This window comes from Streptomyces sp. NPDC096324 (genome assembly GCF_044763015.1).
GTDB lineage: Bacteria > Actinomycetota > Actinomycetes > Streptomycetales > Streptomycetaceae > Streptomyces.
This window is the reverse complement of sequence record NZ_JBIWFK010000006.1, coordinates 341,233-567,643: the sequence shown is the minus strand read 5'-3', so window position 1 is coordinate 567,643 and position 226,411 is coordinate 341,233. Positions and strand designations below refer to the sequence as shown.

At 70.1% G+C, this 226,411-nt stretch carries 199 protein-coding genes, 11 pseudogenes and 1 riboswitch (1 of these 211 cut by a window edge); of the genes and pseudogenes, 105 read left to right on the top strand and 105 right to left on the bottom strand.

Annotated elements, in window-relative coordinates; all coding sequences use genetic code 11:
• Nucleotides 1-492 precede the first annotated feature (492 nt).
• Together ACIQ7M_RS19610 and ACIQ7M_RS19605 are read right to left on the bottom strand one after the other, a co-directional pair.
• Complete coding sequence (locus tag ACIQ7M_RS19610) at nucleotides 493-1,002, bottom strand: hypothetical protein (protein WP_403645760.1); 510 nt, start codon at nucleotides 1,000-1,002, stop codon at nucleotides 493-495.
• A gap of 68 nt (nucleotides 1,003-1,070) precedes the next feature.
• On the bottom strand, nucleotides 1,071-1,928 hold the full coding sequence (locus ACIQ7M_RS19605; protein ID WP_403645757.1) for a hypothetical protein: 858 nt from the start codon (nucleotides 1,926-1,928) through the stop codon (nucleotides 1,071-1,073).
• A gap of 627 nt (nucleotides 1,929-2,555) precedes the next feature.
• On the opposite strand from ACIQ7M_RS19605, the gene ACIQ7M_RS19600 reads away from it, so the two are divergent.
• The gene (locus ACIQ7M_RS19600) at nucleotides 2,556-3,038 is read left to right on the top strand and encodes an NADAR family protein (RefSeq protein WP_403645754.1); all 483 of its coding nucleotides are present in this window, start codon (nucleotides 2,556-2,558) and stop codon (nucleotides 3,036-3,038) included.
• A 40-nt stretch (nucleotides 3,039-3,078) separates the two neighbouring features.
• Here ACIQ7M_RS19600 and ACIQ7M_RS19595 read toward each other — a convergent pair.
• Nucleotides 3,079-3,769 (bottom strand): annotated as a pseudogene (locus ACIQ7M_RS19595) (transposase); the annotation flags it as partial.
• A 592-nt stretch (nucleotides 3,770-4,361) separates the two neighbouring features.
• On the opposite strand from ACIQ7M_RS19595, the pseudogene ACIQ7M_RS19590 reads away from it, so the two are divergent.
• The 6 genes and pseudogenes from ACIQ7M_RS19590 to ACIQ7M_RS19565 form a co-directional block, all read left to right on the top strand.
• A pseudogene (locus tag ACIQ7M_RS19590) lies at nucleotides 4,362-4,610 on the top strand (ABC transporter substrate-binding protein); the annotation flags it as partial.
• 101 nt (nucleotides 4,611-4,711) lie between these two features.
• Nucleotides 4,712-5,443 (top strand): ABC transporter substrate-binding protein, encoded by a 732-nt coding sequence (locus tag ACIQ7M_RS19585; protein WP_403645751.1) that lies wholly within the window; start codon nucleotides 4,712-4,714, stop codon nucleotides 5,441-5,443.
• Nucleotides 5,444-5,669: 226 nt separating this feature from the next.
• Nucleotides 5,670-6,146, top strand: a complete 477-nt coding sequence (locus tag ACIQ7M_RS19580; RefSeq protein WP_403645748.1) for an Asp23/Gls24 family envelope stress response protein — start codon at nucleotides 5,670-5,672, stop codon at nucleotides 6,144-6,146.
• 70 nt (nucleotides 6,147-6,216) lie between these two features.
• Entirely contained in the window at nucleotides 6,217-6,540 is a 324-nt protein-coding gene (locus ACIQ7M_RS19575; RefSeq protein WP_403645745.1) for a DUF3040 domain-containing protein, read from the top strand.
• A gap of 180 nt (nucleotides 6,541-6,720) precedes the next feature.
• Nucleotides 6,721-7,326, top strand: a complete 606-nt coding sequence (locus ACIQ7M_RS19570) for a PadR family transcriptional regulator (protein ID WP_403645742.1) — start codon at nucleotides 6,721-6,723, stop codon at nucleotides 7,324-7,326.
• A 75-nt stretch (nucleotides 7,327-7,401) separates the two neighbouring features.
• A complete protein-coding gene (locus ACIQ7M_RS19565) occupies nucleotides 7,402-9,123 on the top strand; it encodes an acyl-CoA dehydrogenase family protein (protein WP_403645739.1) in 1,722 nt (573 codons plus the stop codon).
• Nucleotides 9,124-9,214: 91 nt separating this feature from the next.
• Here ACIQ7M_RS19565 and ACIQ7M_RS19560 read toward each other — a convergent pair whose 3' ends face one another.
• On the bottom strand, nucleotides 9,215-10,030 hold the full coding sequence (locus tag ACIQ7M_RS19560; protein ID WP_403645736.1) for a hypothetical protein: 816 nt from the start codon (nucleotides 10,028-10,030) through the stop codon (nucleotides 9,215-9,217).
• A gap of 123 nt (nucleotides 10,031-10,153) precedes the next feature.
• Here ACIQ7M_RS19560 and ACIQ7M_RS19555 point away from each other — a divergent pair, with 123 nt between their 5' ends.
• Nucleotides 10,154-10,660, top strand: a complete 507-nt coding sequence (locus ACIQ7M_RS19555) for an NUDIX domain-containing protein (RefSeq protein WP_403645733.1) — start codon at nucleotides 10,154-10,156, stop codon at nucleotides 10,658-10,660.
• A gap of 80 nt (nucleotides 10,661-10,740) precedes the next feature.
• Here the strand turns inward: ACIQ7M_RS19555 and ACIQ7M_RS19550 are convergent, their stop codons facing one another.
• The 3 genes from ACIQ7M_RS19550 to ACIQ7M_RS19540 all read right to left on the bottom strand — a co-directional run bounded on the left by ACIQ7M_RS19550 (nucleotide 10,741) and on the right by ACIQ7M_RS19540 (nucleotide 13,289).
• Nucleotides 10,741-12,297 (bottom strand): FG-GAP and VCBS repeat-containing protein, encoded by a 1,557-nt coding sequence (locus ACIQ7M_RS19550; protein WP_403645730.1) that lies wholly within the window; start codon nucleotides 12,295-12,297, stop codon nucleotides 10,741-10,743.
• A 375-nt stretch (nucleotides 12,298-12,672) separates the two neighbouring features.
• On the bottom strand, nucleotides 12,673-13,050 hold the full coding sequence (locus ACIQ7M_RS19545) for a fic family toxin-antitoxin system, toxin component (protein WP_355772006.1): 378 nt from the start codon (nucleotides 13,048-13,050) through the stop codon (nucleotides 12,673-12,675).
• The gene (locus ACIQ7M_RS19540) at nucleotides 13,050-13,289 is read right to left on the bottom strand and encodes a hypothetical protein (protein WP_355772004.1); all 240 of its coding nucleotides are present in this window, start codon (nucleotides 13,287-13,289) and stop codon (nucleotides 13,050-13,052) included. Before ACIQ7M_RS19540 ends, ACIQ7M_RS19545 begins: the two co-directional genes overlap by 1 nt.
• A 160-nt stretch (nucleotides 13,290-13,449) precedes the next feature.
• On the opposite strand from ACIQ7M_RS19540, the gene ACIQ7M_RS19535 reads away from it, so the two are divergent.
• Nucleotides 13,450-14,334 carry a hypothetical protein gene (locus ACIQ7M_RS19535; protein WP_403645726.1) on the top strand — a complete coding sequence of 295 codons (885 nt, stop codon included), beginning with the start codon at nucleotides 13,450-13,452 and terminating at the stop codon, nucleotides 14,332-14,334.
• A gap of 135 nt (nucleotides 14,335-14,469) precedes the next feature.
• Here ACIQ7M_RS19535 and ACIQ7M_RS19530 read toward each other — a convergent pair whose 3' ends face one another.
• Entirely contained in the window at nucleotides 14,470-18,744 is a 4,275-nt protein-coding gene (locus ACIQ7M_RS19530; protein ID WP_403645723.1) for a discoidin domain-containing protein, read from the bottom strand.
• Between the two features lie 493 nt (nucleotides 18,745-19,237).
• Between ACIQ7M_RS19530 and ACIQ7M_RS19525 the strand changes: the two genes are divergently transcribed.
• A complete protein-coding gene (locus ACIQ7M_RS19525; RefSeq protein ID WP_403645720.1) occupies nucleotides 19,238-19,864 on the top strand; it encodes an HD domain-containing protein in 627 nt (208 codons plus the stop codon).
• A gap of 74 nt (nucleotides 19,865-19,938) precedes the next feature.
• Here ACIQ7M_RS19525 and ACIQ7M_RS19520 read toward each other — a convergent pair whose 3' ends face one another.
• A complete protein-coding gene (locus ACIQ7M_RS19520) occupies nucleotides 19,939-20,964 on the bottom strand; it encodes an alcohol dehydrogenase (protein ID WP_403645717.1) in 1,026 nt (341 codons plus the stop codon).
• Between the two features lie 229 nt (nucleotides 20,965-21,193).
• On the opposite strand from ACIQ7M_RS19520, the gene ACIQ7M_RS19515 reads away from it, so the two are divergent.
• The 5 genes from ACIQ7M_RS19515 (at nucleotide 21,194) to ACIQ7M_RS19495 (ending at nucleotide 25,642) form a co-directional block, all read left to right on the top strand.
• Nucleotides 21,194-21,742 carry a hypothetical protein gene (locus ACIQ7M_RS19515; protein WP_403645714.1) on the top strand — a complete coding sequence of 183 codons (549 nt, stop codon included), beginning with the start codon at nucleotides 21,194-21,196 and terminating at the stop codon, nucleotides 21,740-21,742.
• A gap of 128 nt (nucleotides 21,743-21,870) precedes the next feature.
• Entirely contained in the window at nucleotides 21,871-22,488 is a 618-nt protein-coding gene (locus ACIQ7M_RS19510) for a VOC family protein (protein ID WP_355776054.1), read from the top strand.
• Between the two features lie 74 nt (nucleotides 22,489-22,562).
• The gene (locus tag ACIQ7M_RS19505) at nucleotides 22,563-24,227 is read left to right on the top strand and encodes an FAD-dependent oxidoreductase (protein WP_403645711.1); all 1,665 of its coding nucleotides are present in this window, start codon (nucleotides 22,563-22,565) and stop codon (nucleotides 24,225-24,227) included.
• Nucleotides 24,228-24,528: 301 nt separating this feature from the next.
• Nucleotides 24,529-24,951 (top strand): hypothetical protein, encoded by a 423-nt coding sequence (locus ACIQ7M_RS19500; RefSeq protein WP_355775320.1) that lies wholly within the window; start codon nucleotides 24,529-24,531, stop codon nucleotides 24,949-24,951.
• A gap of 76 nt (nucleotides 24,952-25,027) precedes the next feature.
• Complete coding sequence (locus tag ACIQ7M_RS19495; RefSeq protein WP_403645707.1) at nucleotides 25,028-25,642, top strand: GPP34 family phosphoprotein; 615 nt, start codon at nucleotides 25,028-25,030, stop codon at nucleotides 25,640-25,642.
• Nucleotides 25,643-25,694: 52 nt separating this feature from the next.
• Here the strand turns inward: ACIQ7M_RS19495 and ACIQ7M_RS19490 are convergent, their stop codons facing one another.
• The 8 genes from ACIQ7M_RS19490 to ACIQ7M_RS19455 all read right to left on the bottom strand — a co-directional run bounded on the left by ACIQ7M_RS19490 (nucleotide 25,695) and on the right by ACIQ7M_RS19455 (nucleotide 35,333).
• A complete protein-coding gene (locus tag ACIQ7M_RS19490; RefSeq protein WP_403645704.1) occupies nucleotides 25,695-26,747 on the bottom strand; it encodes a GNAT family N-acetyltransferase in 1,053 nt (350 codons plus the stop codon).
• Nucleotides 26,744-28,633, bottom strand: a complete 1,890-nt coding sequence (locus tag ACIQ7M_RS19485) for a DUF4910 domain-containing protein (RefSeq protein ID WP_403645701.1) — start codon at nucleotides 28,631-28,633, stop codon at nucleotides 26,744-26,746. The genes ACIQ7M_RS19490 and ACIQ7M_RS19485 overlap by 4 nt, the downstream gene beginning before the upstream one ends.
• Nucleotides 28,623-30,692: an aminotransferase class I/II-fold pyridoxal phosphate-dependent enzyme gene (locus ACIQ7M_RS19480; RefSeq protein WP_403645698.1), complete on the bottom strand. Its 2,070-nt coding sequence runs from the start codon at nucleotides 30,690-30,692 to the stop codon at nucleotides 28,623-28,625. Before ACIQ7M_RS19480 ends, ACIQ7M_RS19485 begins: the two co-directional genes overlap by 11 nt.
• Entirely contained in the window at nucleotides 30,689-31,909 is a 1,221-nt protein-coding gene (locus tag ACIQ7M_RS19475; protein WP_403645695.1) for a hypothetical protein, read from the bottom strand. The genes ACIQ7M_RS19480 and ACIQ7M_RS19475 overlap by 4 nt, the downstream gene beginning before the upstream one ends.
• Before the next feature lie 34 nt (nucleotides 31,910-31,943).
• Nucleotides 31,944-33,029 carry an alkaline phosphatase family protein gene (locus ACIQ7M_RS19470; RefSeq protein WP_403645692.1) on the bottom strand — a complete coding sequence of 362 codons (1,086 nt, stop codon included), beginning with the start codon at nucleotides 33,027-33,029 and terminating at the stop codon, nucleotides 31,944-31,946.
• A gap of 50 nt (nucleotides 33,030-33,079) precedes the next feature.
• Complete coding sequence (locus tag ACIQ7M_RS19465) at nucleotides 33,080-33,253, bottom strand: hypothetical protein (protein WP_355775162.1); 174 nt, start codon at nucleotides 33,251-33,253, stop codon at nucleotides 33,080-33,082.
• 205 nt (nucleotides 33,254-33,458) lie between these two features.
• Nucleotides 33,459-34,271, bottom strand: a complete 813-nt coding sequence (locus ACIQ7M_RS19460; protein ID WP_403645689.1) for a metallophosphoesterase family protein — start codon at nucleotides 34,269-34,271, stop codon at nucleotides 33,459-33,461.
• A gap of 180 nt (nucleotides 34,272-34,451) precedes the next feature.
• Complete coding sequence (locus tag ACIQ7M_RS19455) at nucleotides 34,452-35,333, bottom strand: nucleoside-diphosphate kinase (RefSeq protein WP_403645686.1); 882 nt, start codon at nucleotides 35,331-35,333, stop codon at nucleotides 34,452-34,454.
• A 433-nt stretch (nucleotides 35,334-35,766) separates the two neighbouring features.
• Between ACIQ7M_RS19455 and ACIQ7M_RS19450 the strand changes: the two genes are divergently transcribed.
• The 6 genes from ACIQ7M_RS19450 to ACIQ7M_RS19425 all read left to right on the top strand — a co-directional run bounded on the left by ACIQ7M_RS19450 (nucleotide 35,767) and on the right by ACIQ7M_RS19425 (nucleotide 41,960).
• Complete coding sequence (locus ACIQ7M_RS19450) at nucleotides 35,767-36,960, top strand: hypothetical protein (RefSeq protein ID WP_403645683.1); 1,194 nt, start codon at nucleotides 35,767-35,769, stop codon at nucleotides 36,958-36,960.
• A 59-nt stretch (nucleotides 36,961-37,019) separates the two neighbouring features.
• Complete coding sequence (locus ACIQ7M_RS19445; protein ID WP_403645680.1) at nucleotides 37,020-38,024, top strand: ABC transporter ATP-binding protein; 1,005 nt, start codon at nucleotides 37,020-37,022, stop codon at nucleotides 38,022-38,024.
• Nucleotides 38,021-38,788, top strand: coding sequence for an ABC transporter permease (locus ACIQ7M_RS19440; protein ID WP_403645677.1), 768 nt, complete (start codon nucleotides 38,021-38,023; stop codon nucleotides 38,786-38,788). The genes ACIQ7M_RS19445 and ACIQ7M_RS19440 overlap by 4 nt, the downstream gene beginning before the upstream one ends.
• A complete protein-coding gene (locus ACIQ7M_RS19435; protein WP_403645674.1) occupies nucleotides 38,785-39,603 on the top strand; it encodes an ABC transporter permease in 819 nt (272 codons plus the stop codon). The genes ACIQ7M_RS19440 and ACIQ7M_RS19435 overlap by 4 nt, the downstream gene beginning before the upstream one ends.
• A 58-nt stretch (nucleotides 39,604-39,661) precedes the next feature.
• Nucleotides 39,662-40,249 carry a histidine phosphatase family protein gene (locus ACIQ7M_RS19430; protein ID WP_403645671.1) on the top strand — a complete coding sequence of 196 codons (588 nt, stop codon included), beginning with the start codon at nucleotides 39,662-39,664 and terminating at the stop codon, nucleotides 40,247-40,249.
• A 211-nt stretch (nucleotides 40,250-40,460) separates the two neighbouring features.
• Entirely contained in the window at nucleotides 40,461-41,960 is a 1,500-nt protein-coding gene (locus ACIQ7M_RS19425; RefSeq protein ID WP_403645668.1) for an MFS transporter, read from the top strand.
• A 113-nt stretch (nucleotides 41,961-42,073) separates the two neighbouring features.
• Here ACIQ7M_RS19425 and ACIQ7M_RS19420 read toward each other — a convergent pair whose 3' ends face one another.
• Nucleotides 42,074-42,631: a hypothetical protein gene (locus ACIQ7M_RS19420; RefSeq protein ID WP_403645665.1), complete on the bottom strand. Its 558-nt coding sequence runs from the start codon at nucleotides 42,629-42,631 to the stop codon at nucleotides 42,074-42,076.
• A 238-nt stretch (nucleotides 42,632-42,869) separates the two neighbouring features.
• Between ACIQ7M_RS19420 and ACIQ7M_RS19415 the strand changes: the two genes are divergently transcribed.
• The 6 genes from ACIQ7M_RS19415 (at nucleotide 42,870) to ACIQ7M_RS19390 (ending at nucleotide 51,168) form a co-directional block, all read left to right on the top strand.
• Nucleotides 42,870-43,856 carry a hypothetical protein gene (locus ACIQ7M_RS19415; RefSeq protein ID WP_403645662.1) on the top strand — a complete coding sequence of 329 codons (987 nt, stop codon included), beginning with the start codon at nucleotides 42,870-42,872 and terminating at the stop codon, nucleotides 43,854-43,856.
• Between the two features lie 113 nt (nucleotides 43,857-43,969).
• Nucleotides 43,970-45,817, top strand: coding sequence for an HSP90 family protein (locus ACIQ7M_RS19410; RefSeq protein ID WP_403645659.1), 1,848 nt, complete (start codon nucleotides 43,970-43,972; stop codon nucleotides 45,815-45,817).
• A gap of 2 nt (nucleotides 45,818-45,819) precedes the next feature.
• Nucleotides 45,820-48,747, top strand: coding sequence for a hypothetical protein (locus ACIQ7M_RS19405; RefSeq protein WP_403645656.1), 2,928 nt, complete (start codon nucleotides 45,820-45,822; stop codon nucleotides 48,745-48,747).
• A gap of 182 nt (nucleotides 48,748-48,929) precedes the next feature.
• Entirely contained in the window at nucleotides 48,930-49,421 is a 492-nt protein-coding gene (locus tag ACIQ7M_RS19400; protein ID WP_403645653.1) for a hypothetical protein, read from the top strand.
• Between the two features lie 40 nt (nucleotides 49,422-49,461).
• The gene (locus tag ACIQ7M_RS19395; protein ID WP_403645650.1) at nucleotides 49,462-50,010 is read left to right on the top strand and encodes an FABP family protein; all 549 of its coding nucleotides are present in this window, start codon (nucleotides 49,462-49,464) and stop codon (nucleotides 50,008-50,010) included.
• 261 nt (nucleotides 50,011-50,271) lie between these two features.
• The gene (locus ACIQ7M_RS19390) at nucleotides 50,272-51,168 is read left to right on the top strand and encodes an NAD-dependent protein deacetylase (RefSeq protein WP_403645647.1); all 897 of its coding nucleotides are present in this window, start codon (nucleotides 50,272-50,274) and stop codon (nucleotides 51,166-51,168) included.
• Between the two features lie 60 nt (nucleotides 51,169-51,228).
• Here ACIQ7M_RS19390 and ACIQ7M_RS19385 read toward each other — a convergent pair whose 3' ends face one another.
• Together ACIQ7M_RS19385 and ACIQ7M_RS19380 are read right to left on the bottom strand one after the other, a co-directional pair.
• Nucleotides 51,229-51,585 (bottom strand): hypothetical protein, encoded by a 357-nt coding sequence (locus ACIQ7M_RS19385; protein ID WP_403645644.1) that lies wholly within the window; start codon nucleotides 51,583-51,585, stop codon nucleotides 51,229-51,231.
• A gap of 82 nt (nucleotides 51,586-51,667) precedes the next feature.
• Nucleotides 51,668-51,889, bottom strand: coding sequence for a hypothetical protein (locus ACIQ7M_RS19380; RefSeq protein ID WP_403645641.1), 222 nt, complete (start codon nucleotides 51,887-51,889; stop codon nucleotides 51,668-51,670).
• Nucleotides 51,890-52,117: 228 nt separating this feature from the next.
• Here ACIQ7M_RS19380 and ACIQ7M_RS19375 point away from each other — a divergent pair, with 228 nt between their 5' ends.
• Nucleotides 52,118-52,372 carry a lipopolysaccharide assembly protein LapA domain-containing protein gene (locus ACIQ7M_RS19375; protein ID WP_384785083.1) on the top strand — a complete coding sequence of 85 codons (255 nt, stop codon included), beginning with the start codon at nucleotides 52,118-52,120 and terminating at the stop codon, nucleotides 52,370-52,372.
• A 93-nt stretch (nucleotides 52,373-52,465) separates the two neighbouring features.
• On the opposite strand, the gene ACIQ7M_RS19370 is transcribed toward ACIQ7M_RS19375, so the two are convergent.
• Nucleotides 52,466-53,014, bottom strand: coding sequence for a DUF1062 domain-containing protein (locus ACIQ7M_RS19370; protein ID WP_403645638.1), 549 nt, complete (start codon nucleotides 53,012-53,014; stop codon nucleotides 52,466-52,468).
• 430 nt (nucleotides 53,015-53,444) lie between these two features.
• Here ACIQ7M_RS19370 and ACIQ7M_RS19365 point away from each other — a divergent pair, with 430 nt between their 5' ends.
• The 6 genes from ACIQ7M_RS19365 to ACIQ7M_RS19340 all read left to right on the top strand — a co-directional run bounded on the left by ACIQ7M_RS19365 (nucleotide 53,445) and on the right by ACIQ7M_RS19340 (nucleotide 60,607).
• Nucleotides 53,445-55,484 (top strand): ABC transporter ATP-binding protein, encoded by a 2,040-nt coding sequence (locus ACIQ7M_RS19365; RefSeq protein ID WP_403645940.1) that lies wholly within the window; start codon nucleotides 53,445-53,447, stop codon nucleotides 55,482-55,484.
• Between the two features lie 114 nt (nucleotides 55,485-55,598).
• On the top strand, nucleotides 55,599-56,252 hold the full coding sequence (locus ACIQ7M_RS19360; RefSeq protein WP_403645635.1) for a DUF1707 domain-containing protein: 654 nt from the start codon (nucleotides 55,599-55,601) through the stop codon (nucleotides 56,250-56,252).
• A 90-nt stretch (nucleotides 56,253-56,342) separates the two neighbouring features.
• Nucleotides 56,343-57,608, top strand: coding sequence for an MFS transporter (locus ACIQ7M_RS19355; protein ID WP_403645632.1), 1,266 nt, complete (start codon nucleotides 56,343-56,345; stop codon nucleotides 57,606-57,608).
• Between the two features lie 292 nt (nucleotides 57,609-57,900).
• The gene (locus ACIQ7M_RS19350; RefSeq protein ID WP_403645629.1) at nucleotides 57,901-58,392 is read left to right on the top strand and encodes a sortase; all 492 of its coding nucleotides are present in this window, start codon (nucleotides 57,901-57,903) and stop codon (nucleotides 58,390-58,392) included.
• A 204-nt stretch (nucleotides 58,393-58,596) separates the two neighbouring features.
• The gene (locus ACIQ7M_RS19345; protein WP_403645937.1) at nucleotides 58,597-59,181 is read left to right on the top strand and encodes a class F sortase; all 585 of its coding nucleotides are present in this window, start codon (nucleotides 58,597-58,599) and stop codon (nucleotides 59,179-59,181) included.
• A 184-nt stretch (nucleotides 59,182-59,365) separates the two neighbouring features.
• Complete coding sequence (locus ACIQ7M_RS19340; protein WP_403645625.1) at nucleotides 59,366-60,607, top strand: GAF domain-containing protein; 1,242 nt, start codon at nucleotides 59,366-59,368, stop codon at nucleotides 60,605-60,607.
• Between the two features lie 214 nt (nucleotides 60,608-60,821).
• On the opposite strand, the gene ACIQ7M_RS19335 is transcribed toward ACIQ7M_RS19340, so the two are convergent.
• The 10 genes from ACIQ7M_RS19335 to betA form a co-directional block, all read right to left on the bottom strand.
• Complete coding sequence (locus ACIQ7M_RS19335; RefSeq protein WP_403645622.1) at nucleotides 60,822-61,424, bottom strand: sarcosine oxidase subunit gamma; 603 nt, start codon at nucleotides 61,422-61,424, stop codon at nucleotides 60,822-60,824.
• On the bottom strand, nucleotides 61,417-64,692 hold the full coding sequence (locus ACIQ7M_RS19330) for a sarcosine oxidase subunit delta family protein (protein ID WP_403645619.1): 3,276 nt from the start codon (nucleotides 64,690-64,692) through the stop codon (nucleotides 61,417-61,419). Before ACIQ7M_RS19330 ends, ACIQ7M_RS19335 begins: the two co-directional genes overlap by 8 nt.
• A gap of 11 nt (nucleotides 64,693-64,703) precedes the next feature.
• The gene (locus ACIQ7M_RS19325) at nucleotides 64,704-65,936 is read right to left on the bottom strand and encodes a sarcosine oxidase subunit beta family protein (RefSeq protein WP_403645616.1); all 1,233 of its coding nucleotides are present in this window, start codon (nucleotides 65,934-65,936) and stop codon (nucleotides 64,704-64,706) included.
• A gap of 99 nt (nucleotides 65,937-66,035) precedes the next feature.
• Complete coding sequence (locus tag ACIQ7M_RS19320) at nucleotides 66,036-68,474, bottom strand: FAD-dependent oxidoreductase (RefSeq protein ID WP_403645613.1); 2,439 nt, start codon at nucleotides 68,472-68,474, stop codon at nucleotides 66,036-66,038.
• A gap of 216 nt (nucleotides 68,475-68,690) precedes the next feature.
• On the bottom strand, nucleotides 68,691-69,659 hold the full coding sequence (locus ACIQ7M_RS19315) for an ABC transporter substrate-binding protein (RefSeq protein WP_355773952.1): 969 nt from the start codon (nucleotides 69,657-69,659) through the stop codon (nucleotides 68,691-68,693).
• A gap of 13 nt (nucleotides 69,660-69,672) precedes the next feature.
• Entirely contained in the window at nucleotides 69,673-71,673 is a 2,001-nt protein-coding gene (locus tag ACIQ7M_RS19310) for an ABC transporter permease (RefSeq protein WP_403645609.1), read from the bottom strand.
• Nucleotides 71,673-72,761 carry a glycine betaine/L-proline ABC transporter ATP-binding protein gene (locus ACIQ7M_RS19305; RefSeq protein ID WP_403645606.1) on the bottom strand — a complete coding sequence of 363 codons (1,089 nt, stop codon included), beginning with the start codon at nucleotides 72,759-72,761 and terminating at the stop codon, nucleotides 71,673-71,675. Before ACIQ7M_RS19305 ends, ACIQ7M_RS19310 begins: the two co-directional genes overlap by 1 nt.
• Nucleotides 72,762-72,781: 20 nt before the next feature.
• Entirely contained in the window at nucleotides 72,782-74,251 is a 1,470-nt protein-coding gene (locus tag ACIQ7M_RS19300; protein WP_403645603.1) for an aldehyde dehydrogenase family protein, read from the bottom strand.
• A gap of 312 nt (nucleotides 74,252-74,563) precedes the next feature.
• Entirely contained in the window at nucleotides 74,564-75,400 is an 837-nt protein-coding gene (locus ACIQ7M_RS19295; RefSeq protein WP_403645600.1) for a methylenetetrahydrofolate reductase, read from the bottom strand.
• Between the two features lie 3 nt (nucleotides 75,401-75,403).
• Nucleotides 75,404-77,071, bottom strand: a complete 1,668-nt coding sequence (gene betA / locus ACIQ7M_RS19290; RefSeq protein ID WP_403645597.1) for a choline dehydrogenase — start codon at nucleotides 77,069-77,071, stop codon at nucleotides 75,404-75,406.
• A 202-nt stretch (nucleotides 77,072-77,273) separates the two neighbouring features.
• Between betA and ACIQ7M_RS19285 the strand changes: the two genes are divergently transcribed.
• On the top strand, nucleotides 77,274-78,020 hold the full coding sequence (locus tag ACIQ7M_RS19285; protein ID WP_403645935.1) for an IclR family transcriptional regulator: 747 nt from the start codon (nucleotides 77,274-77,276) through the stop codon (nucleotides 78,018-78,020).
• 9 nt (nucleotides 78,021-78,029) lie between these two features.
• On the opposite strand, the gene ACIQ7M_RS19280 is transcribed toward ACIQ7M_RS19285, so the two are convergent.
• The 4 genes from ACIQ7M_RS19280 to ACIQ7M_RS19265 all read right to left on the bottom strand — a co-directional run bounded on the left by ACIQ7M_RS19280 (nucleotide 78,030) and on the right by ACIQ7M_RS19265 (nucleotide 82,092).
• Nucleotides 78,030-79,160 (bottom strand): aromatic ring-hydroxylating dioxygenase subunit alpha, encoded by a 1,131-nt coding sequence (locus ACIQ7M_RS19280; protein ID WP_403645594.1) that lies wholly within the window; start codon nucleotides 79,158-79,160, stop codon nucleotides 78,030-78,032.
• 130 nt (nucleotides 79,161-79,290) lie between these two features.
• Nucleotides 79,291-80,493: an NAD(P)/FAD-dependent oxidoreductase gene (locus ACIQ7M_RS19275; RefSeq protein ID WP_403645591.1), complete on the bottom strand. Its 1,203-nt coding sequence runs from the start codon at nucleotides 80,491-80,493 to the stop codon at nucleotides 79,291-79,293.
• The gene (locus ACIQ7M_RS19270; RefSeq protein ID WP_386983996.1) at nucleotides 80,490-80,852 is read right to left on the bottom strand and encodes a bifunctional 3-phenylpropionate/cinnamic acid dioxygenase ferredoxin subunit; all 363 of its coding nucleotides are present in this window, start codon (nucleotides 80,850-80,852) and stop codon (nucleotides 80,490-80,492) included. The genes ACIQ7M_RS19275 and ACIQ7M_RS19270 overlap by 4 nt, the downstream gene beginning before the upstream one ends.
• A 574-nt stretch (nucleotides 80,853-81,426) precedes the next feature.
• The gene (locus ACIQ7M_RS19265; RefSeq protein WP_403645588.1) at nucleotides 81,427-82,092 is read right to left on the bottom strand and encodes a TetR/AcrR family transcriptional regulator; all 666 of its coding nucleotides are present in this window, start codon (nucleotides 82,090-82,092) and stop codon (nucleotides 81,427-81,429) included.
• 114 nt (nucleotides 82,093-82,206) lie between these two features.
• Here ACIQ7M_RS19265 and ACIQ7M_RS19260 point away from each other — a divergent pair, with 114 nt between their 5' ends.
• Nucleotides 82,207-83,229 carry an NAD(P)-dependent alcohol dehydrogenase gene (locus ACIQ7M_RS19260; RefSeq protein ID WP_403645585.1) on the top strand — a complete coding sequence of 341 codons (1,023 nt, stop codon included), beginning with the start codon at nucleotides 82,207-82,209 and terminating at the stop codon, nucleotides 83,227-83,229.
• 287 nt (nucleotides 83,230-83,516) lie between these two features.
• On the top strand, nucleotides 83,517-83,744 hold the full coding sequence (locus ACIQ7M_RS19255) for a hypothetical protein (protein ID WP_389843648.1): 228 nt from the start codon (nucleotides 83,517-83,519) through the stop codon (nucleotides 83,742-83,744).
• Between the two features lie 88 nt (nucleotides 83,745-83,832).
• On the opposite strand, the gene ACIQ7M_RS19250 is transcribed toward ACIQ7M_RS19255, so the two are convergent.
• Nucleotides 83,833-84,096, bottom strand: a complete 264-nt coding sequence (locus tag ACIQ7M_RS19250) for a hypothetical protein (RefSeq protein WP_403645581.1) — start codon at nucleotides 84,094-84,096, stop codon at nucleotides 83,833-83,835.
• Between the two features lie 175 nt (nucleotides 84,097-84,271).
• Here ACIQ7M_RS19250 and ACIQ7M_RS19245 point away from each other — a divergent pair, with 175 nt between their 5' ends.
• On the top strand, nucleotides 84,272-84,835 hold the full coding sequence (locus ACIQ7M_RS19245) for a hemerythrin domain-containing protein (RefSeq protein WP_403645578.1): 564 nt from the start codon (nucleotides 84,272-84,274) through the stop codon (nucleotides 84,833-84,835).
• 140 nt (nucleotides 84,836-84,975) lie between these two features.
• Here ACIQ7M_RS19245 and ACIQ7M_RS19240 read toward each other — a convergent pair whose 3' ends face one another.
• Nucleotides 84,976-85,509 (bottom strand): hypothetical protein, encoded by a 534-nt coding sequence (locus ACIQ7M_RS19240; protein ID WP_403645575.1) that lies wholly within the window; start codon nucleotides 85,507-85,509, stop codon nucleotides 84,976-84,978.
• 302 nt (nucleotides 85,510-85,811) lie between these two features.
• Between ACIQ7M_RS19240 and ACIQ7M_RS19235 the strand changes: the two genes are divergently transcribed.
• Entirely contained in the window at nucleotides 85,812-86,141 is a 330-nt protein-coding gene (locus ACIQ7M_RS19235) for an ANTAR domain-containing protein (protein WP_355772533.1), read from the top strand.
• 111 nt (nucleotides 86,142-86,252) lie between these two features.
• Here ACIQ7M_RS19235 and ACIQ7M_RS19230 read toward each other — a convergent pair whose 3' ends face one another.
• The 3 genes from ACIQ7M_RS19230 to ACIQ7M_RS19220 form a co-directional block, all read right to left on the bottom strand.
• Entirely contained in the window at nucleotides 86,253-86,930 is a 678-nt protein-coding gene (locus ACIQ7M_RS19230; protein WP_403645572.1) for a GAP family protein, read from the bottom strand.
• Nucleotides 86,931-87,128: 198 nt separating this feature from the next.
• Nucleotides 87,129-89,237, bottom strand: a complete 2,109-nt coding sequence (locus ACIQ7M_RS19225) for a SpoIIE family protein phosphatase (RefSeq protein WP_403645932.1) — start codon at nucleotides 89,235-89,237, stop codon at nucleotides 87,129-87,131.
• Between the two features lie 198 nt (nucleotides 89,238-89,435).
• Entirely contained in the window at nucleotides 89,436-89,570 is a 135-nt protein-coding gene (locus ACIQ7M_RS19220; protein WP_355770950.1) for a hypothetical protein, read from the bottom strand.
• A gap of 283 nt (nucleotides 89,571-89,853) precedes the next feature.
• Between ACIQ7M_RS19220 and ACIQ7M_RS19215 the strand changes: the two genes are divergently transcribed.
• Genes ACIQ7M_RS19215 through ACIQ7M_RS19205 form a run of 3 tightly spaced genes read left to right on the top strand, consistent with a single transcriptional unit; the run spans nucleotide 89,854 to nucleotide 91,695 of the window.
• A complete protein-coding gene (locus ACIQ7M_RS19215; protein ID WP_403645930.1) occupies nucleotides 89,854-90,486 on the top strand; it encodes a HemK2/MTQ2 family protein methyltransferase in 633 nt (210 codons plus the stop codon).
• The gene (locus ACIQ7M_RS19210; RefSeq protein WP_384785128.1) at nucleotides 90,470-90,682 is read left to right on the top strand and encodes a CDGSH iron-sulfur domain-containing protein; all 213 of its coding nucleotides are present in this window, start codon (nucleotides 90,470-90,472) and stop codon (nucleotides 90,680-90,682) included. Before ACIQ7M_RS19215 ends, ACIQ7M_RS19210 begins: the two co-directional genes overlap by 17 nt.
• The gene (locus ACIQ7M_RS19205) at nucleotides 90,679-91,695 is read left to right on the top strand and encodes an iron-containing redox enzyme family protein (protein WP_403645567.1); all 1,017 of its coding nucleotides are present in this window, start codon (nucleotides 90,679-90,681) and stop codon (nucleotides 91,693-91,695) included. The genes ACIQ7M_RS19210 and ACIQ7M_RS19205 overlap by 4 nt, the downstream gene beginning before the upstream one ends.
• Nucleotides 91,696-91,795: 100 nt before the next feature.
• On the opposite strand, the gene ACIQ7M_RS19200 is transcribed toward ACIQ7M_RS19205, so the two are convergent.
• Nucleotides 91,796-92,104 (bottom strand): winged helix-turn-helix transcriptional regulator, encoded by a 309-nt coding sequence (locus ACIQ7M_RS19200; RefSeq protein ID WP_403645927.1) that lies wholly within the window; start codon nucleotides 92,102-92,104, stop codon nucleotides 91,796-91,798.
• A 163-nt stretch (nucleotides 92,105-92,267) separates the two neighbouring features.
• Here ACIQ7M_RS19200 and ACIQ7M_RS19195 point away from each other — a divergent pair, with 163 nt between their 5' ends.
• The 3 genes from ACIQ7M_RS19195 (at nucleotide 92,268) to ACIQ7M_RS19185 (ending at nucleotide 94,577) form a co-directional block, all read left to right on the top strand.
• On the top strand, nucleotides 92,268-92,840 hold the full coding sequence (locus ACIQ7M_RS19195; protein ID WP_403645564.1) for a carboxymuconolactone decarboxylase family protein: 573 nt from the start codon (nucleotides 92,268-92,270) through the stop codon (nucleotides 92,838-92,840).
• Complete coding sequence (locus tag ACIQ7M_RS19190; protein WP_403645561.1) at nucleotides 92,837-93,796, top strand: PhzF family phenazine biosynthesis protein; 960 nt, start codon at nucleotides 92,837-92,839, stop codon at nucleotides 93,794-93,796. The genes ACIQ7M_RS19195 and ACIQ7M_RS19190 overlap by 4 nt, the downstream gene beginning before the upstream one ends.
• Nucleotides 93,797-93,866: 70 nt before the next feature.
• On the top strand, nucleotides 93,867-94,577 hold the full coding sequence (locus ACIQ7M_RS19185; RefSeq protein ID WP_403645558.1) for a hypothetical protein: 711 nt from the start codon (nucleotides 93,867-93,869) through the stop codon (nucleotides 94,575-94,577).
• 42 nt (nucleotides 94,578-94,619) lie between these two features.
• On the opposite strand, the gene ACIQ7M_RS19180 is transcribed toward ACIQ7M_RS19185, so the two are convergent.
• From ACIQ7M_RS19180 to ACIQ7M_RS19160, 5 genes are all read right to left on the bottom strand, one after another.
• Nucleotides 94,620-95,282, bottom strand: coding sequence for a fasciclin domain-containing protein (locus ACIQ7M_RS19180; protein WP_389843616.1), 663 nt, complete (start codon nucleotides 95,280-95,282; stop codon nucleotides 94,620-94,622).
• A gap of 125 nt (nucleotides 95,283-95,407) precedes the next feature.
• Nucleotides 95,408-97,036, bottom strand: coding sequence for a molybdopterin-dependent oxidoreductase (locus ACIQ7M_RS19175; RefSeq protein WP_403645555.1), 1,629 nt, complete (start codon nucleotides 97,034-97,036; stop codon nucleotides 95,408-95,410).
• Between the two features lie 199 nt (nucleotides 97,037-97,235).
• A complete protein-coding gene (locus ACIQ7M_RS19170; RefSeq protein ID WP_403645552.1) occupies nucleotides 97,236-97,586 on the bottom strand; it encodes an STAS domain-containing protein in 351 nt (116 codons plus the stop codon).
• Nucleotides 97,583-98,872, bottom strand: a complete 1,290-nt coding sequence (locus ACIQ7M_RS19165) for a PP2C family protein-serine/threonine phosphatase (protein ID WP_403645549.1) — start codon at nucleotides 98,870-98,872, stop codon at nucleotides 97,583-97,585. The genes ACIQ7M_RS19170 and ACIQ7M_RS19165 overlap by 4 nt, the downstream gene beginning before the upstream one ends.
• Nucleotides 98,872-99,675: an alpha/beta fold hydrolase gene (locus tag ACIQ7M_RS19160; protein WP_403645546.1), complete on the bottom strand. Its 804-nt coding sequence runs from the start codon at nucleotides 99,673-99,675 to the stop codon at nucleotides 98,872-98,874. Before ACIQ7M_RS19160 ends, ACIQ7M_RS19165 begins: the two co-directional genes overlap by 1 nt.
• A gap of 251 nt (nucleotides 99,676-99,926) precedes the next feature.
• On the opposite strand from ACIQ7M_RS19160, the gene ACIQ7M_RS19155 reads away from it, so the two are divergent.
• The 10 genes from ACIQ7M_RS19155 (at nucleotide 99,927) to ACIQ7M_RS19110 (ending at nucleotide 109,914) form a co-directional block, all read left to right on the top strand.
• Complete coding sequence (locus tag ACIQ7M_RS19155) at nucleotides 99,927-100,289, top strand: DUF6479 family protein (RefSeq protein WP_403645543.1); 363 nt, start codon at nucleotides 99,927-99,929, stop codon at nucleotides 100,287-100,289.
• Nucleotides 100,290-100,428: 139 nt separating this feature from the next.
• Entirely contained in the window at nucleotides 100,429-101,448 is a 1,020-nt protein-coding gene (locus tag ACIQ7M_RS19150) for an SDR family NAD(P)-dependent oxidoreductase (protein WP_403645541.1), read from the top strand.
• A gap of 40 nt (nucleotides 101,449-101,488) precedes the next feature.
• Complete coding sequence (locus ACIQ7M_RS19145; protein WP_403645538.1) at nucleotides 101,489-102,673, top strand: alcohol dehydrogenase catalytic domain-containing protein; 1,185 nt, start codon at nucleotides 101,489-101,491, stop codon at nucleotides 102,671-102,673.
• Nucleotides 102,674-103,233: 560 nt separating this feature from the next.
• On the top strand, nucleotides 103,234-104,490 hold the full coding sequence (locus ACIQ7M_RS19140) for a PP2C family protein-serine/threonine phosphatase (RefSeq protein ID WP_403645535.1): 1,257 nt from the start codon (nucleotides 103,234-103,236) through the stop codon (nucleotides 104,488-104,490).
• A 292-nt stretch (nucleotides 104,491-104,782) separates the two neighbouring features.
• A complete protein-coding gene (locus ACIQ7M_RS19135; protein ID WP_403645533.1) occupies nucleotides 104,783-105,265 on the top strand; it encodes an SRPBCC family protein in 483 nt (160 codons plus the stop codon).
• 74 nt (nucleotides 105,266-105,339) lie between these two features.
• Nucleotides 105,340-106,956 (top strand): phytoene desaturase family protein, encoded by a 1,617-nt coding sequence (locus ACIQ7M_RS19130; protein ID WP_403645530.1) that lies wholly within the window; start codon nucleotides 105,340-105,342, stop codon nucleotides 106,954-106,956.
• Nucleotides 106,957-107,407: 451 nt separating this feature from the next.
• Nucleotides 107,408-107,638, top strand: a complete 231-nt coding sequence (locus ACIQ7M_RS19125) for a tryptophan-rich sensory protein (RefSeq protein WP_403645527.1) — start codon at nucleotides 107,408-107,410, stop codon at nucleotides 107,636-107,638.
• 464 nt (nucleotides 107,639-108,102) lie between these two features.
• Nucleotides 108,103-108,975 (top strand): effector binding domain-containing protein, encoded by an 873-nt coding sequence (locus ACIQ7M_RS19120; RefSeq protein ID WP_403645523.1) that lies wholly within the window; start codon nucleotides 108,103-108,105, stop codon nucleotides 108,973-108,975.
• Between the two features lie 190 nt (nucleotides 108,976-109,165).
• Nucleotides 109,166-109,336, top strand: coding sequence for a hydrophobic protein (locus ACIQ7M_RS19115; protein WP_355774985.1), 171 nt, complete (start codon nucleotides 109,166-109,168; stop codon nucleotides 109,334-109,336).
• A gap of 224 nt (nucleotides 109,337-109,560) precedes the next feature.
• Nucleotides 109,561-109,914: a PRC-barrel domain-containing protein gene (locus tag ACIQ7M_RS19110; protein WP_403645520.1), complete on the top strand. Its 354-nt coding sequence runs from the start codon at nucleotides 109,561-109,563 to the stop codon at nucleotides 109,912-109,914.
• An 85-nt stretch (nucleotides 109,915-109,999) separates the two neighbouring features.
• On the opposite strand, the pseudogene ACIQ7M_RS19105 reads toward ACIQ7M_RS19110, so the two are convergent.
• Together ACIQ7M_RS19105 and ACIQ7M_RS19100 are read right to left on the bottom strand one after the other, a co-directional pair.
• Nucleotides 110,000-110,365 (bottom strand): annotated as a pseudogene (locus ACIQ7M_RS19105) (SDR family NAD(P)-dependent oxidoreductase); the annotation flags it as partial.
• A 489-nt stretch (nucleotides 110,366-110,854) separates the two neighbouring features.
• Nucleotides 110,855-111,205: a helix-turn-helix transcriptional regulator gene (locus ACIQ7M_RS19100; protein WP_403645517.1), complete on the bottom strand. Its 351-nt coding sequence runs from the start codon at nucleotides 111,203-111,205 to the stop codon at nucleotides 110,855-110,857.
• 129 nt (nucleotides 111,206-111,334) lie between these two features.
• Between ACIQ7M_RS19100 and ACIQ7M_RS19095 the strand changes: the two genes are divergently transcribed.
• The 3 genes from ACIQ7M_RS19095 to ACIQ7M_RS19085 all read left to right on the top strand — a co-directional run bounded on the left by ACIQ7M_RS19095 (nucleotide 111,335) and on the right by ACIQ7M_RS19085 (nucleotide 113,337).
• Nucleotides 111,335-111,850: an STAS domain-containing protein gene (locus ACIQ7M_RS19095; RefSeq protein ID WP_403645513.1), complete on the top strand. Its 516-nt coding sequence runs from the start codon at nucleotides 111,335-111,337 to the stop codon at nucleotides 111,848-111,850.
• A 51-nt stretch (nucleotides 111,851-111,901) separates the two neighbouring features.
• On the top strand, nucleotides 111,902-112,264 hold the full coding sequence (locus ACIQ7M_RS19090) for an STAS domain-containing protein (RefSeq protein WP_403645510.1): 363 nt from the start codon (nucleotides 111,902-111,904) through the stop codon (nucleotides 112,262-112,264).
• Nucleotides 112,265-112,815: 551 nt separating this feature from the next.
• Entirely contained in the window at nucleotides 112,816-113,337 is a 522-nt protein-coding gene (locus tag ACIQ7M_RS19085) for a GNAT family N-acetyltransferase (RefSeq protein ID WP_403645507.1), read from the top strand.
• Between the two features lie 1,297 nt (nucleotides 113,338-114,634).
• On the opposite strand, the gene ACIQ7M_RS19080 is transcribed toward ACIQ7M_RS19085, so the two are convergent.
• The 3 genes and pseudogenes from ACIQ7M_RS19080 to ACIQ7M_RS19070 all read right to left on the bottom strand — a co-directional run bounded on the left by ACIQ7M_RS19080 (nucleotide 114,635) and on the right by ACIQ7M_RS19070 (nucleotide 118,043).
• On the bottom strand, nucleotides 114,635-115,213 hold the full coding sequence (locus ACIQ7M_RS19080) for an O-methyltransferase (protein ID WP_403645504.1): 579 nt from the start codon (nucleotides 115,211-115,213) through the stop codon (nucleotides 114,635-114,637).
• Nucleotides 115,214-115,507: 294 nt separating this feature from the next.
• Nucleotides 115,508-117,046, bottom strand: coding sequence for a CHAD domain-containing protein (locus ACIQ7M_RS19075; RefSeq protein ID WP_403645501.1), 1,539 nt, complete (start codon nucleotides 117,044-117,046; stop codon nucleotides 115,508-115,510).
• A 171-nt stretch (nucleotides 117,047-117,217) separates the two neighbouring features.
• A pseudogene (locus ACIQ7M_RS19070) lies at nucleotides 117,218-118,043 on the bottom strand (restriction endonuclease).
• A 141-nt stretch (nucleotides 118,044-118,184) separates the two neighbouring features.
• Here ACIQ7M_RS19070 and ACIQ7M_RS19065 point away from each other — a divergent pair.
• A pseudogene (locus ACIQ7M_RS19065) lies at nucleotides 118,185-118,437 on the top strand (IS5/IS1182 family transposase); the annotation flags it as partial.
• A 96-nt stretch (nucleotides 118,438-118,533) separates the two neighbouring features.
• On the opposite strand, the gene ACIQ7M_RS19060 reads toward ACIQ7M_RS19065, so the two are convergent.
• A complete protein-coding gene (locus ACIQ7M_RS19060) occupies nucleotides 118,534-118,902 on the bottom strand; it encodes an STAS domain-containing protein (protein ID WP_403645498.1) in 369 nt (122 codons plus the stop codon).
• Between the two features lie 226 nt (nucleotides 118,903-119,128).
• Here ACIQ7M_RS19060 and ACIQ7M_RS19055 point away from each other — a divergent pair, with 226 nt between their 5' ends.
• The gene (locus ACIQ7M_RS19055; RefSeq protein ID WP_403645495.1) at nucleotides 119,129-119,524 is read left to right on the top strand and encodes an ATP-binding protein; all 396 of its coding nucleotides are present in this window, start codon (nucleotides 119,129-119,131) and stop codon (nucleotides 119,522-119,524) included.
• A 476-nt stretch (nucleotides 119,525-120,000) separates the two neighbouring features.
• Nucleotides 120,001-120,186: a hypothetical protein gene (locus tag ACIQ7M_RS19050; protein ID WP_403645493.1), complete on the top strand. Its 186-nt coding sequence runs from the start codon at nucleotides 120,001-120,003 to the stop codon at nucleotides 120,184-120,186.
• A gap of 9 nt (nucleotides 120,187-120,195) precedes the next feature.
• Here ACIQ7M_RS19050 and ACIQ7M_RS19045 read toward each other — a convergent pair whose 3' ends face one another.
• Both ACIQ7M_RS19045 and ACIQ7M_RS19040 read right to left on the bottom strand, forming a co-directional pair.
• Nucleotides 120,196-121,656 (bottom strand): NF041680 family putative transposase, encoded by a 1,461-nt coding sequence (locus ACIQ7M_RS19045; protein ID WP_403645490.1) that lies wholly within the window; start codon nucleotides 121,654-121,656, stop codon nucleotides 120,196-120,198.
• Between the two features lie 83 nt (nucleotides 121,657-121,739).
• Complete coding sequence (locus ACIQ7M_RS19040; RefSeq protein WP_403645487.1) at nucleotides 121,740-122,177, bottom strand: SsgA family sporulation/cell division regulator; 438 nt, start codon at nucleotides 122,175-122,177, stop codon at nucleotides 121,740-121,742.
• Nucleotides 122,178-122,672: 495 nt separating this feature from the next.
• Here ACIQ7M_RS19040 and ACIQ7M_RS19035 point away from each other — a divergent pair, with 495 nt between their 5' ends.
• From ACIQ7M_RS19035 to ACIQ7M_RS19025, 3 genes and pseudogenes are all read left to right on the top strand, one after another.
• On the top strand, nucleotides 122,673-124,196 hold the full coding sequence (locus ACIQ7M_RS19035; RefSeq protein WP_403645484.1) for a catalase: 1,524 nt from the start codon (nucleotides 122,673-122,675) through the stop codon (nucleotides 124,194-124,196).
• A gap of 158 nt (nucleotides 124,197-124,354) precedes the next feature.
• Nucleotides 124,355-125,935: an FMN-binding glutamate synthase family protein gene (locus ACIQ7M_RS19030; protein WP_403645924.1), complete on the top strand. Its 1,581-nt coding sequence runs from the start codon at nucleotides 124,355-124,357 to the stop codon at nucleotides 125,933-125,935.
• A 47-nt stretch (nucleotides 125,936-125,982) separates the two neighbouring features.
• Nucleotides 125,983-127,711, top strand: a pseudogene (locus ACIQ7M_RS19025) (thiamine pyrophosphate-dependent enzyme).
• A 183-nt stretch (nucleotides 127,712-127,894) separates the two neighbouring features.
• Here the strand turns inward: ACIQ7M_RS19025 and ACIQ7M_RS19020 are convergent.
• On the bottom strand, nucleotides 127,895-128,656 hold the full coding sequence (locus ACIQ7M_RS19020) for a maleylpyruvate isomerase family mycothiol-dependent enzyme (protein ID WP_403645481.1): 762 nt from the start codon (nucleotides 128,654-128,656) through the stop codon (nucleotides 127,895-127,897).
• A gap of 454 nt (nucleotides 128,657-129,110) precedes the next feature.
• Here ACIQ7M_RS19020 and ACIQ7M_RS19015 point away from each other — a divergent pair, with 454 nt between their 5' ends.
• Complete coding sequence (locus ACIQ7M_RS19015; protein ID WP_403645478.1) at nucleotides 129,111-129,521, top strand: VOC family protein; 411 nt, start codon at nucleotides 129,111-129,113, stop codon at nucleotides 129,519-129,521.
• Nucleotides 129,522-129,724: 203 nt separating this feature from the next.
• Here the strand turns inward: ACIQ7M_RS19015 and ACIQ7M_RS19010 are convergent.
• Nucleotides 129,725-129,941: pseudogene (locus ACIQ7M_RS19010) on the bottom strand (IS5/IS1182 family transposase); the annotation flags it as partial.
• A gap of 808 nt (nucleotides 129,942-130,749) precedes the next feature.
• On the opposite strand from ACIQ7M_RS19010, the gene ACIQ7M_RS19005 reads away from it, so the two are divergent.
• Nucleotides 130,750-131,466: a hypothetical protein gene (locus ACIQ7M_RS19005; RefSeq protein WP_403645475.1), complete on the top strand. Its 717-nt coding sequence runs from the start codon at nucleotides 130,750-130,752 to the stop codon at nucleotides 131,464-131,466.
• 63 nt (nucleotides 131,467-131,529) lie between these two features.
• Here ACIQ7M_RS19005 and ACIQ7M_RS19000 read toward each other — a convergent pair whose 3' ends face one another.
• Nucleotides 131,530-132,435 carry a LysR family transcriptional regulator gene (locus ACIQ7M_RS19000; RefSeq protein WP_403645472.1) on the bottom strand — a complete coding sequence of 302 codons (906 nt, stop codon included), beginning with the start codon at nucleotides 132,433-132,435 and terminating at the stop codon, nucleotides 131,530-131,532.
• Nucleotides 132,436-132,572: 137 nt separating this feature from the next.
• Between ACIQ7M_RS19000 and ACIQ7M_RS18995 the strand changes: the two genes are divergently transcribed.
• Entirely contained in the window at nucleotides 132,573-133,391 is an 819-nt protein-coding gene (locus ACIQ7M_RS18995) for a 3'(2'),5'-bisphosphate nucleotidase CysQ (protein WP_389843277.1), read from the top strand.
• A gap of 54 nt (nucleotides 133,392-133,445) precedes the next feature.
• On the top strand, nucleotides 133,446-134,042 hold the full coding sequence (locus ACIQ7M_RS18990; RefSeq protein WP_403645468.1) for an NADPH-dependent F420 reductase: 597 nt from the start codon (nucleotides 133,446-133,448) through the stop codon (nucleotides 134,040-134,042).
• Between the two features lie 184 nt (nucleotides 134,043-134,226).
• On the opposite strand, the gene ACIQ7M_RS18985 is transcribed toward ACIQ7M_RS18990, so the two are convergent.
• Nucleotides 134,227-134,601: a VOC family protein gene (locus tag ACIQ7M_RS18985; RefSeq protein ID WP_403645465.1), complete on the bottom strand. Its 375-nt coding sequence runs from the start codon at nucleotides 134,599-134,601 to the stop codon at nucleotides 134,227-134,229.
• A 105-nt stretch (nucleotides 134,602-134,706) separates the two neighbouring features.
• Complete coding sequence (locus ACIQ7M_RS18980; protein ID WP_403645462.1) at nucleotides 134,707-134,883, bottom strand: CsbD family protein; 177 nt, start codon at nucleotides 134,881-134,883, stop codon at nucleotides 134,707-134,709.
• A 306-nt stretch (nucleotides 134,884-135,189) separates the two neighbouring features.
• Between ACIQ7M_RS18980 and ACIQ7M_RS18975 the strand changes: the two genes are divergently transcribed.
• Complete coding sequence (locus tag ACIQ7M_RS18975; RefSeq protein WP_389843264.1) at nucleotides 135,190-135,543, top strand: PRC-barrel domain-containing protein; 354 nt, start codon at nucleotides 135,190-135,192, stop codon at nucleotides 135,541-135,543.
• A 109-nt stretch (nucleotides 135,544-135,652) separates the two neighbouring features.
• Here ACIQ7M_RS18975 and ACIQ7M_RS18970 read toward each other — a convergent pair whose 3' ends face one another.
• From ACIQ7M_RS18970 to ACIQ7M_RS18950, 5 genes are read right to left on the bottom strand one after another with little or no spacing between them, the layout of a single operon-like run.
• Nucleotides 135,653-137,026, bottom strand: coding sequence for a PP2C family protein-serine/threonine phosphatase (locus ACIQ7M_RS18970; RefSeq protein ID WP_403645458.1), 1,374 nt, complete (start codon nucleotides 137,024-137,026; stop codon nucleotides 135,653-135,655).
• The gene (locus ACIQ7M_RS18965) at nucleotides 137,023-138,240 is read right to left on the bottom strand and encodes an ATP-binding SpoIIE family protein phosphatase (protein WP_403645921.1); all 1,218 of its coding nucleotides are present in this window, start codon (nucleotides 138,238-138,240) and stop codon (nucleotides 137,023-137,025) included. Before ACIQ7M_RS18965 ends, ACIQ7M_RS18970 begins: the two co-directional genes overlap by 4 nt.
• Entirely contained in the window at nucleotides 138,237-138,650 is a 414-nt protein-coding gene (locus ACIQ7M_RS18960; RefSeq protein ID WP_389842220.1) for an anti-sigma regulatory factor, read from the bottom strand. The genes ACIQ7M_RS18965 and ACIQ7M_RS18960 overlap by 4 nt, the downstream gene beginning before the upstream one ends.
• Nucleotides 138,647-139,093, bottom strand: a complete 447-nt coding sequence (locus ACIQ7M_RS18955) for an STAS domain-containing protein (protein ID WP_403645455.1) — start codon at nucleotides 139,091-139,093, stop codon at nucleotides 138,647-138,649. Before ACIQ7M_RS18955 ends, ACIQ7M_RS18960 begins: the two co-directional genes overlap by 4 nt.
• The gene (locus ACIQ7M_RS18950) at nucleotides 139,090-139,953 is read right to left on the bottom strand and encodes an STAS domain-containing protein (RefSeq protein ID WP_403645452.1); all 864 of its coding nucleotides are present in this window, start codon (nucleotides 139,951-139,953) and stop codon (nucleotides 139,090-139,092) included. Before ACIQ7M_RS18950 ends, ACIQ7M_RS18955 begins: the two co-directional genes overlap by 4 nt.
• 301 nt (nucleotides 139,954-140,254) lie before the next feature.
• On the opposite strand from ACIQ7M_RS18950, the gene ACIQ7M_RS18945 reads away from it, so the two are divergent.
• Both ACIQ7M_RS18945 and ACIQ7M_RS18940 read left to right on the top strand, forming a co-directional pair.
• Complete coding sequence (locus ACIQ7M_RS18945; protein ID WP_403645449.1) at nucleotides 140,255-141,109, top strand: RNA polymerase sigma factor SigF; 855 nt, start codon at nucleotides 140,255-140,257, stop codon at nucleotides 141,107-141,109.
• Between the two features lie 331 nt (nucleotides 141,110-141,440).
• Complete coding sequence (locus tag ACIQ7M_RS18940) at nucleotides 141,441-141,902, top strand: ATP-binding protein (protein WP_403645446.1); 462 nt, start codon at nucleotides 141,441-141,443, stop codon at nucleotides 141,900-141,902.
• Nucleotides 141,903-141,917: 15 nt separating this feature from the next.
• On the opposite strand, the gene ACIQ7M_RS18935 is transcribed toward ACIQ7M_RS18940, so the two are convergent.
• A complete protein-coding gene (locus tag ACIQ7M_RS18935; RefSeq protein WP_403645443.1) occupies nucleotides 141,918-143,132 on the bottom strand; it encodes a Fic family protein in 1,215 nt (404 codons plus the stop codon).
• A 19-nt stretch (nucleotides 143,133-143,151) separates the two neighbouring features.
• Here ACIQ7M_RS18935 and ACIQ7M_RS18930 point away from each other — a divergent pair, with 19 nt between their 5' ends.
• Complete coding sequence (locus tag ACIQ7M_RS18930; RefSeq protein WP_403645440.1) at nucleotides 143,152-143,829, top strand: hypothetical protein; 678 nt, start codon at nucleotides 143,152-143,154, stop codon at nucleotides 143,827-143,829.
• Between the two features lie 294 nt (nucleotides 143,830-144,123).
• On the opposite strand, the gene ACIQ7M_RS18925 is transcribed toward ACIQ7M_RS18930, so the two are convergent.
• Nucleotides 144,124-145,056 (bottom strand): hypothetical protein, encoded by a 933-nt coding sequence (locus ACIQ7M_RS18925; protein WP_403645437.1) that lies wholly within the window; start codon nucleotides 145,054-145,056, stop codon nucleotides 144,124-144,126.
• A 248-nt stretch (nucleotides 145,057-145,304) separates the two neighbouring features.
• Complete coding sequence (locus ACIQ7M_RS18920; RefSeq protein ID WP_403645434.1) at nucleotides 145,305-145,598, bottom strand: DUF1330 domain-containing protein; 294 nt, start codon at nucleotides 145,596-145,598, stop codon at nucleotides 145,305-145,307.
• A gap of 188 nt (nucleotides 145,599-145,786) precedes the next feature.
• Here ACIQ7M_RS18920 and ACIQ7M_RS18915 point away from each other — a divergent pair, with 188 nt between their 5' ends.
• Complete coding sequence (locus tag ACIQ7M_RS18915; protein ID WP_403645431.1) at nucleotides 145,787-146,689, top strand: LysR family transcriptional regulator; 903 nt, start codon at nucleotides 145,787-145,789, stop codon at nucleotides 146,687-146,689.
• Between the two features lie 128 nt (nucleotides 146,690-146,817).
• On the opposite strand, the gene ACIQ7M_RS18910 is transcribed toward ACIQ7M_RS18915, so the two are convergent.
• Both ACIQ7M_RS18910 and ACIQ7M_RS18905 read right to left on the bottom strand, forming a co-directional pair.
• Nucleotides 146,818-147,138 (bottom strand): hypothetical protein, encoded by a 321-nt coding sequence (locus ACIQ7M_RS18910; RefSeq protein ID WP_403645428.1) that lies wholly within the window; start codon nucleotides 147,136-147,138, stop codon nucleotides 146,818-146,820.
• Nucleotides 147,139-147,142: 4 nt separating this feature from the next.
• Nucleotides 147,143-148,456: an MFS transporter gene (locus tag ACIQ7M_RS18905; protein WP_403645425.1), complete on the bottom strand. Its 1,314-nt coding sequence runs from the start codon at nucleotides 148,454-148,456 to the stop codon at nucleotides 147,143-147,145.
• A gap of 265 nt (nucleotides 148,457-148,721) precedes the next feature.
• On the opposite strand from ACIQ7M_RS18905, the gene ACIQ7M_RS18900 reads away from it, so the two are divergent.
• A complete protein-coding gene (locus ACIQ7M_RS18900) occupies nucleotides 148,722-149,507 on the top strand; it encodes a hypothetical protein (protein ID WP_403645422.1) in 786 nt (261 codons plus the stop codon).
• 98 nt (nucleotides 149,508-149,605) lie between these two features.
• Here the strand turns inward: ACIQ7M_RS18900 and ACIQ7M_RS18895 are convergent, their stop codons facing one another.
• The 7 genes and pseudogenes from ACIQ7M_RS18895 to ACIQ7M_RS18865 form a co-directional block, all read right to left on the bottom strand.
• Nucleotides 149,606-150,166 carry a hypothetical protein gene (locus tag ACIQ7M_RS18895; RefSeq protein ID WP_403645418.1) on the bottom strand — a complete coding sequence of 187 codons (561 nt, stop codon included), beginning with the start codon at nucleotides 150,164-150,166 and terminating at the stop codon, nucleotides 149,606-149,608.
• Between the two features lie 469 nt (nucleotides 150,167-150,635).
• Nucleotides 150,636-151,433: pseudogene (locus tag ACIQ7M_RS18890) on the bottom strand (sulfatase-like hydrolase/transferase); the annotation flags it as partial.
• A gap of 161 nt (nucleotides 151,434-151,594) precedes the next feature.
• Nucleotides 151,595-151,822: pseudogene (locus tag ACIQ7M_RS18885) on the bottom strand (sulfatase-like hydrolase/transferase); the annotation flags it as partial.
• 279 nt (nucleotides 151,823-152,101) lie between these two features.
• Nucleotides 152,102-152,701 (bottom strand): annotated as a pseudogene (locus ACIQ7M_RS18880) (formylglycine-generating enzyme family protein); the annotation flags it as partial.
• Nucleotides 152,695-153,105 (bottom strand): SUMF1/EgtB/PvdO family nonheme iron enzyme, encoded by a 411-nt coding sequence (locus ACIQ7M_RS18875; protein ID WP_403645415.1) that lies wholly within the window; start codon nucleotides 153,103-153,105, stop codon nucleotides 152,695-152,697. The pseudogene ACIQ7M_RS18880 and the gene ACIQ7M_RS18875, both read right to left, overlap by 7 nt.
• 139 nt (nucleotides 153,106-153,244) lie before the next feature.
• The gene (locus ACIQ7M_RS18870; RefSeq protein WP_386984896.1) at nucleotides 153,245-153,802 is read right to left on the bottom strand and encodes a DUF3291 domain-containing protein; all 558 of its coding nucleotides are present in this window, start codon (nucleotides 153,800-153,802) and stop codon (nucleotides 153,245-153,247) included.
• Nucleotides 153,803-154,157: 355 nt separating this feature from the next.
• Nucleotides 154,158-155,084 (bottom strand): zinc-binding alcohol dehydrogenase family protein, encoded by a 927-nt coding sequence (locus ACIQ7M_RS18865; RefSeq protein WP_403645411.1) that lies wholly within the window; start codon nucleotides 155,082-155,084, stop codon nucleotides 154,158-154,160.
• Nucleotides 155,085-155,171: 87 nt separating this feature from the next.
• On the opposite strand from ACIQ7M_RS18865, the gene ACIQ7M_RS18860 reads away from it, so the two are divergent.
• On the top strand, nucleotides 155,172-155,663 hold the full coding sequence (locus ACIQ7M_RS18860) for a MarR family winged helix-turn-helix transcriptional regulator (protein ID WP_403645408.1): 492 nt from the start codon (nucleotides 155,172-155,174) through the stop codon (nucleotides 155,661-155,663).
• Nucleotides 155,664-155,743: 80 nt separating this feature from the next.
• Here the strand turns inward: ACIQ7M_RS18860 and ACIQ7M_RS18855 are convergent, their stop codons facing one another.
• The 4 genes and pseudogenes from ACIQ7M_RS18855 to ACIQ7M_RS18840 form a co-directional block, all read right to left on the bottom strand.
• Entirely contained in the window at nucleotides 155,744-156,466 is a 723-nt protein-coding gene (locus tag ACIQ7M_RS18855) for a DUF2470 domain-containing protein (protein WP_403645405.1), read from the bottom strand.
• Nucleotides 156,467-156,648: 182 nt separating this feature from the next.
• Nucleotides 156,649-156,934 (bottom strand): annotated as a pseudogene (locus ACIQ7M_RS18850) (short-chain fatty acyl-CoA regulator family protein); the annotation flags it as partial.
• 400 nt (nucleotides 156,935-157,334) lie between these two features.
• Nucleotides 157,335-157,664, bottom strand: coding sequence for a hypothetical protein (locus ACIQ7M_RS18845; RefSeq protein ID WP_403645402.1), 330 nt, complete (start codon nucleotides 157,662-157,664; stop codon nucleotides 157,335-157,337).
• Nucleotides 157,665-157,759: 95 nt separating this feature from the next.
• Nucleotides 157,760-158,026 (bottom strand): DUF6228 family protein, encoded by a 267-nt coding sequence (locus ACIQ7M_RS18840; protein ID WP_403645399.1) that lies wholly within the window; start codon nucleotides 158,024-158,026, stop codon nucleotides 157,760-157,762.
• 71 nt (nucleotides 158,027-158,097) lie between these two features.
• Nucleotides 158,098-158,340, top strand: a riboswitch (cobalamin riboswitch).
• Nucleotides 158,341-158,506: 166 nt separating this feature from the next.
• On the opposite strand from ACIQ7M_RS18840, the gene metE reads away from it, so the two are divergent.
• Both metE and ACIQ7M_RS18830 read left to right on the top strand, forming a co-directional pair.
• Entirely contained in the window at nucleotides 158,507-160,825 is a 2,319-nt protein-coding gene (gene metE / locus ACIQ7M_RS18835) for a 5-methyltetrahydropteroyltriglutamate--homocysteine S-methyltransferase (protein ID WP_403645396.1), read from the top strand.
• A gap of 161 nt (nucleotides 160,826-160,986) precedes the next feature.
• Nucleotides 160,987-162,234 (top strand): MFS transporter, encoded by a 1,248-nt coding sequence (locus tag ACIQ7M_RS18830; RefSeq protein ID WP_403645393.1) that lies wholly within the window; start codon nucleotides 160,987-160,989, stop codon nucleotides 162,232-162,234.
• A gap of 92 nt (nucleotides 162,235-162,326) precedes the next feature.
• On the opposite strand, the gene ACIQ7M_RS18825 is transcribed toward ACIQ7M_RS18830, so the two are convergent.
• Both ACIQ7M_RS18825 and ACIQ7M_RS18820 read right to left on the bottom strand, forming a co-directional pair.
• Entirely contained in the window at nucleotides 162,327-163,073 is a 747-nt protein-coding gene (locus ACIQ7M_RS18825) for a phosphotransferase family protein (protein ID WP_403645390.1), read from the bottom strand.
• Between the two features lie 253 nt (nucleotides 163,074-163,326).
• A complete protein-coding gene (locus ACIQ7M_RS18820) occupies nucleotides 163,327-166,101 on the bottom strand; it encodes a lectin (protein WP_403645388.1) in 2,775 nt (924 codons plus the stop codon).
• 303 nt (nucleotides 166,102-166,404) lie between these two features.
• On the opposite strand from ACIQ7M_RS18820, the gene ACIQ7M_RS18815 reads away from it, so the two are divergent.
• Nucleotides 166,405-166,584, top strand: a complete 180-nt coding sequence (locus ACIQ7M_RS18815; RefSeq protein WP_355774356.1) for a DUF6480 family protein — start codon at nucleotides 166,405-166,407, stop codon at nucleotides 166,582-166,584.
• A gap of 181 nt (nucleotides 166,585-166,765) precedes the next feature.
• The gene (locus ACIQ7M_RS18810; protein ID WP_403645385.1) at nucleotides 166,766-168,859 is read left to right on the top strand and encodes a hypothetical protein; all 2,094 of its coding nucleotides are present in this window, start codon (nucleotides 166,766-166,768) and stop codon (nucleotides 168,857-168,859) included.
• 60 nt (nucleotides 168,860-168,919) lie between these two features.
• Here the strand turns inward: ACIQ7M_RS18810 and ACIQ7M_RS18805 are convergent, their stop codons facing one another.
• Entirely contained in the window at nucleotides 168,920-169,186 is a 267-nt protein-coding gene (locus tag ACIQ7M_RS18805) for a hypothetical protein (RefSeq protein WP_403645382.1), read from the bottom strand.
• Nucleotides 169,187-169,301: 115 nt separating this feature from the next.
• Nucleotides 169,302-170,387 carry a DUF5937 family protein gene (locus ACIQ7M_RS18800; protein WP_403645378.1) on the bottom strand — a complete coding sequence of 362 codons (1,086 nt, stop codon included), beginning with the start codon at nucleotides 170,385-170,387 and terminating at the stop codon, nucleotides 169,302-169,304.
• A gap of 100 nt (nucleotides 170,388-170,487) precedes the next feature.
• On the opposite strand from ACIQ7M_RS18800, the gene ACIQ7M_RS18795 reads away from it, so the two are divergent.
• Entirely contained in the window at nucleotides 170,488-171,789 is a 1,302-nt protein-coding gene (locus ACIQ7M_RS18795; protein WP_403645375.1) for an MFS transporter, read from the top strand.
• Nucleotides 171,790-171,900: 111 nt separating this feature from the next.
• On the opposite strand, the gene ACIQ7M_RS18790 is transcribed toward ACIQ7M_RS18795, so the two are convergent.
• Nucleotides 171,901-172,161 (bottom strand): hypothetical protein, encoded by a 261-nt coding sequence (locus ACIQ7M_RS18790; RefSeq protein ID WP_403645372.1) that lies wholly within the window; start codon nucleotides 172,159-172,161, stop codon nucleotides 171,901-171,903.
• Between the two features lie 351 nt (nucleotides 172,162-172,512).
• Here ACIQ7M_RS18790 and ACIQ7M_RS18785 point away from each other — a divergent pair, with 351 nt between their 5' ends.
• The 3 genes from ACIQ7M_RS18785 (at nucleotide 172,513) to ACIQ7M_RS18775 (ending at nucleotide 178,037) form a co-directional block, all read left to right on the top strand.
• Nucleotides 172,513-173,763, top strand: coding sequence for an alpha/beta fold hydrolase (locus ACIQ7M_RS18785; RefSeq protein WP_403645918.1), 1,251 nt, complete (start codon nucleotides 172,513-172,515; stop codon nucleotides 173,761-173,763).
• Entirely contained in the window at nucleotides 173,760-175,352 is a 1,593-nt protein-coding gene (locus ACIQ7M_RS18780; RefSeq protein WP_403645368.1) for an alpha/beta hydrolase, read from the top strand. The genes ACIQ7M_RS18785 and ACIQ7M_RS18780 overlap by 4 nt, the downstream gene beginning before the upstream one ends.
• 306 nt (nucleotides 175,353-175,658) lie before the next feature.
• Nucleotides 175,659-178,037: an ADP-ribosyltransferase domain-containing protein gene (locus ACIQ7M_RS18775; protein ID WP_403645365.1), complete on the top strand. Its 2,379-nt coding sequence runs from the start codon at nucleotides 175,659-175,661 to the stop codon at nucleotides 178,035-178,037.
• A gap of 103 nt (nucleotides 178,038-178,140) precedes the next feature.
• Here ACIQ7M_RS18775 and ACIQ7M_RS18770 read toward each other — a convergent pair whose 3' ends face one another.
• Nucleotides 178,141-178,902, bottom strand: coding sequence for a hypothetical protein (locus ACIQ7M_RS18770; protein WP_403645362.1), 762 nt, complete (start codon nucleotides 178,900-178,902; stop codon nucleotides 178,141-178,143).
• Between the two features lie 51 nt (nucleotides 178,903-178,953).
• On the opposite strand from ACIQ7M_RS18770, the gene ACIQ7M_RS18765 reads away from it, so the two are divergent.
• A complete protein-coding gene (locus ACIQ7M_RS18765) occupies nucleotides 178,954-179,397 on the top strand; it encodes a type II toxin-antitoxin system PemK/MazF family toxin (RefSeq protein ID WP_403645359.1) in 444 nt (147 codons plus the stop codon).
• 56 nt (nucleotides 179,398-179,453) lie between these two features.
• Here the strand turns inward: ACIQ7M_RS18765 and ACIQ7M_RS18760 are convergent, their stop codons facing one another.
• The 3 genes from ACIQ7M_RS18760 to ACIQ7M_RS18750 all read right to left on the bottom strand — a co-directional run bounded on the left by ACIQ7M_RS18760 (nucleotide 179,454) and on the right by ACIQ7M_RS18750 (nucleotide 181,416).
• A complete protein-coding gene (locus tag ACIQ7M_RS18760; protein ID WP_355775601.1) occupies nucleotides 179,454-179,969 on the bottom strand; it encodes a hypothetical protein in 516 nt (171 codons plus the stop codon).
• A 125-nt stretch (nucleotides 179,970-180,094) separates the two neighbouring features.
• Nucleotides 180,095-180,775, bottom strand: coding sequence for an adenosylcobinamide amidohydrolase (locus ACIQ7M_RS18755; protein ID WP_403645355.1), 681 nt, complete (start codon nucleotides 180,773-180,775; stop codon nucleotides 180,095-180,097).
• Between the two features lie 239 nt (nucleotides 180,776-181,014).
• A complete protein-coding gene (locus ACIQ7M_RS18750; RefSeq protein WP_403645352.1) occupies nucleotides 181,015-181,416 on the bottom strand; it encodes a hypothetical protein in 402 nt (133 codons plus the stop codon).
• A 30-nt stretch (nucleotides 181,417-181,446) separates the two neighbouring features.
• Here ACIQ7M_RS18750 and ACIQ7M_RS18745 point away from each other — a divergent pair, with 30 nt between their 5' ends.
• Nucleotides 181,447-181,866: a VOC family protein gene (locus tag ACIQ7M_RS18745; protein WP_384790112.1), complete on the top strand. Its 420-nt coding sequence runs from the start codon at nucleotides 181,447-181,449 to the stop codon at nucleotides 181,864-181,866.
• 110 nt (nucleotides 181,867-181,976) lie between these two features.
• On the opposite strand, the gene ACIQ7M_RS18740 is transcribed toward ACIQ7M_RS18745, so the two are convergent.
• The 4 genes from ACIQ7M_RS18740 to ACIQ7M_RS18725 form a co-directional block, all read right to left on the bottom strand.
• The gene (locus ACIQ7M_RS18740) at nucleotides 181,977-183,113 is read right to left on the bottom strand and encodes an ABC transporter substrate-binding protein (RefSeq protein WP_403645348.1); all 1,137 of its coding nucleotides are present in this window, start codon (nucleotides 183,111-183,113) and stop codon (nucleotides 181,977-181,979) included.
• Nucleotides 183,114-183,249: 136 nt separating this feature from the next.
• Nucleotides 183,250-186,450, bottom strand: a complete 3,201-nt coding sequence (locus tag ACIQ7M_RS18735) for a TIM-barrel domain-containing protein (RefSeq protein WP_403645915.1) — start codon at nucleotides 186,448-186,450, stop codon at nucleotides 183,250-183,252.
• Between the two features lie 401 nt (nucleotides 186,451-186,851).
• Nucleotides 186,852-187,109 carry a hypothetical protein gene (locus ACIQ7M_RS18730; protein WP_403645345.1) on the bottom strand — a complete coding sequence of 86 codons (258 nt, stop codon included), beginning with the start codon at nucleotides 187,107-187,109 and terminating at the stop codon, nucleotides 186,852-186,854.
• Between the two features lie 52 nt (nucleotides 187,110-187,161).
• On the bottom strand, nucleotides 187,162-187,905 hold the full coding sequence (locus ACIQ7M_RS18725) for a TetR/AcrR family transcriptional regulator (RefSeq protein WP_386987768.1): 744 nt from the start codon (nucleotides 187,903-187,905) through the stop codon (nucleotides 187,162-187,164).
• A 126-nt stretch (nucleotides 187,906-188,031) separates the two neighbouring features.
• Between ACIQ7M_RS18725 and ACIQ7M_RS18720 the strand changes: the two genes are divergently transcribed.
• Complete coding sequence (locus ACIQ7M_RS18720; RefSeq protein ID WP_403645342.1) at nucleotides 188,032-189,255, top strand: saccharopine dehydrogenase family protein; 1,224 nt, start codon at nucleotides 188,032-188,034, stop codon at nucleotides 189,253-189,255.
• Nucleotides 189,256-189,314: 59 nt separating this feature from the next.
• A complete protein-coding gene (gene thpR, locus ACIQ7M_RS18715; RefSeq protein ID WP_403645340.1) occupies nucleotides 189,315-189,923 on the top strand; it encodes an RNA 2',3'-cyclic phosphodiesterase in 609 nt (202 codons plus the stop codon).
• A 13-nt stretch (nucleotides 189,924-189,936) separates the two neighbouring features.
• Here the strand turns inward: thpR and ACIQ7M_RS18710 are convergent, their stop codons facing one another.
• From ACIQ7M_RS18710 to ACIQ7M_RS18700, 3 genes are all read right to left on the bottom strand, one after another.
• Entirely contained in the window at nucleotides 189,937-191,631 is a 1,695-nt protein-coding gene (locus ACIQ7M_RS18710) for an LCP family protein (RefSeq protein WP_403645338.1), read from the bottom strand.
• Nucleotides 191,632-191,964: 333 nt separating this feature from the next.
• Complete coding sequence (locus ACIQ7M_RS18705) at nucleotides 191,965-192,285, bottom strand: ArsR/SmtB family transcription factor (RefSeq protein ID WP_403645336.1); 321 nt, start codon at nucleotides 192,283-192,285, stop codon at nucleotides 191,965-191,967.
• 47 nt (nucleotides 192,286-192,332) lie between these two features.
• Nucleotides 192,333-192,857: a hypothetical protein gene (locus ACIQ7M_RS18700; protein WP_403645333.1), complete on the bottom strand. Its 525-nt coding sequence runs from the start codon at nucleotides 192,855-192,857 to the stop codon at nucleotides 192,333-192,335.
• A gap of 172 nt (nucleotides 192,858-193,029) precedes the next feature.
• Here ACIQ7M_RS18700 and ACIQ7M_RS18695 point away from each other — a divergent pair, with 172 nt between their 5' ends.
• Nucleotides 193,030-194,298, top strand: a complete 1,269-nt coding sequence (locus ACIQ7M_RS18695; RefSeq protein WP_403645330.1) for a hypothetical protein — start codon at nucleotides 193,030-193,032, stop codon at nucleotides 194,296-194,298.
• A gap of 151 nt (nucleotides 194,299-194,449) precedes the next feature.
• Nucleotides 194,450-195,721, top strand: a complete 1,272-nt coding sequence (locus tag ACIQ7M_RS18690) for a serine hydrolase domain-containing protein (RefSeq protein ID WP_403645327.1) — start codon at nucleotides 194,450-194,452, stop codon at nucleotides 195,719-195,721.
• Between the two features lie 76 nt (nucleotides 195,722-195,797).
• Here ACIQ7M_RS18690 and ACIQ7M_RS18685 read toward each other — a convergent pair whose 3' ends face one another.
• A complete protein-coding gene (locus ACIQ7M_RS18685) occupies nucleotides 195,798-196,256 on the bottom strand; it encodes an NUDIX domain-containing protein (RefSeq protein ID WP_403645324.1) in 459 nt (152 codons plus the stop codon).
• 146 nt (nucleotides 196,257-196,402) lie between these two features.
• On the opposite strand from ACIQ7M_RS18685, the gene ACIQ7M_RS18680 reads away from it, so the two are divergent.
• Nucleotides 196,403-196,558 (top strand): hypothetical protein, encoded by a 156-nt coding sequence (locus ACIQ7M_RS18680; RefSeq protein ID WP_403645321.1) that lies wholly within the window; start codon nucleotides 196,403-196,405, stop codon nucleotides 196,556-196,558.
• A gap of 98 nt (nucleotides 196,559-196,656) precedes the next feature.
• On the opposite strand, the gene gcvH is transcribed toward ACIQ7M_RS18680, so the two are convergent.
• Entirely contained in the window at nucleotides 196,657-197,040 is a 384-nt protein-coding gene (gene gcvH, locus ACIQ7M_RS18675; protein WP_403645318.1) for a glycine cleavage system protein GcvH, read from the bottom strand.
• 169 nt (nucleotides 197,041-197,209) lie between these two features.
• On the opposite strand from gcvH, the gene ACIQ7M_RS18670 reads away from it, so the two are divergent.
• The 7 genes from ACIQ7M_RS18670 to ACIQ7M_RS18640 all read left to right on the top strand — a co-directional run bounded on the left by ACIQ7M_RS18670 (nucleotide 197,210) and on the right by ACIQ7M_RS18640 (nucleotide 207,368).
• Nucleotides 197,210-197,908, top strand: a complete 699-nt coding sequence (locus ACIQ7M_RS18670) for a hypothetical protein (protein ID WP_386976620.1) — start codon at nucleotides 197,210-197,212, stop codon at nucleotides 197,906-197,908.
• Nucleotides 197,909-197,919: 11 nt separating this feature from the next.
• Complete coding sequence (locus tag ACIQ7M_RS18665; RefSeq protein WP_403645314.1) at nucleotides 197,920-199,941, top strand: HEAT repeat domain-containing protein; 2,022 nt, start codon at nucleotides 197,920-197,922, stop codon at nucleotides 199,939-199,941.
• A gap of 927 nt (nucleotides 199,942-200,868) precedes the next feature.
• A complete protein-coding gene (gene lanKC / locus ACIQ7M_RS18660; protein ID WP_403645310.1) occupies nucleotides 200,869-203,571 on the top strand; it encodes a class III lanthionine synthetase LanKC in 2,703 nt (900 codons plus the stop codon).
• Between the two features lie 101 nt (nucleotides 203,572-203,672).
• A complete protein-coding gene (locus ACIQ7M_RS18655) occupies nucleotides 203,673-203,810 on the top strand; it encodes a SapB/AmfS family lanthipeptide (RefSeq protein WP_107065889.1) in 138 nt (45 codons plus the stop codon).
• Nucleotides 203,811-203,960: 150 nt separating this feature from the next.
• The gene (locus tag ACIQ7M_RS18650; protein ID WP_386976630.1) at nucleotides 203,961-205,721 is read left to right on the top strand and encodes an ABC transporter ATP-binding protein; all 1,761 of its coding nucleotides are present in this window, start codon (nucleotides 203,961-203,963) and stop codon (nucleotides 205,719-205,721) included.
• Nucleotides 205,722-205,840: 119 nt separating this feature from the next.
• The gene (locus tag ACIQ7M_RS18645) at nucleotides 205,841-206,473 is read left to right on the top strand and encodes a glyoxalase (RefSeq protein WP_403645307.1); all 633 of its coding nucleotides are present in this window, start codon (nucleotides 205,841-205,843) and stop codon (nucleotides 206,471-206,473) included.
• Nucleotides 206,474-206,741: 268 nt separating this feature from the next.
• Entirely contained in the window at nucleotides 206,742-207,368 is a 627-nt protein-coding gene (locus tag ACIQ7M_RS18640; RefSeq protein WP_403645304.1) for a DUF1963 domain-containing protein, read from the top strand.
• Between the two features lie 149 nt (nucleotides 207,369-207,517).
• Here the strand turns inward: ACIQ7M_RS18640 and ACIQ7M_RS18635 are convergent, their stop codons facing one another.
• The 3 genes from ACIQ7M_RS18635 to ACIQ7M_RS18625 form a co-directional block, all read right to left on the bottom strand.
• Nucleotides 207,518-208,225, bottom strand: coding sequence for a hypothetical protein (locus tag ACIQ7M_RS18635; RefSeq protein WP_403645302.1), 708 nt, complete (start codon nucleotides 208,223-208,225; stop codon nucleotides 207,518-207,520).
• Between the two features lie 149 nt (nucleotides 208,226-208,374).
• On the bottom strand, nucleotides 208,375-208,590 hold the full coding sequence (locus tag ACIQ7M_RS18630) for a hypothetical protein (RefSeq protein WP_403645299.1): 216 nt from the start codon (nucleotides 208,588-208,590) through the stop codon (nucleotides 208,375-208,377).
• Between the two features lie 31 nt (nucleotides 208,591-208,621).
• Nucleotides 208,622-208,843: a hypothetical protein gene (locus tag ACIQ7M_RS18625; protein WP_403645296.1), complete on the bottom strand. Its 222-nt coding sequence runs from the start codon at nucleotides 208,841-208,843 to the stop codon at nucleotides 208,622-208,624.
• 204 nt (nucleotides 208,844-209,047) lie between these two features.
• On the opposite strand from ACIQ7M_RS18625, the gene ACIQ7M_RS18620 reads away from it, so the two are divergent.
• Both ACIQ7M_RS18620 and ACIQ7M_RS18615 read left to right on the top strand, forming a co-directional pair.
• Nucleotides 209,048-209,740 (top strand): VOC family protein, encoded by a 693-nt coding sequence (locus tag ACIQ7M_RS18620; protein ID WP_403645293.1) that lies wholly within the window; start codon nucleotides 209,048-209,050, stop codon nucleotides 209,738-209,740.
• 274 nt (nucleotides 209,741-210,014) lie between these two features.
• Nucleotides 210,015-210,614, top strand: a complete 600-nt coding sequence (locus ACIQ7M_RS18615) for a hypothetical protein (RefSeq protein WP_403645290.1) — start codon at nucleotides 210,015-210,017, stop codon at nucleotides 210,612-210,614.
• Between the two features lie 163 nt (nucleotides 210,615-210,777).
• Here the strand turns inward: ACIQ7M_RS18615 and ACIQ7M_RS18610 are convergent, their stop codons facing one another.
• A complete protein-coding gene (locus tag ACIQ7M_RS18610; protein ID WP_403645287.1) occupies nucleotides 210,778-211,473 on the bottom strand; it encodes a TetR/AcrR family transcriptional regulator in 696 nt (231 codons plus the stop codon).
• A gap of 104 nt (nucleotides 211,474-211,577) precedes the next feature.
• Here ACIQ7M_RS18610 and ACIQ7M_RS18605 point away from each other — a divergent pair, with 104 nt between their 5' ends.
• The gene (locus ACIQ7M_RS18605; protein WP_403645284.1) at nucleotides 211,578-212,954 is read left to right on the top strand and encodes a serine hydrolase domain-containing protein; all 1,377 of its coding nucleotides are present in this window, start codon (nucleotides 211,578-211,580) and stop codon (nucleotides 212,952-212,954) included.
• Here the strand turns inward: ACIQ7M_RS18605 and ACIQ7M_RS18600 are convergent.
• Nucleotides 212,951-213,403 (bottom strand): GNAT family N-acetyltransferase, encoded by a 453-nt coding sequence (locus ACIQ7M_RS18600; protein ID WP_403645281.1) that lies wholly within the window; start codon nucleotides 213,401-213,403, stop codon nucleotides 212,951-212,953. The genes ACIQ7M_RS18605 and ACIQ7M_RS18600 overlap by 4 nt on opposite strands.
• A 145-nt stretch (nucleotides 213,404-213,548) precedes the next feature.
• On the opposite strand from ACIQ7M_RS18600, the gene ACIQ7M_RS18595 reads away from it, so the two are divergent.
• Nucleotides 213,549-214,058 carry a DUF6584 family protein gene (locus ACIQ7M_RS18595; protein ID WP_403645278.1) on the top strand — a complete coding sequence of 170 codons (510 nt, stop codon included), beginning with the start codon at nucleotides 213,549-213,551 and terminating at the stop codon, nucleotides 214,056-214,058.
• Between the two features lie 103 nt (nucleotides 214,059-214,161).
• On the opposite strand, the gene ACIQ7M_RS18590 is transcribed toward ACIQ7M_RS18595, so the two are convergent.
• Together ACIQ7M_RS18590 and ACIQ7M_RS18585 are read right to left on the bottom strand one after the other, a co-directional pair.
• On the bottom strand, nucleotides 214,162-216,561 hold the full coding sequence (locus tag ACIQ7M_RS18590) for a beta-L-arabinofuranosidase domain-containing protein (protein WP_403645275.1): 2,400 nt from the start codon (nucleotides 216,559-216,561) through the stop codon (nucleotides 214,162-214,164).
• A gap of 334 nt (nucleotides 216,562-216,895) precedes the next feature.
• Entirely contained in the window at nucleotides 216,896-217,702 is an 807-nt protein-coding gene (locus ACIQ7M_RS18585) for an inositol monophosphatase family protein (RefSeq protein ID WP_403645273.1), read from the bottom strand.
• 180 nt (nucleotides 217,703-217,882) lie between these two features.
• Between ACIQ7M_RS18585 and ACIQ7M_RS18580 the strand changes: the two genes are divergently transcribed.
• From ACIQ7M_RS18580 to ACIQ7M_RS18565, 4 genes are all read left to right on the top strand, one after another.
• The gene (locus tag ACIQ7M_RS18580) at nucleotides 217,883-218,749 is read left to right on the top strand and encodes a DUF4132 domain-containing protein (protein WP_403645270.1); all 867 of its coding nucleotides are present in this window, start codon (nucleotides 217,883-217,885) and stop codon (nucleotides 218,747-218,749) included.
• The gene (locus ACIQ7M_RS18575) at nucleotides 218,746-223,647 is read left to right on the top strand and encodes a DNA-binding protein (RefSeq protein WP_403645267.1); all 4,902 of its coding nucleotides are present in this window, start codon (nucleotides 218,746-218,748) and stop codon (nucleotides 223,645-223,647) included. Before ACIQ7M_RS18580 ends, ACIQ7M_RS18575 begins: the two co-directional genes overlap by 4 nt.
• Before the next feature lie 171 nt (nucleotides 223,648-223,818).
• Complete coding sequence (locus ACIQ7M_RS18570; RefSeq protein ID WP_403645264.1) at nucleotides 223,819-224,979, top strand: AAA family ATPase; 1,161 nt, start codon at nucleotides 223,819-223,821, stop codon at nucleotides 224,977-224,979.
• Nucleotides 224,976-226,411: the start of a DUF5682 family protein gene (locus ACIQ7M_RS18565; RefSeq protein WP_403645261.1), read on the top strand. It continues 2,269 nt past the right edge of the window; only the first 1,436 of its 3,705 coding nucleotides appear in the window; its start codon is at nucleotides 224,976-224,978; the stop codon falls past the right edge of the window. The genes ACIQ7M_RS18570 and ACIQ7M_RS18565 overlap by 4 nt, the downstream gene beginning before the upstream one ends.

Here is a 226,411-nt window from a genome sequence, read left to right as displayed (position 1 = left end):
CCGCCACCGCACTCGCGGTACTGCAACCAGAAGCTGCGGACCGGCAACGCGCCCCGCCCGATGGCCACCTGGCGCAACCTCGCCATCGGAGCCCTCCGCACGGCCGGAGTGAAGAACATCGCGGCCGGTCTCCGCCGCAATGCCCGCAACCCTCGCCGCCCGCTCGCACTTCTCGGCCTCGGATGATCACGAACCGGACGTCACGCGACTACGCCGAAGCCCTGGGCTGCCCTCAGCTTCAACAACCCTGCGGCGTTGGTGCAGGCCTTTCGCCTCCACTCGAACCAACAGCGCCTCACGGCGCAAACAAGATCTGTGCCAGCACCCGAAACTCGCCGACATCCACCGGTCCATCGGCCCTTGAATGACACCCCAACTCATCGACAAACGAAACTCGTTGAGAGCTACGCAGCCAAGCGGCAGGCATGACTGGCAGAACTCGGCCTGTAGTCATGGCTGCTACAGCTCGGGGGCATGACGACCACCGACTTTTCAGAGGATGCCACGCAGGTCGACGACCGGCCGGTTCTCCAGCAGGTAGGTGCGATAGCGACCCTCGGCAAACATCTCCCGCAGATACATGCCCGGGAAGTCCAGGACATCGGGTCGGTCGGCCAGCGCGATCCGGACTCGGTAGCGGCTGTCGCCGTCGAGGACGAGGACGTCACAGCCGTGCGGGTCCGGCGCCTCGATGCCGATCAGGGTGATGCGGTCCTCGGCCATCTGATCGACCCATGCGGCCAGATCGTCGAGCAACCACGCCATGTTCATCCAGGCCGGCGCGCCGGCTGCGGGCTGCCAGTCGTACGTGCGGCGTGCCTCGCGTCCGATTCCGGGCGGCTCGCCTTCGAAGTAGACAGGCGGCTCTGACGGGCCGCTGACTTCGGTGAATTCGATAGCGCGGGATCGGAGCGTGAGCTTGGTGACGCGAAATCGGTCAAGGCCGAGGTCAAAGGCGACCTCTGCTGCATGGGTGAGGAATTCGCTGTCCTGATCGGCCACGAACGTGTCTTCCTGGGCGGTGGAGAGCCGCCCCCGACCGGCGGGGGCGGCCAGTGCAGATCGAAGGCTTACCGGAGTCGGTTGTAGGACCCGACGTAGCGGTACCGGTCTTCAGTGGCGGAGACGGGGATGGTCCAGGCGAGGGGACGGTAGGAGGCGGCCAGTCTTTCACTGCCGAAGGCGGTCAGTGCGACTGTCGGCGCGGCGGCGGACATGGAGTTCGCCAGCGGCTGGTAGGAGCTCAGGTACGTCTCGGTGCCGTCGACAGCGTCGCCCTCGTCTGCCGGAGCGCTGCCGTCCACGGGCGTGTTCTCGTCTTCGAGGTCAGCCTCGTCCACGACCTCGTCCGATGGAGCCTGCGAGTTGTCAGGAGCGTCCTCCTCCGGGATGCTCCCTTCCTCGGAAGCGGCAAGGGAGCGGTTCTCCTTGGCCAGAGTGGTGCTGACCCAGTTGGGGCACCGGACAATTCCCACGCAGTACATGGTGATGACGCCCTTGTCCTGGCCGTCACGCTGTACCTTCTCGTTGACCGAAAGGATCATCTTGAACTGCTTGACGAGAGTGCACACCCCGTTGCGGCAACGATACTTCCCCGCATACCCGGTCATGTGATAAGTCGTCGAGCTTCCGACCCGATTTCGGTTCGGGGACTTGGCGATGTACTCGACTGCGGAATACTTCGTGATGTTGTGCTTCTTCTTGACCTTGTTCCAGCCGAAGCCCTTGTCGTGCGTGTGGTCGTAGTAGCCCACGCGTAACGACGCCTTGCCCGGGCCCGAGTATTCGAGGTGCTTGAGGACCCGGTAGGCCGGGTTGGCCGCAGCTGCTTCGGCGTCGCTGCTGGTCGAGGCAGCTGCCGGAACACTGAAGGCGCCGAGCAGGACTGTGGCTGCTATCGCACCCACGGTGTTTTTGACTCGGTTCACTCTTTTCTTCCCCCTTGCAGGTCTGTGCCGGACACAAGAAGTCGGCACAAGTGGCGACTCTAAACAGAACACGATCAAGAACCCAAAAACTATTAAGAATCGTCGGTTACTTTGAGACAGCCCTCTCCCGGCCCGGTGTAACAGTCCAGTGCGGGTCACCGGACATGGTGCCCCGATGAAGACCGGCTGGGTTCCCGATCCCGATCCGAGCGGGCCGAGACTGCCCGGCCCACGTAACCAGCGGTCGACGGATCCCATGCACAGACGTCCCGCGAGCGAACGCGAAGCCCCATTCGTCGTATGGACTCACGGAGCCCGTTTTGACGGCCCCGGCCCGCAGCATCTGTGGGGAGCCTGGCTGAGATTCAGCCGGTGAGGGTTTGCCTGTGCACGTCGATGGGTGCGGCCCCGCTGCACGGCGGAGATCTCCTCACCCTGGCCACCCCCTAGATCGCTGCCCTCATCCAGCAGGGCGCCGGCGTGGCCACCGCGTGCCCAGTGCTCTGCCCGGCAATGTTTGCCGGGTCGTTGGTGCGTTGAAAGGCCGGGCCTGGCGAAGAAAACTGGTTGTAGGGGCTGAGGCATGCCTGAGACGGTGCGGGTTTCCGTAACATCCGTGAGGATCCCATGACGATTTACTTCTATGGCACCGATGAAGTCCCTTATGGATGCTTCTCGAACTTCTCCGATCACGGCTTCGACCTCGACGGGGTCCGGTGGGCGACCTCGGAGCACTACTTCCAGGCGCAGAAATTCAAGGGAACCCGCCACGCGGATCTCGTCCGGCGTGCTCGCACGCCGCTGCGGGCAGCGGAGCTGGGCCGTGACTCGTCAAAACCTCTGCGGAGGGACTGGGAGCGGGTCAAGGACGACGTGATGCGCCGTGCGGTGGCAACCAAGTTCCGCGCGCATGCCGATATCCGTGACATTCTGCTCTCCACCGGTGACGAAGAGATCGTCGAGGACACCACCGCCGATCGCTACTGGGGTCGGGGCAGGACCGGGAACGGCAAGAACATGCTCGGGCGGATTCTGGTGCGCACCCGTAGCCAGCTGCACGCCGAACTCGCCGAAGCTCCCGACAGCGATATCCGCCGCCCGAGGCGGTGACCTGGGAAATGTGTGCGATGTGCCGCATGCGTAGGACGGGTCAGGCCCCGGTCTCGAGGACGGGGCGCCCTCCCCAGCGGATGCCCTTCTCGCTGCGATGCGGGCACGTTCTCGGCGTCGTGCGGCGAGTATGTCGGGGTGGCGGGCGTTGGCGTTGCGCCACCGCAGGTAGGCGGGCAGACCCGGGTCTGCACGGTGTGGTTGGGGTGGCGGGAGTTGGCGATGGTGAACTGCCTCAGCGGTCCGAAGTGCGCCTCGATCGGGTTGGCCCAGGAGGCGTAGGTCGGGGTGAAGCACAGTTCGACCTTGTGTTTCTTGGCCCAGCGGCGGATGTCGGTGCCCTTGTGAGCGGGCAGGTTGTCCATGATCACGTAGATCGGGGCGCTGTCGGGGGGGGCGGCGCGGATCGATTTCAGCGCGGCCAGCGCGTTGGCGGCGCCTTTCCTGCGGCGGTTGATGCCCCACGGACGGTCGTCTCCGACCGAGTAGCAGCCATGGAAGTACCGGACTCCGTGCGTCCGGTGGTAGGTGGCCGGCAACCGGTCGGGACGTCGCTGTTCGACCCAGCTCGAGCCCACGGTGGTCCGGATGCCGAGCGGGCCGAACTCGTCGAACGCGAAGACCCGGTCCGGGAAGCGGTCCAGGACATGCTCGATGCGGTCGAGTTTGGCGTCACCATCGGGATCCGGGGACTCCTTCCACGTCTTGGTGCGCTGGAAGGTGACACCCCGGACGCCACGTACTTTCTCGCCAGTTGGTTTCTGGATCCACGGTCGAACTTCAAAGAACTGCGGCCCGTCCGCAGCGAAGCACAGATCGACCGGGCCCTCGCGCCGTACAACCTCGACCCGCGCTACCGCTCGTCCACCGATGGTGGGACTGGTTCACCTCGGTGGCCCTCCACTTCGACTGGGGCAGGTCGCCCACCGGGGTCTCCGTCAACGACGAGGTGGGCTACCGGTCCCTCGTCAGTTCGGAGTTGGTCGTTGTAGTAGTCCGGGTTGTACTGAACCTCGCCGGTCGGCGCGTACGTGATCGCGTCGGCGTTGTACCAAGCGACGTGAAGGTGTCCGTCGAGGGCGGCAACCAGAGGGTGACGCTGACGATCAGCCCCAAGGCCGTCTTCAACGACAGCACGCCGATCGACTGGACCGCGATCAAGGCCACGTGGAAGGCCAATAGCGGTTCCGACAAGGCGTACGCCGCCTCGTCGACGGACGGCTACGACCGGATCACCTCGGTGGACAAGGGCGTGAGCGCCAAGCAGGCGGTCATCACCTTCAGGACGTCAACGCCTCCTGGTCGAGCCCGTTCACCACCTTCCTGCATCCCAAGGCGGCCACGGTCGGCAACTTCAACAAGGCGTACGTCAAGAAGGCCCACCCGGAGTGGGGCGCGGGTCCGTACACGGTCGGCAAGTGGGACACCCACTCGGGCAACATCACCTTCGTCCGCAATCCGAAGTGGTGGGGCAAGAAGGGCAAGCTCGACCAGCGCGTCTACGTGAACCTGGAATCGACCGCCGCGGTCAACGCCTTCAAGAACGGCCAGCTCGACTACGTCTCGGCCGTCGACGCCGAGAGCCTGAAGCAGGTCAAGGGGCTCAAGGGCACGGAGATCCGCAGCGGCGGAAGCCCTTCGAGTACTCGCTGTACTTCAACACGAAGTCTCCCGTGCTCGCCGACAAGGACGTGCGCAAGGCCGTGGAGGAGAGCATCGACCGCTCACAGATCGCGAAGATCCAGTTCCAGGGCCTCGACTACAAGGAACCGCTGCCCGGTTCGGCCGTGCTGTACAGCTTCCAGAAGGGCTACGAGGACAACGTCTCGGCCGTGCTGAAGTACGCGCCCGACGAGGCCGAGAAGGCGCTCGACGCGGCCGGCTGGAAGTCCGGAGGCGACGGCGTCCGGGCCAAGAACGGCAAGAAGCTCGAGGTGGGCTACACACTCCTCGGCGACGACCCGCTGGACAAGGCCACCGCCGGCGCCTTCGCCGCGATGCTGAAGCCGGTCGGCATCCGGCTGGTCATCAAGAAGGCCGACGAGGCGGAGTTCGCCGGCATCCTCAGCGGCCGCAAGTTCGATCTGTTCGTCTCGGGCAACCGCTCCATGGACCCGTTCGGCGCCCGCTACCTGTGCGACTTCTACTGCTCGGACCGCGCCTCCAACATCACGGGCGCGGGTTCGGCCGCACTCGACGAGGAGATCCGCGCCACCACGACCATCGCCGACCTGGGCCGGCAGGCCGCGGCCGCCAACGAGGTCGAGCGGAAGGCGCTCCAGCAGTACGCCTTCCTCCCGCTCTTCAGCGGCCCGTCGACGTACGCCGTGAAGAAGGGCCTCGCCAACGTCGGCGCGACCATCTTCTACAACCCGCTCCCCGAGACGGTCGGCTGGCAGAAGTGACGTCGTCCCCGGCCGAGAGGCCGGGGACTCCCGTCCGCGTCCGGCGGACGCGGATCTACGGGCCCACGCGGCGCGAGCGCCGCGACGACGCCCTCCGGTTCAGACATCGCACTGTTCGCCCCGGATCGCACGAATTGGGCCATTCGTGTGACGATGGCTGAGGGACAAGGGCCGTCTCCCTTGAGTGTCACGCGAGGTGTCCGCACGGAAGACCGAGGAGGTCCTGATGACGGACCTGACCACTCGCTCCACGACCACCAAGAACGAAACGGGCGGGACCAAAGAGCTCCGGCGCTCCGGCACCGGTGATCCGGGAGGCAAGGGACGGACCACGATCGCCGACGGCGTGGTGGCCAAGATCGCGGCGGCGTCCGCACGCGAGGTGGTGGGCGTCCACGGCCTCGGCACGGGCATGACCCGGGCCCTCGGGTCCGTCCGCGACCGGGTGCCCGCCGGGCGCCCTGGTCAGACCCGCGGCGTGAGCGTCGAGGTCGGCGAACGGCAGACCGCCGTGGACCTCGATGTCGTCGTCGAGTACGGCTACCCCATCACGGACGTGGTCGCGGACATGCGCGTCGCCGTGATCACCGCCGTCGAGCGCATGACCGGTCTGGAGGTCGTCGAGGTGAACGTCGCCGTCGGCGACGTGCGTCTGCCGGACGAACCGGAAGAGGAACCACAGGACGGCCCTCGCGTGACGTGACCCGCTGCCCCGGCACCGGAGGCTCGCGCCCACCGGCCACCGTGGAAGAACGCTCAGGAGGTGCGTCGCCGTGGACGAGAAGGACCACGCGGACGGTGTCCGTCTCACAGCACGCGAACGAGCCGCGCTGGCGGAGATAGAGAAGGGGCTGCTACAGGACCACGAGCCGGACCACGAGCCGGCGCCGCGTCGCCGGTCCGGTGGACGCCGCCTGCCGATAGCGGTCGTCCTGATGCTGATCTGCTCGGTGGTTCTCGCGGTGGTCGGTATCACGACGTCGCAGGCCGCACTCCTCTGGTGCTTCGCGGTTGTGTGGCCGCTGACCGTGCTGCAGCTCGTCAGGTTGCTGGGCCGCTGGATCAGAGCCACGGGCCCTTTCACTCCGTGGTTCTGACCGGTTCACGGCCGCCGGGTCCGGCACAGGTCGTCCCGGCTCCCCCGCGCGGGCAGGTCGGCCACGCCGCCGTCACCACCGCGCGGGGCGCCATGCTGCGGGCGGTGGCCCGGGTGAGCCGTGTCTCACCCGGGTCTCGGCGCTTGTCTATGCAACGAGTTGCATAGAAAGCTGTGCGGTATGGCGCTCGAACACGCGATCCTCGTGTCCCTGCTGGAGAAGCCGGGGTCCGGCTATGAGCTGGCCCGCCGCTTCGAGCGGTCCATCGGGTATTTCTGGACCGCCACGCACCAGCAGATCTACCGCGTGCTCAAGCGCATGGAGGGCGAGGGCGTCCTCGCCGTCCGGGACGTGCCGCAGCAAGGGCGACCGGACAAGAAGGTGTACTCGGTCGCCGGCCCCGGGCGTGTCGCCCTCTCGCAGTGGCTGCACGAGCCGATCGAACCGGAGAGCATCCGCCACGAGCTGGCGGTGAAGATCCGCGGCGCCGCCTTCGACGACCCGGCGGCGCTCGTCGACGAGGTCGAGCGGCACCACCGGATCCACAGCGACCGGCTCGTGCGCTATCTCGCCGGGGAACTGCGTGACTTCACCGGTCCCGACGCGCCCGCCCCGCTCGACGCCGGTCAGGAACTCCAGCACGTCGTGCTCCGCGGTGGCATCGCGTACGAACGGATGACGATCGCCTGGCTCGACGACGTGCTCGCCACGCTCCGCACCCTCGGCACGACGGCCGACGTCACGGGCGGCGACCCGCGGGACGCCCCTGCGCGGCGGTCGGCCTGACCACCCCCGCTTCCGCCGTCTCCCCGTCATGTAACTCCCAACCCCTCACTCCCAACCCCCGGAAGGCGAACCTCTGTGACCACCACTCCCTTGCTGTTCAACCCGAACACCTACGACCCGGCGCACTTCGACCCCGAGACGCGCAGGCTGCTGCGCGCCACCGTCGACTGGTTCGAGGAGCGCGGCAAGCGCCGGATCATCGAGGACTACCGCACCCGCGCCTGGCTCGGTGACTTCCTCGCCTTCGCCGCCAAGGAGCGGCTGTTCGCCACCTTCCTGACCCCGGCCTCCGCCGCCACGGACGAGGACCAGCGCTGGGACACCGCCCGGATCGCCGCCCTGAACGAGATCCTCGGCTTCTACGGTCTCGACTACTGGTACGCCTGGCAGGTGACCATCCTCGGTCTCGGCCCGGTCTGGCAGAGCGAGAACGCCGCGGCTCGCGCGCGTGCCGCGGACCTCCTGTCCCAGGGCGAGGTGTTCGCCTTCGGTCTGTCCGAGAAGGCCCACGGCGCCGACATCTACTCCACCGACATGCTGCTGGAGCCCCAATCCGACGGCGGCTTCCTGGCCAGTGGCTCCAAGTACTACATCGGCAACGGCAACGCCGCCGGTCTCGTCTCCGTGTTCGGCCGACGCACCGACGTCGACGGCCCGGACGGATACGTCTTCTTCGCCGCCGACAGCCGCCACCCGGCGTACCACCTGGTGAAGAACGTCGTCGACTCCTCGAAGTTCGTCAGCGAGTTCCGCCTGGAGAACTACCCGGTCGCCCCCGAAGACGTCCTGCACACCGGCCGTGCCGCCTTCGACGCGGCCCTCAACACGGTCAACGTCGGCAAGTTCAACCTCTGCACCGCCTCGATCGGCATCTGCGAGCACGCGATGTACGAGGCCGTCACCCACGCGCAGAACCGCGTCCTCTACGGACGCCCCGTCACCGCTTTCCCGCATGTCCGCCGGGAGTTGACCGAGGCGTACGTCCGGCTCGTCGGCATGAAGCTGTTCAGCGACCGCGCCGTGGACTACTTCCGTACGGCCGGTCCTGAGGACCGCCGCTACCTCCTCTTCAACCCGATGACGAAGATGAAGGTGACCACGGAGGGCGAGAAGGTCATCGACCTGATGTGGGACGTGATCGCCGCCAAGGGCTTCGAGAAGGACAACTACTTCTCCCAGGCCGCCGTCGAGATCCGGGGCCTGCCCAAGCTCGAGGGCACCGTCCACGTCAACCTCGCGCTGATCCTCAAGTTCATGCGCAACCACCTGCTCGAGCCGATCGACGTGCCCGCCGTGCCGACCCGTCTCGACGCGGCCGACGACGACTTCCTCTTCCGGCAGGGACCTGCGCGTGGCCTGGGTTCCGTTCGCTTCCACGACTGGCGTGCCGCCTACGACGTCTACGCCGAGGTCCCGAACGTCGCCCGCTTCCGCGAACAGGCCGACGCCCTGTGTGAGTTCGTCACCACCAAGGCCCCCGACGAGGCGCAGAGCCGCGACCTCGACTTCCTCCTGTCCGTAGGCCAGTTGTTCGCGCTGGTGGTGCACGGACAGCTCATCCTGGAGCAGGCGCGTCTGACGGACCTGGACGCGTCGGTGCTCGACGAACTGTTCTCCGTCCTGGTCCGCGACTTCTCCGGCCACTGCGTAGAACTGCACGGCAAGGACTCCGCGACCGAGCAGCAGCAGACCTGGGCGCTCGGCGCGATCCGACGCCCCGTCGTGGACGAGGCACGCTCGGCCGAGATCTGGCAGCGCGTGGAGGCACTGTCCGGGGCGTACGAGATGTCGCTCTGACATCTCCTCGCCCTGAAGGGCGAGGACTCCGGCCGCCTCGGCCTCGGCCGGCTGCCGTGCTGCACCGCGGCACGGCAGCCGGCCGGGCTGGTCAGGTCGCGGTGGGTATGTAGGGCGCTGCCGCGACCTGGGCCATGGTCCGAAGTTTCGTGAAGTAGGAGGCGCAGTACTCCTCGTTGATCAGAGGAACGATCTTGTCGAGGTCGGCGATGCACCCCCAGAGACAGGCGATACCACTGTCGTCGAGTCCGCCCTTCAGCTCCCTCCGCACGAGGCCGGCGATGTCGGCGTCCAGGAGGACCAGGTCCACGCCGTCGAAGTCCACGCCGCGGAAGCCGTCGGGGAATGGTGCGTGCAGGTGGTCCTCCCACAGCCGGGCGAGGTCTCCCTCCGGCTGCGCAGCGCCCACGTCGGCGGCTGTCGCCTCTGCAATGGACGGTGGGCGAAGGAGCAGGGAGACGGCGTCGAACACGGCACGCACCATCGCGACGGAGCGGAGCGGGGTGAGGGCGGCACTCGACGCGGAGCCCCGCACGAGTTTGTCGCGCAGCAGTCGGCCGCGGTCGAGTTCGGCGGCGAGTGCGGCCGTGATCAGCCCGGCGTCGGTGGCCCGCTCGATGAGGACGTGGAGCGGTTCCCTCGCGGCCAAGCGCTCGGCGAGGACGTGCTCCAGGGCGAACAGGGAATGCGTGACGGCGACGGTGGCGAACTCGTAACGGTAGTAGGAGTGCCGGATGAGCTCGCGGGAGGTTTCCATCGCGCTCATGACGTACATCGACGCGTCGCCGGGCAGAACCAGGTCGGCGACCAGGGCGTGCATGTCCGCATAGTCGAGAACGAGGTCGCGGGCGCGCGGGTCCCGCACTGGCTGGAGGAGCGGGTCGGGCGGCGGTGGCAGGGCGTTCACCGGTGCAGTCTTGTCGCCGGAAGGCTGTCGGTGCCATCGGATTTGCTGGCCTCTTGGTAGCTCGCCGATGTCGAGTCCAGTTCGTCCGGGCGAGTGTCAGAGGGCTCTGCGATCGTGTGCCTCGTGGATGAATTCGTGGAACGCGTCGACGCGCAGGATCGTGTGCTGGGGGTGGTCAGTCGGCGGGACGCTGTTCGGGAGGGCTGGCTTCACCGGGTCGGCGTGGTGGTGTGTCGCGACAGGCAAGGTCGCTTTCTCGTTCATCGGCGTGCCGAGCAGTTGTCCCGTTTTCCGGGGCACTACGAACTCGGTGTCGGGGGCGCTGCGGGAGTCGGCGAGTCCTATGAGCAGGCTGCTGCCCGCGAGCTCGGTGAGGAGTTGGGGGTGTGGGCGACCGTGTGCCTTCGGTTCAAGTTCCTCAGCCGGGGCGGGCTCAGCCCTCACTGGCTTGCGGTGTGCGATGCCGTGCTTCCCGAGATCGGCGCCCCCGATCCGCGAGAAGTGGCCTGGCACGGGTGGCTGACCGAGTCCGAGCTGCGGCGAAGTCTGCAGCAGTGGACCTTCACTCCTGACAGTCAGGAGATTTTCGTTCGGTATCTCGCCTGTCGTGCTGACCCGTCGCTTTCGTAGAAGCGGTGTTCATGAGCTGGGTCAGAGGCACGAAGGTGCGTGTGATCATCGCAGGCGTGCTGTGATCACGGATCACGCAGTCAGGAATTGAAGTCCGCGCCCAGTGCGGAATCGAACTGTTTGGGGGCGCCGAGGGTGCTGGGCCCGATGACGATCGAGCCCTTCGCGGTCACCCCGCACGCCGTCGACGGAAACACCCAGACCGCGCCGCGAGCGCCGTGCGGGGTGCCGTCCGGAGCGACCTCACCGCCGGCGAGCAGGTCTGCACGGCCGTCGCCGTCCACGTCGACGATCTTGGTAGCGGCCCCGAAGGCGTCGGCGCCCTGAGCGACGCCGGGCACGCCACTGGTGTCCTGGGTGAGGAGCTGCGCGCCGTCTCCGGTGAGGCCGTGCGCGGTTCCCCGCATCGCGAGGACACTGCCCGCGCCGTCCGCGCCGCCGACGTCCTTCGCGGGTATCCCGACGGATACGTCCGCGTACCCGTCACCGTCGATGTCGCCCGCCGAGACGCCGGCGCCGAAGTACTCGGTCCCGCCCTCCTCGTCGGCTCCCGAATCCTTGTGGGCGACACCCGGTACGCCAGGGCTGTCCTGGTTGAGCATCGTCATCTTCTCCAGATCGGGGCCGCTCTTGCCGCCGGGCAGATAGACGACCGCGCCGCTTTTGAGGTGCGGCAACCGGTACTTCCTGGCGTACTCGTCCTCCTCCACCCCGCTGCCGCCGGCGCCGCTGTCGCGGGCGACGAACTCGAAGAAGGCGTTGGTGACGATGTCGGCGTAGCCGTCGCCGTTCACATCCCCGACGGCCACCGCGTGACCGGCATCCTGAGGACCGTGGATCCCGCTCAGCGCGACGCCGGCGGCGAGGCCGTCAGGGGTGCCCTTCCAGTACACGACGTCGCCTCGACGCATGCTGCCGGTCTCCGTCTCACCCACGGAGACCAGGTCGGTGATGCCGTCCCCGTTCACGTCCCCGGTGGCCAGGTCCTTCATCCCGGCTTTGCGCGGGCCCTTCACGTCGTGCACGCCGCCGGCCGGCGTGCCGTCCTGCCCGAACGGCCCGGACAGGACGCGCAGGTCGCCACCCCGGACCTGGGTCGCCACATCCGGCGCGCCGTCGCCGTCGAAGTCCCCCGCCACAATGAGCGCACCGACCCCGTCGTGGGAGCCGGCGCGGTTGGGCAGTGTGACCGAGCCGGACAGCCCGTGCCGGCCTCCCCAGACGACCGAGAGGGATCCCTGCCAGTGATACCGGCGGAGTTGCCCGTCCTCGACTCCACCGTTTCCGTACGCTTCGTCGGCGCTGTTCTCCCGGGACCCGACGATCAGGTCCGCGTACCCGTCCTGGTCGAGGTCCGCGGTGGTCACGGAGCTGCCGTAGTAGTCACCCGGTTCGCCGACCCCCGGCACGCCGGGCTTGTCCTGGTCGAAGATCTGCTTGGACGAGATCCGCAGGCCGTGGGACGAGCCGTACACGACGGCCACATAGCCCGGCTTCCGACGGGATTTCCCACGGCTGAGGTCTCCGTGCGGGACGGGGAAGGCGACATCGGAGTAGCCGTCGCCGTTGAAGTCGTCATGGAGCGGACCACGATGGGGCTTGCCGGCAGTGGTCGAGGCACTCGGCGTGCCGCTCACACACCAACTGGCCGGAGGGGGGCCGTCCACCCTGCCCTTCGCCCTGTGCTGGGGTTCGCCGGGGTCGGCACCCGTGCAAGCCGTCATGGACAGGCCGATCACTATGGCCAGCGCCGAGCCCCGGGCGTGTGTGGGTCGGCCTCGGTGCATCGGCGTCCCTCCAGGAACATCGAACAGGGCGGGTGCGCAGGCGCGCGGATATGATCCTTTGCTCACCCTGTCAGATCAGACCCGCCGGCCGGGAACGCGTTGCCCGACCGCACGTGATGATCCGCGGACGATGACGTGGAGGTTCAGAGCCCGGCTCGTGGGCCGGTTCGCCCGGCCCGGTCCGTCCCACCTGCCAGACGTCCGGCAGTGCCTGGCCGGTGGGCGTCAGGTCGTGGTGGGCCAGGTTCGCAGCAGTGCGGCGATCCTTCCGGCGGTGCAGGTGGGGTCGAGGAGCAGGTCCTTGAGGGCGATGGCGTCCGCGCGTACGGGCTTGACGCCGATCCCGGCGGCTTCGAGGTACATGACACCGCTGGCCGCGGCGACGGCGAGGTTGGAGCGCTCCAGCCAGCGGCACCGGCCCAGGGTGTGTACGAGGGCGGCGGCTTTGGCGTACGGGCCTTCGTAGACGGGCTGCTCGAACAGCTCGGCGCGGTGGCGGGCGACCGCCGACGCGGGTACGCCGTAGTCGTCCGGAGCCGGATCGTTGGCTCCGGCGGCCTCGGCGACCTGCAGGATCCAGGGGACGTCGATGTGCAGATCCATCAGGCCGCGTGCGCTCCCCGAGCCGACTGCTGGGCCTGTTCGGCCTCGTCGAAGACGCTCTGGTGTTCGGTCAGGAAGCGGGCGGCCGCGTCCACGGCTCGGGCGCGCAGGCCGCTGGTGTCGTCCTGCACCAGTCGGGCGAGATAGTCCCCGATGCTGAGCCCCAGGTCGGCGGCTCGCTTCTTCGCGAGGTCCGCGACTTCCTCGTCCACGCGTGCGCCCAGCTGTGTCTTCGCCATACCGGCATGGTAACAGTCGTTACCACCCTAGGCGGGGAAACGGGGAAGCCGGCGGCTCCAGCACGTATCGTCCCCTGCCGGACTGAACGTCCGGCAGGCCCTGGGCGTCACAGGTCTGGCGTCGTATTCGACTCCATTCCACCGTCTTCATGGGGGCATCATGCGGTACGTCAAACTGCTCGTCACCTTAGGCCTCGTCGCCGCCGCCGCCGTCGGATGCGGCGACGACAGGGCACCCGCCGGCAACAGTGTCCGCGACGTCGACACCGCCGAGCGCGCCCGCCGGGTCGCCACCGCCTGGGAGGGTTCCGAGGCGGCGCGTGTCTGGCGCCAGGGCTACTACCCGCTCGGCGACGCCGTCCAACTGCCCGACGGAGCCTTCCACAACGACGCCGACAAACGCGCCTACGCCACCCAGAACTTCCAACTGCGCACCCACCTTCCCGACACGGCGAAGAAGCAGGCGAAGGTCCGGTGGCGCGACGGCGATTCGCTGACCCTCCCCCTCACCTCGGCACGAGCGGCCTACGACAAGCTGGACCGCGGCGAGAACCCCGGCCCAGCACTCACCGTGACCGGTGCCCGGCTCGGCAGCATGACGGTACTGACCAGCAGGGGAAAAGCGACCGTGCCCGCCTGGCTCTTCACGGTCAAGGGCTACGACACCCCGCTCAAACGCGTCGCGATCACCCCCTCGAAACGGCCCCCCTCCCCGATCGGGGCCGTACAGCAGGAGACGGACGAACTGGTACCGCTCTCCGGGCTGAAGACCGTCGCGCAGGACGGCCGGACGCTCACCGTGCTCGCCAAGCACGGCGCGTGCGACGACGGCCCGGCGGTCGACGTGCTCGAGACCGGGAAGAGCGTGGTGCTCTCGGCCTCGATCCGTGGCACCTCCGACGGACCGTGCACCAGCCAGTCGCTCACCGAGAAGGTGACGGTGAAGCTGCGCCGCCCGGTCGGTGAGCGCATCCTCCTCGACGCGTTCACCGGCAGGCCCGTACCCTACGGGGAGCCCTACTCGGCCTCGCCCAGCTGGCGTTGACCCACCATAACCACGGCAAAGGGCACACCCGGCTCCGAAACGGCCGCACATGCGGCACTCGTTCGAAGCACGGGGTACGGGTACGGGGCCGCCCCCTGTGAGCGCGGCCCCGTACCGATCGGTGGTGTCCGGCACCTACTCGACGTTGATCCTGAAGGTGCTGGTCGTGTTGCGGACGTCCTGGGCGTTGCCGCTCATCCGCAGGTTGCGGAAGGTGGCCTCGCCGACGGCGGGTCCCTGACCGGGCTCCGGCAACTCGTTGGCCCAGATGCCGAATCCGGACTTGGCGTCGAAGGCGTCCCCGCTCTTCTTGGAGTTGGTGATGGAGATGTCCGTGAAGATGGTGTCCTTCACGGGGAACTGCGGCTGCCCACCGACATAGTTGGTCTGGAACATCACGCCTCCGTAGGTGGAGTCGTCGATGTCGACGTCGTTGACCCGGATGCCCTGGAAGACCTTCGAGGCCGAGAACGCCCAGATGGCGGGGAAGACCTGCGAGCCCCAGAAGTGGCCGCCCGTCCTCTCCAGGGACACGTTCTCGATGGTCGTGGGCTCGGTCCCGAAGCCGTTCATCGGGTAGCCGAAGTCCAGCGAGGAGATGGTGATACCGGAGTAGACGAGGGTGTCGGCCACGCGAAGGTTGCGGAAGGTGTTGCTGTAGCCGCCGTAGACGGCGATGCCGGCCGCTCTCCAGGTCAGCGTCGATGTCAGGTTCTCGTACAGGTTGTTCTTCTCGTCGGCGCCTCCGGCGTCGATCGCTGAGAAGAGGGCGAAGCTGTCGTCGCCGGTGGCACGCGCGTCGTTGTTGACGACATGGTTGTCCGTGGAGCCGTTCGTCATGTTGATGCCGTCGGCGAACGTGTCACGGATGCGAGAATTCTTGATGGTCATGCTGTCGGTGTTCGCGCCCCAGTACATGCACACCATGTGCTCGACCCAGATGTTGTCGATGGTGATGTTCGCGACGTTGGCGAAGTCGAACACCTTGCCCGGGCCGTCGATGCGGGAGGTGTAGTTGCCGAGGTAGGTGAAGCCGGCGAACGTCGAGCCGTTGGCCGTGGAGTCGGCGCGGAAGCCGATGTCCGTGTTCTCCTGCGAGGAGGGTGCGTGGAAGCGCGCGAACCACGGGCCCGCTCCGACGACCTTGACCGCCTTGCCGTAGACCTGGAACTTGCTGGCGGTCTCGTAGTCACCGGCGGGCAGATAGACACCGACGAGCTTGCCGGTCGTGTCCATGCGGACCTTGTCGAGGGCGTTCTGCACGTCCTGGTGGGTGAATCCGGTCGGGACCGCGTACGCGGCCGGGTCGGGGTTGGCGACCGCCGTCGCCTGCTCGGTGTTGATGAAGTCGATCGCGTACGTGGAGGAGTTGGCCGTGTCCTTCTGGAGCCGGATCTTGGAGCCGGCCTGCACGGTCCTGCCGAGTTGCAGGCTCGCCTCGTCGTAGATGTGCCGAGGGGCCCCGGAGCCGGGCGAGTTGCCGGGCGCGGTCTCATTGCCGTACAGCCAGGCGTACTTCGAGGTGAGGTCGATCGCCTTGAGGAACTGGCCGTCCACGTAGACGTTGAGCGTCGAATCGGTGCCGTCCGGGATCGAGAAGCGCGTCACCAAGGTGTTGGTGGCCGCGCGGGTGGTCCATTCGACGTACTGCCCGGTCCCGTTGAGGGTCACCGCCTTGCGGCCGCTCGCCTCGCCGGCGACATCGCCGATGGTCCGGTTCGGTCCGACGACCTTGGCGCCGCCACCGAGGGTGCCGTCCTCCGCCTCGTACATGTCGTACGGCATGTCGGCGCCGCGGCCGACGAACAGGGCCTGCGTGGTCGTGTTGTTGGTCCGCTTGACCGGCAGTTCGTTCGCGTCGTCGGCGATGACGGTCTTGACGGTGTACTTGCCGTTGGCGGCCGTCCACGAGCCGAGGCTGACGGGTGCGGTCGTCTGGCCCGCGGCGATGGCTCCGCTGTAGGAGCCGCTGAGCGTCTTGACCGTGGCGCCGTTGGAGTCCTGGACCGTCAGCGTCACCCCGTGGCCGCCGGAGGCGGAGGCCACCGTGCCCTGGTTCTTGATCGCGACGGTGAACTTGACCTCGTCGCCCGCCGAAGCGCTGGAGGGCGTCCAGGAGACCGGTGCGGCCAGGAGGTCCGAGCTGGAGACGGGCTTGACGACCAGGGCGTCGGAGCGGGTGAAGGTGTTGTTCGCGTCGTTCTGCTCGATCACCTTGTTCGACGGGTCCACCTCGGCGCCGACCGCGTAACTGCCCGCGTCCCGTGCCCCGATGCTCGCGGTGACCGTCTTGGTCTCGCCGGCGGCGAGTGCCGGGACGTCGGCCGTGGCGACCTTGGTGCCGCCGAGGGTGAAGTTGAGGTCGGTGGCCTTGGACGCCTTGGTCCCGCTGTTGGTGACGGTCGCCGTCAGGCTGATGGCGTCCGACTCGACCGGCACCGCGGGGGTGTTGGTGATGCCGGTGACCGTGAGGTCGGGGTTGGCGGCCGGGGTGCCGATCACCTGGAACTCGGCGACCTGCCCGCCGGGGGCGCCGGAGTTGGACGTGAACTTGAGCTGGATGTCGGCGGCGGCCCCCGTGACGGGGATGGTCACGGTGTTCCCGCTCGACGGGTTGAACGTGTAGTCCTTCGCGGCGACGAGGCTGGTGAAGGCCGTCGCGTCCTGGTCACGGCCGAGCACCTGGATGTTCTGGGTGCGGGTCGCCCAGGCGGCGTCCGGGTTGAGCTTGACGACGACCTGGGCGAGGTCGGCGTTGGCCCCCAGCTTGGTGGTCAGTGTGGCCGGGTAGGCGCCGCCTCCGCTCTCCCAATAGGTGCCGATCTGGCCGTCGTTGGCGTTGCCGGCGACAAAGGTGAAGGTGGAGGAGGACGCCTCGATGGGCTTGCCCTGGGCGAGGTTGGATCCGGAGCCGGTCGAACCGGTCCGGGTGACACTGTTGCTCGCCGCCGACACGTTCCCGGCGGCGTCCTTCGCCTTCACGTAGTAGGTGACGGTGGCCGTCGCCGAGGGGGTGTCGGTGTACGTCGTGACGTCGCCCGCGACGGACTTGACGAGCTGGCCGCCCGCGTAGACGTCGTATCCGGTGACCTTGACGTTGTCGCTCGACGCCTGCCAGGTGAGCTTCACGTCGCTGCCGGTCTGGGTGTAGGCGAGGTTGCCGGGGGCCGTCGGTGCCTGGGTGTCCCCGCTCGATCCCTGCCGGGTCACGCTGTTGCTGTTGGTGGAGACGTTGCCCGCGGCGTCCTTGGCCCGGACGAAGTACGTGATGTCGGTGCCGGCCGGCTGGGTGTCGGTGTACGTCAGGACGTTCCCGGCGACACTCGCCCGCAGTTGGCCATTGGCGTAGACGTCGTACCCGGTGACGGCCGTGTCGTCGCTCGCCGCGTTCCAGGTCAGCTTGATCTGGCCGGTGGCCGGCTCGGTGAGGGCCAGGTTCGAGGGAGCGGTCGGCGCCTGGGTGTCGCCGGTGGCGGGTCCGTAGACCTCCAGCTCGGACAACTGCCCTGCGGGCCAGCCGGTGTTGGCCGTGATCAGCACGCGCACGTACCGCGTGGTGGTCGTGTCGAGGGCGATGGTGGTCGACTGGTCGTTGGAGCTGTCGAAGGTGTACGCCTTCGAGGCCGTCAGATCGGTGAAGTTCTGGTTGTCGGTGGAGCCCTGGACCTTCAGGGTCTGGCTACGGCTGGGCCAGCCGCCGGGCAGCCGCAGTGTCACCTGGTTCACCTTGACCGATGAGCCGAGGTCGACCTGGAGCCACTGCGGGAAGGCGTTGTTGGCGCTCTCCCAGTAGGTGTTGCGATTGCCGTCACCCGCGTTGGCGGCGGGGTACACGTCGGCGTGCCCGCTCTCGGTGAAGGGCTTGCCCTGCGCGAGGTTGGGGGTCGACGCGGCGGCCGTGAGGACCTGCATCTCGGCGAGCTGGGCCGTGGCTGCCACCGAGTTGCCGCTGAAGTCGGCCCGTACGTACCGGGCGAGCGTCGCGGGGAAGGAGACCTTCACCGTGTTGTCGTTGCCGGGGCTGAAGACGTACTGCGCCGACGACTTGAGCGTGGCGAAGCTCTTTCCGTCGGCGCTGCCCTGAAGTGCCAGCGTCTGCTTGCGGGTCTGCCAGTGCTCGGGCAGGCGCAGCACGACCTGACGGACGCGCTTGGTCCGCCCGAGGTCGGTCTGCACCCACTGGGCGGACTTCTTTCCGGCCTGCCAATACGTGTCGGTGTCGCCGTCGGTGACGTTGACGGCCGCGTGTGCGGCGCGGGCGCTGCCGGCCTTGGTGGCGGTGTCCGCGGCGGCGTTGGGACCGCCTGCGGCGTGGGCACCGACGGCGGGCAGGCCCAGAACCATGACGGTGGAAGCCAGCGCGGCGGTCGCTGCGCGGCGTCTCCAGGATCTCGGCTTGTGTGGAGTCATGCGGGGTTCACTCCCTGCGGAGGTTCGCGCGCCGGAGGGGCGGCGGGGGTCGGCTCGTTCCTGGGCAGAGCAGAGGCGCGTGATAACGAACGGCAAGAGGCGGCTGCAAGCGCGTAGACCGTCCACAATGAAAGGACATACGCGCAGCTTCTTGCATTGTTTCATCGCAATATTGCAGAGCGGTGCGAGCACGTCTACCGTCAGGACGCCACAAGTTTCACCATCAACACCCGCGCCTCAACGTCGGCGGTTGGCCAAGCACGCCCACAGGACCGACATTTGGAGCAATACAAGAGGCTCGTCGCGCCGGGCAACGGAGCACTGCAAGCGAACGCAAGCAACGCAAGTTCTTGCGTGATGATGCGGAGCCGTGAAAGCCAACCACACCCCGGACGACGGCTCATCCCCTCGCGGACCTGGCCCATCGAGGAGCAGCCGCCTCGACAGCGAAATGGGAGCGGCCGAGACGGAACGGGGAGGCATACTCGGCGGTATGACTGATCTCAGCCCCCGCGGAGACCTGACCGTCCCCGTCGCCCCCGACACGGCCGCTTGCGCCGCCGCCCTCGAAGTCGCCACCGCGTACTGCTCCCCCGCGCTGCTCAACCACTCGGTGCGGTCCTACGTGTGGGCCTCCGCGCATGCCGCGCGGCAAGGCATCGAGCACGACGCCGAGTTGCTCTACGTGGCCGCGCTGCTCCACGACATCGGCCTGGTCGCGGAGTTCGACAGTCACACGGTCGACTTCGACGTGGCCGGCGGGCACGTGGCCTGGGTGTTCGCGGCGGGAGCCGGGTGGCCGACGGAGCGTCGCCAGCGCCTGTCGGAGGTCATCGTCCGGCACATGTGGGACACGGTGGACGTGCGGGAGGACCCGGAGGGACATCTGCTGGAGCGGGCCACCGGCGTGGACATCTCGGGGCGGCATCTGGACGATTTCACCGCCGGGTTCCAGGCGGACGTGCTGGCCCGTTACCCGCGCGCGGGACTCTCGGACGAGTTCCTGGCCTGCTTCCACGACCAGGCCGCCCGCAAGCCGCGGAGCTCACCGGCCGTGTCGGTCCGGGGCGGACTCGATGAGCGCGTCCGGGCGAACCCGCTGGACCGCCCGGTCGGTTGATCCAGCGGGCCTTGCCCGACTCCGGTGGGATAGCCCGCTGCCCGGCCTCCGCGCTAGTCGATGGCCGGCCGGAGTCAGGCGGGTGTGAGCACCATCCGGAAGCGGGCCGCTCCGGAGAGCATCTTCTGGAAGGCCTCGTCGGCGTGGGCCAGCGGTACGGTCTCGGTCATCGGCCGGATGCCGTGCAGGACGCTGAAGGCCATGGTGTCTTCCACGTCCCGCGAGGTGCCGGACGGATGGCCGCGGACGACACGGCCGCTGAAAAGCAGCTGGGCGGGGGTGGTGCGCATGGGTGAGGGATCCGCTCCGATGATCACCAGCTCACCCCGCGGTGTCAGGCCATCCACGGTCGCGCTGATGGCCGGGGAGTTTCCGGCGGTGGCCAGCACGGTCCTCGCACCGCCGAGGGCCTGCAGCGCCTCCGCGACCGGGACGTCCGCGGTGCTGTCGATGTAGTGGTGGGCGCCCAGTCGCTTGGCGAACTCCGCCTTCTCGGCGCCGCGGGCGATCCCCACGGTCTCGAAACCCATGGCGACCGCGTACTGGACTCCGAGGTGACCCAGGCCGCCCAAGCCGAGGACGGCGACGAGATCTCCTGGCTCAGCGGGGCTGCGCCGCAATCCGTTGAACGTGGTCACACCGGCACATGCCATGGGCCCCGCGTCGGTCGCCGCGAGATCGTCAGGGATTCCGGCGAGCGCGTCGGCGGGCGCGATCATCTTGTCCGCGAAGCCTCCGTCGTAGGCCCAGCCCGGGACTTTCAGGTTTTCGCAGACGATGAAGTCGCCTTGACGGCAGCGCTTGCAGTGGCCGCAGCTACCGCCGAACCAGCCGACCGCCACGCGGTCGCCGACCTGCCACCCCCGCTCGAGCACCCCTTCGCCCAGTTCCTCGATCCGCCCGGCGATCTCGTGACCGGGCACCTCCGGGAACGAAATACCAGGAAGACCGCCTTCCACGAAAATGGCGTCGCTGTGGCAGACACCGCACGCCTCCACGGCGATTCTCACGTGTCCGGGGCCGGGCTGCGGTACCTCTCGCTCGGCGATTTCGAAGGTGCCGCCCGGGGCGGTCACCTGCGCGACTCGGTAGTTGTTCATGGGTCCCTCCGACGGACGTGTGCAAGGGCCTCATACCAGGGCAACAGGTCCGGGGCGATCACGCGCGTCGAGCCCTGTACTGGACGTGGCCGCCCCGCCGACGCTCTCCTCGTGCGTGCGCGTCCCGGCCGCCGGATACTCGATGCGGGCTCAATGTCTCCCGACCGCAGTCCGGCGCTGAAGAACAGCGACCGTCCCTCCCGGCCCCGAGCGATGAGGAGATTGCGTCATGCGCTCCCCAAGGATTCCGCTGACTCCCCTCGAGGCCGTGACGGCCGGCCTGCTGGCCGGGGCGGTCGGAACGGTGTGCCTGGATGCCGTCCACTACCTGAAGTACCGTCGCGCAGGCGGGACGGACAGCCCGCCCACCTGGGAATTCGCACCGGTCGAGAACTGGGAGAAGGCCCCTGATCCCGGGCAGGTGGCCAAGCGGGTGATCGAGGGCTTCACCCAGCGACGGCTTCCTGATGATTCCGCCTGGCTCACGAGCACCATCGCTCACTGGGCCTACGGATCGGCGGTCGGCGCGGCCTACGGCATCCTGGCCGGATCACTGCCCAGACCCTCCCCGGTGTATGGCGTGCCGTTCGGAGCCGCGGTGTTCGCCGGTGACTACATCGCCCTGCCGATCGCGGGGCTCTACAAACCGATCTGGCAGTACGACGCCGAGACCCTGGCCTGGGATCTCGGCGCGCATATCGCCTACGGCACCGGCACCGCGATCGCCTTCTGGCTGCTCAGCCGACTCGGCACGGGCGCCGTCTGCCACAGATCGTAGGCGGCTACCGGGCACGGCGTGGGCCAGGCCGCCCTCTGCCGGATTCCCGGGCGCGGCCCGCGTCCGGCCGTGCGAGTCTCGACGTGTCGGCATCTTGTACGCGTTACGAGCGGAGGCCAGTGTCAGTCATGGACATGAAACTCGAGATCGTGGTGGTGCCGGTGTCCGACGTCGACCGTGCCAAGAGCTTCTACACGCGATTGGGCTGGCGGCTGGACGCGGACATCGCCCCGGACGAGAGCTTCCGGGTGGTGCAGGTGACGCCGCCGGGCTCGCCGGCGTCGGTCATCTTCGGCACCTCGGTCACGTCACAGGCGCCGGGCTCGGCTCAGGGCCTGCAACTGATCGTGGACGACATCAACGCGGCCTACGACGAGCTGAAACGGCTCGGCGCCGAGCCGAGCGAGGTGTTCCACGACGCCGGCGGCGTCTTCCACCACGCCGGAACGGACGCCCGGGTGCCGGGACCGGATCCGCAGCGCACGAGCTACGGCTCGTTCCTGTCCTTCAGCGACCCGGACGGCAACGGCTGGCTCCTCCAGGAGATCACCACCCGGCTCCCGGGACGCCTCGACCCCGCGACCACGACGTTCGCCTCCGCGGAGGACCTGGCGAGCGCGCTGCGCCGCGCCGCTGCCGCGCACGGGGTGCATGAGGCACGCATCGGTGCGGAGGACCCGAACTGGCCGGACTGGTACGCCCTGTACATGGTGCGTGAGCAGGCCGGGACCGAACTGCCGTCGTGAACGCATCGCCCTTCGGCAGGTGAATGACCTGACGGCGACCACGTCGTTCCCGCCCAGGCGGAAGAAGGCGCCCCATGGACGAGCCTGCGCGGGGGGAGAATGTGGAGCGGGCCCCGGTGTCGCGGCTGTCCGGGGACCAGCTCAAGCGGCTGGCGGCTCTCGGTTCGGAATATCCGGCACCCGCCGGCGAGGTCTTGTTTCTGGCAGGTGCCCCGTCCTACGACTTCTTCGTCGTTCTCGACGGAAGCGCGGAGATCATCGATCGGCTCGGTCAGCTGGAAGAGCGGCTCGTCGCGTCGTACGGCCACGCGGAGTTCCTGGGTGAGATAGGCATGCTGACGGGCGAGCGCTCACGCTTCGCCGGCGTCATGAAGAGCCCGGGCCGAGTGCTGAGGGTGCCGCTGGAGCAGATCCGGACGATCGTCGCGCAGGACAGTGATCTGAGCGAGCTCATCCTCCGGACATTCCTCGTACGACGGGCGAACCTGTTGCGACGGGGTGCGGGTATCACCCTCATCGGTTCCCGCTACGACGAACGATGCCGAGTCCTGTTGCATTCGTTCTCGCTCAGCAGGACGGCCGTGGAGTGGCTGGACCTGGAGGATCGGCCGGAGGCCGAGGTGCTTTTGCGCAGGTTCAAGGTGTCCCTGACGGACCTTCCCGTCATCCTCGTCCCCGGCAGGCCCTTGATGCGCAATCCACAGCCGGCCGACATCGCCGCGGAGTTCGGGGAATCGCCGCACGCAGTCGACGATCAAGAGATGTGCGACCTGCTCGTCGTCGGTGGCGGCCCGGGCGGTCTGGCGGCCGCGGTGTATGGCGCGTCCGAAGGACTGACGACCGCCCTCATCGACGCGGACGCCTTCGGCGGTCAGGCCGCTACATCGTCGAGAATCGAGAACTACCTCGGATTCCCGGCCGGTCTGCCCGGTGCCGAATTGGCGGCCCGGGGGACGATCCAGGCAGCGAAGTTCGGAGTGCGGCTTCACCGGAACGCCCGCGCGGCGGCCTTCACCAGCGAGGACGGTATCCACACCGTCACCTGCGACGACGGCCGATCGTTCAGCGCTCGCGACGTCATCATCGCCACCGGTGCCAACCACCGGCGCCTGGCCGTGCCCGGTATCGAAGCCTGGGAGAGCAACGGCGTCTACTACGCCGCCACGGTGGTCGAGGCGACGTACTCGCGCGGGCGGCCCGTGGCGGTGATCGGCGGCGCGAATTCCGCGGGTCAGGCGGCCCTGTTCCTGGCCCGGACGTCCGATCCGGTGTATCTCGTGGTCCGCGGGGACGACCTTGATCATTCGATGTCCCGCTACCTGATCGACGCGATCGCCGCCGACCCGAGGATCCATGTGCGGGTCCACACGGAGGTGGTCGGTCTTTCCGCCGACTCCGAGGTGACAGGGCTTGAAGTGGTGGACCGGACGAGCGGACGCCGCTCCGCTCTGGCGGTCAGCGCTGTCTTCGTGTTCATCGGTGCCACGCCCTGCACGGACTGGCTGGACGAGCGGCCGGCGATGGATCCCGACGGGTTCCTGCTGACCGGACAGGACGTCGCCCTCCCGGCCGGCCATCGCATGCCGCTGCCCTTCGAAACCAGCGTGCCCGGGGTGTTCTGCGTCGGTGACGCGCGCAGTGGAAGCGTGAAACGAGTCGCCGCCGCGGTCGGGGAGGGTTCCGCGGCGGTGCGGCTCATCTTCGACCGACGCAGAATCGATGGGACCGAAGTCCTGTGACAGCCCCTCCCTCCACCCCTTCGCGACACTGTGTCCGGTCCCGGACACGTTCCGCGACAACCCTGCGGTCCCGAACACGGTCACACGCGTGCGGGCCAGGAACCTGCTGGTGCGTTGTGCTGGGCGCAGGTGCATTCTGAAAGGTGAGCGTCCCGGTCAGTGAGCCTGCCCAGCAGGCCCTTACGAGGCCTCAGCAGGGCCGGGTCCGCGAACCGGCGTCGGCGAAGCGAGCCGGGCACCCGCGAGGTGCGTAAAGGTGGCCGTCGACGGACAAGGATCATCTCGAACCAGGGAGCAGGTCATGCCGTCCCTCCACTTCCACGTGAACTCCTCGATGAGCCCGGGGGAGGTGATGGGCGTGCTGACGAACTTCAGCCCCTCGCGTGTCGACGAGTGGCCCTCCATCGATGCCGAGCACTTCCAGGTCCACGAGCGGGGCGACACCTGGGCGGAGGTCACCGAGGGGAACGACAAGTCGTGGGAGCGGGCACGCTACGAATGGGACCCCGAGGCGAACAGGGTCACGGTCACCACTCGGGACTCGGTGCCCTTCGGCTCGGGGGGCTGGCAGTTCGAGATGACTCCCACGGACGACGGCACCCGCGTCGACGTCAGGCTGGAACGGCACCCCGACTCATTCACGTCAAAGATGAAGTCCTCGATCATTCCCTTCGCCGGGCCGGTGTTCCGCAAGTCCTTCAAGGAACCCCTGCACACCGTGTAGTCGCGAGGAGGCCGCCGACGACCGGGCGTGGTCGGTGGGGACGCTCTGTTGTCGATGTCTCCGAGGGGAGCCGTTCATGACCACGGCGAACGATCTGTTCATCATCGCCCTGGACCTGAAGCATCCCGTGGGACAGGGTGACCTGTCCCTCGCGCTGGCGGGAGCGGAGCTGATCGATCTCATCGACGCGGGGTCGGTCGCCGTGGACGGCGACCGCATCGTGCCGGGTGGACCGCCACCGCCGGGCGATCGATTCCTGGACGAGGCGGCGGCCGGTCTGACTCGCGAGGCACCGTTCGAGCGGATCGAGGACTGGCTGTGGCGCCGGGGCCGAGACCTGTCGGCCGCGTACCAGGCCGCCCTGGAGGAGAACGGTGAGCTGAAGCCGCAGCGAAGCAGCCGGTTGTCCTTCGGCTCGGAGAGCCTGGAACCCGTCGATACGCCCAATCGCCGCCGTGCGGTCGAACGCTGGGAGGAGAACGAACCCGTCCTGACCGCACTCGTCGCGGTCCTGAGCATCGAGGACGAACGATCCGACGACGAGCCGTCCGACGACGAGACCGGTCTCGATGACGAGGCCGTGACGACGGTGGTGGCCGCCGTCCACGACGCGGTGATGGAGTTGGAGGCCGTACGTCAGCGGCGGACCATCGAGAACGCGGCCTTCGCCAACCTCTGGCGCGGACCCTGAGCCGGGTCGGTTGCACCACCGACGCCTTGGCCACCGCCGCCATGGCCACCGGTCAGGCCCCGGACGGGGTGACGCAGGCGTACAGACGTAGGGGTTTCATGCCGTGGCGGGTCTTCATGGGCTCGTTGCTGCGGCCGCCCTCCACCCAGCGCTTGCGCCACTCGATGGCCGTACGGATTTCCGTGGCCCACAGAAGGTAGTTGGGGCTGAAGCCGTCGAGCGTGGCGTGGCTGGTGCCACCTGCCCACATGTGCAGGCGCTCGTCGTCCAGGAGGACGACCGCGGCGGCCAGCGTCAGGCCACCGCGGTCGACGCGGACCACACGGGCGTTGTCGCCCAGGGCCATGACGAAGTCGGTGAAGGCCCTCTCGGGATACATTCCGGCACTGCCGTACTTGGCCGCCGTACGGCGGGTGAGGTCGCCGACCGTGCGGAGGAAGTCGGGGCGGGGTGCTTCGACGGCGGTCGTGACACCCGCGTCCGCCGCGCGCCGCAGGTATTGGCGGATCGTGCGCCGGGTGCGGGCACCGAGGGTCGCGAGATAGGAGTCGTACGAGTCGAAGGGCACTCCCTCCGCGCTGTGCAGCGGAAGTTGGAAGCGGGTGACGATCGGCGCCACCCGCCACCCCTTGTCCCGGGCGACGTCGAGGACCGGGTCGCCCTCGGGGACGCCGACGAGTCCCGCGGTCAAGGCGCCATCGGTGGCGGCCAGTTCGCGCAGGGCGTCCAGCACGGCGCCGAGAACACGCGCCCGTTGTCCGGAGCCCGTCGCCCGTACGGGCACGCGGGTGTCGTAGCAGTACCAGTTGTGCCCGAGGAGCGCCGGGCCGCCGGTGTCCTCGATGCCGACGGCGCGCAGGAAGCCGTACGGGTCGCCCTCCTTCTGGAGGTAGCACGGCAGCACGGCGACCGTGCGGCCCGCTTCGGTGAACGTCAAGTAGCGTGCCGCGAGAAACGGACTCAACGGGCTTGTCTGATAGGCCCGCAGATACGCGGGGGTGTAGTGCACGGGCGCGGTGTCCGTCGCGGTGACCTGTTGCCACTGGACGGTGTCCACGTCGTCGATGGAGTCGGTGACGGTCACGGTGATGTGCTGCGCGGTCACGTCCCCTTCCCCTCCTCGGCCCGTTCCCCTTCCCGCTCTTCCTCCCGCTCCCCTTCCTTCAGCCAGCCCGCGCCCGCCATCGCGGCCAGGAAGCGTTCCCCGAAGCCCGGCTCCCACCGGATTCCCGCGTCGAGCTGGGCAGTTCGGACGACGTCCGCCGTGGCGGACACTCCGTCGACGCTCTGGGACAGGGCCATCGCGGACGCGTAGAACCGGCCCCGATCCTCGGCGAGGCGACGCATGAACCAGTGCCGGTCGGACTCGTTCACGGCTCCCATCAGGGCGCGGAGGTTGAACGGGCCCGGCCAGGCCCGGCGCAGGGGCGGGCCACCACGGCGCTGCACGGGCACGTGGTCCCAGGCCGCCGCCAAGGTGCGGTGCACACCGTCAAGCAGAGCCGCCTGCCGGTCGAGGACGCCGGGGTCGGCGCCGAAGGGCCGCAGGGTGTCCAGCGCGTCGCGTCCGTACCGCGCGAGGCGGGACAGCAGAGTCGCGGCGAGCGGGTCGTCGTCGGGTGGGAGGCAGGCGGTCATCCGACGTGCCGTCCAGCGGGTGAGGAGGTGGGCGAGTCGGTCGGCCTCCGGGGGACCCGCCGTCGCGACGACGGCGGCCGCGGACGCGGCGATCGCGGCGGACCTGCGCAGTTCCTGCGGGTCGACCTTGTCCAGTGTGTCGGCGCCGGAGTGGTTGAACCGGTCGGGCCAGTGGCCCAGTTGGACGGAGGGACAGCCGATCGCACGGTCGGCGAGAACCGCGTGGTCGGAGGCGCCGACGAACGGGGTCGAACGCCAGGCCCATACGTCGCAGCCGACGGCTCCGCTGTAGGAGCGGGCCGCGGCCGGCAGGGCACGCACACAGGCCTCGACCAGGGCGTTGGCGAAGTGCGGGAGGTACTCCGGGCTGCGTTCGACGATCAGCGGGCCTCCGCAGCGCCGTTGGTCCTGGCCCACCATGTCGAGGTCGACGGCCATCATGGGCAGCGGTCCTCCGCCCTCCTCCACGAGCCGGTGGACGTAGGCGGCGAGTCCCACGAACTCGGGTGCCCAGAGGAACCGGACGGGGCGGCGCAGCGGGCGGGCCGCGAGGACGCGCCCGGCCGCGAGGGCCGCCGCGACTCCGGACGCGTTGTCGTTGGCGCCGGGGGCGGGGTGACACAGATGGGCGGTGATGAGGCAGGCGTCGGGCGACGACGGCGACAGGCCGGCGTCTCGTTCCGGGGTTCGGGCGACGACCACCGGCATCCGGGCGGGGCTGGTGTCGACGTCGACGGCCACGCGGGCCCGCTCACCCCGGCTGAGGGCGCGGTGCAGTCGGTCCATCTGGCCGGGCACCACGCTGAACCCGAACAGGTCGCTGCCACCGGGCAGTTCGAGGCGCTCCGCGGCCTCCGGCCGGGAGGGGTCGGTCGTCACGCAGAAGCCGATCGCCCGCTCGTGGCGCATCCGGGCGTGGAACTTCGCGTCGAGTCGCGCGGCCGACGGGACCAGGACCACCGCGCCCGGCGGCCACCCGTCGTCCTGCGCGCGCACGAGAGGGGCTTCGGTGTGCGCTGCGGCCGAGTGGGCGGCGAGGGCGTACGGCTGGGCGGGATAGTCGACCAGCGCGGGCCCGCCGGGGACCGACAGATGCGCGGCGCGCGGGGTCCAGGAGGAGGGCGCGGTGAACGTCCACCACGCGGTGCGGCCGTCGGCCGGAAAGTTCAGAACCTCCACTCCGGCCAGTCCGGCGCGCTCGGCCTCGCCCGCCACGAAGTCGGCCGCGGCGGCGATGCCCGCCGATCCCTGGTAACGGTCCCACTCGGTGAGCCTGGCGACCCAGCACATGGCCTCGTCGGCGTCGATCCCGTGATGGATCCCGGCGACGAGGTCGGCGAGGCTACCGGGCATCGGCGAACGCGTCGAGGAAGGCGGTCAGACGGGCTTCCGAAAGCGGTACGGCGATCTTGTACAGGGGGCCGTCACGGTGGCCTGCGCCGCCGGAGCTGCCGAAGCCGCCGGAACCGGGCCCCTTCCCCGACCTCCCGCCGGAGCCAGGACCCTCCCCCAGCCTCTCGCCGGAGCCAGGACCCTCCCCCGATCTCCCACCGAACACGGTCCCGGAGGCCCCCTCAGCAGCGTAAGAAGCCTCCACCGGACCTATCTCCTTCACCCGCACCCCGCGATCCTCCCACTCCACGCTCGTGGCCCCCAGCTCCCCGTCCCCATCCCCGGTCACCCACGGCAGACAGTCGGCCCCTTCGGTGACCTTCAGTCCGGCCCGCCGCAGCGTTCTCGCCACGAGCGGCTTCACCTCCGCGATACGGTTCCGCAGCGCGCCGAAGACGTCGCCCCGCGCCAGGAGACGGAGAGCGACGGCGAGACCCGCTCCGCCCGCTCCGAGCGGCGGCGTGATCTCGCGCAACCGTCGTGTCAACTCAGGTGCTGCGAAGGCGAATCCGACCCGGAGGCCGCCACAGCAGTACCCCTTCGACATGCTGCGCAGCACGATCAGGTTCGGGTGTTCGGCGACGGCCGGGACACAGCTCGCGCCGGGCCCGGCGTAGACGGCGTACGCCTCGTCGAGGACGACGGTCGTGCCGCAGGCGCGGGCGGTCTCGGCGATCTCCTCCAGTCCCTCCCTTCCGAAGAGGTCTCCGGTGATCGTGGGCCGGTCCAGGACGAGCACCGAGGGGGTGTACCGGTGGAGATCGGCGGCGAGGTCCTCGAACCGGGTGGTGATCGTCTCGGCCCCGAGGCGGGCGGCCCAGCGGGGCAGGTCCGGGTGGCCGCCGGCCAGTCGCAGCACGGGTCCAGGGACGGCCAGCGCCGCGCACGCGTGCAGCAGACCGGTGGCTCCCGCCCCGGCGGTCACCATGTCGGGCGCGAGGTCCAGTCCGAAGTGCCGCGACAGGACGGGTGCGGCCCTGTCCGCGGAGTAGGGGTCGGACAGAGGGTAGGCGCGTGAGAGTTCGGCGAGGCCGCCGTCGTCGTACGCGCTGCGGAAAGCGGCGTCGACCCATGGTCGTACGAACTCGAACTCGTCCGGCGACCAGCGCAGGTCCAGCGCGGAGGGGCGGGCCTCGGCCGGCGTCGATGGGCGGGCCTCGGCCTGCGTGGAGGGACAGGTCTCGGCCGGCGCGGAGGCGCGGGTGTCGTGCCGCCCTTCCCATGCGGTGATCGCCGCCGGGGAGCCGGCCGGGCTCCGGGCGACGAAATGGACATAGCGCGTCGTCGGGGCGGGCTCCCGGCCGACGGCGAAGTCACCGTCGACGCGCTCGACGGTGAAGCCGGCGCGGGTCAGCAGGTCACGCACCTCGGCCGGTTGGTACATCCGCACGTCGTCGTGGATGACCACGGGATCCGCGTCGCCTCGTCGCACCTCGATCTCCCCGGTACTGCGGCCGGAGGCCATGCGGTACGTACGGCGGAAGTCGGCGTACAGTCCCTCGGTCTCGAACGTGGCCCGCGGCACGTAGTTTCCTGCGATGGCCAGCACGTTGGAGTGGTCGAGGACCAGCAGTCCGCCCGGGACGAGCACCCGGCGGACCTCCTGGAGCAGCCGGAGTTGCTGGGCGTCACTCCCCCACCCGAACGACTGGACACAGACGACGGCGTCGAACTCTCCGACGGGCCACGGCAGTTCGCGGAGCAGGTCGATGCGCAGCCAGTCGACCCGGACGCCCGCCGCGTCGGCCTCGGCCTCGGCGCGCCCGAGCGCCCATCCCCCGGAGTCGACCCCGGTGACGCCGAACCCCCGCGCGGCGAGCGCGACGGCGTGGCGACCGGTGCCGCAGCCCAGGTCGAGGACACGGCGGCCGGGTGCCGAGGTGTCGAGGACGGCGGCGAGGTATCCGGCTTCGGCCGCGGTGCGTTCGGGCGTGTACTCGTGGTCCGCGACGGCCCAGAAGTCCTCCCCGAAGAAGGTGAGATACCAGGGAGGACCGTCCTGGCGGCGGGCATCGCTCATACGGCGTCCGCCCGCAACGCTTCCTGGCGGTGCAGGAATCCGCACACGTCGCACAGGCCGGCGGGGTTGGCCACGCCCTCCTGGAGCACATAGCGGCCCCCGCAGACCCGGCACAGATCGTCGACCAGGGGAAGCAGCGTGCGCTGGACGTTCTCGAAGGCGTTGAAGAGGTAGTAGTCGATGCCCGGCCACAGGTCGTAGAGGTGGTCGGCCACGGCGTAGGCGAGGGAGCGTTCGTCGGAGCCGGTGGTGAACCGGCCCGGCGCTCCCTGGCGGTTGAGGCCGGGTGCGACGAGCTCCAGGTAGAGGGTGAGTTCCTTCTTGGTGATGCGGTACAGCGGGAACACGTACCGCAGGGAGCCGAGTTCACGGACCGGGATACCGCCCATCCGGTAGCCGGTGGTGAACCAGGTGACCATGCTGGCCACCAGGTCGTCGGCGTTGAAGCCGAACGCGACGACCGGGGCGCCCCGGCGTTCGGCTTCCTGTTCCAGCATGCGGCGCAGGACCTGATGGCCGATGACCATGTTCATGTTGCGGTGTTCGCCGGCGACGACCTTGTTCATGACGTCGACGAAGGGCTCACGCAGTTTGAACACCTCGGCCACGTCGTCGGCGGTGACGACGACGTGGTCGACGCCGAGGCCCGCGCAGGCGTCCAGGGCGGTGCGGAAGGTGGCGGGTTCGTCCCAGTCGGGCAGTCCGGTGATGGTCACCGCGGTCATGTCGACCTCGGGCCAGCGGCCGCGGGTGCGTTCGAGGAGCTTGAGGTAGGCGACGCTGTCCCGGCCGCCGGAGAGCCCGATGACGACCCGGTCACCGGCCCGCATGGTGGCGCCGGATGCGATGCTCTGGACGAACGTCTCCTCGACGTACGTCACGAAGGTCTCCGCGGTGAACTGCTCGGTGCGCCGTTCCAGGGTGCCGCCGTGGTCGAAGAGAACAGACTTGGTGTAGACGGGGTCGGGCGCGGCGTAGACGTGCTCCTTGGGCCGGCGCAGTACGTCGAGGTCGTAGTGGCGTACTTGGCGTACCTCGATGACGTCGTCGGTTCCGACGACGGCCGTGGCCTCGGGGATCACCTGCCCGTCGCGAAGGGCGAGCACGGCGTTCGCCGGGATTCCGTGGAGACGCAGCACGTCCAGGAGGGGCTGTCCCGGTGTCGCGTGGAGGGTCTCCGAACCACCGGTCTTGTTGCGGAACACGACCGTGCTCACGGGTTCTCCTATCGTGTCGTGTGGTTCCGGGGGCTTAGGGCAGGGCGAAAGCGGGCTCTGGTACGTCGTTCCAGGCGGCCAGCGGTACGAGCGTCTCGCCGTCGGAGACGGATCCGTGCTCCCAGGTCACCGTGGGGTCGGGGACGGGGAAGCGGGGCGAGGTGGCCAGGGCGACGACCTCGCCGATGCGGGCGCGGACGACGGGGGTCGCCGGCAGCAGTCCCCGTGCGTGGAGTTCGTCCGGGGTGAGGACGAGGGCGTGGTCTCCCAGCGCGTCACGCAGTGCGTCGGCCACGGTTTCCTCCCGCCCGGGGAGCGGATGGAGCCAGCGGACGCGTCCGGCGCCGCCGCCGGGCATACGGCAGTGGGCGGGGGCGTCGAGGCGTGCCCACGCTTCGGCGAGGGCCGGGTCGGGGGTCACCTCCACCTGGCCGTGGTCGGCGTGGGCGAGGACGCTCCAGCCGGCGTCGGCCCAGCGGGCGGCGGCCGTGTCGAGCAGCGACAGCGCCTCGCGCAGCCGGGAGTCGTAGCCGGACCGGTGGATGTGGTCGTCGAGGTTCACGTAGGCCCATATCAGTGGCGGGGCGTCGTGGGCGCGCGCGAGGACGGCCTCGACCTCGCGAACGGTCCGCTCGGCCACGCTCACCGGGTCGATGTCGGGGATCGAAGTGGCGGCCGGTGACGGCACGATCCGGGCGCCGCGCAGCAACGCGTCCACCCATGGACCGGTCAGGCGCTCCAGTTCCGCGCCGATCGCGAGGGCCCCGCGGCCCGACGCGGCCGCGTGGTCGAAGAGCGTGGGTCCCGCGTTCAGCAGCGCGTCGCCGGGCGTGCTCCGGGAGCCGAAGGTGTACGTGTCCCCGGTGACGAGGTGGGTGACGCGGTCGGCTCCGGGTGCGCGGTAGACCATGCCGACGGCGCCGTGGACGCCGGGATCGGTACCGGTGACCGCGGTGAGCCAGGCCGTCGTCGACGTGCTCGGGAACGTGGAGCGCAGTGGCCGGACGTGTGCGTGACGGAACGCGGACTCGGCCACTGCGAGCGACAGACCGTCGACCGCCAGGACGCACAGCCCCCGCGGAGCGGCGCGCAGGGTGCCCGCGACGACTTCGGTGACCACGCGCAGGTCGGCGGACGCTGTCGACTGTCCGCCGACGCGCGACGCCGTGCTCAGAAGTTCGGCACGCAGTCGGTGCAGGTGGTGCGGAACTTGACGATGTGCGCGGCCTGCCGGTCCGTGATCATGCGCTCGACCAGGCGGGGCAGCAGCATGACGGGCGCCGGGGTCGACGTCCGCGGCGCCTCGGTGGGTGCTTTCGCGGTGGGAAGTGGAGCTGTTTGCATGGATTCCTCCTGCCGGGAACGGTGCCAGAGAAACGTGCCAAACAACTTGCCAATTTTGCATGCACAGGTCAGCACACCGTGAGCTCGCATGTCAACGTCATGCCGGGAATCCGCGGTCAACTCGCTTTTTGTTTCCTGAATTTGACGGAACGAGAAATTCCGTCGACCGTGCGGGCCTCTTATGGATCAGCGGGTCCCTTGCGGATCAATTGACGAAGATCAGCTTTTCCGCCTCCGCGACGATCTTTTCCGGATCGGGCGCGTTCGTCAGGGTGTCCGCGTAGCGTTCCGCGTCCGGGTCGGCGACGCGGTGGGCACGCGCGACCGCGTCCTCGACGTCGTAGCGCGTGGTCCTGAGCCGGACGTCGGGGCCCAGCAACGCCCAGTACGCGGTGCCCGGTTCACCCGTGTGGTACGGCAGCCCGACACTGCCGGGGTTCACGCTGCGCAGGCCCGCCACGGCTCGGTCGAACTGGAGGTGCGAGTGCCCGGTGACCAGGACCCGGGCGTCGATGGCCGCCGACAGCTCGGCGAACCGCTCCGGCGGTGTCCCCGGCGTGACCAGCTCGTGGTCGCTGCGCGGCGACCCGTGGCAGAAGTGCACGGGTCCGAGCCCGTCGATCTCGACGACGAGCCCGAAGGGGAGACGGTCGAGGAAGGCAATGGCCTCGGGCGAGTGCCGCGCGGCGATCCACGACTGGCGCGGGGTGTCGGCGGTCCGCGCGGCCGTGCCGATCTGGGCGGCGTAGCGGTCGGCGTTGCCCCGTAGACACAGGGCGCGTTCGCCCAGCGCGACGATCCGTTCGTACGTCTCCTGCGGCTGTGGCCCCCACGTCAGATCGCCGCACAGGACGACGAAGTCGGCGGCGGTGACGTCCGGTTCGGCGAGTACCGCGTCGAAGGCGGGGATGTTGGCGTGCACATCGGAGAGCACGGCGACGCGGGCGGCGGGCCCGTACCGGCATGGCGGTCCCTCCCAGTTGGCGGGACCGTGCAGTTCGACGTCGGCGTCGGTCATCGGGCCATTCCTCCTGGTGGCTGGGGGGTCTCGGTGAGAGGGGGGCTGGGCGTCCAACTTCTGGGCAGAGCCCGTGTGTTCGGGGCTCGCGGAGGCCCGTGCGTAGGGCTCGGGCCGGGCCTGGGCGTTCAGTGCTCGGGCAGGCCCCGCGCGTTCAGCCGCCGGGCGGGCCCCGCCGCTTCAGTGGTCCGCCGAGGCGGTGGCCGGGGGCCCGGCCGGGTGGACCGCGCGAGGGTGGCTCAGGCGGGTACCGGGCGGCGGCCCTATCAGCGGCCGGCCCTCGGAGGGGAGCCCCTCCACGAGCTCCGCGGCGATCACGATGCGGTCCCACAACGGAAGCCCGTCCGCGTCCCCGGCAAGCCGCTCCACCCGCGCCAGCAGCGATCGCGGGTCGGCCGGGCGACGCGAGGTGTCGCCCGGAAGCTCATGGTGGGTGGAAGCACCGGAAGGCACCGGCCGGGTGAGGGCGTGGGCCGGGTGTGTGGCGTACAACTCGGCTGCCAGGGCCGCTGGTTCGGCAACGCCGAGCGGCGACACATCGGCCGCCAGCAGGGAGAGCGCCTGTGCTCGCCGCCGGGGCAGCAGGACACCCACCTCCCGGATCAGGTCGGCGGGATCGTCGGGAGCGTGCAGGAAGTTCAGGCACATCAGCTCGCACCCGAGTGCCCCGCGCAGGGAACCGCCGTCCACCGAGCGGTTCTTGGACGATCCCTTCAGCTCGGCGAGCCGTTCCGCCGCGGTCGTCCCGGTGCGTTCGGGACCCCGGGTGTCACGGAGCGCGACGAAGAGACAGGGTGGCCCCGACTCGAGAATCATGTCCACGGCCCGGATAACCGCCAGGGGCGCCGCGTTGATCTGGTAGCGCCACAGCTCCCGGCACACCCGCGCGTCGACCCGCACGGTCAGAGCGCCGAGGGGTTCGAAGCCGTGCCCCGCCAGGAAGGCCAGCGCGGGCTCGACGCGCCGCCCGACGACGGCGTCGGGCTTGAACATCACGAATGTCGACCGCAGCAGTGCGCGGTGCGCCGTTTCCGTCTCCCAACCGTCCAGCAGGGCTGCCATTTCCCGGAAATAGACGTCATCGGGATAGGTGCGGCGCCTTTCCGGATCATGAGTGAGGGGAGCCCTCAACCACGCGTGGACCGTCATGATCCTCCGGCATTCCGTTCGTCCGCCGGGCCCGGTACGGCACCCGTGCGGCACGCCAAGTCCGCTGTATGCAAAGCAAGTTGCATCATTGTCATGCACCATTCGAGGGCAATACGCTGAGGCTACTTTCCATGACCGACCACATCAAGGAGGGTCCCATGAGTGTCGCCTTCAAGCAGGTCAAGGTCCGCCCGAAGCCGGGCAAGTAGTCGTCCTCGGATGCGATCGGGATCCGGATCCGGGCCTGTTCGCCCTCCAGCGGTCCTGATCGCATTCCTCCTCGGCCACCACGGAGTCCCCGGCTCAGGGGCTCCGTCCACCTTCACGCACCGGGGCGGAGCCGGCGTTGACAGACGCACCGACCGGAACGGCGACGAACGTCGAGGTGTCGGCCGCGACGGTCCTCGCCCTGCTCGGCGCCGGGCCCAGGGCTGAACGTGACGCCGTGCTGGAAACCGCCCGCGACAGCCGCCACAAGCTCGCCGCGACCCTGCTGAGCCTGTGGGCCGAGGACGGCCAAGCCCTCACCGAGGCGGAGACGGCCGAACTGCGCCTGCACCGAGAACGCATCGACCACTACCGCGGCGTCTGGTCGCGCCTGCGGACGGCTGCGCCCGGGACCTCCCTGCTCAAGGGCGGAACGATCGCCGCCCTCTACCCGCCGGGAGTGCTCCGCGCGGCCGGTGATCTCGATGTGCTCTGCCCCGGCCATACGGAGCTGTGGGACTGCGCCCGCCACCTCGCCTCGACGGGATGGGACTTGGGGGCCTTCACCGTGAGCCCCGCCAGGAGCGGCGACTCCGTGCCGCTGCACCTTGGAGCCGAGTTCCGCAGCCCGGCACCCGAACCGTCCCCCGACCCCTACGCCGTCGGACTGTTCACCGCGGAGATCGTGACCGAGGTGCGCGCCCCGGCATGGCAGCTCACCCGCCCCTCCCACTCCCCCCTGGCCGCCTGCGCGGTCGCCCTGGTGGCGGAACGCTGGGAGCGCCCCTTCCGCAGCCGCGACCTGCTCGACCTGGCACTGATGCTCCAGCACCTCGACGACATCGGCATACGGCAGTTGCGTACCGACCTCACCAGGACAGGCCTGTGGCCGGAGTGGCGGGAAGCCCTGCGTGCCGTGGCCCGGCTGGGCTGGCGGCCCGCCGTGACACTGCCGCACACCCGCAGGGCCGCGGCACGCGCCCGGCTGCGGCGGGCGGCCCGCACGACCGCGCGGTGGAGCAGCCCGGTCCGCGCGCCCGCGCTGATCGCCCAGTCGGGCATCGAGGGCGAGGGCGGCCCTCTCACGTACCTCGCCTCCGACCTCGCCCACCGCGCCATCGGCGCCAGGCGGCTCCTCGACGCGGGGCTGCCCCTGTTCGGCCTACCGCTGGAGGACGAGCCGACGGATCGGCTGCGTCTGGACGACGTCGGGCGTCATCTCGTCGCGCGGACCCCGTTGGGCTCGTTCCTGCTGGTGTCCGGCGCCGCCCGCCAGGAGTGGCTCGACGAGGCGGCCGACGCCGCCCGGAGCGCCGGGGAACCCGGCGCCTGAACCTCACTGGGCCGGCCTGCGGACTACGACCCGACGACCCCCACGGCAACGGGAGCGCGATGACGGACAGCACGAACGGAAGCGGTGACGGCATCCGCCCGGGCACCGGCGAACCGGCCGTGGAGACAAGCGGGTTGCGGCGGGAGTACCGCACACGGCGCGGCCCGGCCGTCGTCGCGCTCGACGACGTCTCCGTCACCGTGGAGCAGGGCGAGGTGCACGGACTCCTCGGCCCCAACGGGGCGGGCAAGAGCACCCTGATGAAGATCCTCTCCACCGTGCTGCTGCCGACCTCGGGAACCGGCCGGGTGCTCGGTCACGACCTCGCGACGGAACACCGTCGGATCCGGCCCCTGCTCGGCATCGTCTTCGGCGGCGAACGCGGCCTCTACCCACGTCTGACAGCTCGTCAAAATTTGCGCTACTGGGCCGCCTTGTACGGCCTGACGACCCGGGACGGTATCGCCCGCACCGACGCGCTCCTCGACGAGCTCGGGCTCGCCGAGCGCGCCGACGACCGGGTGGAGACCTTCTCCGTGGGCATGCGCCAGCGGCTCCACCTCGCACGCGGCATCATCGGCGACCCCCGCGTCCTGCTCCTCGACGAGCCGACCAACGGCCTGGACCCGCTGGCCGCACGGCAGTTGCGCGAACTCATCCGGCGGCTCGCCGGCGAGGGACGTACCGTAGTGCTCGCCACGCACGACCTGTCCGAGGCCGAAGTGCTCTGCGACCGCGTCACCATGATCAACCACGGGCGCGTGGTCGCCGCGGAGGCACCGAGGACGCTCGCCCGCCTCGTCGCACGCCAGGATCGTGTACGGATCCGAGCCGAGGAAGCCCTGGTCGCCCAGGTTCGCGCGCTCCCCGGGATCATCGGCACGGAACCCACCGACGACGGGACCACGCTCGTCACGGTTGAGAACAAGGAAGCCGTGGGCCGCGTCCTCGCCTTCGTCGTCGAGCGCGGTGTGACCGAGGTCCGCACCGAACTGCCCGGCCTCGAAGAGGTCTACCTGCACCTCGTGCACCGCAACGAGACGCGCAGTGTGGTGAACCGGTGAGCCTGCTCGTGGCGGCGGGCCGGTTCCAGGGACGCCTGGTGCTCACCCACCGCGACTACCTCATCGACCTGGTGCGTACGCCGCTGCTCGCCGCGGTGTTCCTGCTCCTGATCCGGCACAACGAACGCCCCGACCTCCTCGCCAACGGCCTGCTCGCCCCCGTACTGATGGGCGTGTGGAGCATGGCCATGCTGATCTCCGGGGAGGTCGTGGACAACGACCGCTGGCTCGGCACGCTGGAGCTCCAGATCGCCGCGCCGGTCGACTTCGCCCGGGTGGTCCTCAGCCGGGTCTGGGTGAGCACCACGATCAGCCTGCTGACGGTGCTGGAGGTCGCCGCCGTCGCGATCCTCGGATTCGGCACCGTCCCCCACGTACCGCATCCCGGCGTCTTCGCCGTGGCGCTCCTGGCCACCGCCGTCGCCACCGCGGGCACCGCCACGTTGATGGCCGCCCTGTTCGTCGCGACCCGGACGGCCCGCACGTTCCAGAACTCCTTGAGCTACCCCGTCCTGCTGCTCGGCGGGGTGTTCACCCCGCTCGACCGGCTGCCGGAGTGGACCCATCCCGTGGGCCGCCTCATCTATCTCTCCTGGAGCTCCGACCTGCTGCGCGACGCACTCGGCCCATCGGCGGTCACCTCCGTCGCGTGGCGCACCGGCGTCGTCCTCGGGCTCGGCCTCCTCACCGGGGCCGGTGGATGGCTCCTCCTCGGCCGGGTCGTACGGCTCGTACGCGAGAACGGGACGGTGGGGCTGCGATGAGCCGCACCGCGGACGGCGTCCGGACGGGCGGCCGCACACGGGTGCTCGGCTGGGCGGCACGCGCCGGAGCCGCCGACTACGGCACCGTGTTCACCTGGAAGACCTGGCTGCTCGGCTGGTTCGTCCGCATGCTCGCCCAGGTCCTGTTCTTCGCCACGATCGGCAACCTGCTCGGGCCGGGACAGGCCCGCTACCTCCTGGTCGGCAACGCGGTGGCGCTCGTCGCGCTGCACGGCGTGTTCGCGACCGCGTCCACCACGTGGGAGCTCCAGAACGGCACCCTTCCCCTGCTGGTCGCCTCGCCCAGCAGTCCCGCGCTCGTCCTGGTCGGGCGGAGCCTCTTCTGGCTGCCGGACGGGGTGGCCTGCGGGCTCGGCGCCGTACTCCTTCTCGGTCCGGTGGCGGGACTGAGCCTGAGCGTGGCGTCGGTGGCTCTGATCTCCGCCCTGCTGATCCTCGTCGCGGTGACGAGCTACTGCCTCGGCCTCTTCCTCGGATCCCTGGTGCTGACCGCCGTCGACCTGCGCAACGTCGTGTCCAACGCGGCGTTCACGGTGATGCTGATCGTCTGCGGCCCCGAGGTGCCCTCGGACGCCATCGGGCCCGCCCTCGCCGGGTTCGGCCAAGTGCTGCCCCTCACCCACGGATTGCTCGCGATCCGGGAGGTACTGGCGGACGAGGCGAGCGCGCACACCGCCGCACTGGCCGGCTGGGAGACACTGATCGGCGCGTGCTGGCTGGCGGCTGCGCTGACCGTACTGGGCCTGCGGGCCCGGAGGAGCAGGCGGGACGGGGCGGCCCTCTTCCTGACCTGATGGCCGCTCGGACGGAAGCGTACGGGCGTCTCCTCAAGACCGGATAGCGTGCGCGGCCATGGGCGAACTGATATTGATCCGACACGGTCAGACCGCATGGAGCCTGTCGGGCCGGCACGCCGATCGTACCGACGTCCCGCTGACGGACGCGGGTGAGGCCGCGGCGAAGGCACTCGCTCCGAGGGTGGCCCGGCGCCCCCTGGTCGCGGTGTTCAGCAGCCCGTTGAGCCGTGCCACGCGGACCGCCGAACTGGCGGGCCTGACGGGTGTCGAGCCCGATCCGGACCTGGTCGAGTGGGACTACGGCGGCTACGAAGGCCTGACCGCGGCACAGATCCGGGAGCGGCGGCCGGGGTGGGACCTTTGGCGGGACGGTGTCGTTCCCGGAGACGCCGACCATCCCGGCGAGCGGATCGAGCAGGTGGCCGCGCGTACGGATGCGGTGCTGGGCCGGATCCGGCCCCTGCTGTGCGACGGCGATGTCGCCGTCGTCGCGCACGGTCATCTGGCGCGGGTGCTCGCCGTACGCTGGCTCGGCCTCGACGCCTCCGCCGCCCGCCTGCTCGGCCATCCCCATCCGGGCACGCTCAGCTTCCTGGCCATCGAGGACGAGCAGCCGTTCATCGCCGCCTGGAACGTTCCGTAGGGCGGTCGGCCGCCGCACGCCCGCCGTGCGAGGCGCCGCGCAGCTCCCGGCGACAACCGGGAGGAGCCTAAGCCGTGCGGGTCGTCCGGCCCGTACGGGCGACGGTACGAGGTGGCACCCGAACAGTCCCGTACACCCCCTTTCGGCTACGACCCGCGCGCGGAACGGCTCATTCCCCGCGTTGGGCGGGGTGGCTGCTTAGCGTGACCCCATGACCACTGTCCAAGCCCCGCCCGTCCCCGACCACCGGCGGTGGAAGGCGCTCGCCGTCTGTCTGACGGCGGGCTTCATCTCCCTGCTCGACACCTCGATCGTGAATGTGGCGCTCCCCTCGATGGAGCACGGGCTGGCCGCCTCGGAGGCCGCCCAGTCCTGGGTGGTCTCCGGGTACGCCCTGACCTTCGGGCTGGTACTCGTCCCGGCGGGCCGGCTGGGTGACATGCGGGGGCGGCGCCAGGCCTTCCTGGCGGGGCTGGCCCTGTTCACACTGTCCTCGTGGGCGTGCGGCCTCGCCCCCAGTGCCTCCTGGCTCGTGCTGTTCCGGCTCATCCAGGGCGCGGCGGCCGGCATGGTCGCCCCCCAGACCTCGGGGCTGATCCAGCAGATGTTCCAGGGCGCGGAGCGGGCCAAGGCGTTCGGTCTGCTGGGCAGTGTCATCGGGGTCTCTACAGCGGCCGGTCCGCTGGTGGGGGGTGTGCTGATCGACGCCGTGGGCACCGACGACGGCTGGCGCTGGGTGTTCTTCGTCAACCTGCCCATCGGAGTCGCCGCGTTCGTCGCGGGCCTGCGGCTGCTGCCCCGGTTCCCGGTGTCGACGGGCCGGCGGGAGGAGTTCGACCCGTTCGGTGTGCTGCTCCTCGGTGCCGCCGTTCTCGCGCTCATGCTGCCGCTGGTTCAGGAGCAGCAGTGGACCGGGCGGCTGAAGTGGGCCCTGCTGCCGGTCGGCGCGCTGCTGCTCCTCGGGTTCTGGGCGTGGGAACGGCGCCAGAAACTGCGCGGGCGGGCGCCGCTGGTCGATCTGGACCTGTTCTCCCTGCGCTCCTTCACCCTGGGTTCCCTGATCAGCCTCACCTATTTCGCCGGCTTCACCACGGTCTTCTTCGTCTACTCCCTGTTCCTGCAGAACACGGCCGGGTACAGCGCGCTGGCGGCCGGTGTGTCGGTGCTGCCCTTCGCGGCCGCGTCCGCGGTCGGCGCCGCCGTCGGGGGCCGGCTGGTGATGCGTCACGGACGCAAGTTGGTCGTCTTCGGCCTGCTCCTGGTGGTGGTGGGGCTGCTCGGGGTGGTCGTGGCGGTGCAGTTGGTACCGCTGGAGAGTGTCGGGTGGGCCACGGCCCTGCCCATGGTCGTCGGCGGGATCGGCTCGGGCCTCACGGTCTCCCCCAATACGACGCTGACCCTCACGCGCGTGCCCGTGCAGCGGGCCGGCGCGGCCGGCGGGGTGCTCCAGACGGGGCAGCGCATCGGCTCCGCGGCCGGGATCGCCGTGGTGGGCGCGGTGTACTTCGCCCACCAGGCCAACCACGGCCGTTCCGTGACCGCCATTCAGCTCGGACTGCTCACCGCCGTCGGAATGAGCGTGATCGCCCTGCTGCTGGCCATCGCCGACCAGCGCGTACGCCAGGCACACCCCGAACCGGAACGACCCGCGACGACCGCCCGACGGGGTTTCGAGGAGGGCGAGGCGGAGGAAGTGGTCCGGCGCGGCTGACGTGGCCGAGGGGGCGCGCCTCCCGGCGCGCCGGACTTCGTGGGTTGTTCGTAGGACGACGGCTCGTGGAAGCCGCCCACACCTCCCCGGCACGCCCCCGCCTCGCATCCTCCCTACCCACCAACCAGGCGCCGAGCGCCGCCAGTACGGCCGCGGCCAGGCCGTACACCGGCAGCCACAGCGTCGTCGTGGACGCCAGGCAGTCGCCCACGACGTGCCGGGCTCCGGTCGTCCTGGGCGAAGGCCGGCGCGGCACCGTCCCGACCCGCCAGGTCGTGCAGTGCGGCCTGTGCCCGCAGCGCCGCGTAGTCGCCCAGGTGGGCGCACGTCGTGCGCGTGCCCGGCATCGGGAAGAACCACTCCCAGCGCTGTATGGCGGGCGCCACCGCGAGGGCCACGCACAGGCCGACGACCAGGGAGTAGGCGGTCAGGCTCCGTGCGTACGCGGACTGTGCGCCGGCCGTGGGAACCGGCGCCCGGGTGCAGGCGAAGATCAGCGCGAGCAGGGTGGCCCCAAGGTAGGTGGAGAACCACTGCCAGGAGCCGGAGGAGAGCGCGAAGGCCAGGACACCGGCGAGGGCGGTGCTGAGTACCCCGGCCCGGTTGGCGGCTCCCCTGTCCGTGACGGCGGTCACCGATCCCTGGGAGCCCGCGCTGCTGCCGTCGTTCATGCGCTCTCCTGCTCAAGCCCGGCATCGGGTCACCAGTCTCCGGCCGCCGTCCCGTTCAGGCCCTCGCACCATGCGCTTCCGCCCGCCGCCTCGCCCGGTCGGCGGGCGCGGAGGCCGGGATCCGGCGCGGCAGGGGACGCGGTCCCGTGAAGCACCCGCGGAAACTGTGTGGCCACGGTGTCAGTAGGTCCGCTTATGCTGCACCGGACGATCATGAAGGACCAGGGGAGGGTACGGCATGTGGGGCAAGCTGTTCGGCAAGGACGCGGAGAGACCGGCGGCGGGTCCGCACGCGCTCCCGGTGTCGCGCAGGGGCAAGAACGGGGTGCACACGCTGCGCGCGCTCGGGGACGTACGGGTGCTCGCGCTGGTGGAAGCGGCCGACGCCGGTGACTGGGAGGCCGTCAAGTCCGCGCTGTCCCCCTTCGATCCGGGCCGTGACCACAAGGTGCTCGCCGAACTGGCGGAGCTGGACGGTGTGCAGGACTGGATCGGGCGCGCCGTCGAGGAGGACAAGGAGCACCGGGCGACGGCCCTGCTGATATCCGGAACGCGCCACATCAGCTGGGGCTGGGAGGCCCGCACCAGCGCCCGCGCCGCGAACGTCACGCAGGAACAGTGGCGCATCTTCCGCGAGCGGCTCGTGATCGCCGAGGAGCATCTGCTGGAGGCCGCCGAACTGCGCCCGGAGTGGATCACCCCGTGGCGCCGTCTCCTCACCTCCGCGCGCGGTATGTCACTGCCCTCGAGCGTGAAGGAGACCCGGTTCGACGCCGCACTGCGCCGGGACCCGCTGGACCTGGAGACCCACATCGAGTGGGTGTCGCAGTTGCAGCCCCGCTGGGGCGGCGATCCCGGCCAGGCCCTGGCGTTCGCCCGGGACGCGCTCCGCCGCGCCCCGCAGGGGCACCCTCTCGGCTGTGTGATCGCCATGGCGCACATCGAGGACTGGGTCGAGTCGGAGCGTGGGAACTGTCTCGAAACCCCGGCGATCCAGGCCGAGTTGCGCGAGGCGGCCGACCACAGCATCCTCCACCCGGCCTATGCGCGACACCCGGGCTGGCAGCACGACTTCAACATGTTCGCCATGGCCCTGTCCCTGGCCGGTGAGCGTCACACGGCCCGGCGTGTCTACCAGGAACTCGACGGCGCGTACACGAGCTGGCCGTGGACGTACTTCGCGGAGCCCGAGAAGCAGTTCGCCCGCCACCACCGCCGCGCCTGAGCGCACACCACTTCCGGCGTGCCCGAGCGCACGCCGATCCCGCCGCCACCCCGTCGCGCCTGAGCGCACGCCGGACCCGCCGCCCCGTTTCTCCTCTGCCTTCGGACTGCCCCATGACACTGCCCGACACCGCCGCGACCCCGGCGGGCGACGACCGCACCTTCCAAGTGGATCTGCGGGGCCTCGTCGACCTCCTCTCCCACCACCTCTACTCCAGCCCTCGCGTCTATCTGCGTGAACTCCTGCAGAACGCGGTGGACGCGCTGACCGCCCGGCACGCCCTCGAACCGGGCGCCTCGACCGATGCCTTCGGGATTCGCCTGTACGCCGACGGTTCGGTGGTCCGGGTCGAGGACGACGGCGTCGGTCTGACCGAGGCCGATGTGCACACCTTCCTCGCCACGATCGGCCGCAGCAGCAAGCGCGCCGAGAAGATCGCCGAGCAACGAGGCGATTTCATCGGCCAGTTCGGTATCGGGCTGCTGTCCTGCTTCCTGGTCGCGGACGAGATCCATGTCCTCAGCCGCTCGGCCCGTACTCCCGACGCGCCCGCCGTGGAGTGGCGGGGCCGCGGCGACGGCAGCTACACCGTCCGCACCCTGCCCGCGTCCGCCCGCCCCCGGCCCGGCACCACCGTCACCCTGACGCCGCGCGCCGACGCGGGCGACTGGACCCGGCCGGTCCAGGTTCAGGCGCTGGCCCGGCACTTCGGCTCGCTGCTGCGCCACCCGGTGACCTTCACCGACGGGACGGGCGGCACACCCGCGCCGGTCAACCCCGAACCCGCGCCCTGGGCGGTCACGTACCCCACGCCGGGAGCCCGTTCGCGCGCCCTGGCCGCGTACGGCGAGGACGTCCTCGGATTCAAGCCGCTGGACACGATCGAGCTGGACCTGCCGGCCGTGGGCCTGAAGGGCATCGCCTGCGTGCTGCCCGAGACGGTCCCGGCCGGGCGCCGCCACGGCCACCGCGTGCACGTCAAGGGCATGCTGCTGTCCGAGCAGGCCGAGGAGATCCTGCCCGAGTGGGCATTCTTTGTCCGCTGTGTGGTCGACGCCGAGAGCCTGCGCCCGACGGCGTCCCGCGAGTCCCTGTACGAGGACGACACCCTCGCCGCCGTCCGCGACGCCCTCGCCGAACGACTGCGGGACTGGATCGCCCGGGCCGCCGCCAGCGACCCGGACCTGCTCGCCCGCTTCCTCCAGGTGCATCACCTGGCCGTCAAGTCGCTCGCCGTGCACGACGACGAGATCCTGCGGATGCTGCTGCCCTGGCTGCCGTTCGAGACCACCGACGGGCACGCCACGCTCGACGAGTTCGCGCGCACCCACCGCACGGTGCTCGTGACATCGAGCGTGGAGGAGTTCCGGCAGGTCGCCGCGATCGCCTCGGCCGCCGGACTCGGAGTCGTCAACGGCGGCTACACGTACGACCGTGAACTCGTGCACCGGCTGCCGGAGATCAGGCCCGAGGCGAGCGTCGCGGACCTCGACCCGGCGACCCTGACCGCCCACCTCGACCCCGTCGACCGGGAGACGGAGCTGGCCGCCGCGGCGTACCTCGCCCAGGCCCGCGACGCCCTCGCCGTCTTCGACTGCGACGTCGCCCTGCGCGCCTTCCAGCCCGCCTCCGCGCCCGCCCTCCTCGTCGACAGCCGCGAGGCCCGGCACGAGCGCACCCGCTCCCAGCTCGCCCGCGAACAGGAAGGCGGCGTGTGGGGCGACATCCTCGGCGCCCTGCGCCAGGAGGCTCCGCGGGCCCAGCTCATCCTCAACCAGCTCAACCCGCTGGTGCGTACGGCCGTCACCATCACCGAGCCCGAACTGGCCCGCACCAGCGCCGAAGCCCTCTACGGCCAGGCCGCGATGCTGTCCCGGCGTCCGCTCAGGCCCGCCGAGTCGAGCCTCATCAACCGCTCCTTCCTCGACCTCCTCGCCCACGCCCTCCGCAAGGACAGCTGACGATGCCGACCGCACCCCAGACCACCGACGAGCTGCTCCAGGCGCTCCAGGAGAACGACCGCCGGCCCTACGGCCGCACCCGCACCGTCACCGCCGAGGAACTCGTCGAGGCGGCCGAGCAGTTCGCCGAGCCCGTTCCCCTCATTCGCGCACTCCTCGAACTCCAGGAGGCGTACACCTACGGCTCCGAACCCCGGAAGTCGCCCGTCGTCTTCGCCCGCCTGCTCACCCTGTTCGACGAGCAGCCCGACGTCTTCGACGAACGCCTGCGCCACCTGCTGTTCTGGCGGTTCAAGTGGGTGGCCAACGCGCTGCTCGCGCTGCCCGAGATACCGCTGGCCAGCCTGCGCCAGTGGCAGAAGGAGATGCGCGACCGGTACGAGAAGGCCGACCTGGGCCTTCAGCCGTACTACGGGCAGGCGTACCAACTCGCCGCGCACCTCGGTGAGGACACCGCGCTCGCCTACGAGCTGTGGGCGGGGCGCCCCCGCACCAGGCTCAGCGACTGCGAGGCCTGCGAGATCTGCGAGCGCGCCCTGTTCCACCTCGCGGCGGGCGACGACGAGCGGGCCCTGCGCGTCTGGGAGCCCGTCCTGGCGGGGAAGGACTCCTGCCAGGAGGAGCCGGCGCGGTCCATCTCGCACGCGCTGCTGCCCCTGCTGCGCACCGGCGCCGCCGACCGGGCCGTCGAACTGCACCTCGCCGGCTACCGCGCCTGCCGCCGCAACCCCTCGATGGCCGGGGAGGTCGGCCGTCACCTGGAGTTCTGCGCGCTGACCGGCAACGAGGCGCGCGGTCTGGAACTGCTCGCCGAGAACCGGGGGCTGTTCGACGAGGTGGAGTCGCCTCGGGACATGCTCGACTTCCTCACCGGTGTGGAGGTCCTCCTCCGTCGCGTCGAACACCTCGGCCACGGCGAACTGCCCGCCGCCGGATTCGCGGGCCGCGCCTGGACGGCGGCCGGCCTGCGCGCCGAAGTGGCCGACCGCGCCGATGACTTCGCCGCTCGTTTCGACGCCCGCAACGGAACCACCGCCCACGCCGACCGCCGCGCGGCCCGCGTCGAACGTGCCCCGCTCCTGGACGCGTTGGAGCTGACGCTGCGCCCTCGCAGCCTCGACGACGTGGCCGCGGCCGTCCCGATGGCCGCACCTCCGGCCCGTACGACCGCCACCGCCGTACCCGAGTCGGTCGGCGAACTGATCCTCCGGGCAAGGAAGTTGGACGGCCTGGGCCACCCGGAGTCAACCGCCCTCTGGGCACGGCTGCGCACGCTCTCGGCCGCTCGGGACTACGCCCACCCCGACGACCCGGAGGTGGGTCCCCTCGTACGGCTCCGCGCGGACCTGCTGGACGACGAGGCGAGCCGGGCGGGCGACAAGGACGAGTTCGCCGTCGCCCAGGCGCTGTACGAGGAGGCCGCGGGACTGTACGAGGACGCCGGAGCGCCGGAGCGGGCGGCACTCGCCCGCGCCTGCGCGCTGCTCGCGGCGGCGGGCGGCGTCGACGACGGGGCCGAGGCGAAGGCCGCCGCGCTGACCGAAGCCCACGCGTCCATCGTCGCCCTGCACGAGGAGACCTCCGGCCTCACACCGGTCCACGAGGCCCGTCTGCTGCGCCTTCGGGCCACCGCGCTCGGTCTGCGCCTGCAGACGTCCGGCAACGAGGACGACGTCGAGCCGGCCTTCGCCGAGGCGGACCTGCTCCTGGCGTTCGCCACGCGGCACGACATCGCCGGGCAGATCTCCGGCGGACTGCTGCTGAAGGCCGGCACGCACGCCCTCTCCGGCGACCTGCCCGCCGCGGTCGCCGGGGTCGACGATCTCCTCGGCCGGCTGAAGGCCCAGGGCCCGGCCTGGCACCTGCCCCGCGCACTCGGTCTGCGGGCCCGGCTCCAGCTCGGGCTCCGGGACCCGGAGGCCGCGCACGCGAGCCTGATGGAGGGCCTGCGGCTGGCCGCCGACTGGCCGGCCGAGGCGGTCGACACCAGCCGTCTCCACAGTGACCTGGCCGAGGTCTGCATGCACCTGGGCCGGCCCGACGAGGCACTGCGCCATCTGACGCGGTCGGCTGAACTGGACCTGCGTCACGGCAGCCGCACGGAGGCGTTCTGCAGCTACAGCAACGCGGCCCAGCTCAGCCTCGACATGGGCCGGGTCGAGGACTGCATCGCCCTGCTCGACTCCCTGATGACCGAACCGGACGTCACGGCGGGCGAGTTGGACGACCGGCTCCTGGCCCAGCTCCGCCTGACCCGGGCCCGGGCCCTGCACGCGGGTGAGGACCTCAAGGCCGCCACGGCCGAACTCGTCGCTCTCGCGGCCGAGTCGGCCGACTGGGAAGACGACCCCGGAAGCCACGCCATGATCGCCGCCGAGGCGGCCGTGCTCCTCGGCGAGTGCGGCGACTTCGGCCGGGCCCGCGAAGCCGTGAACCAGGCGCTCGCCGCCCACGCGCTGGCACCGCGCTACGAGCAGCTCAGCAGTTGTCTGCGCGAACTCGCCCGTCAGCAGGCTCAGCAGCACGGCGAGGAGGGCCTGACCGATGCCCTCGCCTTCCTCGCCGACGCCGACCGGATCGCCGAAGAGGCCCGCGAGGCCGCGTACGAGACCCGGGGACGCTCCCTGGACTCGGCCCTGGCCTACGAACACGGCCGGGTCAACGCCTACGCCGGTGAGTACGAGGACGCCCTGGCCGCGCTGGAGAAGGCCCTCGCCCTCCTGGGCGAGCCGGGACCGGAGGACGACCGGGCGGGCGAGTGGGCCGAATGCGTCCGCTTCGCGGGCGCCGTCGAGGGCCTCTACCTCGAACGCGTCTCCCCCGCCCTCACCCGCCTCGACAAGGCGGTGTCCCTGCTGACCCGCCTGGGCCGCACGGAGGAAGCCGAACCGCTGACGACGTTGGCCTCCCGCCTGCGCGACGAGGCCTGACACACCGGCCGCGGTGCCGGGCCGAGTACGCCCCGGCACCGCGGCCGAGCCCTCCTCCATGCTTGGTCAGCGATCCCGTGTTCCTCATCGACGTGGTTGCGGCAGACTGGAGGTCCTGTGTGGGCGCGGCCGGGGGGATCGCCATGGTCAGGTATGTGCACCACGAGCTCAGGGGTGCCGGCATGACGGTGGCTGCCGCCGCCGTCGGTCTGGTGGTGGCCCTGCCCTTGCGTGCGCTGCCGCATGCGGAGGTACCGGGGGATGTCGTCGCGTGGTTCGCGGGCATCCTCGTGGTCGTGCCGTGCCTCTCCCTGATCGGGGAAGGGCGCGCCTTCCGGAGGGCGGTGCCGTTGCAGGATCCCGACGCGGTTCTGTCTCGCGGCCACGCCCCGCGGCCGTACCTGTTCCACGGTGGATTCCTGGCCGTCCTGCTGGTACTGACCCTGCCCCTGGCTCTCGTGACGAACCCGCTGGCCGCTCTGTGCGTGCTGCCTCTCACCGCGCAGTTGCTGGTCAACGCCGCGTACGCGCTCTACTGGGAGCGGACTCACGGTCTGCTGATCTGGCGAGGTGCCGTCCCCGAGCAGCCGCTGGGCAAGGGGCAGATGTTCTACTCCTCGACCCGGCCGCCGCGCCGCCGGGAAGATCACGATCTCCGGGCGGAGTACCACTAGGCTGCCAGGCGGCACCGGCCTCAACCCTGGAGTGGATGTCATGGTCGACCTCTTCGGGAAGCACCCGTACCCCGACGCATTCCGCTCGGACGAGAAGCCCGCACCTCACGAGCTGCTCACGCCGGTCATCGGACTTCTCGGCACCTGGGCCGGACAAGGCCGCGGCGGCTACCCGACGCTCGACGAGGAGTTCGTCTACGCGCAGGAGGTCACCTTCAGCCACGACGGTCGGCCCTTTCTCCACTACGAGGCACGCGCCTGGCTACTCGACCCGGAGCGCTCACCGCTGCGCCCGTCGGCCCGGGAGAGCGGCTGGTGGCGGATGCAGGCCGACGGACGCGTGGAGGCGTTGATCACCCAGCCCACCGGCATCGCGGAAATCCTGGTCGGGCAGGTAACCGACGGCGCAGTGGACCTCGCCACGCAACAGGTGGCACTCGCTCCCACGGCCAAGGAGGTGGCCGCCACGCGCCGCCGCTACACCTTGACGGACGAGGACACCCTGGACTTCCTCCATGACCTGGAGGCGGTCGGTCAGCCGTTGCAGCACCATCTCTCCGCGCGGCTCCAGCGCTCCGGCGCGAGCTGAGGCGCGGGGCCGGAACCGCCGACCGACTCCGGCCGGGCCCGGCCGGAAGCTCTTGCCGGGGCGGGCACAGACCGGTGCGATGCCTGCACCGGGGCGGGCCGCAGACCGGCGCGGTGCCTGACTGACCCGTGCATGGTCGCGGCGCCTGCCTGACCCGTACCTGGTCACTTGCCCGTGCATCGGCAGGGCGACCGGCCGTACGTCGTGGCGGTGCCTGCGGCCTCCCCGTACACCGTGTCCTCGTATCCGTACCCTGGTTGCATGCGCATGCGCCCGACCCTGAGCTGGATCCCCTCCGGGGACCTCCCGCCGGCTACGACTGATCTGGAGCCGGTGGCCGCCGCGCTGCGCACCGGCGGCGTGCTGGTGCTCAGCGGGGCGGGCATCTCGACGGAGTCGGGCATCCCCGACTACCGGGGCGAGGGCGGGAGCCTGCGCCGGCACACCCCGATGACCTACCAGGACTTCACCGCCACCGCTCAGGCCCGGCGGCGGTACTGGGCCCGCAGCCACCTCGGCTGGCGGACCTTCGGCCGGGCCCGCCCCAACGACGGACACCGGGCCGTGGCCGCGTTCGGGCGCCACGGCCTGCTCTCCGGGGTGATCACACAGAACGTCGACGGGCTGCACCAGGCCGTCGGCAGTCAGGGCGTCGTGGAACTCCACGGAAGCCTGGAGCGGGTCGTCTGTCTCTCCTGCGGTGCCCGCACCCCGCGCCGCGAACTCGCCCGCCTGCTGGAGGAGGCCAACCCCGGCTTCGCGCCGGTGGCCGCCGCCGTCAACCCGGACGGTGACGCCGACCTCACCGACGAGCAGGTCGGAGAGTTCCACGTGGTCCCGTGCACGGTCTGCGGCGGCATCCTCAAGCCGGACGTGGTCTTCTTCGGCGAGTCCGTTCCGCCGTCGCGGGTCGAGGAGTGCCGCCGCCTGGTCCGTGAGGCCACTTCGCTGCTGGTCCTGGGCTCCTCCCTGACGGTCATGTCCGGACTGCGGTTCGTGCGTCAGGCGGCCGATGCCGGGAAGCCGGTACTGATCGTCAACCGGGACGCGACCCGGGGCGACCAGCATGCCCTGACCCGGGTCGCACTCCCCCTGGGTACGGCCCTCACCACCGTGGCCGGCCGGCTCGGCATCCCCTTGGACGAGGCCGCGGCCTGAGCCTGGGGGTGGTGGCCGGCCGCCGCGACCGCGGCCGATCCTCCCGACCGGGGGCGCGGTTCAGCGGCCGCCCCGCAGGCGAGCGGCCCAACGGCCGAGGGTCCTGCGCGAACGGCGCACACGAGAGCGGGCCGGTGGCCGGCGGTCCCGGGAACCTGCCGGGCTCGTATCGCCCGGACCACGCTCCCAGAGGCCGTCGGGCGACAGAAGCGGCGCCTTGCGTTCCTTCTGGGCCTGGATCTCGACGTGGGCCGCGTGCGAGGTCGCACGAAACACCTCTTCGTACGAGGCCAGGGCCGCGTTCACGGCTCCGCCGGCAAGACCTCTGGAGCGGACGCGGGCGGCGAGCCAGACGAAGAAGCCGATGACGGCGGCGAGGCCACCGAACATGACCACGAAGGGCACGAGCGCATCCATGGAGCGAGGCTACTGGCCGACTTGGATCAGCCGCCGGCCACCCTGCCCGTGGACGACCACACGCACCGAGGGGTACGGCCCTTCACCCCCGAGCGCTCGCAGCGCGGGCCCGTCTGCGCAGTTCCAGGCGGGCCGCGGGCATCCGGCCCGGCCCCGTCCAGAACGGATGCCACCACAGCCGGGCCGACAGCACCAGCAGACGGCGGCGCAGGGCCGTGCGCCCCGCCGGGCGGGGTACGGCGAGGGCGTCGTAGGTGCGACACCAGGCAACTTCGAGTTGGACCAGGTCTTGAGGGAAGGACATGCGTGACACGGACTCCATCGCTCTATTAGTTCACATGTTCGATTTCCTCCTCAAGTCCGACCCTCCACCGCACCGCGCGCCCGGTTCCGCTCGACCGGTTCCGCCCGCCCACCCGGTCGCGGGTTCCGCCCGCCCGCACCAGGACGGTCCGGACCTCGGAGGCGGCGGCCCCGGCCGGTCGCGCCCGATCGAGTCGCCCGCTCGGATGAACAGCCGGATACTGGACTCATGGCCCAGAAGACCGCGAAGGCACACGGGCCGTCCACGGTGACGGTCAAGGGGCGGGACTACCGGATACGCAGCATCGGTTTCTTCGTGCTGGCAGCCCTGACGATCTGGTTCATCGCAGCCAATACGAACTCGGTGACCATCCGGCTCTGGATCCCTGAGGTCACCCTCCCCCTGTGGATCGTCCTGACCGTCACCCTGCTCGTCGGCATCCTTCTGGGGCTGCTGATCGCCTACCGCCGCGCACGCCGGTAGCCCGCGCTCGGAGCCCCCGGTACGGTCAGACTCTCAGGACAGGGGGCCTGCCCGGCGGATCATGCCGGACAGGCCCGCGCCAACCGCGAGGGCTCAGCGCTTGAGCGTGAAGGTGAAGTCGCCGGACACCTTGCCACTCAGCCGGACCGCGGAGACGACCTTCCCCTCGGCCATCAGTCGCTCGACCTCGGCCCGTGACAGACCGCAGCCGTCGGCGATCAGCCGCACCGGCCGGAGGGGTATCCGCGCCGCGAAGCGGACCGAGACATCGATCACCTCGCTGCCCAGATGGTCCGAACCGCCGGTGTCGAGACGCCAGGCGCCGTCCCAGTCGAGAGCGATGCGATTGCGGCGCCGAAGGACCGGGTCCTGCAGCAACTCCGCCGCAAGGCTTGGGTCGTTGTCGTGCATCCGGTCCAGCAGCTCCGGTCGGATCGTGCGCACATGCGCCCGCTCCAGGATCGTGAGCTTCGCCGTGTCCCCGCAGCCGGCGCAGAGCACGAGAAGCCAGGCGTCGAGGAGTTTATGGTTCGCGTTGACACGGAATTTTCCGTTGGCCCGGAAGCGCCCGGAGCCGCAGGCGTGACAACGGCGGAGAACAGTAGGCAGGCAGGTGGGCATGACCACCCAGCTATTGAGCACAGAGGTACACCGGTTTCAGTGAGAAGTCCGCAGCAAAAGGCAGCGCGGCGCACGACGGCGACGCGCGACAGATCAGCGCTCGGGAGGTCTCACACGGTGTACAACGGCACGTCCTTGCCTAGACGAATGGGCCCGTCGGCACGCTAGTGCCGGACCGCGCGACCACTCCACCGAATTTCCGACCGGCCGACCCGACCGACCCGCCTGACCCCGGCCGACCCGGCTGACCCGACCGCCTCCGGCCACTCCGGCTCCCGGAGGCCGATAGCCGACGTATGCGACATAGTCACGCGCGAGTTGGGCAACCTCCCCTGATGGTGACGTCCAACCGATGGTGTGCGCCCACACGCCAAAGCGCCTTCCCGCCGGCACTCGCTCGCGACCCACGGTCCAGGGCACGGAACCGGCACGCACGGGGAGGCGCGGTGTGATGAGGTTCTTCGGCAAGGTCCGGCTGGCGGAGCCGGAAGTGTCCGACGCGGAGCGCGAGTTGTTCGGCGGCCCGTTGCGCTACGACATGGGCTGGTCCCAACACGAGCACGCGCAGCTCGACTTGACGATGCTCTCGGCACTGCGTTCCATGCCGACCCTGGTCGGGGCGACCTTGCGCATGGCTTGGAACACGGACCGCCGGGCGCTCATCGCCGTCGGCGTGAGCGAGATCGGGCAGGGAGTCGCCGCGGCCGTCGGGCTGCTCGCGGTCAACGCGGTCATGCACGCCCTGCTCGGCGTCGGCACGGCGGCCGACCGGCTGCACGCCTTGATGCCGGGCCTGCTGGCCGCCGCCGCGATCGCCGTCGTCAACTCCGTGCTGGCGGGCTGGTCCACGTCCCGGGCGGGCCGGCTCGAACCTCTGGTGGAGCGGATCGCCACCACCCAGTACCTGGCAGCCGCTGTCTCCGTGGAGCTGGAGGCCATCGACGACCCGGACTTCCGGCGGCTGATCGACATCGCCCAGTACGGCCCCGCGTCCGCCCGCCGGATGATCAGCGCCTGTGTCGCCGCGCTGAACAGCACCATCTCCCTCGTGGCCACGGCGGGCGTGCTGACAGTGCTGCACCCGGCGCTGCTGCCGATGCTCGTCCTCATCGCCACCCCGCGCGGCTGGGGCGCGATGCGTGTGGCCCAGGAACGGTACGTCTCGGTGATGAGCTGGATCGAGCACGTGCGGGCCAGCCGGCTGATCGGCAACCTCCTCACCGAACGTACCGCCGCCCAGGAGGTACGTATCCACGGCGTCGGTCCCTTCCTGCTCGGCCGGTACGAACGCATGGCGCGCAGCGCCGAGGCCGAGCAGGAACGGCTGGCCGCCGGCAAGGCGGTCACCGAGTGGGTGGCCTCGGCGCTGTCCGGACTGGCGATGGCCGCCACGTACGGAACCATGATCTGGCTGGTCATGAGCGGGCACATGAGTCTGGCGGTGGCCGGCACGGCGGTGATCGCCGTCCGGTCCGGGTCGGCGAGCCTGGGCGCTCTGGTGATGAACGTCAACACCCTGCACGAGGAATCCCTGTACGTCCGCGACCACGGACGCTTCCTGGCCGAGGCGGCCGGGTACGCCATCCCCGGGACGGGCGGTCCGGTTCCGGAGCAGGTCAAGCAGATCACGCTCGACGAGGTCTCGTATCGGTACCCCGACCGCGAGGCTCCGGCGCTCGACCGGGTCACGCTCACCATCCCCATGGGCTCGGTCACGGCCGTCGTCGGCGAGAACGGCTCGGGCAAGAGCACCCTCATGAAGGTCCTCTCCGGCCTGCTGCTCCCCCATGGAGGGGCGGTGCGCTGGGGCGACCTGGACGTCACCGGACTGGACCGCTCCCAGGTCTTCGAGCGCGTCGCGCTGCTCACGCAGGACTTCCAGCGCTGGCCCGTGACGGCGGCGATGAACATCCGGATCGGCCGCCCCGAAGCCGAGGCCACCGACGACGACCTGCGGGCGTCCGTCGACTACGCCGGCGCGGGCCCGGTCGTCTCCAGACTCCCCGACGGGCTGCGGAGTCTGCTGGCCCGCGTCTTCCGCGGGGCCATCGAACTGTCCGGCGGCGAGTGGCAGAAGGTCGGCCTGGCCCGCACGCACTGGCGCAGCTCCACCTCGCGGGGGGACAGCATCCTCATCGTGGACGAACCGACGTCCGCCCTCGATCCGGAGGCCGAGATCGCGGCGTTCGACCGTATCCGCGGACTCGCCGCCCCGCACCGCGCCGTCGTCCTCGTCACCCACCGTATGTCCGGGGTCCGCCACTCCGACCGCATCTACGTCCTGCACCAGGGGCGACTGGTCGAGGAGGGCGGCCACGACGAACTCATGGCGGCCCAGGGCCGCTACGCGGCGATGTTCACGGCCCAGGCGGCCCAGTACGCCCCCACCCCCACCATCCCGCACCCCAGCTCGCACGATTCACCGAGCTCACCCGACCCGGCCGACACGTCCGGTTCGCCCGGCTCACCGGCTGTCGCGGACCCCGCGTGACTCCAGCGGGACGGGGGTCCGGCCGGGATCCATGTATCGCGATACAGCGTTGGTCTCCTCCTCGCGCCGCTGCCCGCGTCGCGCGGAGTCGTTCGACAGGATCAGGACAGAAGCATGTCGGGAGAGATCGCGCCCACCGGGAAGGCCGTCGGCCTCGGCTCGTCGCCCGGGCTGCGGGCCTCGCACGCGGACCGGGACCGGATGGTGGACGTACTGCGTGTCGCGGCCGGGGACGGCCTGCTGACCGCGGACGAGCTGGACGAGCGCCTGGAAGTCGCCCTGTCGGCGCGGACCTTGGGTGAACTGGCCGCGCTCACCGCCGACCTGCCGTCCGTCGGCGCGGCCGGGGCGGAGGCCAAGGACACGGTCCGGATCGAGCAGGTCCACAGCGGCGCGGTCGAGCGGGTGGGGCGTTGGGTCGTGCCGCGGAGGCTGGAGCTCGCCGTGACGTTCTGCGAGGTGACCCTCGACTTCACCGATGCCCTGATCACGCACGACACCCTGCGCGTCGACGTCGGCATGACGGGCAAGACCCTGACGCTGGTCACCCGCCCGGGCGTCGTGGTCGACACCGACGGTCTGCGGCTGGTGTTCTGCAAGGTCAAACACCGTCCCACTCCGACGCATCCGAACACACCGGTCACCCTGCGGGTCGAGCTGGTCGGCGAGAAGACGCACGGCCGCGTGGTGGTACGACCCCCACGCCGGACGTTCGGGCAGTGGCTGCTGCGCAGGCCCGCCGCCCCTCCCCCCGCTGAATACAGGTGACCTGCGGGGACGGCACTGCTTACCATCGGGCGCTGCAGTTCCTGTCCGCTGTCCCTGATCGGTCGTTTCGTGAAGTCTTTGGTTCCTGGTGTGCTGCGTGATGAGCCGCAGTTCGCCCGCCTGTTCATCGGGCAGTCCCTGTCGGTGGTGGGCGACCGTGTGTCGTTCATAGCCGTGCCCTTCGCCGTACTCTCGGTGGGCGGGTCCGCCTCCGACGTGGGGCTGGTCGCGGCCGCGAGCCTGGTGCCCATGCTGCTGTTCTCCCTGGTGGGCGGGGTGTGGGCGGACCGTTTCCCGCGCCATCGCATCATGCTGGTGTCGGACCTGGTGCGGTTCGCCGTGCAGGGGCTCGCCGCCGTTCTGCTGTTGACCGGCGTGGCCGAGGTTCGGCATCTGGTGCTGCTGATGATCGTGTTCGGCACGGCCGACGCGTTCTTCATGCCGGCGGCCACGGGACTGGTGCCCCTGCTCGTCGGGGCCGACCGGCTGCGGGCGGCGAACGCCCTGCGCGGGTTCGTCCAGTCGGCGGGACTGGTGGTCGGTCCCGCCGTGGCCGGGATCCTGGTGGCGGTGGCCGGTCCCGGCGGCGCCTTGGCGGTGGACGCGCTGACCTTCGCGGTCAGTGCCGCGTTCCTGGCCCGGCTGACCCCGCGCGGCATGACACCCGAGGCGACACAGGCGGGCCCGGGCGGAACGTTCTTCAAGGAGTTGCGCGCCGGCTGGACGCAGGTACGGAGCCGGACGTGGGTGTGGTCCGGCTTGGCGGCGATCTCCGTCTATCACGTCGTCGTGCTGCCGTCGGTGTTCGTGCTGGGGCCCGTCCTCGCCGAGCGCGATTGGGGCGGCGCGGCCGGCTGGTCGATCGTGACCGCGGGTTTCGGCATCGGCTCCATCGTCGGCGACGTCTGCGCCTACCGGATCAGGGTCAGACATCCGATGGCACTCGCCGCCGCGGCGCTCGCGGTGGGCTCCTGCCAGGCGGTCATCATCGGCTCCGGCGCGCCCGTCGCCGTGATAGCCGTCCTCGAAGCGGTCACCGGCGTAGGCGTCTCCCTCTTCTTCGTCATCTGGGAAACCGCGCTGCAGACGCACATACCCGAGGCCGCCCTGTCCCGGGTGAGCTCGTACGACTATCTGCTGTCGACGGGGCTCATGCCGCTGGGCCTCGCGCTCGCCGGCCCGGTGTCCGACTCCCTCGGCGTGCGGCCCACGCTGTACGCGATGACGGTCATCGCCGTCCCCGCGATGCTCGCCCTCCTGTTCGTCCCCGCCGTACGACGTCTCCCCGCGCACGCCTCGGCCACGACCGGCGCCGGTGACAGCGTCCGCACCGCTCCGGAGGTCGGCGCCGTGTGACGCGGGGAGCTCGGCGGCCGCCGAGGAGGGGGCACATGGCCGTGCCCCCTTGGCCCGTTCGGGGCTGAGGAGCGTTAGCCCATCCGACTCCTGCGCCACGACAGCCACCGGCGCGTGGCCGCTTCGTGGACCTGCGTAAACGCTCGCGCGGGAGGCGACAAGGCCGCTGGCCGGGTGACACCTGGGCCGACGCCTCCTGTTGCGGAGCTGACGGAGCGTCGGTTTTCTCGTCTGTGGAGAACACAGGAGCGCCGAGCGGACAGGTCGGCCACTGCTTTGTCGGAGGGTTCCCTTGCGAAACACACACATTGGCGTCGGTGTCGGACTGCTCCTCGGCGTCCTGGCTCTGCAGGGCCCGGCCGCCGTGGCCGCCGGTGACACGGAGCTCCGTATCGACCCGGGCAGTGGCCTGCCGGGCTCCACGGTCACGGTCACGACCACCGCCTGCGGCCCGGATGTGACGTACGGCAAGGGCGAGTCGGCGGCGGGAGGTCAGTTCCACATGTTCGGCGGCACCCGCAAGGGCGTGCTCGTGGGTGAGTTCACGATCCCGGCCGAGGGGGCGTCCGGCACCGACACCGTCACCGTGAAGTGCCCGCCGCGGATCAAGCTCACGGACACGTACGAGATCGCGGACCAGCAGCCGAGCGGGGGCATCCACGCCGGGTTCGGAGACGCCCAGGACACCAACACCCAGGTGGCCATGGGTGGCGCGCTGATCACGGCGGCCGCGGCCGGGGGCCTCTACAGGGTCCGCCGTCGCTCGCAGAGCGCCCGGCCCTGACCTTCCGCTCCGGCCGCCCAGGCCCCCGACCCCGCTCCCGACGCCCGCGCGGCGGGAGCGGACTCCCCCGGCTCCCTCCAGGCAAGAGGCCCGACGTTGAAGGAATCCAGGGACAAGGCCGACGCGCCGACGCGCACGTTCGTCCCACCGGTCACGTTTCTGATCGTGGCACTGGTGGCGGGCATCCTGCTGGTGCTCGGCACGATGGTCGACAGGCGGCCCCCGCAGCCCTCGGCCGACCAGGCCTTCCCCACCCCGTCGGCGGGTCTTGCCGCCCCGCCGGCACACCCCGCCGCCCCACCGCTGCCCCGCTCCGAGCCCGTCCGCATCCGTATCCCCGCGATCGATGTGGACGCCTCCCTGGCACGGCTGGGCCTCGACAGGGCGGGGGCTCTGCGGCCCCCGCCCGAGGGCGATGCCGGTCTCGCCGGCTGGTACGGCGGGGGCCCGACGCCGGGTTCGCGCGGCACGGCCGTGACCACGGGGCACGTGGACACACGCGCCGGAGACACCGGCGTGTTCTACCGGCTCGGCGCCCTCACGAAGGGCAGGACGATCGAGATCGACCGGGCGGACGGCCGTACCGCCGTCTTCACCGTGGACGCCGTGGAGGTCTACGACACGGACCGGTTCCCCGACAAGAAGGTCTACGGCGACATGGGCCGGCCCGAACTCCGCGTGATCACGTGCGGCGGCCGGGCCGGGAACGGCGGCTACCGCGGCAATGTCGTGGTGTACGCGACCCTCACCGGCGCACGCCAGACCAAGGGCCACACCCCGGCGGGGTAGCGCGCCGCCTGCTCGGCATGGCAGGCAGGGGTGCGCCTTCGCGTCGTGTCCTCTCGCGGCCGGAGGGGCTTCGCGAGGGACACTTCGGGCCACGCGTCGCATTACTCCTTGCCCTGTCGCCCGTGTGCGGTGAAGGTGGAGCAAGGGTCGGACAGCGGCCGACGCTCCGGGAAGGACGGGCCGCATGTCACAGGAACAGGCGGTTCCCTCGCGAACCGGCCGTCGGGAGCTGAACGCGACCCTCACGGTACGGCGGGTGATGGACGGCGCGGACGTGCTGTGCCTGTCCGGCATTCTCGACACCGAGGGCGCCGCCGCGCTCGGCCACGAACTGACCGCGCACCTTCGGGCAGCAGGCTCGAACCGGCGCGTGATCCTCGATCTGACGGGCCTGCGGCTGCTGAGCGCGGCCGGCATCCATGTGCTGGACACCCACACTCGTCATCTGTCCGAGCACCCGGTCCTGGTGATCGTCTCCACCGCGCACGTGCGGGAGATCTTCACCGTCGCGCCGGCGCCCGGCCTGTACGTCTGCCCGACCCTCGACGCGGCCCTGGCCGCGCTGCCCGAGATCGCGCCGCACCGGACCGTCGGGACGGCGGACGGTCCCGAGGACCAGACGGACGAGGACCAGACGGACGAGGACCAGGCGGACGATGACCTCGGCACGCGCACGAAGGCCCGGACCAGCGCCGTCATCGGCATGGCCCAGGGAATCGTGCTCGAACGCTACGCGCTTCCCGGCTTGCAGGCGGCCTTCGACCTGCTGCGGGAGACCTCCCGGCGCCACGACGTGCCGCTGCGTGTCCTCGCCTCCGCCGTCGTCACCGCCCCGCGCCCCGCCGGGCGCTCGTCCGGGTGGTTCCCGGACCGCCCGCCCACTCCCCCGCCCTCCCCCGAGCTGCTGGACGTCCCCGAGCAAGGGGCGTACGACCGGCGGCAACTGCTGCGTACCCTCGTCCACGAGGTCGTCGCCGTGGCCGACGCGGACGGGGCGGAAGTACATCTGACCGACCAAGCCCTGGGCAACTCCCTCGTCCTGGAATCCCATTCGGGTCTCGACGCCGCGTATCGGGATCGCGTCGCGCAGGTCGGCGCCCCGCCGGCCGTCTGCGCACGGGCGCGCCTGCTGGGGCGGCCGGTGTTGGTCGCGGACGTCACGACCGACCCCGACCTCGTCGCGACCGAGGTGGGCCGCGCCGCGTCGGCCGCGGGCAGCCGAGCCCTGTACGCGGTGCCCGCCCTCGCCGAGGACGGCGCCTGCGTGGGCGTCATCACCGTCCACCACGCCCGGCCGGGCCCCTGGCTGACGCACGTACAGCTCAACGCGCTGCGAAACCTGGCGAACGACTTGGCGCGCTGGAACTCCTGGTACCGGCGAACGGTCGTCCTGGACGCTCTGGAACACCTCCACGCCCAGAACTGAGGCGCCGGGCTCTTCCCCCGGGGCCGGGTCACCGGGCCGTCCATACCGACTGTCCCGCGCCTGGATGCAGCCCCCCGACGGCATGGGGCACCCCACGAAGCCGCCGCTCCCGGTGGCCGCGCGTTCGCGCTGTGACGTGCTTGCCGCGCAAAGCCCCGGGGGAGCCACCGGGGGCTCCCACGAGGACGGACGGGGGCAACCCCGCCGAGGTCGCTCAGACGTACTCCGCCGCCGCGTCCAGCAACCAGTCCGCCAGATAGCCGGCGAAGGACGAACGGACCAGGACCCAGAACCCCGCCGCGGGTTCGTCCCGGGAGACCAGGACGACCTGCGTGCGGCCCAGCGTCGTCTGGGCGCAGCGGCCGGAGCCGAAGGCCCTCGGATGCAGATCCAGCGCGCAGCCGTGCGCCAGCAGATCGTGAGCGCGGGGACCCGTCACGAGGAGCGTGGTGCGCTGGGCGGAGACGTCGGTGACGGAGACGGGCTCGTCTCCCGCTGCCTTCCGGATCCGCCTCTCCAGGTCCCGTTCGCTGCCGGGCGGGCCGACCAGCAGCCATTCGTCCGGGCCGAGCCACAGCGCGGCCGATTCCCCGGCGCGTACGACGGTGTTGGGTTCGAGGGGCAGTTGCAGGCCGAGCGCGAGCCCGATGGCGTCCGCCGCCGCTCCCTTGGCGTCGAGGCGCACGTCGATCTGGGCCAGGAAGGGCAGTTCGGCCAGCCGGAGCGCGCCCCCCGACGTGCGGGTCACGGCGGCCAGGCGGTCCGCGACCTGCGACAAGGGACTGCGGAGCGGGGCGGGCAGGGCGGTGTCAGCCATCGCGACGGGTTCCCTCCGGGTCGTAGAGGACGGGGCTTGCGACGGTCACCGGGACCAGCCCGTCTCCGACAGAGGCGTACAGCCGTTCGCCGATGCGCTCCCGGCCGCCCTTGACCAGGGCGAGCGCGAAGGTCCGGCCGAGCGCGGCACTGCGGTAGCTGGAGGTGACGTGGCCGAGCATGGGGACGGGCGGCGCGGGCAGTTCGCTGTCGGCGACCAGGTGGGTTCCCTCGGGAAGGAAGGTGCCCGGGTCCTCGGGGAGAAGGCCGACCAAGTGCTTGCGGTCAGGGCGGACGCTGTCGGCACGGGCGTAGGAGCGCTTGCCGATGAAGTCGGGCTTCTTCTTCGACACCACCCACTTCATGCCGAGGTCCTGCGGCGTGACCGTACCGTCCGTGTCCTGACCGATGATGGGGTAGCCCTTCTCGGCGCGCAGGACGTGCATGGTCTCGGTGCCGTACGGGGTGATGCCGTACGGGGAACCGGCCTCGTACAGCGCCTGCCACAGGGTGAGTGCTTCCCAGGGGGACACGTTGATCTCGTAGGCGAGTTCGCCGGAGAAGCTGATCCGGCACACCCTGGCCCCGATGCCCGCGACGGTCGTCTCCCGCCATGCCATGAACGGGAAGTCGTCGTTGGACACGGCCAGTTGGGGTGCCAGCGCGCCGAGAACGTCGCGGGAGCGGGGGCCGACGAGGGCGACGGTCGCCCACTGTTCGGTCACGGACGTGCAGTGGACCTTCAGGCCGGGCCACTCGGTCTGCCGCCATTCCTCCATCCAGTCCAGTACGAGGGCCGCGTTGCCGGTCGTGGTGGTGACCAGGAAGCGGTCCTGGGCGAGGCGGATGACGGTGCCGTCGTCGAGGACCATGCCGTCCGGGCGGCACAGGACGCCGTAGCGGATCATGCCGACCTTCAGAGTGCTCATCATGTTGGTGTAGAGCCGGTCGAGGAAGACACCCGCGTCCGGACCCTGTACGTCGATCTTGCCGAGCGTGGAGGCGTCCATGAAGGCGACGCCGTCGCGGGCGGCGGCGCACTCGCGCAGGACCGCGGCCCGCATGTCCTCGCCGTCTCGCGGGTAGTACCAGGGGCGCTTCCACTGGCCGACGTTCTCGAAGAGGGCGCCGTGCGCGACATGCCACTCGTGGAGGGCGGTCGTGCGGACCGGGTCGCTCAGGGCGCCGCGGCCGCGGCCGGCGAGCGCCGCGAAGGAGACCGGCGTGTACGGCGGCCGGAACGTGGTCGTGCCGAGCGCGGAGATGTCCACGCCGAGCAGTTCGGCGACGACGCCACTGGCCAGAACCCCGGAGGTCTTGCCCTGGTCGTTGGCGGTGCCCGCCGTCGTGTAGCGCTTGGTGTGCTCCACCGAGCGCAGACCGGCGCCGGCCGCCCGGGCCAGGTCGTCGACGGTGACGTCGCGTTGGAGGTCGACGAAGCGGGGGGCGTCGGAAGCACCGGGGACGACGTACACGTGCATCGCCGGCGTCTGCCGCGGCCGTGCGGCCACCACAGGCAGGCGGGGCACCCGCGGGGTGTAGCCCTCGGCCTCGACCGCGCGGGCACCGGCGGCGGCGCCCTGGGCCAGGACGTCGGCCGGATCGAGGACGCCGCTCGCGCCGCCGACGACCTCGACCGCCTGCCGGCAGGTGTCCGGCACGAAGGAGCCCAGTGCCTCGTCGTACCGCAGCGTGCCGCCCGACTGGCTGAACAGGTGGGCCACCGGGTTCCAGCCGCCTGAGACCAGCAGCAGGTCTGCCGTGAACTCCCGCTGTCCCCCGGACTCGCCGTACGGGGCGGACCCTCCGTACGGGGCGACGGTCACCGCGGTGAGCCGTGCCTCGCCCTCCGTGCCGGTGACGGCGTGCCCGGCCACCACCTCGATGCCCGCCTGGCGGGCGCGCTCCGCCCACTCTCCCGGTGCGGGGCGGGTGTCGACGATCGCCGCGATGTCCACGCCGGCCGCGGCGAGGTCCAGCGCTGCCGCGTAGGCACTGTCGTTGGTGGTGAGGACGACCGCGCGGCGGCCGGGCAGCACACCGTGGCGGTTGACGTAGGTGCGGGCCGAGGCGGCGAGCATCACGCCGGGGCGGTCGTTGTCCGCGAACGCCAGCGAGCGTTCGTGGGCGCCGGTGGCCAGGACGACGCGACGCGCCCGGATGCGCCAGACGCGCTCGCGGGATACGTGTTCGGGGGCGTCGGCGCCGAGGTGGTTGGTACGGCGTTCGACGGCGAGGAGGTGATTGTCGTCGTAGTGGCCGAAGACAGTGGTACGGCGCAGGACGCGCACCTCGGGGGCGTCGTCGAGCCGCCCGGTGACCTCCGCCACCCAGTCGAGGTGTTCGGCCGTGCCCAGGAGGCTGCCGCCCGGCTCCGGTTGGTCGTCGGCGAGGATGACACGGGCTCCGCTGAGGGCGGCGGCCGCCGCCGCGGCGAGGCCGGCCGGCCCCGCGCCGACGACCAGCAGGTCGCAGTGGGCGTGTACGGCGTCGTAGCGGGCCGGGTCCGGTTCGGTGGCGAGGCGGCCCTGGCCGGAAAGGCTGCTCGCGACCAGGCCGTCGTAGAGCTCGACGGTGGTCGCGGGGAGCATCGGCTCGGGGAAGGGCGCCTCGATCTGGACGACCGCGTTGGGCTCCTCCACACCGGCCGAGAAGGTGCCTCGGGGGCGGCCGAACTTGATGCTGGTGCCGGTCTCGATGACGCCGTTGACGAGGAGGGCGGAGGCGAGGGTGTCGCCGCGGTAGCCCTGGTAGTCGGTGCCGTCGAAGGTGAAGGTGAGGGGGGCGTCGCGGTGGATTCGGCCGCGGGTGGGGTGGCGGAGCGGCCGGCCCGCGGCGGAGCCGCCGATGGATGCGGCGCTCCCTCCGCCCCTGCCCGTCCCGTCCTGAAGGGGTCCCGCCCCCTGTACCCCCGTCGGCCCTGAAGGAGCCCTGTCCGCGAACTCCCCCGGAGGGGGTACCCCCGGACAGGCCGGGTGCACCGGGCGGGGCTCAAGCCCTGCCGGGCGTTCCTCACCCGCCCGGTACACCGCGAGGATCTCGTTCGTTGCCGTGTCCCGTACCGCGTTGAACCACGTGCGGCAGCCCGCGGCGTGGCTCCAGCGTTCGGCGAAGGACCCCTTCGGGTTGTCGCGGAAGAACAGGTAGCGGGCCCACTCCTGGTCGGTGAGGGCCGACGGGTCCTCGGGGTACGGCACGTGGGCCTGGCCGCCGTAGTGGAACTCGGCCTCGTCGCGGGGCCCGCACCACGGGCAGGTAATGAGCAGCATGGTCGGGCTCCCTAGTGGGCCACCGCGGCGGCGCCGTGCTCGTCGACGAGCGCGCCGGTGGTGAAACGGTCGAGCGAGAAGGGGGCGTTGAGGGCGTGCGGCGTGTCGTGGGCGATGGTGTGGGCGTAGACCCAGCCCACGCCCGGCGTGGCCTTGAAGCCACCCGTGCCCCAGCCGCAGTTGAGATAGAGACTGTCGACGGGGCTGAGCCCGATGATCGGCGAGGCGTCGGGACTCACGTCCACGATGCCGCCCCAGGTTCGCAGCACATGGGCGCGGGCGAAGACGGGGAAGAGCTCCAGGGCCGCGGACATCTGTTCTTCGATGATGTGGAAGGCACCGCGCTGGGTGTAGGAGTTGTACGAGTCGATGCCCGCGCCCATCACCAGCTCGCCCTTGTGCGCCTGGCTGACGTACACGTGGACCGCGTTGGACATGACGACCGTCGGGTGCACCGGCTCCAGCAGCTCGGACACGAGCGCCTGCAACGGATGGCTCTGGATGGGGAGTTCGATGCCGGCCATGGCGGCCAGGACCGAGGTGTGACCCGCCGAGCAGAGTGCCACCTTGCCCGCCGCGACGGGGCCGAGGTTCGTCCGGACTCCGACCACCCGGTCGCCGACCATGTCCAGGCCGGTGACCTCGCAGTTCTGGATGATGTCGACGCCGGCGGCGTCCGCCGAGCGGGCCAGGCCCCACGCCACGTAGTCGTGCTTGGCGATGCCGGCGCGCGGCTGGTAGGTGGCACCCAGGACCGGATAGCGCACGTCCGGCGAGATGTTGACGATCGGGCAGAGCTCCTTGACCCCGTCCGCGTCGACCCACTCCGCGTCCACGCCGTTGAGGCGGTTCGCCTCGACGCGACGCACGCTGTCGCGGACGTCCTGGAGGCTGTGGGCGAGGTTCAGCACACCGCGCTGGGAGAAGAGGATCGGGTAGTCGAGCTCCTCCCCGAGTCCCTCCCACAGCTTGAGCGCGTGCTCGTAGATGCCGGCGCTCTCGTCCCACAGGTAGTTGGAGCGGATGATCGTGGTGTTGCGGGCCATGTTGCCGCCCGCCAGCCAGCCCTTCTCCAGCACGGCGACATCGGTGATGCCGTGGTTCTTCGCCAGATAGTGGGCGGTGGCGAGGCCGTGACCGCCGCCGCCCACGATCACCACGTCGTACGAACGCTTCGGCTCGGGTGTGCGCCAGAGGAAGTCCGGGTGGTGCGGGAGGTCGGCGCCTGGGTTATGGGGGCTCATCGGACGTCTCCGTCTTCTGACAGGAACGGATACAGCGGGTGCTCGGGGGCCGTCGCATGCGTCCGGCGTTCGCGTTCCTCCTCGGCTCGAAGTCGGCGCTCAGCCACGGAGGCGGGACATGGTCGGGTCGAACAAGGGCTCCTCGGCGACGACCGCCTCGACGCGCCGGTCGAAGTACAGAATGTGCACGGTGGTGCCGGGGGTGGCGAGTACCGCCGGGAGCCAGGCGTAGGCGATGCCCTTGCCGATCGTGTAGCCGTAGGCGGCGCTGGTGACGTAGCCGACGGCGCGGTCACCGTCGTACACCGGCTCCTTGCCCATGACGACGGACCGCGGGTCGTCGATGGTGAGGCAGGTCAGCTTGCGTCGTACGTCGGTCCTACGGCGCTCAAGGGCCGCCTTGCCGATGAAGTCGCCCTTGGCGAGTTTGACGGCGAAGCCGACGCCGGCCTCGTAGGGGTCGTGCTCGTAGGTCATGTCGGTGCCGAAGGAGCGGTAACCCTTCTCCAGGCGGAGGCTGTTGAAGGCACCGCGTCCCGCGATGATGCCGCCCAGCGGCTCGGCCGCCCGCCACAGGGTGTCCCACAGCTTCTGGCCCAGGTCGGCGGTGGTGTACAGCTCCCAGCCGAGCTCACCGACGTACGAGAGGCGCATCGCGGTGACGGGGACGGAGCCGATGTGGGCGCGCTGGGCGCGGAAGTACTTCAGGCCGTCGTCGGAGAAGTCCGTGGCGGTGAGGGGCTGCAGGACCTTGCGGGCGAGCGGGCCCCACAGTCCGATGCAGCACGTGCCCGGGGTGATGTCACGGACCTGGACCGTGCCCTCGGCGGGGAGGTGGCGGGTGAACCAGTCGAGGTCCAGGTTTCCGTTGGCGCCGACCTGGAAGAGGTCGCGGGCCAGCCGGGCGACGGTGACGTCGCTGCGGATGCCGCCGTCCTCGTCCAGCAGGAGGGTGTACGTGACGGAGCCGATCGACTTGTCGATCTTGCCGGTGCACAGCCCCTCCAGGAAGGCGGCGGCACCGGGGCCGGTGACCTCGAGGCGCTTGAGTGCCGTCATGTCGTACATCGCGACGGTCTCGCGGGTGGCCTGCGCCTCGGCGCCGACGATCGGGGACCAGTAGCGCGCCGCCCAGTCGTTCGGGGTCGGGATCGAACGGCCGTCCAGCAGGCTCGCGTTGGCCTCGTACCACTGGGGGCGCTCCCAGCCGTTCGCCTCCATGAAGAAGGCACCGAGTTCCCGCTGGCGGGCGTGGAAGGGGCTCGTGCGGATCGGGCGCGGCTCCCCCGGCGGCTGGAGCGGGTGCAGGATGTCGTAGACCTCGACGAAGTTCCGGCAGCCGCGGGCCAGGACGTACTCGGGGGCGAGCTGGTGCGGTTCGAAGCGGTTGACGTCGCACTCGTGCAGGTCGAAGGACGAGCAGTGGCCGTCGACCAGCCATTCGGCCATGGCCCGGCCGACGCCGGCGGAGTGGGTGACCCAGACGGCCTCGGCGACCCAGAAGCCCTTGACGTCCGAGGACTCGCCGAGGAGCGGCTGGCCGTCGGTGGTGAAGGAGAACAGGCCGTTGATGCCCTCCTCGACCTTGGCCTCGCGCGTCGCGGGGAGCAGGGCCCGGGTCTCGCTCCAGGCGTCCTCGAAGTCGTCCTCGGTGAACTTCAGGACCGACGGCATCTCGTCGGCCTCGTCCAGGGAGAGGATGTCGTCGGCGGAGACGGGCATCGGGCGGTGGCCGTAGTAGCCGATGCCGATGGAGTCGAAGCGGTCGCGGTAGTAGAGGTCGGCGTCCTGGTGACGCAGGATCGGGCGCGCGGCCTCCTCGGTCTGGCCCGCGAGCGCCGGTACCGGTCCGGTCCAGGCGAGTTGGTGGCCGAGCGGGGTGAGCGGGAGGTTCATGCCGACCATGCGGGCGATCCTCGGGCCCCAGATGCCGGCGCAGCACACGACGATGTCGGCGGGGATCTCGCCCCGGTCGGTGAGGACGCCGGTGACGCGGCCCTCGCTCTGCCGGACGTCGAGGACCTCGTGGCGGGCGAGGAAGCGTACGCCGCGCTCGGCGGCCCGGCGGATCTGCGCCTCGACGGCGAGGACGGCCTTGGCGAGGCCGTCGGTCGGTACGAGGAGGCCGCCGAGGACCTTGTCAGGGTTGACGAGCGGGTGTTGCTCGACGCACTCCTCGGGGCTGAGCAGCCGGGCCTCGATGCCCCAGGCGGTGATCCAGCCGTGGCGGCGGTGCAGTTCGGCGACGCGCTCGGGGGTGGTCGCCACTTCGAGGCCGCCGACCTGGAGGAAGCAGGGCTCGCCGTCGACGTCGAGGGAACAGAACTTCTCGACCGTGTAGCGGGCCAACTCGGTCATGGTCTTGGAGGAGTTCGTCTGGAAGACCAGGCCCGGGGCGTGCGACGACGATCCGCCGGTGGCCGGCAGCGGGCCCTGGTCGACCACGGTCACCTCGTTCCAGCCGCGCGCGGAGATCTCGTCGGCGAGGGCCGCTCCCACGACGCCCGCTCCGATGATCACCACTCGGGGTCCCGCCATCGCCGCACCTCCGAAATCAACACCGTCGAGTTGCCGACTGCGCAACATAGTTCAGGTTGCGCAACTCAATGTGCCCGCCGCGGAGACGGGGTGTCAAGGGTCCACGACGTTGGAGAACAGACCGAAATACCGCCTGGAACACGGCAATGCCCGGCGGGCGGCGCGCACTTGCGCGCACCGCCCGCCGGGCATCTCCGACCGGCCCGTGGCCTCGGGCTAGTTGAGCCAGGCGTCCACCTTGACCTTGTTGGCGTCCACCCACTTCTTCGCCGCCGCATCGTCGGACAGCTTGTCCTGGGCGATGTACTTGGCGACCGTGTTCTGGTCCTCGTTCGTCCAGTTGAAGTTCTTCACCAGCTTGTAGGCGGGGCTGCCCGACTCGGCGAACTTCGAGCTGACGATCTTGTCCAGGTCGTAGACGGGATAGTCGCAGGCGACCTTCTCCGCGACGGCGTCACAGCCGGACGTGTACTCCGGCAGGGTGACCTTCTTCAGCGGCACCTCGGACAGGAACCACTGCGGCTCGTAGAAGTAGCCGATCACCCATTGCTTGTTCTTCTCGGCGGTGCGGAAGGCCTGGATGAGGGCGGTCTCGCTGCCCGCGTACACCACCTTGAAGTCCAGCTTCAGGTTCTTCACCAGCGCCGCGTCGTTCGTGACATACGAGGGATCGCCGTCCAGGAGCTGGCCCTTGCCGCCCGACTCGGACGTCTTGAACTTCGACGCGTATTTGTTGAGGTTCTTCCATTGGAGGATGTCGGGGTGCGCCTTGGCCAGCCATGGCGGCACGTACCAGCCGATGATGCCCTTGTTGCCGGTCTCCCCTGCCTCGGCCGCCGTCTTCTGCTGGGTGATGTACTTCTTCTTCAGGTCGTCGTGGCCCCAGTTCTCCAGGACGGCGTCGACCTCGCCGGTGCCGAAGCCCTGCCAGGCGATCTCTTCCTTCAGGTTCTTCTTGTCGACCTTGCAGCCGAGACGGTGCTCGGCGACGTACGCGACGACGGCCGCGTCGGCCTCGTAACCCACCCAGGGGTTGACCGCGAGGTTGAACGTGCCGCACTTGCCCGAGCTGCCCGTGCTGTTCGAACCCGAGGAGGAGTCGCCGACCTTCGCCCCGCCGCACGCGGTGAGGGTGAGGCCGAGGACGGCCAGGCCGGCCGCGCCGGCTCGCCAGTTTCTTGCCATGGTGTCGTGCTCCTTAAGTGCCCGCGCGACGCGCCGCTGCCTGAGTGATCCGGTCGAACATGACTCCGAGAAGGACGATGGCGCATCCGGCCGCCAGGCCCTTGCCGTACAGCTCTCCCTGCGAGAATCCGGCCACGACGTCGTAGCCCAGGGCACCTGCTCCCACCAGGCCGCCCACCACAACCATCGACAGCACGTAGATCAGGCCCTGGTTGGTCGCGAGCGTCAGGGCACCGCGTGACATCGGCAGTTGGACCTTGGTGATGATCTGCCAGGTGGTGCACCCGGCGGAGGCGGCCGCCTCCACGGTGGTCTCGGGCACGGCCCGGATCCCGTCCGCGATGATCTTCATCGTGACGGGCGCCGCGTAGACGATCGCCGCGACGATGGCCGTGAAGCGGGTGGCGCCGAACAGCGCGAGGAACGGTACGAGGTAGACGAACGGTGGCATGACCTGTGCCGCGTCCAGGGTGGGCCGGATCAGCCGGTCCACGAGCATGCTGCGCCCCATCCACACGCCGAAGACGATGCCGAGCACCATCACCAGCACCGTGGCGACGAGCGTCGAGGCCAGCGTCGTCATGCCGTCCGACCACACACCCGTGCCGACCAGCAGACCCACGCACACGGCCGTGGTGACCCCGGCCTTCCAGCCGCCGAACACCAGGCCCAGCGAGACCAGCACCGCGCCGACGAGCCACCACGGGGAGTCGGTGAGCAGTGTCTGGAACGGATTGAGCAGGACGTTCGTGATGATGTCGCGGATCGCGTTCGTCGGACCCGACAGGTTGTCCTGCGCCCAGTTGGTCGCGGTGTCCGCCGCGCTCCCGATGTGGCCGCCGATGGTGCCGTCGCCGGGGAAGTCCGCCGCCCACAGATACGTGTGCGACATGTAGATCAGGACCGCCGTGACCACCGCGCCCGCGCCCAGCAGCGGCCGCCGCCACTTCGCGAAGGTGTTCCCGGAGCGCCGCGCGTACTCCTCTCGGGTGCCGGCCGCGGTCGTGACCCGGTCCAGGACGATCGCCATGACCACGATGGCCAGGCCCGCGTTGAAGGCCGTGCCGACGTCGAGCGACTGAAGTGCCTGGATGACGTTCGCGCCGAGGCCGGGCGCGTTGATCAGGGCCGCGATGGTCACCATGGCCAGGGCGGCCATGATGGTCTGGTTGACGCCCATCACCACGGTCCGCCTGGACATCGGCAGCAGGACCTTGAGCAGGGACTGACGGCGGGTGGCGCCCAGGGAGTCGGCCGCCTCGACGGTCGTCCTCGACACGTTGCGGATGGCGTGCGCGGTGATGCGGATCGTCGGCGGGGCCGCGTAGATCACGGTGGCGATGGTGGCGGACGCTCCGCCGATGAGGAAAAACAGGGTCAGCGGTGCCAGGTAGACGAAGGTCGGCATCGTCTGCATGAAGTCCAGGAAGGGCGTCATGATCCGGTCGAACCGGTCGGACAGCCCCGCCCACACCCCGAGCGGGATCGCGAACAGCAGCGCCACGAACACCGCGGAGAGGGTGAGGGCGAGGGTGTCCATGCTCTCCTGCCACAGCCCCTGGAGCCCGAGGAAGGTGAAGCCCGCCAAGGCCAGCAGCCCGACGCGCCAGTTCCCCACGGCCCAGGAGACGTACCCGGCGATGCCGACGACGCCGAGCCAGCCGATCTGCGGGACCGGGCGGGCCCCGGACGGCTGGGAGATCAGGTGCTGGACGAAGGTCACCAGGTTGTCGATGACCAGCCGGATCTCGTTGAAGAAGTACAGGAAGAGCGGGTTGGAGTTGCGGTTGGCGCCGATGGAGTCGTTGAGGTCGTTGATCCACCGGTGCAGATCGGTCAGATCCGCCGCCGCCAGGGACAGGGTCTGCGTTCCGCGCAGGACGGCGAACAGCACCAGCCAGGCGACGAGGATCGCGCCGATCATCATGGGCCGGCCGACCTTGCGCGCGCCCTTGGCGGGCTCGGCCGGTTCCACGTCCTCCGCTTCGCCGGGTTTCTCGATGGCGACGGTCATCACGCGTCGCCTTTCCGCCCGGCGACCACCGCGAGGATCTCCTCGTCGCCGACGATGCCGAGCAGCTTGCCGTTCTCGACGACCTTGACGGGCTTGTCGGACGCGAGGACCGCCCGGGTGGCCTCCTTCACCACGACGTCCGGGCCCAGCTCGGGGCCGTCCAGTTCGTCGCCGTCCTCCGGCGCGCGCATGATCCAGCGCAGGGTGAGTACGTCGCCGCGCGGCACGTCCTTGACGAACTCGCGTACGTAGTCGTCGGCGGGGGCGCCGACCAGTTCGTCGCCGGTACCGCACTGGACCGTCTTTCCGTCGCGCATGATGAGGATGCGGTCACCCAGCTTGAGCGCCTCGGAAAGGTCGTGGGTGACGAACACCATCGTCTTGCCGACCTCGTGGTGCAGCCGGATGACCTCGTTCTGCATGTCCCGGCGGATCAGCGGGTCGAGCGCCGAGAACGGTTCGTCGAAGAGGAGTACGTCCGGGTCGCCGGCCAGCGCCCGGGCCAGGCCGACGCGCTGCTGCATACCGCCGGAGAGCTGGTCGGGGAAGGAGTTCTCGTAGCCGGAGAGGCCGACCAGTTCGACGACCTCGAGCGCCCGCCTGGTGCGCTCGTCCTTGCTCATGCCGCGGATCTCGAGGCCGAACGACACGTTGTCGACGACCCTCCGGTGCGGCAGCAGCCCGAAGTGCTGGAAAACCATGGAGAACTTGTGGCGGCGCAGTTCCCGCAGCCGCTTGGCGTCCGCGTCACGGATGTCCTCGCCCTCGAAGACGATCTCCCCCGCGGTGGGTTCGATCAGCCGGGTCAGACATCGCACCAGGGTGGACTTCCCGGAGCCGGACAGACCCATGACGACGAAGACCTCGCCGGGCGAGACCTCGAAGCTCACGTCGCGCACGGCGGCGGTGCATCCGGTGCGGTCCATCAACTCGCGTCGGGTGAGCCCGCACAGCTCCTCGGAGTCCGGTACCTGGTCCGCCTTCGGCCCGAACACCTTCCACAGCTCGCGCACGGATATGACCGGGGTGGGGGCCGAGTCCTGGGACGTGCCGCGCCGCTGCGGCACCTCCGTCTGTGCTGGGGTCACGATCGACCTCTCTTCGGCGTTCAGCCGCGGAACCAGTGTTGCGGCCGGGGTTGGATGTTCTGCCAGATGTGCTTGGGCTCTCGGTACTCGTCCAGGCCGGTCGGTCCCAGCTCCCTGCCCACGCCCGAGTGGCCGAAGCCACCCCATTCCGCTTGCGGCACGTAGGGGTGGTAGTCGTTGATCCACACCGTGCCGTGGCGCAGTCGCCGGGCGACCCGCTGGGCCTTCCCGGCGTCCTGGGTCCAGACGGCTCCGGCGAGTCCGTACTCGGTGTCGTTGGCGATGCGTACGGCGTCGTCCTCGTCGCTGAAGCGCTCGACGGTCAGCACGGGTCCGAAGGACTCCTCGTGCACGACCCTCATGTCCTGGGTGCACGCGTCGAGCACGGTCGGCGGGTAGAAGTAGCCGTCCGCGAGGGCGGGATCGTCCGGCCGTTCGCCGCCGCAGCGCAGTACGGCGCCCTCGGCGAGACCGGCCGCGACATACGCCTCGACCTTCTCCCGGTGTCGCTCGGAGATCAGCGCGCCGGTCTCGGCCTCGGGGTCGAAGGGCCCGCCGAGCCGGATCCGACGGGCGCGGCGGACGACCTCGTCGACCAGGGCGTCATGGATCGCGTCCTCGACGATCAGGCGTGCGCCGGCGGAGCAGACCTGGCCCGAGTGCAGGAAGACGGCCGTGAGGGCGAAGTCGACGGCCGTCTCGAAGTCGGCGTCGGCGAAGACCACGTTGGGATTCTTGCCGCCGAGCTCCAGCGCGACCTTTTTCACGGTCGCGGCGGCGGTGGCCATGACGCGCTTGCCGGTCTCCAGGCCTCCGGTGAAGGAGACCATGTCGACGGCCGGGTCCTCGCAGAGCGGAGCGCCCGCCTCGGGGCCCGTGCCCAGGACGAGATTGGCGGCGCCGGCCGGGAGGCCGGCCTCCTCCAGTGCCCGCATCAGCAGGATCGAGGTGGAGGGGGTGAGCTCACTGGGCTTGAGGACGATCGTGTTGCCCGCGACAAGCGCCGGGGCGACCTTCCAACTGGCCTGTAGCAGTGGGTAGTTCCAGGGGGTGATGAGCCCGCACACGCCGATCGGTTCGTGGACGACACGGCTGACGGCGTCATCACGACCGGTGTCGATCACCCGGCCGGCATCCGTGCCCGCGATCCCGCCGTAGTAGCGAAAACAGGAGACGGCGTCGGCGATGTCGTACTCGCTCTCCACCAGCCGCTTGCCGGTGTCCAGCGACTCGGCGCGGGCGAACTCCTTGGCGTCGCGCTCGATGAGGTCGGCGGTGCGCAGCAACAGCGCACCGCGCTCCCGCTCGGGGGCGTGCGGCCAGGGACCTTCGTCGAAGGCCCGGCGGGCCGCCGCGATCGCCGCCTCGGTATCGGGACGTGTCGCCTCGGAGACGGTCGCGGCGAGCGCGCCGTCAGCGGGACAGCGGATCTCCCGGCACCCGCCGGCCACCGCGTCGCGCCATTCCCCGGCCACATACAGGTCTGCCACTCGCCAAGCCCTTCAGCCGTACGCGTTGCGCATCGTGCATCCAATTGCTTGTGGTGGAACACCATGGCGAACGCCACAGACCTACGTCAAGGGGTTGGCGGATGACGATTCCACAAGGGGCTTTCGCTCCTTGTCCCTTGACCGATGATCTCGTCGAACTCGATACACTTCGACGTCTCCGCCCTCGACGCGAACGCGAAAGCTCTGCTTTACCGATTCGGTCCCGTCGCCGAGGCCTACGCCGCCCGTCGTATACGAACCCGGCCGTCCTCCTGGACGAGTTGACCCGGAGATGACCCGCTGCGGATCGGTTCAGCCCTCCGACCGGTCCAGCAGCGCGCGGCGCCACCGTTCGGTCTCGGCGATCTGGTTGAACGTGAACACGTGCAGGCCCGCCACCCCGGCCGAGGGCCGGGTCAGCACCTTCCCACTGCGGGCGAGCAGCCGGTCCGGCGAGTAGCCACCAGGGGTCGCGAACCGCAGGAACCACGAGGTGTGCCGGGTGAGGAAGCGTGTCGACTCCCCCACCCCGATCTTCGTCGCCATGGCCAGCAGCTTCGCCCGCTGCACGGGCCCCGCCACGCCCACATGGACGGGCAGGGTGACGCCGCGGCTCCGTATGCGGCCGACCCAGTCACCCAGCACGCGCGGATCGAAGCAGAGGTTGCTCACGATGTACGTGGCGTGCGCGCTCTTGTCCCACATGGCCTGGATGGTGAGGTCGTCGTGGATGAGCGGATGGCTCTCGGGATAGCCGGTGATGCCGACGCGCGCGAACGGACCGCCCAGCTCGCCCAGCCTGCGCAGCACCGGCAGCGCCCCGTCGTAGGCCCCGGCCGGCGGATCGGCGTCGCCGGCCGGGACGAAGACGTCGTCGACACCCGTCTCCCGGAGCCGGTCGACGACTTCCTTCAGATGCGCGTCGTCCCTCAGCAGCCGCGCGGGCACGTGCGGGACGACGCGATAGCCGTACGCCGCCAGCCGGCCGACGAGGTCGAGCGTCGACTCCAGGCCCTTGACCGGGGACGCCGTCACGGTGACGACGACGTCGCGCGGGACATGGGCGAGGACCTCGTCCTCGGTCGTCCTCGCGGGCAGCACCTCGTAACGGACGCTGGACAGCAGGGTCCTGAGGTGTTCGCCGCCCAAGGGTTACCCGGCCTGCTTCTGGGCGTCCCGGTGCCGGTAGTACGCGGCCTTGGAAGGGGGCAGCGGCTCCTTGCCGAGGATGAGGTCGGCCGCCTTCTCCGCGATCATCATGACCGGCGCGTAGATGTTGCCGTTGGTGACGTAGGGCATGACCGACGCGTCGACGACGCGCAGCCCCTCCACGCCGTGCACGCGCATGCTGGCGGGGTCGACGACGGACATCGCGTCGGTGCCCATCTTGCAGGTGCAGGAAGGGTGCAGGGCGGTCTCGCCCTCCTTGGCGACCCAGGCGAGGATCTCCTCCTCGCTCGCCACGGACGGTCCGGGTGAGATCTCGCCGTCGTTGTACGGGGCCATGGCGGGCTGGTTGAGGAGCTCGCGGGCGACCCGGATCGACTCGACCCACTCGCGGCGGTCCTGCTCGGTGGAAAGGTAGTTGAAGCGCAGCGCCGGGTGTTCCCGCGGGTCCTTGCTCTTGATCTTCACCGAGCCGATGGCGTCGGAGTACATGGGCCCGACGTGCACCTGATAACCGTGGCCCCCGGCCGGCGAGGAGCCGTCGTAGCGGACCGCCACCGGCAGGAAGTGGAACATCAGGTTGGGGTAGTCCACGTCCTCGTTGCTGCGGGCGAACCCGCCGGCCTCGAAGTGGTTGGTCGAGGCGGGGCCCTTGCGGAAGAGCCATTGCAGGCCGATGAAGGGCGCGCGCCACTTCGCCATGTACGGCTGCACGGAGACGGGTTGCTTGCAGGCGTACTGGATGTACACCTCCAGGTGGTCCTGCAGGTTCTCGCCGACGCCGGGAAGGTCGTGGACGACGTCGATGCCGAGCGCGCTCAGTTCCTCGGCGTTGCCGACTCCGGAGAGCTGGAGCAGCTGCGGGGAGTTGATCGCGCCGCCGCAGAGGATGACCTCGCGGGCGCGCACCTGCTGGACCTTGCCGCGGCGTCGGTACTCGACGCCGACGGCCTTCCTGCCCTCGAAGAGGACGCGGGTGACCAGGGCGCGCGTGGTGACGGTGAGGTTGGGCCGCTTCCTCACGGGCTTGAGGTACGCCTTCGAGGCGGACAGCCGGCGGCCGCCGCTGACGTTGCGGTCGAAGGGGGCGAAGCCCTCCTGCCGATAGCCGTTGACGTCGTCGGTGCGGGGGTGGCCCGCCTCCTGGACGGCCTTGAGGAAGGCGGTGAACAGCGGGTTGGAGGCGGGGCCGCGTTCGAGGACGAGGGGGCCGTCGTGGCCGCGGAACTCGTCGTCGGGGTCGGCCGCGAGACAGTTCTCCATCCGCTTGAAGTACGGCAGACAGTGCGCGTAGTCCCAGGACTCCATGCCGGCGCCGGCCGCCCAGCGTTCGTAGTCCATGGGGTTGCCGCGCTGGAAGATCATGCCGTTGATACTGCTGGAACCGCCGAGCACCTTGCCGCGCGCGTGATGGATGCGGCGGCCGCCCATGTGCGGCTCGGGTTCCGACGCGTACTTCCAGTCGTAGAAGCGGCTGCCGATCGGATAGGTCAGCGCCGCCGGCATGTGGATGAAGACGTCCCACGGATGGTCGGCCCGGCCCGCTTCCAGGACCAGCACCTGACTGCCCGGGTCGGCGGAGAGCCGGTTCGCCAGTGCGCTGCCGGCGGATCCACCGCCGACGATGACGAAGTCGTAGTGCAGGGGAGCCATCGCATCTCGTCTCGCTCGCGCCGTAGATACGCGAGGCATGTTAGTACGGGTATCGCCATACGCACCAGGTTGCGAACAACGCAACTTGCCGGGTCTACGTTTTCATACCGCTGCTTGCAGCGCTGTTGTTTACTACGCGTATAGTTTCGTTGTGAGCAACTACGGTCCAGACAGTGAAACGACAGGTTCGCAGTCCGGCGGAGTGCAGTCCGTCGACCGCGCCATCAGCGTCCTGGAGATCCTGGCCCAGCGCGGCGAGGCCGGCGTCAGCGAGGTGGCGGCCGAGATCGATGTCCACAAGTCGACCGCGTTCCGGCTGCTCGGCGCCTTGGAGGCACGCGGCCTGGTGGAGCAGGCGGGCGAGCGCGGCAAGTACCGTCTCGGCTTCGGCATCGTGCGCCTGGCGGGTGCCGCCACAGGGCGCATCGACGTCACCGAGCAGAGCCGCCAGGTCTGCGAGCGGCTCGCCGAGGAGATCGGCGAGACCGTCAACGTCGCCGTGATGCAGGAGCACTACGCGATCAACCTCTATCAGGTACGCGGCCCGGGGGCCGTGACCGCGCACAACTGGGTCGGCCAGCTGACCCCGCTGCACGCCACGTCGAGCGGCAAGGTCCTGCTGGCGCATCTGCCCGCCAAGGAGCGCACCGCGCTGCTGGCCGAGGCGGGCCTGAAGAAGGTGACCCCGCACACCCTGACCTCGAAGACGAAACTGGAGAGGAACCTCGCCGAGGCCCGGGAGCGCGGTTACGCCTGGACCGTGGAGGAGTTGGAGGTCGGGCTCCACGCCATGGCCGCGCCGGTGCGCGACCGGCACGGCGAGGTCATCGCGGCACTCAGCGCCTCCGGACCCGCGTACCGGTTCACCGAGGAGCGCCTGCACGAACTCGCCCCGGTGCTGGTCAAGGGCGCGGAGGAGATCAGCCACCGGATGGGTTACCTGGGCTGACCCGCCCGGCTACGGCCGGGGAACGCCGAGGCGCCCGTTCAACCAGTCGTGGAAGGCGCCGATGTGGTGTTCGCTGGGCACCAGCACCCCGCCCCTGGCGTACATCCGGGAGCTCATCCCGGGCTGCGTGCGCTCGCACGCGTCGAAGTCCTGGCGGTTGACCCGGTCGAAGAGCTCCACGGACCGGCTGACGTCCTTGCCGCTCTCGACCACGTGCGGGAGATAGAGCCAGTCGCACTCGACGATCGTGCGGTCGACGGCCGCCGGGTACATCCGGTGGAAGATCACGTGATCGGGCACGAGGTTGATGAAGACCTGCGGTTTGACGGTGATCGCGTAGTAGCGGCGGTCCTGGTCGTCGGACACGCCGGGTATGCGGTCCAGCCCCTCGGATCCGTCGACGGTGAAGCCCTGGACCTCCGCACCGAATTCGGCGCCGTGGCCGACGTAGTACTGAGCGGCGTAGCCGTCGGCGAACTCGGGGAGCACCTCGGTGAGTTCGGGGTGGATCGTGGCACAGTGGTAGCACTCCATGAAGTTCTCGATGATGAGCTTCCAGTTCGCCCTGACGTCGTAGACGATCCGCTTGCCGACCGCGAGGTTGCCGATGTCGTAGTGCTCGATCGACTCCACGTCGCCGAGCCGGCCGACGACCTCGCCGATGACGTCGTCCTCGAAGGAGGGCGGGTTCTCCGCCAGGCAGACCCAGACGTAGCCGAGCCATTCGCGGGTGGCCACGCCGACCAGGCCGAACTCCGTGCGGCCGACGTCGGGCATCTTCGTGAGGTTGGGCGCCGCGACGAGCTTGCCGTTCAAGTCGTAGGTCCAGGCGTGGTACGGGCACTGGAAGGCACGCTTGACCTCGCCCGACTCCTCGGTGCGGAGCTTGGCGCCGCGGTGCCGGCAGACGTTGAAGAAGGCGCGTACGGAGTTGTCCCGCGCGCGCGTCACCAGGATGCTCTCGCGGCCCACCTCCACGGTCCGGAAGGCGCCGGGCTTCGTCAGCTCCGAGGAACGCACGGCGCAGAACCACATCGTCTCGAAGATGCGCTCCTGCTCCTGGGCGAAGATCCCCGGATCCGTGTAGGAGGAGCCGGGGAGGGTGGCGATCAGACTGTCCGGCAGGCTGGTCGAGGTCACGGTGCACTCCTCGGGAAACGTCGTGGAGGGGCCATTCACGCGCCGGGAGGAACCACTCCGGACAGCGTTGTGCGGAGAGCAGCGCTGCGCACCATGGGGAACCGCAGCGGAAAATGGCTCAGGGGGCTCGTCAAGAGCCCGCGCCGGCGAGCTGCTTGCGCCAGCGGGTGAACAGCCGAGGCTGGTTCATCCCGAGCACGGCAACCGGAACTGAGGCGCGCCGGTACACGGCCAGGACGTCGCGGTCGTCCACGGCGCCCGCCTCGATGGTCACACTGTCGGCGGCTGCCGCGTGACCGGCGAACTGGATCTTCACGCCGTACTGGTCGGACCAGAAGTACGGCGGTCGGGGCACACCTGGTTCCACCGCACCGCCCGCCAGCAGTGTGGCGATCGCGGCGTCGGGACGCTCGCGGGCACCAGTCCAGTGCTCGACGCGGCGGTGGGCGCCCGCGCGGGGGTCGTACCAGTTGGCGCAGTCGCCGACCGCGACCACGCCGGCCAGGCCGGTGCGGCCGTCGGCGCCGCACTTGACGCCGTTGTCGAGTTCGACGCCGGATCCCTCCAGCCACTCGACGCACGGGCGTGCGCCCACACCGACGACGACGATGTCGGCGGGGATGCTGCGGCCGTCCTCCAGCAGGACGGCGTCCACCCTCTCCCGGACTCCGTCCGGGGGGACCCCCATCCCTCTTCTCTCGCCCCCGCTCAGCCCCTTGACCCCCACGCCGCACAACAGCCTTACCCCGTGGTCCACATGGAGGGCGGAGACGATGCCGCCCATTCTCGCGCCGAGCGGTCCGGCCAGCGGCGTCGGGGCCGCCTCGACGACCGTCACGTCCAGCCCGAGGGCGTATGCGGTGGAGGCGACCTCGGCACCGATGAAGCCGCCGCCGATCACCACCAGCCGTCCGCCCCGGGCCAGTTCGTCCCGCAGGGCGCGGGCGTCGTCCAGGGTGCGCAGCGTGTGCACTCCGACCAGGCCTTCGGATCCTGGCAGGGTACGCGCCATCGCGCCGGTCGCGATGACGATGCCGTCGGCGCGGACCTCCCGCCCGTCGGCGAGCCGGACGGCGCGCTCGGTGCGGTCGAGTCCGGTGGCACGAGCGCCGAGCAGCCACTCCGCCCGCAGGTCCTCGTCGTCCGTCTCCAGCCAGAGATCCGCCTCGCCGAGGGTGCCGGCCAGGAACTCCTTGGACAGCGGGGGCCGGTCGTACGGGCGATGGAGTTCGTCACCGATGACGACCAGCCGCCCGTCATAGCCCTGCCTCCGCAACGAGCGCGCCGCCGACAGACCGGCCAGCGAGGCGCCGACCACGGCGACAGTCCTCACGCGGAACCCCCGGCGAGCCGGGATGCGACGCAGGGCGGCAGGTTGGGGACATCCGCGGACACCCGGACGTAGATCACGCCGTCCTCGACGACGACCTCGTGCGTCCGCACCGGGAGCTTGGCCGGCGGAGAGTCGACCGCGCCGGTCCTCAGGTCGAACTTCGAAGCGTGCAGCGGGCATTCCACCTCGCAGCCCTCCAGCCAGCCGTCGGCGAGCGAGGCGTCCTGGTGGGTGCAGGTGTCGTCGATGGCGAAGAGCTCGCCGTCCTCGGTGTGGAAGACCGAGACCGGCGGATCGATGTCGAGCCGGTGAGCCTCACCTCGCGGGAGATCCACGAGACGGCACGCGGGAATCATCATGACACCTCGGTGCGTATAGCGGAACGGATTGCAGCGAGCGCAACGACAGTTTGAGGTCGGCCAGAACCCTTGTCAAGGCATCCACAGGGCACTCCGGGGCGTCCCTCATGGCGCGCGACACGGAACTCGGTTCAGATGGAACACGGCGGCCCGCCGCATCGGTTCGGGACGAACGCGGGCCGGGAACGGGCGGCCGAGGGAGCGAACGGAAGTTCCGCGGCTGGGCGGTTTCGCGGAGGGGCAGCGTGAACGCAGGCGGGCTACGGGCTCAGCGCCAGTTTCATAGGAAAGCGGGGCAGGAAACCCAACGCGGCGTCGGTGGACTGTTCAGCGGCGGAGCACTTCGCCAACAGCCGTTCCCTCACACGACGTTGCTCGACATCTCGAAGCGTGGAGAACGGCCGCCCCGCCGTCCCGGGAAGGAACCACGGTCTGCGGGTCAGGTGAACGGCCGAGGTCAAACACCAAGCCGAGCGTCACCATGGACCACCAGGCCACCAGGCCACCGGGCTCGGAACGGGCCGGCCGTGTCATGGCTCGGGATGCTCATCGCGCGCGGCCTCGCTGGGACTCGTCAGCCCGCCGCGCGCTGAAGGCCGTCGAGGATGAGGTCCAGTCCGAATGCGAACTCGTCGCCATAGGCATACCCGGGACGCATGACGTGAGCGGTCGCGATCTCGGCCAGGTACGGGTACTCGCCGTCACCGAAAACGCTCACGATGGAAGCCGCCACTTCAGCGGTCTCCTCCGGGGAGTCGAAGGGCAAGGTCTTCTCCTGCAGGGCGAAACCGTAGATGTAGCTGTCGAGTGCCGAGACGGCATGGGCGGTCAGGGTGAGGGAGAACCCGCTCTGACGCAGGCAGCCGAGAACGGCATCGTGATGACGCAGAGTGGCCGGGCCGGGAGTGGACCGTGACTCCATCAGCCCGATCGCCCAGCGGTGGCGAGACAGCGCGAGGCGCATCGAGATCGCCCGCTGCCGCATCGCCTGCCGCCAGTCGTCACCCGGCACGGGGAGTTCGACCTCGCCGAAGACCAGATCGATCATGCCGTCGAGCAGGTCCTCCTTGTTGGCCACGTGGTTGTACAGGGACATCGCCTCGACTCCGACGGCCTCGCCGAGCTTGCGCATGCTGAGGGTCTCCAGGCCGCCGGCGTCAGCGAGTTCGACGGCTGCGCACAGGACCCGCCGCCGGGTGAGCGTCTTGCGGGCCGGCTGCGGGGTGGTACCTCGGGTCACGGTGGACGGTCACTTCCTCTCGCGGTCTCCCAGCGTTGACCAGCTTACGGCGTAAGTGTTGTACTTACGATGTAAGTACGCGGGATCGAAGAGAGAGCAGCGACGATGCGGAACATGAACGAGCCGATCGCGACCGCCGAGGAGACCCGGACGATGGCGGCCGTCGTGCAGGAGCGCTATGGCGCCGAGCCGGAAGCCGTGCTGCGCCCGGCGCGGCTGAGCCGGCCCAGCATCGGGCCGGGCGAGGTACGGGTGCGGGTGCGCGCCTCCAGCGTGGACCGGGGAACCTGGCACATGATGGCCGGTCTGCCCTACGCGATCCGGCCCGTGAGCGGGCTGCGCAGGCCGAAGCTCCCCAATCCCGGCCGCAACATCGCCGGTGTCATCGAGGCGGTCGGCCCCGAGGTGACCGGGTTCGCGCCCGGCGCCGAGGTCTACGGCACGGCGGGTGCCGCGTTCGCCGAGTACGTCGCCGCCCGTCCCGACAGGATCGCTCCCAAGCCGGCCGGACTCACCTTCGAGGAGGCGGCGACGGTCCCCGTCAGCGCGCTCACCGCACTCCAGGCGGTTCGCGACAACGGCAGGATCCAGGAGGGTCAGCAGGTCCTGATCACGGGAGCCGCCGGCGGCGTGGGCACCTTCGCCGTCCAGCTCGCCCACGCCTTCGGTGCCCGGGTCACGGCTGTCGCGAGCACCCCTAAGCTCGACGCCGTACGGGCGCTGGGCGCCGACCACGTGATCGACTACACGCGCGAGGACTTCCTTGCCGGCCCGCGGCGCTACGACGTCGTCATCGACATCGCGGGCAACCGCGGCCTGCGGGATCTGCGCCGCGCCCTCACGCCTCGTGGCAGGCTCGTCATCCCCGGCGGCGAGGCGAAGGGCCTCTGGCTCGGCGGCACCGACCGGCAGCTCCGCGCACAGATGCTGTCCCCGTTCACCGGCCAACACCTGGGCACCTTCATCGCCTCCGAGCACGCCGACCGACTGCGCGACCTGACGGATCTCATCGACACAGGCACGCTCAAGCCTGTCGTGGACACCGTGTACCCGCTGGACCAGGCCGCCGCAGCCGTCCGCCACCTCCTCGACGGCCGCGCCACGGGCAAACTGGCGCTCACCCTGCCCGCAGAGTGACGCCGCGGATCGCCGCCCCGTCACCGGGTACGTCGCTGTAGCCCGACGGTGAAGCCGGTGGTGCCGCCCTGGGGGCCGGGCATCAGAGCAGCCTCCAACCGGCGAGTGGTCGTGGTGCCGACGACGAGATCGCGTTCGCCCCGTCTGACGACTGACCTGTTCCGCCTCTCGCCACGCCCGCCACAGCACCCGTCCATTGATTTGCCCTCATCAGCGAGGGAACCCGGTGTGGGTTCTTCGGACGATGCCTGTCGGAGGACAGGCCGTGCAGGAAGCGAGGACGGCTCGTGGAGTACGCGTTGCGAGCGGAGTACGCGGAAGGTGCCCGGCCCGAGTCGGTCGGCGCCCGCGTCGGGCTCTGGCACATGACGGAGGCGGGCGAGAGCGTGTCGCTCTGCGGGCGGCAGCTCGATCAGGCCGCCTGGACGCAGCCCTCGAAGGCCTGGGGCACCTCCGCGTCCGATCCCTTCTGCCGCGAGTGCGGGGTGAGGTATCTGCGCATGGGCGTGGGCTGAGACGGAGTCCCGGCACTGCGGGCCGAAGCTCGCTGAGACGGACTCCCGGCGTTACGGGCCGGAGTCGCACGGGCCGGGCGCGACCGGATCAAGCTCGGCCCACTCCCGGCAGCCGTGCGCTCGCGGGCCACGGGTCGGTCCACAGGGACCAGGCTTCCGGGCCTCCGCCGTGCCACTCGATGACCGCCCACTCGGCCACGTCGACCTCGTCCATGTCGGCCCAGCCCGCCGTGTTCAACAGTCGGGTCAGGGCCCGCAGATCCCGGGCCGCTCCCGCGAGCTTTCCGTCCACCCACACCTGGCGGCCGTCGCGCTTCGTGGGCGGGTGAACGATCACCGACCGCTCGCTCATGTCCAACCTCCTGGGCCGGGGCCCTGCGAGTGTCCCCCAGCCACGACCTCAAACGTCCCCACGCCGGTGGTGCCCCCCGCCCGAGGGAAGCTCGTGTCAACCGGCGCCCGATGGGCACTCGGAGGCACCGGACGGACCATCCAGGAACCGTCACCGCGTCTGAGAGGTGGAGGACATGGGGCACGGCGGCAACGTCATCGACGAACTGACGACCGATCATCAGGAGGTCGAGGAGATCTTCGGGCGCATCGACCGGTGCGCGCCCGGCGACAAGGACCGGAAGGTCTACGCGGACCAGGTGACGATGGAACTCGTACGTCACTCGGTGGCCGAGGAGGCCTACCTGTACCCGGCCGTGCGCCGCCATGTGCCGAACGGCGACGCGATGGCCGACCGGGAGCTCGACGACCACGCCAAGGCCGAGCGGCTCATGAAGGACCTGGAGAGCTACGAGGCGGGTGACCCCGAGTTCGACCGGCTCCTCGGGACCCTGATGCTCGAAATCCGCTCTCACATCGCCGACGAGGAACAGAACCTCTTCCCGATGCTGCGCGCCGCGTGCCCGCCGGAAGCCCTGGACGATCTCGGGGACAAGGTGCGTCAGGCGAAGAAGGTGGCGCCCACCCGCCCGCACCCGTCGGCCCCCGACACACCGCCCGCCAACAAGCTCCTGGCACCGGGTGTGGGCATGGTCGACCGGCTGCGCGACGCGCTGAGCGGCCGGGGCAAACTCGACTGACAGCACTCGCCGCCGAACCGGCGCCACACGCATCACGACGGACGACCTGGCCGCCCGCACGGCATCTCACGTTCGCGCGGACGGCCAGGCCTCACGTATGCGTGCGGCCCCTCAAGTGACGGTCCCCTCCGTGACACCTCTCAGGCGACGAGCGCCCGCCCCTGCCCCAGCCGGCCGGCGAGCTCCTTGTGATGGAGGGCGGCCACCGGGGCGAGCAGGTCGGGGTGGCGCAGCAGGGCCGCGGCTCGCCGGTCGCTGTCGTCCGGCGACCTCAGACGCGCGAATGCCACGGGCGCGACCCTGACGTGCTCCCCCTCGGCAAGTGCCGCGACCGCCAGGTCTGCCAGGCGGGCGTCGGTGAGGAGGGACGCGGCCCAGCTCACCACGGCCTCGTCCACCCACGTACGCCAGGCGTCGTCGTCCACCGTGCCGTCGTCCGGGCCGGCCATGTCCGAGCCGACGACCATGTCGAGCCTTCCAGCGCCTCCCGGGCCGGCCATCGCGACCAGCGCGGCGTCCATCGGCGTCGGATAGCGCAGCCACGCAGCAACGGTCACGGCCTGACGGGCCTGGGCCTCACAGAGCGCGGACGCGAGCGGCCCGCCGCAGGCCGGATAGGCCCGCGTCAGCCATTCCGTGGCGGCCGCGATGAGCGGGGAGAGATCTGCGAGCACTGCCGGCCCTCCGGGAACTGCCGAGAAGATGAGTCACCTTCGACGAACGGTAGCTCCGGACGGCGGCGGCGCGATGTGGCCCAGCCCTCGGCGACGAGGTGGGATACGACACAGCCGGCGCTGTCGCGGCGCCGGTCCTGCCAGGGTGTCCGAACCGACCGGCCGGAGTGATCCACGTCTCTCGATGAGCCGGGCGGAGCTTTCACCCGCCGTATCCGGGCATGCGGGCAGGGACACGGACAAGTGGGCAATTCCTTACCGGATACCAGACCGCGGAGGACACGGTGACTGGGGGCGACGAGGTGACATCGACCTCTTCGACGTCGTTGGAGGCATGCGTCGCGGCGCGCGTGAGGGAGCTGGAGGGGGAGAACGTCCAGCTCCAGGAGGCGCTGGGGTCGCACGCCGTGGTGGACCAGGCGATCGGCGTCGTGCTGGCCCTGGGCGGGCTGACGCCGCACGAGGGGTGGGACGTGCTGCGGGCGATCTCGCAGCGGACGAACATCAAGCTGCGGAGCGTGGCGGAACTGCTCATCGAGTGGGTCCGCACCAAAGAGCTGCGCGCCGACATCCGCGCCGAGCTGGAGCGGCAACTCGCACGGATCCCCGCACACCGGCAGGCGGACGGGTGACTCCGTCGCCGACGCCACGATCGGTGGTCGGCGATCGCTGGTCGGTGGTCAGCGGTCGGTGGTCCTCTCGTCGGGCCGTCGCCGGTCGTCCGGGCGAATCCCGTGGAGGGCTCAGCGGCCGAGCCCGGAGAGTCCGTCACCGAGGACGCCGGCGCCCAGGAGCAGCAGCACCATCACCGTGATCACGGTGCTGTTGGTGACCATGAACTCTCTGATGGTGTCCAGGAACGACGCGGCGCGCTGTCCTCCGGCGAGGTGGAGCGCGACGGAGCCGAGGACCGTGCACGAGGCGATGAGGACGTAGACGGCGACGGCCGCCACGAGACCGATGTCGTGTGCTCCGGCTTCGACGATCGACGTGGTGGCCGACGCGGTCAGGACGAGGTTCTTGGGGTTGGCTCCCGAGAGGAGGGCTCCGAGGAGCAGCGCCCGTCCGGGCGTGGCGTCGTCGAGGGAGGCCATCCAGCGTGGCTGTTCCGCCTGTTCACCGGTGCGCGGGCGTCTCCACCACGTGCGCACGCCCAGCACGATGAGGGCTCCTCCGGCGAGGACGCGCCCCCAGTCCGCGACCGCCGACGATGTGCTGTCGGGGTCGTCCGCCCCGCCGAGGAGCACCGCGATCAGCGTGGCCGCGATCGTGAGGCCGGTGATCCAGCCGACCGCGAACAGCAGGCCGTTGCGGCGGCCGTGCGCGCCGGACAGGATCAGGATGATCCCGATCAGCGGGAAGGGACTGAGCGCGACCGCCAACGCGGCCGGCAGCATCGCCCCCATCGCCTGGCCGAGCACTGGCTCCCCTTCCGCATCGTGCGACTTCCACGCCGGGCGACCGGGACGGCACCTGTCGCTGAAGTCGCCGAAGTCATCCCGATGCTGCCCCAGCAGGGACCCACGTGCCTTCTGAACGCGCTGACGTCACCCGTCTGCGGAACGGGCGCGGAACGAGCGCGGGACGCGGGCGGTCCCGGCCTCTCCGTGGCCGCGGCCTCAGGCTTCGGCGGCCTTCAGCAGCAGTACGGCGATGTCGTCGGTCGGCAGGCCGTGGGGCCAGGAGTGGTGGATGAGCTTGTCGACGAGTCTGGCGGGCCGCGACCGGCCCGCGAGGAGCTGCGCGAGGCCGCTGGTCATCAGGTCGAGGTCGGTGCCGGGCACCTCGACCAGACCGTCGGTGTACAGGGCGAGGATCGTCCCCGGGGGCATCTGGACCGTGGTGATCGGGTACGGGAGGTCGACACCGATGCCGAGCAACGGACCCGGCTCGATCTCCAGCACGCCGGGGCGTTCCCCGGGCCGGTGGAGCAGGGGTGGCACGTGGCCGGCGCTGGCCAGGCTCATCTGCCCGCGGGCGAGGTCGATGTGCGCGTACAGGCAGGAGACGAGCAGGTCGGGTTCGAGGTCGGCGAGGACGCGGTTGGTGCGGGAGAGCACTTCGTCGGGCCGCGCGCCCGCGGTGGCGTGGACGGCCGTACGGACCTGCCCCATGAGGGCGGCGGCCGCCATGTTGTGGCCCTGGACGTCGCCGATGACGGCCGCCGCGGTCGTGTCGTCGAGCCGGATGAGGTCGTAGAAGTCGCCTCCCACGTCCATGCCGTGGCCTGCGGGGAGATATCGGGCCGCCACCTCGAGACCACGGACAGTGGGCAGGCTGCGCGGGAGGAGTGCCTGCTGGAGCGTGTGGGCCAGGTCGAGCTTGGCGTCGTAGAGGCGCGCCCGGTCGAGGGCCTGGGCCACGAGGCCGCCCAGCGAGGTGAGGATGGCTCGGTCGTCGGCCGTGAACGTGTGGGGGCGGGCGTAGGTGAGGATGCAGCAGCCGACGGGGCGGGCGTCGCTGATGAGCGGCAGGAAGGCCCAGGCCTGCTTGCCGCTGATCCGGGGTGCGGCCGGATAGCTGTGGGCGAGTTCGTCGGGGTCCGAGAAGAACAGGGGAACCCCCCTGATCAGCGCCTCGCCCGCGGGCGTCAGGCTGGTCTCGATCGGAAGGCCGTCGAGGCTTTCGATGGTTTCCGGGTCGTAGCCGTGGTGGCCCATGATCCTCAGGCGTCCGGCGTCGGCCGCGGACAGCACCATGCCGTCGGCCCCGAACGCGGGCAGGATCTGGACGGCGATCAGGTCGACCACGTCCTGCACACCGGCCACGTCCGTCAGGGCCGCCGCCAGGTGCACGAGCTGGTACAGACGGCCGATGGAGGCCGCGGGCGTGGGTGGGGAGGCCGTGCGGGGCGGGTCGCCGGGCCCGGAGCGGCGTGCGTCGACGCGGACGCTGATGCCGCTGGAGTCGGGGTGGAGAGCGATGTCGAGCCAGGTGTCCGGCGGCCTCAGTACGGTGAAGCCGACGGACTCACGGCTGATGACCGCCGTGCGGTAATGGTCCTCGACGAGGACCTGATCCATCCACGGCAGGGACTGCCAGGGCCTGGTTCCCAGAAGCTGGCTGACGCGGCGGCCGAGGAGGGACGCGGCCCGACTGGTGATGAAGGTGATCCTGCCTTCCAGGTCGAGGGCGACGAAGCCCTCAGGCAGCCGTTCCAGGAGATCGGCGGGCGCGTGGGCGGACAGGGCGAAGCGCTCGGAGGCGCCGTCCACGGGGATCATGTGGGGCTCGTCCGGCGGCACGAACGCCCGGCCGGCGTTTTCCAGCACGCGAGCGACACGTCGGCCGTGCGCGGCGAGGTTGCCCCTCTCCCTCAGCGAGGCCCGGCCGGAGTGACCGGCCGGCCAGGTCAGGAACAGTGCGCCCCAGCATCGGCTGCGGCCGGAGAGCGGTGCCGCCGCGAAGGCGTAGCGGTACGGCAGCGCCGCGGCGGTCTGCGGATAGGACAGGGCCATCTCCTCCTGCGAGCCGACCCACACCACACGGCCCTCACGGAACGCGTCGCTGATCGGCACGGACGCCGTCACGGGCACCTGCAGCCAGGAATCGGCGACTTCGCGGGACAGCCCACAGGCCACCTTCAGGCTCAGTAGCTGTCTGGTGTCGTCCACGAGGTAGATCCCGCCGCCCGAGGCCCCGCTGCGACGGACGGCCAGCGCGAGCGACTCCGCCAGCGCCTCGATACCGCCCGGCTTCTCGGCACCGCTCGCCGTCCCGGTGCGGATAGCGTCCTCGGCACCGGAGCCGACCGGCTTCTCTGCCAGGATCGGCTCCTCGGCGCGGCCCGGACTCACCCTTCTCGGGTTGGTCGACCTGCTCGGGTCGGTCGACACAGCGGCGAGCCTCCTCCGCAGCCACACTCGACGGTTCGGTTCGCTGCCCCCTGCACGTTCGCGGGGGCACAGCGCCGTACTCCTGCCGGCCTACCCGTCCGGCCACCACGTTCGCGCGATGTCCTTTCGGACCTCGGGACGCGGACGCCGCTCGATCTCCTCGGGCGCGCGACGACCGGGCTCGGACTTCTTGTCGGGCTTCTTCTGCACCATCTCTCGACGCATCTCCTTGCCTCCTCGGCCTCTCCCAAGTTCCGCAACATGACCGTTTTAGACATTTTTCGAGCGTATTGCTCAGATGTGAGCCTTCACCTCTCCGAGCGTCCTGTCCACCCCCGGCACAACACGACACTGTCGTTACGTACGCGGCTCAGGGGTACCCGTGCGGCGCCGCCGACTCCCGGCCGGCCTGTCCGCCACCCTCGAGCACGTTCGGAGCGGAGCCGTGAAGGCGTACCTGGTCAACCGCACATTCGAGAAGGCCCCCACCGCCCGGTTGCGCTGCTGGATCCCGCCGGGGGTCTACCGCCCGCAGACGGACACCGGACTCCTCAGACGGGCGCTGCGCCGGGAGCGGATCACCGGCCGCACGGAAGTCCTGGACCTCGGCACCGGCAGTGGCGCGCTCGCCGTGGAAGCGGCCCGCCTGGGCGCCCGGGTGACGGCGGTGGACATCTCCTGGCGGGCGCTGGCCGCCGCGTGGTGCAACGGACTCCTCAACGGACACGTGGTGAAAGTGCGCCACGGGGATCTGTCGGCCGCCGTACCGGGCCGCCGGTTCGACCTGGTGGTCACCAACCCGCCGTACGTCCCCGCCCCCGGCGAGGCCCGGCCCCGGGGCCGGGCACGCGCCTGGGACGCCGGAACGGACGGCCGCCTCCTGATCGACCGGATCTGCGCGGCGGCCCCGGCGGTCCTGAGTCCGGCCGGGCGGCTGCTGATCGTCCACTCACACCTGAGCGGTGTCGAGGAGACGCTGGCCCGGCTCCACGCGGGCGGGCTGCGCGCCGAGGTCGTCGAGCGCACCCGGCTGCCCTTCGGACCCGTGCTGCGCTCGCGGCTCGGCTGGCTGCGCGAGCGCGGTCTGGTGGGCGGCCGTACGACAGAGGAGCTGGTGGTGATCCGTGCCGAACACGCCTGAACGCCCCCGCCGTATCCGTGTCCAGCGCGAGGGGCCGCTCCTGGTCGAGGGGCCGGTCGAGATCGTGGGCGAGGACGGCGAGTCGACGGTGTCGCGGCGCTTCGTGGTGGCCGTCTGCACCTGCCGTCGTACACGCACACCGCCCTGGTGCGACACCAGCCACCGCCGTCGTACGAAGCCGGACGAGGCGTCGTGACCGGCCCCCGCCTGCCGGAACCGCGCGGCCCGGTCTCGGCCGCGCTCGTCGACGCGCTGCGCGGATCGGACGCCGACTTCCCGCCGCCTCCCGCGGACCCCTACGGCGACGATCTCCAACTCGCGCTGTACGTCCTCTACGAACTCCACTACCTCGGCTTCGACGGCGTACCGGACGACCGCGAGTGGGATCCCCGACTCCTCACCCTGCGGGCCGCGTTGGAGGATCACTTCCTCCCTGCGCTGCGCGCGGACGCGCCGGTCGACGCGTCCGACACGGCGGAGGCCGCGCTCGACGAGCTCCAGCTCGAACCGGTCGGGGAGGCCGACGGCAGTCTCTCCCACTTCCTCCGCGACCACGGCACCCTCGAACACGTCCGCCAGTACGCGGCGTTGCGCTCGCTCTACCACCTCAAGGAGGCCGATCCGCATGCCTGGGTGATCCCCCGGCTGCGCGGGCGGGCGAAGGCGGCCATGGTCGCGGTGGAGTTCGACGAGTTCGGCGCGGGCCGAGCGGACGAGATCCACGCCAGGCTGTTCGCCGACCTGATGACCGACCTGAGCCTGGACACCTCGTACGGCCACTACCTGGACGCCGCTCCGGCCGAAGCGCTCGCCACCGTCAATCTCATGTCCCTGTTCGGCCTGCACCGTGCCCTGCGCGGAGCGCTCGTGGGTCACTTCGCCAGCGTCGAGGTGACCTCCTCCCCCTCCTCCCGCCGCCTGGCCGAGGCGCTGCGCCGGATGAACGCCGGTCCGGCGGCCGTCCGCTTCTACACCGAGCATGTCGAGGCCGACGCGGTGCACGAACAGGTCGTACGGCACGAGGTCGTCGCCGGGCTCCTGGCGGACGAGCCGCGGCTGGAGACCGACGTGGTCTTCGGGGTCCGTGCCACCGGGCACCTCGAGGACCGGCTGGCCGCCCGACTGCTGCCGGCCTGGCGAGACGGCCGGTCGGCACTGCGCACGAACCACGTCACCCGACCATCACGGAACGCACCCCAGGAAGGCTGAGAATCGGCAGCCGCCCGGGCGGGCGGCGACGCCAGATGCCTGCGCGCGGCCTTGCGTTTCCCGAGCCGCTTGCGCCGTCAGGTCGGAGGCGCCAGGCGCCTCACGCTTCGGCCGGACCCCGGCCGTCAGGCTCCTGCTCCTGCTCCTGCTCCTGTGCCCAGGTGGTCGCCCAGTCGTCGAGCGGGCGGAGGGCTTCGCCGAGGGCCGCTCCCAGGGGGGTGAGTCCGTATCCGTCGGCCGCGCCGGCGATGATCCCGCTCGACGTGAGCTCGCGGAGCCGCTGGTACAGGACGCTGGACGACAGACCCTCGCACCGCGCCAGCAGGGCGCGGGCGCCGAGCGGGCCCTCGCGCAGTTCCCAGAGGATGCGCAGTGCCCAGCGGCGGCCGAACAGGTCCATCGCGGCCATGACCGGACGGCCGGTCGTCGAGCCACGGACCGACGTTCCCGGGCGCGGTGTCGACATGACGTTCCTCGGTTCTCGTCGGCTCTTCTTGTGTTTCGCTATTCGAAACACTAGCATCGGTCGTCATGCGTTTCTTATTTCGAAACCTTGTCCCTCGGGAGAGCCGATGCCGCGGATAGCCCCGCTGGAGCCGCCGTACACCGCCCAGGCCGACGCACTGTTCGCGCGCATGATGCCCGGCGGAGCTCCACCGATCGGGCTGTTCCGGATGTTCGCCCGGAACCTCGCGATGACCGGCGCGATGCACGGCTGGGGTCGCTACGAGCTGGGCCGGCAACTGACCCTCACAGCACGGGAACGCGAGATCGTCATCGACCGGACGTGCGCGCTGTGCGGGTGCGCGTACGAGTGGGGCGTGCACGTGATGACGTACGCCGAGCGGGTCGGCCTCACCCACGAGCAGACCGCGTCGCTGGTTCACGGCGGCTCCGCCGACGCGTGCTGGACGTCCGAGCGGGAGCGGCTGCTCATCCTGGCCGCTGACGCGCTCCACGAGCGCTCCGACATCGACGACGCACTGTGGGCACGACTCGCGGCGGTCTTCGACGAGCTCCAACTGCTGGACCTGCTCCTGCTGTGCGGCTGGTACCACGCCGTCAGCTTCGCCGCGCGGGCCGCACGTCTCCCGCACGAGCCAGGCGCACCGGACTTCGGCGACTTCCCGCCCCGCGTCCGATGATTCACCGCCTCTCGCGGTCGCCGTCGGGCCGGGCCGACCTGCTCGTGACGATCGTGCACGCGTGCCTGCGCGGGGGCCTTGGCGGCAGCCCGACCGCGGTCGTGTTCGAGGGCTTCTCGGCATCGGCCTCGGCCGACACTTCGTTGGACAGGCCGTTGACGGATGCCGAGCGACGCCGGGTGCCCGCGCTGGCCGGTACCTCGCACGCGGTCTTCCTCTCGAACGACCCCTTTCCGGCGGGCAGTCGCGCGAGCGACGGCCCCCGCGTCTCCGCGCGCTTCTTCACCACGGAGGGAGAACTGCCCGCGTGCGGCCACGGCACCGTCGCGGCCCTGGCCCTCCTCGCGGCACGAGCGGGCCGAGGGGAGCAGCAGGTCGATGTACGGGTGTCGGGGCGCGTCATCAAGGGGCGCGCGATCCGCGGGTCGTCGGCATCGTCCGTGGATGTCGTCCTCGAGGCCGGGCCGATCGACCTGCGTGAGCCGACACCGCATGAACTCGCCCTGCTTCTGCCCGCGTTGGGGCTCCCCGTGGCGAACTCCCCGGGAGCCTGCGTCGCAACACTGGGCCGTCCGCGGCTGCTCGTCCCCGTCAGCACCCGCTCCGCTCTCGCGGCACTGTCCCCGGCCCCCGACCGGCTCGCCGCCGCGTGCGACCGCCTGGACCTACTGGGCTGCTTCGCCCACTCCCCCGGATGGGACACCGACCGGGTCGCGGCCCGCATGTTCGCCCCGTCGATCGGCGTACCCGAGGACATCGCCAACGTGAACAGCTCCGCCTGCCTGGCCGCCCACCTGCGCGCCCGTCACGGAACGCCCCGGATCGACGTCGACATGGGCGACGTGTTGGGAAGTCCTTCCACCGTCACCGCCGGTGCACGCAACGGTTCGAAGGGGCCGATCGTCGACATCACCGGCGCCGCGAGGATCGGACAAGTGCTGCACTTTTTCGTGTAGTTGTGCGGTACTGGGTCGACGCCGACTCACCCGGGAAGGGCGTTCGTGGCACAGCCGTCAGGGTGAGCGGATGGCCGAAAACAGCGTGAGGGACATACCGGCGGTTCTGCCTGCCCACATCATCGAGGTCGGGACCGGGCAACTGGAGCGGCCCGCGCGGAACTCGTTGGGCGGCTGGCCCTTCCTGGACGACGCCGACGACTGGCCCGAGTGCTTCTGCGGCGAGCGGATGGCGCTGTTCTTCCAGCTCGACATACCCGTGGACATACAGCACTTCGGCGGAGACCACCTCATGGTCTTCCACTGCCGTTCCCACAACGACGCGTCCGACGCGGAGTTGGCCGACGGCCGGCTCGTTCCCCGGTACTGGGACGCTCCGCAGCCGCCCTACCCGCGTCCGTTCTGGCGCGTACTGCTCCAGCGGAACGTGGCCGTGCCGTCGGCGGAAGCCGAACCGTCCGTCCGCGCACTGCCGTTGACGCTGAGTCCCCTCGTCGACACTCCCGACGCACGCGGGCTGGGAGCCCAGGCGTTCAAGGTCGGCGGCACGCCGTCCTGGGCTCAGGACCCCGAGTCCTACGCCTGCGCGTGCGGCTCCGAGCTCGTGTACCTCTGCCAGGTGCCGGAGAGCATGGAGTTCGCCGTTCACCCCGGGCTGCCGGAGCAGCCGTACAGCGTCGGCGCCGACACCTACAACCTGTTCCTTGCGAACGAGGTGTACCTGCTCGCGTGCCCGGACCACTGCGACCCGGCGGCGGTGTGGCCGGTGAACCAGAACTGAGCTCCTGCTTCACCGGCCACGTGCCTCCGCTGCGCGCAGGTGTCAGCTCTTGGGCATGAGGACGGTGTCGATGATGTACACGTTGGCGTTGGCGGTCTTCACGTTGCCGCAGACCACCTTGGCGGAGTCGTTGACGGTGTAGGACTCGCCCGAACCGGACGTCATGACCTTCGACTTCTCCAGGGTGGTGAAGGAGCCGTTCTCCAGGTCCTTCGGGGTCAGCTTCTGGCCGACGACGTGATAGGTGAGGATCTTCGTCAGCTGGGCCTTGTCGTTGAGAACCTTGTCCAGGGTCGCCTTCGGGATCTTGGCGAAGGCGTCGTTGGTCGGCGCGAACACGGTGATGTTCTGCGCGTTGTTGAGGGTGTCGACCAGGCCCGCCTTCTTCACCGCCGCCACCAAGGTGGAGAGCGCCGGGTTGTTGGAGGCGGCGGTGGCGACCGGGTCCTTGGCCATGCCGTCGAAGGAGCCGGCGCCGTCCTTCGGCACGGAGGAACACGCCGGGCCGAACGGCTGATCCATGCTGCTCGCGCTGCTGCCCGAGCCGGCCATGTCGTCACTGCCCGTCGTCGCCGAAGCCGCCGCCGTACTCGCGGAATCGGACTTGTCCGCGTCACTGCTGCCGTTGGAGCAGGCCGCCAGGGCCAGCGGCAGTACGGCGGCAGCGGCGAGAAGGCCGGAGGTACGGCGGATACGAGTGTTCATCATGTTCTCCTGTTGGAAAGCGCAGCACGGTGCGGCTGCGTTCGGGTTGCGCGGAAAGGTGGTTCGGAAGGGCGCACGGCCCGTGTCACGGGGCGGGCGCGGCTGGTCGACGGGTGTGGGCGCGGCTAGTCGACGGTGACGACGACGGAGTGCCGTCCGCTGGCGCCGTCGGGGATGGTGCGGGTGCGTCTGTCGGTCTGCACGGCACCGGTGCGGTCGGTCGCGCGGACGGTGAGGGTGTGGCCGCCTCGGGTGGCCTTCCAGGGCATCGACCACTGGCGCCAGGCGTCGCGGGTGTCCTCGGCGGCCAGGTGGGCCTTCTGCCACGGGCCGTCGTCGATGCGGACTTCGACCTTGTCGATGCCCCGGTGCTGGGCCCAGGCGACGCCGGCGATCATCACCGTGCCGGTCTTGGGCCGGGCGAAGGGCTTGGGCGTGTCGATACGCGACTCGGTCTTGATCGGGGCCCTGCGGGCCCAACCGCGCTTGACCCAGTACGGATCGTAGGAATCGAAGGTGGTGAGCTCGATGTCCTCGATCCACTTGCAGGCCGAGACGAATCCGTACAGGCCCGGGACCACCATCCGTACCGGGAAACCGTGTTCGAAGGGCAGCGGCTCACCGTTCATGCCGAGGGCGAGCATCGCGTCGCGGCCGTCCATGAGTTCCTCGACCGGGCTGCCGATCGTCATGCCGTCCACCGAACGCGCCACCAACTGGTCCGCAGGACCTCCCCGGGACGGAGGCCTCACCCCGCACTCCTCCAGCAGGCCGGCCAGCCGTACGCCGGTCCAGCGGGCGTTGCCCACATAGGGGCCGCCGACCTCGTTGGAGACACAGGTCAAGGTGATGTCCCGCTCGATCAGCTCCCTGTGCAGCAGGTCGTCGAAGGAGTAGGCGGTCGGACGGCGTACACCCTTGCCGTGGATACGCAGCCGCCAGCCGGTGGCGTCCACCTTGGGCACCACCAGCGCGGTGTCCACCCGGTAGAAGTCACCGTTCGGGGTGACGAAGGGGCTGATGCCAGGGACGCGGAGCCCGGCGCCCCTGGGTACCGGTCGCGCCGGTGACCGGGGGGCCGGAAGCACGACCCTTCGCCGTGAGGCGACCGCGTCCTCGCCACGCGAGGTGGTCAGTGACCGGCCGACCACGCCCACCGCGGCCGAGGCCGCGGCGGCGGACGCGGCCGCCAGGACGAATCCCCGTCGGTCCCAATCCTCGCGCGCGGGCGAGCCGACCTCCGTTCCCTCGGTCACGGGCGCCGACGGAGCAGGTGACGGCCTCACCGCGGTCAGACGGCTCACCAGAACGTACAGAAGCAGAGCCCCGGCCACGGCCCCCACGACGGAGGGCAGCGTGTCGGTGAAGCCGACCGAGTCGGGCCGGTTGACGGCTGCCGCCGCCCCCACGACCCCGAAGAGAAGGACCCCGGCGGTTCCGACCCGCCGGAACCGCACCGCCAGGACACCCAACGCCAGCGCCGCGACAGCCAGCACGACGAGGATGCCGAGCTCCAGCACGAGCTTGTCGTTCGTGCCGAAGTGGCGGATCGCCCAGTCCTTGACCGGGGCGGGTGTCGCGTCGATGGACGCGCCGCCCACCGCGACGACCGGGCTGGACTGCGGACGCACCACGGCTGCGACCAGTTCGGCCACCGCCAGTGCGGCGAACGCGGCCAGCGCCCCGCTCAGCGCACCCAGCGCCCAGCGCGACAAGCCGATCCGTGCTCGCTGATCCTTCTCTTCGTCCCTCACACGGGGAATCCGGTTCTGCGCACCGGACGGATTGGCCGACCCACCTGATCGGGTGAAACGAGTTCTTCTACCAATCCAGCTCGCGTTCCGCTACGGATCAGATGTCGCTTCCCGCTCGGTCGCGATCGCGACGGGACGGGACGGGTACCCGGGTGAAGACGTGCCGAGCGGGGTCGGTGCAGAAAGGCGGGCTACTCGTTCAACGGCTCCGGTCCGCCCCGAGGCCCGTGTCCCCGCCCTGGCCGAGCGAGAAGATCTGGTCGAGTCCGACGATCCGCAGGATGCGCAGCGTGTTGGCGGGTACGGCCTCCAGCGCTATGTCGGCCTGCGCGGTGTGGGCGTGGTGGTGGGCCGCGATCAGGGCGCTGAGTCCGCTGGAGTCGCAGAAATCCATGCGGCCGAGGTCCAACGTGAGGCGCTGGCCCGGCCGAAGGGAGACGGTGGGGATCAACTCCCGTAGTTCGGAGACGGTGTCGTAGTCGAGTTCGCCGGCGATCTCCAGAACAGGGCCGGCGGCGGCATCTCGGATGGTGATCTTCAGCGGGCTCATCGGGTGTTTCTCGTCAGGGTGTCGGGGGCGGGGACGCCGAGGGCGAGCAGGGCGGTGTCGTCGTCGAGCCCGTCTCCGAAGCTGTGCAGCAGCCCGGTGAGGGCTTGCACGAGGGCGGGCGTGGACCTGCCGGCGTGGTCGGCGGCGAAGGCGAGCAGGGCCTCGTCCCCGTACAGGCTGGAGCGGTCCTCGCTCGTACGGGCCTCGGTGATGCCGTCGGTGTAGAGCAGGAGGGTGTCGCCGGGGGCGAGGACGGTCCTGGCCGCGGCGAAGGTGGCGGAGGGCACGATGCCGACGAGGAGGCCACCAGGGGTGGGCAGGAACGCGGCGGTGCCCTCGGCTCGCAGCACGATGACCGGCGGGTGGCCGCCCGAAGCCAGGTGGACGGCGACCTGTCCCGTGTCCGGGTCGGGTTCGAGGGTGCCGAACACGGCGGTGCAGTACCGCGGGTCACCGCTGCCGCCCGCGTACCGTTCGTAGAGCACCTTGTTGAGGGTGCTCAGGGCGGAGACGGGATCGGAGCCGTGCAGGGCGGCGGCGCGTAGGGTGTGGCGCGTCAGCGACGTGACCGCGGCGGCTTGGGGCCCCTTGCCGCACACGTCGCCGAGAAAGAAGCCGAAGCGTTTTTCGTCGATGGGGAAGACGTCGTAGAAGTCGCCGCCGATCTTGTCGGGATGGGCTGTGTGGTAATAGGCGGCTGTGTCCACCCCGGGGATCGACGGCAGGGTGTCGGGCAGCAGTGACTGCTGGAGGACGGCCAGGGCGTCCTCCAGTCGGGCCCGGTCGGCTTCCGCCCGCTTGCGCGCTTCATCGGCGGCCTTCCGCTCGCGCAGGAGTTCCTCCTCGTAGGCGCGGCGGTCACGGGCGTCGAAGAGGGTGGTGCGGATCAACAGGGGCTCGCCGGTACTGCCGTGCTTGACCACGGAGGAGACCAGCACCGGCATCCGGCCGTTCGGCTGCTTGATCTCCAGGGCGATGCCGCTGATCTCGCCCCGCATCCGCAGCAGCGGCGCGAAGTGCGTCTCGTGGTACAGCATTCCGCCCACGGTCAGCAGGTCGGTGAACCGCATCCGGCCCACCACCGCCGCACGCTCCAGGCCGAGCCAGGTCAGCAGCGTGGTGTTGATCTTCGCTATGGTGCCGTCCATCAGGGTCGACATGTATCCGCACGGCGCGCTCTCGTACAGGTCCTCGGCGCTGTCCTCCAGCAGCGAGGCGAACGCGGCGCCGGACGACTTCTCCTCGTCGGCCTCATGCGGATCGGGGTGCTGCCCGGCGCGGCACATCACCGCAAGCTCTTCAGGAACGTACGGATGGCGTCATTCGTGGCGTCCGGCGCGGACAGGTGCGGGCAGTGGCCGTACGCGTCCAGGGTGACGAGCGTCGAACCGGGGATCGTCCGGTGGATGAAGGCGCCCACCTCGCGGGGGGCGATCACGTCCTGGGTGCACTCGAGCACCAGGGTCGGCACCGTCACCGTCTTCAGGTCGTCCCGTGAGTCCGACAGGAACGTGGTGCGGGCGAAGACCCGCGCCATCTCCGGATCGGTGGCGCAGAAGCTGTTCTTCAGCTCGTCGCCGAGGTCCGGCCGGTCCGCGTTCCCCATGATCACGGGCGCCATGGCCGCCGACCAGCCCAGATAGTTCGACTCCAGTGACGCCAGCAGCTCGTCGATGTCGTCGGCGCTGAAGCCGCCGCGATAGCCGTCGTCGTCGATGTACCGCGCGGACGGAGCCACCATCACGAGCGCCCCGATCCGCTCCGGGACCCTGTCGGCCGCCAGCACACCGATCATCGCGCTGACGGAATGGCCCACGAACACCGCGTCGTGCAGATCGAGCGCCTCGCACACCTCCACCACGTCCTGGGCGTAGCCGCTCAGCGAGCCGTAGCGAGCCGCCGAGAACGCGGTCGCGTCCGAGCGGCCCGCACCGACGTAGTCGAACAGCACCACCCGGTAGTCCTCGGTCAGGGCGGGCACGGTCAGCCGCCACATGTTCTGATCGCAGCCGAACCCATGAGCCAGCACCACTGTGCGCCCTTGCGGGTTGCCGGTGACGGTGACGTTGTTCCTACGAGCGACATCCATGCCCGGCAGTCTCTCAGGACCTGCCGGGTGCCTCCTTGTGACCATCCACCCCGTGTATCCCTCCCGCCCCTCCACAAACCAGGTCACGGCGGAACCGACCCGACCGCCGGGAACACGCCCGTCTCCGCGGGGGAACCGCCCGCAGGGGAAGGGCCCCGTCTCCGCGGGGACGGAAGCACATCTCCGCGGGGAGCGCAGCACGGCCGGACGATCCGGAGTCTGCGCTCCACAAGTACGGGTACTCGGCCGCCATGGACCACGAATACTGGAACATCGCGCTCTCGAACGCCGCGTTCGGCACGCTCGGCGCCCTGCTGGGCGGGCTCGTCATCGCGGGAGCCCTGGTGTGGGCCGTGGGGCTGGGCATCCGGGCGCGCCGTAGCGAGCCGGGCCCGCCCAGGACTCATGAGCAGCCCAAGCTTCCGCAGTCGGGGCCCGCGCACGAGACCTCGGAGATCAGGGAACCGAACGAGGTACCCCGCGCCGCGAACGAGGGCGAGCGCCTCACCCCGCATCAGCTCGGCGGTGCCGGCAGCAAGCGCAGTGACCGACAGGAGCGGCCGCGCTGGGACTCCGGTTCGAGCGGGTCGTTCGGCGACGGGGGTTCCGGCTGATGCCGAACCACCCGGACCATCCGAACCGCCCGGACCACCCGGACCGGCTTCGGCAGCGGAACGCGCGTCTGCGCGCACCTGATCCGGGTACTCGGCGCCCCGTCCCCTTCCCTTCCCGTTCCCCAGCGAGGTGATGAAAGTGGCATCGACTCCACACCGGTCGGACCTGGCCGGCCTCTCCGCACTCGTCACGGGCGGATCCAGGGGCCTCGGGCTGCTGCTGTCCGCACGTCTGGCCCAGCGCGGCTGCCTGGTCACGATGGCGGCACGCGACGAGGACGAACTGCGTCGCGGCGCCGAATGGGCCGAGGAAAGGACCGGCAAGAAGGTCTCCACCGCGGTGTGTGACGTCCGCGACCGGCACGCCGTGGAGTCGGTCGTCCGGCAGGCGGATGCCCGGCACGGCGGGCTGGACATCGTCGTCGCCAACGCCGGTGTCATCCAGGTGGCCCCGGTGGCCTCGCTCGGCAGCGTTGCCTTCGAGGACGCCATGGACACCATCTTCGGTGGCGCCGTGAACACGGCCATGGCCGCGCTCCCCTCGCTGCGCGCGAGCGAGGCCGGAGGCCGGCTGTGTCTCATCGGCTCGGTCGGCGGACTGCTCGCCGTTCCGCATCTGCTGCCGTACTCGTGCGCCAAGGCCGCCGTCGGAGCGCTGGGCGAGGGACTGCGGGCCGAGACGGCCGGAGACGGCCTCAGCGTCACGACGGTCCATCCGGGGCTGATGCGCACCGGCTCACATCTTCAGGCCGAGTTCGGGGGACGCCCGTCCCGGGAGTTCGCCTGGTTCTCGGCTCTCTCGGGGGCGCCCGTCGTCTCGATGGACGCCGAGCGTGCGGCGGAGCGCATCGTACGGGCGCTGGAGAAGCGCAGGACCCGCCTGGTGCTGACACCCGCCGCGCGTGCCGCGTCGGTGGCGCACGGCGTGGCACCGGCCACGGTCACCCGGCTCAGCGGGCTCGCGGCCCGGCTCCTGCCCGCTCCCACGGCCACCCACGGCGACGCCGACGCGGCCGGACCCGGCATCGAGCAGGGCCACGGCATCGATCGGTCCGCCGCCACCTGGACGGAGAAGGTACGCAGGCTGGGAAGCGGCCTCAACGACCGCGCCGCGCGCCGCTACAACCAGCGGATCCCGGGCCCGCCGACCAGCGCCTGACGCCTGGCCGTGGTCGAACCCCGCGACAGAAGGAGCTCTCATGCGCGCACTGACCTGGCACGGCAAGAGGGACGTCCGTGTGGAGACCGTGCCGGACCCGCGGATCGAGAAACCCGACGATGTGATCGTACGGATCACGTCGAGCGGCATCTGCGGATCCGACCTTCATCTCTACGAGCTGTTCGGCCCCTATCTGGACCCCGGGGACATCCTGGGACACGAGCCCATGGGCGTGGTCGAGTACGTCGGGTCCGAGGTTCACGCCCTCAAGCCGGGCGACCGTGTCGTGATCCCCTTCAACGTGTCGTGCCGCGACTGCCACATGTGCGACCGCGGGCTGCACTCGCAGTGCGAGACCACACAGGTCCGTGAACGCGGCACCGGTGGCGCGCTCTTCGGGTACACCAAGCTCTACGGGCAGGTCCCGGGCGGCCAGGCCGAGTTGCTGCGGGTCCCGTTCGGCAACAGGCTGCCCATCAAGGTCCCGGACGGGCCGCCGGACGACCGCTACGTCTATCTGTCCGACGTCCTGCCGACGGCCTGGCAGGCGGTCGAGTACGCCGACATCCCCGACGGCGGCACGGTGACCGTCCTCGGTCTCGGCCCGATCGGTGACATGACGACCCGGATCGCGCAGCACCGCGGGGCCGGTCTGGTCATCGGCGTCGACCCGGTCGCCGAGCGCCTCTCCCGCGCCTCCGCACACGGCGTCACGTGCTTCGACGCCCAGCGCGGCGGCACCGAACTGACCGAGTCCGTACAGGAACTGACCGAGGGGCGGGGCACCGACGCGGTCATCGACGCCGTCGGGATGGAAGCCCACGGAGCACCGTTCGCGAAGGCCGCCCAGTGGGTCACCACTCTGCTTCCGGACAGCGTCGCGCAGCCGCTCATGGAGCGAGCCGGCGTGGACCGCCTGACCGCACTCCACACGGCCATGGAGCTGGTACGGCGCGGGGGCACGGTCTCCGTCTCCGGCGTGTACGGCGGAGCGGCCAGCCCCATGCCGCTGCTGACCATGTTCGACAAGCAGATCCAGCTACGGATGGGCCAGGCGAACGTGTGGCGCTGGGTCGAGGACATCCTGCCTCTGCTGACCGACGCCGATCCGCTCGGCGTGGACTCCTTCAAGACCCACGACATGCCGCTGGAGGACGCCCCCAAGGCGTACGCGATGTTCCAGGCCAAGGAGGACGCGATGGTCAAGACGCTTCTTCACCCCTGATCCCGGATTCCACGACTCGATCCGGACTACACCCTGCCCATGTGATGCGACCGCATGAACGACCTGGAGTTGACCGATGGAAGAACGACAGACCCCTGGCCAGAGCCGAGAGGTGGGCGTGTGCAAGGCGTGTGGGAGCAGGCCGGCCGTCTCGTCCGAGGGCGGGACGATGCTGTGCGAGCACTGCTCCCGAGTGCTCGAACTGCCGGACCAGGCAGCGTTGGTGGACGATGACGGGGCCGGAGTCCGGCGCGATTTCGAGAACCTCGACGGCCGCCCAGAGGCCTGAAGGCAGGTCGTACGACGCGACGTCCACCCGGAGGGGTCACGAGAACAGCGCGCCGCATCGGCCGGAAGCCGCGAGGTCAGGTCAGTCCTCGGTGACGACCCGCACCGTTTGAGGTGCGGGTCGTCGGCATCGAGCAGGAACATTCCGAAATCCCGCAAGACAAGACGCCGTCAGCCAGAGCACCACCCGTGAAATGGGTACTCGGACGAAACCGATGACCGGCCACGGCTTCCTCCCGGCGGGGACGGACGCGACGGCAGGGAGGCCTCTGATGACACGGCGCGACGAGGGGATGTTGCGGATGCTGAGGAGCCTGCTGGCCGGCAGCCATGTGATGTCCTTCGAGCAGTTGCCCTCGCGGGTGGCCGAGCAGGCGTCCGCGGCCGACTTCGACGACGTACGCATCTACCTCGGAGACCTGCAGCGCGATGTTCTGCGCCTGCTCACCGGCGAGGGGCCGGACGCCGCGCAGCAGACCCGAGACGCCCAGCCGGAAATGCCGGTCGAGGGCACCGTCGCCGGGCGCGCCTACCAGTACGGACACATCGTGGCCGCCGCCGGCAGCGAGAACGGGTACCAGACCTGGTGGGTGCCACTTCTGGACGGCACCGAGCGCCTCGGCGTCCTGCGCGTAACCAGTACCCACGGCGGTAACGGGCTTCACGAGGACATGCTGACGCTGGCGTCGATGGTGGCCATGCTGGTCGTCAGCGGTCGGGACACCAGCGACTCCCATGCCCGTCTGACCCGCATCAAGGCGATGAACGTCGCGGCCGAGATGCAGTGGACGCTGATGCCGCCGCGCACCTACGCCGACGACCGGGTCATCATCGGCGCGGCCCTGGAACCGGCCTACGAGGTCGGCGGCGACGCCTACGACTACGCCGTCGCTGGAGACACCATCCACTTCTCGGTCTTCGACGCCATGGGACACGACACCTCCGCCGGACTCACCGCCAATCTCGCCGTGGCCGCCTGCCGCAACCACCGCCGTCAGGGCACTCCCCTCGACCAGCTCGGTGACCGCATCGAACAGGTTCTGATGGAACAGTTCGGCCACAGCCGTTACGTGACCGGGATTCTCGCCGATCTGGACACCAAGAGCGGCATCCTGACGTGGGTCAACCGCGGCCATCATCCGCCCATCGTGATCCGCGGCGGACGCTGGTCCACGCTCCTGAAGTGCCCGCCGTCCCACCCCATGGGTACCGACCTGCATCTGCCCACCACTCTCTGCCATGAGCAGCTCGAACCCGGCGACCGCCTCGTCTTCTACACCGAAGCCCGCGTCGGGGGCCAGGAGTTCGGCCTCGCGCACTTCATCGACTTCCTCGTCCGCCACCACAGCGACGGCCTGCCCGTCCCCGAAACCCTTCGCCGCCTCGTCCGCGCCCTGCTCCAGCACCACAACCAGCAATTGCGGGACGACGCCACCATCCTGGTGTGCGAATGGTTCGGTCCGCAGCCCCGGACATACACCGTCGTCGCACCGCAGGCGGGCGTACCGCTCCCGCACGACCCCCTGTAGTCACAGCGCCCCGGTCACCGGACGCCCCGCTCCATCGATCGCCGCGCGGGTCCGGCCTGTGGGAGAGGAGCAACCACGACCGAAGAGATCGGGATCCCTCGCGGGGCGTGCGTCTTCGCTCCAAAGCGCCACCGTCCGGATTCCCTGCCGCTCCGCCCGGAAACGCCGCCTCGACGGCGGTGGCACGCCGGGTGCCATTGGTTCCGCGGGCGTCACCAGTGGGCCGAATGTGTGATTCATCCTGGTTTGGGAACGCGCAAAGGATGCGGTACTTCGAACAGCGGAGGCGTACATGGCCGTACGGCATCGTCTGATCCAGAAGCCCCCCGCAGCCGTCTGGGCCGTCCTGTCCGACGCCCAACGGTTCGAGGAATGGGTGGTCGGCACCTCCCGGGTCGAAGCGGACGAAGGAAGGTGGCCGGACCTGGACTCGACTCTCCGCTACGAGATCGCCATCGGGCCGATCACGTTGCACAACCGGACCATCGTGCGCCGCAGCGAACCGAACACCGTCCTCGAACTGGAGGCGGACAGCGGACCGCTGGGGACCGCGAGGATCGCGCTGGAGCTGCGGCCCTGGGGCGAACACACCTTGCTGATCCTGGACGAACACCCCTTGCGCGGCCCGGGTGGCGCCCTCCACAACGGCCTCCTGGACGCGGCGCTGCAGGTGCGGCACCGCGCGATGCTCCGTCGTCTCGCCCGGCTCTGCGAGTCGACCGAAGAGCCGTCGCGCACCCCGGTCGACCGGGCCGGCCGGCCGCGCAGCGCCTGAACCGGGGCCGGGACCGGGACCAGCAGGCGATCACGCCACTGGGCGCGACGCCCCCATCGAGCCAGGAGCACGTCATGGCGGACGCAGTAGTGATCGGGGCGGGCCCCAATGGTCTCGTCGCGGCCAATCTTCTGGTAGACGCCGGCTGGAGTGTGGAGGTGCTGGAGGCCCAGGACACGCCCGGCGGGGCGGTGCGGCACGACCATGGGGTCGACCCCGATTTCATCAGCGACGTCTTCAGCGCCTTCTATCCCCTGGCCGCCGCTTCACCGGTTCTCGACGACCTGCATCTGGAGCACGAGGGGCTGGTGTGGAGCCACGCCCCGAAGGTCCTCGCCCACCCCTTGCCCGACGGCCGGTGCGCGGTCCTCAGCCGTGATCTGGAGGAGACCGCAGCGAGTCTGGACGTGTTCGCTCCGGGCGACGGACCGGCTTGGAAAGACCTCTGGCGCGTCTGGGAGAGACTGCGCGAGGGCGTCCTCGACGCCCTGTTCACTCCGTTCCCTCCGGTGCGCGCCGGCGCCGCGCTGGCCTTGCGGCTGCGGGGTGCCGGAGGGCTGCGGCTGGCCAGGACGATGGTGCTGCCGGTGCGCCGAATGGGCGAGGAGGAGTTCCGCGGCGAGGGAGGCCGGCTCCTTCTCGCGGGCAACGCCCTGCACGCCGACCTGGCGCCGGAAGCCGCGGGCAGCGGCGGTTTCGGATGGATCATGTCCATGCTCGGCCAGACGTACGGCTTCCCCGTTCCGGTCGGCGGCTCGGGAGCCCTCAGCGGCGCCCTCGCCCGCCGTCTGACGCGGCGCGGCGGAACCATCCGCTGCGGCGAACAGGTCACCGAGATCGTCATTCGTGGCGGCCGCGCCGTAGGCGTCCGCACAGCAGCCGGCGAGGGGGTCCCGGCCCGCAAGGCGGTCCTGGCCGATGTGTCCGCACCCGCGCTGTACGGCTCGCTCGTGGCCGAGGACCATCTCCCCCCGCGGCTGCTCGCCGACCTGAAGCGCTTCCAGTGGGACTTCGCCACGTTCAAGGTCGACTGGGCTCTGAACAGCCGGGTGCCCTGGAGCTGTCCGGAGGCCGCTCAGGCGGGAACGGTCCACCTCGCCGACGATGTCGACGCTCTCACGCGTTTCGCCTCCCAGATCGCCATGAGTCGCGTCCCCGACGAACCCTTCTGTCTCTTCGGCCAGATGACCACCGCGGACGCCACCCGCTCCCCCCGCGGCACCGAGGCCGCCTGGGCCTATACGCATGTACCGCAACAGGTGCGGGGCGACGCGGGGACCGACGGACTGACGGGAACGTGGGACACCCGAGAGCAAGAAGCCTTCGCCGACCGCATCGAGAGACACGTCGAGCACTACGCCCCCGGGTTCCGCGGCCTCGTCCGGGCCCGGCGCATCCTCGCCCCGCCCACGTTGGAAAGCCTGGACGCCAACCTGCACCGCGGCGCCATCAACGGTGGCACCACCGCCCTGCACCAACAGCTCGTCTTCCGGCCCAGCCCCGGTACCGGCCGCCCTGAGACACCCGTCCTCGGTCTGTATCTGGCCTCCGCCTCCGCGCACCCGGGCGGTGGAGTCCACGGCGCCCCCGGAGCCAATGCCGCCCGGGCCGCCCTGCGCCGGCACCGCACGGCCGCTCTCTCCCGCCTCCAGAGCCGGCTGACCCACCGCGACCGCGGGGGCCGACGATGACGAGAGATCGGAGGTCGGCCAACACGCGGCCGCGTCGGCAATCGCCGCCACCGGACCGCGGCGTGAGAACCGACGGGCCATGGGTACCCGCGCCGCAGGAGCACGCCGGCGTGCACGGTGTCAGACGTCTGTACGCGCTCGTACGCGCGGAACCCACAGGCGCTCGCGACGCTCCAGCGAACACCATGGCACCGAACCCGGCACACCGATCAGTGAGGCCGATCATGAGTGATATCCCGACCCCATCGCAGGCAGAGGGCGAGCGCACCGACGCCGAGGCGGAAGCGGCCCTTCACGACGTTCCTCGAACAACTCCGTCACAGGCGGAAGGCGAGGACACAGAGGAAGCGAACGAGGGGAGCGAGCGAAGCACGCATGCCGCCGAGTCGAAGTCCTGACCCGGCCCCCGTCCGGCAGCGCATCGGCGCACCTGGGAGGAAACCCCGTTGACATGAGGCTGATCAGCGAACGCTCGCGACGCCGCCGCGCGCCGAAGTCCTGGCTCTCCTACGGCGCCAGCGCCCTTCTGCTGGACGTCGGCAACGCCGAACTCATCCGCCGCACCCACCGGTTCGCCCCCTCGGCGGCCCGCGCGCTCGTGCCGTACACGGGCTGGTGCGTCTTCGCCACGGCGCTCAACGGCGCCATCGTGCGCAGGAACCCCTCACACCGCGTCTCGTGAGTCGCAACGGGTCTGTGAGCGCGCCCGACTCATCATGCGTCGGCCCCCGGTACGGCGTACCGGGAGCCTGGGCGACGGGTTCGCGAGTTCAGTCGTCGCCTCTGACGATGTTCCACTCGGCGGTCGCGGGCCTGATGGCTGTGGCGCACTCGTCCGCGACGGCGGCGACGGAGGTACGCGCGCTTCCGCGAGGTAGGTGACGTGCCTTCGCCCAGCCGGTCTTCGGCACTCGGAGGACGGGCTTCTCTGCGGTTCGCCTGGTCACGGCGTCTCATCTTCTCTCGTTCCGCTGGTGCACCGAGTAGCCCGTCGGCACACGGCCAAACGTCTCGGCCCGGCCGGCGGTCTCAGCACCTCCCTGGCCCTCATGGGCATGTCCCACCCGACCGGAGCGGGCACAGAATGTCGGGTGCGGCAGGCTTGGCCCTTCCTACGTTGGTGATCGAAAGGGAAGGAGGCCGGGCTTGCTGGATCGGTTGAACCAGGCCATGGAGTACATCGAGCGTCACCTCGACGAGCACATCGAGGTGGCCGAGCTGGCCCGGATCTCGGTCACGTCGGAGTACCACTTCCGGCGGCTGTTCTCCACACTGGCGGGCATGCCCCTGTCGGAGTACATCCGACGCCGTCGGCTGACCGTCGCGGGGGCCGAAGTCCTGGGCGGGGAAACGACGTTGCTGGAGATCGCGATCCGCTACGGCTACACGTCGGGGGAGGCGTTCGCCCGGGCCTTCCGCGCCGTGCACGGCGTCGGTCCCGGCGAGGCCAGGCGCACCGGCGCGGCACTGAGCTCGCAGGCCCGGCTCTCCTTCCGCCTCACCGTCGAAGGGAACAGCACCATGCGGTACCGGATCGTGGAGAAGAAGTCATTCCGAGTCGCCGGCAGGAAGGCCCGCGTCCCGTTGATCTACCAGGGCGTCAACCCTCACATCGCCGAGCACATCCGGAGCATTCCGCCGGAGACGATGGTCCGGATCGCCGGGCTCTCGGACGACGACCCGGAAGGCGTGGTGTCGGCCACCGTACGGCTGTCGGACGGCTTCGAGGAGGGCAGCGAACTCGACTACTACCACGCCGTGGTGACGACGGCCGCCGAGGTGCCCGAGGACCTCGACGTCCTGGACTGTCCGGCGGGCACCTGGGCCGTGTTCGACAACACCGGACCGTTCCCGGAGGCGCTGCAGCAGATGTGGGGTGACGTGGCCGCCCAGTGGATCCCGTCCAACCCGTACGAGTACCGGCCGGGCCCGGAGATGCTGCGTATCCGCACGTCGCAGGACGACCCGACCCAGTCCGACGCACAGCTCTGGATCCCGGTGACCCGCACGCCGGCCTGAGCGGGAGGATGCGCCGGCAACCTCCTGAGGCCGTCCGGCTCACCATGAGGGGGCTTCATTACCCCGAATCCGAAACTCGAATCGGGGATTTCCGGAGTGAATTGCCGCGGCAGCGGATCCTCAAGAAGGTGAGATCGGCAGGTATAGGGATCGGTCCGCCGGGCATCCGATGCCACGGAGGTTGATAACTATGGTTCCCGTTCTTCTCGTTCTTCTGCTCGCGCTGATCCTCTTCGGTGCCGGTTTCGCGCTCAAGGCGCTGTGGTGGATCGCTGTCATCGTGCTGATCGTGTGGGCACTCGGTTTCGTGATCCGCCCGACGGCGAGCGGTGGCAGGCGTGGCCGCTGGTACCGCTGGTGAATCTCGCCGACCAACGGTACCCACGGGTGGGGCCCCGACACTTCCGTGTCGGGGCCCCACCCGTTTCCACTCTCCGTATCGGCATGGACCGGTCGTGGTTAATCCTCCGCATCGGGGTACTCGGAGGGCGTGAATCCACCGAATTCGGTGGTGCTCAATAAGACTCCGCGGTAAGACAGTTCGACGTGGAGTGGCAATGAATCACGACAAGGGAGCCGTTCCTTATGAGTGACAGCCTCTGGGGCTACCAGCCGACCGCCGGCCACACCGCGGGCACCGATCTGACCGGGTACAAGGTCGAGGCGACCGACGGCAGCATCGGGAAGGTCGACAAGCACTCGGACGACGTCGGCTCCGCCTACCTCGTTGTCGACACCGGCGTATGGATCTTCGGCAAGCACGTTCTCCTGCCGGCCGGAACCGTGCAGCGGGTCGACCACGAAGAGCGGAAGATCTACGCCGCCCTGACGAAGGACCAGATCAAGGACTCCCCCGAGTTCGACAAGGACAAGCATGTCGGAGACGCGGGGTACCACGACCAGATCGGCACCTACTATCAGGGCCACCGCGGGATCTGACCTCAGCACCGGCCCTACGGCGGGGCCGGCCGGAGCTTCTCCGGCCGGTCCCGCTCGGCGTGCCGCGCCGCTCGTCGAGGAGGCACGCACGCGCTCGGTCCACGAGCCGACTGCACTGGTTCTCCTCCCTTATGTCGCATGCGACCGCGACCGCTTTACGGCCCGCCTGCTCGACCGGCCGGGCCGTCTCGGCCGCGTCCTCCGACTCCTGAGGCAGGTGGGTGAACAGGACGTCCGCTCCCTCGCGTGCGTAGGCGAGCGCCACCGCCCGCCCGATGCCGGAGTCGCCGCCCGTCACCAGGGCTTTGCGGTTCTGGAGCAGCCCGCAGCCTTCGTAGGAGTCTTCGCCGTGGTCGGGCGGGGGGTCCATGGGTCCCGTCCATCCGGGATGTTCCTAATCCTGCTGCGGAAGGTCGGGGCGGGGATGCTTGTCGAGCGGATTGTCAGGCATGGAACACCCTTCTGCGATCGGGGTCCGTCGGGGCGAGGCGGCGCGGGCCGGAAGGAACCGACGGCACGGTCCCCGGCTACCGTCCCCGAACGGGGGCCGGTGCCGCGCCACCACCCGGCGCTGGGGCGGCGCGGCGTTGACCGATGATGCGCCGCTCCAGCCCGCACCACAGCGCGCCGAAGGTCCGGACTGAGGACCCGGACCCCCCTTCCCCACGCGCATCAAGTGGCACGCATTCCGGACTCCCCGAAGCACTCCGCCGAGCGTCAGTGCCCACGCCGGGCGCCGACTCGTGCGCCGCCTGGGGCGCCAAGGCGGGTGGTACCCAGGCGGCTCCAGGCCGCCTCATGCCGCTGGAGCCGGGGCGGAAGGGTCTGGTCCTGGTGGGCAGGAACCCTGTCCTGTCCACCAGGGGCAGGGCAGCATCCGATCCGGCGATCTCTACACGGAGGGCGCCACCGCGTTGCCCTCAGCCGGCGCGCGGGCAGCTCACCCGGACACGTGCGTGGACTCGGCGGACAGCATCCCGCGATGGTCTTCGTCCTGAATCAGCAGCGAGAGGAGTGAAGCCACCGTCAGCCCCTGACCTGCTTCGGTCGGATGACGCAGGATCTTGGCCGGGTCGATCTGATACGTGTTGCCACGACCCTGACGGACGTGGGAGAGGTAACCGGCCTGCTCCAGGTCCGCGATGATCTTCTGCACCGCCCGCTCGGTCAGGCGGCACCGCGCGGCGATGTCGCGGACCCGCGCGCTCTGGTTGTCCGCGATGGCCGCGAGGACGCGAGCGTGGTTCGTCAGGAACGTCCAGCCGTTGTGTGACTCGGGTACCCCATCCATGTGCCAAGTCTACTGAGCCCGGATGCGCGCATCAAAAAACACGTACACGCGTTCACGTATCGGTTGACGTATGTTGCCTTCCTGGGGGAACGTTGGAGTGGACCACGCGAACGCCTGTGGGAGTGAGTCATGCATCAGCCGCCATACCGGGCCGAGGCCCTCACCGCGCCGGACCTCCCCTGCCCCGATCCAGGCGGTGCCGCACGACTGCTTCCGCCCGGCCGGGCATCCGCGCCGCCCTCCCCCACCCCGGACGACATCCCGACCCTGGTGGCACTGCACGGGGAGCTCGACTTCCCCTCGGCGGCCCGAGTTCGGGATCAACTGGGCGAAGCCCTCGCCGCGTCGCCCAGCGGCCTCGAGCTGGATCTGAGCGGACTCGCCTTCTGCGACTGCGCCGGCTTGAACGTACTGCTGGAAATCCGGCATCGGGCCTTGACGGTGGGCAAGACGTTCACCGTCCAGGCCGCCAGCGCCGCCGTCGACAGGCTGCTCGAGGTTGTGGGCGTTCAGGAGCTGCTTTCATCCAAGCGTCCGCGGTCCATGAATCCGCGGCACGGCGGACCCGTCACCGCACCACAGTCGCCCTGCGTCGGCGTACAGCACGTCCGGCGCCTGTCACTGCGCGTGTCCGATCCCGCGTGAGGGGGCAGGAGGTCCGGTCGTGTCAGCCGACGAACTGTTGGGAAAGCCGTCGTGGAAATCGAGAAAGTGTACGGACCGCAACCGTTGAAGGTCTCCTCGACGACCTCGGACGGCATCGTCACGGTGACCGTCTGCGGCGCGATCGACCACGCCAGCGTCGGCCCCCTCGCACAGGCTCTGACCTCCGGCCGACCCCCCGGCCGGCCGCGCATGATCGTCGACATGCGTCAGGTGTCCTTCATGGACTCCAGCGGCATCAACACCCTTCTCGCCACCCACGTCGACTTCACCCGAACAGAAGGCTGGCTGCGCCTGGCCGACGTTCCCGCCGCCATACTGCGCACCCTGGAGACCGTCGGCGTCGACACCGTCATCCCGTACTACCCCAACGTCCGCGAAGCCCTATCGGCCTGACATCACCCGGCAGGCATGGAGCAGGTTTGAGCCGACACTGCTGGCCCAACTCCTCAGCGCTGTCGCCGACGTGTGCGAGTGGGACCGAATCCACTGGGGCTTGCTGAGTGACACGGCAGACCGCGCCCAACGAGATGGCGCCCAAGACCGTGCCGAGCAGGTATTGACGGATCTCACGTCTGGACTGACCGGCCGAGAACCGAACATCGTGGTGACGGTCGGCGCGCTCATCGCTTCAGGCCGGCAGCTTCTGGGACTACTCGGCACCCAGGCAGGCATCCCTGGGGCCAGACCTACATCGTCCTGCTGCGCAATCCGTGACGAGATCCGCAACCATCGTCAACTCGGCGGGGCAAGGCATCTGTATCAGTCCACCGACCACGGTGCCCCCTCGATCCGGCCGATCAACCTCAAAGAACAAGCATGTCGGAGACGCGGACACGTGCCGTCTCACCTCGCTCAGCCAGTTTGGGCGCCCCGTGGGGTGGCCGGGACGTATTGAACCTCGATAGTTTCCCGAGGCATGGGAACTGATCTTGAAGGTAGGAGCTGTGGTTGAGCTGCGCCCGTTCACCCTTGCGGACGCTGGTGTGATCGTGTCGTGGATATCCGGGCCGGCCGAGTTGGTGACGTGGGCCGGTCCCGGGTTCACCTGGCCGTTGAATGAACCGCAACTCGCGACATATGTGACGGACTTGAGGCGCCGGAGCTGGATGGGGGTAGGAGCTGGCGGCCGATTGGTGGGGCATGCTTCCCTACGATTGGATGAGGGTGGCGAGACTGCCCGGCTCGGGCGGGTGCTCGTCGCCCCGGATGCCCGAGGTCAGGGATACGGGGCTGCGCTGCTGACTCGAGTCCTGACATTCGGGTTTGCTCAACTGGGCCTGGAGCGCGTGGAACTGGGGGTCTTCAGCCACAACAGCAACGCGGTGCGGCTCTATGAACGACTCGGGTTCCGCTTGGACCAGGTGCTGTCCGACGTGGAGCAACTCAACGGGCAATCCTGGTCAGCGCTGCAGATGAGCCTGGCCAAGGCAGACTGGTTTCTTGGGCCTGATCGAGCCGGAGCCTGAGGGGGCAGGTTCCGGGTGCCGATCACGGGCCGACGTGCGTAGGCGTCGTCGAGCCTCCTCCCCCAGACGCAACGCCTGGGCACCCGGCGACAGCTTCGCACGAGCCCCGCCCGCGCCACCAACCTGCTCGGTGCCCCTGCTCGTCCTGACGAACCTCGAACTCGACCGCTGACAGACGATCAAGGCCAAAGACTGCCGCCCACGACCAGCACGAGCACCCACGAACCCTGCCATCTTGACGGCTCCCGCCCGAAGCATAGAAATTTTATATTCATAGTTTATGGAAATAGCGGACTGGCGTGGCGCCCTCGATCGCTGGGAGCCGGTGACGTCTCAGTGCCCGGCGAAGGAATGGCGGCACGCACCTCGGCTGACCGAAGTTTTCCAGCGCAGGAACCGCACCGGCCACCACGAGCCGGAACAGCCCACGAACGGCCCTGACGAACGATCTACACCCAGGACACCCGCACACGAATCCGGCACGGGCGCCTGATGTGCTGAATTACGCCTGGTCCTGCGGTTTCGCCCAGTTCGCCATTTGGAACCCCGAACGCGGCTGGTTCAGCGAAGACGGACTGACGGCTCCAGGGGACCGACTGGGTCCTCCGATGCACTGTGGTCACAGGTCTCACACAAGGCACCTCGCCTCGTGCACGGCCAGCCCCGGTGGGAACGACCAATGACAGGCGTTACGAAATTAAAGGTTGGGGAACCCCGGACTCATGACGAATTCCGATGAAGAACAGCAGGCTGGAACGCCCCACGCTCGCGGCTCTCAGCCGAGCACGAGCCCAGATTCCGACAAGCCACAGACGATCGTCAGCCCAACGCCTCCCGTCGCCAAGACACCGGGCCCGCCGGAACCCAACGAAGTGACCGACGATGGCGACGCCCCGGAAGCGCCCCGTACTTCTAACGGCTGACAGCGAACAGACACTGCTGCAAGCAGTCGGGTGCTCCCTCCACATCCTCTGCTGGAGCCCTCGCCTTCTACGGACGGCGGAGGCAACCGGCCGGTGGGAAGCCAGTCATGCTCGGCCAGTCGACCCGTGCCTGAGCTCCAGGGACGACCTCGAACCGCCTGTGCAGACCAGCCAGTTCATCCGGGGCAACGCCCCGCTGCGGGGCCTGCAAGCACAAATACTTCGGGGCCATTCGACGACTCAGCCAGGTCTCTTTCGTGATCTCCGACCGGCTCATCGCCCACCTCGTAGGAGCCGAGGAGACGCCGAAGCTGCAGCCATCGACGTGGGGTCCAGACCACCGCCAACCACCCTCTGCTGTCGACTCTTAGCCATCAGGCTGTGCGCACTGCCATCAGCAGTCCACTCGCCCATGCCATGCGGACGCATCGGAAGTCCTCGCGTTCGTCCAGCTCGGCCAGAAGGTGCCTGACGGAGGTTTCGTGGGCGTCTGGCCAGCCGGGCTGGGGGAAGAGGTCATCGATCAGGTAGGTCCCGCCGGGGGCCACGAGTTCCAGAGCCCGGTCGAGGTGGGTGAACTTGCCCGGCCAGGTGTCCGCGAAGACGAGATCGAAGGGAGCGCCGTCGAAATCTTCCAGCCATGCGCCGCCGTCCCCTGAAACGAAGGTCACCCGCGGGTCCTCTCCCAGCTGTTCTCGGGCGATGGCTTGGACAGCGGGGTCGAGTTCGACTGTGGTCAGACAGGAGGCGGAGTCCATGCCACTGAGGAGCCAGGCGGTTCCCTCTCCGACTCCCGTGCCGAGTTCGAGGATCCGGCCTGCGGGCCGGGCGGCGGCAAGTGCTGTCAGAAGGCTTCCCGTGCGGTCTTCGCTGGACATGGTGAAGCCCGCGCCGCGCGCCTTGGAACGCAATGAGGGCAGGGCGGTCGGGATGCGGCTCGGCGTGTCGTCCATTCGCAGATGATGCGAGGATCGCGCCATCGCAGGCAAGGCCAATTCTCGTCGCCAGGGGCCGAGGCCGCCGCTGACCACGGCGACGATCTCGGCGATCGAGGCGGGATTCGCAGCCCGGTCACGGCGCTGGTACGGGCCTTCACGCTCAGGCCGAGAACCTCATCCGCCTCATCCGCCTGGTCTTCAGGTCGCCGCCGTCGTCCAGACGGCGTGGCGCGGAGCGATCTCGGGCCGCACCACCAGGGACGGCCGCGTCGAAGGTCGGGCAGTGGGCGGAGACGCCGCCTGGACTGCTCAGGACCGGAGGGCTTTCCTCCGCGCTACCGCGCGGGCCCTGGCCCAGGCGTGCGGAAGCTCTCGCTCCCGGGCGCCGGCCGCAGCCCCCTCATGACCGTGCAGGACGCCCCAGGAGAAGGTGGGCTCCCCCGCCGCGTGGGCGAGGACCGCGAGGCGGCGCAGGACCTCCCGCGTCACCACGCTGTCGTGCTGGGCCCCGCTCACCCGCTGCACAGCCTTGGCGCGCTTGCCGAGACGCCGTGCGGGCTTGCCCAGGGACGGACGGGCCGCCTCCGCGGCGTAGCGGAGCCTCTTGGCGACCTTGCGGGCGTTGTGGATCGCGGTGTCGCGCTCGGGACCCGGCGCCATGTCGAGGGCCGGTTCCATACGTCCGGCGAGGCGGCGGTACTCCTTTCGGAGTGCCTTGCCGAGGACCTTCCCGGGTTTGCCGGCCGCCTTGGCGGTGTGCAGCGGTGGCGCCTCGGTGAGGGAAGTCAGGCCCTCCAGCAGGTTCAGGTAGCGGGGCGATGCGAGTACATCGAGTGTGCGGCGACGGGCCTCGGTCCGTTGTGCCACGTCCCAGACCTTGAGCCGTGCCTCGACCGGGCCCAGGACCAGTTCGCCGGGCAGTTCCCGCACACCCGAGATGAGGCGCTCGCGGAGTACTTCGTGGTCACGCTCGACGCCGAGTTCGTTGGCGAGCCACTTCAGGTCGCGGCGGATGGGGTCAGTGATCTTTCTGTCGAGGACGGAGCGATAGGAACGGAGGCAGCCGCGCAGGCGGCGTGCCGTGGTGCGCATCTGGTGGACGGAGTCGGGCGCCTCGCGGCGGACGGCGGGGTCGAGGTCCGTGAGAGCGCCGACGAGTCGGTCGATGTAGGCGAGCACGTACTCGCCGGCCGATCCCGGGACGGCGGCGGTGCCCGCGTCGGGCGGGCCCTGCGGGAACATCGTGGTCTCCGTCAGGGCGTGGACCACCTTGGACGGGCTCTGTGCCCGGTCGAGACCGTGCCGGCGCAGCACTTTCTCGACGCGGTCCAGGAGGACCGGGTCGCCGTCTTCGACGAGTTCGACCTCCATCTCCGTCCAGGCCGTCCCGCGTCCGGGGTCGCGGGGCGCCTCGGCGGACACCTCGTCCATGCTCAGCTCTGCCAGGACCTCGCCATGCGCGTCGAGGAGATGGTGCAACGAGCGGCTGGAGCGGATGCGCATCACGGGCCTCAGTCGCGCGCCGCGGGTGCGGGAGAGCACGAGGTCCCGCAGCTCCCCGGGAACGTCCTTCGACTTCAGCGGGGCCTGGATTTCCTCGCGGCTGTCTCCCGGGAGGGGGAGTTTCAGGTGCCAGCCGGCGTCGGCGCCGCCCGTCCTGCGCCGCAGGGACGCATGGGCGCGAGTCAGTCGCAGGTCGTCACTGTCGTAGTAGACGGCGTCCAGTTCCTGCGTTCCCCGATCTGCCACGCAGGCGATGGGTCCCGCGCCGGTCAGGTCGGACAGCCAGGAGGCATCGCCGTTGGGCACCGTGTATTTGCGTTCTGTCTCTCGCGTCGAAAGAGCCATACTCATCGCGTAGCCCAATCCCGGAATTCAAACCCTCGGGCGAGCACCTGCGCTTTGACGGTTGGTTTCTTGGCCAGCCGCCCCCTCTCCAGGATCATGCACAATTCACGGCGGCTCCGGAGCCCCGTTCACACCGTGAAGTCGAACGGGCACCCGCCCGCTGCCCACGCCTCAGGCTGCCGCCGGCTGCGCCTCCCACGGCCGCGGTCCCGCACCTTCCCGCCAGCGGCGCAGTTGCGGACCGTCGACGCACACGATGCCGCACTGCTCCGCGTAGTCGAGCGCGGGGGCGGTGAAGTCGCTGGTGGTGACCACGACGGCGACATCGGCGCCATGAACGGTGAAGCAGGTGCCGCCGAAGCGCTGCAGGTCCTGCGAGCCGACCCGGTTGCCGTCGCAGTACCGCTTGCACTGGATGACAAGCGAGCGCCCGTCGGGCGTCCTCGCCACGACGTCGGCGCCCAGGTCCCCGGCCCCGCCCACGACGTCCACGTCGAGACAGCCGTCGCGCCGGCACAGTTCGGCCACCGCCTGTTCGAACTCGTCCGGGTCCAGGGCCTCATAGGCGATCTCCACCGTAACCGCGGGCGTCTCGGGCACGCTCTGGGGAAGCAGGACGGTGGGATCCGTGCCGAGGAGGCCGCCGCCCACGCCGGCCCCGGCGGGGACCAGGCCGGCGGCGGGAGCCGGTGCCGCCGCGTCGAGCGCTTCGACCGCCGTCCGCGTGGTCGTCCAGGGCTGCAGCCGCGCGGCGCGCGATCCTCGCCGCCGATATGCGGCGCTTCCCGCGGCAGCCGGCCATGACGGCGCCAACAGCCATGAGGGCGAGCGCCACAGCCCAGGCGGGACGGTGCACCGCGGCCGCGGCCGCGGTGCGGGCGGCCGCGCCCACCAGAGCGAGGATGACCGCGAGGAGGGCGAAGTAGAGGGCCGTCGCCCGGAGTTCGAACCGGCGGGAGCGGCGCGCGGTACGCCGGGCGCGTGCGGGAACGGCCATGGTGATGTTTCCTCCCCTGGGACGTCAACGAAGATCAATTCGCGTCTTCCCAGGCAGCGGCCCTTCTACCGGGATCCGTCGTGCACGCCTCTTCCCGGCCGACGGCAGGCGCGGGCTCGCGACCATCGAGAGACACGCTGTCGTCCCGTTCCGGGAAACCGCAACGACTGCAAGGCCTGGGTGGAGTCCGGGCTCAGAGACGCTGTCCGGACGACGACGACCGTCGCCGACGGCGGCCGTCCCGGCACCGGCCTCGTTGTTCCGCACCGCCGGCCCAAGGGTCGCGAACTCATTGGAGGCAGGTTGAACACAACCGTGGGCACACGCAGGTTCGCGCCCCGGGGCGAAGACCTGAAAGATCCTGCGAGACTGCCGACTCCGAGGATGCCTGTGAACAGGTGCCGGTCTCAGCAGCACCAACTCAACCACCGTTCCCCACCGGCCAGCCTCCAAAAGCCGGCTCGGCGCTGCCCGGTGGTTGGGGAGCCCGTCAGATCGTCAACGCCTCGGCAAGGGTGGGACAGCAGACGATGATCGTATCGAGGCCTACGATTTCGACGACTCGTTGGACCGGCTCACTCAAAGCCGCCATACGAAGCTGACTACCCGCCGCAACGAGGTCACGGCTGGCCGCTACCAGGACGTTGATGGCACTGGAGTCCATGAAACTGACGGCGCCCATATCCAGTACCGTCAGCGCCGACGCGCTGTTTTCCTGAATGCGCAGTGCCTGGCGCAGTGTGCCGACGCTGTCGGCATCGAGTTCGCCGGCCACAGTCAGGACACCGATCCCGTCGACAGTCGCCTGCGTGATCGACAGGCGCGCAGGCTGCCCTTCCGAGTGATGAATGTCTGCCACGTACCCTTCAATGAATCTCGTCCCGCCCAGTCGTCCCTCGCGGGGTTAAGGCCCCTCAAGAACCGCATCATAGGGACCACGCGTCTCCGTGGCTGTGCCACAGGTAACGTGCCGGACAGTGCATGGCCGATACCGGGCGGGGTACGCGACGAAAACACGGAAGCGGGCGGCGATGGGTCATTCATCTGAGGAGACCGAGGGAAAACAGGCGGAGGCGCCTTCGTCGATGAAGGCCTCCCTGGCCTTGGACGTAGACGGAACCCGCATTGCGCAGGCCCGCCACCTCGCCGTGGCCTTCCTCACCACGGTGCGCTACGCGCACAGCATCCCGGTGGCAGACTCGACCGTGGAGATCGTCCAGTTGATCGTGAGCGAACTGGTCACCAACGCCCGCAAATACGCGCCGGGCCCGGCCCTCCTGCAGATGCAAGTCATCGGCGAAGCCCTGCGCATCGAAATGTGGGACAGCAACCCCCTACCGCCCACCGTGAAAGCCCCAGACCCCAGGCGGATCGGCCAGCACGGGCTGGAGATCGTCACCGCCCTCGCTCACAACGTCACCATCGAAGCGACCCCGCCCGGCAAACGCATCATCGCCACGGTCATGCTCAGCACGCCATAGCAGGACTAGCTCGACCCGGTGGATTCGGCCCCCCTCTCTGCCATGGGAATCGAGCGGGAGGCCGCCGCGCACCCACGGGCACCATGACAACCACACCGCGACAGACCATTCAAGCGCCTTCGCGGTTGCACATCTGAGGCTGCCGCGCGATCGGTTTGCCATACAAAGACTCCGAATGCCGCCGTCGGAACCACGAACTCGCGGTGCACGGCGTACGCCGCCGGTGAACTCCGGACCCGCTGCGTCAACTGATCCGGGCCACGGTCAGCGGGTGCGGGACACCGGACTCCGCCCGTAGAGCCTATTCCGCGTCGAGGATGCCGCCGATCACTTGGTCCAGGAACAGGTACTGAGCTTGCGCTTTAACCAACGGCTACATCCCAGCCTCCCCAGGCCGTTCGGTCCCGTTCCGCCGAAGGGTAGGTTCGCTTCTGTCAGCGCTGGCTGATCGAAGTAGCAGCGCGAAGGGGGCTGGCGTGAAGGACGAGACGGACATCCAAGTCGGGACTGACGTGCGGATTACCGGGGGACCGTTCACGGACTTCATGAGCCCTGTCGTGGCTGTTGACCATGATCGGGGCCGTGTCGAGTTGATGGTGGACATCTTCGGTGACGCGACCAGGATCGACATCCCCTTGTCGGATGTCGTGAGGGTTGTCTGATCTTGTCCCTTACGGTCTGATCCGGTCGCGTTCGCTGATGGTTTCGGGGCGTCGGACAGTTTTGCCCACGTCGTAGTGGGTGGCAGGCCGCTGGTTCTTCGAGCCGAGCGGCCTGCCGGGGCCCGGCCGTGATGGTTTCGGCGCACGGGCCGGGCAGGGCAAGGCAGGGCGGAGGTTTCTGAACCCCCGGCGGACACGGGCGGGGGTGAGCCTGTTCGGTTTCATCGGCCTTTCCCAGGGCCGGCGGACGTCCTCAGCGAGTGGCCGGGCGAGACGAAGTTGAGTGTGCGCGACGATGATCAGCCACGTCCAGCGGTCTGCCGCTTCCGGGGTGCGGAGCTTCGGGCGGGTCCAGCCGAGCGTCTGCTTGATCATCCGGAACGTGTGCTCCAGATCGAATCTCCGAAGGAACACCTGCCAGCGCAGATCGATGTCGGCGCCAGTCATCGCGGTGGTGGAGGACCACAGCCAGAGCGGCAGCGGGTCTCCGCCGCCGGGCAGCCGGTCGACCTGAAGACGAAGCAACGTCCCTTCGATGATGGGGAGTTCACCGTCGTGGTCGATCCACGCGGAGCGGGTGGTGAGCCGGGGATGGATGCGGTCCCATGCCATCGCGCGTGCGGTGCCGTAGCGGTCGGTGACCTGGACGGTCGCCGCGTTCGGCTCGCCCCAGGTCTCGGGCTTGCCGAAGCGGAACTCCTTGCCGTGCTTCGGAGGGCGGCCGCCTCGGGGATACGCCTCGGCGTACTCCAACTGCTCCAACTGCGTGGGCGTCGGCCGGCGCATGACGCGGTCCGAGCGCATCCGCCCCAGCACCTCGACCGGCAGGTTCCTCAGCAGGTAAGCCATGCGCGGGGCGTCGTAGCCGGCATCGAAGACGACCAGGATGTCCGGATCGCCCTCGCGCCACCGCCCGCCGGCGACCAGGTCCCCGACGACCCGGCGGACCTGGCGGGCGGTGACCTCGGCGACGTCGTCCGCCGGGCCGAGCCGCACCCCGTCCAGCAGCTGGCACCACGAGGTGCGGCCCGATTCGAGCGCGGCGACGAACGAGTACGGCCAGCCTGGGATCATCAGGTGCTGGTCCCGGCCACGGCCGAAGGTTTGGCAGAACAGGCGATCCGGGCTGCACTCGGCATCCGGCCGCAGCCAGTTGGTCACGTCCACGGCCAGGACGAGCCGGTCATCGGCCGCCTTCGGCTGGGGCAGCGCGGCCAGCGTCCGCCGCAGCCCGTCGGCGTCGATACGGCCTTCGTTCAACGCCGCGTACAACGCGCCGTGCCCTCGCCGATGCTCAGCCAGCAGTGTCAGATCCACCGGCGTCCTCACCGGCCCCTCCGCACACAGCAGGGCGTCCGTCAGCTCGAACAGTTCGTCGCCATGCGCGCGCAGGCACGTGTAGAAGTCATCTCGGAAGTGTGACGCCACAGCGAACGCATCCCGCCCAGCATCGTGATGCAGCAGACTCATTCCCCCACGGCCTTCGTACTGGTCCCGTGCCTCTTTCGTCGGAGCACAGGATCAAGCGAAGGCCGTGTTCACATCCCCGGAATTCACGTATGAGCGATCACGTTCGGGGCATCGTTCGAGGTCAGACCATAAAGCACAAGCTGAGCCTCGGATCCGCGAGGAATCAGCCGGAGAGTCTCGTTGAGCCATGCGGTGAGGACGGCCCGGCAGACCTCCACCACCACATGATTCGACGCGGGCCCCAGCCGTACGCGGATCACGTCCTCGCCACCGGGGCGGGCCACCGGCCACATCGCGACATCACCGCAACCGTCGTGGCGGCGCAGTCCCTTGACCAACTGTTCGCGGGAGAGACTCCACTCCGCTTCGATCCCGGAAACGTGCAGGGTCATCACCACGGTGAACGCCTGCTCCGCCGAATACTGAAAGGTCACCTCCAGCGCGACCGGGGGCTTGCCGTCCGCGACGAGCAGAGCGCGGTGCATCAGATAGGTGAACGGGAAGGGGTCCGTCTGCCGCATGGAGACCGAGATGAACGGAGGCAAGGGAGCCTTTCGCGCGCCAGGGGAATCAGGGACGGCGGCCCTCGTCCTCCCGGGCCACGACGCCTGCGGTCCCAAGCGCATCGCCCGAATACCCCCCGCCGGCGAGGGGAAACCGCCCGCCTCCGCGGTCGCCGGTAAAGGGCCCATACGGGGTGCGGGAAACGCAGAGGAAAGCGGTGTCGTCTTTGACCCGCCGTCGGCGGTCGGTCGGCCGGATCACGGGGTGGCGGGCTACAGAATGGCGCTTTCGACCGTTTCATAAGTGTTTTGCGACGTCGTTGACGGGTTACCCGTGTCTCGCTGCCGGATCAGGGGCCGTAGCGGCTCGGCGGTGTCGTCGTGGGCCGTAGCGGCTCGGCGGTGTCGTCGTGAGCGTCCAGCCCTCGGCGGTGAGGTCCGGGTTTCTGAGCCGAGATCCACGGCCCGGATCACAGTTCCGTACCCGCACGCGTCATCGAAGGGGAATCGAGAATGACCGACTCCACGCCCAAACCGACCACCACCGACGCGGGCATTCCGGTGGAGAGCGACGAGCACTCGCTCACTGTCGGCCCGGGCGGCCCCATTCTGCTGCAGGATTCTTACCTCATCGAGCAGATGGCCCAGTTCAACCGGGAGCGCATTCCCGAGCGTCAGCCGCACGCGAAGGGCAGTGGCGCGTTCGGTCGTTTCGACGTCACCGCGGACGTCAGCGCTTTCACCAAGGCCGCGGTCTTCCAGCCCGGTACCAGTACCGAACTGGTCACCCGGTTCTCCACCGTCGCCGGTGAGCGGGGAAGCCCGGACACCTGGCGCGACCCGCGCGGCTTCGCGGTGAAGTTCTACACCAGCGAAGGCAACTACGACATGGTGGGCAACAACACCCCCGTGTTCTTCATGAAGGACCCGATGAAGTTCCAGCACTTCATCCGGTCCCAGAAGCGCCGAGCGGACAACAACCTGCGTGACCACGACATGCAGTGGGACTTCTGGACCCTCTCCCCCGAGTCAGCGCACCAGGTCACCTGGCTGATGGGCGACCGGGGCATCCCGCGCAGCTGGCGTCACATGAACGGCTACACCTCGCACACCTACATGTGGATCAACGCTCAGGGCGAGAGGTTCTGGGTGAAGTACCACTTCAAGACCGACCAGGGCATCGAGTTCTTCACCCAGCACGAGGGCGACCAGATGGCGGCGGTCGACACCGACTACCACACGCGGGACCTCTTCGAGCACATCCGTGACGGTGAGTATCCGAGCTGGACACTGTACGTGCAGATCATGCCGTACGAGGACGCGGTCGACTACCGCTTCAACCCCTTCGATCTGACCAAGGTGTGGCCGCACGGCGACTACCCGCTGATCGAGGTCGGACGCATGACCCTGGACCGCAACCCCACGGACAACCACGCGGAGATCGAGCAGGCCGCCTTCCAGCCGAACAACCTCGTCCCGGGCATCGGCCCCAGCCCCGACCGCATGCTGCTGGCGCGTCTGTTCTCCTACGCGGACGCGCACCGCTACCGCATCGGACCCAACTACCAGCAGCTGCCGGTGAACGCCCCCGTCAATCCGGTACACACGTACTCCAAGGACGGGGCGATGGCGTACCGCAAGACCAGTGACCCCGTCTACGCACCGAACTCGAAGGGCGGACCCGCGGCGGACACGGCCCGGTTCGGCAATCCCCCGAGCTGGCACGCCGACGGTGAGATCACCCGCGCCGCCTACGTCTCCCATCGTGAGGACGACGACTGGGGCCAGGCAGGCACGATGGTGCGTGAGGTCCTGGACGACGCGGCGAGGGACCGACTCGTGGACAACGTCGTCGGCCATCTGCTCAACGGCGTCACCGAGCCCGTGCTGCAGCGAGCGTTCGAGTACTGGTCGAACATCGACAAGTCGATCGGTGAACGCATCGAGCAGGAGGTGCGTGCCAAGGCCGATGAGACGGACCCCAAGGTCTCGGAGCAGGGCAACCCGGCGCGTCGGAGTATGCAGGGCAAGGCGTGATGTGAGCGGGGCCCGTGCCCCGTGCGGCCGTCGGCGGCTCGTCCCCTGGCCGCCCTCGCCGCACGGGCGCGGGTCGCCCACCCCGGAGAGCACCTGCCGGCCGGCACTTGCCGAATCTCGTGATTGGCCACCGGCCCCGCGGACACTAGGACACGGTGCTGAAGATACGTCTGATCGTCCTGCTCGACTTGCTGACGGTGAGCAGCCTCGTCGCCGCCGTGATCGTCTCCCCCTGGTATTGGGGTGTCGCCGTCCCCTTGGTCGTGGCGGCGCTGGTAGCCGTCCACGATCTCGTTCAACGGCGGCATTCCGTCTTGCGGAACTACCCCGTGCTCGGGCATCTCCGATTCGCGCTGGAGACGCTTCGGCCGGAACTCCAGCAATACTTCATCGAGCGGAATTTCGACGGCCGCCCCTTCGACCGCGACACTCGCAGCATCGTCTACGAGAGGGCCAAGGGAACCGCCGCCGAGGAGCCGTTCGGCACGGAGCTCGATCTCTACCGGGCCGGCAGTGAGTACCTCACTCCGTCCATGGCTCCGCGAGCGGTGCCCGACACCCCGCCCCGGGTGCGGATCGGTGGACCCGATTGCACACAGCCGTACGACATGGCTCTGCTCAATGTCTCCGCGATGAGCTTCGGCTCGCTGTCGGCCAACGCCGTACTGGCTCTCAACACCGGGGCTCAGCTCGGTGCTTTCGCCCACGACACCGGGGAAGGCGGACTTTCCGAGTACCACCTGCGCCCCGGCGGCGACCTCGTGTGGGAGATCGGTACCGGCTACTTCGGCTGCCGGACGGACGACGGAGGCTTCGACGAGCGGCAGTTCGCCGACAAGGCTGCGCACGATCAGGTCAAGTGCGTGTCGCTGAAGATCAGTCAGGGGGCCAAACCGGGCATCGGCGGAGTGCTGCCGGGCGCCAAGGTGAACGCGGAGATCGCCCAGGTGCGTGGGGTACCGGAGGGCGAGACGGTCGTCTCGCCGCCTTTCCACCGGGTGTACACCACGCCCCGCGAACTGGTCCGCTTCCTGGGCCGGATGCGCGAACTGGCCGGTGGCAAACCCGTCGGGTTCAAGCTGTGTGTCGGCTCGCGCCGTGAATTCCTCGCCGTGTGCAAGGCGATGCTGGCGGAAGGAACGACACCGGACTTCATCATCGTCGACGGTGCCGAGGGCGGTACGGGCGCGGCACCGCTCGAGTTCGCCGACAACGTCGGACTGCCGCTCAGCGAAGGCCTGATGACCGTGCACAACGCCCTCGTGGGCGTCGGGCTGCGCGACCGGATCAAGATCGGCGCCAGCGGCAAGGTCGCCACGGGCAGTGATCTGGTGAAGCGCCTGGTCCAAGGGGCCGATTACACCAACGCGGCCCGGGCCATGATGTTCGCCGTCGGATGCATCCAGGCGCAGCGCTGCCACACCAACACCTGCCCCGTTGGGGTCGCCACCCAGGACGAGCGCCGCGGCCGCGCCGTCGACGTCGACGACAAGTCCCAGCGTGTTCACCGCTTTCAGGAGGCGACGGTGAAGAGCGCCCTCCAGATCATGGCGGCGATGGGCGTCGACGATCCGAGCGGCCTGCACCCGCCCATGCTCCTCCAGCGCGTGGACCCGCACACCGTCCGCTCCTACGCCGAGCTCCATGAATGGCTCACTCCGGGACAACTGCTCGCATCAGCACCCGAGAGCTGGGCACCCGACTGGCAGACGGCCCACCCGGACCGCTTCACCCACTGAACGTGCCCTCGTACCGCGGGGGCCGCACCGGACCGGAAGGCATTTCCGTGGCACGCACTGTCGCCCATGTGATCGTCGACGCACTCAAGGAGCTGGGTGTCAGGCACGTCTTCGGAGTCGTCGGGGACGCACTGAACCCGCTGACCGACGCCATCCGCACTACGGACGGTCTGAGCTGGATCGGCTGCCGGCACGAAGAGGCCGCGGCCTTCGCCGCGGGCGCCCAGTCACAGCTCTCGGGAACCGTCGGCGTGTGCATGGGGACCGTGGGACCGGGATCCGTCCACCTCCTCAACGGGCTCTACGACGCGGCCAAGAGCCGGACCCCGGTGCTCGCGATCTGCGGTCAGGTCCCCCTCGCCGAGATCGGCAGCGACTACTTCCAGGAAGTCGACAACGACCTGCTCTTCCGTGACGTAGCCGTCTACCGCGCCACCGTCACCTCACCGGATCAGATGCCGCGCATGCTCGAATCGGCCGTTCGCGCCGCCGTCAGCCACGGCGGAGTGGCCGTCCTGACCGTTCCGGGTGACCTGGGTGACCAGGAACTGAGTGAGGACCGGCCGACGCGCTTCGCTCTCGATCGTCCCGTCACCCGGCCCGACGACCCCGCACTCGTCGAGGCTGCCGAGCTCCTCAACAGCGCCTCTCGCGTCACTCTCCTCGTCGGCCGCGGGGCACGTGACGCCCGCAGTGAGGTGCTCCGGACCGCTGAGCTGCTCGCCGCGCCCATGGTGCTCACTCTGAAGGCGAAGGAAGGCTTCGAGGAGGACAACGCCTTCCAGGTCGGCCAGACCGGTCTGATTCGGCAACCCCGCCGCCGCCCACGCCTTCGACAGCGGCGACGCGCTCCTCATGCTGGGCACGGACTTCCCTTACCGCGACTGGTATCCGAAGGACTGCAAAGTCGTGCAGATCGACGCCCGTGAGGATCACCTGGGACGCAGGGTTCCGGTGACCGTAGGACTCGCCGGCGATGTCGGAGCGACGCTGCGCGGCCTGCTGCCGCTGCTGAACGCGGCATCCGACCGTGCTCACCTGGACGATGCCCGGGAGCGGTTCGCCCACTGGCAGGCGGGTCAGCAGCGGCTGGCCGACCCGGATCACGAACGCCGCCTGACCGGCAAAATGCGCTCTGCTCTGGACAACCGGGACCACGAGATCCGCCCCGAGTCACTGGCGGCCGCGGTGGACAGGTTCGCGGATCAGGACGCCGTCTTCACCTCCGACACGGGAATGGCCACCGTCTGGCTCTCCCGCTTCGTCACCATGAGCGGTACCCGGCGCCTGATCGGCTCCTACAATCTCGGCTCCATGGCCAACGCCATGCCGCAGGCCCTCGGAGCGCAGCTCTGGGCCCCGGACCGACAGACCGTCGCGTTCTGCGGCGACGGAGGACTCAGCATGCTGCTGGGGGACCTCATGACGATCAAGACGTACAGGCTGCCGGTGAAGCTTGTCGTCTTCGACAATCGGCGCCTCGGCATGGTCAAGCTGGAACAGGAGCAGGCGGGTCTGCCCGAGTTCGGCACGGAACTCGACAACCCTGACTTCGCCGCCCTCGCCACAGCCCTCGGGATCACCGGAATTCGGGTCACCGACCCGGCCGAGCTCCACGACAGCGTGCGCCGGGCGTTCGACACCCCCGGGCCGGTCGTGCTGGACGTCCTGACCAACCCGGAGGAGATGGCCGTGCCGGGCAAGCCGACCGTGGCGCAGGGCTGGGGCTTCGCCATCGCCAAGGTCAAGGAGATTCTTTCGAGCCACGGAAGCTGACTCAAGCGCCCCTCATCTGACGGCGCCCCACGTACCAGCCACGGATACCTGCCGGACCGTGCCGAACCCGATGCCCGTCCTGCCCCGGCGTCCTGCCCCCGCGTCCCTTTCGCGCGTCGTCCGCCTTGGCCTGGCCCATGGATGCATCGGCCGGTCCTGCCGTCCGCCGACGGTAGTGACTGGCTACTCCTCGGGCTCCCAGGCGATCAGGCGCTCGAACACCTGCGGGTCGCCATCGATCTTCAGGTCGCTCATCGTGAGGCGGCCCCAGACGAAGAGGAGCAGTTGCTCGGCCGTGCCCGTGGCCGAAGCGGAGGCGGGCGCGGCCTCGTCGGTGAGGGGTGCGGGCCAGGCACCGGTGCCGTCCAGCGTGAGGAGCCAGGAGCGGCCCTCGGTGGCGTGGTAGTGGATGGTGGCCGCCTCGTGCGGCCAGGCCGCCGGGGTGGAGTTGCAGGTGTCGAGAAACTCGGCCACGCCGTCGATCGCGACGTCCGCCGGCATCGGCTGCACGGCGCCCGCGGCGAGCTGGGCGTCGTAGGTGTGCACCAGCACCTCGTGCACCCGGCGCCGGGCAACGCCCCGGGCGTTCGCCGGCGACACGCCGGCGCTCCACCACGTCCAGCACGCCCGCTCCGGCCCTGCCTCGCGCAGCGCACTCAGCAGCAGCTCGTTCGACTCGGTGTACCAGGCCAGCAGCGCCTCGAGTTCGCGCGGCGCCTCCGCGGCATCCTTGGCCGGCGGAGCCTCGGCCGGGCCCGCGGCGACGATCGCGGCCCACCAGCGCTGGCCCGTACCCAGGTGCTGCACCAGTTCGAACAACGTCCACTCGGGGCAGGACGGCACCGGCTCGTCGAGGCCGGGCGCGGCGGCAACCGCACTCCGGAACGCGGCCGCCCGCTCGTCGATCAGCCGCAGCAGGGCGGAAAACTCAAGACTGTCTGTCACATCGCTTACCTATCACCCCAGCTCAGCCGACCGCACTCTGTTTTAGGACTCCGCCTGTCGTGTGGGAGGGGTGGCAGGCGTCCGGCGGCCACCAAGTCGTACGAGGACAGCCCATCGGGATCGTGTCCAGGGACAGGACCCGGCCGTACCTGGTGCGCCGACGCCGACGCCGACACCGTCAGGACGGCTGGAGCAGAACAGCGGGTCGGGGAAACAGCGCGCGTATGTACCCGCAAGGTGGCGCTAGTTGAACCGTACAGACCGGCGGCGATCGGACTGGGCCTCCGACGGCAGCTGAGCAACGATCTCCACCGCCCTGCTCGCCCAGGCTGACGCCGAAAGCCACCTCGACTCGGTCGTCGCGATCGACTCCACCATCGTCCGTGCCCACCAACACGCCGCCGGCGCCTGCCACAAGAGGTCGGCTCATTTGATCTTGTGGCAAGATCGCCGGATGCTACGACTAACCGACTTCATCATCGACTGCCCGGACACGATGAAGCTGGCAGCCTTCTACTCCGAGGTGACGGGGCTCCCGGTCAAGGAGGGCAGTGACGCGAACTGGGCCGGTATCCGTTTCGGCGAGATCGAACTGGCCTTCATCCAGGTGGATGACTACCGCGCCCCGCAGTGGCCGGACAGCGAGCACCCCAAGCAGTTCCACCTCGACTTCGAAGTCGACGACATCGAGGCCGAACAGCACCGCGTCCTGGCCCTCGGCGCGACCCTGCGGCGGGACTGCAGCGGCCCCGACGGCTACGGCTTCCGCGTCTACACCGACCCCATCGGCCACCCCTTCTGTCTCTGCCGCAACAAAGGTGTCATCTGGAACGATCAGGGCCCCATCTGGCCCCATCACGGCTAGCACTCCTGCTGTAGATCATGATCTTGCCGATCCGAGGCTGACGCACAGACGGGTGTGGCCACTCTTGATCACCGTGAGGTGTGTGGACTTACGAAGAGACGGTGGCCGCGGGTCGCAGCGAAGATCCAGGCCTGCGGCGGGGCATTCGAAGTGGCCGTGGGCCGCGTCGCCGGCCGGTTCACTCGGGTCGAACCGCGTTTGCGGAACAGCGGCGGGATCTGCCACAGCGTCAGATTGGTCCGCCAGTACGCCGCGAACGGCAGGACCCGGTCCTCCAGCGGAGGGCTCCAGGGCCGGCCGGGCCGCATGGTGCCGGCGCCCTCGCGTCGGAGGACCGCCATCAGCTGGTGAAAGTCGGCGAGCTCAGCCCGGTGAACGGGGTATCCAGGACGACTCCGACGCCGTGCTCACAACACCCATGGTTGTGATCATCCCACCTCGGCACGGGTCGACCACGGCTGCCGTCACCCCCACTCCGACCTGTCGGCCAGGCGGCGGTACCACCAGAACTGTGTCCGCCACTGGCGCCGGTGCGCGAACGGGTCCGGCAGAGTACGGCGCAAGAACACCGCGTCCAAAGGCTTCACGAGCCGGCCGAGCTCGGCACGGGCTGGTTCCGGCAGCCTCTCCAGGACCTCCTCCAGTACGTCGCGTGCGTGCCGGACGTCCTCGAAGGAGCACCAGGTGCACGAACAGGACGACTCCCGCGGGTACAGCGGACGTCTGCCCGGTGGGTGCAGGAACTCGCGGTACCGCCGCAACGCACGGTCCGCTGCGCCTGGATGGATATAAAGGCTGTCGCTCAGGTACTCGACCCGGTGCACGGCCAGGCTCGCCCTGGTGGAGAGTCCATGAATCCGAAACGGCGGGGTCGGCCCCCAGACGCGAGAGACGGGCTGTTCAGCGCGCAGTGCGCGTGGCCGTCTACGCGGCATCGGCCTTTCGACACATGATCATGGGAGTCATGATGCCAGGCGCCCATGTCCTGCTGCACCCGGTTTCCGGCATCTGTCACAGCGGCCAGGGGCCGTGAGGACAGTCGCAGGACGACCCTCGGGACACCGTCCGCGGCACCAAAGCCCGCCCGCGGCATGCCACCCGCCTTGCTCCGCCGGGCGACACGCCCGCGAACTCCCGTCCGCACACGCCCACTCGGACTGCAACTCGCGTAGAAGGGTAGGCGATCACGAAAACGCCGGATTCAGACGCGTGCGGGAGGAAGACACCCATGGTGACGAGCCGAGCCGACGCCCGCGTCAAGCACCCGCGGCACCAACGCCGAGGCGAACCCCGGCTGCCAGGAGTGGCCGCCACGCTCATCGCCATCACCCTGTACCTCGCCCTGCCGCAGCAGCTCCTCATCGCACCGCGCTACGTACTGCCCGCACTGGAACTGCTGCTCCTCGTACCGCTCATCGCGATCAATCCCAAGAGGCTCACCCGGCAGACGACCACTTTCCGGTGCCTCTCACTGACTCTCGTGCTCGTCATCGTGGCCAGCAATCTCACCGCGCTCGGCATCCTCATCCACGAGCTGGTCCATGCCGAGGTGAAGGACGGCCGCTCCCTCCTGGTGGCCGCTCTGCAGGTGTGGCTAACCAACATCATCGCGTTCGGCCTCGCCTACTGGGAGCTGGACCGCGGTGGCCCGGTGGCACGCACGCAGCTCCCCCGAGACGAGCTGCCGTTGGCGGACTTCCGCTTCTCGCAGGACGAGAACGACGACGCCGTGGAAGAGGTCGCCGATGGCGCCAGCATCAGCTCGGACTGGGTGCCCGATCTCGTGGACTACCTGTACGTGTCCGTGACGAACTCCACCGCCTTCAGCCCCACCGACACGATGCCGCTGTCCACTCGTGCGAAGTTGCTGATGAGCGTTCAGAGCGTCGCCGCGCTCCTGACCTCCCTGCTGGTCATCGCCCGCGCCGTCAGCATCCTGCACTGACCGGGGGACCACCTGAAGGACCGGCGCGGCTCCCCGGCCATGCGCCCCCGGCACCGACGCCTGCTACGACGCTCCGCACGTGGCCAGCGCGGTTCGCGCCAACCCGCGCAGCCAGGCGTGGGCGTGGTCGGTGTCGTAGCGCTGATGCCACGACAGGAATATCGATGCCGACGGCAGTTCGAGCGGGAGGGGGAGCACCACCAGGCCGAGGTCGGCGACCGCTGATCGCGTGGTGGCTTCGGGGACGCTGATCACGAGGTCCGATCCGCGCGCGAACTCCAGCGCGGCCGCTTCCGTGGGTGCGGCGGCCACCACGCGGCGGGTGAGGCCGAGACGTGCGAGGGCGTCGTCCAGCGGGCTGCTGAGGTTTCCGCGTCGCGAGATGGTGACGTGCTCGGCGGCGGCGTACCGCGATGCGGTGACGGTCTTGACGCGGGTGAGGGGGTGCCCCTGCCTCACGACGATGACGAGGCGGGTCTCGCCCACGTTCTCGGCACGGATGTCCGGTGCGCTCGGGCGGTTGGCGTTCGCCTCCAGGTCGACCTCACCGCGCCGCAACCCGGGGGTGTCGATGCTCGATTCCGCGACGAAGCGCAAGCGCACACCGGGCGCCTGTCCGCGCACGGCCGCGAGCAGCGCGGGACCGCTCAAGACGACCAGGGAATCGTGCCAGCGGAGGGTGAAAGTGCGCTCCAACGTCGCCAGATCGAGTTCACGGCTCGGTGCCAGCACCCCCTGGACCTGGTGCAGCAGCTCGTGCACCTGTTCCCGGACGGCGATCGCATACGGGGTCGGGGTCATCGTGCGGCCGGTGCGCACCAGGATCTGATCCCCGGTCGTGCTCCGGATGCGGCCCAGACTCCGGCTCATCGCGGGAGCGGTGACGTGCAGGCGTGCGGCCGCCCCGGCCACGCTCCCCTCCTCCAGCAGCGCGTCGAGTGCGGTGAGCAGGTTCAAATCCAATTGCATGCGAGTAATCCTATCCGTGCTTTACATGCATTTGAAGTTAATGAAGAGGCTGGATACCTTCGAGACCAGAGCGCAAGACGGAACGCACAGCCGGATCCGACTGGCTCAACCACCCCTTCTCACACGGGAGTTCCACCATGTCCGAAACGCTCCAGACCACTCACGTCGCCACCTCCGACGCCGACCTGCTCGGCCAGACCGCGATCGCCGTGCGCGCGGCGGGCTCGGCGCTGCTCGACAGGTTCGGCGAGGTGGTCCGATACGGGACCCGCGAGGAGCTGATGCGCGCGCTCGCCGCCAACGACGACACGGCCCTCGACATCCTGCGCCCCCAGCTCACGCGCCTGCGTCCGGACGCCGGCTGGGTGGAGGACGAGCTGGACGGCGGGGCTCTGCCGCCCGGCGAGTGGTGGGTCGTGGATCCGGCCGAGGGCAACGTCAACCACCTGCACGCCCTGCCGGAGTGGGCGGTGACCGCCACCCTCGTGCGTGAGAACCAGCCGGTGCTCACCGTGGTCCACCTGCCGTTGACCGGCGAGACCTACACCGCGCTCACCGGCGCGGGCGCCCACCTCGACGGCCGGCCGCTGCGCGTCTCCCCGACCGCGGACCTCGGCCTGAGCATCGTGGCCACCAGCCAGGCCCGGCCGGACGAGGATGAGAAGGTCGTACGGCGTGTCGGCTCCTCGATCACCGCGATGCTCTTCGACGCGCTCGTCGTCCGCACCGCCGTGCCCGCGACCCTCCACCTGACGAACGTGGCCGCCGGCCGGATCGACGCCTTCTGGCAGTTCGCCGGCGCCCGCGCGGACCTGCTGCCCGGGGCGCTGCTCGTCACCGAGGCCGGTGGGCAGATCTCCGACGCCGAGGGCCGCCCCTGGACTCCGCAGAGCGAGAGCTTCCTGGCCGCCGCGCCCGGCGTCCACGCCGAAGCCGTCGCCACGCTCTCACGCTGACCTCTCACGCTGACCGCGCACCACAACCTGCACGCACGGAAGGACCAGATCATCATGACCACGATCGCAGTTCTCGGAAACGGCCGCGTCGGCGGCAACCTGGCCGCGGCCCTCACCCGGGCAGGGCATGACGTGACCGTGGCGGACCGCACTCCGGGCGCCGCCGCCAACGCTTCCCGGACAGCCCGGATCGTCATCAACGCCACCCCGGGCGCCGGCTCGCTGGACCGGCTCGCCGCCCTGCGCGAGGAACTGCGCGGCAAGATCCTCCTCGACGTCTCCAACGCCACCGTCGACGGCCCCGACGGACTGCCCGCCGATCTGATCTACCCCGGCTCGAGCCTCGCCGAGCAACTCCAGGAGGCGCTCCCCGAAACGCGTGTCGTCAAGACTCTCAACACCATGCTCTTCCCTGTGATGACCGAGCCGGCCGCGCTCGCCCAGGCGCCCGATGCCTTCCTCTCCGGCGAGGACCCGCAGGCCAAGGAGACGGTCCGGGAACTGCTCGTCGACCTCGGCTGGCGCAAGGAATGGATCACCGACCTGGGCGGGATCCGGACCGCCCGTGCCACGGAGGCCGCGATCCTGTTCGTACCGCACGTGATCCGGTCCAGCGGATTCGTGCCCTTCGCGATCTCGATCGCCCGCTGATCCACACACGGTGCGTCGCCCCGTTGGACCCACGGACTGCTGTACTGCCTCGCGACAGCGGTCCGGCAGGACGGACCGTGCCCGACCTGCTCAGGCGAAGCGAGTAGCGGGCCGACCTGTGACCGGCGGTCCGACCGGCTGAGTTTTCGGCCGTGTGCCGCCGACCCGGTGCATGCCCCGGCGTTCAGGCCCCCGGAAGTAAGAGGCAGAACGGATGCCCGTGCGGGTCGCGGAGAACCCGCACGTCGTCCCGCGGCTGGTGTTCCAGCAGCGTCGCGCCCAGGGCGCAGGCCCGTTCGGTCTCCGCCTCCAAGTCGTCGACCTGCACGTCCAAGTGCGCCTGCATCTGCTGGGTGCCCGGGCGCTGCGGCCAGGTCGGAGGCAGGTGATCGGTCTCCAACTGGAAGCTCAGCCCGGGGCGTTCCTGATGTGGGGCCCTCAAGCGGACCCACTCCGGCTCACGGTCGACTTCCTCCCAACCGAGCAGGGCCCGGTAGAAGTCGGCCAGCGCGGGAGGGTCCGGGGTACCGAGTACGAAGGCGCCGAGAGTTGTCGTCATGCCTTCAGCCTTACCCCGGCACTCACCCTCACGCATCTGTGCGCCGGCGTCCGACACCGCTGATCCCGGCGCCAACAGGCTGCCGGGATCAGCGGTGCGTGCCGCCTACTTGGGCTTGATGGCGTCCTTGGCCTTCTCCTTGGCCTCGCGCAGGTCCCCCGTGGACTCCTCGGCGTGCCCCTCGGCCTTCAGCGACTCGTTGCCGACCGCTCCGCCGACGACCTTCTTGACCTTGCCCTTGGCCTGCTCGCCCTTGGCCTGAGCCTTCTCGTCCGCAGCCACAATCACTCACCCTGTCTCGCCGGAAATGAATTCCCACCCCGGGTCACCCTCTGCTTCATTGTCAAACCTGGCAGTCGAGATCGGCCTTCGCTTAGTCGTGGACCTCTGCAGGAAATACACACTTCCGGCCGTACGAAAATTTCCACGGGTCAGAACGTGTGGGGCCTCAAAGCCTGGGAACCAGGCTTCTCGATGAAACGCCATCGAATTCGGTGACGTCTCAACAGACTCGGCAGTTCGACTGTCGCCCCGACGGACCCGGAAGTTCGACCGCGGGTTGCAATGAATTCCGATGAAGGAGTATTTATGAGTGACAGCATCTGGGGATACCAGCCGACCACCGGCTACACCGCGGGCACCGACCTGATCGGATACAAGGTCGAGGCCACCGACGGCAGCATCGGAAAGGTCGACAAGCACTCGGACGAGGTCGACTCCTCCTACCTCGTCGTCGACACCGGCGTATGGATCTTCGGCAAGCACGTCCTGCTCCCGGCCGGCACCGTGCAGTCGGTCGACCTGAACGAGCGGAAGGTCTACGTGGCGCTCACCAAGGACCAGGTCAAGCACTCTCCCGAGTTCGTCCAGGACAAGCACCTCGGCGACGCCGACTATCACGAGCAGGTCGGCGGCTACTACACCGGTCTGCGCACGATCTGACCCCACAGCACCAGCACGAGGGGCGGGCGGCGAACAGAATTCCTTCTGTTCGCCGCCCGCCCCTCGTGCTGCCCGCGGACGACCGGCCTGCCGGGACGAAGGTTGCTCGTCAGCCGGCTCCGGACATCGGAGGCTGGGGCGGATGGAGGCGGGCGGCGAAGACGATGATGTCGTCGTCGGGGTCCTCTCCGAAGGCATCCACCAAGTGGGCGCACAACGCCTCCGGCTCCCCCGGCCCTTCCGCCACGACGGCGCTCAGAAGTTCGAGGCGTTCGTTGAGTTCGGTGTCGCGGGTCTCGACGAGCCCGTCGGTGATCATGACGAGCCGGCTGCCCGGTTCGACGCGATGGCTGACAGCCGCGGGTTGCGGCAGGCCCAGGCCCAGAAGCGGGCCGTGATCTCTGAGATAGCGCGGCACATTGTCGGGCCCCAGGAGCAGGGGTGGCAGGTGGCCGGCGTTGGCGACGTGCAGGCGCGCGCGGTCGGCGTCGACCAGGACGATGCACACAGTGGCCGTCCATCCGGGCTGGTGCAGACCCAACAGATGGTCCAGGTGCTGCAACAGGGTGTGCGGAGGGAGGTTCTGTGCGGCGTAGGCGCGTAGGGCGTGGCGGATCTCGCCCATGACCATGGCGGCTTGGAGTGAGTGGCCCACGACGTCCCCGACGGCGAGGAGCAGACCCTGCGGTGTGGTGACGGCCTCGTAGAAGTCTCCGCCGATCTCGGTCGTGGCGGCGGCGGGAAGGTAGCGCACCGCGAGTTCCGCCCCGGGACTCTGGGGCAGGCTCGCGGGCAGGAAGGTGCGCTGCAGGGCCAGGGCGAGTTCGTGCTCCTGTCCGAAGCGCTCCACGACATCCTTGTGCTCGACGGTGAGTTCCGCGTAGAGGGCCATCACCCCGGCATTGGTCTCGGTCAGTTCCTCGTTGAGGCGTTCGAGTTCGTCGCGTTGGGCGTGGGCTTCCTGGAGTGCGTTGATCAGGTCGCGGGACTGGGCCTGCAGGTCGTCGATGGCGCTGGCGGGGCCGTCCGACTCCAGGACGGCGAGGACCTGTTCCACTTTCAGGTCCCGGGCGGCGAGCTCGGGGATGTGGCAGACGATCTCTATCCGACCACCACCTGAGTGATCCGGGTGGCTGGGGGCCGGCTCGTAGCGGGTCTGCGGAAGCAGCCGGGTGACGGCGGTCAGCGACTCGCTGCCGGGGGCGCGGTCGTCGCGCCACTGCAGGAGAGTGCGGAGCGCGGCCGGCTCCTGCTGCAGACTGAACACGGCGGTCATCGCGGAAGGGCGCAGCAGGTCGCGTCCCAGCTCACTCACCACGGTGGCCAGGCGCACCTGGTCGCGGTCGTCCAGGCCGACGGCCGAAGCGATGGTCTTGGCGTGGCGGCGCAGGGCGAAGATGTCGTGTTCGGTGCTGAGCGGTGTCACCAGCAGGGCACTGGCGCCGGCCGTGAAGGGGTGGGCGCGCGGGGCGGGTACGTTCACCGTGCCGCCTTGGCGATCACCGCGCTGGCGTCGTCACGGCGGGTTCCGGCCTGACGCATGAGCGCGGCGGCGATCAAGGCGGGAGGGTGGTGGAGCAGGCCCGCCAGATCGCCGCGGGTCCAGCGTTCGCTGAGGCCGTCGGAGTGCATCACCAGGATCCCGTGTGGAGGCAAGTGGTGCTCGTAGGTGCGCAGTTGGTGCATCTGGTGGCCTGTGATGCCCGGGTGGGAGAGCAGCGTACGGCGGCTGGTGCTGGTGACCAGGGCGGCGGTGATGTTCCCTACGCCGCAGAACAGCAGGCGGCCGTCCGCCTCCAGGCGTGCGATGGCCACCGCCGCGCCGCGTGTTCCGCGCAGAGCGCGGTGCACCTCCTCCATGGCCCCTTCCGGGGTGCGGGCGGTTCCTGTCTTGAAGGCGTGCAGCGCCGCCTGGGCAGCCACGGCGGCCATCGGGCCGTGGCCCAGCCCGTCACAGGACATGACCAACACGCCGGTGCCGGGCCCGGCGACGGCCGCGCGCACCGCCGTGGGACGGCCGGAGCGGCCGGGGCGCGCGAAGGAGCCCCCAGACGGGGCTGTCCGCGGGTGGGGTGAGGACGGGCGGGTGCCGGTCAGGGCGGACCAGTCGGCGGCGCCGGATGGCGGCGGGCCGGCCGCCTTTTCGGCGTGCGAGACGGGTGACCGCTCGCCGCTGTCCGTGCGGGCGGCCCAGGCGTCACCGCAGACCTGCTCGCCGCCGATCGGCCGGGTGATACCTCCCACGGAGGGTTCCCCGGCTGCCGAGGGGTGTGCGGGGCGCGGCCAGAAACGGGCGAGTTGCACGGTGCCCAGGCCGGGCTGGGAGTGGATGTGGAAGGAGTCGGCCAGGCGTTGGACCGCACCGAGGCCGATACCGAGGGTCCCGGCTGTCGACATGCCGTCCTGGAGGGCCGCCTGGACGTCGGCGATTCCCGGGCCACCGTCCACGGCCAGCACCTCCACCCCGGCGGTGGCTTCGTTGCGCACCACGCGCAGGAGCAGGGAGCCGTCGACGGCGTGCTTGGCGATGTTGCCCGCCAATTCGGCCACCGCCAGCACGAGCTGGGAACTGCGCTGCTCTCCCAGACCGACACGCCGGCCCAGGGCGGCGGCCGCGCCGCGGGCCGCCTCTGGCTGGTCGCGGAACCAGGCCACGTCCTCGCAGTCCATCAACCGCGCGAAGTCCATGGCCGTCATCGCGCCCACTTGGTGACGGTCACCGTGGTCCCCTGTCCGGCGGCGGTCTCCAGGACGAAGTCGTCGACCAGCCGTTTGGAGCCGGACAGCCCGAGGCCCATGCCGGCACCCGAGGTCCAGCCGTCGGTCAGGGCCAGGTCCACGTCGGGGATGCCGGGCCCCCGGTCGCTGAAGACCAGGCGCACGCCGCGTCGGCCGCGTTCCTCCACCAGGCCGGCGGTCATGATGCCGCCGCCGCCGTGGATGAGGGTGTTGCGGGCCAGCTCACTCGCGGCGGTGATCAGCTTCGTCTGCTCGACCAGGGAGAAGCGGCACTCCTGCGCCAGGGCCCGCACCCGCTGGCGCGCCTGCACCACGCCCGCGTTGGCGGTGATCTCCAGCGTCTCCGAGCCGCTGGAGGCGCCGTTCACAGGCCTGCCGCGGCATCCGGCACGACGCCACCGGCACCGGCACCAGGACCGGCCGCGGCGTCCGGCTCGGACTCCCCGAGGGACTCGGCCCGGGCCAGTGCCAGCAGGCGCAGTCCCTTGTCCAGGGTCAGCGCCGTCCGTACGCCGCCCAGGGACAGGCCGAGCTCGACCAGGGTGATGGCGACGGCCGGGCGCATACCCACCACGACGGTCTGCGCGTCCAGCAGACGCGAGATGGACGCGATGGTCGCCAGCATCCGGCCCACGAAGGAGTCGACGATGTCCACCGCGGTGATGTCGATGACCACCCCGTGGGCACCCGCCTCGACGACCTTGGCCGCCAGGTCGTCCTGAAGCAGCATCACCGACTGGTCGTCCAGGTCCGTCTGGATCGACACCAGCAGTACCTGCCCGATCTGCAGGATGGGAACACGCTCGGTCACCGAGCACCGGCCTGGGGCACCGTGCGCGAGAGCGTGACACCGGAGCGGCGCAGCGCGTGCCGCAGGGCATCGGCCAGGGTGGCCTTGGTGACGATGTCACCGAAGTTGATCCCCAGCGCCACGATCGTCTGCGCGATCTGTGGACGGATGCCGGAGATCGTGCACTCGGCACCCATCAGCCGGGCCGCCACCACCGTCTTCAGCAGGTGCTGGGCCACCTCGGTGTCCACCGCCGGTACCCCGGTGATGTCGATGATGGCCTGCTCGGCACCCGTGTCGATCAGGGCCTGGAGCATCTTCTCCATCACGACCATCGTGCGCGCGGAGTCCAGGGTTCCGACCAGCGGAACACCGATCACCCCGTCCCACAGCTTCACGACCGGCGTGGACAGCTCCAGCAGTTGCTCGGCCTGCGCCGATATCAGCTCCTCGCGCGTACGGGTGTAGACCTCGATAGTGAACAGACCCAAGGTGTCCAGAAGGGTGGAGAACTTCAGGTACGCCTGCAGGTCACTGTCCTCGCCGGACAGGGCCGGCTCCAGGACCTCCTTGAGAGCGAACACGCTCACCGCGGTCTCGGTAGGAGTGAAGCCCTGGTGGGCGCGGTTGCGCGACAGTTCGGTCAGGAGCGCGCGGACCTCGCCGAACGCTTCCCCTCGCCCGTCCAGGCTGCCGTCGGCGAGCGCGGCCACCAGCGCCGTGTAGATCTCCTGCAACTCCCGCTGCACCTCGGCGCGGCTCACCCGACCACCCAGCGAAACGGTGACCTTGTCCGACCATTCGGCGCCGAGATCTTCGCCTCGAACCGTCAACAAGCCGACCAAGCGATCTGAAACGCCTTCACCAGCCACGGAGCACATCCTTCTTCACAGTTGGCCAGTCGGCCTGTTCGAAACCTCAGGCCATCTGAGTGACCTACGGACGGGTCCCGAAACCGTGATCTGCGACACTCAATTCCCTGCGCGCGGACGTGGCGTTGCGGAAAAGCGGCGTCAACATGAACCGCCTCGCGGATGCACCCCGTGCAGCAATGCGCACCACGCCGCCGGTCCGAAGAATCCTTCGAATCGCCTGGTATGCACTCTTCCAGCAGGGGTACGCGCCCTGTTGTCGGCCTCCAGCAGCCGGCGGCACGGGCTGGAACTGACAGAGGGGCCTGACATGAAGGTGACCGAGGCGACTCAGACAGCGACACCGACATCAGTACCAGTATCGGCACTACCGGAGATCGCGGACCCGTCGCGGGTCTCCCCCAAGGACGCCCGGCAGTTGTCCAAGCTGTTCTTCGACCGGCTCGGCGTCCTCGAAGAGGGCACGCCGGAGTACCAGTACGCGCGCAACGCCCTCATCGAGATGAACATGACCCTCGTCCGCTTCGCGGCCACGCGCTTCCGCAGCCGCGGGCATGACGAGATGGAAGACGTCGTCCAGGTCGGCATGGTCGGGCTGATCAAGGCCATCGACCGGTTCGAGCTCACCCGCGAGGTCGAGTTCACCTCCTTCGCGGTTCCTTACATCGTCGGTGAGATGAAGCGCTTCTTCCGCGACACCTCCTGGGCCGTTCACGTCCCCCGCCGACTGCAGGAGGCCCGAATCCATCTCGCCAAGGCCACCGAGGAACTCCGCAGCCGGCTCGACCGCGACCCCACGGTCGCGGAACTCTCCCAACTGATGTGCCTGAGCGAGGAGGAGGTCAACGAAGCGCGCCTCGCCTCCAACGGCTACAAGTCCGCGTCGCTCGACGCCGCCGTCAACTCCAGCCACGACGAGGCCGCGCTCGCCGACTTCATCGGCGCCGAGGACGGTGCCTTGGAACTCGTCGAGGACTTCAGCGCGTTGGCCCCCATGATCGCCGATCTCGACGCCCGGGAACGGCGCATCATCCACATGCGATTCGTCGACGAATGCACCCAGGCGCAGATCGGCGAGCACCTCGGCATCTCCCAGATGCACGTCTCCCGCCTCCTGAACCGCACCCTCGCCAAACTCCGCGAAGGCATGCTCACCACCAACTGAACACGGCGTACGAAGCGAGCCTGGCGGTCACCCGGAAGTGGGGGCACGCCGACGCTCGCCACAACCCGATGCGCCAGCCGTGGCCGCACCCTGATCGTCAGGGCCTGGTGCCAGGAACCCGCGGCCGCGCCCTCTGCCCCCGAGCCGTGGACTCTGCCAGTGGCCTTCAAAGAATCCTCGCCGTACCAGGTCAGCACCTTCGGGCTGAAACGCGTCAAGAGCGCCACCTTGCAGGCGTGCGCTTCCGCAGGGCTCTGCCGCAACAACGTCCCAGAAGCTGCGTACGCGGTGCTGGGCGGGGTACCTGGCGGGGACATGGAAGCGGGCAGGCATGGATCGATCACCTGAAAGCATCAGCGGCGGGCAGCCAGGCGTTCCAGCACTGGCGGAAGTCGCGGTCGCTCTGGACAGCGACGGTTCCCGCATCGCACACGCCCGCGACCTCGCAGTGGCGTTCCTGGACAAGGCCGGACACGCCCACGGCATACCGGTCGTCACCGCCACGGTGGAGATCGTCCAGCTGATCGTCAGCGAACTGGTCACCAACGCTCGCAAATACGCCCCCGGTCCGGCTCTCCTGCACCTGCGGATCGTCGGCACCACGCTGCAGGTCGGACTGTGGGACAGCAGCCCCGTCCTGCCGGTCGCCAAGTCCCCGGACCCCAAACGCATCGGCCAGCACGGACTGGAAATCGTCGCCGCCCTCGCCCAGTCCCTCACCGTGGAACCAACACCGGTCGGCAAACGCGTCACCGCACACGTCGCTCTCTGCCCGGCGGCACAGCTCAGTTGATCCGAGGGAAACGACCTACGTGCTGAAGGGGACGGTGTTGCGTCGGGTTTCCGCGAGGTGGATGTCGATGTACCGCGTGAGGCTGAGCGCGTCCTGCGGCTCGTGGGCCTGGAAAGTGACGCGACGCAGCAGGCTGACCCCGTCGAGTGCGACGCCCTCGCGGGCGAGGACGAAGAGGAGGGTCAGGAAGGCGGACCGGGCGTTGCCGTCGTCGAAGGGATGGAAGAAGCAGACGTCGAGATAGGCGCGTGCGGCCCGGGCGATGAGGGGAAGAGGCCGCTGGACGGTGCGCGTGCTCTCGGCCAGGCACGCGTCGAGGCGGGCTCGGGTGTCCGGGCCGATGCCGTACCGTTCCCGACCGCGCTTGGCGAAGGCCGGCAGATCGCGGAACGCCGGCAGGTGCTGTGTGCCCAGGACATGCCGTTGCCAACGTTGGAGCAGTTCGAAGTCGAGGCAGGAGTCGCGTGCCGCGTCGGCCCGCAACAGTTCCAGGGCCGTCAGCAGGCCTTGTCCGCGGGCGGGATCCAAGACGCTGTCGAAGGCGCGTATGTCTTCCGCCGCGCCATCGCGCGAGGGGACCACCGGTTCGTCCCGGCCGTCTCCCGGAACCTCCTGCCAGGAAACGCTCTCGCGCACCGTGAGCCAGCGTTCGAGGTGGTCCAGCGTCGGCCCTGCCGATGGCACCTCGTCGTCGGGCCGCACCGACAGCGCGAGGCGCTCGGCGACATCCTCGACCAGTGCCGGGTCAGGGCCTGTCCAGCTCGCGAACCGCCCGCCGATCGCCTCGTCGACCAGATCCTGTGCGGGGTCGGGAGCGACGCCCCACCGGCTGAGGAACCAGGTGAGAACTTGACGGCAGTGCCCGTGCCAGCCGCTGCCGCAGCCGGTCCGGTCGGTCACCTGCAGGATCAGGTTACGGACGGCACGCTCCCACAAGATCCGCTGGTCCTCGACCTCGGCCAGGTTCAACGGGTACGCGTCGAACCACCCGGCGAGACTCTCCAGCCACTCGCGCCATTCGCACAGCGCCGCGACGACACGGGCGATTGTCTCCTCGGGTGTGGTGATCGAGTCCCTCGGACAGCACCAGTTCCCGACGGGTCCTCCGTCGAAGTCGCCTTCGTCGTGCGCCCAGCGCCAGCCCACGGTCCAGCGACCGTAGTGCTCGGCGAGGGCGTGTGACATGGCGTCGGCCCAGGGCCGTCCCTCGTCCGAGCTCCAGGCAGTCATCGCCGGGTCACTGACGGGGATGTCAGGACGGCTGGGCACCCTTCCAGCAGGCCCGAGCGACCGCACCACGTGCGGCGCCGATCCACTGTCGAAGAGACTCCTGAGCGGCAGCCCGGCACCGGTGCCCAACATCGCCGCGGTTCATGGAGTCATCGAGACCGCGGACGGCATGATCCTGCTGGACCAACGCGGTCCTCAGGTGAACTACCACCCCCTCAGCTGGAGTTGCTCCTTCGAGGAGGGAATGGAGCCAGGCGATCTCGACGCCGGCTCCCACGCCCTCGAACGGACCGCGGCCAGGGGGATGGCCGAGGAGTTCGGCGTGCAGGCCGACCTCGACAGGATGACGGTGCTGGGACTGCTCGGCGATACCACGGCGATGAGTGTCGCCGCCGTGGTGTACTGCCGGATTCCGGCCCCGGGCGATGGGACGTACGGCTGGCTGAAGTCGGCCCAGGCGCCCGATGCCTGGGAGCACACCCGGCACCTCCTGGTACCGGCGTCTCCAAAAGCAATGGCGCGACTGCTGCTGGGCGTTGCGCCTCCGGGAGACAGCACCAGCCCGGAGCGGTCCGACGCTGGACAAGGACACGATTCCCCTTCCTGGAATCCCACCTCCCGCTGTCGGCTGCTCCTCACCATGTTCTTCCGTTTCGGCAGACGTCGGACGGCTGCCGCCCTGGCACGAGCTGCCTGACACATAAGGATGACGACGATGCCACCGGCCAATCGAGCCCGTACGAGGGCTCCGTAGGCGTCGGTCGCCTTCACCAGGAAGGCGTGCTGGTGGGCGGCGGGCCGGCTTTGGATGGGCGCGACTGCAGGTGTGGACAGCCGTTGAGCGCCCGCCCCGCATCCGAGTCCTTCACGGCGTTGATGTGTCCACGGGGGCCTTTGCCGGCGCATCGGGCTCCGGGAAGGTGAACCTCATCGCGGTACCCGAACCTGCCTGTGCCCGCATGTCATGGTGGCGAAAGATATTCGGCAGAGGTTAGGTGCGGGGCCAGCTCTGGCTGCCTGTCACCTCGAGGGCGATGTGGCGCCACTCGTTCTCGCCGCCGGGCATGGGCCAGGCCCAGGTCGGCTGTTGCGCGGTGTTCAGGTCGTCAAGGATCCGGACGAGCTGTGGGCCAGCACTGGCGGCGCCGTCGGGGACGGCGAGGCCATGGACGGCTCGGAGTTCGGCGAAGCGTGCCAGTTCGCCCTCATAGAAGCCCACGGCTTCCTCGGTACGCGCTGCCAGGTCATCGCGCTGAACCGTGCGGTGCAACTGCAGCAGAGGCGGCTCGAGGGATTCGGCGACAGCCGCGGCGTATCGCGCGTGACCGTCCAGGATCACATGACAGTCCAGGCCGCTGACCCACCACAACAGGACGGGCGGGAGCCTCCCTTCACGGGCTTGCTTGCGGTACGCCTTGACCCGGCTGTCGTCAGCATCGGGCATCGGCCGCAGCGGCAGGACCTCCCACGAATGAGAATGGAGGAACCAGTCGACGTAGCCGTCAGGATGGCCCTCGACGAGCATCGAACTCCAGTACTCGGCATGCGAAGTGTCGGCGTGACGCCAGCGCCGAAGCGGACTCTCGCACGAGAGCAGCCACCGGCCCTCATGCAACGGGCTGCCCGGCGACTCGACGAGGTACTGCGCGAAGCGGTGAGCCCAACGTTCCGGGCTGCCCGCCAAGGCGCGAGCCATGTCGGCACGCAGGGGCGGGACGAAGGAGCGGTACCCGTCGGTGCGCCAGAAGTCCACGCCCCCGTGCTGCTCCTCGGCGACGGCGAGCAGCACAGGCCGCAACAACTGGGAGACCAACAGCTGCGCGCCGGCGGTGAACACACACAACCCCGGCTGGTAGCGGTCCCCTACGTCCAGAGACAGCCCCACCCATGTACCGTCGCCGCTCGTGACATCGCTACGCCGCATGCCGCGAGCGTAGACGGCTGCCGTGCGGAGCCACTGGTGGCACCCGTGCCCGTCCGACATGACTCGCCCCCCTCCACGAGCCGGCGATTCCGAGCGGCACTCGACGAAGCCCCTCGCTCCGTACTCGCCGTCGAGGACGTCGACGACCAACTGAGACGCGGGCATGCTTCGAACTCATCTCGTGAGTCGTCGTTCAGCACCGTGTGCGTATCAGGTGACCGATGCTCAGCGATGGCTGGGCCAGCCGGTCAGTCAATGCCTTCGATGATGCGGAAGTCGCGCTCGACGCCGTCAGGGAGGGCCACCAGCGCCTTCTGGTACGCCTCGCTCTCGTATGCCGCGACGGCCTGTTCAAAGCTGTCGAACTCGATCAGAACGACGCGTTGCCTGATTCCGGCCTCGTGGGAGACGACTCGACCGCCACGGGACAGGAGGCGCCCGCCCCCAGCCTGGACAGCCGGACGGGCCAGCTTGTCGTAGGCGGTCAGCCCCTCAGGGTCGGAAATGGCGGGGTAGACACTGACCCAGTAGCCCTTGGCCATGGACACCTCCTGTGTTGGGCCGGACACGTCCGACTTCGAATTGACACGCGGATCGATCGATCCCGGCGACGGGTACCGCGGCCGATTGGATCGCCATATGCGCAGGCTAGGGCTTGATGTGCGGTCGGGGGAAAGACCGGTTCGGAATAGACTCACAACGGATCGTTATCAATCGACGGGGAGGGCACGTGGCGCCGGATACGGTGAGCCTGCGGTACTTCCTGGTGCTGGCGCAGGAGTTGAACTTCACCCGCGCGGCCGCACGGATCGGTATCGCACAGCCCGCACTCAGCGCCCGGATGCGTCAATTGGAGGCGGAACTCGGTACGGCCCTGCTGGTCCGCGACACGCGTAGCGTCGCATTGACCACGGCCGGTGCGGCTTTGGCGGAGTCCGCGCCGCCCGCGCTGGCGGGGCTGGACCGGGCCTGGGACACCGCCCGGAGCGCGGCGGCCGGTGAACTGGGCACGCTGCGCATCGGATACAGCCTCAGCACCGGGGCCGAGACGGCACCGGCCTTGGTGGACAGGCTGATTCGCGACAACGGCGGACTCGAGGTCGGCGCGGTCCCGATGGCGACACCGGAGATCTCCCCCGCGGTCGCCGACGGCCGCATCGATGCCGGGATCACCCGCGGTGAACAGCCGGGCCGTGACGTGCGCCGGTTCCTGCTGCGGCGCCAGCGCGTCGGGGTCCAGCTGGCGCAGCACCATCCGCTGGCCGAACACCCGGAGATCGAGATCGCCGACGCGGCCGCGTATCCGCTGCGACTCCCGGACCGTGCGGCCAACCCCGTGATCCACGATCAGCTGTCCGCACTGTTCCGAGACATCCGACCCCACCCCCGATTCCACACGCCCGCAGTCTCTTTCGACATGTCTCAGCGCGACCTGCGCGACGGGGTCACCCTCGCCCCGGCCGGAGAAGCCGCGGCCACGGCACAACCTGCCGGTCTCACCTGGCGACCGCTGCGAGGCGCGCCCGGCCTGACGATCCACCTGGTCCTCCCCCGCGAGCAGTCGCCGCTGCACCGCCGCGTCCGTGCCGTCGCCAAAACCCTGGCGCACGAGCTGCATTGGCTGCCGGACTGACACGCAAGAGATCGAGCGAGACGGACGCCTGCGGTGGCGAGGCCGAAGACCTTGCGCCCGGCGGACTTGGCGGTGATGACGACGGCGGTCTTGCTGCATGTCCGACACGACCTCGCTGCGCCGGCGGTTCAGCCTTCGGTGCCCGGCGAAGATGGTTCGTCATCGGCGGCCGGGGTGACTCGGGCGGTCCATGACCAAGGCTCCCGGGGCGGGTCCCAGCTCACCTCCACGTCGGTGTCATGGAAGTCGCGCGCGAGTTCCGTCACCATCACCGCCGCCGCGGCCCGCGCGTCTTGCGGGTCGGTGTTGATCGGCACGTCCAGCCGCCCGCAGAGCATTCCGTTCTTGGTGAGGACGCTGGTGCGCCAGCCCTCCGGTGTCGCCAACAGAACGATCCCCTTCGGAACGCCCCGGGCGGGCCGCTTCTTCTCCTTCTCGCGTCTCACCATGCCCCTATCCAACATCGTCGGATCCATGGTGATGAGCATGGGCGGAGGAACTGTCCGTAGTCGGGGACGGAGTCGCTTCCGTCGTAGGCGCCGGGACAAGCCCGGTGGCGATGCGGGTCTTTCGCCACGGCAGGAGCAGGGCGCTTGCCATGCAGAGCAGGCCGGCGATGAGCAGAGCGCTGCGCACCCCTGTCGCGGCGGCGATCAGGCCGCCAGCGATCATGAAGATGGCCTGGCATGTCTTGGAGCCGACGGACCACGAGGTGCCGACGCGGGACATGAACGCGTCCGGGGTGGCAGCCATGCGGTACGTGGTGAACGACGGCCCGAAGACACCGGCCGAGAAGAGCAGGCCGAAGTCGGCGGCCACGATGACGAACACGCCGAGGGCACCGGAGGGTGCCAGGGGCAGAAGGATCGTCCAGAGCGTGCGTCCGAGACCGGACAGCAGCAGAATGCGACGCCCGCCGAATCGTCGGGTGAGCAGCGGGGTCAGGCGCGAGCCCAGCACTCCGCCCAGGCACGGCAGTCCCAGGGCGAGTCCGTACTGCCACGGTGCCAGGCCGAGATCATCCAGCATGAGGACGGCCATCAGCGGCGACGTCATCATGATGGATCCGCCGAAAAGCAGCGCGTTGAGGAACAGCGGCCGCAGTCCCGGGTGCCGCAGGACGTACCGCCACCCTGCAGTGATGTCCCGGCCCAGGTGAGGGGTGGCGGAGTGTTCCGGCGGCGCGGGTTCGGGCTCCCGGATGCGACGGATTCCCAGGGCCGACCCGAGGAAGGACAGCGCGTCGACCACTACTGTCGCGGCCGCGCCCAACACCCCGATCAGCAGACCGCCGACGGGCGGGCCGGCGCTGACGGTGATCCAGTTGGTCGTCTCGAACAGGCTGTTGGCCCGAAGGCGATGCTCGGACGCGACAAGTGCCTTCAGGTGCGCCCCACTCGCCGCGTCGAACGCGACGGACGCCGCTGTCTGGAGAACGCCGACCACACAGAGTTGAGTGAAGGTGAGTCCGTCGAAAGCCATGGCGACGGGGATGCTTGCCAGAACCGCGCAGCGGACCAGGTCGGCGGTGATCATGACCGGCCGCTTGTACTGGTGCTCGATACGCACACCGAGCGGCAGAGCGATCACCCCACTGGCCACCGCGGACAACGCGGCGAGTCCAGAGACCTGAAAGGCCGAGGAATCCAGAACCAGGAGGGCGATCAGCGGCAACGCGCCCATGCCGACGGCGCTACCCGCCGCGCTGACCGCGTAGGCGACCCACAGCCTCCGGAAGTCCTGCCCGAGCGCACCTTGCCGTACCAACCGACCCTCCGAACCGTGAAAGCGGCCAGCGTAGCCACTCGGCCCACGGGCCACCCCATGATCAAGCCGTCATCAGGCGCACCTCAGACCTCGACCTTCGAACCGCGTGCCCACAGCGATGCCGGCCCTGTGCGTTCACCGCCCGGCCTGAGGGATCGAGCGGACGGCGATCGGGCCCCGCAGGGCTCGATTTGGGGACGAAACCTTGTGCGAAGGCTGTCGGACCAGATGTGTAGTCTCTCCTCCTCGACTCAGGGGAGGGATCATGCGAGGTAGAACGGCCAGAGCGGCCTGGATCCTGGCGACCGGCGCGTCGGCGTTGACGCTGTTGGCCGCGACGGGGGCGCACGCGGAGGGCCGGGGTGACATCCGCGTCACCGCCGCGGTCGTGAACGGCGGCAACAACGTCATCATCGGCACCACGAAGCGTGTCACCTATCCGATCGCCATCACCATCCGGGACAACTCCGGAGTGAAGGGCCTGTCGGACGTCTATGTGATCAACAAGGCAAATGGCTGGGGATTCAGCGACCGGGTGGACACCCGGTGCGAGAAGAAGAGTTCCACGACGTCGGTATGTACGGCCACCATGGTGATCGACCCGGGATGGCTCCCGGACAGCCTGCCCGAGGATGTGAACCACACCGCGGGCGTCTGGGAGGTCGGCGCGACCGTCAAGGCCAACGACGGTGACTATTGGATCGCCGACCACATCGCCGAGTTCAAGATGAAGCGCGCTTCCCAGCTCACCACGGACGCGGCACCTGAACCCGTGGCGAAGGGAGCCGAGCTCACCATCACCGGCAAGTTGTCCCGGGCCAACTGGGAGGACCTGAAGTACCACGGTTTCACGGGGCAGGACGTGAAGCTCCAGTACCGGAAGGCCGGCGCCGCTCACTACAGCACGGTCAAGACAGTGAAGACCGGCGAGGCCGGCCACCTCAGCACCAAGGTCACCGCCACCTCGGCAGGCTCTTGGCGCTGGTACTTCCCGGGCACGACAACGACCGCTCGGATCGTGTCCACCGGGGACGCCGTAAAGCTGAAGTAGCCATGGGCCGAAGCGCAGCACCCAGGCCATCCCGTTGGTGGCCGCCCTGCGGATCCCCTCCTCGAGCTCGGGGCGGGGATCCGCGCTTCCCGCGACGGCTATTCGCGGGCGAGCATGGCCTGGGCTTCGGTTTCCAGGTCGATGTAGGGGGCGCCGCTGACGTCGACGGCGACGCGGTGCAGGGTGGCGCCGCTGAAGGACCAGGGGGCATGGCCGGGGTAGTGGTCGGTGACGGCTTCGCCGCTGTCCCGGCCTACGGTGAGTCCTTCGCCGGCGAGGGTGAAGCGGCCGGGCTGGGTCTTGACGCGGCCTTCGCCGACCTTGTGGTCGCCGTGGTAGAGACTGAGGATTCCGGTGGCGACCCCGGGTGCTTCCTCGCCGTCCTTGTCGAAGGTCGCGGCGAGGATGACGTTGTGTCCGGCCGGGATGTCTTCGGTGGCGGTGACGAGTTGGTGGTCGGTGCCGAGGTAGTTGTAGACGTAGTGCAGGCGGTTGTCGCGGACGAACAGGGTGTGTCCGCCGAAGCGGCCGCCGTGTGCGAAGAGCACGCCGGAGGCGCCGGGGCCGGGGATGTCCACGAGCGCGCCGATGGTGTAGGAGCGGTCGCGGATGTTGACGGCGACGGATTCGGGGACCTCGGAGGCGCCGGGCCGGTACACATAGCGTTCGCGGGGCGGGGTGAGCTGAGGACGGGGGGGTGGAGAGGATCTCCAGGGCGGAGCGGTCGTCCAGTGGTAGGGCCTGGTTGACGCCGGCTTCGTAGAACCACAGGCCGATGAGGTCGGTGAGACGCCCGGCTTCCCGCTGTGCGAGGTCGTTGAGTTCGGAGCGGTCCTCGTCGGTGTGGTACAGCTCCCAGGTGTCCTGGCCGTAGTTGCCCCAGCCGCTGATCGCGGGGTGGGTGGTGACGGCCTTCCAGCCCTGGTGCCAGATGCCGCGCGTGCCGAGCATCGAGTAGAACTGTGTGGTCCTCGCGGAGGGTTCGGCCGGGGCGTCGAAGGAGTAGCGCATGCTGACGCCCTGCAGCGGAACCTGTACGTGGCCGCGGACCGCCTCGGGCAGGTCCAGGCCGATGCAGTCCAGGACCGTCGGGGTGATGTCGACGGCGTGGTGATACTGGGTGCGGACTTCTCCCCGGGAGGCGATCCCCGCGGGCCACGAGATGATGCACGGGTCGCAGGTGCCGCCGTTGAACGAGTAGCGCTTCCACATCTTGAACGGGGTGTTGAAGGCCATGGCCCAGCCGTTGGGGTAGTGGCCGTAGGTCTCGGTGCCGCCGATCTTGTCGATCATGGCCATGTTCTCGTCGATGTCGTCGGCGACGTTGTTGAAGAACTTGTTCTCGTTGACCGAGCCGTTCGGGCCGCCCTCGCCGGAAGCGCCGTTGTCGGACACTACGACGAAGATCGTGTTGTCGAGCTGCCCGATGTCCTCCAAGTAGGCCACCAGTCGGCCGATCTGGTCGTCGCAGTGGGAGAGGAATCCGGCGTACGCCTCCGCCATCCGCGCGAACAGGCGGCGCTCGTCCTCGCTCAGCTCCGCCCAGGGTCGGGTGAAGTCCAGGGGCGGGAAGGGTTCTCCGCCCGGGCCGGTCCTCGTGTCCGGGGTGCCGATCGGGTTGAGCGGCGGCAGTTGGGTGTTCTCGGGTACGAGACCGAGTTGCTTCTGGCGGGCCAGGATCTCCTCGCGCATCGCCTCGTACCCGGCGTCGAAGCGGCCTCGGTAGCGGTCGATCCATTCCTTCGGGGCCTGATGCGGCGCGTGCGCGCAGCCCGGGGCGTAGTAGAGGAAGACCGGTCGCTCGGGAGCGATGGCCTTGACATCGTCGAAGTACTGGATGGCCTTGTCGGTGATGTCGACGCCGAAGTGGTAGCCCTCCTCGGGGGTGGCGGACTGCTCGACCGGGTGGTTGTCGTGGACAAGGTCCGGGTACCACTGGCTGGTCTCGGCGCCGAGGAAGCCGTAGAAGCGTTCGAAGCCACGGCCGAGCGGCCAACTGCGCGGGTCGAGGCGAGGTTCATCTCATCCTCGGGGCACAGGTGCCACTTGCCGGTGATGGCCGTGCTGTAGCCGCGCTCGACCAGGACTTCGGCCAGGGTCGCGCACTCGGGTGGGATGTGGCTGTTGGCGTTCGGGAAGCCGATCGCGGCCTCGCTGATGCACGCCATGCCGTTGGTGGTGTGGTTACGGCCGGTCAGGAGCGCCGAGCGGGTCGGAGAGCAAAGGGCGGTGGTGTGCCACTGCGAGTAACGCAGCCCGGTGTCCGCCAGCCGGTCGATGTTCGGTGTCTCGATCGGACCGCCGTAGCAGCTCATGGCACCGAACCCGACGTCGTCCAGGACGACGTACACCACGTTCGGTGCTCCGTCGGGTGCCTTGGGCTGCTCGTAGGCGGACCAGTCCGGCACGGAATCACGGACATCGAGGTTCACCACGCCACGGAATGTCGAAGCCACGGGTCCCGCCTTCCAGGACGGCGCCCCGCCGGGCGGCGCGGGCTGCCTGCGGTCATGGTCGACCGGCGCGCGCGGAGACTCGGAGCGGCACGCGGGGAGCCTGGGCCGACCAGGTGAAACGCCGCGACCACGTGTGGCTCAACGTGGGCCGCTGCCGCGACACGTCGGTCGGGTGCCGGTCAGCGGATCACGCAGCGAAAGCCGAGGTGACAGGTGGCGGTGTCCTCGCTCTGCCCCTGCCGGGCGGCGGGCCGGTAGCAGGCAGTAGTTCGGCGCGCACAGATGCGAGCTGCCTTTGATCACTCGCCGAGGGAAGGGCTCCTCGGACGGTGGCGTGTCGGTGTCGTTCGTGGGCGGGCTGTCGACGCGGGGGTTGCGCGGGGCGCAGCAGGTGCTCGGAGCGGGGTCGGGGTGGCGGGTGGTGTAGTGGTCGGCTGTCCATTCCCAGACGTTGCCTGCCATGTCGTACAGGTTGTAGCCGTTGGGCGGGTAGGCGCCGACGGGTGTGGTTCCGGGGGCCGGATTGGTCTTGCCGCCAGGTTCGTACTCCCAGGGGAACCGGCCATGCCAGGTGTTGGCCATTCTGCGGCCCTTCGGTGCGAAGTCGTCGCCCCAGGGGAAGACGGCGGACTCGAGGCCGCCTCGGGCGGCGAACTCCCACTCCGCCTCCGTCGGGAGATCCTTGCCCGCCCAGTCGGCGTACGCGCGGGCGTCCTCGTGGGCCACCTGGGTCACCGGGTGCCGCTCTCGCCCCTGGAGGTTGCTGTCCGGGCCGGATGGATGCCGCCAGGACGCGCCCGGTCGCTAACTCCACCATGGCGCCAGTCGTTGAGGTCGACGGGGCCGCGGGGCATCTGGAAGACGAGTGCTCCCGGCACCAAGTCGGCCGCGTCGGCGCCCGGATAGTCGCCAGGCTCCAAGGGCCGCTCCGCCACGGTGACGTAGCCGGTCGCCTTCACGAAGCGACGAAACGCCGCCACCGTGACAGGGTGCTCGTCCATCCAGAAGCCGTCCACGGACACCGGGTGCACAGGCCGTTCCTCTGGATAGAAATCGTCCGAGCCCATGAGGAAGAGGCCGCCCTCGATCCAGGCCGTCCCCCGGACCGGCGCCGTCGTCGAGCGCTGCGCAATCGTCGTCACAGCACCGACGCTGCACCACCCTTCACGGACTCTACGGGTGGCACGCCCGACGAACAGACGTGCCCAGGCGGGGAGAGTTGCGCATCGTCATTGATCGAGGCGTTCGACAGCGAACCCAGTCGTTCAGGCTTGCTTGTCGTCAGCGAACCTGGTCGCTCTTCGGCCCGATGCCCTTGATCCTGGACGGTGTTCCGTCCGGAGCGAACGAGTGGTGGAAGGTGAAGGCGTGCGGCGCGGAGCCGTGGTCGTGGACGTGCTCCAGCCTGGACACCCCGTCCTGCCAGGTGGGTATCACGCCGTCGGAGACCCACCAGCACACGTAGTTCGCGTGTCCTGTCCTCTCGAACCAGTCGTAACGCCTGTTCAGCGCCTCACGGTGCAGACCGGTGTAGATGGCGTCGAAGGCGGGGTGCAGGTCGGTCCAGAGGGAGAGGGTCGCGGCCAGAGCGGTGGTTTCCACCGTACGGCCCTTGCCGTACCAGGTCGGTACGGCGAACTCTCCCCACGCACCCCAGTCCGCCTCGAAGAGCATGCCCCGGTCACCGCCTGCCGGTTCAGCACGAGCGAGGTATCCGGGGTGCTGACTGATCTTCCCGTAGACGGCCTCACCAACGTCGTAGAACTCGCGTGTGAGAGGTGCGGGATCGGCGAGAGGTGACTTCAGGACGCCGAATGTGTACAGAGCAAGATGGGGCATGCGTCTCTCCCTGGTCGGGGGTGCCCGGTGTGGACCCGCGGGTGGCTCACTGACGTAACTCCTGTGCGACCGTGGGCGATCGCCGAGGACCAGGCGAAGGTAGCCGCCTCTGCGGGCGCTGTCGAAGTTGCGTTTTCCCTGTCCAAGTGGCCTCTCGCGCCGGTCGTCGCGGGGGCCGGGGCCGATCGTGCAGGGCACCCCTGGCAACGACGCAAGCCACGTCCGCCAGAACTCACACGACCAGGACTTTCACAACAGGGCCTCGGTCGTGCCTGACAAGCGGTGACGGACGAACGGTAAGGAACAACGACACCTCCTCGTCGTGCGCCACCTCGCCGTGCAGCGCGGGCTTTCGTCAAGGAACGAGGACGATCCGGTCGCCGACGTTGGTACACCAGGCCTGCTCGACGTCCTTGAGGGGCACCGCCTTCGAACGGACGTCGAACTCACCCTTGGTGATGGCGTAGACGAGCTTGGGCAGCTCCTTCAGCCAGTCCCGGCCGGGGACCGAGCCGATGCCGCTCCCCACGATCCGCAGACGTGCTGCCCGCAGTGCGGCCGAGGGGATCGGGGAGGTGGGCCCGGCCACGGACCCGATCTGGATCCAGGTGATCGGGTCGGAACGCTCCTTTCGGGCAGTGATCATGTCGACGACGGCGGTCGCGGCCGGCTCGCCCCACAGGTAGTCGATGACCACGTCGACGTTCGCGGCCTCGGCGAGCCGGTCGAGCGGGAGCACCTCGTCCGCGCCGAGCGGGCGAAGGGCCTGAAGGGCGGCAGTGTCGCGGCCGACGCCGATGACATGGGCGGCGCCGAACTTCTTGGCCACCTGAACCGCCATGCGCCCGGCGTTGCCGGTCGCGCCGAGGATGAGCACGCTCTGCCCGCGCTTGAAGTCGACGCGGCGGCGCAGCGCCACCCAGGAGGACATGGCGGGATTCATCGCCGCGGCGACGATCACCGGGTCGACATCCTTGGGCAGCACGATGCTGCGGTCAGGCTCTATGACCGTGCGCTCGGCCAGAGTCCCCAGGGAAGTGTCGTCGAGGATCGCGTAACGAAGGCGGCCGTCAGGTCCCCGGACAACGCCGTCGATCCCGGGGACCAGGGGGAGTTCGCCGGTGCTGGTGTAGTGCGAGCCGTCCGCTTGGGAGCGCACTCGGGGGTGGAGTCCGGCGGCCAGGACGTCGACGACGACCTCGTCCTTCCCGCGAGCTATGGGGTCGGAGACCTGCTCATAGCGTGGCGGGGCGCCGAAGGAGTGGACTACTGCGGCATACATGCGGTGACTCCCCACTGATTTAGTTGGTGGCACGTACTACTCGCAATGTAGTTTGTGCCGCCAACTAATGCAAGCTAAGGTGCCCCCATGGCCCCCGATCCCGAACCGCCCGTCCCGGCCGCAGGCGAAGCCTCGCTCGACACGGTGGACGCCCTCGTGCAGTTGTCCTTCGCGGTGCACCGGATCCTGGGTGAAGTGGGCGCCGAGCGCGGACTTTCGGTCATTCAGGTCCGGCTGCTGGGGGTACTGCGGGGTCGCACCGCCGGCATGCTCGAACTGGCCACGGTCCTCGGCCTCGACAAGTCCTCGATGACGGGCCTGGTCACTCGCGCGGAGAAGCGCGGCCTGCTGAAGCGCTCGCCGTCTCCGCATGACGGCCGCGCGGTCCTGGTCTCCCTGACCGACGACGGCAAAGACCTCACCGACTGGGGTACCGCCGAGATCGGCAGGCGCATTTCGGCACTCACCGAGGGACTCACACCCTCCGAGCGGGCACGGTTCACCGAGCTGGCGTCGGCCGTCGTGCTGGCGCAACGGCGACCTCGGCCGTCCTCGTCCACGGCAATTTCCTCGCCCTGAGCATGCAGCAGGGCCCTGCCCCCCACGGCGACTTGGGCATGCGGGTGGGTTGCGGACGATGACCACTCAGGCCCGACGGTTCAGGTCAACAGGCGGCCCGTGTGGGAGACGCGGGGGGCCTCGGACAGGAGCGCGTGGATCTGGGGTCCGACGTGGTCGACGTGCCGTACGGGCGTCTTGAACGCGAGTCGGACGTCACGGTGGGTACGCCCGTACTCGAGGCGCAGCGTCAGGCCGTAGCGGTCGACTCCGACCGGGAGCGCGCGCAGCACGCCGCCGTCCGGGACAGGGCGGACCAGGCGCAGGAGCAGGGGCACGAGTTCCGCGTGCTCGTCGACGAGGTGGGTCAGCATGCCGGCCTCACTGGTCGCCAGCGGGTCGAGCTCCGTCGCCTCCAGCTCGTGGAGCGTCACGTACGAACACCCCGAGGCATCCTCGAGCATTCCCTGCCCGAACTCCATGCACGTGCTCTCCGCGGAGTCGGGGTCGTGCGGCCGGGCCAGCAGGCCGGTCAGGGTGACACGGGCTCGCAGACGGTCGCGTACGGGAGTGGGGGCGATGTCGGTGAGTTCGAGCCGGACAGGGATCCGGCCGCTCGTCCGGACACCGACACCGACACCGGCACCGGCGCCCTCGAACGGGGCGTGCAGGTGGAAATGACCCATGGCACCGGTCCCGTCGAGCCGCCGGACCTCCTCGTACCGCCCGTCGCACACCACCGTCATGGAATGGGCGGCGGCCAGGATCGAGCGGACGCGCTCGACGGCCGTCGGCGCAGTGTTACGGATTGGGGTACGACGCATCCGGACCTCCGGAACGAATAGGCTAGTTAGGTTTGCCTAACCTAACCCGTCGAAGGGTCGGCTGTCTCGCCGGGAATCGCCATCACCCTCACGACTGCACGTCGATTCCGCATGGGCACCGGGTGCGCCGGCCTCGGACATGGCCCGCCCGGCTTCGGGGCGCCATCAAGCCCGTCATACCGTCAGTTCGATTGATCGGTCACTGGGTACGGAACGAACGTGCTGGCGTTCTGGTCGATCCGCAGGGGCCGGCCGAGGGCGGTGCCGCGCGCTGGGGACAGTCGAGGCGTTCGCAGACGCGGCAGCCCATGCCGATGGGGGTGGCGGCGGAGGCGTTGGCGAGGTCGACCCCGTCGGAATAGCCGAGCCGATGGGCGTGGCGGATCTCGCAGCCGAGCCTGACGGCGAAGGTCCTCCCGGGCTCGCCCCACCCCCACGGCGGCGGGTGATGGCCCGAGCGATCCACAAGGACTCGACACGAGGTCGGTCCGCCACCTCTAGCTGTTCGTGGCACCAGCTCACCGCACGGGCCCCGGTCTGCGTTTGGAGCTGAAGCGGCTCGGGCATCGCGAGGGGTCACCATGCGGCGGGCTCGCACCACAGATACCAACGAGTGATCAAGCGAGCAGTGTTGACGATGATGGCGGTCGCGAGAGCGTCGGGCATCACCTCTGAATACAGGGATCAAGTCCCCGGACGACTCAAGGAGTCAGCCCGACACCCACGTGACCGTCATCGCGACCAACCTCTGCTGCCGGAACAGCCGGCGCGTACGTCTCGCAGGGATGTCGCTACCACCGGATTAGGGCTGTCACTACCGCCGGATCAGGACGGCTCCGACGCCGTGATCACACCAGCCGCTGCGTGATCATTTCAATGCTTCGGGTTCACCCTGCTCGAACGCGATGCGGCAGCGTTCCACCTGGTCGGCCACCTCCTCCATGAACCATTGCATGATCTCGTAGGGGATGGTGTGCCCGTCGGGGCTGTAGATGCGGACGGTCGGCTCCAGGTCAGGGTCCTCGTCGGGGACGAGCGCCGCGAGGAAGGGTGGCCCAGGCAGATGGGTCGTCTCAGCCCACGCGGCCGGCGCAGGCACGGCCTCGCTCAGCTCCACAGCCCAGGAGTCGTCGGGCAAGGCGTAGTGGAACTGGATGGCGAAGTGACGACCTGCGTGTTCTCTCAGCTCTGCCGGCATGCTGGAAGACTGCCACAGCACACGGTCACAGGCCCGGGAATACCGGCTAAGGCCCAGCGCCGGGAAGAAGCCCCGGGTTGCGGGACAGTTTCGAGCTACTCCGCGACGCCCGCAATGAACGTGCGGATTTCAGCGGTGAGGTTGCGCATGACCTCCCCCGCTGCGTGCACCGTGTTGGTCTCGAACTGCCGTTCCTCGGAGGGTGCTCGGTCACGGATGCCCCAGGTCGGTTGGATGTGGCCACCAGGGTGGTGTTCCGCTGAGAGGGTCAGGGCGTAGCAGGGAGTGCCAGGTGCGCACTCCTTCCCAGCCTCGGAAGTCTTCGGCAAGGGGACGCGTTTCCCACCGTCGCCGCGTCCCACGGACGCCGCTCCCGTGTCCCACCTCACCGTCCGAATGCCGGATGTGATCGGCCGCGCGGGTGGATTGCCCTAGGCTGGGCCGTGCAGCTGGTTCGCCCCGTCCGCCAGGCGGGATGCGTCGTAAGAGGGAACCCGGTGGGAATCCGGGACTGCCCCGCAGCGGTGAGCGGGAACGACCGCCGTCATACGCACTGGACCCGACGAACAGGGTCTGGGAAGCGACGGCCAGTAGGTGTCTCGTATCGCTCGTACGAAGTGTGTACGAGGAGACGTGCCCGTGAGTCCGAAGACCTGCCCGTTGCCCGCGCGCGAAAGGAATCGTGCGCGGACATCCCGGTGACCTCGTGGGCGGGTCGGCGTACATGTCGGACGGAAGATCGCGCTGCTCCGCGCGAGATCGGTTCCGCCCGGTTCGTCACCCCTTCGCGCTCGCGTCCCGTTGCCGGGATCCCAAGGAGATATCTCGCGAAGGAGATTTCCGTGACAGCGAAGTCCGCGACCGCGGCAGCACGGGCCACCGTGTACGGCTACCCCCGCCAGGGACCTGACCGGGAACTGAAGAAGGCGATCGAGGGCTACTGGAAGGGCCGCGTCACCGGCGACGCCCTCCACCGCACCGCCGCCGACCTTCGCGCCGCCAACTGGCGCCGGCTCACCGACGTGGGTATCGACGAGGTCCCGACCGGTGACTTCTCGTACTACGACCACGTCCTGGACACCACCGTCATGGTCGGCGCGATCCCCGCCCGCCACCGGGCCGCCCTGGAGGCGGACGACCTGGCGGGCTACTTCGCCATGGCCCGCGGCACGCAGGATGTCGCACCGCTGGAGATGACCAAGTGGTTCGACACCAACTACCACTACCTGGTGCCCGAGTTGGGGCCGGACACCGTCTTCACGGCCGACTCCACCAAGCAGGTCGCCGAGCTGAACGAGGCTCTCGCCCTCGGGCTCGGCGCCCGCCCGGTACTGGTCGGCCCGGTCACCTACCTGCTGCTCGCCAAGCCCGCCCCGGGCGTGCCCGCCGACTTCGAGCCGCTCACCCTGCTGAACCGGTTGCTGCCGGTGTACGCCGAGGTCCTCGCCGACCTGCGCGCGGCCGGAGCCGAGTGGATTCAGCTCGACGAGCCCGCCCTCGTCCAGGACCGCACCTCGGCCGAACTGGACGCCGCCGCGCACGCCTACCACGCTCTCGGTTCCCTGACCGACCGGCCGAAGCTCTTGGTCGCCTCCTACTTCGACCGGCTCGGCGACGCCCTGCCGGTACTGGCCAAGGCCCCCGTCGACGGACTCGCCCTCGACTTCACCGACGCCGGGGCCGCCAACCTCGAAGCCCTCGCGACCGCGGGCGGCCTGCCCGGCAAGCGGCTGGTCGCCGGCGTCGTCAACGGCCGCAACATCTGGATCAACGATCTGGCCAAGTCCCTCGCCACCCTCGGCACCCTGCTGGGTCTCGCCGACCGGGTCGACGTGTCGGCGTCCTGCTCCCTGCTCCACGTCCCGCTCGACACGACCGCCGAACGGGACATCGACCCGCAGCTCCTGCGCTGGCTCGCCTTCGCCCGGCAGAAGACCGTCGAGATCGTCGCCCTCGCCAAGGGACTCGGCCTCGGCACCGACGCGATCGCGGGTGAACTCGCCGCGAACCGAGCTGATTTGGCCTCGCGGGTGAACTCGCCGATCACGCACGACCCCGTCGTACGGGCCCGCACCGCAGCCGTCGCGGACGCCGACGGCCGCCGCCCCCAGCCCTACGCCGGGCGCGCGGCGGCCCAACGCGCCCATCTCGGCCTGCCTCTGCTGCCGACCACCACGATCGGCTCCTTCCCGCAGACCGGCGAACTGCGCACCGCCCGCGCCGACCTGCGCAAGGGACGTATCGACGCGGCCGGTTACGAGGAGCGCATCAAGGCGGAGATCCAGGAGGTCATCTCCTTCCAGGAGAAGGCCGGCCTGGACGTTCTCGTGCACGGCGAACCCGAACGCAACGACATGGTCCAGTACTTCGCCGAGCAGATGACGGGATACCTGGCCACACAGCATGGTTGGGTGCAGTCCTACGGCACGCGCTACGTCCGTCCACCGATCCTGGCCGGGGACATCTCCCGGCCCGAACCGATGACCGTGCGCTGGACGACGTACGCCCAGTCGCTCACCTCCCGGCCGGTGAAGGGCATGCTCACCGGCCCGGTCACCATGCTCGCCTGGTCCTTCGTCCGCGACGACCAGCCCCTCGGCGACACCGCCCGCCAAGTCGCCCTCGCTCTGCGGGACGAGGTCAACGACCTCGAGACGGCCGGGACTTCGGTCATCCAGGTCGACGAGCCGGCCCTCCGCGAGACCCTGCCGCTGCGAGGCGCCGACCGCCCGGCGTACCTGGCCTGGGCCACTGAGGCCTTCCGGCTCACCACGGGTGGCGTGCGGCCCGAGACGCAGATCCACACCCACATGTGCTACGCCGAGTTCGGCGACATCGTCCAGGCCATCGACGACCTCGACGCCGACGTCATCAGCCTCGAGGCCGCCCGCTCGCACATGCAGGTCGCCCGCGAACTCGCCGCGCACGGTTACCCGCGCGAGGCCGGGCCCGGGGTGTACGACATCCACTCCCCGCGGGTCCCGAGCACGGCGGAGGCCGCCGAACTGCTGCGCACCGGACTGAAGGCCATTCCCGCCGAGCGGCTGTGGGTCAACCCCGACTGCGGCCTGAAGACTCGCGGCTGGCCGGAGACCCGCGCCTCACTGGAGAACCTGGTCGCCGCCGCCCGCGAGGTCCGCGAGGAACTCTCCGGCCACTGACCGCAGGCCCTACAGCCGGTAGGCCCCTGGGGCCGGGGTACGGCGCACCCGCCGTCCCCCGGCCCCGGAGTGGCCCAGTTCTGCATACCTCTTGTTCTTGCAAGTAATATGCAACAAGCTTGCGGGGTCCTTACCGGCCGTCTGTGACGTGGAGCCGTGCCATGCCCCGCTTAGTCCCCAACGCCGGACCGCAGCGCGTCCTCGCGGTCTCGAACTTCGTCTATACCGTTGGCAGCGGCCTGTATCTGACCGCCGGGGTGCTGTACTTCACGGAGGCCGTTCATCTTCCGGCGGGTCAAGTGGGACTCGGACTCGGCACCGCCGGACTTGTCGCCCTCGCCCTGGGTGTCACGGTCGGTCATCTGGCCGACCGGTACGGAGCACGCGGCGTCTACGCCACCACCCTGGTGGTCCAGGCACTGGCCACGGCCGGCTTCGTGCTGGTGGACGGCTACTGGTCGTTCCTTCTCGCGGTCACCACGGCCGCCGGAGCCAAGGCGGCCGGGAAGGCCGCCCACAGTCCACTCATCAGGCACTTCGGAGGCGAGCGACCGCAGGAGTTCCGCGCCTATCTCCGCGCGGTGACCAATGTCGGCGTCTCCCTCGGTGCTGTGGGAGCGGGGCTGGTCGTCCAGGCCGGCACGCTCACCGCCTATCAGCTCATGGTCTTCGGCAACGCGATCGCCTTCGTGGTCTCCGCGGCGTTCCTCGTCGCGCTGCCGCCGGTCACGCCCCTGTCCAGCACCGGCGGCCCTCGCTGGATCGCCCTCAGAGACCACCCTTACCTGCTGCTCACCGCACTCGACGGGGTCATGGCCATCCAGTTCAAGGTGCTCACCGTGGCCATCCCTCTCTGGCTGGTCGGCGCCACCACGGCCCCGCACTGGCTCATCTCGGGCACCATGCTGACCGGCACCCTCATGGTCGTGGTGCTCCAGGTGCGGGCCAGCCGCACCGTGGACTCCCCCACAGCCGGCGGACACGCCTACCGCCGTGCGGGCGTTGCCTTTCTCGTCTCCTGTTCACTGATCTCCCTGTCCGCCGGCATACCCGGCTGGGCCGCCGCGACGGTGCTCCTCACCGCGGTGGTGATCCACACCGTCGGCGAACTGTGGCACTCCGCCGCCGCCTTCGAGGTGTCCTTCGCCCTCGCCCCGCCACACGCCACCGGCCAGTACCTGGGAGTGTTCGGTCTGGGCACCGGACTGGCCGAGGGCCTGGGGCCGGCGTTGCTCATTTCGCTGTGCATCACCTGGGGCCGCCCCGGCTGGTACGTCGTAGGAGCCCTGTTCGCCCTGACGGGTCTGGCAGCACCACCCGCCGTTCGCTGGGCAGTACGCCATCAGCATGCTGGGCAGACGCGCACCGACTCCACGCAAAAGGAGGCACAGGCGGCTTACGGCTCCTAGGGTCTGCCTCCCGGATTCGGCCATGGGATCGGAGCTCCCGGCCGTCGTGGACGGCCGGCTCAGTCGGCCGGTCTGACAGGCCGACCCCGCCCTCACATCCGGGATCTCAGGACGTCCACCTCACAGCCCGGCGCGAAGGGGTCGAAGCCGTGCTCGGTCAGCCAGCGAACGACCAGCAGGCTTCGCAACGACCACCACGCGTGGATCACGTCGAGGTCGACGTCGGTGCCGTAGCCGGCGATGACGTCGTCGAGGTGTTCCTCGTGTCCGAGCGTGAAGGTGGCGAGGTCGTACAAGGCATCACCGCGGCCCGCCTCCGACCAGTCGATGATGCCGGTGACCTCGTCGCCGTCGACGAAGACATGCGCGATCTGCAGGTCGCCGTGTGTGAACGCCGGGGTCCACGGCCGGAGCGCGGCCTCGGCGACCTGGCGGTTGCGGGTGACCAGGTCGGCGGGCAGGACACCGTTCGTCACGAGCGACTCGCACTCCTCGTCGAGTTCCGCCGTCAGCGCGACGATGCTCCGGCCCGCCCTGCCCGGCAGGGGCGGCAGCGGCGCGTCGTGCAGCTTCCGGATGGCGGCGCCCACCGCTGCCCACGCCGCCGGTGACCCGGTCGACGGCCCGCCGAGGCGCCCGAGCGTCGTCCCGGGGAGTGCCGCGATGGCGAGCACGGGCGGTTTGCGCCACAGGACCTGCGGGGTCGGGACCGGCGCGAGGGCCATCGCCTCGACCTCGACGTCGATGCGCGCCTGATCGGCGTCCACCTTCAGGAACACGTCGCCGACGCGCAGGGTCGCACGCTCGGAGTGGGCGACGACGACTTCGACCTCATCCATGGGCGACCAGTATCCCGGGGACGATCGCCGACGTCGCCGGGTTTGTCGCGTGCGATGACGCGGCGGACCGCGCCCCGCCCCCGCTACTCGGCGGCTTCGTGCGTGACATCGACCCCCGACCAGGTCAAGCCCACCCTTTTTGTCGGGAGTCCTGAGTGCGCCCGCACGCCCGTACGCCCCGGCCGAGCCGCCAGGGCATACGGGCATCAAGCGCCGGGTCTCCCGGTGCTGCCGGGTGATCGGGGCCGGTGGCTCAGGTCGGCAGTTTCCAGTTCTGGGCGGCCGAGCCGTTGCAGGTGTAGAGCTGGAGTTGGGTGCCGGTCGTCGTCGTGGCGTTGGGGTCGTCCAGGCACAGCTTGGACTGGGGGTTGACCAGGGAGCCGTTGGCGCCCGCGGTCCATTGCTGGGCGCCGGTGCCGTTGCACGTCCAGAGCTGGATCAGGGTGCCGTTGGTGGTCCCGCTGTGGTCGACGTCCAGACATTTGCCGAGACTCCGGACCGTTCCGTCTCCGGCGACGATCCAGTCCTGGGCGTAGGTGGAGTTGCAGGTCCAGATCTGGACGTGGTTGCCGTCGGTGGTGGAGGAACTCGCGTCGTCCACGCACAGGTTCGAGGCCACCGCGGAGGTGATGGCCCCGATGCGGGGTGAGGCCGGGGCGGTGGTGTCACCGGCATAGGAGGGCGGAGCGGCGGACGCGGCCGTCGCCCAGGAGGTGTTGGCGCTGGTGCCGAGCGTGTAGGTCAGGGTACCGCCGGCGGTGATCGCCGACGTCGGGGCGTAGGCGTTGTTCCAGGCGGACCCGTTCCACGTCGCGGACTGGACGTAGGGGGCGTTGTCGGCGGCACCGTTGCCGTTGATCGTCAACGTCTTGCCCGACGGGAGAGTGATCACGGCCTGTGTGAACAAGGGGGAACCCAGGGCGAGATCGGCGGTTCCGGGAGTCTCGGGGAACATACCGAGCGCGGACCACACGTACCACGCGCTCATCGCGCCGAGGTCGTCGTTGCCGTCGGCCAGCCCGCCGGGGGTGTTCGCCCAGATCTGCTGCTGGATCGCCCGTACGGTGCCCTGTGTCTTGTACGGCTGCCCGATGTAGTCGTACTCCCACGGCAGTTCGATGCTGGGTTCGTTACCGACCCACGCGTAGCCCTTGTCTCCCGTGTAGCTGCGCAGCACGGTGTCCAGGTAGTGGCTCATCGCCGTGTTGCCGCCCTTGGCGCGCGCGAGGCCGGCGATGTTGAAGGGGATCATCCCGGTGTAGATCCAGGAGTCGGCCTCGACCATGTCGGTGCCGCTGGTGGGGTCGAAGCCGCCGGTCCAGGAACCGCTCGCGTTGCGCGGCTCGACGAAGCCGGAGGCCGGGTTGAGCACGTTGCGCCAGCCCTGGGCGCGATTGGCGTACGTCTTCTGGTTGCCGGCGTCGCCGAGCGCCCCGGCCATCGCGGAGAGCGCGAAGTCGGCGGTGTCGTACTCCAGCGTGGTGGCCACGGGGCCGTAGAAGTTGCAGCAGCCGTAGCTGCCGTCGTGCGGCATGTATCCCGGTGAGTTCAGGTAGTTGAGGCCCGGTCGGTCGTTGTTGGTGGTACTCGCCTGTTTGACCATGTCGGCGAGGGCGGTCGTGGTGTCGAAGTCCCGGGCGCCGAAGGCGTAGTAGTCGGCGATGATGGCGTCAGCCGGGTCGCCGACCATCACGTAGGACTCGCCGTTGTTCTCGGACCACTTGGGGAAGATCCCGGTCTGGGCGTAGTCGTCGACCATCGACTGTGCCGTGTCCGAGGCGACTTGGGGTGCCACCAGGGCTTCGAGCTGGGCCTGCGAACGATAGATGTCCCAGCCGGAGTAGTTGGCGTAGGCCGCCTTGTGGCCGGCGTCCACGGTGTGGGTCCTGCCGTCGAAGCCGTAGTACTGGCCGTTGGTGTCGCTGATGACGTTCGGGTGCAACAGCGAATGGTAGAGCGCGGTGTAGAAGGTCTGTTGCTGTGCGGCTGTTCCGCCGGCGATCTGAATCTTGCCCAGTGCGCTGTTCCAGGCGTCCTGGGCGGACGTGCGGGTCGCGTTGAAGTCCCACCCCGTGTTCTCCGCGGCCCGGTTGGCCGCCGCGTTGGCCACCGAGACGTAGGAGACGCCGACCTTGGCCTGCACCACCGGGTTACTCGTCGTGTTGAAGGTGACGTAGCCGTTCGAGGCGGCGGCTTCCGGTGAGGCGCTGTCCTTGCCGGTCTTCGGGGCCGCGGCGGTGGGCATCTTGCCGTGGAGCACGGGCTTGTTGGGCTTCTCGGCCGCGTTCTTGGACGCCGTGCGGGGCTTCGCGGGGGTGGCGGCCGACGTCTTGGCGACCGAGCTTCCCTGGGAGGCGAACGGCTGGTCGAAGACCATGTCGAAGTACACGGTGTACATGTTGCCCGCACCGCAGAAGCGCCCGCTGGTGACCTGTCCGCTCACCTCGGTGTTCGAGACCTTGGTGAACTGCGTCGACGAGGCGCCGTTCTGACTGCCCGTGAGTTTGAAGATGAGGTTGGCCTGGCTGGTCGAGGGGAAGGTGAAGCGCGCCATCCCGCTGCGTGTCGTGGTGGTCAGTTCGGTGGTCACCTGGTTGTTGAGCGCGACCTTGTACGAACCCGCGGACGCCGACTCGTTGGCGTGCGAGAACGCGTCCGTGGCACCGGTGTTGACCGTGCCGACCGTGGGCAGCACCGGTACGTCGCCGGCCGCGCCGCAGCCGGGACCGGCGATGTGGGTGAGGCTGAAGCCGGTGATGGAGGAGTCGTTGTACTCGTAGCCGCCACCGGGGGGTCGCGACGTCGTGTCGGGGCTCCACTGCACCATGCCGAACGGCACATCGGCCCCGGGGAAGTCGTTGGCCTCGTTCGACGTGCCGATGAACGGATTGACCACGGTGGCCGGGGATGCGACGAGCGCCGCCTTTCCGGCCGCCCACGCGGGTGCGCACAGCCCGGCCATGGCCAGCGCCGCTGCCGCGAATAAGCCGATCGCTGCCGTTCCGGGGGGTCTCGACAGTCGTGTCACGGGGGTTTCTCCTCTACTCGGGAGCGGGAGCTGAAGACTGACAACGTTGTCTTCCTGTGAGGTGCGACCTTGCCCTGCTTGAGCGGCCATCGAGTTGGACAACGTTGTCGCATCGTCGAGATGGGGCGCCTGGCGATGCGTACGCACGGACGGGACCCCTGGGCCGCGAGCACCTGGGGGCGCGGACGAGAACTGTCCGTGAAGCTAGCTACAGGGCAGGGTCATGTCAACGACTTGCGCAAGAGGCCGCCCCGGGTCCGCCACGAAGATGCGGTGTCCATCCATCGGACGGACCGTTGAGGTATGACACATCCACTCGTACCACCAGGCGAGACCCCGCCCGTCGAGGGCTCCATCGCCGAAGCACACCAGGAGAAGCCCGACGGTGGGATATGGGAACACCCCTATGTCTGGCTCAGTTTCATCGTCGTGGGCTCGGTGATCGTGGCCGGATACTTCGTGGCCCGGATCAGCGGGTACTGAGCCGGCCGGCCACGTGGCGGACGAGGACCGGAGGCACGGACCGGCGGAACGACCGGAGCGGGCACACCCGTTGAGCACCGGGCGGACCGGGCGCGGAAGGAGATGTCAGAGCCCTGTGGCAGGGTGAGTCCCGGATGGAACATTCGTCCGGGAGGGATCCCGAAACCCCAGGGAGCAGCACGTGACCAGCCCCGACACCGCCCCGCCCGGGCAGCGTACGACGCGGCGACGCTCGGATCTCGGCGTGATCAAGGCCTGGTGGCAGGAGCTCGAAGGGGACGGGTTCTTCGTGCTGCCGCCGCCGAGCCGGGCCCGCTACACGCAGTCCGAGGGCCACGGTGACGCGGCGGAACTGCTCGCGGCGAGGGGACACAGCGGCCCCGCCTCCTTCGCGTACTGGCACTGGCAGTCCCACCGGCGTGCCTTCGACCGCTCCGGCTCCCTGACAGGCGAGCTGCTGCTGCACTGGGGCGGGGATCACGCCACCGTCGCCGCCGGACTGGGCGAGGGACCGACCGGTTTCCGGGTCGTCGACGGCGGGCCGAAGAGCGCCTTCCGGCTGGACCGGATCACCCCCCGGGACGAGGCCGGCCTGCCCGACCCCGGAGACCTCGACGGCGTGCGCCAGTTCCTCGCGACGCTGGACGAACCGGTGGACCGCGGCGCTCCCTCTCTCCGGTACCGACCGCTGTCACCGGCCGAGGCCGCGTGGCTCCACGACCGGCTGCGCGATCCCCTGGACCTCGCCGCCGCGACGCGGTTCGTGGTCGCGCTGGAGCGGCGGGACGAACTCACGGCCGACGCGATGGACCGGCTGCTGACCGCCTGGCGGCTGGAGCCTGAAGGGCCGCTGACGGCGTGGCGGGCCTGGCGGGAACTGCTCCACGCTCTGCTGCGCCACGGCCGTGAGGAGGCGTGGGAGCTGGTCTCCGAACTCGGCGCCGGGGCGTCCGGTGTCCTGCGGCAGGTGCCGTCCGAGCGGGGCTTGGCCGCGGTGCGGGAGTTCGCGCTCGCGGGCGACCGCTCTTCGGTCTACGCCTGGCTCTCGCTGCATCGCTCGCTCCGCGAGCCCGACGCGGTACGGGCCGCGGCCGACCTCGCGGCGGAACTCACCACGTCCGGCACCCCGGAGACCTCCCTACGCGGGTTGTACGACGCGCTGATCGGGGCCGTCACGGCCGACTGGCGCCGGGAGACGGGGGCGGACCATCACACCGGCCTGTCCTACGCGGCGCTCACGGCGGTCCGTTTCGGCGCCGACGAACGGCTGCCCCGTGCCCTGCGCGTCCTCGCGGCGGGCGCCGCCCGTGACCAGGTTGATCTCGTACGGGAGGAGGCGCTCCGGCCCGGCGGTTCCGTGCTCGTCGGCACCGACACCGCCGAGGTACTGGCCGCCGTGGAGCGCTACGAGGCCGTCCGTGACGGGCTCTTGTCCGGCACCGGCACCGATCTCACCGCCTCCGAGGGGGTGCTGAGCCGCGCGTGGCACCGGTACCGGACGCTCACCGACACCGATGTGCGCTGGTTGCGGGAGCGGGTGGCCGACCCGGCCACCGGTCTGCAGGGCCTCGGCTTCTGCCTCGAACTCCTCCTCGCCCACGGCAGAGCCACGGAGGCCGATGTCGAGGCGCTGCTGCCGCGTCGTCTCAAGGACCTCACCAAGACGTACCGGACCACGTACACCGAGTGGCGCCACCCGCTCGTCACGTTGACCTGCCTCGCCCTGGATCTGAACCATCCGGCCGCGGGAAAACTGGTCTCCTGGTGGAACGGAGCCCGGCCGGTGTGGAAGGACAAGGTGCGGCTCCTCACGCACCTCGGCGCCCCCGACGAGGCCAAGGCCGCCGAGCTGTGGGATTTCGTCACCTCACCCTCGCACGACGTGGGCCAGTTGATGACCTGGGTCCTGGTCCGGGCCCGCCTCGACGGGGAGCACCCGCTGCTCGTGGCCGACAGGCTGCTCGGCAGCCCGGGCATCAACGGTCACGTCCTGCGCCGGGTGCTGATCGGTGTGGCCGACCCCGAACAGCCGCTGTGGCACTACTCCATCAGCCCCCACAACCGGAGCTGGTGGCAGCGAGCCGTGGAGGTCGCCGACCACCCCGGCCTGTCGCCGGAGGCCCGCGCCATCGGACTGCAAGCCGCCCGCGATCACCTCCTGATACGCAACCCGGACCAGCTGAACCCGAAGCCGACCCGGGCCGAACGCGCGGCGGCCCAGGCCTGGTTCGACGGTCGCGCCGTCGGTCCGGGCGGAGCCGCGCCGTCGCTTTGACGGACGCCCGGCCCGGAGGGCGGTGGGTCCACGCGCGGCGCGCGGACCCACCGCGGCAGCTCAATGGTCCCGCGTCCACCATGTGATCCTGTCCGGGTCCTGGCCCGCGCGCATCAGCAGCTCGGCCGCTTGCGTCCCGGCCACGTCAGCCGCGTTGAACCTGTTGTCGATGAGGTTGGCCACGGACGTCGCGGCGGTGGAGTGGTCACCCGCACCTCGCCGCAGCGAGCTCGACATGACGTTCACGGCTTCGCTGACAGCGGCGATCCGGAAGCCACCGCCGAGCTTCCACGGTTCGGCCGGAGCCATCGCTGCCAGGTCGGCCACGAGACTCCCCCTCCATGTCGGTTGCGCAGGAGCGAAGGCATCGTAGGTGTGCCGACCACGGGCCCGTGCAACCGGGGGCGGCGACTTCACACCCGCTCGCGGGCACCGAAGCCGCTCAGCGCAGTACGGCCGCCAGCAAGTCGGCTCCCAGTGCCGTCAGATCGGGCAGGTTGAGGGTGTAGCGGACGTAGCGCCCCTGGCGCCGGGAGGTCAGCAGGCCGGCCCGCCGGAGGACGGCCAGGTGCCGGGAGACCTCGGGAGGTGTGAGTTCCCAGGCGTGGGCCAGTTCGCGGGTGGTGTGCGGGCCACGGGCCAGGGTGCGCAGCAGCCGGAGCCGCACCGGATGGCCGAGCGCCTCCAACCGTAGGGTGACCGTCTCCAATGACACCGGCTCCGACGGACGCGGTTCGGCGACCGGGTACTGCACCACGGGCTGCCAGCCGGGTGCGTGCACCACCGCCAGATGCGGGCTGCCGAACACGCTGGGAATGAAGGTGACTCCGGTGTCCTGGGCGGTGGTCGCCTTGTCCTGGACCTTGTCCACCACGATGCACCGGCCGTCCGGTGCCAGGGTGATCGCGCTGGAGACCGACGCGAGAGTCGCCTCGACGCCCTGGCGCCTCAACAGGTCGTGTTTCAGGCGCAGATCGGAGGCGAGCCGCACGGCGACATCCGTCCAGGCCGCGTCGAAGAACGCCCCGGCACACTGTTCGAGCGTGTCACGCACCCGTGCCCGTACCGCGGCGGGATCGGCGAGCAGCCGTTCCGCGAAAGCCTCCTGCCGGACCCCACGCGCCTGGGCCACGTCCAACGCCCGCTCCCGCGCGCTCTCGTCGGTCAGCGGTGAAGGCGCGCCGAAGTGGAGCCGGTTGCTGCCACAGGTGGTGACGAGCGCGGCGGTCACATACGTCTCGTCGTCGATCCGGTCCACGTCGTCCAGTTCCTCGGCGAGGGTCGGCCGAGGCCGGGCGGGAAGCAGGAAGTCGGCCTGCGAGGAGCGCCACAGGAAGTCGGCCTCCCGCAGCCGCTCGGCCGGCTCCGGCCGCATCGCGGCCCATACCTGGCCGGCCCAGTCGGCCAGATGGGGATGATGTCCGGGCTCGGCCAGCACATGCAGCATCGCGGTCAGCTCGGCCAGCGGGGAGGCGGCGAACCGCAGGCGCTCGTACGGCAGTCCGCCGATGTCGATCCTCAATGTCACCGCCCCAGGATCCCCGACGAGACGGCCGACGGCGTCGCCGGTTGATGACCTCCGTCAACTCGCGTGCCCAACACCCCTGGTCCGGTCCTCCCTTGGCGTCATGGAAATCAACGGCAAGGCCCGGTCCCGCGCGCTCGTCCGCGCCTCCGGAGGCCCCCGCTATGCCTTCGCGCTGGCCGTGGACGCTCTGGGCACCGGCCTGTTGCGCCCCTTTCTGCTCCTGTACGGGGTGAAGGTGTCGAAGTTGTCGGCACCGGTGACGGGCACCGCCATGACGGTCGGTGTCGTCGTGGGTCTGCTGTGCATGCCCGTGGTGGGCCGGTGGCTGGACCGCGGAGCACGCAGCACGGTCGTCGCGGCGTCGATGCTCGTGCGGGTGCTCGGCGTCGTACTGCTCCTGGCCGACTCGGCCGGGTACGCCTGGCTGTTCGCGACAGCGGCCCTCTTCCTCGGCATCGGCAACCAGGCCTGGCCGGCCGCGCACGCCGCTCTCGTGGCCACGGTCGCCCACGGCCGGGAACGTGACGCCGCGCTCGCCGCGGGCCGGGCTGTGCGCAACGCCGGACTCGGCGCGGGCGGGCTCGTCGCCACCGCGTGTCTGGCGGGCGGCATCGAGACGTTGCGGGTGCTGGCGTTCGTCACCGGTCTCGCCTATCTCGTCGCGGCGACGCTGGCCTGGTCGGTGCACGTTCACGCGCGTCCGGCCACGCTTCTGGTCGAGGACCGGAGGCGCGAGCCCGTACCCCGGATGGGCGCGCTGCTGGCCGCCAACGTCGTCTACGTCTTCTGCCTCAATGTCCCCGAAATAGCGCTCCCGCTGATCCTGGTGACACAGTTGCACGCGTCCCCCGTCTGGTCGGCCGCCGTCTTCGTGGCCAACACGGTGCTGGTGGTCGCTCTGCAGGTTCCGGTCACCGTGTTCCTGTCCCGTTTTCCCAGGCGGAGGGTTCTGGCGCTCGGCGGTGTGGTGCTGACCGTGTCGTACCTCGGCTTCCTCGCGGCCGCTTCCCTGGGGCCCGGCCGGGGTGCCCCGGCGGTCGCGGCGGTGTCCGTGGTCTGCACCGTCGGCGAGATCGTCTACGCGGGCAGCTCCACTGCGCTCGTCACCGCGCTCGCCCCGGACCGGGTCATGGGACGTGCCCTGGCTCGCTTCCAGCTCTCCACGGGGTTCGGCCTCGCCGTCTCCCCCGCGGTCATCACCGCGCTCGCTCCCCACGGACCCGCCGCCCTCTGGGGCAGCCTCTCCGCCGCGACGCTCCTCGCCGCCGGTGCCGTGGTCACCGAGAAGGACCCGGTGAAGACGCCGTCGACCAGCGCCTCCGCCGCGAACGGGGGCCCCGTCGCGGCCGCGAGCCCGCGAAAGCGCCCCTCGATCAAGGACTGCTCCGAGTGGAGCCCATGAGTGGTGGACGTCCGTCCCCGCGCTCAGGCTGACCCACGTGGTGCCCGCCCGCAGCAGGCGGTGGCGGGCGGAGCCCTGCCCTGCGTCGCGACGTCGGCGTAACCGGGGACGTCAGAGAAACGGGATCGCATGAGGGAACAGCGCATCAGAACGGGCTGTCCGCCGACCGTTCGCGGGAGCGGCCGAGGCAGGAGCGCGAGGACCGGCAGCGGCGGTATCGGCGACGGCGGGAACTGCGTAAGCCGGAACGGCGGCACCGGGCACGACGATGACGGTGGCGGTCGCAAGAAGGATGGCGATGGCCGGCGAAGGGGCGGCGACGATGGCGGTCTCAAGGGCGAACGCGGTGGCCGGCGCGGGGACGAAGAACACGACAGCGGTTCCGGATCCGCCCCGAAGCGGACGCCGTCCCGTTCCGCGCGGCAACGCTCCCGGCAGACACGTACCAGGGTGGCCGTCGCCGCCGCGGGCCTCGCCTTCGTCGGTGTCCTGGCCCCGACACCCGGTCACGCCGCGGCTGCCCCCGCGGGCGGGCCGCGCCCCGGAGCGTCCGCACGGTTCGTGCCCGGCCCGTGCCCGGATACGCCCGAGCCGGTCCCGGGGCGGTGCGGGTTCCTGGAGGTTCCCGAGAACCGCGCCCGCCCCGGCGGGCGGACGATCCGGCTGGCCGTCGCGATCATCCCGGCCGTCTCGGCGAAGCCGGGCGCGGATCCGGTCGTCTTCATGGCCGGCGGTCCCGGGGGCGACGCGTTCGGGGACATGCCGTTCGTGATCGGCGCGGGCGTGAACCAGGACCGCGATCTGATCGTCATGACCCAGCGCGGAACGCTGTACGCGCAGCCCAACCTCGCCTGCCCGGAGCTCGACCGCTTCAACGCAGAGGCCGTCGGACTGCGCTACGACGCACCGTCGACCGGACGGCGCCTGGTGCGCGCGACCAAACAGTGCCGGGACCGTCTCGCGGGCGAGGGCATCGACCTGAGCGCCTACAACACCACCGAGAACGCCGCCGACTTCGCCGACCTGCGCAAGGCGCTCGGCATCCACCGGTGGAACGTGTACGGGTACTCGTACGGCACGGACCTGGGTCTCACCTACCTCCGCCGCCACCCCCAGGGGATCCGTTCGCTGGCGATCGACTCGGTCGTACCTCCCCAGATCGTCAGTCTGCCGTGGACCTGGGACAGCGCCCAGGAAGGGATCGACACCATCTTCGCCGCCTGCGCGGCCCAGCCGGCGTGCAGGACGCGCTACCCGAACCTCTCGCGCACGCTGACCCAGCAGGTCCGGCGGCTGGAGGCACACCCCCTGACGGTGACGGCACAGCCTCCCGCGGGAGGCGCGCCGGTCAAGGTCGTCCTCGACGGGGGCGCGCTCGTCAATCTGCTCGTCGGCAACGCGGTCCCGGCCATCGACGTGCCCGCGGCGCTCGACGAACTCGCCCACGGCAATCCGGAGCGCTTCGCACGGGCCCGCGCCGCCGGCGCCACACCCGTCATCGGCGAGTTCGCGTACGGTCTCACCCAGTCCGTGGCCTGCAGCGAGTGGGTGCCGGGCTATTCGCAGGCCGACCTCCTGGCGGCCGGCCGCCGGGCCTTCCCCGGATGGCCCGACTCGGTGCTCGCCCAGGCACCCCAGCTCCCCTTCCAGCACGAGGCCTGCCGCGTCTGGAACGTCCCGGACCGCACCGCGGTCCAGCGGGTGACGACCGTGAGCAACGTGCCGTCGCTCGTGCTCTCGGGAACCTTCGACGCCAAGACCGGAGCCCGCTGGGGCGCGTACGCGGCCCGCACGCTGTTCCGCTCGACGACGGTGCTGATTCCCGGAATCGGCCACTGGGTGGTCCCCCAGTCACCGTGCGCGGCGAGCGTCCTGACCTCGTTCCTCACGCGTCCCACCGCGCCCGACACCCGCTGTGTCGCGGGCCTGACGCCGAAGCCGTTCACCATCGTCCCCGCCCTGGAGAAGTCATGACGTCCATCCGTCCGCCGCGCCACCGCGGCACCGCGCGACGGCTTCCCGCCGCGCTGGCGGGGGCCACGGCCGGCCTTCTGGTCGCCGGTCTCGCCGCCTCCCCCGCCGAGGCAGACCCCGGCGCCACGACGACTCCGGGCACGGTCGCCCGGACCGCCGGCCACTCCCGCTTCGTACCGGGCCCCTGTCCACGGACCGCGGACCCCGTCCCGGCCTTGGACGGGGCGCACTGCGGCACGCTCACCGTGCCCGAGAACCGCTCCCGCCCCCGGGGGCGGAAGATCACCCTCTCCGTCGCCATCGTGCCGGCCGCCACCCGCGGACACGCGTCCGACCCGATCGTGTGGTTCGCCGGCGGGCCCGGCGACGACGCCGTCTCCGAGGCCCAACTGGCGGTCGACGGCGGCCTGAACCGCGACCGGGACGTCATCTTCATGTCCCAGCGCGGGACTTACTCCGCCGATCCGGTGCTCACCTGCCCGAACATCGACGAGTTCAACGCCCGCGTCGTCGGCCTGGTCTACGACGCCCCCTCCACCGGACGTCTGCACGTCCGGGCGACGCGCGCCTGCCGCGACCAACTCGTGCGGCGCACCAAGGACCTCGGCGCCTACAACACCACCGAGAGCGCCGCCGACTACGCCGACCTGCGCATCGCCCTGGGCATCAGACTCTGGAACGTGTTCGGCATCTCGTACGGCACGGACCTGGCCCTGACCTACATGCGCACGCACCCGCAGGGCGTGCGATCGGTCGGCATCGACGGTGTGCTGCCGCCGTCTCTGGCCGGGGGCGCCGTCACCTGGAAGGCCGCGCGCGAGGGCTTCGACGGCCTGTTCGCGGCCTGCGCGCAGCAGCCCGCGTGCAACCGGCGCTATCCCCATCTGTCGAGGACCTTCCAGGGCCTGGTGAGCAAGCTCGAAGCCCATCCGGTCACCACCCACGTCACCCTCCCCGGACAGCCCGGACCGGTGAAGGTCGTCATCGACGGCGGAACCCTGGTGACCTGGCTGACCTCCGCCACCCACGTGGCGTCCGGAGTACCGCGTTCCATCGACGAGTTGGCGCACGGCAACCCGCAGCGCATCGCCGAGCAGTGGGCCGGGGGCAAGCTCAGCCCGCAGGCCGTCGGCCGGGTCGCGCACGGGCTCGCCTACGGCGTCTTCTGCGGCGAGTGGACTCCGTACGAGACCGAGGCCGAGGTGCTCCGGGCAGGACGGCGCCTGTTCCCCACGTTCCCCCGCTCCGTCCTCGCCAGCGCGCCGCAGCTCCCGTTCCTCCGCGACGACTGCCGCGCCTGGAACGTTCCCGCGCAACCGCGTGCCGTCCGCAGCGTGGTGCGCAGTGACATCCCCACCCTGGTCATGTCGGCCGGGTTCGACGCACAGACGGCACCGAGCAACGGCCCGTACGTGGCACGCACTCTGCCGCGCGCCACCACCGTGACCATCCCGTACGTCGCCCATGTGGCCTTCGCCGAATCACCCTGCGCGCAGACGATCACGCAGTCGTTCTTCGACAGGCCGCTGTCGGCGGACACTTCCTGTCTGGCGGGTCTTCAGCCCCCGCGGTTCGAGATCGCGCCGTAGGAGCGGCCGACCGTACCCCTCCGGGGGACCGGGGCGGGCGAGCAGCCGGAAGTCACGGCGCTCGCCCGCCCCTTCGCGCTGCGCCTGCCGCGCTGCCTGACCCACACGGGTCCAATCCCTACGTCGTCACTCGGGTGGTCACGGTGGTGGACGAGACGGTGGCCGCTCTGATGGTGCGGGTGTCTCGGCGCGTACCGCGAGCCGTCGCTTGACGGCAGGTCATGGACCCCTTGTCCGGGCTGCGTTGTCAGTGGTGGGCGATACGTTCGGTGTCTTGGAACCGCTGGTGCACGACAGGAGTGGACGATGACCGAGAGCACTGTGCTGCCCGCGCTCAGGGTGGTGCTGACGGACGTCAACGAGCGTGTGGTGGAGGCGTGGCGCGCCGCGTTCGCCGACACCCCCGGCATCGAGATCCGCAGGGGCTCGATCCTCGATGAGGACGTCGACGCCTGGGTCACCCCCACCAACTCCCGGGGCCGCATGGACGGCGGGGTGGACGCCGTCATCAAGCGGTATCTGGGGACCGGCATCCAGGTGCGCGTCCAGCGGGCGATCCGTGACCGGTTCGCCGGACCCATGCCGGTGGGCAGCGCGGTGTGCGTCCCGTCCGGCGCGACCGTTCCCCGCTACCTGATATCGACGCCGACGATGGTGGGGTCCTCGCAGAATGTGAGTGCCACGCTGAACGTGGCGCTGGCGTGCGCGGCCGCCTTTCAGGCCGTCCACCGGCAGAACCGGAAGCAGCCGGGCAGCATCCGGTCCGTGGCGCTGGTCGGGTTGGGTGCGCAGACCGGCCAGGTGCCGGCGCGGGTGTGCGCCAATCTGATGTGGACGGGCTACACGCTGTTCCACGACCACTGGTTCGAGGACGACGACGAGCTGCGCTCCACGATCATCTCCCAGGCGCACGGAATCGAGAACGCGCCCGTCGACCAGCGGGTGCGCATCGTGCCACCGGCGTCCGCCGTGCCGGCGCCGGGAACTCCCGGTCCCTCCGCTCCTTCTGCCACGACGAGTGAAAGCACCTCCTCCATGACCGGATCGACGACCGGAGCCCCCGCGCCGGGTCAGACGCCGCAGCCCCAGTCCGCTGCGAACGACCCCCTCGCCCTGACCGAGCTCTTCGACGGCGGCGGGGAGTCCTGGCTTCCGTTGCTGAAGCCGGTCATCGAGGCGCAGCCGGACGCCGCGCGGTTCATCGGGAAGGGCCGCGGCCCTGAGGTGGTCCCGGTCCGCGAGCTGACGTTCCAGGCGCTCAAGCCGAACCCGCCGCACAAGTGGAAGGTCGTGGTCTTCGGCCAGAATCCGTATCCGCGGCCGGAGAGCGCCACCGGCATAGCCATGTTCGACAACACCTTCAGCGACTGGAAGGACAGTCAGTTCGGCCGGGTCGTCAGCATCCGGTGCCTCATCAAGGCGGCGGCGATGTGGAAGTACGGCATCGCCAAGAAGACCCCGATCGCCGACGTGCGGACGCTGCTGAAGGAGCGGGACACGGTCCAGCCGCCGGAGTGGTTCCAGGCGATGCTGACACAGGGCGTGCTCCTGCTGAACGCGTCGCTGACCGCGAGCGGTGACGGGGCGATGGGGGCCGACCAGCACACGGCGTTCTGGCGGCCGGTCGCCGAGCGGATCGTCGAGGAGATCCTCAAGGCCAAGCAGAACGCGGCCGAGGAGGACCGCGGGGTCGTGTTCGCGTGGTGGGGGGCGCACGCCCGCAGCCTGAAGCGGGTCGTCCTGCGGCTCCAGCAGAAGTACCCGGACGTCGAGGTGCGGCACCTGGACCACGCCAACCCGGCGGCACAGGGCGACATCTTCTGCGAGGGCGACCATTTCACCCAGGTCAACGACGCTCTGGCCTCGTTGGGCGCCGACGCCATCGACTGGCTGCCGAGCAAGGGGTGGAACGGGACGGCGGTCGGCGCGGGCGATGCGGACGGGGGTGTCGCCGCACGCATGGGCGCTTTCATCGAGTCGACCATGAGCCTGCACCAGCTCTATCTGGATCGCCTCACCAGCGTCAAGGACGAGGGCCTGGTCCTGCCCGCGATCACCGGTGTCTTCGACACCCCGCTGATGGACTTCCAGGACGCCGTCGCCCCGGTCTCCGCGGCACTGTCCGGGCTCGCCGGGCACATCCGGCGCTCCCGTGACTTCGGCAAGCGGCGGGCGGACCAGGTGGCCGACGTCGGCCCGTCCGCCGACGCGATCGCCGCGCTCCACCTCTACACCTGTGAGTCGGCGTTCTACCGCGAGATCAACAGCGTCCTGCGCTCCCCCGACCGCACCAGGGTCATGCCCTACCTGCCGTACCTGCGGCTGCTGTTCTCGGCGGTCTCGAAGCTGCCGGCCTACACACAGCCGCTGTGGCGCGGAGTGTCACTGGACCTTCGGGCGCAGTACCCGGTGGGCCGGACAGTGACCTGGTGGGGCGTCTCCTCGTGCACCTCCGAGCTGACGGTGGCCAGGGCGTTCCTGGGCAGTCGCGGCAAGCGAACCCTCTTCGAGGTGACGCCGGCCCGGGCGGTCGGGATCAAGCGCTTCTCCGCCTTCACCGGCGAGGAGGAATACATCCTCACGCCGGGTACCCAGCTCAGGGTGACGGAGGTGAAGAGCGAGTCCCGCGGGCTGTGCACCGTCCGGCTGAGCGAGGTCACGGACGTCGCTCCCGTGGTGTCCTGAACCACGCCTCGGTGACGAGGGCCACGGTCGTGGTTGCCGGACCCTCGCGCCCGGCGACCACGTGACACCCGTAAGGGCAGGACCGTCGGCCGGGCCGAGGAGGTCAGACAGGCCGCGGGGCCGGACTGGTGCGGGTGGCCGGGGCCTGGGTGAAGTTGGCGGCCGCCACGACCTCGGGCCGGCGTACGTATCCACCGACACTCTCCACGCGCACCACGAGCGCAAGCGGCGACGTCGTGTCGTACGCCTTGGCCAGGGCGCGGATCTCACCGCGGGCGAAGAGCTGGGTCGCTCCCGAGGTGGCCAGCAGGGCGCAGCCCGCGATCATGATCAGACGGCTCCCGGCAGCGAAGGGGTTGTGCGCCAGCACGACGACGGCGTGGTCCACGAGGGTCGCGGTGTCCACGTCCGACTCTCCGTACTCCTCGCCGCTGTCCACGGCGACGATCCGGTACTCCTCCGGGAACTGCCGGAACACGTACGGCGGTTCGAGCCGGTCGGTCAGCAGTGTCCAGATGCCGTTGTGTACCGGCCCGCCGATGACGACCAGGTTCTCCTCGGCGTCCGACGCCATGGCGAACGCCCTGGCCCTGACGGTCGCCGCCTCGTGGAGCCCCAGGTCCTGGGAGAGGAACTGCCGCAGATTCATGGCCGCGAGGGCGTCGGTCTCCGGGATCTTCGGGTACGCGGAGGTCGGTCCACCCGACTCCCCTACGACCATCACCACACGTCTGTCGCGATCGAGCCGCCACACCCGCGCCGCCGGCATCCTCGTCCGGTAGTAGTGGACAAGGGCACGGCCGAGCCAGCCGACGCCGAAGGCCAGCAGCGAGGCCGCCAGGTTCACCACCAGATCCTGCCGCACGACCGGCTCCCCCCGCCCTCTTCTGCACGTCAACGAGCAGTCTGCACCACGGTGTTGGCGGACGAGAAGGGAACGGTGGGACGCGGCGGGACACAGGTCGCGCAAGCGTGGATCTGGTTCAAGATCCGCTCGGCAAGGAAGTACAGGGGCGCCGCTCCCGAGCCGGGCGACGTCTGGTGGGCGGCCCTTGCGTTCGTGGAGGACGCCGGGACGGTCAAGGACCGTCCGGTCATCATCAAGTCCGTCCGTCCCGATGAAGTCATCGCGTTCTACGTCACCAGCCAGGCCAAGGAAAGCCGTCATCGCTTCACGCCCTTGGCCTGCGCGTCCACGTGGGACCCGGCCGGGAGGCAGAGCTGGGCCAAGTACAGCGAGACCCGGGAGATCCCGCTCGCGAACCTCCGCCGATCCGGAGCGTCGTTGCCGTCCGGCGAGTTCCAGCGCCTGTACGACCTGCACGCCGGAGCGGTCGGCACCCGGCCGAACTGGGCGTGAACGGCGGCGAGCCCGGACCTCGGCAGAGGATCCGGGCTCGCCGTCCGAGGCAGCCGTCAGCCGCAGCGGTTGGCGTGGCTGAAGTCCACGACCACGCGCTCGGGGCTGTGCAGCTTGAGCACCTTGTACGAGGGCTTGGTCTGGAACGCGGTTCCGAAGGAGACGACTCCTTCGAAGTCACCGGTCAGCGCCAGGCCTTTCAGCTTGTACAACGGGATCTTCACCAGTTTGGGCCCCCGGTACACGGAGTTGCCCGCGCTGTTGTGCGCGACCGCGGGAGAGAGCCTGATGTTCAGGAAGTACTTCCCCGCGAGCGGGACCTTCCTGCCGGAGGGGTCGTAGCGGAGGGTGCTGACCCGGCTCACGGCGACGGACGGCGTACCGCCCTGGATGTCGATGACGAGCCGGTCGTAGGTGCAGTGCCCGGCCCAGCGGGCATTGACCACACGGGCGGGTGACGTAGGTGTGGCGGCCGCCTTCGGCGTGGCGGCCGCGGAGGCGGGGATCGTGGCGCCGACGGCGGCGAGAATGGTGCCGGCGACTATGGCTGCGCGGGATGGGTGGTGGTGCATGACGCCCCCAGTTGCTCCTGGTGAAGGGGACACACTATTTCACTAGCGTAGACATCTTCAGGGGCTGAACGGTTGCACTGCCGGAAACTTGTTGTGGGCACGCGCCCGCGGCCCGGCGACCGGGATCACGCCTCGGCGGCCGCCGCGCGCACGGCCGCGTACACGGCTCTCGCGAGGCGGGAACCCCACAGGGAGCGGGGTCCGGCGAAGGCGTGCGTCTCCTCCCCCGGACGCGGGGTGCGGGCGGCGACGCACACGGCGTCGGTGGGCGTGCCGGAGCAGTCGTACCCGGCGTCGAGCAGAGCCTGCACCTTGGCCTCCGTGACCGTGCTCACCGCGTTGACCAGAGCGGCGTCACCGAGTGCCACGGGAAGCGCCGCGACGATGTTGATCGTGCCCGGCGCCGCGGGACGGCGGACGGGCTCGGCGGGGGCCGCGGCCCAGCCCCGCACCCCCAGCCCGGCCGTCACGACCGCGTCCACACCGCTGTCGTGGGCGTCGGCGTACCGGCTGACGTCGGCGGCCGTCATCAGTCCGACCCCGGGCCCGCGCGCGCCGACGGTACGGGCCAGGTCGGCGAGGTGCCGGGCCGGGTCGGTGCGCCGGTAGCCGTGGGAGACCTGGGCGTTCAGGACCCACCCGCGTTCCGCGATGCCGCCGCCGAGGACCGCGCTGCTGACCATCCGCCATCCGGCGCCCGCCCGCCAGAACAGCGCGTTCAACTCCTCGCCGTCCTCGACGCGGGTGAGCCGCTGCACGCGGAGGAGACCGGCGACGGGTCGCGGCGGCGGGACGACTGCGGTCACCGGGCGGAACTCCTTGCGAGGGGGTACGGGTTGATCGTACGCGTGGCCGCCCTCCTACGCCGCTGTCGCCGTGACCGGCGAGAAGTCCGCCCCTTCGCGAGTGCCGGGCTCACAGGAGTCGGCGGGCCAACGCCTCTCCCCACGTGGCCAGGGGCCCGCGGCCGCGGAGCGGCTCAGGTGATGACGACGAGGACGTTGAACCACGGAGTGCCGAGTGATCCCAGTGGAGAGGTCAGCTTCTACATTTCGAGCCGGTACGTGCCGGCGGGCAGCATTCCTCTGCCCGGCAGGGGGCCCACGGGCAGAAAGCGCCCGTCGGCGACACCGGCGCGGTTGTACGTCCACAGCCCGGCGCCGGTGTACGTGATCGCGTACGGCCCGCTGAGCAGGGACGGGTTCACCGCGGACCGGTGAGTGCGGTCGAGCCCGAAGGCGGCGCCGGCGTACGACGGGCGGCGCGCCGGACGGGTGAGCGTGAAGTTGAAAAAGCGTCTGTTGTATCCCGCACCGGAGGTCAGCGGTGGGCAGTTGACGGCGATCACCGTCCGGCCGGTGACGTTCCCCAGGGCGAGTGGACGACTGCAGCGCGCGCCGTCGGGCCCGGATGCCTGGCGGCCGAGCGCCTCACGGCTAGGGTGCATCTCTGACGTACCGTCACGAAAGGATCTTCCGTGGGCTCTCGTCTCAATCCCTACATCAGCTTCTCCGGTGACGCCAGGCAGGCCCTGACCTTCTATCAGGAGGTCTTCGGCGGTGAGCTGGCGCTCAACGAGTTCGGCGCCTTCGGTTCCGAGGCGCCGCCCGGATTCGCCGACAAGATCATGCACGGCATGCTGGAAGCTCCCAACGGCTTCACCATCATGGGCGCCGACGTCCCGCCGGGAATGGAGCGCACAGCCGGCAACAACTTCGCCGTGAGCCTCAGCGGCGACGACGCCGAGGACCTGCGCGGTTACTGGGCCAAGCTGTCCGCCGACGGCAAGGTGTCGGTCCCGCTGGAGAAGCAGATGTGGGGCGACACGTTCGGCATGTGCACGGACCGGTTCGGCGTCGAGTGGATGGTCAACATCACCGCTGCTCCCTCGGCCTGAGACGTTCGAAGGCCACTTCCCGGCCCGTCCGGGTCCCGGCGGAGTGCCCGGCGCGGCAAGCGACCGCCGTGCCGGGCGACCGGGGCGCTCCCACCCCGAACTGATCAGCGTCAACCGGAGTGCAGGACCCGGAACTGATCGAGGTCGGCCCCGTCCCGCTCCACGACCTGGACCGGCGCCCACGCCCACTGCCATACGCCGATGCCCGGCACACGGGAGAACCGGATCCTCCCGCGGCTCCCCTCCACATCGACGCCCGGCCAGGCCGCGGCAATACGATCTCCGTCCGTGCCCTCGGAGCGCAGGACGTCCGCGAGGACGGTGACCGTGTCGTAGCCCTCGAAGGCGACGAAGGAGGGCGCCCCGCCCAGCCCCTCGCGCAAGGCCGACTCGATACGCGCACCCAGGGAACTCAGGCGCTCCGGCAGATAGCGCAGGAACGGGACGCCGGTTCCGTCGGGGCCCGACCGCGTGACCCACTCGGTGAACTCCGGCTGCCCGGCCGGGGCGCCGATCATCATCCCGGGCAGCCGCTCGTCGCGACGGACCGCCTCGACGATGGACACGGCGGGCTCCGGATGCCCGACCAGGAGAAGCAGTGCCGTCACGCCGTGACCGGCCAGTTCGTCGCACACGGCCGCGGGAGTCAGCGCGCGCATGTCGAGTTCGACGACGGAACCGCCGTGTGGGGCGAGGCGGTTGCGCAGGATGCCCGCCCCCGACGCCCAATAGACGCTCGGTTCGGTCGCCACGGCGACGCGACGGTGACCCGCGCCGAGAAGGAAGTCCGCGTAGATCCTCCAGCCGTGGGACTGCGCCGGGGCGAGCCGGGCGACCCATGGCGTCGACTGCTCGGTCAGGGTGTCGAGAACCGCCGAAGAACAGAGGAACGGCACACCGAGCGCGTCGGCTCTCATGGCGACGGCACGCGCGACGACGCTGTGATACTCCCCCGCCAGGGCGGCCACGCCCAGCCCGGCGAGCTCGTCCACGGCCGCGGCGGCTTTGCGCGGATCGGCCGCGGTGTCCCGTACGACCAGTTCGAGGGGTCTCCCGGTGATCCCGCCGGTGCCGTTGACCTCACGAACGGCCAGTTCGAGTCCGGCGAGCAGATGGCGGCCCGCCTCGGCCCAGCCGGGCCGGGTCAGCGGTACGAGAGCGCCGATCCGGACGGAGGATCCGTCGGTCCGCGGCGACGCCGGCGTCGACTCCGACGCGGAGACGGGCGGAGATGATGGCGGCTGCATGTGTCGGTGTCTCCCTGGGGACCTTGTACTGCGCTCCAGCGGCGCCGGGCCGGGCCGTCGAAGGCGGCCGGCCGCGGAGCGGTGTGGTGCCGCTCCGCGGCCGGACTCGGGTCGCTCCAGGAGGTTACTTGCACTCCTACTGATAGGTGATGGTGATCGGTGCGCGCACGCTGCGGCGGGGCAGCGTGATCGTCAGCACCTTCGAGCCGGCGTCCCAGTGGTACGCCTGCGGGGACAGGTTCGATCCGGTCGCCGAGACCTTGGTGGGTGCGTGCGCCGCCATGAGGGCGATCGTCCACCGGCGGTCCTTGACCTGACCGGGGAAGGAGCCCCGCGCCGGACCGATCGACACCGTGTGCCGCTCCCCCTTCTGCCGGTACCGGATCGCCGTCGTGGCGCTCCTGCCCTCGTGGCTGGTGACTCCGTCGTCCTCGTACAGGTGGAACGACCCGGCGCGACCGGCGGCGATGGTGAGCGTGACGTCGGTCAGCGGGTTCTTGTCGTCGCCGGTCACGTCGTGGGTGCGGGTGGCCAGGATGCCGCCCGCCCTGACGAAGACCGGCATCGATTCCAGGCCGGTGGTGACGTCCCGGGTGCCGCCGCCGGTGTAGGTCTCACCGGTGAAGTAGTTCGTCCACTGGCCGGGCGGGAGCCATACCGAGGTGGTGGCGGAGGTTCCCGGCGTGGTCACGGGTGCGACGAGGAGGTCGGAGCCGTAGAAGTACTCGCTGCCGGCGGTCGCGTACGCCTGGGGTTCGTCGGGGTACTCCAGGTAGGTGGGACGGACGATGGGCACCCCGGTGCGGTTCGCCTCCTCGGCGAGCGTGTACGTGTAAGGCACCAGGTTCTCGCGGAGGTTGAGGAACCTGTCGGCCGACTGCCGTGCCGCGGGCCCGTATTGCCAGGGCAGCCGGTCACTGTGGTTGCTGTGCAGCCGGTCGACGGGCTGGAACGTGCCGAACTGGACCCAGCGGGCGTACAGGTCGTCGGGGAGTTTGCGCGTGGTGCGGCTCTGTCCGCCCTCGGTGTACGTCTCCGAACCGGCCAGCCCTGTCGTGTCGTTGTGGCCGCCGATGTCGTGCGTGATGGCCGCCATGCCGGTCGCGGCGGACTCCCCGGGGGTGTAGCCGACCTCGAACTTCAACGCGCCCCAGGTCGAGGAGGTGTCGCCGGTGAAGTGGACGGTGCTGCGTTTGTCGGCCCACGGCCCGGTCGGCAGCCCCTGCTGGCCGCTGTACCCGGCCGCCTGCAACGAGCCGTAGGCGCGGGAGAGGACGAAGCCGCGGCCGAGGTTCGCGGAACTGGCGGTGGCGTACTGCTGGTTGATCCACGCATCGGGTGTGACGCCCCGCAGTGACGACTGCGACGCGTCGCAGCACCAGTCGAGCCACCAGAAGTCGTTGCCCTGCCGGTCCATGGTCCGGTGCAGGTCCATGTACGCCTTGAGCTGGTCCGGGTCGCCGAAGTCGAACGTGTAGCAGTTGTTCTCGACGGCGGCACCCGAGGCACAACCCCCCTTGGTCAGCTTGCCCTTGGCCGTGGCCTGCGCCTGGGCGAACTGGGGATCGGACGCGAGGATGCTGGGGTGGACGTTGAGTGTGTTGTGCAGCCCCTGCGAAGCCGACCAGTCGAAGAAGCCCTGGGGATCGGGGAACTTCGCGGGGTCCATCTCCCAACCGCTCCAGGTGTTCACGGCCTTGAAGTCCGTGTCGGTCACCAGGACGTCCAGGGGTGTTCCTTCGGCGCGGAACGCCGGGAGGATGGTGTTCTCGTAGTCCGCTGCGGTGCGGTCGATGTACTCCGAGTACCAGACGCCGTAGGCCCATTGCGGCAGGAGTGCGGGTGGGCCGGTGAGCGTGGCCAGGTCGGTGAGTCCCCGCTTGTAGTCGTGTCCGTAGCCGAAGACGTAGCCGTCCTGGTAGGGCGTGCCGCCGTGGTCGGGGCGTGGGGTCGCCCGGTGCGCCGCGGCGTCGTACACCGCTGACGACGTGTCGTCGAGGAGGTACCAGCCGTCCCGGTTGAGCAGGCCGGGTGTGGTGGGTACGGATTTCTCGTTGCCGGTCACGCCGTCGAGGCCCCGGCGGTATCCGCCGAGCGCGATGTGCGGCGAGGGCGCGGCCGTGCCGGAGGCGGCCACCGAGACGGTGTCCGCGTTGATGTGACAGCTCGCCGTGCCGGGGCAGCCGAGAGTGATGTCGTCGGTGCCCGCGGTGAGGGTGACGGGCAGCGAGGCCGTCTGCCAGTCGTCCCAGTCCTTCGTCGTCGGGAACGTCAGGGTGGTGCTGGTGCCGGCGGCGGACACGGTGGCGGTGCGCTGCTGGTGCAGGCCGTCGCCGCCGACGCCGTTGGCGTACCGGATGCGGAGGGTGTAGACGCCGTCGGCGGGCACGCCGACCACGTGGGTCGCGAGGTTCGATCCCTGGTGGAGGTCGCCGACGAAGCCACCGCCCGCGTAGCCCTGGTGATCGGTGGCGGTGATCGCCGTACCGCCGACGCGTCCGGCTTCCGCCTCGCAGCTCGTGCCGTACGCGCAGTCCAGGATCGCGGTGCTGGAGACGGGCGGGTAGGCGTCGCCGGAGCGGACGAGGGCGACGCTGTCGACGTTGACATCCCCGGAGTCCGCGGCGGTCCTGGTCAGCGCGAGGGTGTGGTGACCGGCGCCCGGCCGGACGCTCGCCGACGTGGTGCTCCAGGTGTCCCAGTTCGCCGTCACCGGCAGGGAGATCGTCTGCGGCGCGCCGCCGTCCACGGTGAGTGTGAGCGTACGGGTGCGGGTCTGACCGTCTCCGCCGCGGGAGTTGGCGTACCGCAGGTCGAACTGGTAGGTCCCGCCGTCTTTGACATCGATGTCAGCGGATGCCGAGCTGCCGGTGCCCTCGAATCCGGCGGCGAATCCGCTCCCGGTGTGGCCGACGTGGTCGGAGGCGACGGAAGCCCCGTCGAGACGCAGGCTCTCGGCCTCGCACAGGGCGCCGAGCGCGCACGTCAGGCGCTGCCAGGGAGCGGCGGTCACGGGGGTGCCGCCTGCCACCGACTGCGTCGAGAGGTTCTGGGCGTCGAAGGGACCCGAGCCGACCTTGTAGCGCAGGCTCATCGCGCTCGTTCTGATCGTGAGCCAGCCGTCGGAAGTGGTCGCGCTGTACGCGGCAGGCTCGAACCCGTCTCGGCCGATCGCGTTGAACGTCGGTGCGTCGGTGAACTTCTGATCGCCCGCGTATTCGGTACGGATCAGCGTGGGCGAGAGGATTTCGAAGCGGGCGTTCCCCGAGGAGACGACCGGGACGCGCAGGGTGTGCGCGCCGCCGGCGGCCGGTAGGTCGGCGCCGGTCAGTGTCATGGCGGCGGACACGGCGAGCGCGGCGGCGACGCTCACCCGTCGTCGTACCAGTCTCAGCCGTCGCCTTCTCGACGCCCTCGACGCGTTCGCGGTCTCTGATGTCCTTGACGCGGTCGTCATACGCGCATCCGTTCTGCTCTCAGCAGGGAGGCTCGCCCCCTGTGCCGGTCGAGATCCGGAGATGCCGTGCCGCTCGCGAGCAGTGGTCGGGCTGCGGCAATCCTCCGGCGGTGCGGCGGTGCGGGATGGCACGGGTCTTGGAGCCGTGCTCCTGGAGATCAACCCTGGGAATCAGAGCACGCCGACTCTCGCGGTGTCCATATGGCCGACGTCGACTCCGAGCAGGCCTGCCGGGTCGGTCCGTGTCGCCTCGGTCCCCCTTCTGTACGACGCGGCGCTGCTCAGCCGGTACCCGTGGGGCCTTGTTGCCGGGCATGGCTCGTGCCCACGATGTCGATGGCCACACGAAGCGGTGTCTCTGGGGTTCCCAGCAGGGCCCGGGTGACCGCGATCGCCTCGAACACGCTCGATCCCCGCTCGGCGAGAAGGACTTGGACGGCCTCCATCCCCTCGCTTTCGAGGACCGGCCTGCATTCCTCGACCAGCGCGGTCCAGCGCGCGGCCCCTTCCGGACTCAGCCCGCCGACATGGTCGAACATGACCTGTTCCCTCCCGTTGATCAAAACAATAGCGTTGGCATAAGCGTCCGCCTCAGGGATTTCGCGGGTTCGTCGCGGCGGGGTAGCGGCGGGCGCGGGCCCAGGCGAGTTGTTCGGCCGCGCTGTTCAGCAGGGTGTCGAGGACGACGGGATAGGCGCTGTGGGTCATCCGCCCGGCCAGGAGCCGCGCGGTGGCCGCGATGTGCGGGTGGGTGTCCGCGGGCAGTTCGGCGTACGTGGACTGCCACATCTCCTCGTCCGACACGCGGGCCTCGTCGGTCAGCGCCAGCGACCCGGCGTCCAGGGCCGCGAAGGCCAGGGTGAGGTCGATGAACGCGTGGTAGACGACGACCGCGTCCACGTCCGGGAAGCCCGCGCCGCGCAGGATCCCCAGGATCGTCTCGTCCACCGCGATCTCCCGCGGCCGGCCGGTGACCCGGCTGGCGGTCAGCACGGCGGCCTGGGGATGGGCGAGGTAGGAGGCGTGAATGGCCTGGCCGAGCGCCCGCAGGTCGGCCCGCCACTCCCCGGTGGCCGTCCAGGTGTCCAGCGCCCGTCCCGTCAGTTCCTCGCCGATGGCCCTGGTCAGGTCGTCCAGTCCGGCGAAGTAGCGGTAGAGGGTGCTCGGGTCGGCACCGAGTGCCGTACCGAGTCTGCGCGCCGTCAGTCCGGTGCTGCCGTGCTCCCGCAGCATCCGCAACGCCGTCTGCACGATCAGTTTCTCGGACAGCACCGTGCCCTGCCGGGTCGGCCGGCGCCTGCGCCGCTCCGTCTCCGGCACCACCTGCTTCGCCATGCCGACCCTCCCTGCTCACCGCGCGCCGACGATCCTTATGCCAACATGATTGACCTTAACCGAGGACATCCCGTTGCATCTGTCCAGCCCGGAGGCGATCGTCTCCGGCGACGAAAGGTGTGTGACATGCGAGTACTTCTCGTGGGCGCGGGCGGCGTGGGCACCGCCGTCACTCGGATCGCGGCCCGCCGTGACTTCCTTACCCACATGGTCGTCGCGGACTACGATCTCGCCCGCGCCGAGGCGGCCGTGGCGGCGCTCAAGGAGCACGGGGACCGGTTCAGCGCGCTGTGCCTGGACGCCACCGACGAGGACGCGGTACGCCGTGCGCTCACCGAGGAGAGGTGCGACGCGCTCCTCAACGCGACCGATCCGCGGTTCGTGATGCCTCTGTTCAACGCGGCCCGCGCGGCGGGAACGCACTACCTCGACATGGCGATGTCCCTGTCCGCGCCGCATGCCACGGACCCGTACGAGCAGTGCGGTGTCAAGCTCGGCGACGCCCAGTTCGAACAGGCCGACGCCTGGGAGCGCTCCGGACGGCTGGCGCTGGTCGGCATGGGCGTGGAGCCGGGACTGTCGGACGTCTTCGCCCGGTACGCGGCCGACGAACTCTTCGACGAGATCGAGGAGATCGGTGTCCGCGACGGCGCCGATCTGACGGTCGAGGGTTATGACTTCGCCCCGTCCTTCAGTATCTGGACGACCATCGAGGAATGCCTCAATCCCCCGGTGGTCTACGAGAAGGACCGCGGCTGGTTCACCACGGCCCCCTTCAGTGAGCCGGAGGTCTTCGACTTCCCCGAGGGCATCGGTCCGGTGGAGTGCGTCAACGTCGAGCACGAGGAGGTCCTGCTCATCCCCCGCTGGGTCGACACGCGTCGGGTGACGTTCAAGTACGGCCTCGGCGACGACTTCATCGCCAAGCTGAAGACCCTCCACGAGCTGGGTCTGGACTCCACCAAGAAGGTCACCGTCCCCTCGGAGAACGGGCCGGTGGAGGTCTCCCCGCGCGACGTGGTCGCCGCCTGTCTGCCCGACCCGGCCACGCTGGGCGACCGCATGACCGGCAAGACCTGTGCGGGCACCTGGGTCAAGGGGACCAAGGACGGTTCGGCCCGCGAGGTCTACCTCTACCACGTGGTCGACAACCAGTGGTCGATGCGCGAGTACGGTTCCCAGGCGGTGGTGTGGCAGACCGCGATCAACCCGGTCATCGCCCTCGAACTCATCGCGGGCGGAGCCTGGTCGGCCAGCGGCGTCCTCGGCCCGGAGGCCCTGCCGCCCCGCCCCTTCCTCGACCTGCTCAACGAGTACGGCTCGCCGTGGGGTCTGCGCGAGGAGGGCTGAGCCTCCGGGCGTGGTCCACGGCACACGGCGAGGGCGTCGTCACCGGCGGAAGGTGCGGTATGAAGTCTGCTGTGCATGATCAGACTCCACCCGCGACCGTCCGCGTGTTCATCGCCCTCGCCCCGCCCGACCACGCGAAGGAAGAGCTGGCCCGGGAGCTGCGCCCCGCCTACGACACGCACCCTCACGTGCGGTGGAACCGCATCGAGGACTGGCACATCACCCTGGCGTTCCTGGGGGAGCTGCCGGTCGGGACCGTTCCCCTCCTGCGGCCGCCTCTCGCCGGCCTCGCGGCGGCCCGCCGGCCGCCGTCCCTGGCACTGCGCGGGAGCGGCGACTTCGACGACCGAGTGGTGTGGAGCGGAATCGACGGAGACCTCGACGCACTGCACGCGCTCGCCACGGACGTGCGGACGATCGTGAGGGACTGCGGGGTCGTCTTCGAGGAACGGCCCTTCCGCCCCCATCTGACGCTGGCCCGTGCCCGCAGGGGAGACCGGTCCTCGGCGGGCGAGATCGCCCGGGCACTCGCCGGTTTCACCGGCCGCGAGTGGCCCGCCGAACGTCTGCACCTGGTCGGCAGCAACGTGGGCCGCAGCAGCGGACCGATCCACTACCGCGACATGGAATCGTGGCCCCTCGGCGACGGGCACTCCCCCGACGCATGAGTGGCGGGTCCCCTCACTCGTCGGAGTCCGGTTTGTCACGGGCCGCCGCGTAGGCCTGCGCCGGAGTCATGGGGACTCCGTTGAGGCTGACCGTCCTGTAGGGGCTGACCGTGGCACAGGTCTTGGCCTCGTCGGCGGTGGAGGCGTGGGCGTCGGCGACCGCGTTCTTGCCGTCGTCCGAGGCGGACGCGGACGATCCGCCGGGGTAGGTGGTGCCGCTGGGCCAGTCGGCGCCGACCACCAGGACCAGACCCGGGCTCGTGCCCTGCTTCAGATGCGAGGCGGACAGCCCGAGGGCCTTGGCGGCGGTCCGGGCCTCGCCCTTCTGACCGGTGCCGTAGGTGAGGGTCGTCGTGGTCGCCGAGACCGGGGCGTTGGTCGTGGTCGTCTCCGGACTGAAGCCCTTCCCGGTGAGCGCGGCCGCGATGACGGAGGCGCGGCCGGTGATCCCCGTACCGTTCTCCACGGTCACGGCGACCCGCGAGGCGGGCACGGCCGAGGCTCCGGGCTTCTTGGTCGCGGAGGCCGCCGCGGACTTCTTGCCCGACGCGGTGGTCAGCGACTTGTCGTCGGCGATCGTCGCGAACAGGCTCTTCGCGCCCGCCCCCACCACGACACGGTTCTTGTCGGCCGGGTCGGGAGCCGTCTGCATCGTCGTGAACGTCATCCGCTTCGTGGGGACCTTGTCCAGGTCCGAGGCGAGCCCGATGAGCTTCTTCACCGTGCCCAGGCCTTCGTCCACGGTCAGCGCCTTGGTGGCGGCGTCGGCGAGGTGGTAGACGGCGCCGGGGTCGGTGAGGGTGCCCGCACTCTTGAACTTGCGGATCATCGCGCTGAGGAAGATGTGCTGGGAGACGGTACGGCCCAGGTCGCTGCCGTCGCCGAAGCCGTGCCGGGAACGGACGAACTGGAGCGCGGCGACGCCCTTGAGCGTGTGGCTGCCCTTGGACAGTTTCAGGTGCGAGTACGTGTCGTAGACGTTGTCGCTGACGCACACGGAGACGCCGCCGACGGCGTCGGACATCTTGACCACGCCGGAGAAGTCGAGTTTGACGAAGTGGCTGATCGTGATGCCGGTGAGCTGGTGGACCGTGGCCACCTGGCAGGCCGGACCGTACTGCAGCGCGCTGTTGATCTGGCCGTAGTAGCCGGCCGTCGACTTTCCGGTCTCGCTGTCCTTGCAGGCCGGGACACGGGTCATGGTGTCGCGCGGGATGCTCATCACGGTCGCGTTGGAGCGGTCGGCGGACACGTGCACCACCATCTGCACATCGGCGTTGCTGCCGGTCTGCACCCCGGTCCGTGCGCAGCCGCCGCCGAGCTTGCAGTCCGCCTTGCTCGTCCGGCCGTCCGAGCCCATCACCAGGATGTCGATCGGGGTACGGCCGAAGGCGTCCGCCTTCTCCGTGCCGCCCTTGCCGTCCAGGGGGAGGGTGTCGATGTTGCCGTTCAGGTGCTCGTAGAACCACCAGCCGACGCCCGCCGTGCCCAGCACCAGAAGCGCGACGCATATGCCGACGGTCCTCAGCAGCCGTCTGCCGCGCCCTCGGTGCCCCCGCTTGCCGCCGTGTGAGCGGGTGGCGCCTCTGGACGTGAACCGGTCGCCCGGGAGTCCGGAGCCGTCAGGCCGCGTGGTGCGCTGCCCGGGCACCTGGGACGTCCGGTTGCGTGTCGTCTGACTGCCCGAGCCGTCCCACGGGTCGCTCATCTCCCACTCCCATGAACAGTCGGGCCCGTCGGCCCCGTCCCTCGGAGGTACGGCGGCCGGTACTGCGGTCTACGGGCGGATGAAGCGGGCGTCTAGCCGAGTTGCATAGTTGCGCAATCTAACAAAGTGACGGCCCGGTCGGCAGGAATCCTCCGGCGTTTCACGCGTGAGGCATCTCATGTCACCGGTGGGACGGCTGATGGAACCGTCTCCTGAAGGGAGACGTCGGATCGGGCCTGTTCGTTCCTCGGCTGCCCGGGATCCGGCCGCGAGGGGCCGACGAGCGGCCGCGGAGGCGTGCTCCTTCCGCAACCGGACGGCCGCCCTCCGAATTCACCGCGAGCGCGCGGTGAGCTGCCGGATCATCACCCTCACCACGGTGACGATGTCGGGGTCGGCGACGTAGTAGACCTGCCGTCGGCCCTCGCGGCGGGACCGCACGAGGCCGGCCAGCTTCAGCTTGGCCAGATGCTGGCTGACCGCCGGCAGCGCGCCGCCGACCCGGTCGGCGAGACGCGTGACGTCACATTCGCCCTGCGACAGCGTCCACATCAGGTGCAGCCGGGCCGAGGAGGCGAGCAGACCGAACGCGGCGGCCGCGTCGGAGAGAACCTCGGCGGAAGGATCCTCGACACCACCGGCGTTCCCGGTCACAGCCTTCACCCGCTCACTTCACGGCCTCACTCGTGCGCCGCCCCAGTCTAGGTCCGGGGACCCGGTGAGTTCCGGAGGGTTCGCCAGCGCGGTGCCTCGTCGTCGGGAACGTCCGGGGAGGCGAAGTGGAACGGCACGGCGAGGAAGTCCGCCAGCGCCCGGCCCGCCTCCGCGGCGGCGGTGCCCGGCCGGGGCCCGCCGCGCCGTTGGGGGACCATCGCCAGGTGTCCGTCCCCGGCCGGTTCGTCCAGGACCACCACGAGCAGTACGAACCAGTCGTGGACGGTGTCGCCGTCCCACAGTGCCTCGACCGCCGCGACCCGGCCCGGAAAGGTCGCGGCACGGGCCGCGAGTGAGGGGACGTCGAGGGGATCGGGCGGCCGGTACCGTACGCGCTCACCGAGGGCCTCGTACCGCGCGTGCACCACCTGTTCCGCCTCGTGCAGGCCGAGCCCCAGCGGGCGCAGCGCCACCCACACGTCCTTCAGCGCCGCGATCCGGTGATCGCGCAGCACGTTCGCGTCGACATCCTGGCGGGTCCGTTCCTCCAGGTAGGCCCACCAGCCGCTCATCGGGGCCCGGGGCGGGGTGTGGTGGCGTGCGCCTGGGACGTCATGGACCGAATGTACGGCAGGACGTCGTGGCGGAATGCGCGAGCGCTCGCGGATGACCATGACCCGGAGTGATCCCGCCGACGGCGAAAACGCCTGGCGATCCGTCAGTCGATCGGGCAGGGTCGAGATGATGAGCGATGAGCACGAGACGGTCTACGCCCGCATCGAGTCCCTGGAAGGTCTGCTGCAACGGGGGCGCGGCCTCGGCGCGGTGCGGGCGCTCCGGGACCCGCAGGAAGCCGCCGCGTTCGCTTACGACGGCATCCGCCGTGACTGGCGCTGGGACTCGACCGACGACCGCTGTCTGTATCTGGCCAGGCTCGTCCGCGATCTGGACCTGTCCCTCACCCCGGTCCTGCGTCGGCTCACGGGGGACGAGGAGACCTGTCTGCGGGCGTGTGACGTCCTGGAACTGCTGGCCCTCTCGGGCTCGGAAGCGGCCAGGGAAGCGCTGCGTACGTACATCCGCGAAGGCGAGCACTGGGCCCGCGTCCTGGAGTCGGTCTCGATCGGCTGGCCGACCGAGTGGTGGGACGACCTCGGTGACGTCGCGCGCGCCCGGATCAGTCGGGAACCGGAACTCCCGTGGTGCTTCGAACCGTGGACCCGGTTCGGGATCGAGGTACGGAACCACCAGCCCGTTCCCCGGCCGACCCTGGACGGACTCGGTACCGGCGAACTGCTCACCCTGCTCCGCGACGAACGCGCCGATGAGGAGGACAAGTTCGACGCGCTGCGTGCGTTGAACCGCAGGGAGCCCGACGCGGGGCTCCTGCCTCTGGTGCCCGCGCTGGGCACCTCGGACGGCCGTCGGCCCCTGCCGTTGCTCAGGCGCGCGGTCGAACGCCTCGACACCCTCGCCGTACCGGCGGCGCGTGGCTGGGCGATGGACCGGCGTCCGTGGCTGGCCGAGCTCGGAGCGGACGTCCTGGCCGACCATCCTTCCCCCGAGGACCTGCCGGGGCTCGTACGGGAACTGGCCGGGCAGTGGTCGGCGCGCGCTTGGTGCGGCCCCGACCGGACGGCCCGGCGCCTGGCCCGGCTCGGTCCCGACGCCGCCGAAGCGCTGCCCTACCTGCGGCGCTTCTGGCTCCACACCCCGCACTCGTACGAGCGGGCCGCGTATCTGAAGGCCCTGGCCGCCATCGACCGGGGCGGCCTGGACCACGCCTGGTCCGAGTCCCTCTGGGACTGCGAGGAGACGGCACGACTGACCGCGATCGCGTCGGCGCCGGCCGCCCCGGAGACAATGGAGCGGATCGCGGCCCTGCGCGACGACCCGATGGAGACGCCCGAGGTACGGGCCGCCGCGCGAGAACGTCTGGCGTCCACCGAGTCCGCGGACGGCACCGGCACGGCCATGGGCACTGGCATGAGTACGAGCGCGCGTTCGTTCTGACGTGACCGTCGATTTGACGATCCGTCATTGTGCGCTGAGGGAAGGCGAGTCGTCGGTGCGGAAACGCCCACCGGTGGCCCAACCGTGCGCCGCCGCCGAGGCCGGGAGGTATCCCTGGGGACGTCGATCCACTGGACGAAACGGACCCATCATGCCGACCCGGCTCCCCCGTTCCCTCGTACGCCACCGGCGCGTCTCCACGCCGGCACGGCGGCGTTCCCGGCTCACCATCCTGCTCTCCGCCACGCTGCTGGCCCTGACGCCCGTCGCACCCGCCCTGGCGACGCCCAGCGCCGTCAGCGACGTCCACCACCCGAAGGACGGTGCTCCGCCCTTCGCCAAGACCCTGACACCCGATCTGATCGCCCTGATGCAGCGGCTGCGCATCCCCGGAGCTGTGGTGTCGATCCGCACTCCTCAGTGGGGCACCTGGACCAAGACGCTCGGCACCGAGTCGCTCAGAACGGGAAAGCCGATCGCGGCCGACGAGCACTTCCGCGTCGGCAGCATCACCAAGACGTTCACCGCCACGGTGATCCTGGAACTCGTCGACGAGGGCCGGATCAAGCTGGACGCGCCGGTGTCGCGCTACCTGCGCGGCGTCCCGAACGGGCGCAACATCACCGTCCGCCAACTGCTCCAGATGACCAGCGGCCTCTACAACTACAGCGAGGACCTGCACTTCAACCAGGTGCTCGACGACCGTCCCGAGACGCAGTGGACGCCGGAGGAACTGCTCGCGATCGCGTTCCGCCACCAGCCGTACTTCCCGCCGGGGCAGGGCTGGCACTACTCCAACACCAACTACGTCCTGCTCGGGCTGATCGCCGAGAAGCTCACGCACCGACCGCTCACGTCACTGCTGCGTGACCGTGTCTTCCGCCCGGTCGGCATGCCCCACACCAATCTGGCCACCGACACGGCCTTCCCCGCGCCGCACCCGCGCGGCTATCAGTTCATCAGCAACGTGGAGAGCCTCACCGCACCGGTACTCACCGGGAAGGACGCCGCCTGGGCCGACTGGTCGGCGGGCAACCCCGAGGACGTCACCGACGTGAATCCGTCGTGGGCCTGGGCGGCCGGCGGCGGCATCTCCACGCTGGACGACCTGCTGCGCTGGGCCCCCGCGCTCGCCGACGGAAAGCTCCTCAGCCCGCAGACCCAGCGCCAGCGGCTGCACTTCGTCCCCACCTCGGACGTGCCGGGCACGCCTACGTACGGCCTGGGGATCGTCGACTTCTCCGGTTTCCTCGGCCACGACGGCCAGATCCCCGGTTACAACAGCTTCGTGGGATACGACCCGAAGCGGAAGGCGACCGTCGTCGTCCTGGTCAACCTCAATCAGTCACCCGACGGCAGCGCTCCCTCCGACGAGTTGACGAAGCTGATCCTCTCCGAAGTGTTCGGCGTCACGCCGTCCTGAGCGGCAGGACATGACGACGCGGGGCCGGGCCGCCGACGCGGCCCGGCCCCGTCTCTCTTCCCGTGAACCGTCCGAGTCAGAGGCCGCCCATGGCGTCGATGCCGGCGATCGACTGCGGCCAGGTGGCGGCGAATCCGGGGTGCAGGCGAAGCGAGTCGACCTCCGCGGCGACACACCACCGGTAAGCGGACCCTTCACCGTCCCCGCGGCGCGGGAAGAACGGCTCGGTGAGCTCCGCGACGACGGTGTGATAGGCCCATCCACCGTGATCGTCGACGAAGGTGTGGATCGGACGGAGGTCCGGAACACCGCCCAGTTCCTCCGCGAACTCCCGGCGGGCGCCGTCCCACGGGCTCTCACCGGCGTGCAGCGCACCACCCGGAGTGCTCCAGGTACGACCGTGATGGACCCGCCAGGAACGGCGCTGGAGCAGGAACCGGCCGTCGTGGCGCAGGAGCAGTCCCGCCGCGCCGTGCGGGCCCCAATGGCGGCATCCCCGCCTGTCCCTGACGTATCCGCGACCGCTGTCGGCCATGCTTCCTCCTCAGCTCCTTAGCTCCGCGGGACGCGACGCGTCCTTCATCAGCGCGGGCGCGCATCCCGTGTTTGGGTCGCACGACGCAGGAAACCCGGCAGGAGTAGGGGACGCCCGCAGACTACGTCCCGCCACCGGAGGACGCCATGATCATCCTCGGAGTCATCCTGCTTGTCATCGGCCTCATCGCCGGTATCGGAATACTTTGGACCATCGGGATCATCCTGGTCGCGATCGGCGTCGTGCTGTGGGTCCTCGGAGCGGTCGGCCGAGAGGTCGGCGGACGACGTCACTACTACTAGGCGGGACCACTGGGCGGGCGCGTGACCGGCGGCTCAGCGCGCCACTCGGGGCCCGGCATCCGCCGGGCCCCGAGGCGCGGCCGGTCCGATGGGGCCCGTCAGTCGCCGATCAACTTCGTGTACTGACCGGCGGAGAGCAGGTGGTCGGAAGAGGCGCCCGCCTCCGGCTTGACCTTGAACAGCCAGCTCCCGTACGGATCGTTGTTCACCTCCTCGGGTTCTTCGGCGAGGAGGGGGTTCGCTTCGGTGATCTCGCCGCTCACCGGGGCGAAGATCTCGCTGGCGGCCTTGACCGACTCGATGGAGCCGACGGGCTCACCGGCGTCGACCCTCTTGCCCACCAAGTGCACCTCCACGAACACGACGTCCCCGAGCTGTTTCTGCGCGTGGTCCGTGATCCCGACCGTCACCGTCCCGTCCGCTTCGAAGCGCGCCCACTCGTGGTCGTCGGTGTACTTGAGGTCCTTCGGAATGGTTGACATGACAGCCCCTTTCAGAACGCAAGGTGATCACTGAGTGGCAGGTTGTCACGCCGTGACGCGTGACAACGGCTTCCACGCGGACCGGCTTCCGAAGGATGGTTTCGTCAGCTCGCCGGGCCCCGCCACCCCGTACTCGGGTACGGACTCGTCCCTGGAATGATCCGGTTGCATGACCGCGAGACCTTCCGACGACCTGACCGCCGCCTTCGCCCGTCTGGGTGGTGAGGGCGACGGACAGGTCTGGAGCGAGCTGTGGGACGACTTGTGCCATCAGGGCAGCGTCTACAGCGACAGCTACCTGGCCCTCCCCCACCTGGCGGCCATCGCGGACGGCCGCGCCCCGGGCGAACCGCACGAAGCCGTCGAACTGGCGGGCCTCATCGCGTCGGCGGCCGACGACGAGCACAGCGCGCGCTACGCCGGAGAGTTCGCCGTCCTCCTCCCCGTGGCCCGCCGCCTGCTCGACGCGGCGCGCGGGGACGCCGTGGTGTTCGTGGACCTTTTGCAGTGCGTCCTGGCCTTCGAGGGGGAACGCGTATGGAGCGCGGGGCTGCTGGAGGGCCTGTACCAGCAGGAGTACGAGATCGAGTGCCCGAAGTGCGCTTCGGAGCTGTTCATCGCCTTCGGTGACCGCGGCACCTTCGCCTCGGCCGGCGACTACGTGACGGCCGACCCGGCCAAGACCCCTTTGCTGCCCGCCGACCCGGCCGGCCTCGCTCCGCTGCCCGCGCGTCTGCACCTCACCGCGGCACAGGCGGGACACGAGGACATCGCACGCGGGCTCACGCACCTCTTCGGCCGGGCTATCTGCCCGGACTGCGATGACGTCTTCCCGGTCTCGGATCAGGTCGAGGCGGCCCGGATATGAACGAGTCGGGCATGAGCGGGCGAGACGTCAGCGAGCGAGACGTGAGCGATGCGACCACACCGGTCGAAGCCGTGGACTGGGCGGCCCTCAAGCACGCCTACGGGACCGCCGACGACGTACCCGCCATGCTGCGGAATCTCCGGAGGCCGGAGATGGCCGCCGCCGCGGCCGACGATCTGCTGACACACGTCCACCATCAGGGCGGTGGAGTCTATTCGTCGGCGCCCGCCGCGCTGCCCCACGTCGTCGCGGCCGCCGCGGACCCGGCCGTCGCCCCGGACGTCCGGGGCGAACTCCTCCATCTCGTACGGTCCCTGGCGCACTCGGGAAACACCGCACAGCCCCGCTTCGTCACCTCCGGCTGGCCCGGCGCCTGGCACCTGGCGGTCACGGACCTGCTTCCGCTGCTGGACGACCCGGTGGCGGAGCACCGTACGGCGGTCGCCCGCTGTCTGGCCGAGGCCCGCGGCCGGGCCGACGAGGTGATCGCCGCGCTGCGAGCACGCTGGGACGTCGAGGCCGCACCACGGACCCGACTCCAGCTCATCGACTCGGTCGGTTCACTGACCGCCCACGCGGGTGAGCAGCGCGGCGCCGCCCTCGACTGGCTGCGCGCCGAGATGAACGGCACCGTGCCCTCCGTACGGCTGACGGCCGTGCAGGCTCTGCGCCGCGCCCTCCCGGAACAGGACGCCGGCGACTGCGGACGTACCGTGTCCGACGTGCTGTCCGGCAGCGAACCGGAAACGTGGCGGCCGGAGGGCACCACCACGGGGACGGTCGTCTGGGCGGTCGGCCTCCTCGGAGACGACCCCACCGCCGTGGCCGACTTGACCCGCGAACTGCTCGGACACCAGGACCCCACGGTCCGCGCGGGAGCGCTGCGGGTCGCCGCCCAGGCGCTCAGCGGCCGACGGTCCGCTGTCGTCGACCTGTTGCCGGACGTGGCCCGTTCGCTCGGCGATCCCGAAGCCGACAACCGGCTCTTCGCCATCCGGATCCTCGGCATGTGCGGGCGCGCGGCCCACCCCTGGGCGGACACCCTGGCGGCCATGAGTACGGAACCGGGCGAAGCGCATCCGCAGGTCCGGACCCACGCGCTCTGGGCGCTGTCGCGACTCGGTGACGCGCGGTGCGTCCCGCCCCTGGCACGGCGCCTGGCCGACGCGGACCCCGGCTTCGTCCACCACTCGTCCCACGCCGACGGCTGGTGGACGTACGAGCTGAGCCTGAACGATGTCGCGGCGGATCTCGGCGCCCATGCCGACGTGCTGCTGCCCCCGCTGCTGGCCCGTCTGACCACGGCCACCGGCCTCGACGAACGCAGGGCGCTCTGCCAGTTGCTGACGGCGTGGGGCGACGCCTCCGCGCCCGCAGTCCCGGAGCTGCTCGCTCTCCTGGACACCGATGCCGCGGTCTGGGCGCTGGACGCCCTGGCCGCGATCGGACCGGCCGCGGCGGAGGCCGTCCCCCGTGAGCGGCTGCGCGCCTTGCTTGATTCCCCGCCCGCGAACCAGCGGTTCGCACCCCGTTGCCTCGCGCTCGCCTACGGGCGGCTGACCGGCGACCGCGAGCCCGCGCTGACGCTGCTCCTTCCCGAGCTGGACGCACCCTACGGCCTGGAGAGCGCCGCGGTGCTCCTGGCGGAACTGGGCCCGGCGGCAGCCCCGTACGTCGGACGGCTGCGCGAACTGCTGCCCCGTCATACGCACGGCTGGCTGCCGCTGCGCGTCGGCGAGGCACTGTGGCGGATCACCGGACGCACCGACGATGTGGTCCCGGCCCTCGTCCGGGCGATCGCCCCGTTCGCCGAAAGGGGCGGCGCCTATCCGGCGGTCATCGAAACGGTGAAGCTGCTGGCGGAGATGGGCGCGGACGCCGCTCCCGCGCGGCCGGTCCTGAAGGCGTTCCTCGACACCGACGAACGGCCCGTGAGGCACGGCACCTGGCGTTCCGTCCCGGAGGACGACGCGCTGTGCGCCGCCGCACGCGCCGCGCTGCTCGCCACCTCCGCGGCGGGTGCGGCCGACTGACGGCATCCGGACGGCGGGCCCCAACGTCCGGGGCCCGCCGCGGGCCCGCCGCAGGGCCGCCGCAGGGCCGCCGCAGGGCCGCCGCAGGGCCGCCGCAGGGATGGCGCCGGGCAGCAAGAAACCCTGCCCCGCACATCGCGGGACAGGGTTTCGTCAGAGCGCCGGGCAGGCCTTGCACCTGCATTTCCCCGCAGGAAGCGGGGCGTCTTTCCTTGGACCACCAACGCATCGTCAGCCAGAGTGACTTCCTCCGACCGCTCTGAACAAATAATAGCGCACAGATGTACGGGCGATGTCCTCCGCATCATCCGGTGACTCCCTACCCGGGCTCGCGGAGGAGCCGGAGCCCGTCGAGGGGGCGGTTGCCCACCTCTCTCGCCGGTACGACAAATCCGTCACCAAAAGGCCGCGTGCGCGCCCGGGTCATACACCACATCACCCCGCACCCGGCATATGCCCTTTTAACCATTCCTCCAGGGCCCAATTGCGCGGCACCGCCGACACGGGCCGCCCCCGCGAAACACCCTGTTCACAAACGCGGAGGGACCGCGCCGGGCTTGACCGTGTCCACGGCGACGCGGCGCACCGGGCCGGGCCGGTGATCCGGTGTACGCCTGGGCGCTGTCGACGATCGGCGGTCTCATCATCACGCCGGTGGCGAATATCTTCGGAAAAGACTTCTTTCGCGCCGTTGTGGACGAAGTATCGGTTTCCCAATACTTCGAGTGGCCGCAGCCCTCCCAAGGCGTCCGGCCGGCACCGAAGCCGCGCAGCCCGCCCCGCTCCCCGGGCCGCGTACCTCCCCGCTCCCCGCTCCGTGCTCCCCGCTCCCGCTCTGCTCTCCGCTCTCCGCTCTCCAGGCCGGCAGATCCCAGCTCCCCCTGGGCTGTCCCGCCTGTACACGTCCCTGCCCTGAGGAGAAGTCCGATGGACAACCGGTACGAGGCCTACGCCTACGCAGACCCGATCTTCTACGACTCGCCCCGTCGCTGGGGCGCTCAGGAGGAGTTCGCGGCCGTCACCCGGCCGCTGCCCGCCGGCTGGGAGCGCGGCGACCTGGAGATCTGGGCGGTGGTGCGCCCCCAGGACGTCCAACTGCCCTCGCAGGGCTGGAAGATCCATGTGTCCTCGTGCGCCGAGGACGCCGAGGCGGTACTGGAACTGGTCTACGACTACTGCCTGCGGGAGCACATCACGTTCAAGTTCCTGCGCGGGCTGCCCATCCTTCAGATGCAGAATTCCAAGTACTCACCCCGCGGTTCGAGCGGAAAGTTCTGCACGCTCTACCCGCTGGGCGACGCCGAGCTGCGGCGGTGTCTGGAGGGGCTCGGACCGCTGCTCGCCGGCCACCGGGGCCCGTACATCCTCAGCGATCTGCGCTGGGGCGAGGGACCGCTGTATCTGCGCTACGGGGGATTCGCCGAGCGCCACTGCCACAACGACGCCGGTCAGCGGGTCCTGGCACTCGAAGACCCGGACGGCCGGCTGGTCCCCGACGTCCGCGGCGCCGGCTTCTCTGTGCCCGACTGGGCGCCCGTGCCCCCCTTCGTGGAGGAGGCCATCGCCGAACGCAACGCCCCACAGGCGCCCGCCCTGCCCTACACCGTCGAACGGGTCCTGCACTTCTCCAACGCCGGTGGTGTCTACCTCGGCCGCAAAAGCGCGGACAGCCCTCAAGTGGTGCTGAAGGAGGCCCGGCCGCACGCGGGTCTCGACCAGCGCGGAGTCGACGCCGTCACCCGGTTACAACAGGAACACGACATGATGGCCCGTCTGGCGGGACTGCCCGGAGTCCCCGCCATGCACGAACTGCTCACCGTGTGGGAACACCGTTTCCTGGTCCAGGAGTTCGTCGAGGGGCAGTCACTGAGCGAGTGGCTCACCGCGAAGTACCCGCTCATCCATCCGGACGCCGACGACACGACGGTCGCCGAATACACCCGCGAGGCGATCGCGATCGTGGACCGGATCGAGCACGTCCTGAAGGGCATGCACGACCGCGGGGTCGTCTTCGGGGACCTCCACCCCCGCAACCTGATCATCCGGCCGGGCGGTGACATCTGCTTCATCGACTTCGAACTCGCCAGCCCCGTCGACGCGTTCGTACGTCCGGCCCTGGGAGCCGCGGGCTTCACCGCTCCCAAGGGATACACAGGCCCGGAGATCGACCTGTACGGACTGGCGGCGATCCGCCTGTGGTTGTTCCTTCCGCTCGCCCAACTGCCCACCCTGGACGCGGGCAAGAGCACCGAACTGGCCGACGTCATCGAGCGCCGGTTCCCCGTTCCGCCCGGATACACCGACGAGATCCGCCGCATGCTGGCCCCCTCCCCCGCGGACGGCCGCACTCCCAGGCCCGAACTGGGCCTGCGCAGGGCCGAGACCCAAGCCCTGCTCAGCGGGCCGCGGGCCGACTGGCCGGCCATCCGCGACTCCCTCGCGGCCGGCATCCGGGCCATGGCCACCCCCCACCGCGACGACCGGCTCTTCCCGGGCGACATCGCCCAGTTCACCCAAGGCAGCCTGGGCCTGGCCCACGGAGCGGCCGGCGTCCTCTACGCCCTCCACACCACGGGCGCCGGCACGGAGACCGAACACGTCCAGTGGCTCGTCGAGGCCGCCCGCGCCCGCCCGGCGCAGCCGGGTCTCTACACCGGCGGACACGGCGTGGCCCACACCCTCGACCTCCTCGGCGAACGGGACGCGGCACTCGACCTGCTGGAGCGGCTCACCCACACCACTCCGGACAGCCCCCCGGGCCCGGACCTCTCATCGGGCAGCGCCGGCATCGCCCTGGCGCTGTCGCACTTCGCGACGGCCACCGGCGACCACCGGCTGCTGGACAGCGCCCTCACGCACGCACGGACCGCGGCCGACGAACTGGAGAAGGAGGGTCCGTCGAGCGGGCGCCGCAAAGCCGGCCTGATGAACGGGGCGTCCGGCGCGGCCCTCGCCCTGGTCCGCCTCTACGAACACACCGGCGATCACACACTCCTCGAGCGGGCCCAGACGCTGCTCGAACTGGACCTCGAGCGATGTGTGACCGCGGCGGACGGCACCGTCCAAGTCCTCGACGAGTACCGGGTACTTCCCTACATCGAGACCGGCAGCACCGGCATCGGGCTGGCTCTGGACGCCCTGCTCCGCCATCACCCCGAGAGTCCGACAGCCCGGTACCGGACGCCGATCAGCCGCGCCGCCGAACCCGAATTCATCATCCAGCCCGGCCTGTTCAACGGCCGCGCGGGGCTCCTCGGCTACCTCGCCCTCACCCGGCCCCAACCGCAGGCTCCGGGCCCCTGGCACTCCCCGCGTCCCCGCACCCCGGGCGACGCGGAAGCAGCCGCTCACCGCCAGACCTCGCTGGACCGGCACCGCAGGCTCCTGGCCCTCCACCAGATCTCGTACCAGGGCCACCTCGCCTTCCCTGGCGACCAACTCCTGCGGCTCTCCGCGGACCTGGCGACCGGATCGGCCGGAGTGCTCCTGGCCCTGGGCACCGCCCTGGCCGGCACACCCTTCCTCCCCTGGACCGGCGGACCCGGCCCCTCGCCGACGAGCGTGAGCCTTCCTCCGGCCACGGCCGGCCACGGCCGGGCCTCCGCCGGTCACACGGCCGGCCGGCCCTGACCACTCCCCTCAAGTCGCAACCGGAACGGATGAGTTGCGCCCCCAGACTCCCGGCCACCCGGCCGGGTGATCCACCCGTCAGTGAATGAAGGAGAACAGCCATGATGATCCTCGACCTGCAGACGATGGACCTGCCCGAGACCGAGGCCACCCCGATCGACGACACCCTGGCGAGCACCAGCTCCCTGAGCGTCCTCAACTGCGGCACCAGCACGGTGAGCACGATCCTCTGCGTGTAGCGGGCAGCGCCCGGTAAGGGGCGCACGCAGCACAGCCGGCCGGGCCGCCACCAGCGGCCCGGCCGGTCGCCCGCTCCCCCCAGCAGCCCCTCCCGACGCCAGGTGCGTGCCCCGGCGCGACGCCCCCCTCGCCCACCAGAGAGGTTCCCCGTGGCCGACGAGCCCGCTCCCCTCGCTCACCACACGAAGGGCCCACTGCGGCTGCGCCGTGAACTGACCGCCGAACCCGGCCCGCTCACCGCCGCACTGGTCCTCGCACTCGCCGCCACCGCCGCCACCCTCGCGCTCCCGCTCTTCCTCCAGGACGTCATCACCGACTTCTCCAGCCATCGTCCGCTCACCGACGACGTCACCCTGATGTGCGCCGCCGCCGTGGCCGGCGCCCTCACCCAGGCCTGCTCCGGCTTCCTGCTCGCCCGCATCGGCGAACGCATGGCGTACCGGCTGCGCATCACGCTGATGGAGCACGCGCTGCGGCTGCCGCTGCCCGTCGTCCGGACCCAGGGCACCGGCGAACTCGCCGCCCGGATCACCTCCGACGCCCTGCTGCTGCGCCAAATCGTGGACGTGGCGAGCCAGTTGCCCCTCGCCACCGTGACCATCGCCGCGACCCTAGGCGTGATGGTGTGGATCGACTGGGTCCTCACCGTGGTCACCCTGGTCGCCCTGTCCGCCCTGACACTCATGGTGACGCTGGTCCTGCGCCGCATGCGGGCCAATGTGAGCGGCCAGCAGGACGCCGTCGGGCACATCGCCCAGCGCTTCACCGCGAACCTGGAGGCCCTCACCACCATCAAGGCCAACCGGGCCGAGCCGCTGGCCACCCGCGCGCTCGCCGAGGACGCGGAACGGCTGCGCTCCATCTCCCTGGAGGGTGCCCGGCTGGGCACGCTGATCCCCGCCGTGCTCACCCTGGGCAACCAGCTCGCCATGATCGCCGTGATCCTCACCGGAGGCGCCCGACTCGCCGCGGGCGACATCACCGCGGCCGCGTTCGCCGCGTTCCTCCTCTACCTGCTGCAGGCGATCCCGTCCGTCAACACGCTGGCCACCGGGCTCGGCCGGCTCCAGTCCGGCCTCGCCGCCCGCGACCGCTGCAACGACCTGCTGCTCCTGCCGCCGGAGGACGACCAGGCCGAGGACGACCAAGCCGCCCCAACCCCGCTGCCCGACGCACCCGCCGTCGCCTTCGACGCCGTCTCCTACACCCACGCCGGAGCCGGCCGGCCCACCTTGCGCGGCATCTCCTTCAGCACCGCCCGCACCGGGCTCACCGCCGTGGTCGGCGCGTCCGGGGCCGGGAAGACCACCACCCTGTCCCTCATCGACCGGTTCATCCGGCCCTCCTCGGGCACCATCACGGTCCTCGGTCACGACATGCGGCACTGGCCCCTGGACGCCCTCCGCACCCGCATCACCTACGTCGACCAGGCCTTCACCCTGCTGGAGGCCACCGCCCGCGAGAACCTCCAGCTCGGCCGCACCACGCCCGCCACCGACGCCGAGCTCGCCACCGCCCTGGACGCCGTCGGACTCGCCGACGACATCACCCGCCTCCCCCAGGGAATCGACACCCTGCTGGGCCGCGAGACCGACCTGTCCGGCGGTCAGAGGCAACGCATGGCGCTCGCCCGCGCCCTGTTGTCCGACGCCGACATCGTGCTGCTCGACGAACCCACCAGCCAGCTCGACGGCCTCAACGAACAACGCTTCCGGACCATCATCGAAAAGCTGGCGACGACCCGCGCGGTCATCGTCGTCGCCCACCGGCTGACCACCGTGCAGCACGCCGAGCACGTGATCATGCTCGACCAGGGAACCGTCACCGACACCGGCGACCACCCCGCACTCCTGGCCCGCTGTGCCCCGTACCAACAGCTCATCGCCAGCCAGGCGATCACCCAGCCCTGAAACGGGTCGAGCGGGACCGCCCTCAGCGCGACCGCGTCGAGCAGAACCGCATCGACCGGGGCCGCATCGAGCAGGATCGGAGAAGCCATCACCGGCAGGCCGCGACTAGCGTGATCCGCATGACTTCCATCGCATCCATCACCCTCGAAGTGGCCGACCCGACCGCCGCCGAGAAGTTCTACGCCACCGCCTTCGGACTCGGCGCCGGGCTGCGCCTCCGCGCCTCCGAGGCGCCCACGGCCGGCTTCCGCGGATTCACACTGGCCCTCACCGTGTCCCAGCCCGCCGAGGTCGTGAGCCTCGTCGACGGCGCCCTCGCGGCCGGTGCCACATCGCTCAAGCCCGTGTCGAAGTCCCTGTGGGGCTACGGGGGCGTCGTCCAGGCCCCGGACGGAACGATCTGGAAGGTCGCGACCTCGGCGAAGAAGGACACCGGTCCGGTCACGGGCGCCATCGACGAGCGTGTGCTCCTGCTGGGCGTCGCGGACGTGAAGGCGACCAAGAAGTTCTACGTCGAGCAGGGGCTGACCGTCGCGAAGAGCTTCGGCGGCAAGTACGCCGAGTTCACCGCGGACGCGCCGGACCGGTTCAAGCTGGCGCTGTACAAGCGCGCCGGCCTGGCCAAGGACCTCGGCGTCACCGACGACGGCAGCGGCTCGCACAGGCTCGCGCTCACCGGCACCGCGACGGCGTTCACCGACCCGGACGGCTTCACGTGGGAAGCCGCTTCACTGGCACCCACGCAGTCCTGACCGGTTCGGCACCGGCCACACCGGCTCATCGGCAGCGCTCGGCCGTTACGCCACGGGGTCGTAGTCTGTCGGCGTGGCCCGCCATACACCGCCGCGTCCCGTGGACGTGGAGAAGCTGTTTCCCGAGCTGGCGCCCCTCCGCAGAGTGACCGTGAGGCTCCACCCGCGTGCGGGTGAACCGACCTGCCGGGACAGCTCGGTGGGTGGCCCTCTGCTCTGGCCGGCCGAGGAAGCGTGGCCCCTGTGTCCGGAGCACGAGGGTGCGCCGATGGTGCCGGTCGTCCAGATCTACCGCGTCGCTGTTCCCGACGTCGTTCCGTTCCCCGACGGGTGCGATCTGCTCCAGGTCCTGTGGTGCCCGCGGAAGCACAGCGGTGGTCGCTGGGTCATTCCTGATGTGCGCCGGCGTGCGGCGGACGCGGTCGGCGAGGTGCTGTCGGCACCGCCGAGTCCGGCCGAGGTCTGGGCGAACTACGTCCCGCGTCCGTGCGTCGTCCATCCGGAGGCGGTGACGGAGTATCCGTACTGGGACCTGGACGATGACCTCTGGGACGAACTGGAGTTCAGGTTCCTGGACTTGGAGCAGGAGACGGGCTGGGACCACCAGAGCCACCTCTCCACGGCACCGGGTACGAAGCTGGTCGGATATCCCGGCTGGAGCCAGGACCCGAGGTGGCCGGACTGCGCGGAGTGCGGGAAGCGCATGGAACACCTCCTGACCGTCGAAAGCACCGAGGGCGACGCACTGTCCCGGCGCACCTGGACTCCGGTCGAGGACGAAGGCGTGACCTACGAGGGGCCGGGCCTGGTGCTCGGCGACCTCGGCGGTGTGTATCTCTTCGAGTGCCGCACCTGTCCCGGCCGCCCCTTCACCCCTCGCTTCGACTGCCCTTAGCGGCAGCGGACTTGGCGGCAGCGGACCTGGCGGCCGGAGCGCGCGGAACCCCTCCTCGTCTCCGGCCGATACGCAGTCGCGGAACCTCTGACCCGAACGGTTGGAGCGGTCGCCGCGGCCCGAGAAGTCGTACTGCATCGGCGCGCCGATCAGGCGACGCGCTCCAGGCCCGCCCTCACGGACTGCCGGGTGCCGTCCCGCTTGGTCGACGCATAGGTGAAGTCCACCGTGTCACCGGGGCGCAGCGTCAGGGTGATGCGGCCGTTCGTGACGCAGTTGCCGGACTGGATGTTCTCCCCGAGGATCACCTGATCCGTACCGCCGACCGCGGTCAGGCTCACGGTGCCGTAGCAGTCGGAGGACTCCATCGCGTAGTGGACGCTGCCGACCCGCTCTCGCAGTGTGCCCTGGTCGAGCTCCACGGTGACGCGGTAGTGGTCCGTACTGGCGGCGTCGACCTCTTCGGCGTACCCCTGCCAGCGTCCGAGGAACTCCTCCGGCAACCCGACGGGCGTCGGAGCGATGGAGGTCGGGGCGCCCGGGGCCCCGTCGGCTCCGCCGGACCCCTCGGACACCGGGGGCGTGCTCGGCGCGACGGAGCTGCGGGGAGCGACGGAGGTTTCGGGCGCGCCGGGGGCGTCGGAGGCGGGCGACGCGCCAGGGAGCGACGGTCCGGAGGCGCGTTGCTCCACATCGCCGCTCAGCTGCACGAACAGTCCGATCAGGGCCGCGACGATCGTGGCAGCGGCACCGATCAGGGCCACGACGAGCGCGCTCCGATGGGAGTCACCGGAAGCCTGCCGGACCGGGCGCTGCGGCCTCGCGTAGGGATCCGGCGGGGACTGAGGTCTGGTCATGGATCGGCCTCTGATGCGTGGTTCAGGGAAGATCAGGCCATATTGCCGTCCAGGCACCGGACTTGTGCGACTTTCAGGCAAATCTCCCGAATAGATCATGCCGAATCGATTCGGCTCGTGCACTGTTCCCGTGGGTGGCACTCACCGGTTCACAGGCACCAGCACACCTTCTGAACCACTCCGGCCAGCTGTTCGGCCTCGGCGGCAGCCGACTCGTGGCGGCTGATCTGGGACTGATGATCGGCATACGCACGTAGGCCCACGGCGCCGACCGACACCACGGGCCCACTGCTGTTTCTGCTGTGCCACCTCGGCTTGGCTGCGTCGATCCGGTCCGGGTCGCCGTCAACGACCGCACTGCTCATGCGTGGTGTCGTCCGTCCGGCACCCTGGCGGTTACGCCTTGACCGGGCCGCTTCCCGGCTCCTTCACGATGCGGTCGCCGACCGCGATCGACTTCCACAGCCGACGGTCGATACGCACCTTCATGAACTGGCCGTCCGAGCGCCTCACCTTGACGAAGTGGTACATGTTCGCGCCGTCGAGCATGCCCCGCGACTTGTCCTCGACGATGCCTTCCCAGGCGTCGTCTGGTCCTGGTTTGTGAGATTTGAACATGCCGCAAGCCTACGGAGGCCCGACACGCGCGTTGCAGAGTCAAGAGGCGCACAAACCGCAGTACAGGTGTCACACCAGGAGCCATACAAATGTCCCGAGCATCGCAACGACGACATGCCTGGCAGGCGAGATCCGCGTTCTGGCTGGGGTCTGCTTCAGAAGTAACGGCAAGCAGGGCTGACAGCGGGCTGCAAGGATGCGGCCATGGAGCAGACACTGAGTCGGCAGGAAGCGTCAGAGGCGGTCCAGGATCACGGGTGGCGCTTCTTGCTGGGCACTTTGCGAACGTCGGTCCGGGTCGGATCGTTGGCTCAGGCGACGGCCTTGGCGTCCGACACTGTCGCGGTGTGCGGCGACGACGCCGACCGGCACCTTCGGGTCGATGTCCGCCCCGACCGGGTCGTCTTCACTCTGCAGTCGTTGGACCGCGCAGCGGTCACTGCCCGGGATGTCGAACTCGCGCGTCAGATCACCGCCACCGCTGACAGGTCCGGGCTCATGGCAGAGCCCGAGATCGGAACGGAGGCACCGCGGTCCGTCCAGATTCTGGAGATCGCCATCGACGCACTGGACATCGCCGGGATTCGGCCGTTCTGGAAGGCGGTGCTGGGCTATACGGATGAGGCGGGCACCGAGGGACCGGAGGATCCACTCGTCGACCCGGTCGGGCAGGGCCCGGCCATCTGGTTCCAGCAGATGGATCAGCCGCGCCCACAGCGCAATCGCATCCACTTCGACATCTGCGTTCCGCATGACGAGGCCCCGCGGAGGATCGAGACCGCGCTGGCGGCCGGCGGCCGACTTCTGTCCGCGACCCGCGCCCCCGCCTTCTGGGTACTAGCCGACCTGGAGGGAAACGAAGCCTGCGTGACCACATGGCAGGGTCGAGACGACTGAAACTCCCGTCGGCCGTGCGCCCCGGAGCAGCGGCTCCAGCCGCACCGCGCCTTCCGGACTCTCGCACTCCTCGACGGCATTCCGCACATCGCCGGACGCTCAGGCCATCCCTTTCGACGCCCTGACACCCTGCTGGACGACAAGGCGTACGACCCCCGGGTCGTTCGTGGCGGACTGCACAAACGCCGGATCGTGCCGGCGCGAACTCGAAACCGACGGGCGCCCGTGGGTCGGGGCGTGAGAGGGTGCGGTTCGATCCGGGACAGGGGGAAGTGTGGGGCTGGTCTACGGCTACGACCTCTATCTGCGTCCTCGGAACGTCGCCAGGGTGTTGGCCAATCTGGCCGAGCTGGCGCCACCGACCCGCGCCGTACCGCCACTTGAGATCACCCTGCCGGGCGGTGACCGGCTCGCCCTCCCGTTCACGTCCCAATTCAAGAGCGAGCCGGTCGACTGCTCCCGGAGCCGCACGCTCGAGCTCGACACGTCCCTCATGTTCGACGTCGATGACGCACTTCGCGAGTACGCGCAGACGAACGGCCCGGAACCCGACGCGGACGGGCGCATCCAGATCGGGTACATCTACGCGACGATCCGGTTCGAGTCCCTTCTGCACCCTGGCTACACGTCGGTGGAGTGCTGGGCGGCGACATCGGGCATGAGCCGCTTGTTCGCGCGGTCGGCCAACATCGGGAAAGTGTTCACCGATCTCACCGCCGACAGCGGAGGAGTGTGCTGCCTGTTCGACACCGGCGACGGCGCCCCCGAGCAAGTCTGCTGGCTCAACGGTGAATCCACCCGAGAGACAGTCCCGGGTCCCCGCTTTCCAGATAGGCGGGCGCTCGTGGCGACTTGGTCCGACTCCGCGAAGTGAGCATCAGTGCTCTCTGTCTGGGACCACAAAATCGAGCTACGAGCTCCGAGGGGCTGACGTGTCGCAGCACCCGCGCTCGACCCGATGAAGGTCATGGCCATGCGAGCGCGATGCTCCTCGGGGGCGTCGTCGCGGACGAATCCGTCGCCGGACCGGACGCGGATCAGCCGGCCTCGCCGACACGGTCGGCCGCCAGGCGGGCCTCGAAACCGTCGAGCAGGGACGGGAGCCCGAACTCGAAGGAACGGTCGGGTGCTCCGGCGTACTCCGTGGCGGCCGTGGTGTCGAGGCGTTTCCGCAGGTGCGGGAATTGCCTGGCGGTCTCGGTGGCGCGTCGCATGGTGTCGGCCATCAGCTCCTCCGCGTCCTCGCCGCTCTTGTTCAGCCGGCGGTTCAACGACACCTGCGCGGCGGGCCCGAGGGTACTGCCGAGCACGAACGCGAGGGCCGCGGCGGCCGCCCGGTCCGCGTCCGCTGCGGCGAAGCCGGCCTTCTCGTAGACGGCCAGGCTGAAGTCGTTGTGCCGGGCCTGGGCCGATCCGTAGAGAAGATGACTGCCGAACGCCTGGACGAGCCAGGGATGCCGGCCGAGCATCGCGTACACGCCGGTGGCGTGGGCGGCGGCGGCCGTACGCCAGTCCGTGGTGTCCAGGTCGGGCACCTCGACCTCGCCCCAGACCGCGTCGCCGGCGAGCCGGACCAGGTCGTCCTTGTTCTTGATGTGCCAGTAGACGGCCGTGGCGGCCGAGCCGAGCCGTTGCGCGAGGCTGCGCATGTTGAGGCCGTCCAGGCCCTCGTCGTCGAGCAGCTCGATGGCGGCACGAACGATCCGGTCTGCGGTCAGCGTGTCTCGCGGCATGGCGACAACCTTACTTGAACTTAGTTCATGGGACTCCTTGCACTTTGTTCAAGTCGTCTCTACGCTCCTTCTTGTACTTAGTTCAAGGAATCCGAGGGGGAGAGATGTCGCAGGACAAACTGGCGGAGTTCGTCTCGTCGCAGGCCACGGAGCTCGGTGTCCCCGGTGCCGCCGTCGGGGTCCTCCTGGAGGGCCGGGAGATGTACGCCTCGCACGGTGTGACGAGCCTCGCCAACCCGCTGCCGGTGGACGAGAACACGCTGTTCCCCGTGGCCTCGGTCTCCAAGACCTTCACCGCGACCGCGCTGATGCGCCTGGTCGCCGAGGGAAAGGTGGACCTGGACGCGCCGGTAAGGCGGTACGTCCCCGGACTGCGGCTCGCCGACGATGAGGCCGCGGCGCGGATCACCGTCCTCAACCTGCTGAATCACACATCGGGCCTGGACTGGAATCTGATCGACGACGGCAAGGGTGACCGCTCACTGGCCGGCCTGGTGGCGAAGCTTCCCGGCCTACCGCTGATCGCGCCGCCCGGTACCCGTGCCTCGTACAGCCAGGCCGGCTACAACCTCGCGGGCCGGATCGTCGAGAAGGTCACGGGGCTGCCGTTCGAGCAGGCCGTGGCCTCGCTCGTCCTGGAGCCGGTGGGCCTGACGGACACCGTGTACGGGCTGGCCGAGGCGATGGTCCGCAAGTTCGCCGTGGGCTACAACCGCGCCGAGGACGGCGAACTGCGCGTCGCCCGGCCCTGGAACGCGTTCAAGGAGGGCGCCCGCGGCGACAACCCCGGCGGCGGACTCGCCTCCTCGGTCAGCGACCTGCTGCGCTGGGCCCGGTTCCAGCTCGGCGACGGTGCCGGCGTGCTGCCCGCCGCCGAACTGCACCGCATGCGGGAGCGGACGGTGGAACTCCGCGGCAGCACCCTCGGCGACGGCTTCGGCATCTGCTGGTTCCTCCACGACTTCGACGGCCTCCACGGGATCGGCCACGGAGGTTCGGGCAACGGCCAGTTCGCCGAACTGCTCATCGTGCCCGAGCGAGAATTCGCGGTGGTCTCGCTGGCCAACCTCGGTCCGAACGGCTACCCCTTCAACCAGTCCGTCGTACGGTGGGCACTCGATCACTACGTCGACGTCACCGAGAAGCCGGTGCGGCCGCTCCCGTACGACGAGGCAAGGGCCCGGCAGGTCGTCGGCCGCTACGAGATCGACGCGATGAACCTCGACATCGCCGTCGACGGCTCCCGGCTCACCCTGGGCGTCGGGATCAAGCCGGAGATCCGCGAGGCATCCGATGAGGAGATGCCGCCGGACCACCCCGCCGCGGCCATCGGCTTCCTTCCCGGCGACGGCGACGAGTACGTCATCACCGAGGGCGGCCTCGAGGGCCAGCGCGGCTACTTCTCCCGCGACGCCGACGGTGTGATCACCGGCATCGACATCGCGGGCCGACTGTTCCACCGGGTCACGCGGGCTTCCTAGAACGCCAGTGGCAGATCGCGTCGGAAGACGGCCATGGCGCGACCGGGGCCGTTGTAGTCGTCGGTGATCCTCACGTCGAAACCTACGCTGCGATGGAAGGCGATCGAGCCGGTGTTCTCCACCGAGGTGATCGCCTTCAACCGTCGCGCGCCCTGGAGTTCGGCCGCTGCGGCGAACGCCGTGTACAGGCGGCGCCCGAGACCGCTGCCACGGGCGTCGTCCCGGGTGGCGATGAGATGCGCATACCCCGTGCCGTCCGGCGTGACGAACCCGAAGACGTAGCCGCGGATCCCGTCCTCGGCACGCGCGACCAGGCAGGTGGCCCCGAACTCCCGCACCAATGCCAGAAGATGCAGCGAACGAAGGTCGCGCCCACCCCAGTAGCGGGAGTGATCGGCCAGGACCTGGTGAAAGTCGGCCACGTCAGCGGGTGTTATGTCGATTCCCATGAACGACGATCCTGACAGACACCCGGCACCGGGCAGCCCAGCACCCAGCATCAGGCATCAGGCATCAGGCATCAGGCATCAGGCATCAGGCATCAGGCATCAAAAGGAGTCGACGCCGGTCGCCACGACAGTCGATCATCGGCACATGCCACTGAGAGACACCCTGGCGCGCGTCGACGCGGACCTGGCCGCGGGCCGGGTCCCCGTCGCGCGCCAGCGCCTGCGCGGACTCGTGTCGTCGTTTCCGAACGACCTGACGCTTCGGCGCCGCCTCGCCGAGACCTACCGCCTCTACGGAGAGCCCGCCGAGGCGGGCCGCTGGATGTATCTCGAATCGGACCGGGACACGGCCGAGACCTCGGCCTTCGAGGCCAGGTACGGCACCCCGGAGCAGCGGATGCGCGCACTCGGCTGGAGCGGCTCGGAGTCACTGGCCCAAACAGCCTTCGCCAGAGGGCAGTTGGAAGCGGTACGGGTGGCATGCTCCGACTCCATGGGCCATCCCGTCGCATGGGACACCGTGCCGGACGGCGGCACGAAGCCCGACTGCGGGAACAGCCCCTTCACCGACTTCCTTGCGGGAGCCGGATGCCTGCTGGCGGTCGTCGCGTTCCTCGCGATCTGGGTGAACGGCCTGGTGGCCCTCTTCGACTGAACTCGGCGGCCGAGAACCCGTACGACGTGTGCGGCGCGGGGGCTGGATCGGCGGCGGGCCGGACACCGCGTCGCCGATCCGCCGCCGGGCCTGACTCAGTCGCTCACAGGAAGCGCCACAGGTGATCGGCCGTACCGTTGTCGTCGTACTGGACCACCTGGGCGCTGTTGGCGGTGGACATGTGATCGACGCCCAGAACCTTGCCGCTGTTCTTGTTCCGGATGCGGTACCAGCCGTCGCCGTTGTCGACGAGCGTCCACAGGTGGTCGTCCGTTCCGTTGTCCTCGAACTGCACGACGATCGCGCTGTTGTCCAAGGACATGTGGTCGACGCCGAGCACCTTGCCGCTGTTGCCGTTGCGGATCAGATGCCATCCGTCGCCCCGGTCGATGAGCTGCCAGGCGTGGTCGCCCGTCCCGGTGTTGTCGAACTGCACGACGCGTGCGCTGTTCTCGGTCGACATGCCGTCGACGGCCAGGACCTTGCCGCTGTTCTTGTTGGCGAGTCTGCGGAAGGGTGGTTCCGGCGTCCAGGGCCGGCCGTCCGGAGCCGCCGTGGGGAAGGACGTGACACGAAGTCGCGCCGCGCCCATCGGGATGAGGGTGACCGTCTCGACCGGCGCGTCGCTGCGGGCCGGAGAGTCCTGCAGCGGCGCCACGACATGTTCGTCGTCCGCGACCCACTCCGGGATCTTCCGGGCCTGCGCCGAGAGGGACACGGGCGTGGTGCCGGGTGTGAAGGGCTGGTCCGGAACGACGGTGCCGATCTGCGCCGGAGTCAGCGGGGTCTGCGGCAGAAGGCCGTAGTTCCATCCCGTGGTCGCGTGGACCTCGTACGCGGGGAACGCGTCGTCTCCCGCGTACCGGTCGTAGCGTTCGCCGATCTTCAACGAGTAGGTGAGGGGGCCTCGTTCGGCGCTGACCGCGCCGTGCTGGCCGGGCCATGAACGGAGTCGGGCCTTCTGAGGCAACCGCAGGCGCACGATGTCGCCCTCGCGCCAGGTGCGGTCGATCCGTGCCCAGGACGGGCCGTCCGAGGCGGCGACCGTCGTTCCGTTGACCTGTAGTTGGGGACCCGTGCACCAGCCGGGCACGCGCAGTCGCAGGGGGAAGCGCACCGGACGGGGTGTGGAGACGGTGAGGGTGATCGTGTCCTGGAAGGGGTATCCCGTTTCCTCGGTGACGGTGACCGTCGTTCCCCCGGCGACCACCGCCTTGACGCGGCTCGGGGCGTAGAGCGCGGCGGTCAGGCCGCCGTCGGCACCGGTGAGCCAGAGTTCCTCGGTGAAGTAGGGCCAGCCCATGCCGTAGTTGTGAGGGCAGCAGCGGTATTGGTCGACACCGGCGTGGAAGGCCTGCATGGCGAAGCCGTTCTGGAACTGCCCCTGCGTCTTGGGGCGGTTGTCGAGGTCGACGCTGTTGGCGCTGGTGATGTAGTGAATGGACTTGCCGTCGGGATCGAGGGAGGCCGGGAGCATGTTGAAGGCTAGGTCCTCACAGCGGTCCGCCCAGACCGGGTCCCCGGTGATCCTGGTCAACAGCTCGTGGCTGGCCATGAATTCGACGATGCCGCAGGTCTCGAAGCCCTGCCGTGGGTCGGCGAATCCGGGTCGGTAGTTCTCGTCCCCGGCCAACCCGCCGCCGGGGAACCGCCCGTAGGAGCCCATCACGGTGTCGTAGGCCCGGTACGTGGCGCTCACGAGGTCGGCGGAGCCGGTCAGTTGTCCGTACTGGGCGGGTTCCCGGAAGCCCTGGGCGATGTTCACGTTGTGCCGGCTCGGGGTGGCTCCGGTCCAGTCGGCGCCGTAGCCGTGCATCTTGGCGGCGAGGTCGAGCAGGAACGCCTCGCCGGTCCGGCGGTGGAGCCATACGGCGATGTCCAGGCCGTCGCCCCAACGGTAGGACACCCAGCTCGTGTTGAACGCGCCGGGCCCCTGGGCGTTCATGAAGCGGAGGAAGCGGACGAGGAACGGCACGATCCGCGTGTCGTGGGTGTACTCCTCATGCGTCCGCAGTGCTTGCAGAAGCGGCAGGAAGGGCCAGAAGTCCGGTCCCCCGTTGAGTGCCGTGCGTAAGCCGCGGGGCCCGAAGAAGCCGTCGCTCTGCTGGGTCGCGAGGATCCCGTCCACCCACTCACGCGATCGCGTGAGCGCGTGCTGGTCGCCGGTGGCGATGGCCAGCGGGATGTAGCCGCGCAGCCAGTACGGCACCTCCTCCCAGGCGTCGTGCTCGGGATGCACCCAGCCGGTCGTGGAGAAGTCGAGGAAGTGCGAGAGATTCTCGTACGTGCCGCACAAACCGGCGAGCTGCAGCCGGAGTTGGCCGGCGAGCCACCCGCGGGCGACCACGCTTCCGGGCGGCAGCTTCTGGAAGGCGTCGGCCGGCGCCGTCTCCGCTCGCGGCTGGGGCGCCGCGGCCGCGGACCCCGCGAACGGGCCGCCGAGCGCCGCGGCGCCCAGCGCTCCGGAGCCCAGGGCGAGGACTTTCCGTCTGCTCACTGACATGCAGGTGACCTGCCTTCCGATAAGGGGTCCGCTCGCAGTGCGACAACGTTGTCCGACTTCTACAACGTTGGAAATGGCGCCGCGGACATGACAGCACGACGGGGTCCGGCTGTCCAGGAGTCGTCGCGAACGATCCCGGACCTCCCGTGCGGAGGCCGGCAGACAACCGGACGGCGCGGGCGAAGGCCCGTAGCCGAGCCGTCGGATCCGTGCGGGTGTCAGCTCCCGATGACCGATTGCCGGAACGCGTTCCTGGCCCGCCAGTGGGCAGCGAGCCAGGACCGGGGCACCTCAGATTTCATGTCACCGTCCGGAGCCTGTTCCGGGTAGTCGTTCACACGCGCGGCCGTGGCTTCCCGATCATCGACATCAGCAGGTGGTGCGTCTCGGCGTCGGCGGCCACCACCACGCCCCGGCCCGTCGGCCCGATCGGGGCACCGTCGATCCCGGTGACGACGCAGCCCGCCGCCTCGCACAGCGCGATGCCGGCGGCGAAGTGCACGCTCCCGGACAGGTCGCCGCCGTCCGTCACGTACGCGGCCCGCTTGCCGGCGGCGACCCAGCTCAGGGCCAGTGTGGTGGACCCGACCCGGGGCCGGAAGCGTTCCACGAAGGCCGGCCGCGCCAGCAGGTCCACGGCGCGGAACCCGGGCGCTCCCGGGAACGGCGGGTCCAGGTTGACGTCCACGAGCCCTGTGGCGGACGAGGGCACCAGCCGGGCGTCGGCACCGTCACGCCGTACCCACGCGGTCTCGCCATCGGTGAAGTAGACCTCGCCGCCGAACGGGTCGGCAACTGCGGCGGCACCGCCGCGCAGCGCCACGTTCACGGCCACCAGCATGGTGCCGGCCGCGTAGTTCAGCGTGCCGCACAGGGGGTCCACCAGCCACTGACGCGCGGCCCCCGCCGCACCCTGCGGCCCGCTCTCCTCTCCGAGCACGGCGTCATCGGGCCGGGCCTCGCGAAGGATGCCGAGAATGGTCTTCTCCGCCTCCACATCGGCGGTGGTCGCGAAGTCTCCGCCGCCCTTGTCGATCCGCGCGAGGCGCCGCCCGTACAGGGCCCGCACCACGTCCGCCCCGGCACAGGCCGCGGCTGCCGCGACCGCGGCATCGTCAAGTCCCGCATACGAGTTGCTCACCTCCGGCACGATATCGGCGGGGGACACCGTCGGGTGCGGCGGCCGGGATCTGTGGGGCTGCGGGGCCGATTGTCAGTGGCCGACGCTAGCGTTCGCTGCATAGTCGCACTCCACCCGGGACGGACTGACCTGGGTGAACTGTGCTTTCATCTGGTGTTCTTGACGCGGAAGGCTGTGCTCGTGGGGTGGGTGTCGGCGGGTGACGGGTATGAAGTCGCCCTTGTGGAGGGGCGGGTGGCGGCGCGTGCCACCTCGGGCCGGTCGGCGGGGCGGCAGCTCAAGTCGCTGCCGCGCGCGCTGAAGGACCACCCGGAGGTGGACCGGCTGCGGCGCTTCGCCGAGTGGCTGGACCGTCATGCCGCGGCGTGTGTGGCACAGGTCGACGCGTGGATGGTGTCGTCGCTGCCCGTGCCGACCGGGTTGCTGGCCCGGGTGTGGCCGGACGAGGCCTGGCAGTCCGCGCTGCGCGATCTGGTGGTGGTCGGCGACGACCCCGACGACGTGGGCTTCCTGCGCGGCGCCACCGACACCGGCGAACTGATGCTGGTGGACCTGGACGGCGAGACGGTCCGGATAGCCCCGCGCACGGTGACGCTGCCGCACCCGGTTCTCCTCGCGGACCTCGATGATCTGCGTGACTTCGCGGCCGAACTCGGCATCGTCCAGGGTGTCGAGCAGATCCACCGGGCCACTTGGCGGCAGCCCGAGGACCTTCGTGCCAAGGCCACCGAGGTGAGGGACTTCGCCGGGGGTTCCTTCCGCTCCCGCTTCGCCCTCGCCGCACGGGCCAGTTCGCTCGGCTACCGCGTGTCCGGGGGGTACGCGACCGCCCGCGTGCGGGACGGCGGACGCACCCTCGAATCCTCGGTGTGGATCGGGGAGCCGTACTGGGACAGCGAGGTCGAGACCGGATCGCTCACCTGGCGGGACCACGACGGCCGCGCCCTGCCGCTCGGCGAGGTGGGACCGGTCGCCTGGTCGGAGGGGATGCGCATGGCCGCGGCGCTGTACGCGGGCCGCGTCATCGAGGAAGGCAAGAACGCATGAGCGGGGGGACGCAGGTGTCGTACGGGGAACTGCTGACGGCGGGCGCGGTGCTGCCGCCCGACACGGAGGGTGCCGGCGAACTGGGGGTGCCGCTGACGGCGCGGACGTACCGTCACCCGGGCCTGGACGACCGGGTGGTGGTCCGGCTGGTCGCGGGCGAGCTGGGAGCAGCGGAGGACCTGGCCGCCGGGTTCCTCGGTCTGGAGCAGGACGCCGAACCCGTCGTCGTCGGCGTCGGACCGCGCCAGTCACTGGGCTTTCCCGAATGGGTGCTGGTGCACCACCCGAAGGACGGCCACCACGCTCTGCGTGTGGTCCCGGACCTGGAGCGGGCCGGGCGCCAGGCCAAGTCCCGCCCGAAAGCCGCGCTCGACGCCTTCGTGGAGCTCGGGGAGCGGCTGGCGGCCTCGGTGCCGCACTTCCTGCCGACATTCTACGAACAGGCCGGACGGGTGTTCCTCGCGGAGGAGAACGCGACCTACGCGGCCCAGCTCTTCACCCGGGCCCGCAAGGCCGAGGCGGAACACGGTCTGGCGGTGCAGGAGGAGCGGCTGGACGCCGTGTTCCTGGAGTTCGCGCTCGCAGGGGCCCTCCCGGTCAAGGTGCTCTCGGCGTACGCCAGGGAGCTGGCGGCGCGGGTGCCGGCCGAGGACGCGCTGCGGCGCTTCACCCGGCTGTGCCTGCGCCGGACGGCGGGCGGGCTGCCGCCGTCGGCGCAGATGGCGAACGACCTGCGCAAGCTGGCCCGCGCGGCCGGCCGGGACGCGAATCTCGCCGAGCAGGAGTACGTCTCCGAGCTCCTCACGCTGCCGGCGACCCTGCGCGCGGCGGCCGGCTGGTGGAAGGGACACCGCACGGCGCTGGTCGCCCTGGCCACGCGCGAGCCGCGCGTGCGGGGCGTCCTGCTCGATCTGATGCCCGCCGCTCACGACAGCGACATGCCCACGATGTGGCTGGAGCTGCTGGAGGCCGCCGGCGCCACCGCCGGACTGTGGGACGCCTCCCTGCCCGATGAGCAGCGGCCGCAGGACGGTGCCGCGGGCTGGCTGGAGCGCTTCCTCAACTACCGCCAGCGGGCCCGGTCCTGGCGTGACCCCAGTCGCATGGCCGAGCTGTATCCGCTGGTGGAACGGACGGCGGACCGGCTGCGGACCGAACTCGCCGACTCCGGTGCCACGTTGAGGGTTGTTCACGATCTCGACCTGATCGACCTGCTGCTGTCGCTCGACGTTCCAGTGGCCGCTCCGCGGAAGGGCGACGCGCTGCTGCTGACGCAGTGGGCCCTCGGAGAGGGGCGCCGAGACCTGGTGTCGGTGGCCGCCGACAGCCGCTTCCACGGCGCCTTCCGGCAGGGCGCGGACCGGTTCGGCAACGACGACCAGTCGCTGCGGGCGATCGCCCTCCTCGCCTCGTCCCCGGGCGGCGGTCCGCTGCTCGCGGACTGGGTGCGTACGGTCGTACGGCGCTTCACCGCGGTCGGCCTGCCTCAACTGCCCGACGCACTGGCCCGGTTGAAGTGGCTGCCCGCCGAAGCGCTGGCGCTGGCCGAGGACGAGGTGCGGGCCGCCGCCGGCACCGACCTCGCCCCGGTCCTGGCGCGCACCCTGCGGGCGGGACTCTTCGACGAACTCGGCTGGCCCGCCTGGGAGGACGCGATCGCCTCCCTGGTCCCCAAGGCCGACATCGAGGACGTGGTCGTCGCCGACGCCTGGCCGCACCTCATCGTGGCCGGGGCCGCCCAGGCGCGGGTGATCGGCGCCGAGGGCACGCTGCTCACCCACGACCTGCGGCTCCCGGGGAACGGCAGCTGGGGCGATCCGGGCTTCCACCACGTGGACGGAGAGCTTCTCGTCTACTGGAACGACCGCAACGACGGCCTGCGCGGCTACTGGCACCCCCGCCCCGACCGCCCGGTGTCCCTGGAAGGCGCGCGGAACACCCGCGGCATCCGGATGGACTGGTACCAGGGCCACGGACCGATCACCCTGCCGCTGCCCGGCGGCGGCCGCACGACCGGCGGCGGCGTCCTGCACGCCGGGGACACCACCCTGCCCGAGGAACGGCAACTGCTCTGCGACGGCGTCTCGTACTGGGTGTGGTGCTCGGACGGCGGCGCGCACGACTGGCACGAGTACGACCCGGCGACGGGTGAACACGGCCGCGCGAGCAGGCCCGCCTTCTTCACCGACGCCCTCCGGGACGCCCCCGAGGGCAGCACGTTCGGCGGGGGCCGGCTGAGCCCGTCACCGACCGCCGGCGCCACCCCCGCCTCCGCGCCCGTGGACGGTCTGGTCGGCCTGCGCATGGTGAAACTCCCCGACGGCTCCGTGCGCGCCCAGGACCTGGCCGGACACACCGTCACCCTGCCCGCGGACGCCGGCCGCCCCTCGACGCTGGTGGTCTTCCCCGGCGCGCAAGAGGCGCGGGCGATCGTCCGCGAGAGCTGGAGCCTCGCCGTCGTGGACGCGGACGGAGTCGTCACCTCCGTGGCCAAGACCGACCGCGCGCCCGGAGCCTTCGGCGAGGGCTCGCTGCTGCTGCCGCCGGTGCAGTACTGGGAGTGTCTGACAGCCCGCGATCCCGAGGGCTCCGCGGCACTGCGGCACATCGACCGCGACACGGCGGCGGCCCTGCTGTCCGCCGCGGGCGAAGAGGACAAGGACGTCCTCCTCGAAGCGATCCGTTCCCACCTCCCGGTCACCCACGACGCGCTGGTCGCGGGGATCGCCGGTGTCGTCCGGCACGCGGGCGGTCAGCAGGCCGTCCTGGACGCGGTGGCCGCCCGCCTCACCCGCGCCCTCGACGGCGGCCCGCAGGAGGAGGGCCCGGCCGGACCGCCGGACACCGTGCTCCTCGACGCCACGAACGGCCTGTGCGGAACGACCCGTTCCTGGTGGAACCGGGACGACGAGGCCGACACCGTCTTCCGTGCCCTCCGCGAGATGAGGCGGGCGGCCGCGCTCTCCGACGCTCCCGCCGCCGAGGGACCGGCGGCGCTCCTCCACCTGGACGGACGACGGATTCCCGTCGGCCAGCCGCATCTGGAGACGCTGCTCGCCCGCGTGCCCGCCCTGGCCTTCCGGACAGCGGCCTGCACCACCCACGACGACCACCGTGCGGCCCTGCGAGTACTGCTCGCCGAGTTCGACGCCCTGGACCTCGCGTCGGCGGCCGAGTCCTCGCACTGGCGCGCGGTGGAACTGCGCCTGGGAGCGGGCGTGCTGCGCACCCCGTCGGGCGAGTGGCGCGAAGGCGCCTGGAACGGGGTGCTGCCGCTCGGCGGCGGTTCCTTCATCGCCGTGATGGGACGCCTGTCGCAGGACGAGGACGGCTGCGTCTTCACCGGCTTCTTCCACGATCCGTCCGTGCGCTTCGCGACCCCGGAGCCCTACGAACTCCGGGCATCGGCCCCGCTGGGCGGGGACGCGCACGCGGGCCGCCTCGGCGCGTTCCTCGCGGAGCTGTCCGCACGCGGCCCGGCGCCCTGGTTCCCGCAGGCGGCCGAGGAGTTCGCACGCCTGACGGGCATCACCGACACCATGGCCCGGCTGATCGTGGCCGGTCTGCCCCAGGTCGACGTCTACGAACGCTCGTTCCTGACCGCACAGGCATGCGCGGCCATCGGCGTGAAGGCCGCCGCGGCGGCCGTCGCCAAGGAGGAGCTGCACCAGGTGGACCCGGCGGCCCGTGCCGCGGTCGTGGCCGCGCTGCTGCCCGCCGAACCCGCCCGTCTGTGGACCGAGGGTCCGGACTGGGCCGCAGCGGCCGAGGTCTGGAACACCAGGGTGGGCCGACGGGCCGCCGTGCCCGAGGAGTTGCTCAGCGACGCGATCCGCGCCTTCAAGCACGGGCAGTGGAACGTCCGCCAGGCACTGCCGGCCCTGCTGGACCCGGCCGGTGAGCCCCGGCTCACCCGTGACCTGGAGTGGGCAGTCGACGGTGACCGGGTCAAGTGCGTCGACACGGACGGGGCCGGATTCGGCGGGCCGGTCCTGATGGGCTTCGTCGGACTCGCCGCCTGGCTCGCCCACCGGCTGCCCGCCGGCGATCCGATCCGTGCCGCGCTGCCCGCAGCGCTCGACGCCGTCCGCGACCGGCTGTCCCACCCGGGGCTGATGCTCGACCTCAACCAGTACGTCAGCATGACCGCCTTCCGGAAGACGGCGGGCGCACCGACCGAGGTCGGCAAGGGATACGAACGCTACGGCGCCGTCGTCCTCGCCACGCACGACGACCAGCCCTCCCCCGCCCTGCGGGTCTCCCTGCTCGACGAGGCGGGTCAGGACCCGTACCTGCCCGCGCTGCGCGTCGACGGCCAGCGCCCCTACCAGGTGGAGGTGGCCCTGCGGCTGGCCCGTTCCGCCCGCTTCGAGGCGCTGCTCGCCGATCCGGGCGACCCGCGGGCGGGCGAGCGGGCCGAGGACGGCACCTGGTGGCCTCAGGACCCGACCCGCTCGGTTCCGGACCTGGTGACGGAGGCCGCCAAGGAGTACGGCCTCGGTGAGGACGCCGCCGCGCTCTACCTCATGCTGCTCGCCATGCCCGACCCGACGGACCGCATGACGGCCCGCTGGACGGGATGGAAGCCGGCCCGTCTCAAGGCGGCCCGTGCCGAACTGGCCGCCACCGACCTGGTGGTGGAGGCCAGCCGCACCAGGGCCGGGCGTTCGCTGTTCCTGCCCGGCGGCTGGGTGGTGCCGAAGGCTCCGCGCGTCCCGCTGGAGCAGTGGAAGCGGCCGCTGTACGACGACCTGCTGTGGAACGAGGAAGCCCTGCTCGCCGTGATCGTGCCGACCGAACCGGTCGCGGACCTGTACCGAAGGGTCTGGCAGCAGGTTCGGGAGGGCGGCGGGCCCCGGTTCGAGGAGTTCGCGATGCGACCCGGCCGCCGCCGCTGACACACCGCCGGGGCCCGGACGACCTCCGGAACGGGCCCCGGCACCTTCCGCCACGCATCCCGCTGTCGAACGTGCCGGCCTCGTTCTGCCGCGCACGACACAGCTCGCCCCTGAACGCCCCCGTCACCTCTGCGACTCACCGCGCAGATACCCATCGGACAAGGAACGCGCATGACCCCGACCGACACGGCGACCGTCCATCCGGCACGGCAGACCCTGCCCGCCGAGGAACGCCACGCCACCGAACTCGCCTTCCTCGCCGCCCACGACACGGGCCCCCGCCCGCCCGGCTGGCGGCTGACACCGCGCGCCGTCATCACCTTCGTGTGCGGCAGCGGCGGCGAGCCCCTCGTGCTCCCCGAGCACCACGACACGCTGCCCGACAAGCTCGTCGTCTCGCCCAAGTTCGTCGGCGAACGCGCCCTGGTGGAGCGGTGTGTCGTCACCCTCGCCGGAGAACGCGGCCTCCTGCTGGTCGGTGAGCCGGGCACGGCCAAGTCCATGCTCTCCGAGCTGCTGTCCGCCGCCGTCTCCGGCACCAGCGCGCTGACCGTCCAGGGGACCGCGGGCACCACCGAGGACGCCCTGCGCTACGGGTGGAACTACGCCCTGCTGCTCGCGCAGGGGCCGACACCTACCGCACTGGTCGACTCGCCGGTGCTCGCCGCCATGCGCGCCGGGCGGGTGGCCCGCGTGGAGGAGATCACCCGCTGTCTGCCCGAGGTGCAGGACGCGCTCGTGTCGATCCTGTCCGACCGGCGGATGAGCGTGCCCGAACTGGCCGGCACCGACGACGCCCAGGTCGCGGCCGCCCCCGGGTTCACCGTCATCGCCACCGCCAACCTGCGCGACCGCGGTGTCTCGGAGATGTCCGCCGCGCTCAAGCGCCGCTTCAACTTCGAGACCGTGCACCCGATCGCCGACGTCGAGGCCGAGACCGCGCTCGTACGCCGGCAGGCCGTCGCCGCCGTCGAACGGGCGGGCGCCGCCTTCGGCGTCGACGACGCGGTCCTGGACGTGCTGGTCACCGTGTTCCGCGACCTCCGGGCCGGCCGGTCGGCGGAGGGCTGGGACGTCGAGCGGCCCGGCACGGTCATGTCGACGGCCGAGGCGGTGCAGGTCGCGGTCTCCCTCGGGGTGGCCGCAGCGTACCTTCCGGGCGCCGACTCCCTCGACCTGGTCCCCGGTCATCTGCTGGGCGTCGTCCGCAAGGACGACCCCGCCGACCACGCGCGTCTGCTCGGCTACTGGGACGGTCCGGTGCGCCGCCGCGCCGAGGACGGCTCCGCGCTGTGGCGCCGCCTCTGGGACTTGCGGGAGAACCTCCGGTGACGTACGCACAGGATCCACGGGCGGCCGTCACCGCCCTCGCCGGCTCCGTGGCGCCGTACCTCCTTGGGGTACGGCACCACAGCCCGGCGCTCGCCGCGGCGGTGCCCGCCCTGCTCGACGCGTGCGGAGCCGAGGTCGTGTGCGTGGAGCTGCCGGCCGACTTCCAGGCGTGGCTGCCGCACCTGGCCGCGCCGGGCACCCTCGCGCCGGTCGCGCTCGCCGGGGCCGGTGAGAACGGCCGGCTCGGCTTCTATCCGTTCGCCGACTTCTCCCCGGAGCTGGCCGCGGTCCGCTGGGCGCGGGACCGCGGAGCGGACGTCGTGTGCTGTGATCTGCCGATGTCCGATCCCCGGTGGAACACGGACGGCCCCTTCCCGTCGGGTGACACACGGTCCGCGCCGGCCGAGGAGGTCCCCGTCGCCCCACCCGTCTCCTTCGGGAACGCGCTCGCCGCGTCCGGGACCGGCCGTGACGGTGACGATCTGTGGGACCGCTGCGTGGAGGTCCTCGCCCCGGGGTCCACCCCCGAGGCGATCCGCCGGGCCGCCCTCGGTGTCGGCTGGGCGCTGCGCAGCGACGCCGAGGCCTCGGGCGGCGCGCCGGCGCTGGACCTGGCCCGTGAGGCGCACATGCGCGAGTCGATCGCCCGCGCGGCGGCGGACGGGCGCCGGGTCGCGGCCGTCGTCGGCGCTTTCCACGCCCCGGCGCTGACGGCGACCGCCCCGGCGGGGGACATGGGCCCGGGCCCGGATCCGGTGTCGGGTTCAAGCTCAGGTTCAGGTTCACCCTCGGGCTCAGGTTCAGGTTCAGGTGTCGCCGACGCGGTCTCGACAGAGGCCGGCCGCGGTGTCCGTACGAACGTCCCGGACGTCGTCACCTCCCTCGTCCCGTACGCCTTCGATCTGCTGGACTCCCGCTCCGGTTATCCGGCGGGCATCCGGGACCCCCGCTGGCAGCAGGCCGTGTTCCGAGCCGGCGGCGACCCCGAGCGGGTTCGGGAGGCCGCCGCGCGAGCGATCACCGACGTGTGCCGGGAACTGCGTGCGGCCGGACACCCGGCGGGAACGGGCGAGGCCGCCGAGACCCTGCGGATGGCGGACGACCTCGCGCGCGTCCGCGGACTCGCGGCACCGGGGCGGGGCGAGGTCCTCGAAGCCCTGACGAGCGTGATGGGCCAGGGCGAACCACTGGGCCGCGGCCGGGCCCTCGCACGGGTGCTCGAAGTGGTCCTGGTCGGCACCGAGAGGGGCCGCGTCGCCCCGGGCACACCCCGCTCCGGTCTCGGCCCCTGCGTGGAGGCGGAGGTCGCCGCGCTCCGGATGCCCGGCCCCGACGACCCCGCGGCGCGAGAGCTGCGGCTCGACCCGCTCCGCTCCGCACTCGACGGCCGCCGCGAAGTCCTCCTCCAGCGCCTCGCCGTGTGCGGCGCGGG

Coding starts and splice junctions, on each gene's coding strand:
- gcvH (WP_403645318.1), bottom strand. CDS start 197,040: ATGTCAACCATTCCGAAGGACCTCAAGTACACCGACGACCACGAGTGG.
- ACIQ7M_RS19415 (WP_403645662.1), top strand. CDS start 42,870: ATGTGGGGCAAGCTGTTCGGCAAGGACGCGGAGAGACCGGCGGCGGGT.
- lanKC (WP_403645310.1), top strand. CDS start 200,869: ATGGACAACCGGTACGAGGCCTACGCCTACGCAGACCCGATCTTCTAC.
- ACIQ7M_RS19535 (WP_403645726.1), top strand. CDS start 13,450: ATGCGGTACGTCAAACTGCTCGTCACCTTAGGCCTCGTCGCCGCCGCC.
- ACIQ7M_RS19385 (WP_403645644.1), bottom strand. CDS start 51,585: ATGGATGCGCTCGTGCCCTTCGTGGTCATGTTCGGTGGCCTCGCCGCC.
- ACIQ7M_RS19315 (WP_355773952.1), bottom strand. CDS start 69,659: ATGGCAAGAAACTGGCGAGCCGGCGCGGCCGGCCTGGCCGTCCTCGGC.
- ACIQ7M_RS18655 (WP_107065889.1), top strand. CDS start 203,673: ATGATGATCCTCGACCTGCAGACGATGGACCTGCCCGAGACCGAGGCC.
- ACIQ7M_RS18825 (WP_403645390.1), bottom strand. CDS start 163,073: ATGGATGAGGTCGAAGTCGTCGTCGCCCACTCCGAGCGTGCGACCCTG.
- ACIQ7M_RS19460 (WP_403645689.1), bottom strand. CDS start 34,271: ATGACCGACGCCGACGTCGAACTGCACGGTCCCGCCAACTGGGAGGGA.
- ACIQ7M_RS18695 (WP_403645330.1), top strand. CDS start 193,030: ATGAGCGATGAGCACGAGACGGTCTACGCCCGCATCGAGTCCCTGGAA.
- ACIQ7M_RS18640 (WP_403645304.1), top strand. CDS start 206,742: ATGGTGCCGGTCGTCCAGATCTACCGCGTCGCTGTTCCCGACGTCGTT.
- ACIQ7M_RS19360 (WP_403645635.1), top strand. CDS start 55,599: ATGTCGGGAGAGATCGCGCCCACCGGGAAGGCCGTCGGCCTCGGCTCG.
- ACIQ7M_RS18910 (WP_403645428.1), bottom strand. CDS start 147,138: ATGGTGAGACGCGAGAAGGAGAAGAAGCGGCCCGCCCGGGGCGTTCCG.
- ACIQ7M_RS18845 (WP_403645402.1), bottom strand. CDS start 157,664: ATGCCGGCAGAGCTGAGAGAACACGCAGGTCGTCACTTCGCCATCCAG.
- ACIQ7M_RS19260 (WP_403645585.1), top strand. CDS start 82,207: ATGAACGAGCCGATCGCGACCGCCGAGGAGACCCGGACGATGGCGGCC.
- ACIQ7M_RS18725 (WP_386987768.1), bottom strand. CDS start 187,905: ATGGCGAAGCAGGTGGTGCCGGAGACGGAGCGGCGCAGGCGCCGGCCG.
- ACIQ7M_RS19500 (WP_355775320.1), top strand. CDS start 24,529: ATGCCGTCCCTCCACTTCCACGTGAACTCCTCGATGAGCCCGGGGGAG.
- ACIQ7M_RS19130 (WP_403645530.1), top strand. CDS start 105,340: ATGGCGGACGCAGTAGTGATCGGGGCGGGCCCCAATGGTCTCGTCGCG.
- ACIQ7M_RS18680 (WP_403645321.1), top strand. CDS start 196,403: ATGATCATCCTCGGAGTCATCCTGCTTGTCATCGGCCTCATCGCCGGT.
- ACIQ7M_RS18860 (WP_403645408.1), top strand. CDS start 155,172: ATGGCCCCCGATCCCGAACCGCCCGTCCCGGCCGCAGGCGAAGCCTCG.
- ACIQ7M_RS18975 (WP_389843264.1), top strand. CDS start 135,190: ATGAGTGACAGCATCTGGGGATACCAGCCGACCACCGGCTACACCGCG.
- ACIQ7M_RS18870 (WP_386984896.1), bottom strand. CDS start 153,802: ATGCCCCATCTTGCTCTGTACACATTCGGCGTCCTGAAGTCACCTCTC.
- ACIQ7M_RS19335 (WP_403645622.1), bottom strand. CDS start 61,424: ATGGCTGACACCGCCCTGCCCGCCCCGCTCCGCAGTCCCTTGTCGCAG.
- ACIQ7M_RS19220 (WP_355770950.1), bottom strand. CDS start 89,570: ATGCGTCGAGAGATGGTGCAGAAGAAGCCCGACAAGAAGTCCGAGCCC.
- ACIQ7M_RS19390 (WP_403645647.1), top strand. CDS start 50,272: ATGCGCATGCGCCCGACCCTGAGCTGGATCCCCTCCGGGGACCTCCCG.
- ACIQ7M_RS19545 (WP_355772006.1), bottom strand. CDS start 13,050: ATGGATCTGCACATCGACGTCCCCTGGATCCTGCAGGTCGCCGAGGCC.
- ACIQ7M_RS18635 (WP_403645302.1), bottom strand. CDS start 208,225: ATGACCAGACCTCAGTCCCCGCCGGATCCCTACGCGAGGCCGCAGCGC.
- ACIQ7M_RS19100 (WP_403645517.1), bottom strand. CDS start 111,205: ATGGATGGGGTACCCGAGTCACACAACGGCTGGACGTTCCTGACGAAC.
- ACIQ7M_RS19485 (WP_403645701.1), bottom strand. CDS start 28,633: ATGCCCGGTAGCCTCGCCGACCTCGTCGCCGGGATCCATCACGGGATC.
- ACIQ7M_RS18670 (WP_386976620.1), top strand. CDS start 197,210: ATGACCGCGAGACCTTCCGACGACCTGACCGCCGCCTTCGCCCGTCTG.
- ACIQ7M_RS19000 (WP_403645472.1), bottom strand. CDS start 132,435: ATGCAATTGGATTTGAACCTGCTCACCGCACTCGACGCGCTGCTGGAG.
- ACIQ7M_RS19135 (WP_403645533.1), top strand. CDS start 104,783: ATGGCCGTACGGCATCGTCTGATCCAGAAGCCCCCCGCAGCCGTCTGG.
- ACIQ7M_RS19425 (WP_403645668.1), top strand. CDS start 40,461: ATGACCACTGTCCAAGCCCCGCCCGTCCCCGACCACCGGCGGTGGAAG.
- ACIQ7M_RS18625 (WP_403645296.1), bottom strand. CDS start 208,843: ATGTTCAAATCTCACAAACCAGGACCAGACGACGCCTGGGAAGGCATC.
- ACIQ7M_RS19045 (WP_403645490.1), bottom strand. CDS start 121,656: ATGAGTCTGCTGCATCACGATGCTGGGCGGGATGCGTTCGCTGTGGCG.
- ACIQ7M_RS18620 (WP_403645293.1), top strand. CDS start 209,048: ATGGAGCAGACACTGAGTCGGCAGGAAGCGTCAGAGGCGGTCCAGGAT.
- ACIQ7M_RS18930 (WP_403645440.1), top strand. CDS start 143,152: ATGTCAGGACGGCTGGGCACCCTTCCAGCAGGCCCGAGCGACCGCACC.
- ACIQ7M_RS18940 (WP_403645446.1), top strand. CDS start 141,441: ATGGATCGATCACCTGAAAGCATCAGCGGCGGGCAGCCAGGCGTTCCA.
- ACIQ7M_RS19405 (WP_403645656.1), top strand. CDS start 45,820: ATGCCGACCGCACCCCAGACCACCGACGAGCTGCTCCAGGCGCTCCAG.
- ACIQ7M_RS19520 (WP_403645717.1), bottom strand. CDS start 20,964: ATGAACAACTACCGAGTCGCGCAGGTGACCGCCCCGGGCGGCACCTTC.
- ACIQ7M_RS19170 (WP_403645552.1), bottom strand. CDS start 97,586: ATGAGCCCGCTGAAGATCACCATCCGAGATGCCGCCGCCGGCCCTGTT.
- ACIQ7M_RS18950 (WP_403645452.1), bottom strand. CDS start 139,953: ATGTGCTCCGTGGCTGGTGAAGGCGTTTCAGATCGCTTGGTCGGCTTG.
- ACIQ7M_RS19340 (WP_403645625.1), top strand. CDS start 59,366: ATGTCACAGGAACAGGCGGTTCCCTCGCGAACCGGCCGTCGGGAGCTG.
- ACIQ7M_RS18995 (WP_389843277.1), top strand. CDS start 132,573: ATGTCCGAAACGCTCCAGACCACTCACGTCGCCACCTCCGACGCCGAC.
- ACIQ7M_RS18775 (WP_403645365.1), top strand. CDS start 175,659: ATGACCGAGAGCACTGTGCTGCCCGCGCTCAGGGTGGTGCTGACGGAC.
- betA (WP_403645597.1), bottom strand. CDS start 77,071: ATGGCTCCCCTGCACTACGACTTCGTCATCGTCGGCGGTGGATCCGCC.
- ACIQ7M_RS18920 (WP_403645434.1), bottom strand. CDS start 145,598: ATGGCCAAGGGCTACTGGGTCAGTGTCTACCCCGCCATTTCCGACCCT.
- ACIQ7M_RS19600 (WP_403645754.1), top strand. CDS start 2,556: ATGACGATTTACTTCTATGGCACCGATGAAGTCCCTTATGGATGCTTC.
- ACIQ7M_RS19330 (WP_403645619.1), bottom strand. CDS start 64,692: ATGCTGCTCATTACCTGCCCGTGGTGCGGGCCCCGCGACGAGGCCGAG.
- ACIQ7M_RS18795 (WP_403645375.1), top strand. CDS start 170,488: ATGGAAATCAACGGCAAGGCCCGGTCCCGCGCGCTCGTCCGCGCCTCC.
- ACIQ7M_RS19005 (WP_403645475.1), top strand. CDS start 130,750: ATGGTGACGAGCCGAGCCGACGCCCGCGTCAAGCACCCGCGGCACCAA.
- ACIQ7M_RS19445 (WP_403645680.1), top strand. CDS start 37,020: ATGACGGACAGCACGAACGGAAGCGGTGACGGCATCCGCCCGGGCACC.
- ACIQ7M_RS18945 (WP_403645449.1), top strand. CDS start 140,255: ATGAAGGTGACCGAGGCGACTCAGACAGCGACACCGACATCAGTACCA.
- ACIQ7M_RS18935 (WP_403645443.1), bottom strand. CDS start 143,132: ATGACTGCCTGGAGCTCGGACGAGGGACGGCCCTGGGCCGACGCCATG.
- ACIQ7M_RS19185 (WP_403645558.1), top strand. CDS start 93,867: ATGGCCGAAAACAGCGTGAGGGACATACCGGCGGTTCTGCCTGCCCAC.
- ACIQ7M_RS18600 (WP_403645281.1), bottom strand. CDS start 213,403: ATGGGAATCGACATAACACCCGCTGACGTGGCCGACTTTCACCAGGTC.
- ACIQ7M_RS18785 (WP_403645918.1), top strand. CDS start 172,513: ATGGCCGGCGGTCCCGGGGGCGACGCGTTCGGGGACATGCCGTTCGTG.
- ACIQ7M_RS19200 (WP_403645927.1), bottom strand. CDS start 92,104: ATGGCCGCGATGGACCTGTTCGGCCGCCGCTGGGCACTGCGCATCCTC.
- ACIQ7M_RS18965 (WP_403645921.1), bottom strand. CDS start 138,240: ATGACGGCCATGGACTTCGCGCGGTTGATGGACTGCGAGGACGTGGCC.
- ACIQ7M_RS18985 (WP_403645465.1), bottom strand. CDS start 134,601: ATGACGACAACTCTCGGCGCCTTCGTACTCGGTACCCCGGACCCTCCC.
- ACIQ7M_RS19055 (WP_403645495.1), top strand. CDS start 119,129: ATGAAGGCCTCCCTGGCCTTGGACGTAGACGGAACCCGCATTGCGCAG.
- ACIQ7M_RS19345 (WP_403645937.1), top strand. CDS start 58,597: ATGGTCGACAGGCGGCCCCCGCAGCCCTCGGCCGACCAGGCCTTCCCC.
- ACIQ7M_RS18720 (WP_403645342.1), top strand. CDS start 188,032: ATGCGAGTACTTCTCGTGGGCGCGGGCGGCGTGGGCACCGCCGTCACT.
- ACIQ7M_RS19455 (WP_403645686.1), bottom strand. CDS start 35,333: ATGGCAGCCCTGCTGGACGGTTGGGAGACGGAAACGGCGCACCGCGCA.
- ACIQ7M_RS18990 (WP_403645468.1), top strand. CDS start 133,446: ATGACCACGATCGCAGTTCTCGGAAACGGCCGCGTCGGCGGCAACCTG.
- ACIQ7M_RS18685 (WP_403645324.1), bottom strand. CDS start 196,256: ATGGCCGACAGCGGTCGCGGATACGTCAGGGACAGGCGGGGATGCCGC.
- ACIQ7M_RS19195 (WP_403645564.1), top strand. CDS start 92,268: ATGCCGCGGATAGCCCCGCTGGAGCCGCCGTACACCGCCCAGGCCGAC.
- ACIQ7M_RS19400 (WP_403645653.1), top strand. CDS start 48,930: ATGACGGTGGCTGCCGCCGCCGTCGGTCTGGTGGTGGCCCTGCCCTTG.
- ACIQ7M_RS19530 (WP_403645723.1), bottom strand. CDS start 18,744: ATGACTCCACACAAGCCGAGATCCTGGAGACGCCGCGCAGCGACCGCC.
- ACIQ7M_RS18865 (WP_403645411.1), bottom strand. CDS start 155,084: ATGTATGCCGCAGTAGTCCACTCCTTCGGCGCCCCGCCACGCTATGAG.
- ACIQ7M_RS19035 (WP_403645484.1), top strand. CDS start 122,673: ATGACCGACTCCACGCCCAAACCGACCACCACCGACGCGGGCATTCCG.
- ACIQ7M_RS18735 (WP_403645915.1), bottom strand. CDS start 186,450: ATGACACTGACCGGCGCCGACCTACCGGCCGCCGGCGGCGCGCACACC.
- ACIQ7M_RS18855 (WP_403645405.1), bottom strand. CDS start 156,466: ATGCGTCGTACCCCAATCCGTAACACTGCGCCGACGGCCGTCGAGCGC.
- ACIQ7M_RS19015 (WP_403645478.1), top strand. CDS start 129,111: ATGCTACGACTAACCGACTTCATCATCGACTGCCCGGACACGATGAAG.
- ACIQ7M_RS18780 (WP_403645368.1), top strand. CDS start 173,760: ATGACGTCCATCCGTCCGCCGCGCCACCGCGGCACCGCGCGACGGCTT.
- ACIQ7M_RS18760 (WP_355775601.1), bottom strand. CDS start 179,969: ATGCACCACCACCCATCCCGCGCAGCCATAGTCGCCGGCACCATTCTC.
- ACIQ7M_RS19380 (WP_403645641.1), bottom strand. CDS start 51,889: ATGTCCTTCCCTCAAGACCTGGTCCAACTCGAAGTTGCCTGGTGTCGC.
- ACIQ7M_RS18830 (WP_403645393.1), top strand. CDS start 160,987: ATGCCCCGCTTAGTCCCCAACGCCGGACCGCAGCGCGTCCTCGCGGTC.
- ACIQ7M_RS18710 (WP_403645338.1), bottom strand. CDS start 191,631: ATGAGCGACCCGTGGGACGGCTCGGGCAGTCAGACGACACGCAACCGG.
- ACIQ7M_RS19095 (WP_403645513.1), top strand. CDS start 111,335: ATGCATCAGCCGCCATACCGGGCCGAGGCCCTCACCGCGCCGGACCTC.
- ACIQ7M_RS19325 (WP_403645616.1), bottom strand. CDS start 65,936: ATGAGCCCCCATAACCCAGGCGCCGACCTCCCGCACCACCCGGACTTC.
- ACIQ7M_RS19140 (WP_403645535.1), top strand. CDS start 103,234: ATGACACGGCGCGACGAGGGGATGTTGCGGATGCTGAGGAGCCTGCTG.
- ACIQ7M_RS19435 (WP_403645674.1), top strand. CDS start 38,785: ATGAGCCGCACCGCGGACGGCGTCCGGACGGGCGGCCGCACACGGGTG.
- ACIQ7M_RS19395 (WP_403645650.1), top strand. CDS start 49,462: ATGGTCGACCTCTTCGGGAAGCACCCGTACCCCGACGCATTCCGCTCG.
- ACIQ7M_RS19580 (WP_403645748.1), top strand. CDS start 5,670: ATGACGGACCTGACCACTCGCTCCACGACCACCAAGAACGAAACGGGC.
- ACIQ7M_RS18700 (WP_403645333.1), bottom strand. CDS start 192,857: ATGAGCGGCTGGTGGGCCTACCTGGAGGAACGGACCCGCCAGGATGTC.
- ACIQ7M_RS19365 (WP_403645940.1), top strand. CDS start 53,445: ATGAGGTTCTTCGGCAAGGTCCGGCTGGCGGAGCCGGAAGTGTCCGAC.
- ACIQ7M_RS19570 (WP_403645742.1), top strand. CDS start 6,721: ATGGCGCTCGAACACGCGATCCTCGTGTCCCTGCTGGAGAAGCCGGGG.
- ACIQ7M_RS19075 (WP_403645501.1), bottom strand. CDS start 117,046: ATGGCTCTTTCGACGCGAGAGACAGAACGCAAATACACGGTGCCCAAC.
- ACIQ7M_RS18740 (WP_403645348.1), bottom strand. CDS start 183,113: ATGCAGCCGCCATCATCTCCGCCCGTCTCCGCGTCGGAGTCGACGCCG.
- ACIQ7M_RS19430 (WP_403645671.1), top strand. CDS start 39,662: ATGGGCGAACTGATATTGATCCGACACGGTCAGACCGCATGGAGCCTG.
- ACIQ7M_RS18815 (WP_355774356.1), top strand. CDS start 166,405: ATGACACATCCACTCGTACCACCAGGCGAGACCCCGCCCGTCGAGGGC.
- ACIQ7M_RS18665 (WP_403645314.1), top strand. CDS start 197,920: ATGAGCGGGCGAGACGTCAGCGAGCGAGACGTGAGCGATGCGACCACA.
- ACIQ7M_RS19190 (WP_403645561.1), top strand. CDS start 92,837: ATGATTCACCGCCTCTCGCGGTCGCCGTCGGGCCGGGCCGACCTGCTC.
- ACIQ7M_RS19375 (WP_384785083.1), top strand. CDS start 52,118: ATGGCCCAGAAGACCGCGAAGGCACACGGGCCGTCCACGGTGACGGTC.
- ACIQ7M_RS19310 (WP_403645609.1), bottom strand. CDS start 71,673: ATGACCGTCGCCATCGAGAAACCCGGCGAAGCGGAGGACGTGGAACCG.
- ACIQ7M_RS19525 (WP_403645720.1), top strand. CDS start 19,238: ATGACTGATCTCAGCCCCCGCGGAGACCTGACCGTCCCCGTCGCCCCC.
- ACIQ7M_RS19165 (WP_403645549.1), bottom strand. CDS start 98,872: ATGTGCCGCGCCGGGCAGCACCCCGATCCGCATGAGGCCGACGAGGAG.
- ACIQ7M_RS19410 (WP_403645659.1), top strand. CDS start 43,970: ATGACACTGCCCGACACCGCCGCGACCCCGGCGGGCGACGACCGCACC.
- ACIQ7M_RS19115 (WP_355774985.1), top strand. CDS start 109,166: ATGGTTCCCGTTCTTCTCGTTCTTCTGCTCGCGCTGATCCTCTTCGGT.
- ACIQ7M_RS18645 (WP_403645307.1), top strand. CDS start 205,841: ATGACTTCCATCGCATCCATCACCCTCGAAGTGGCCGACCCGACCGCC.
- ACIQ7M_RS19180 (WP_389843616.1), bottom strand. CDS start 95,282: ATGAACACTCGTATCCGCCGTACCTCCGGCCTTCTCGCCGCTGCCGCC.
- ACIQ7M_RS18595 (WP_403645278.1), top strand. CDS start 213,549: ATGCCACTGAGAGACACCCTGGCGCGCGTCGACGCGGACCTGGCCGCG.
- ACIQ7M_RS19495 (WP_403645707.1), top strand. CDS start 25,028: ATGACCACGGCGAACGATCTGTTCATCATCGCCCTGGACCTGAAGCAT.
- ACIQ7M_RS18690 (WP_403645327.1), top strand. CDS start 194,450: ATGCCGACCCGGCTCCCCCGTTCCCTCGTACGCCACCGGCGCGTCTCC.
- ACIQ7M_RS19250 (WP_403645581.1), bottom strand. CDS start 84,096: ATGAGCGAGCGGTCGGTGATCGTTCACCCGCCCACGAAGCGCGACGGC.
- ACIQ7M_RS19505 (WP_403645711.1), top strand. CDS start 22,563: ATGGACGAGCCTGCGCGGGGGGAGAATGTGGAGCGGGCCCCGGTGTCG.
- ACIQ7M_RS18630 (WP_403645299.1), bottom strand. CDS start 208,590: ATGAGCAGTGCGGTCGTTGACGGCGACCCGGACCGGATCGACGCAGCC.
- ACIQ7M_RS19320 (WP_403645613.1), bottom strand. CDS start 68,474: ATGGCGGGACCCCGAGTGGTGATCATCGGAGCGGGCGTCGTGGGAGCG.
- ACIQ7M_RS19515 (WP_403645714.1), top strand. CDS start 21,194: ATGCGCTCCCCAAGGATTCCGCTGACTCCCCTCGAGGCCGTGACGGCC.
- ACIQ7M_RS19270 (WP_386983996.1), bottom strand. CDS start 80,852: ATGATGATTCCCGCGTGCCGTCTCGTGGATCTCCCGCGAGGTGAGGCT.
- thpR (WP_403645340.1), top strand. CDS start 189,315: ATGAAGTCTGCTGTGCATGATCAGACTCCACCCGCGACCGTCCGCGTG.
- ACIQ7M_RS19420 (WP_403645665.1), bottom strand. CDS start 42,631: ATGAACGACGGCAGCAGCGCGGGCTCCCAGGGATCGGTGACCGCCGTC.
- ACIQ7M_RS18730 (WP_403645345.1), bottom strand. CDS start 187,109: ATGTTCGACCATGTCGGCGGGCTGAGTCCGGAAGGGGCCGCGCGCTGG.
- ACIQ7M_RS19465 (WP_355775162.1), bottom strand. CDS start 33,253: ATGCAAACAGCTCCACTTCCCACCGCGAAAGCACCCACCGAGGCGCCG.
- ACIQ7M_RS19510 (WP_355776054.1), top strand. CDS start 21,871: ATGGACATGAAACTCGAGATCGTGGTGGTGCCGGTGTCCGACGTCGAC.
- ACIQ7M_RS18570 (WP_403645264.1), top strand. CDS start 223,819: ATGACCCCGACCGACACGGCGACCGTCCATCCGGCACGGCAGACCCTG.
- ACIQ7M_RS19145 (WP_403645538.1), top strand. CDS start 101,489: ATGCGCGCACTGACCTGGCACGGCAAGAGGGACGTCCGTGTGGAGACC.
- ACIQ7M_RS19540 (WP_355772004.1), bottom strand. CDS start 13,289: ATGGCGAAGACACAGCTGGGCGCACGCGTGGACGAGGAAGTCGCGGAC.
- ACIQ7M_RS19160 (WP_403645546.1), bottom strand. CDS start 99,675: ATGGATGTCGCTCGTAGGAACAACGTCACCGTCACCGGCAACCCGCAA.
- ACIQ7M_RS18590 (WP_403645275.1), bottom strand. CDS start 216,561: ATGTCAGTGAGCAGACGGAAAGTCCTCGCCCTGGGCTCCGGAGCGCTG.
- ACIQ7M_RS18900 (WP_403645422.1), top strand. CDS start 148,722: ATGCGAGGTAGAACGGCCAGAGCGGCCTGGATCCTGGCGACCGGCGCG.
- ACIQ7M_RS19080 (WP_403645504.1), bottom strand. CDS start 115,213: ATGGACGACACGCCGAGCCGCATCCCGACCGCCCTGCCCTCATTGCGT.
- ACIQ7M_RS19245 (WP_403645578.1), top strand. CDS start 84,272: ATGGGGCACGGCGGCAACGTCATCGACGAACTGACGACCGATCATCAG.
- ACIQ7M_RS18925 (WP_403645437.1), bottom strand. CDS start 145,056: ATGCGGCGTAGCGATGTCACGAGCGGCGACGGTACATGGGTGGGGCTG.
- ACIQ7M_RS19110 (WP_403645520.1), top strand. CDS start 109,561: ATGAGTGACAGCCTCTGGGGCTACCAGCCGACCGCCGGCCACACCGCG.
- ACIQ7M_RS18610 (WP_403645287.1), bottom strand. CDS start 211,473: ATGCCGCGAGACACGCTGACCGCAGACCGGATCGTTCGTGCCGCCATC.
- ACIQ7M_RS19155 (WP_403645543.1), top strand. CDS start 99,927: ATGGACCACGAATACTGGAACATCGCGCTCTCGAACGCCGCGTTCGGC.
- ACIQ7M_RS19040 (WP_403645487.1), bottom strand. CDS start 122,177: ATGCGGCAGACGGACCCCTTCCCGTTCACCTATCTGATGCACCGCGCT.
- ACIQ7M_RS18750 (WP_403645352.1), bottom strand. CDS start 181,416: ATGCACCCTAGCCGTGAGGCGCTCGGCCGCCAGGCATCCGGGCCCGAC.
- ACIQ7M_RS18605 (WP_403645284.1), top strand. CDS start 211,578: ATGTCGCAGGACAAACTGGCGGAGTTCGTCTCGTCGCAGGCCACGGAG.
- ACIQ7M_RS19480 (WP_403645698.1), bottom strand. CDS start 30,692: ATGAGCGATGCCCGCCGCCAGGACGGTCCTCCCTGGTATCTCACCTTC.
- ACIQ7M_RS19125 (WP_403645527.1), top strand. CDS start 107,408: ATGAGGCTGATCAGCGAACGCTCGCGACGCCGCCGCGCGCCGAAGTCC.
- ACIQ7M_RS18575 (WP_403645267.1), top strand. CDS start 218,746: ATGAGCGGGGGGACGCAGGTGTCGTACGGGGAACTGCTGACGGCGGGC.